A 230,686-nucleotide genomic window follows, 5' to 3' on the forward strand; every position below is an offset into this window, starting at 1 on the left:
AAGATAAGCGACGGCTGGAAGCCGTACAGTGAACGGCCGCTAAGCCGGAAACGAACATAATTGACGGGTTATGCAGTGTTCGCACGGGCTAGCAATTTTAACGCCTCATCAAAAATTTTCTCCACATGCTCTCTGTTCTCTATGTTGTCAGGCAACGCAGCCTGATCCCCCTCAACACCCTCGATCATTTCCTGTAGCATGCCTGGACGTTCAGCGTTTAGTCGCTGCAGAAGTCCTGTTAACAGGTAAAGAGCCGCATCAACCTTAGCGTTTTCCATATACTCACCTCAATTCCTAGATCCCAAACCAACAATACTGCATAACGCCGCCAGCATGAACGGCTTTGTAGTGGAAGCGAAGCCGAAAAATGCGTCGCCGTACTTTATCTTATTATGTGGTTGAACTTTCATTGAACAAGATTCTGTTCGAAAACGGGTCTACCACTATGAACACCCTATCTCCCCAAGGAGCATTCGTGATTTCTGGCCGACAGTACCTATAACCCTTTGAAGTTATTTCGTGGTACAAAGCTTCAACCTGATCTGTATTCACGAACGTTTTAGAGCCAGGAGAACAATCTCCCGAGTGCTCACTGAGATGAAAGACCAGGTCATCTCTAGAAACCTGCATATAGATAAGGCTGTCCGGCTCAAAGCGGTGCTCCCAATCCAACGACATACCGAGGAACTCCAGATAGAACTCCTTCGCCTTTGCCTCATCGAAAATTCGGATAACAGGGATCGCTTGAAATTGCATCTATACTCTCCTTACACAGAACGCCGCAATAACCGGCGTAGCTTTGCTGCGTCCGGCGCCTTAGTTGAGTGACTTTTTAGGTTATTTTTACAACTGCTCTACACCTTGGAAAGGTTGAACAGCCCCAAAAATTTTTACCTGCATTAGCCCCTCTTTTCGACTCCCTTATTATCATTCCAGAACCGCATTTAGGGCAAATCTTATCACTTTTCTTTGAGCTAACTATTTGTTTTACATGTGTGACATGGTCGCGGTTAGTTTTCATGCCTGGTTGGAGCCTACCATTCTGAATAGTGCTGATAACATCATGTACTTGATTTTGGCTTAGAATCTCGGTGTGTATTGATTTAATGTATTTAATGCACCCGCCGGCATAGGTTACATTGCGAGGCATGTCAGTTTTAAAGGTGCTGTCGCCAATAAATACGATGACTGAAAAAATGCTTTCAAGTGGAATGCTTAAACAGCTTTCAAGTGTTTTTATATGCTTGTAGTTTTGATGTATTGGGTTTTGAAGTTTACTTGAATGTTTAAATATTCTTTGTGTCCACTGCTTTTGATTGGAAGAGGCAAATATCCACCCCTTCATGTTTTTTGTTTCTATGACAAACACACCATATTTTGAGACTAAAATATGATCAATTTGTGTCGTTCCATCTTCTGTAGGGAGTGTGACGTTTTTAATAAGGAAGTATTTATCTTTTGGTAAGAATAGCTTTAAAAGTAGATTAACTTGAAACTCTCCTAATACACCCTTGAACCAAGGTGACTTGAAGAGACCAGCTAATATGGCTAATGGTATTACATACCAAAACATACTGAACAATTGATTGATTATTGGTGTGACGTCCATTTCTTGGTAATACCTTTTTCACTTAACATTTGTATATACGGGGGTTTGTGTATTTTCCCTCATCACTATTCGTTAAAAATAGATGTAATCATTTGAAACAAGTTTAAAGGAGTCTGGCCCCTTTAATACTAGTAATGATAACGACATGACAGGATTGTTATTGCTTGATCGTTTACAGCATAAATTAAGCGATTTTTATCATCTATTCGCCGTGACCAAAAACCAGCTAAGTGCTCTTTCAGTGGCTCCGGTTTACCGATACCCTCAAAAGGAGAACGTTTAACATCTGTGATTAATTTATTGATCCGTTTTAAGGTTTTCTTATCTTGTTCTTGCCAATACACATAGTCGTTCCAAGCTTCATCAGTTGACAGTAAACGACTATTCATCAATCAAGTCCCGTCGTGTTGTTTGACCGGCTTTGTATTGGGCAATTGAACGATTCAAATGCTCGGCATTTTCTGGAGAACGCAACAAATAAACAGTTTCCATTAAGCTGTTGTAATAATCTAAGGACATAACCACAGCATCTTCAGCATCTCGACGGGTAATAACGGTTGTATCGGCATCATTAACCACACCGTCTAAAACACGTTTCAAACCGTTACGAGCTTCAGTAAAAGATACGATTCTCATAAGAACCTCCACATGTACAATTAATGGAACAATTATATACGCTCCATTCAAACCTGTACAGATAGATGAACATGTAGACTCTACTAGCAGTTAACGCCATGATAATCTGTGCCACATATGGAGTGGCTTTTTGGGTAAGGTCGCGTAGCCGCCCCAAAAAGGCGCGGAGTATGGTGCATCAAGTTGATAACCTTATTAGCCTTTTCTCTTGCCGAACCAAAATTGGATGACAACCCAGCTGCAAAAAACAAGCGCCGCAAAATGGATGGGGGCCCAATAAGGTACCCATGGCTCCAGAGGAAAAGATTCGAAATCCGTTCCCGTGGCAATGCTACAAGGATGCTCCCCTTTTAAATTAATGCCGATGATATATCGGACTACATGATAACTGGACAACGGTAGCGCCAATAACACAGGCAATGTGAACCAGCGTATAAAAGCTCTTCGCGCTCGCCCAATGAGAGCAACGCTAGAAAGACCTACAATTGCTGGCACGAACACGAATAATGATACAAGCCAAACATCGAGACTGCCCTGAGTACACGTAGTCACTTCTACCAATGTAGTCAGGAAAACCACGAAACTCAGTAGTAAAAGCGAGATGATCGATACCGTTGTTGTCATATTCATACCAACGCCTCAATGAGCAGCGATCGCGCTCTTTGCGAACGTCCGTCTTCATTGATTTGTTATTAGCCAATGCGCTTATCTTAACTCACTAAAAACTTCAGGATGTTGTTCAGCTATCCTTAGTAATGCAATTGCTGGTCCTTGAGGGTTTCTTCTTCCCTGTTCCCAATCCTGTAAAGTTCTTGTGCTTACACCGAGTAAACCGGCAAACATAACCTGAGACATTTTTAATTTAGAGCGAATAACCTGTGGCGCAGATGGCTCACTTAATTCGTTATTGCGTAGAGAAACCTTTCCCTTTTTATATTCCTTAATCTCATTTATACCTGCAAGAATTTCGGCATCTATATCTCTATTATTCATTGTCGATTGCCTCTGCTATTTGTTTCAACACATGACCTGCGATAGTCGCTCGCTCCGATTTACTGTACATAGTGAGCATCCATATCTCATGTTCAGCCTTCTTCCAATAGTAAATAGCGCGCACGCCACCACTTTTGCCTTTTCCTGAAGAGGCCCACCTTACCTTTCTGACACCACCAGAGCCCTTTACAATATCCTCGGCGTCTGGTTTTTGAAGAAGGTAAGATTGCAAACTACGATATTCATCATCTGATAAATAATCTGGAAGCAGTTTAGTAAAGAAGCTTGTTTCTATAAAGATTATGAGGCAAAAATACGGCAATGCCGTACCTTGTCAAGCGATGTCTATTGCCGAATAGACATAATGACTCCCACGAGGTGCTGACCTCCATTTTCGTTGGTTAGCTGAAAGCCAGAGCCATACTGTATCTGTTAACAATACCAGTCGGAGGTCAGCATGATTAAAGTAGCATAATTTTTATTGGCTTAGACACTCACAAAGAGTTTACTAATGTCGTAAAGGGCCTTAAACGAAAAGCAGATAGAACTGTGCTTAAACTTGACAGTGGGAGTCATACCAACGTTTAAGCTAATCGGCCGTGCGTTAGCGCGGTCGGGTTGAGTGGATTGTATGTTTTTAGTAAGTGCAAATACAAATCTAATAATCATCGGGGGGCAGACTAAAGTTATTTTTGATTTAACTTAAGTTTCAAAAGATTAAATATTTCATTTTACTCTGACCCCAATTATTCCAGCTACAGCACAGTGTTAGGCATTTTATCAAAATCAGTCCATTTCATGGTTAATCAAGCACCTCAACCTTCACCGCCTTACATTCAAACCGATTGCTGGATATTGCCTTAACTTGTATTTTGCTCAAATGAACTTTGATTCCTTTTTGTAACGTTTTTCCGTTTTCCATCAGTGACTTTATCATTGATGGCTCAATACGCGCTGTACTTGCACATTTTTCTTTCCATTTCGGATGTGATGGTGCGTCAATGATATGTCTAGCCCTGCCAGCATTATGTCGATATATGCCTACAACATCATTACCAAACCACCACTAACCTGAAGGAAGATAATCTGGATCGGCTTTCGATTGGTAGGGTTTATTCGTAAATTTTTTGTTGTGTTCAGCATCACACTGCTCTCCAAACTTAACCGTTTGACCTGCCTCTTGTTGCTTAGCGGCCGCAAGACAAAAGCGCCAACAGAGTTTGTATCCGTGTTCAATACATTGGTCTGCCTTGTCCCGATAAGCAAGTGTGTCTGCAAACACTGTATTACCATAAATAAGTAATACAGCCAAAACGTAACTCGGAAATAACATTAACTTCATCAACAACTCCTTTGCCTAATTGTTAGGTTTCCTTTCGTGATCTATAAAACATTTGTCAGAACTTGCATGCACATAGACATAATGACTCCCACGAGGTGCTGACCTCCATTTTCGTGGGTTAGCTAAAAGCCAGAGCCATACTGTATCTGTTAACAATACCAGTCGGAGGTCAGCATGATTAACAGTAGCATAATTTTTATTGGCTTAGACACTCACAAAAAGTTTACTGAGGTCGTAAAGGGCTTTAAACGAAAAAGCAGGTAGAACTGTGCTTAAACTTGACAGTGGGAGTCATACCAACGATGAAACTCACTTGAACCCAAAAGCAAGCGAAGCGACGATTTTGGTGGTCAACTGGAGTGCCTTGTATATTTATATTTCACCGAAATTTACTTGTGGCAGGCATTCAAACCCTGGTTTGGCGAATAAATAGCCCTGCATCAATTCAATGCCGGCATCTTGCAACCAATTCATTTCATTTTTAGTTTCTATACCCTCTGCCAATGGGGTTATGTTTAGATCATGAAATAATCTCAAACAATTTTTAATTATAAGTTGTCTTGGCTTATCCTTATCTATATTGCGAATAAGATCCATATCTAACTTAATTATGTTTGTCTGAAAATCAGCCAATAAGCCTAGCCCAGCATATCCTGAACCAAAGTCATCAATAGCCGTTTTAAACCCCATATTTTTGTAATACTCAACTATTTCTTTTACGAAATTACTATCATCAATTTTTTCAACCTCTGTAAATTCAAACATAATCTTATCTATAGGGAAATCATGTACTTTGGCGGCTTCTATAGTAGTACGTATACAGCGTTCAGGTTTATAAACTGCTTTTGGGAGAAAGTTAATGCTGAGCATAGATTCGAGTTTCAATTTTGATGCTAGGCTTATTGCTTTTACGCGACAGAGCTGGTCAAACAGATAGCGATTATCATCGTTTACTTTAGATATAATCGAATAAGCAGATTCGTTATTTAGGCCACGAACTAATGCCTCGTACCCAAATATCAGCTTTGTCTGGCAGTTAATGATAGGCTGAAAAGCCATGGTGAACTCGAAATCAAGACTGCTTTTATCGGCGCAATTATCGCATGAAAACCTGTCAAAAATTATTGGGGGATTTGTCATCATACAGTCCTCATTAAATATAACGCCTTGCTCAGTTGTGACCGGAATGGAGTTTGATTTGCGCCAATATTTTTCTAGCGCAAATCAAACAGAGTGTAGGGAATCAACTGAAGCAATTTGTGTACGCCCAGCATGGGTATGAACTAATGAGGTGAAAGTCCTCTGTAGGAAGGTCACCATCCATAGCGATTTATATCGTTTATTAGATGATAACTACTAGCGAATGGCAAGGGCCAACCTGCGAGGGACGGTCTAAAGGAAGCCTGACGCAAAACTGCGAGCTGATGAACAAGAACATCATATGAGGCGTAGGCTGGAGGCGAGTTGGCACAAGACAACGAAGCCGTGTGATCTAACGGCCACCGTAAATGATGCAGTTGCGCAGGGACAGTTCATGCTCTTATCTGGGGAGATCTGCTTAACAAGCGATCGGTAAACCACCAGTAAGGCTCTGGTCAATAAGTGCCTTGGCTCCGCTGAATGTATCGCCAGTGGAGAGCGAACTAGATACAAACCGATAGCGCTGGCAGAGGTAACTTTGCCAGTGATTAAGCAGAAGTCAGCAGACGGCATAGTAGCCCAACGGTCAGCGTAATGGCTGATACATGGTGAAGGCCTGAACATTAAGAATAAAGGAGGAGCCTTGTCACACTTGAACGCACGAACGCCGTCAGGCGATGACGTGATTCAGCGTAGTGATCTGAAGCCAGCCTTTAGTAACGATCTATTTGAGCGTGTGCTGCAACGGGATAACCTCTCAGCGGCATGGAAACGCGTTCAAGCCAATAAAGGGGCTGCAGGAGTGGATGGCATGACTATCAACGAATTTCCCGTATGGGCAAGAGCAGGACACTGGACGAAGGTCACTACCGAACTGGCAACAGGTCGATATACGCCCTCACCGGTCAGACGCGTTGAAATCGATAAACCCGATGGTGGTACTCGCCAACTGGGGATTCCAACCGTCTGTGATCGAGTGATTCAGCAAGCGATTGCCCAAGTCCTTACGCCTATTTTTGATCCCGATTTCTCAAACAATAGTTTTGGATTCCGGCCAAATCGAAATGGGCAACAGGCGGTAAAGCAGGTGCGAGACATCATCAAGGAAGGTCGCCGCTTCGCGGTCGATGTCGATCTGTCTAAGTTCTTTGACCGAGTTAATCACGATCTGCTGATGACGCGCCTTGGTGACAAGGTGAAGGACAAACGTCTTCTACGATTGATTAAACAATACCTGCGAGCTGGGTTTGTCGACAACCAGTTCTATGGTGTGAGCCGAGAAGGTGTACCGCAAGGCGGGCCACTATCGCCGCTACTAGCGAACATCATGCTCGATCCTCTGGACAAAGAACTTGAGAAACGTGGCCATAAGTTTGCTCGCTATGCCGACGACTTTACGATAGTGGTAAAGAGTCAGCGAGCAGGTGAACGCGTACTACGCAGTATCAGTCAGTACTTGCAAAACCGCTTGAAGCTGGTCGTCAATACCGATAAAAGTCGCGTCGTTAAAACCAGTGAGAGTAAGTTCTTGGGGTTTACCTTCAAGGCTGGTCGTATTCAATGGCATGAGAAAACGCTACTGAAATTTAAGCAGCGGATACGCATGTTAACGAATCGTAACTGGGGGGTGTCGATGAAATATCAGCTCTTCAAAACCAGCCAATTTATACGTGGCTGGATTAACTATTTTGGCATCGCCAATTGCTACCAACTCTGCGTCGATCTAGATCATTGGATTCGGCGCAGAATAAGGATGGCTTACTGGCGGCAGTGGCGAAAGCCACGCACCAAGGTCAGGAACCTGATGAGTCGAGGCGTCCACGTACAGGCGGCTGTTGCGTGTGGCATTACCAGTAAAGGCCCATGGCGAAGCTCTAAAACACCGGGGATTAATCAGGCATTATCCAATGCTTACTTAAAATCTCAGGGGCTTTATGAATTGCGCGATGGATGGATCAAGCTTCACCATTCTCAGTGAAACGCCCTGTGCGGATCCGCATGCAGGGTGTTGTGGGGGCTGAGGGTTAGAGACCCTCGGCTACCCGATTATCAGCTTTTTTCGGCTTCTTTGTTGTGCCATACACGCAAGATGTGAATTTCTTCACTAGCTATGAGATAGCGTACAGTGTACGAAGTTACAAATAAATCTCTAATGAGCTCAGGGTCAGGCGCTTTAGCTACCGGTAAGCCCATTCTGGGGAACGTCTCGAGTTTACTGATACCTTCTAGAAGTTCGCCAGCAATCCTTTGAGCTGCATTTGGGTTCTTTTCGGCAATGAATTCCCGTAACCGAGACAGGTCACCTACAGCTTCCGGCGTATAAGAAATAGTCACTCTTGAGGTGATGCCTTCTCGCCTTTGGAGCCCCAGCTCTGAAGCCATTCTTCAACTTTAGCGCCATTGATGGATTTGCCTGATTTTACGGAATCTAGGGCCTGGAGGGTGTCTTCCCAGCGAGAATCTTCCATGGCCTGACGGGCTAAAAACTCTTTAACTGCCTGATTTATAAGGTAATTCTTACTTCTATCTAATTTAACTGAAAGGTTCTCTAGAGGCCTTTCAACCTCATTATTAAGGCGAATACTAGTAACGCTCATAGTCGGCTCCATACACATGTGTTCACATGTAATACATAATACTACAGGAAACTAGATAGAGCGAGTGACTTATAACGCCTAACACAGTCGGAGGAGCGCAGCGACGATCGACTGCTGTTCTTTGTTATGTGTTTATTGTTTAACTTTAATTTCCTAAAAACCATGTTGCTTAATTAAAACTTTATGGCTGCTATATTTAGTTGCAATTTCGGCTGGCATACGATGGCAGGTTCTTTGGAACGTTGTGGTTTCTAATGCTCTAAGAACAATGCCGGTACCACTCCATCCGCCGCACTTAAATATAAACTTGTTATCAGCATCATAGATATCTATTTCAATCATGAGCTTCTCATAACTTTTCTCTTGGGATTTGTTTTTAAGCTCACCGGTAAATATAAACTCCTCTTTCCTTCCCTCGTTTGAGTAATTAGTAAAATTACTTAACTTAGATATATTGTAAACCTCAATATCTTCTAAAGAATTGTATTTACTAGTGGAACTATTTACTGATTGCGCGATGCTATTTGAATACTGGCTCATGGCATACAGCACGCAAACAATAGCTAAGATAAAACCTGGGCACAAAGTGAGGGGACAGGCACCCTTAAATTGACAATACCCTTACTCAATCCTAAGATCAAAGCCAAGCATTATTCATTACATCGATAAAAGGATTTACCGATGACTCGCCCAAGAAAGGAACTCGTATCCGTTCAAGATACCCCCTATTACCATATTGTTTCTCGTTGTGTTCGCCGCTCATTTTTATGCGGCTTGGATCACTCAACAGGTAAAAACTACGAACACCGTCGTCAATGGATCGAAGACCGAATACGCATTCTATCTTCACTATTCTCCATTGATATCTGCGCCTATACCGTGATGTCAAATCACCTTCATCTTGTGATTAAACTCTGCCCTACTCAAGCACAACGCTGGTCAAATACTGAAGTTGTAACGCGCTGGTTAAGTTTATTCAAAGGCCCCTTAATGGTTCAGCAATGGCAAGCAGGTGAGTCTCTCAGCAAAGCTCAGCTCGATACAGTGAGTAATATGATAGAAGTCTACCGAGAACGCTTAGCTAGCCTTAGTTGGTTTATGAAATGTCTAAATGAACCCATTGCTCTCCAAGCTAATCAAGAAGACAAGTGCACCGGCCACTTCTGGGAGTCTCGTTATAAATCGCAAGCTCTACTAACCGAAGAAGCATTACTGTCTTGCATGGCCTATGTAGATCTAAACCCTATACGCGCCGATATGGCTAAAACACCGGAAGACTCAAAGCATACGAGCATCAAAGAGCGCATAAATCCGAAATTCAATTTAACATCCGCGATAGAATCTCAAAAAGCACTGCTTGCTTTGCAGCATTTCCAATCCCCAGTAAAACCTCTGGCAAAATTTGAAGGAAATATCCGAAACGAAGAACAGCAGGGTATTCTATTCAGCCTTGGGGATTATCTCACCTTGGTCGACATGACAGGCCGAATCCTACGCGATGACAAACGCGGAGCTATATCCGCACACCTACCACCCATACTAGAAAGGTTGGAAATAAACCAAAAAGAATGGCTGAATAACGCCACTCAGTTTGAAAGGCTTTATCACAAGAAATTCGCACGAAAACGAAGGCATAACAAAGCGGCCTAACTTCACCCTTTCTTATCTACAGCCGATAAAATATCAGCTCAATCGCTGAGAGATACCACTGCCTTAAAAACACCGAATACCTCCCAATAAACACTTAAAACCATCAATCAGCCACTTGAAGTAAAAACAAAGCCTAACTGAAAAACCGATAACGAAGAAATGAAGGGACCTTTCTTTAAGAGTGCCTATCCCTTTTTATCTTTTTATCATTTAAAAGTGCATGTCCCTTTTTATCGCATGTCCCTTTTTATCGGCAAAGGCCGCCTGCTTATTTTTTTTATCAATGAGGCCTTCTTTAAAAGTGCATGTCCCTGCTTATTTTACTTTAAAAGTGCATGTCCCTGCTTATTTTCAGCAGGCAGCCCCTTAAACCAAAAAGCCCAGCGATAGGCTGGGCTTGGAAAAGAGTTTGTCAAGGTTTAATAATTTGTGGATGTCCCATTCTGCTGTTGCTTACATTCAGATCGTTGTGAAGGGCCTTCTGAAGGCATTTACTAGGCCTTAGCACCCAGTTGACTAACTCTCCATTCGGTAAACGTTGCCCTTAAAAAAGAAACAACATTCACTAGCGACACCAAGTTCTCTAAAGAAACAGAGAAATCAACAACTAAATCATCTGCAATAAAAATCTGCTTTGAACAACTAACATGCCGCAACTCCGTTGTACTAGAGCCAGAACAGCCCGCAACAAAAAAATCATCTATGCTCGCAGGAAGTTCTCCTTCAGGAGGCCTTGAGAAAACATAAAATAGCCCGCGATAACCTGTTTTCTCAAATACAAAGTAATAACCACTGTTTTCATCAAACAGAACTTCTCTAGAGCCATAATTTTTAGTCGCGTACCAAAGGTTTGAGTATTTTTCAGGCGCATCAAACCTGTTTTTTTCGTCCTGACTGACGTGATACACGGCGCCAATAACTTTCTGATCAAGAGAGTTTCTCGTTGGCGTATATGCGCCAATGTGCAACTTAATCTCATCACCAGAAAATTCAAAAATAAAGCTATCCACATCTTGATCAAGCCCAACTACCGACTTCACCCAAGACCACGGAGATAGATCCGGGATATTTTTTTGGGGAACAGAAAACTTATGCGCACCTATGTTGTAAATCACTTCGGAACCAAAGCTTATTTGCGGTAACGAACCACAGACCAGTATGAAAAAGCAAACTAGGATATTCAGTGTTTTCATTGCGTATCACACCCCTTACACCAATCTAAACCAGGAACGTAATATCTCGACACATCGGCTTCCCACAACATGCCTGTCAACGGAGTTCCACCAAATGTAGCATTAGGCAAACCTAAATCATTGAAAACCTGATGATGATATACGGCAATTTGCCTTGGATTTAACAACCCAGGCACACCCAGATTATCTGCATTGACTGCCAAAGCGTGGGCATTCATTAGCCTAATTTGCACATCTCGAGTATCGACATCGACACCATTAATAAACGCTGTGCCATGCAACCCAAAATTAGCCAAAGCCATAAAGCAGGCATTAGCAGAGGTACATTGATTTTGAACCACCATCAAAGCTCTTGCCGCATAAGCATCCCCAGCAGCATCTCGTGCTTTGTAGTAACCCTCAACATCACCAGCCAAACGAAGCTCTCTCTGTGCTTCTGTTTCTCTTAAACCTCCCTTCTGCGCATAATTTACACCATTAAGCGAATTTATAAACTCCGTACTATAAGGATTCCCCCCATTAGCCCAGACCGAATTAAAGAAATCCGTTGTCGCCCCACCAAATAAGCTATTATACCCCTGATTTATACTAGTTAAGATGGGAATCACTATATCCGAATAAATTGTCGATTGATTATAGTTGGTCAATGCACTTTGTGAGGTTGCATTATACCTAACAACTGTAGGCCCCATAGTTTGGTAACTCTCCTGAGAGATTTCAAGGCCTACTGACCAGTCATTCCATTCATAAACAGAACCGTAACCACTTTTCTGCGTAAAACCACTAGGGTCAGTATACTTATTAGGCGCGTTTAAGACATAACTATAGCGACTAAAGTTCTGTGAGCTGAAGCCTTCCTTGATAACCGGGTCTGCAGAGATAAAACGTCCGAGAACCGCATCGTACACCCGCCCGTTCATATGGATAAGATCCATCTCATCAATATGCTCGTGACCGGTAAAGCCACGATTGGTCAGTACAGGAATCAGATTGATACCGACGGTGGCTTCGCGCCAGTTACTTTGACGGCGGCTTCCGAACGGGTCAAAGCTCATACGATCAACCACGGTGCCAGTGCCATCGGTGATGGTATCAACGCTACCAAGGTTATCTTTGTGCATGTAGCGGGTTTGGACCGGAATAACTGAGCCATTGTGGTCAAGCCCTGAGACATGTACCGCGACAAGGCTGCTACCTGCGTAGATAAACTGTTTGTGGGTCACCTCTTGGCCTTTGGTGATCAGTTCATAGATTTTATCGAGGTAGAGTGTTTTTGTGCCATCGCTGCCGGTTTTTAGGTAGCGGGCACGGTCTGGTGCGTAGGCGAAGTCAACATATTTACCATCTTTCGCCATGCTGATCGGTTTGTTAAAGCTGCTCCAAGTAATCGTACGCCCAGCGCCACTAATCATATTACCGTTGTCATCGTAGGCGTATGTGTTGCCGCCTGCGGAGGTCACTGCATGAGGACGTGGTCCATTGTATTGGTAGTCGCCTAAGTCTGACTTATGGGTGATGTTGCCTAAGGTATCGTAGGCATAGGTTTTGGTTTCGGTGAGGTTTTCACCGGCAGCTGTGCTGACGACCGTCGAGCTCTTTAGTCGGTCTAGGTTGTCGTAAGTAAAGTCCTCTTCCACTTCAGCAATAAGGTCTGCGCGCTGGGTGACATTATTCAGTTGATCGTATTGGTAGTTAAGGTCACGTAGTTTATCGAAGTTGGCAAAGCCGGTTTGTTGTTGCAGTAACAGACCATTAGAAGGATCGTAGTTGTAGATACTGCTTAAACCATCAAAAAGTGAGGGGACAGGCACCCTTAAATTGACAATACCCTTACTCAATCCTAAGATCAAAGCCAGCATTATTCATTACTTCGATAAAAGGATTTACCGATGACTCGCCCAAGAAAGGAACTCGTATCCGTTCAAGATACCCCCTATTACCATATTGTTTCTCGTTGTGTTCGCCGCTCGTTTTTATGTGGCTTGGATCACTCAACAGGTAAAGACTACGAACACCGTCGTCAATGGATCGAAGACCGAATACGCATTCTATCTTCACTCTTTTCCATTGATATCTGCGCCTATGCCGTGATGTCAAACCATCTTCATATTGTGATTAAACTCTGCCCTACTCAAGCACAAAATTGGTCAAATACCGAAGTTGTAACGCGTTGGTTAAGTTTATTCAAAGGTCCCTTACTGATTCAGCAATGGCAAGCAGGTGAGTCTCTCAGCAAAGCTCAACTTGATACAGTGAGTGATATGATAGAAGTCTACCGGGAACGCTTAGCTAACCTTAGTTGGTTTATGAAATGTCTAAATGAACCCATTGCTCGCCAAGCTAATCAAGAAGACAAGTGCACCGGCCACTTCTGGGAGTCTCGTTATAAATCACAAGCCCTGCTAACCGAAGAAGCATTACTGTCTTGCATGGCCTATGTAGATCTAAACCCTATACGCGCTGATATAGCCAAAACACCGGAAGACTCAAAGCATACGAGCATCAAAGAGCGCATAAACCCGGAATTCAATTCAACATCCGCGATAGACTCTCAAAAAGCACTGCTTGCTTTGCAATATTTCCAATCCCCTGTAAAACCTCTGGCACAATTTGAAGGAAATATCCGAAACAAAGAACAGCAGGGTATTCTATTCAGCCTAGAGGATTATCTAACCTTAGTCGATATGACAGGCCGAATCTTACGCGATGACAAACGCGGAGCTATATCCGCACACCTACCACCCATACTAGAAAGATTAGAAATAAACCAAGAAGAATGGCTGAATAACGCCACTCAGTTTGAAAGGCTTTATCACAAAAAATTCGCACGAAAACGAAGGCATAACCAAGCGGCCTAACTTCACCCTTTCTTATCTACAACCGATAAAATATCAGCTCAATCGCTGAGAGATACCGCTACATCAAAAACACCGAATACCTCCCAATAAACACTCAAAACCATCAATCAGCCACTTGAAGTAAAAACAAAGCCTAACTGCAAAACCTATAACGAAGGAATGAAGGTTTTTTTTAAAAGTGCATGTCCCTGTTTATTTCAAAACCAGCCAATTTATACGTGGCTGGATTAACTATTTTGGCATCGCCAATTGCTACCAACTCTGCGTCGATCTAGATCATTGGATTCGGCGCAGAATAAGGATGGCTTACTGGCGGCAGTGGCGAAAGCCACGCACCAAGGTCAGGAACCTGATGAGTCGAGGCGTCCACGTACAGGCGGCTGTTGCGTGTGGCATTACCAGTAAAGGCCCATGGCGAAGCTCTAAAACACCGGGGATTAATCAGGCATTATCCAATGCTTACTTAAAATCTCAGGGGCTTTATGAATTGCGCGATGGATGGATCAAGCTTCACCATTCTCAGTGAAACGCCCTGTGCGGATCCGCATGCAGGGTGTTGTGGGGGCTGAGGGTTAGAGACCCTCGGCTACCCGATTAGCACTTTTTGCTGAGATACTGCTTACGACCTTCATAATCGCTCATATTGTTTGGAAATGGCCTTTTACAATTGGCACATATAGCTCTTTGCGTTTGGCCTCGTTTATAAATAAGCCTGTAGAGCCTATCTGGCAACCATGGCTTATCTACAACCTCAAGTTTATTTTCGCCGATATAACCGCACTCTGGGCATGCACACAAACAAAAGAAACGATCAGGTAGGTTCGTTTCAAGAAGATCTGTGAATTGTGCCGCCACTCCCTTTATGTATTCGCCTTTATTTTCAGCGGTTAATCCAGAGTTAAAAATACAGCCGTCGCGGTCATTAACCATCCACAAATCTTCACTAAGCGCATCCCAAATACTATAAATTGCTTCATAATCAGATTTTAAGTAAAAACTTTCTAGAATGCTTACGCCTTTTTCTGTGTCAAGATCACCGGATATGATTTGCTCACAAAGAGCTTTTGCGTAGATTTTTAGACCTTCCTTTTCATCAGGAAGGATTAAACCAAGATCCTTGAGCGACTTCTGAAAATATATTTCAACTTCTTCTGAGTCAGGGGCTCGTTCGTAACCCATACTGGCTAGAATAGCGACGTTTTCGGATTCAACATTTTCGTACAGCAAAGACTCTGCCCATTCCGTATAGTCTTTCGAATAGGCACTACCTAAAGCTCGTTTTCCTGTAAGAAGTTCAAATTTCATATGAGTGCTAACGCTTGCAGCATGCGCGCCTGCGAAATGGAGCCGAAGGCGCAATGTAGTAGGCGTCGCCGTGCCTGCACTTGTGTACGCCCAGCATGGGTATGAACTAATGAGGTGAAAGTCCTCTGTAGGAAGGTCACCATCCATAGCGATTTATATCGTTTATTAGATGATAACTACTAGCGAATGGCAAGGGCCAACCTGCGAGGGACGGTCTAAAGGAAGCCTGACGCAAAACTGCGAGCTGATGAACAAGAACATCATATGAGGCGTAGGCTGGAGGCGAGTTGGCACAAGACAACGAAGCCGTGTGATCTAACGGCCACCGTAAATGATGCAGTTGCGCAGGGACAGTTCATGCTCTTATCTGGGGAGATCTGCTTAACAAGCGATCGGTAAACCACCAGTAAGGCTCTGGTCAATAAGTGCCTTGGCTCCGCTGAATGTATCGCCAGTGGAGAGCGAACTAGATACAAACCGATAGCGCTGGCAGAGGTAACTTTGCCAGTGATTAAGCAGAAGTCAGCAGACGGCATAGTAGCCCAACGGTCAGCGTAATGGCTGATACATGGTGAAGGCCTGAACATTAAGAATAAAGGAGGAGCCTTGTCACACTTGAACGCACGAACGCCGTCAGGCGATGACGTGATTCAGCGTAGTGATCTGAAGCCAGCCTTTAGTAACGATCTATTTGAGCGTGTGCTGCAACGGGATAACCTCTCAGCGGCATGGAAACGCGTTCAAGCCAATAAAGGGGCTGCAGGAGTGGATGGCATGACTATCAACGAATTTCCCGTATGGGCAAGAGCAGGACACTGGACGAAGGTCACTACCGAACTGGCAACAGGTCGATATACGCCCTCACCGGTCAGACGCGTTGAAATCGATAAACCCGATGGTGGTACTCGCCAACTGGGGATTCCAACCGTCTGTGATCGAGTGATTCAGCAAGCGATTGCCCAAGTCCTTACGCCTATTTTTGATCCCGATTTCTCAAACAATAGTTTTGGATTCCGGCCAAATCGAAATGGGCAACAGGCGGTAAAGCAGGTGCGAGACATCATCAAGGAAGGTCGCCGCTTCGCGGTCGATGTCGATCTGTCTAAGTTCTTTGACCGAGTTAATCACGATCTGCTGATGACGCGCCTTGGTGACAAGGTGAAGGACAAACGTCTTCTACGATTGATTAAACAATACCTGCGAGCTGGGTTTGTCGACAACCAGTTCTATGGTGTGAGCCGAGAAGGTGTACCGCAAGGCGGGCCACTATCGCCGCTACTAGCGAACATCATGCTCGATCCTCTGGACAAAGAACTTGAGAAACGTGGCCATAAGTTTGCTCGCTATGCCGACGACTTTACGATAGTGGTAAAGAGTCAGCGAGCAGGTGAACGCGTACTACGCAGTATCAGTCAGTACTTGCAAAACCGCTTGAAGCTGGTCGTCAATACCGATAAAAGTCGCGTCGTTAAAACCAGTGAGAGTAAGTTCTTGGGGTTTACCTTCAAGGCTGGTCGTATTCAATGGCATGAGAAAACGCTACTGAAATTTAAGCAGCGGATACGCATGTTAACGAATCGTAACTGGGGGGTGTCGATGAAATATCAGCTCTTCAAAACCAGCCAATTTATACGTGGCTGGATTAACTATTTTGGCATCGCCAATTGCTACCAACTCTGCGTCGATCTAGATCATTGGATTCGGCGCAGAATAAGGATGGCTTACTGGCGGCAGTGGCGAAAGCCACGCACCAAGGTCAGGAACCTGATGAGTCGAGGCGTCCACGTACAGGCGGCTGTTGCGTGTGGCATTACCAGTAAAGGCCCATGGCGAAGCTCTAAAACACCGGGGATTAATCAGGCATTATCCAATGCTTACTTAAAATCTCAGGGGCTTTATGAATTGCGCGATGGATGGATCAAGCTTCACCATTCTCAGTGAAACGCCCTGTGCGGATCCGCATGCAGGGTGTTGTGGGGGCTGAGGGTTAGAGACCCTCGGCTACCCGATTATGTGTTTGGCTTCACTAGTTTAATGGCATACACCTTGCAACACTTAATTTTTAACTAATGATACTAGGGGCTAACCATGCAAATTGGAAGTGCAATAGCGACTTCAGCTATAACACCAACACAAAAAAGCGGCAACAATATGCCGCCCCAAACAACGATGACTGGCAACACACAACCCAACCAACCGCTAGCTCGTGAACTTGCCGAAACATTTGACCCAAAGAATATGAACTACAACGAGTCAATGGCTCTTGCCAGCGCCTTAATGAAAGCTGGCGAGGGTGATTTAAGCTCAGCATTCCTCCCCCCGCCACTTCTAAAGGTTAATAGTGATGGGAGTGTAATCGACACAACTGGAACGCCGGAAGCGGATGCTAAAATGAATAATAAATTCAACATGTTCGAAACGCTTACAGCTAGAATTGACTTTAATAAAAGTATGAATTTGCCAACAGACTTACTTGAGGATGCTTATTCCTTTTTAGAGAAAGTTCAAGTCGCCCGTAACACGCCGAGTATCAATGAGTACACATAACCACGCGCTAACTTGAGTGAGTGAAACGAGATTCAGAATTAAGCGCCTTGTTATTTGGCGCGAGGAGATAGGAATGGAAATCAGTATTTATGATCATGTTGTTGGGCTAACGATAGATAACTCAGACACACTAATGAAAGATGCCGGGCTCGATCCAAGAATGGGGTTTTCTGGAATCGGGATGGACGATGAGTGCCTACCTATTGTTTTCGACAAATGCGGAAACTACGGCTATCTGGACAGTAACATTTACCGCATTCGGTTTGACATAACGTGCGCCAAATAACGCCGCCAGCAACCGACCGTTTGAAACGGAGCAAAGCGCAGTGGAAAACGGGTCGGCTTGCCTGGCCTGGTTATGTGTTTCGGATTCACAGCTCTAGCTCTCCGAATTGCCAATTATCGTTTTGCGATTCCCTTTCAGCAAACTCGCCGGGCTGCAAAATTGTAAGTTCGTGAATTGTTGAGTCTTTGGACGCCAAGTGACCTACTCCAACAAGATGACAATCTTCATTATCTAAATCGTGCTCCTGTCCACAAAAAAATTGCCAATTCCCATCTGGATCGCGGATAGCTTCCAATATTTGCTTGCCCTCGTGAAATATGTGACTGCATATATAAACGCCGTAGTCGTCTCTAAATTTCACGACTCTCTCCCTAGGAACACATAACATTTGTATATACGGGGGTCCGTGTATCTACCCACACCGCTTTGATTAAAAATAGATGTAATTATTTGAAAAGGAAGGAGAAACTAAAGAATCAAATCGTACTCTTCCGTGACAAATCAAGCATGCGTATTAACAATTGATATACGGGGGTCCGTATATCTATCCATGCCAGACATCCATCTCTCTGATTTATAAATATTTTTAACCTAAGCATGGTGACAATACAAGCACCGTTTTATACAAGAAATTTTGTAAAATAGTATAAATATTGTAACCTCTAAAAATATACTGTATAAATAAACAGTAATTACAAGGAGGTAATTTCATGTCTCAAAGTCCATTTCTTACGAAAGTACGTAAAGATATTCGCCTACGCGGTTACAGCATTCGTACTGAAAAAACCTATATTTATTGGATAAAGCAATTTATCTACTTCCACCACAAAAAACATCCTGCAGCCATGGGAGCTGAGGAGGTCAAAAACTATCTTTCTAGTATGGCTGAAAATCGCTCAGTAGCTGTTAACACACAAAAAGTTGCTTTGAATGCATTAGTTTTTCTCTACCACAAAGTTCTCAATAAGCCCTTAGGTGATCTCAACTTTCGTTATGCAACCAAGCAAAGGCACTTACCTACGGTCCTTTCTAAAGAAGAAGTACAAAGAATTATCCGTTGTATGAGTGGTCGGAACGGAACAGTTATAAAGCTGCTTTATGGGAGTGGACTTAGACTAAATGAATGTTTGAGGTTACGCATTCAAGATATTGATTTAAAGGAAAACGCACTTACTATAAGGGACGGTAAAGGAAATAAAGATCGAAAAACACTATTAAGCCCTTCCCTAAAATATGAATTAGAAGAGCTCATCCTAAAAGCGAAGAAAATACAAATAGAAGATAATAAGCGAGGTACCGGCCCTTCTATGCCTCATGGTCTCAGCAAGAAATATCCAAATGGATTTCGCCAACATAAATGGATGTATCTTTTCCCCTCTACCACTATATGTAATTACCCTGGCTCTTCGATCCAGTGCCGCCATCATTTGCACGATACGGTGATAGGTAAAGCGTTGAGAAAGGCATTGATAGACGCTGGCATAACCGATAAAAGAGTCACCTGTCATACATTTCGACATTCCTTCGCAACCCATTTGCTCCAAGGAGGTAGGGATATTAGGACAGTACAAGAATTACTGGGACATAACGATGTTAAAACGACTCAAATCTATACACATGTCATCGGACTTCACTATGCAGGAACCAGTAGCCCATTAGATGCTTTAGCGCTATAACGCGCAAGTAGAGAGAAAACCCCTTCTAATGCAAAGTAGGCTATACGCGGCAGAAAACCAAGCACCTTATCTCTGATTCCTGTCCGGCACAAAGGGTGAGCTCTACATCAGCGTATTTCTGTAGGAGGCCAACCTTTGGCCGAAGCCCTATTAAAGGTTGGCACCTCTTTTACTCGTTGACTAGGATGCCTTTAAACCTTTTTCTTGCCCATTCGACGAACGATAAAAATTAAGGCTAGAGACACTAAACCAGAGATCGCTAGGTGATCCGGCTCTGTCATAAAATGAACAATACCGCTCATAATGCTGGCGTGTTCTGAGTGCGCTAGTGCAGGTAGTGATGACGTTAATGCAGCAGCGCCGGTTAATGTGCTGATCCCTACTTTTGCAATTTTTTTCATATGTTCTTTTCCCCTTTTTTGAATACGTAAGCCATGTTTAAACAACAGCAACGGCAGGTGGTAAAGTTTTAGCCGTTAGCATGCCTTCGCTAATAATAAATTGGATAATATCATCTAAACCTTTCGCTTGTTTTAGATTAGCAAATACAAATGGACGTTCACCACGCATTCGCTTTGCATCGGTATCCATCACTTCAAGAGATGCACCAACAAGAGGAGCTAAGTCGATTTTATTGATAATAAGTAGATCCGATTTGGTAATACCCGGCCCACCTTTACGTGGGATTTTATCACCTGCTGATACATCAATCACATAGATAGTAAGGTCCGACAGTTCAGGACTAAAGGTCGCGCTTAAGTTATCACCACCGCTTTCGACAAAGACGACATCTAGATCCCCATGACGTTCGATTAGTTGATCGATTGCGGCGAGGTTCATTGAGGCATCTTCACGTATAGCAGTATGGGGACAACCGCCCGTTTCTACACCGATAATTCTGTCTGCACTAAGCGCTTCATGTTCGGTGAGAAACTTAGCGTCTTCTTGGGTGTAAATATCATTAGTGACGACCGCTATATCATAATGATCTTTCATAGCGGCACAGAGTGATCTCAACAGTGCCGTCTTGCCGGATCCGACGGGGCCACCTACGCCAACTCGTAGTGTTTGCTTTGGTTTACTCATCTATTGTTTACCTCTGTTGTCATTCTGTCGTTATTCCGTAGTTATTTTCTGTTTGTATAAATATTAAGAACGAAATAACCGTGAATATTGTTGTTCATGTAAGGCACTCGCGATAGCTAATGCGGGTAAGCCAGCGCCGATCTGTTCTTCTTCTATTGGCGCAGCTATTTTTAAGGCGCGGCTTAGTATAGGTTGCAGATCACCTAATAAGATCTGTGCTTGGGTCTGCCCTAGTGGTACTAGCTTAGTGGCCGCTGCCACTTGGTTTTCTAACCAAGACCATGCAAAACCTAAGGCTGCACTGGCGTAGTTGATCTTCCAATGGGCGGCGGCGATAGCAAATAGCGTTATAAAGCTAACCTCTTCAGGAATGCTGCCTCGGCCATGGGCAAAAGGCTGCTCTATATTTAAGCTATTGAGTAAGCGAACTAAGGCTTCGCCCATTGCGGTATCGGTTAGCCTAAGTTCTTTGCTTTCGCGGCAAGCTAATACCAGATCATTTAAGCGTTTAACCTCGTCCCAATCTTTGCGGTTTGCTGCATCCATCAATAATCTAAGTGCTGGGAGATCTACTTGGGCGACCGCATGCAATAACTGCATCTCCAACCATTCATGGACATCCACCTGTTTACCAAGCCAACCGCAATCAATGGCGTACTCCAAACCTTGAGAAAAGGAGTATCCCCCCACGGGTAAACTCGCACTACTAAGCTGCATTAAACGGAACAGGGCACGATCATTAGTTAAAATGGCCTCTGCGTCCTCAACAGACTTAGTCGTTGACGTCGTAGGTTCTGGTTGCAGCATCCTCGCCTTAGTGATGGGAGTGACCATGACTATAAGCTCCAGATTCAGGAACAAAGATCGCTTCTTCATGCGTAACGACTAAACCTAACTGTACTAGCATCTCCTCTAGTACATGATCGGGCTTAATTCTTAACCAGCGCTCACCCACCTCTATTTTTGTATGACGGTTCCCTAAGTGGTAACAAGCACGGGAAAATTGGTGCCAATCATCACTTGAGGCTAAGGCAACCGATTCAACAGCGCCCGCCACTTTGATATAACGTCCGCAGGTGGTTTTTAGATATTCGCCCACCAGCAAAGGTTTGCCGCGCTCAAGAAAAACACGCACCTCTTCACCTTGATCACTGATCAATTTAAGGCGGCCTCGATCACGCTGCTCATGGGTTAGCACTACACGGCTATCCGCTTGATGATGGCAGTGTGTGCCTAAACGTTCATAAACTTCTAGCATCTAACGTCTCACTCTTTATTAAATCTCGCGCTTATAAAACAACCTTAAAACAGGGTATATAGCTGTGCTAAAGGCAGCTCTTCTGCCGGTTCACAGGTTAGCATTTCACCATCTGCGCGGACTTCATAGGTTTGTGGATCAACCGTAATATCAGGCATCCAGTCATTGAGTACCATATCGGATTTGCTGATATTTCGTGTGTTCGCGCAGGCAGATAAACGACGCTGCAAGCCTAAGCTCTCGGCAATATTATTATCTAAAGCGGCCTGACTGACGAAAGTTACGCTGGTTTTAGCGGGTGCTGAACCACAAGAACCAAACATAGGACGATAGTGCACAGGTTGTGGAGTCGGAATTGAAGCATTTGGATCCCCCATCGGCGCGGCGGCAATCATACCGCCTTTAATAATCATGGAGGGTTTTACACCAAAGAACGCCGGTTTCCACAACACTAAATCCGCCAACTTGCCCGGTTCGATAGAACCGACTTCATGCGAAATACCGTGGGTAATAGCCGGGTTAATCGTGTATTTAGCGATATAACGTTTGGCTCTAAAATTATCAGTACCTCCGGCTAGATCTTCTGCCAATAAGCCAAACTGCGTTTTCATTTTATGGGCTGTTTGCCAAGTACGGGTGATCACTTCACCAACACGTCCCATCGCTTGGGAGTCGGAGGAGATCATGCTGAAGGCACCTCGGTCGTGGAAGATATCTTCGGCGGCTATGGTTTCTTTACGAATACGGGAATCGGCAAAGGCCACATCTTCAGGGATATTGCTATCTAGATGATGACAAACCATCAACATATCCAAATGCTCATCCACCGTATTTACCGTAAACGGACGTGTAGGGTTAGTGGATGATGGCATCACATTAGGATAGGAACAGGCCCGAATAATATCAGGCGCATGGCCACCGCCCGCTCCTTCTGTGTGGTAGGTATGGATAACACGGCCTTTAAACGCACCTATAGTGTCATCAACAAACCCCGATTCATTCAGAGTATCGGTATGAATCGCTACTTGTACATCGTACTTATCAGCAACGGTTAAACAGTTATCTATTGACGCGGGGGTCGTTCCCCAGTCTTCATGTAGTTTTAAACCACAAACACCGGCCTCAAGTTGCTCTTCTAAAGCCTCAGGTAAACTTGCATTCCCTTTACCTAAAAAGCCTAAGTTCATCGGCATATTGTCGGTTGCTTGTAGCATTTTGCCAATATTCCACGGACCGGGTGTACAGGTTGTTGCATTAGTGCCGGTTGCTGGCCCTGTACCACCGCCAATCATCGTAGTTACACCCGACATCAAGGCTTCATCGATCTGCTGAGGGCAGATAAAGTGAATATGCGCATCGATACCACCCGCGGTAAGGATAGAACCCTCCCCTGCGATAATTTCGGTTCCGGGACCGATCACTATATCCACATTATCTTGTATATCCGGGTTCCCCGCTTGGCCTACTTTGGCAATGCGCCCCTCTTTAATGCCCACATCCGCTTTAACTACACCCCAATGATCAAGTATGAGTGCATTGGTAATAACCAGATCCATGGCGATATCGTTGGTAAGCTGGCTTTGTCCCATGCCATCACGGATGACTTTACCACCACCAAACTTTACTTCGTCGCCATAGGTGGTGAAGTCTTTCTCAACCTGAATCCAGAGATCTGTATTACCTAAGCGAACCTTATCCCCGGTTGTTGGACCAAACATCTGCGCATAACTGGTGCGGTCCATTGTTTTTGACGAGGTTTTTGATGAGGTTTTTGATGAGGCGCCTGAAAATGACTCGTCGAGCTCAAGCGTTCCCATTACATCGCCGCGGAATCCATAGATCGTTTTACTGCCCGCATACTCAACCAATTCAACTTCACGGCCTTGGCCCGGCTCAAACCTTACCGCCGTACCCGACGCTATGTTCAGGCGATAACCTTTCGTCGCTTCACGATCAAATTCTAATGCGGGGTTAACCTCAAAAAAGTGATAGTGAGAGCCTACCTGTACTGGACGGTCGCCACTGTTTTCAACTCGGATGGTTTGCGTTTTACGGCCAGCATTAAGCGCTATGCTTCCCTCTGCTGCCTGAATCTCGCCTGGAATCATGGTTCTATCCTCTTCGCGCCATCAACATTTAGTTAATTGGGTTATGAACGGTGACTAATTTAGTGCCGTCGGGAAATGTCGCTTCCACTTGTACTTCGTGGATCAATTCCGGTACCCCGTCCATCACCTGCTCAGCTGTTAAAAGGCTTTTACCGTAGCTCATCAATTCCGCAACTGTTTTTCCATCACGTGCGCCCTCTATTATTTCCATACTGATATAGGCCATCGCTTCGGGGTAGTTCAGTTTCAAGCCACGGTTAAGGCGTCGCTCTGCCAGTAATGCTGCCGTAAACACCAGCAACTTATCTTTCTCTCTTGGTAACAGTTCCATTACTCACCTCTTTGGCCAGGTGTAATTAAATTTGGATGCTTCATTACAATTCATTGTTATGTTTTATAGCGGGCTTTTAGGTTGCCCAAATTCTTGGTTCGCACGCCTCCCGTTCGATCAACGCAGGTCGTAATAAACGCCAGCAACGAGTAAACAATAAGCGAGCCTGTTCCGAGCAATCACCTAAATACCTTATCTGCATAAATTCGCCGTTCAAGCTAACCGCAGCCAGTGCAGGCGGTGGGTTATTCGCCGCTTTTACCTTTGTTAATTCAGTACATTGCGTCTGCAAAGCGCTAAGTAGCTCATCGACTTGATTCTCACCTGAAAACGGGCCTGCAATGAGCAAGCCATTTACCGATCGGTTCGCTAAACCTGCACGGCTATGCATAAAATGATGCTGTTCTGGATTAAGTGATAAGGCTTCGCGTACTTTTAAACGTCCCGCTTGGAAGATCTGCAAACGCTGTGCTAATTGGCCATGGTTAAAGGGTTGCTGGCTGGCTTTTAGACCAAAACAGCTAATCTCCCAACCAATAAAGCGACTATTTTCAGCAAGATGAATATCTGTATGCAACTGAGTATGTGCGCCGGGGTAGATGATATTTTCTAAAGGTAACCATTCTAAGCTACTGCCGGATGCTAAACGCAATTGAATATGCTGAGTTTGCAGTGTTTTATCAGCACGGGCTTTATAAACCCGCCCCGCACCGGGAGTAGTGATAAGCCCATGGGCATTAGGTGACATATCTACATTGATACGTAGATCATCACCCGAGACCATACCGCCGGGCGGATGAAGAAGGTAAAGATGAGCAAGATCTCTGCCTTCTGGATAAAACGCCTTCTGCACATAAAGTGGGCCTTTATGAGCACAGGTTTTAAGAACTGACCCGCGGGTGGTTTTGCTTAACCCAAGGCTAAGTTCGGCTTCCCACTTTGACTCTTTACCTGTGTTAGGTAATCGTTCTGTTATAGGGTTTACCCAATTATTCATCTATATTCGAACCTAATTCCAAGGCTAATGCTTATCTTATACAGCAAGGTACTGTTTTATCAGTTCCTCACTTAAGTTGGCCATCTGGTCACTGGCAACCACACGGCCTTTTTCCATTAAGCGAAACTCTTTGCCTACTCTACGTGCAAATCCTAACTTTTGCTCGACTAAGATAACGGTTAGCCCCTCCTCCTGATTAAGTTTGAGGATAACATCACCTATCTGTTGCACAATATTAGGCTGAATACCTTCATTAGGTTCATCCAAGATCAACACTTTAGGTTCAATCACTAAGGCACGACCTATCGCCAACTGCTGTTGCTGGCCCCCTGATAGATCACCACCGCGGCGATGAAGCATCTCCTTTAATACAGGAAAGAGTTCAAAGATCTTCTCCGGTATTTGTTTCGCTTTATCTTTACGTATAGGTAAGCCAATTCTAAGATTCTCTTCCACTGTTAAGGTTGGGAAAATATCTCGACCTTGAGGCACATAACCTATACCTGCCGGCGCTCTAAACTGAGCGGGTTTTGTATGCAGAGGCTCACCTTCAAGTAGAATTTCACCGCTCTCGACCGGCAGCAAACCCATAAGGCATTTTAACAGCGTCGTTTTACCCACCCCATTACGTCCCATAATACAGGTACAGGAGCCTGGTTTAATATCCAAATCCAAATCCCAAAGGATTTGAGTTCCACCATAACGTTGATTAACTTTTGAGATCTCTATCATGGTGCTTCTCCCAGATAAACTTCAATAACATCAGGGTTATTTTGAACTTGATCCATCGTACCTTCTGCTAGTACAGAGCCTTGATGCAGCACAGTAACAGTACGGGCGATACTGCGCACAAATTCCATATCATGCTCTACCACAATCACGGTACGCTCGCCGGCTAATGAGGTAAGTAACTCGGCGGTCCGTTCTGTCTCTTGGGCTGTCATACCTGCTACAGGTTCATCAATTAATAACAATCGAGGCTCAGCAACCAGTAACATACCGATCTCTAACCATTGCTTCTGGCCGTGCGATAAAGCCCCTGCTTGCATAAAGCATTGCTCTTTTAAACCAATCACATTGAGTACTTCATCAATACGATCAATTTCCGTTGGTGTTAATCGAGCAAATAACATAGGGATAACTGATTTTTGCTGTTTGAGCGATAACTCTAAGTTATCAAATACGCTATGGGCCTCAAACACGGTTGGTTTTTGGAACTTACGTCCTATACCCAACTGTGCAATATCGGCCTCATCATGCTGTAAAAGGTTAATGCTCTGGCCAAAATAAACACTGCCGGAATCGGGTGTTGTCTTACCGGTAATCACATCCATCAAGGTTGTTTTACCCGCGCCGTTGGCACCAATTAGGCAGCGTAACTCACCATCATTTACATAGAGGTTCAGATCATTTAGTGCTTTAAAACCATCAAAACTCAGATTAAGCCCTTCAACGTAAAGAATAACGTCATGGGAAACATCAACCGGCTTTTGCTCATCTTTTAAAAATGACCACACTTGGTCTCTACGCATTATTTCGCGTACATCAGTTAATGTACTCATGCATCACCCCCTTTAATTGCAGGTGCGGTATCCACCTTATCATCTGTTGGCCTAGCATCATTATCGCCACCACCAGAACGGCGCTTGTTGACCATCTTTTGGTATAGACCCATTAACCCTTGAGGTAGATAAAGGGTGACAAAGACAAACAGCGCACCTAAAGCAAACAACCAACCATCAGGCATAATGGCGGTAAATTTAGTTTTCGCAAAGTTGACAAGCAGCGCACCAACAATGGCACCAATCAATGTGCCACGACCACCAACAGCAACCCAGATCACCATCTCAATTGAGTTAAGTGGAGAGAACTCACCGGGGTTGATAATCCCCACTTGAGGTACATACAGCGCACCGGCAATACCCGCAATCAATGCAGAGTAAACAAACAACCAGACTTTAAAACGCTCGGTACGGTAACCAATAAAACGTGCTCGACTCTCACCATCACGAATGGCAACAATCACTTTACCCATACGGGATTGTAGAATTTTGTGGCTCACCACTAAGATCACAGCTAAGAGCAGCGCAGTTATGGCAAAAAGCGTGACGCGGGTTGTATCTGCTTGCAGATCAAAGCCTAAAATATCTTTAAAGTCGGTTAAGCCATTATTACCCCCAAAACCCATCTCATTACGGAAGAAGGCAAGCAATAACGCATAAGTTAACGCTTGGGTCATAATGGATAGATAAACACCCGTTACACGGGAACGAAATGCTAACCAACCAAAGACAAAGGCTAAAATACCAGGGACAAGCAAGACCATCAGCATCGCAAACCAGAACTGATCCATCCCCTGCCAGAACCAAGGCAGCTCAGTCCAGTTAAGGAAGACCATAAAGTCAGGCAGCTCTGGATTACCATAAACACCGCGATCACCGATCTGGCGCATAAGGTACATACCCATAGCGTAACCACCTAAAGCAAAGAATGCCCCATGGCCTAAACTTAATATTCCGCAGTAACCCCAAATCACATCAACCGCTAAGGCCAACATGGCATAACATAGGTATTTACCTAATAAAGTGATGGTATAGGTGCTGACATAAAACGCTGAGTCTTCAGGCATCAATAGATTACCCATAGACGCTAACAACGTTAAAATAACTAAGATCGCGACAAATGGCGCAACTTTACTGTCACCATGTAAACGGCTAAAACGCATTAACTGGTTCATTCTGCAGCCCTCCCTTTCTGGGGGAATAAGCCCTTAGGACGTTTTTGGATAAAGAGAATAATAAAGATAAGTACAAAAATACTCGCAAGCACTGCACCGGTAACCGGCTCTAAGAACTTGTTCGCTATCCCTAACGAGAACGCAGCGACAAGGGTGCCCCACAAGTTACCCACCCCGCCAAATACAACGACCATAAACGAATCGATAATATAAGCTTGGCCTAAGTTAGGGCCTACGTTGGTCAACTGACTTAAAGCAACACCGGCGATACCGGCTATACCTGAACCTAAACCAAAGGTCATAGCATCGACCCAATCGGTACGAATACCCATGGCTTTTGCCATATCACGGTTCTGGGACACTGCCCGTACATTAAGTCCTAAGGAGGTTTTACGTAAGATAATCAGCAATAAACCAAAAACCAGAAGTGCAAAGGCCAAAATATATAAGCGGTTCAAGGTTAAGCTCAAAATAGGGTTAATTTCTAATGAACCACTCATCCATTCCGGTGATGCCACTTGACGGTTGAGGGGAGAAAAAACAGTACGGACTAGCTGCTGTAAAATTAAGCTAATACCAAAGGTCGCGAGTAAAGTTTCCAATGGGCGACCATGTAAATGACGAATAACACCACGTTCAATCAGAATACCGACACAACCAGATACAACAAACGCAAGGGGTATCGCAACCCATAGTGAATATTCAATCGCATTTGGCATCATTAACTGCACAACATAAGTCGTGTAGGCACCCAACATGATCATCTCACCATGGGCCATATTGATAACACCCATAACACCAAAGGTGATCGCTAAACCAATTGCAGCTAATAGAAGAACCGAACCTAAACTTAAACCAAAGAAGAGCTGATCAATAAAACCATAAAACTCTATCTTCTCATTAATCTGTTTTAGTGCTTTGGCTGCGGCTACTTTAACTTGTGTATCTGTATCATTTTCAGCAAGTTTTACGAGTTTATTTCTTGCATCACCTTCAAGACTATCGGCCATAATATTTACGGCAATAAGGCGTTCAGCGGGGTCTTTTGAATCTGCTTGATATAAGGCCAGTGCCAAATCAATCATAGCCTGAACATCTTCATCCGCTTCATTTACACGGGCAGCGATTAAGGTAGCGATAGTGTCATCTGACAGATGTGTTAACAGGGTTTGCACCGCTGCTAAGCGCTTATCAGAATCAGGATGAGAGATATGTAAACGTGCGATAGCTTGCTTTAAAAAACCACGAAGCTTGTTGTTTACACGAATTTTTTTGAGCTGGCTCTTACTTACATCGGCCAACTGCTTTTTGCTTAAAACACCTTGCGCTGTTAATTCACCATCAACCGTAGAGATGATGACCACCTCTTTACTGGCTTTAACAAAATACAAATCACCTTCTAGCATGCCTTTAAACATCGGCAGCATATCTAAGCCGCCTAGTATTTCTAGTTGCTTAAGTACAGGCAGCGCTTTACTTAGCTTGACCTCTGTTAAATTTATTAAAAGCCCAGCAACAGAAACTGGCTCTTCAGTTTCTACCATTGTTGCTGAAAGTGGGGGGGAGGAAACTGCCGCGACAGTTGCGGGATCAGCATCGACCTCTATTGGCTCATTTGCATAAACCGATGTTAGGGACGCAGCAACATAGCAGCACAGGGTGGCAAACAGACGTCTCACGTGAATTCTCCTGTATAGACCGCTGAGTCCGATTTATGGGTAAAAAGTAACCGTAGTATCAGCGAATCAGGAATGGAAAGTGGCTACACTTAATCAAAGAGAACCACTTATTAACGTAGTTAAAGCTTATATTTACTTGGCAAACAGGCTTCGTAAAACTTGTGGAGGTATCCGTCACTTTTCATGAACGAGAGACCTCCACTACTTACTACTGGTCGTTTATTTAGAACCAGAACACTCTTTAGTTACGGTGTTGTAGTTACCGCACTTAATAGGGCTAGTCCAATCAGAGATCAGGTCTTTAGAACCTGGTAGGAAATCAGACCATGCATCACCGGCAACAACACCATCAGTTTCCCAAACAACTTCAAGCTGACCATCATCCTGAATTTCACCGATCAGAACCGGTTTGCTCAAGTGGTGATTTTTGTTCATTACAGCCATACCACCGGTAAGGTTAGGGGTTTCCTGACCGATCATCGCCTGCTCTACTGCGTCAACATCTGTTGTGCCCGCTTTAGTAACCGCGTTAGCCCACATGTTGAAACCTATATAGGTTGCTTCCATTGGGTCGTTAGTTACACGTTCTTCACTTGTAAACGCTTTCCACTGTTTAATAAATGCAGCATTCGCATCATTTTCAACACTCTGGAAATAGTTCCAAGCAGCTAGATGACCCACAAGCGGTGTAGTATCTAGACCTGAAAGCTCTTCCTCACCTACGGAGAAAGCCACGACAGGAATATCTTCAGAAGAGATACCTTGGTTACCTAGCTCTTTATAGAAAGGGACGTTTGCATCACCGTTGATCGTAGAAACCACGGCTGTTTTCTTACCTTCACCACCAAACTTTTTGATATCCGATACAATTGACTGCCAATCAGAATGACCAAAAGGCGTGTAGTTAATCATGATATCTTCAGCCGCTACGCCTTTAGCTTTAAGGTAAGCTTCAAGAATCTTATTGGTTGTACGTGGATAAACATAGTCGGTACCTGCTAGAACCCAACGTTCAACACCAAGGTCATTTGCTAAGTAATCAACCGCAGGAATCGCCTGCTGGTTTGGCGCTGCACCTGTATAGAATACATTTTTAGATGACTCTTCACCTTCATACTGAACAGGATAGAACATCAGTCCATTTAGCTCTTCTAACACAGGTAGTGCAGATTTACGTGATACAGATGTCCAGCAACCGAAGATTACATCTACTTCTTCTTTTGTTAGTAGTTCACGTGTTTTTTCTGCAAATAGAGGCCAATTAGAGGCAGGGTCAACAACAACGGCTTCTAGCTGTTTTCCTAACAAACCACCCTTTTTGTTTTGCTCTTCAACCATCATTAGGACAGTGTCTTTCAGTGTTGTTTCACTAATAGCCATAGTGCCTGATAGCGAATGTAATACACCTACTTTGATCGTTTCAGCCGCGATAGCGCTAATACTGATCACTGAAGCACCTATTGAAAGTGCAACCCCTGCCGCAATACTTTTAAGTTTCATATCTGCCCTTCCCCTGATTATAAAATTAGCTGCACCAGTCAAACCGCTTTCAATAAAACGGCTTCTTTGTGCGATGCAATAAGGCTATTCCATATAGGTCCGAACAGGTATGAGGTGATTGACGCACACCTATACGTCATTTGACGTATATAGTATGAGAATACGCCGTCAGCCGTGCTTTTTCGCAGCTCAAATTGAAGTTTTATCAATCCTTGCTACGCCTAAGCGCCGATCAGTGCTATAATTGCGAGGTTCCGAAGATCAAAGCGAACGAGTCTTAAAGCTTTAATTACTCTAAAAGACCTGTTGGCACCGTGTTTCAAGCACTTCCTAGCATTTATGCAGGGGCCTTCAGAGAGCTTTAGATAGAGTGAATCCTTCCTTTCACATCGATTCTAGATAACAAACAAATAGAATTAACACTGCGATAGCACTTACTTTCGAACTGCGCGTTCGATTAAGTTTTAATGCAATTCTGTAAATACCATATAGAGAGCAACAAATGAGTTTTGCCGACCTGGGCCTTTCACGCCCAATTTTGGATGCCGTTTCCGCTAAAGGATACGACACCCCATCCCCTATTCAAGCAGCAGCCATTCCTGCCGTCATTCAGGGTAGAGATTTAATGGCTGCCGCACAGACCGGCACAGGAAAAACAGCAGGCTTTACGTTGCCTCTTTTAGAGCGTTTAAGTACTGGCACGCCAGCACAAGGGAATCAGATTAGAGCGTTAATATTAACGCCTACCCGCGAACTGGCTGCGCAAGTTGCTGAAAGTGTAAGTGATTATTCAAAGAATTTACCATTACGCTCTGCCGTTGTGTTTGGTGGCGTAAAGATCAACCCGCAGATCGCTAAACTGCGCGGCGGTGTGGATATTCTTGTTGCGACCCCAGGGCGTTTACTTGATCTATACAACCAACGCATTATTAAGTTTTCTCAGTTGGAAGTTCTTGTGCTTGATGAAGCCGACCGTATGTTAGATATGGGCTTTATTCACGATATTAAAAAGATCTTAGCGGTCCTACCGAAGCAGCGCCAAAATCTTCTTTTTTCCGCAACCTTTTCTGCAGAAATACGAAAGTTAGCAAAAGGGTTAGTTAATGATCCTGTAGAGATTTCCATAACACCGGTCAACTCTACCGCAACCACCGTTAAGCAATGGATAACTCCCGTTGATAAAAACAAGAAAGCACCCGCACTTATTGAGCTGATTACAGCTAATGACTGGGAACAAGTGCTTGTTTTCTCACGTACTAAACATGGTGCAAACCGCCTAGCTAAGCAGTTAGATGCAGCCAAGATTACTGCAGCGGCGATTCATGGCAATAAAAGCCAAGGCGCACGCACAAAGGCCTTATCTGAATTTAAAAGCGGTGCAATTAAGGTATTAGTCGCTACAGATATTGCCGCACGCGGCTTAGATATTGACCAACTACCCCATGTAGTGAACTTTGATCTACCGAATGTGCCTGAAGATTATGTCCATCGTATTGGCCGTACTGGCCGCGCCGGTGCATCAGGTGAAGCGGTATCTTTAGTTTGCGCTGATGAATTTGAACACTTGGCAGCAGTCGAACACTTGATTGGTAAAATTCTTGAGCGTAAGGAACTAAATGGTTTCTCACCAGTACATCCGCTACCTGAATCCGATTTAAGTAAGAAACCAAGCAAAAGAAAGCCAAGCCAGAAACGCGGTGGCAGTGGACATAAAGATGGACAGCGTTCAGCAGATAATGCACGCGGCCATAAACCACAAGGTAAAAATAAATCCCACCGTTCAGGTAATGGAAGCAGCAGTTCACGATCAAGAACAGCAAAGGGTACGAATTCAGGTTCGCAAAGTAGTGGAAATAACGTGGCGTCTCAAGGGCAACACCAAGGGATATCTAATAGTAGAGCCTCCACTAGTAGACCAACAACGAACGGCGCTTCGGTAACAACTCGGCCAACACGCCGTGTTAGGAAAAGGCCAACACCTAAGCCTAGCCATTAAGCAACCCAACCGTTGCAATTTTGCAATCCGCTCTGTTCGGCCTAAATCTGGTGTAATAGACCTTATTTAGGCCTCTAAGCTAAAGATTAAACACTCAACCGCGTTTCACTGATCAACTCATAGAATTGTGCGGCTGGAAGTGGTTTAGAATAAAGATAACCTTGGAAACGATGGCACCCAAGCTCTATTAAGGTATCCCTCTCTTCTACAGTTTCAACTCCTTCAGCAACCACTGCCAATCCGAGCCTATCCGCTGTGGCGATAATAACTTCTACAATGGCCGCTTCTTCTGAAGATGGGCGTAGGTTTGTTACAAAAGATCGATCAATTTTAAGTATATCTAAAGGCATATAACGTAAATACTTAAGTGACGAGTAGCCTGTCCCAAAATCATCAATGGCAAAAGAAATCCCTCGTTGCTTTAAAATTCTCATTTTATTACTAGCGATATCAAAGTTATTTAGCAGCATATTTTCGGTAATTTCTAATTCAATCAGCTCACCTGGTATTTGATAATCAGTTAAAAGCTTTAAAACTCGGCCAACAAAATCAACCTGCATAAATTGTAACGGACTAATATTGATCGCTAAACGTCGACAGCCCTCGGGGAAGCCTCTCTCTCTCCACTGCGCAAGTTGGTTAAAGCTTTCATTTAACACCCATTGTCCCATTTCAATAATTTGGCCACTTTCTTCCGCAATTTGAATAAAGTCATCTGGGCTAATAACCCCTTTTTCAGGATGCATCCAACGGAGTAAAACCTCTGCACCAAACACGGAACCGTCCGACTTCACTTGAGGTTGGAACCAGAGTTGAAATTCCCCTTTATCTAATGCTTTATGTAACCCTTTCTCAATCAGTAAGCGTTCTTGCGCAGAGGACTGCACCTCTGGATCATAGAACTGAAAGCCATTTTTCCCCATCGCTTTTGTGCGATAGAGCGCAATATCCGCATGTCGGAGGATATCGATAGCACTTAGCTCTTTTTCAGGAAAGACCGCAATACCTATACTTATAGTGCAATAAAGAGTGTGCCCTTCTATCTCAAAAGGGGCAGCAATAGCATCAATTATTTTTTTAGAAATGTGTACAGCCACTTCCGCACTGGAAACAACAGTAGGACCTATTTCAGGTAGTAATATAACAAATTCATCTCCCCCAAAACGCGCGCATGTTGTTCCTACTGGAGCAATCGCCGTTAACCTTTGCGAAACAGCACAGAGTAATTTATCACCGATACTATGGCCCAATGAATCATTAATGGTTTTAAAACGATCTAAATCCATATAAAGCACAGCACCGTGAATATCATGCACTTGATGATGGGTAATAACAGAGGACAATCTATCCGTAAACAATCTACGATTGGCTAACCCCGTTAAGGTATCAAAAAAGGCGAGTTCAAAGATCTGCTTTTCTGACTCTTTTCGTGCGCTAATATCTCGTGCGGAAATAAGAATATAATCTTTATCGTTTTGCTTAATTCTTATTCCTCTTGCCTCAATAGGAAACACCTTTTTATGCATATCTATTTGAATATCTTCGAAAGTGCAAACGTGTTTTTCATCTATTGATAAAAAAAGATCTACTAAATCATTTTCTGAATAATTTTGGCTATAAACGGAAAGCTTACTACCCAAAATATGTTCTTTATCACTTTTCAGCGTTTCAACAGCTTGATGATTTAAATCTATTATTGTGCCATCTGGAGCGCAGAGAAACATTGCATCCCCAGCATTTTCCATTAATGTTCGTGAAAAGTTTTTGCTTTTAGAAAGTTTTGAAATGGTATTATTTAAACGATCGGTCACCTGTCGTCGCTCATCCCAAAGCTTAGAAAAACTCGCTACAAGATCCCCTATTTCATCACGTCCTTTATAAGGTAAAGGCAGGTTATTATGGGTATTTAATTGATCAACCCACTTAACAATATCTAATATAGGACGCGATAAGTAACGATAGAAAAAGAATAAAAACACGCAAGCTAACAACACGTTGTACAGCAAACCAAATACCAAACCGATAAAAGCCCGTAACGCAAAATTATGCGTAATGTAGGTGGAATCCAACTCTATAATAAGTTTTGCAGCCCCCGTTTGGGAGTTATCAATCTTTAAAATCGATTCGTAATGGGTATTAAACTGAAAGAAATAGTTCCCTAGCTTATAAAAAAAGGTGTTAGGCGAGGAAATTTCTTGTTTATCATGTGATAACGGATCCCCAAAGTCATCGACAAGCGTTGCTTCAGATATTTCTGGGTGAGATATTAATGTCGCGGTAATTTCACTTGCCTTTACATAGTTCAAATTATAAATCGCACGCTCTGCTGTCTTTTTATACAGGGCAATAACGCGTTCGATTCCAGCAAGATAACTTATCTTTTCCTGTCTAAGATCAAGAAATATTTGGATACTTGTAGAGAGTAGTCCTAAAACCAAGGAGATCAGTAACACTGTCCGAGCTTGTTTAAATGCAATCCTGTGTCTAAATTCAAACCCCATTCTCATACCCTGTTAATAATTGGTGATCAAATTTGATGACAAGTATTTTTCATATATAGCCTGATACGTACCATTTTTTTTAATAACCTTTAGTCCCTTATTAAACTGATGAACTAAGTACTCTGTATTATGATTTTTTTTACTGAAGCAGAGGTGAAAAAGGGTCGCTTCTCGATCAACAAAGTGCTTTATTTTTATCTGGTCTTGCACACCTAACTTCTTTGCGACAAATAATGTTGCTGCATCCCCGTTATAGAAAACATCAACCCCTCGGTTTAAAACGGCATTAATTCCACTACTAATGCTCGGTGTGGTCGTATGTTCTATCCCTGAGTCAGTCAGCTCCTTTTCAATTCCCCAGCCATCAACAACCGTTACCTCAAATTTATTAAGGTCTGAAAATTTCACCAATGCGCTAGCGTCACTTGCAGAAGCCATTACTGCAACTTGATTAGCAACACTTATTGGATCGCTATACTTGATATACGCTGACCTATCAGGGCGTTTTGAACAGGTTATACTGGCCAAAATGTAGCCATGCTGTATATTTTTTAAGATTCGTTTCCAGGGCGCTGTTTTAAAATGGATATTGATACCTACAGCTAAGAATGCCGCTCGAACTACATCCACATCAACCCCTTCAAAGGCTCCATCTGAACGAATGATAGAATAAGGAGGGTAGTTAACAGTATAAAGCGTTATTGGTTCTACCTGCTGCTCTGCAGACTGAGCCGCTGGAATAAATAAGAACAAAATTAAAGCAGCAAAAGAATAAAATTCACTTTTAAAACAACGCATAACAACTCCCCTCTATCTGTTGGTATGTACCAACAGTCCCCACTATAATCCATCATAAACCTTATCTTAAAAATTGTTAGTCTCTGTTTTATGAACTTAACGACTATTTTCCCGAAAGAAAGAAAAGACTTTAGTCTTAGTTAAATTGTCTTACTTACATATAAATACAGGTGTTTATTTCATTGATTAAACATAGGTTAACAAGAAATATTAGCCGTCGAAAAGTGATACATGAAGGATGATAAATAATAGGAAATAGACGATTTTTTACGTGAACACGGGCATTATATCAATCTAAAGTATAGCGACTTTAAAAGAAATAAGAGCATTCAAATCCGCTTTCTGTCACTCGAAATAGTCTATACAAGCATATGAGTTATATACAGATATTCTTTATTCAGTGGCCAACACTCTCAAGGCAACTCCCGCAGCAGCGGTTCTATTCTCTACCCCCAATTTAGGGAATATCTGCTCAAGATGTTTATTCACTGTTCTAGGGCTCATCTCAAGAATTTCAGCAATCTCACGGTTCGTTTTACCATTGGCTATCCAATGCAGTACTTCTGATTCTCTTTCCGTAATGGATAACTTACTTTTTAACAGCGTTGAACCTGTAGGCCGATTTCCATCAATCAGCCTAACCAATATCTGATTGTTGTTTTGGTATGCGACGAGTTTAAGCTCTAAAGGATAACTAAGGTTTTTTACCTTTAAAGTTTGATTTTGAGCAAGTTTAGGCTGCTCAAGCCAACGCTGAATTTGCGGCACCAGCGCTTTAGCTTGGCCCAGCGAACCAATGCCCGCTTTTGCCAACAGAGCATGGGCTTGCGGTGTCCCCCATAACATCACCCCTTGTGTATCCACTGTTACTAAGTGCTGACCACTACTATCAAGTGCTGATTCGACACTGACCGCCTGACGCGCATTAGCCAAATGAACCCGCATGCGAGCTAATAACTCACTTGGGTTAATAGGTTTTGTAAGGTAATCAACACCTCCCGCCTCTAGCCCTCGAACAACATCACAGGTATCTGTTAAACCTGTCATAAAAATCACGGGGATTGACGCTAGTGAAGGGTCCGCTTTAAGCGCTAAGCAGGTTTCAAAACCATCCATATTAGGCATAATCGCATCTAATAAGATAATATCAGGCCGTATCCTTTTTGCGATCGTCAGTGCTTGGCGTCCCTCTAGAGCAACCAACACATCCATACCCGCGTGCTCTAAAGCATCATTAATAAGGCTCAATGCGTCAGGTGAATCATCAACCACCAGCACGATCTCTTTCCCTAGAGCGGTATTCATAACGTATATGCCTCGATATGTTGTGCAAGTTTTTCAAATTGAAATGCTTGGGATAAACCTTGTAGATGCCCAAATGCTTCAGCGTTCAAAATACCCTCTTCATCAATCTGCTGTAATATATTATTAACGCCCTTTTGATAACCCATTTCAGCATAGGCTTTAAGCTCTAACAACAGACTGTGCTTAGGAAGATTTTTAACTGGGGGCCTTGCCGCTAAATCTGTCCGATTCTTCAAGTTATCAAGTGGAGCTCCAGCATCAACCTCCGAATTAATTTGCAAGCTACTTGGAACAACAACGTTTAAAGTTTCAGTACGGTACACCCAATCTAAATCAAGGTGCTGAGCAAGCTTATCCAACAATAGATGGTTACTCACCGGTTTAACCAAGTAATCATCATAAACCAACTTATAATCTTCCTGTTGATTATACTCCTGCGCATCGGCCGAAAGCATCACAATCGGCTCTCTATACCTTTCCTCTCTAAGCTGACTTGCTAGCTCTAGGCCACTCATGCCGGGCATAGATATATCCAGTAGAAAAAGGTCTGGCCTCACCTCTTTAACCAATTGGAGACAGCTATAGGCATCATGGGCTTCCACCGTATTAAACCCCAGCGGAACTAACAGGTCTGACAATAAGCCGCGTAAAACCGGATCGTCATCAACCAAACAGATCGTGCGTTGGAATCCTTCATAGCCCATAGCTTTACGTAATTTAGGCTCATCCTCATGCACACTATCAACCCAAGGTAATAATAGGCTAACTTTAAATTCAGAGCCTTTGTTAAGCTGACTATCCACCTGAAGATCTCCGCCCATAATTTCAGCCAACAATTTTACAATGGTTAACCCCAACCCCGTTCCTGGAAGACTGGCAGTATCTCGATTTCGAACACGTTCAAAAGGATCGAAAATACGCTGCAAGTGATCTTCATCTATTCCTGGACCTGTATCACGGATACAGAATTCTGCTACTTGGTTGCGGTAGTTTATTTCAAAATCGATATTACCTTGGGGTGTGTATTTAATCGCATTTGAGAGGAGATTAATTAAGATCTGTCGTAACCGCTTTTCATCGGTAATAACGACATCAGGTAAAGGATTATTAATTCGGCAGGTAAATTTTAGATGCTTTTGTTCCGCTTGTACGCCAAACATTTGCGCCAATTGATCGATAAGTTCAGGTAGTTTCACTTGATTACGGTATAGATCCAATCGGCCCGCTTCTATCTTTGATATATCAAGTAAACCTTCAATTAAATCAGTCAAATACTGCCCACTACGATGAATAATCTTTAAGCCGCGTTTATGTTCGTCTGCAATGCTTTCTTTCTCTCCCAGTAACTGCGCATAACCTAAAATTGATTGCAAAGGAGTACGAAGTTCATGACTGATACCTGTTAGATAACGACTTTTGGCAGCATTTGCTCGCTCAGCATGTTCTTTAGCCTGCTGTAGCTCTTTATCCGTCTGCTCATGGGCATCGATCTCACGGGTTAGCTTTAAGCTTTGACGATTAGATTCTTTTTGCGCTGTAACTCTACTCTCATGGGCTAATAGAAAAACCCATGTAGCAACGCCTGAAGCGATAAACAAGGTAATAAATAAAGAGATAAAGGTTTTTTCAAGCAGCATAATTTCTGCTGCGTTGGCAGGCTTGATCTGAATATAGATCAGCAACAGCAACCCGCCCAAAACGAGGTTCACACTAAACACCCAAGTGATAAACCGCCCTAATCTAGAGTAGATCGAGCGTACTGCCATACGGGGAAGATAACGGTATAAATTTTTTAATACACTTTGTGAAAAACCTGTTTTTGGCTTACAGCCATCTAAACAACGCACATCCAATGAGCAACATAATGAGCAGATCGGCTGCTCATAAGCGGGGCAATAAGCCATATCCTCCAATTCAAATTTGTTCTCACAAATACCGCAGGTCAATGTTGTTAATGCTGCCGGATGTATACGCTTTTCTTTGCTCAAGAAATGGCTCAGATTGCTTGATTCTCTAGCGATGTAATAACGTCCCTTGGTCAGCCATGCGATCAACGGCACACAGATAAAGCAGGAGAGCAAAGTAACAAAATGACATAAAGGCTTAGCCAGCTCCCCTAGCAAGCCCAAGTAGGCAAGCATACCCAATATGGTTGAAATCAGCATAGAGCCGATGCCTACAGGGTTAATGTCATATAGGTGAGCACGTTTAAACTCAATATTTTTAGGGCTTAAACCTAAAGGTTTATTAATTAACAGATCCGCTGATAGTGACCCCAACCAGCCCAGCGCAAGGATAGCAAAGGTACCTAAAATCGCTTCTAAGGCTTGGTATATACCCAGCTCCATCAATAGCAAGGCGATAGAGACATTAAAGACCAACCACACTACTCGGCCAGGGTGACTATGGGTTAAACGGGAAAAGAAGTTTGACCAGGCGATAGACCCTGCATATGCATTAGTCACATTAATCTTCATTTGACACAGAATCACCATCACCGCCGCAAGAATCAATGATATAACCGGTGATTCCGTCAATGTTAGAAACACTTGCTGATAGAGATAGGTAGGATCTGTAGCTTGCTCAAATGGCATTAGCTGAGTAAAGGCTAAATAAGCTAAAAATGAGCCTAATAACATTTTTATAAACCCAACCCAGACCCAACCAGGGCCAGAGAGCACTAACCAAAACCACCATTGTTTTCGATTTTCTTGGGTTTTAGGGGGCATAAAACGTAGGTAATCGGCTTGTTCACCTATTTGCGCAACTAAGGCAATAAAAATAGATACAGCAGATCCAAACAACACTAAGTTAAAACTATCTCCTTGGGGCGCTTGCGGTGCTACAAATTCAGTCCAACCCTTTAAACTATCGTATTCGTAGATCAACACCACGGCCAAAGCTGAGCATTGTAAGAGCAGCCATATATATTGAGTGCCTACCTGAAATTTACTGATTGCAGTAATACCGTGGGTCACAATAGGGATAACAGCAACCGCACAGATAACATAGCCAATAAATAACGGAATCCCGAGCAAAACATTTAAAGCGGAGGCGAGAATAGCGGCTTCAATGGCAAAGAAAATAAAGGTAAAGGAGGCATAGATCAGCGAGGTAATAGTCGACCCCAAATAACCAAAGCCAGCGCCACGGGTAAGTAGATCTATATCTAATCCATGTTTCGCACAGTAATAAGCAATAGGAAAGCCGGTGACAAACAGAACCAAACAAACAGCCAACATGGCCGTGATGGTATTAGTGAAGCCATAGCTAAGCGTAACCGCCGCCGCTAAACCTTCGAGAGCCAAAAACGAAGCAGCACCAAGAGCTGTCATCCCCACCTTGGAAATACTCATATGACGACCACCCACCGCAGTAAAACGCAGCGCATAGTCCTCTAATGTTTGGTTTGCTACCCATTTATTGTAATGTCGCCGCTCTTTTAAAATGCGCTGCGAAGCACTCATACTCACCCACCACTAGAAAATGCCCACAGAAAATCGCACCACCAAAGAGCATTAGCGCACAAAAACAATGCATCAATAAATAACATCATCAAGATCAAGCAAACCTAAGTTGTTTGTATAGTTACCTGTATAGGTACTTATATAGTTGCTTGTATATACGCCAGACCCTTTATATAGCGAGAACGCGATCAAATTGAGCACGGAATTCTATAATTTGCATTTAATTAGTGCAGTCTTCATGCCAGTTATAGATCAACCAGCAGTAAACAATTACAAGCTAAAGCCTTTGTAATTGCAGCCCTGCTTTCTGTTTATATACTTGCCAAGTGCTTTCGATCACCGATACTTCGTTAATAATCCATTGGCTAAACACTTTCACTTTATGCCGCTGAAAATAAGCTTCCGGTGCGACTAAGTAATAACTAAAAACAGAATGCCAATAAAAATTAACGGGGCACACCAACTGCCCTCTCTGAATTAACTCAAATGCTAAACTGTAACGAATTGGAGCAACGCCTTGACCATTAAGGGCTGCATTCATAAGCAGGCTTGAATCTTTTACTTGTAAAGCGACCTTACTGGTTCCGCCAAACATAGCTTTAAAAGCATTATTTAAAGTCTCTAATTCCTGTGAGCTATCCAAAAGAATAGGCATCTCATCAATCGTCCTCTCTCCCCTATTAAGCTGTTCTAATAACATGGGATGACAAAGTGGCAAGATATAATCATTAGCGATCATTCGCTCCTCTAATCCCACGAACCCTCCAGAACCAAACCGAATAGCAAGGTCTTGAGAGTCATCACTAAAATCATGTAAATCTAGAGAGGTGGAAACAAAACAGCTCAAGTCGGGATGCTGTGTCTGAAAGGCGCCTAATTTAGGAATTAACCACTGAGCGGCAAACGAGGGAATGGACGTGATTTTCAATTGATGGGGAAAAGAGTCCTGCTCCAAGGTTTTACTACCCTCCTCAATTAAAGCAAAAGCTTGCTGAATATAAGGTAAAAGCCTATGAGCAGATGGGGTTGCCCGCACTTCTCGATTAAGGCGTAAAAATAATGGTTCACCAAAAAAATCTTCTAACAGTTTTATCTGCTGGCTAATGGCCGCTTGCGTCACATTAAGCTTTTCTGCCGCTAATTTAAAGCTGCCACTCTCTGCAGCAAACTGAAATACTCTTAGAGCTTTTAATGGTGGCAACCTAGTCATAGTTAATTTTTTCTTAAGTGAATTTAAAAATATATCGTTTGTCAGTATAGCGACTAAACCCTCAAAATAGACGAAAATCTAACTATATAACAACAAAATTCAACCTATTTTTAGGGGGATACCATGATACCTTTATCTAGATCATACTTAAAAAGCCACTTAGAATCGAAAACTCAGATAAGTTTTAATTTAAATTCTGTTCTACAGAATATAAAACAGCGATTAGAACTGTGGCAGCATAATTATCAATCCAGAAAACAATTAGCCCTGCTAAATGCTGATCAACTAAGAGATATAGGGCTCACTCTTAAGCAAGCAAAATTAGAATCTGAAAAAGTATTCTGGAGATAACGAGAGCCGCAAATTAGAAATAATATAAGCCAATGCAAAATATAGTCTATTTATCCTGTATAAATAGAGTAAATATCAGCGGTTATTAAGGATACTAATGAGCGGACATTTGTACTATCTCATGGGCGCATCAGGATCGGGAAAAGATTCTCTTCTCCAAGGTTGTCGCCAACGATTGGAACATAGCCATAATGTATTTATTGCACACCGCTATATTACACGCGCCGTTAGTGCCGGTGGCGAAAACCATATTCACTTAACTGAATCCGAATTTGAGTTACGCAAAAATAATGGCATGTTCTGCATGCACTGGGCCTCTCATGGACATCTATATGGTATAGGGAAGGAGGTGGAAATATGGGTAGCCCAAGGTCATCGCGTAATCATCAACGGCTCTAGAGGCCATTTAGCGGCAGCCAAGGAGCGCTTTAGATCTATTACACCGATCATGGTCACTGTAGAAACGGAGCAATTAAAAAAACGGCTTATTCAGCGAGGGCGAGAATCATTGACTGAAATAGATCAACGCCTAAAACAGCATGCATCGCTTCTCCACTTACTGCAGGATGATTCAATGCTATATATTGACAACAACAACTCCCTTAAAGCAGGTATAGATGCATTAATGAAGATCATTAGTACGGAATCTAATCTCTCTTTAGCCAAAACTTAACTTTCTCTAGGAGCTGATATTGTAATTAGGCGAGGTACTCTACTGATCACCTTCTACCTATCCCTTTTTATATAACCTAAAATCTACTCAGTAGAGCAGAACTACGTATAAATACGGGTTCTAGTTATTCCCTAAAGTGCGAAAATGCTCAATTAAATCTCTCTTCACTAAATGACTACCCGCTTATGACTTTCGAATTATTGGTACTTTTTATTGCAGGCTTTTTAGGTGGGATTTTAAATTCCGTGGCTGGTGGAGGAAGCTTTATCACCTTCCCAGCTCTACTATTTGCTGGTGTCCCCCCCATTATCGCTAATGCCACAAATACCTTTGCATCCAGCGCAGGCTATATCAGCGGAACCTTTGCTTTCCGTAAAGAAATTATGGCGCATAAAACAGAGCTACTAAAAATAACTATTCTAAGTTTAATAGGCGGAGTTGCTGGGGCCTGGCTATTACTACAAACCCCTGAAGCCGTTTTTATGGAAGCTGTTCCTTGGCTCTTACTATTCGCAACACTTCTCTTTATCTTTGGCGGACAATTGAACAGCTCACTGAAAAAGTTGGCGACGATGCATCGACATGCTTCATCTATGGGAGCTCTGTTGCTGGCACTTTTACTACTGGGCGTTGCTACTTATGGCGGCTTTTTCAATGCGGGCTTAGGTATCATTACATTAAGCTATCTAGCCCTAGCAGGTTATAGCGATATTAATGTGATGAATGGGCTCAAACTATTGGTTTCTTCTCTAGTGTCACTCATTGCTATCATCCTTTTTATAATGGATGGTGCTATTGATTGGTATTCAGGCACCGTGGTACTTACAGGCTCCCTTGCCGGTGGCTATGCCGCGGCGATCCTATCAAAAAAGTTACCGCAGCAAGCTGTACGCCAATTGGTTATTTTTGCAAGTATCGCCATTACTGCTTACTTTTTTTATGACACTTATACTATTTAATATGCCAGCTTACATTTATACCGACAATTAATTATCAACAACCATATAACTTGTAGATAAGCCTCTTACTTATGTAAGGGGCTGCATTATAAAAAATCGGCAGAAAATCCCGCTAAATAGTTTTGAGCATAGACCTCAAATCTACAATTAAGTTAGCCAATTCCTCAGAAGAATCCATCATCTGCTTTGATATTTCACTATTGTTTCTTGCCGCTTCACGGATGTTAAAAATATTCTGACTGATCTCTTCAGCAACCGCACTTTGCTCTTCTGAAGCCGTTGCTACTTGAGTCGATCTATCAGTAATATTGATCATCGCTTCATCTACATTATCAAATGAACGCCCAGTATTTTCCGCACGTTCTATATTCGCATGGGCGTGTTGATTACAACGAGCCATTATATCGACGGTCATTGATACTTGCTTTTGGATAGCATCAATTGTCGAACCTATCTCCCCTGTCGACTCTTGTGTTCGTTGAGCTAAGCCCCTCACTTCATCAGCAACCACGGAAAAACCACGCCCATGATCACCAGCACGGGCTGCTTCAATAGCCGCATTTAGAGCCAGTAAATTAGTCTGTTCAGCTATGCTGTTAATAATATTAACAATCTGCTCGACCTCAGCAGCCTTTACTTTAAGCTCTTCGGATGAGTCACTTGCATGCTCTACCTCACCAACAAGCTCTTTAATACCCTCAATCATATCGCCAACAATTACTTTGCCTGTATTTGCTAACTGCGCGGTGGATTGTGTTGCTTCTGAGGTTTGAGCAGTATTCTCCGCAATTTGATGGGCAGTCGTCGACATTTGCGTCGCCGCACTGGCTAACATATCACTCTCAAGGTTCTGTTGCTTTATCCCCTGTGTGGTTTCTTCAATAGACTCTTGAGTTGCTTGCATAAAGTGACTTAAAAGATCGATACTATCCTCTACCCGCCCAATCACCGTTCGAAGACGTGACTGCATCATATAATTAGCTAATTCCGCAGAACCAACCTCATTCATACTACTGGTCATCGCATATTGCGCTAACGGGTTAACATAGATCGCTTGGCTATATTGCCTAATTCGCTTAAGGGGTAAAAGCAGGTAATAATTAGTAACCAGCAGAAGTACGCAAAGAGCGATCGTCACTAGACCTTGCAGCATGGCATTCTCTGGACTAAACGCCGTAACAATCATCGCTAAAGCAAAAAGTAATGTAACTGACATAACCTTAGTCACAAGGCTTGTTGCCTTGATAGAAGCAGGTTTACGTAAAACTTTTGCGTAAGCCTTCTCTGCATGGATGATTTGTTCATCTGTCGGCTTTGTTCGAACTGATTGATAGCCAACCTTTTCTCCCTTTTTATCAAAGAGAGGGGTTATGTAAGCTTGCACCCAGTAGTAATCACCATTTTTGCAGCGATTTTTAACCAATCCCATCCATGGCTTACTTTTATTTGCATGATCCCAAAGATCAGAAAAAGCAGTTGGGGGCATATCCGGATGACGAACAATATTGTGCTGACAACCAATTAATTCATCAGCGTTATAGCCTGATACCTCGCAAAATTCAGAATTAGCATAAGTAATCTGGCCTTTCAGGTCCGTCGTAGAGATCAGCCTTAGTTGATTTGAAAATTTTCGCTCCGTACCCGTGCAATGCATCCTAAGCTCCCATATCGACCAAATGTTCGATTTGTTCCTTGGCTAATTAATCCCCTGCTACCGTATTCTTTAGTTATTGCAGTGTACATAAAAATTAATACTACACACTTTTTAACTCTTTGTTACACATTAATAAGCTAAGCTTAAGTCACCAACAAGAAATAGTTAAATATAATTTTATTCTTATTATTTCAGTATATTAGAAATATCTTCAAAGGCTATCATTAGGTTGAGATATAGCGAAATAAATCACACACAGGACAATAAAAAAATGATGCGGCGCAATAAAAAAGCAAGTAAGTATAATTCAGTTCATTTCAACCTATAACTCAAATGAGCAATCAATTGAGATCAATAGAACGGAAGGTAACACTACTTAGAGAAAAAAAAAAGGCGGTATACCCGCCTTTAACTATTTGTACGAAATACGATTAAAAGCGCTAACAACCCATACGAGGAACTAAAGGTTCTAAGTGATCTAGCTTGCACTTACCCCCTTTTAAGTCATAACCTTGTATTGCCCGCCAAAGCTTATCCCCCTTCCAATCTCTACGCGCCTTATCGTAGCAACAGCTATTGAGTTCATTAATAAGATCACGTACGTCAGATGGTAGTTTCTGCTGCAAACTATTTAAATGCTTACAATCCAGCGCAACTCGCCCCCATGTTAATAATGCATCACGAGCACGATGTGGATCGTTACTTTTACAAGCTTTCTGCAAAGTATTTAAGCTACGTGAAACACTGCTATTCTGCTGAGCATTATGGAGAGTAGAATCGCCCACCGATGACCTAGAACGTTTATAAAATAAGATCGTAATAATACTTCCTAAAATGCCACCAACCACAACCATGACGAAAATTAATATCCAAGATCTATAACTTGCAGCCCACTCTTTCGTTGCTGGATAATCGGCACTTAATTGTGATGGTGATACCGGCGTTATACTCTGTTTATTCTGAACCGAGGAAGGAGCAATCTCTTCGATCGGTGTATTTTCCTTTAAAGTATTTGGGCTATGCTCAGTACTCTCTGTAAAGTTACCTAAATCAGATGGTAGAACGTTAATGGCTTGCTTGGGTAAAATCGCCACTTCTTCTTTATTTGTTTCAGTGTTCCACCAAGGCAACTTAACTTCTGGCAAAATAACCTCTCCCTGCTGGCTCGGGATAATAGTTATCTCTTGTGTCATAGTGACACCCAATTCATTGTTTTTCTGATCTTGCTCGTAAACTGGTTTCGCTGCGTATTGTTTAATACCGAGCAACGACGGTAAAACAATCTCGGGAAGTTGATCTTGACCTATACCTTTGGCCTGAAGCGTAATAATACGGGTAACCGGTTCACCAACCTTCCAATCATCACTACTCATCTCGCTTTTAAGGCTCAAATCAGTGGCTGCAATCCAATCCCGCCCACTAAAACTTTTTGGTATCGGCGTAACCTCTACGGTATAGCTATCGGCAGAAAGGTAGATACGTCGTACAGCGCGGGGATCATTCATACGTCGAAACGGATCAATACTACCATTCACATTACGTATTTCAGCACTAAGTTTTGCTCCCTCAATATTTAACGCCCCACTTTGCTGAGGGATAATAAGCCATGATTGCTCAACAACCAACATCTCTCGACCATTTAATGTTTGGCGATACTGGCGCTGTTCACCTAAGGGCTGAATCAGCGCTTTACCTTGTTTAATCGTTGGCTCTTGAAAAGACGCATTATAAATACGCTGTCCTAAGACAAGGTTCATTTGATAGATAATCGGCTGTTGCACCCTAGGCTCAGAGTCGGACAAGGTGGAAAGTAACTCAACTCCTCCATCCACCGCCGATAGCTGTTTAACGGGTTTTACTTCTATTTCATGCGATTGGCTTTGTTGGCTATTAAGGCTTACAGCTGGGACCTCTAGTTTACCCGCACGTTTTGGCGCTAAAGTAATGATAAGTTTGGTACTCGTTTTCAATTCACCATTGATAATACTGGTTCCTGATTGGTGACTGCGACTAATAATCTCAAAGTCTTCTTCTAAGGGCGATAGATCTACGCCTCTTAAATCATTTTGTGTGAAACTCAGCATTAATAAAAATGTTTGTCCCTGCTCAACCACATTACGATCAATCTGACTACTAATAGCCGCATGAAGCTGAACGCTGGTCAGTAACATCAATACAATTGATAATAACCTAAATAATCTCACCACTGTTTCTCCTCAACCGCTTGCCCACTAGACTGCTGACGATATTGATAGATAAATTTCCTTCTCCACAGTCCAGCAGGATCATCCTCAATCCGGTTCAATAATTGCTGTCGCGCTTGCTCCGCCTCATCTAAAGGTTGGCTTATTTGTTCTGCTCTCCCGGTAGGCGCTATCCCGCTAGGCCTCACTTTTTTATCATCAGCGGTATTATCTTCAATATCATTCAAGGCTGCAGTCGAATCCGACTCATCCTTCAATTGTTGATCGATCTTATCTTTTAAGGCTTGTTGTAGCTGTTCATCAGCAGCCGATTTATCTTGTTCGCTAGATCCCTGACTCCCCTCGGAGGAAACCTGGTCATCAGACACAGTGTTTTTTGTGTGCTGTTTTGGTACTTGGGATTGATTGTCAGAACCACCTGTTTGCTGATTAGCCTTTTGCGATGAGCCATTTTGTGCCCCAGCACCTTCAGTATTACTATCGCTAGCCATACCTTCCTCTGAATTTTGGCCGTTAGCATCTTCGTTGTCAGAACCATCTCCATTGTTTTTCTGGGAGTTTTCCTTTTGCTGCCCGTTAGGCGTGGCATTATTTTGCTTCTGCTTCGATTGCTGTTTAAACAACTCTTCTACCACGTTACGGTTATAACGCGCATCCTCAAAATCAGGCTGCGCCTCAAGAGCCTGATCATAGGCATTTAAAGCACGTTCTAACTCGCCTTTACGCGCTAAAATATTGCCAAGGTTATACCATTCAGCAGGTGTCTGAGGTGTTACAGTTACCGTTTCAGCCTTATCATATTGACCACTCTCATAGTATGAAAACTGTTTCCACTTCGGGTTTTCAAAGACCTCTGCAGCACCCGCCTTATCCCCTGACCGATAAAGCGCTAAGGCTTGCTGATCTTTCGTTTGCCAGAGGTCTGCCCACACTTGGCGGCTACTCGCTACACTATCCTCGCCCTTATGGTCAGTCGCCTTAACGGGTTCTGCTTCTGCTGAGTTGCTATATCCCCCGCCTCCGAGCAGCACGATAGGAAGCAACAACGGTATAAGTAGCGCAACGATACCCCGACGAAAAACCATTAAGACAAACGGCAGAGCACACAAAATAAACCAAGGTCCTTCAGCTACCCATCTATCCATTTTTTCGTTAGATTCAGCCGGCCGTTGTTCATCTCGCTGAAATTGAGCAACCAAATAATTAATATCACTATCATCGACCGTAATCATTTTTGCTTGGCCACCACCAAGGCCTGCAGATTCTTGCATAAGCGACGCCTGCACCTTAGCAACGATGACTTGCCCATTTTGATCTTTTAATATGCCTTGTTCTGTATTAATTGGTGCACCCTGCTCAGTACCCACCCCCAAAATCGAGATCTGACGACCTTGGCTTTTTAGACGAGTAGCAATGGCTGCAATATCTACAGGGAGAACTTCATCACTTACCAATAAAATATTACCTCGTGCGATACCTGCCTGAGTTAGTAGCTGATCAGCTAGTATAAGCGCCTTATCCGCTCGACTCCCTTGAACAGGCATAATCTCAGGGACCATTGCTGGCAATTGGGCCAATATGGTATCGCTGTCATCCGTAAGCGGAGTTACGCTAAACGCTTCAGCAGCATAAACCAGTAACGCTACCTGCGCGTCGGGTATACGTGCCAATAAGTCTTCAATCTTGAAGCGAGCCCTCTGCAGCCGACTGGGTTTAATATCCTCGGCATTCATTGATGCAGAAAGGTCCAACGCAATGACTAACGCATTACCTTGTTTAAAAACAGGTTGAGGTTGTTTTTCCCAAACAGGCTGAGCCGCAGCCACAATTAATAGTAAGGCTGCTATTAGCAAACTTATAAAGAGCCGTGAGGAACGTCCCTCGCCTTTTTGCTCTAGAAAAGGAATTAATTCAGGATCACAGATCGCTTGCCAGTAGGTACGATTGACACGCTTTTTAGCAGAAAAATAAGCAACGGCGACGGTTACAGGAATTAGCAAAAGCCAACTGGGCTGTAAAAAATGAAATGTAGTTAACATCGTAAAAAAATCCATCCTTTACCCTTCCTTCACATACTTAAAAGAGAAAAGAAGCAAGATAAAAGCTAAGAGTAACGCCGCTAACAAAGGCCAATGATAAAGCGACTCAATGGGGCGAAAAAACTCATTATCTTGCGAGATAGGTTCGAGCTCATCTAACAGCTCATAAATTTCAGCTAGCTGATCGATATCCCGTGCACGGAAATATTTACCGCCCGTTTTGTCTGCAATCGAGGTGAGCGTAGCTTCATCAATATTACTGTTAGAGGATGCTTGCATGTAAGAATTAAAACCCGAAAAAGCCCCTAACAACCCTAAGCGGGTATCCGCCCCGACACCTATGGTATAAATTTTAAAGCCTTCTTTAGCTGCTAATTCAGCAGCCACTAATGGGTCTAAAGCACCAGCATTACTCGTACCATCAGTTAGTAATATTAAAACTCGCTGTTTCTTATCAGACTTTTGGAAACGCTTAACCGCAAGTCCGATCGCATCTCCTATCGCCGTTGACTTACCCGCTAAGCCAATTTGAGCCTCATCCAGTAACGCTTTCACAGTTTTCCGGTCATGCGTCAAAGGCGCTTGAACATAGGCTTTTTCACCAAACAGTATTAAACCGACACGATCACCTTGCCGCCGTTCAATAAAATCCCCCGCAACAATTCGGGTAGCAACAAGGCGATTAATCAACTGTCCGTTGAGCTCAAAATCCGTTTCAAACATACTTTCAGACAGATCAACAGCCAGTACTAAATCTCTACCCTCTAATTGCTGTGGAATGGGTTCACCCAACCACTGCGGTTTCGTAACAGCCGCGACTAAAAACAGCCAAACAATAAACGCTAAGATAAAGCCGGTATAGCTATTACGACCAACGAGGCTATGCTGCCCACCCACTGCGTTTTCCATTTGATCAATAAAGGGAACATATAAAGCATTATGATTTCTGCCACTTGCTGGGGGTAACATCATTCTTACTAATAAAGGCAGTGGTGCCAACAACCATAACCAAGGCCAAGCAAACTCAAGCATGAGAAGCCCCTTTAACCTGTTTGATCCATAGCCGTGAAAACTTAATCAAGGCAGCACCATCTATAGTGCCAGAATGTTGCTCCTGATAGGGGCCTTGGGCTAACACGTCAAGTACAGCGGAATCAGGTGCCGCGCCAGTTTCTTGCAAAAAGTGACACCAACGAGCACCCGACAAAGGGGCGACCTGTTCCCTTGGGTAGAGGGAAAGCGCAAGTCGTTTCAACAGTGCATTACTTTGCATGACTAACCGTTTACCGTCTTGATCTTGCAAGAAATTCTGTTCAAGCAGCTTTAATTCCTCCAGTGCATAACGTCGAGGGTCACTCAGTTTTTTCCGCAAATAACAGCCACAAAATACAACAATAATGATCAGACTAATAATTAATAACCACCAACCATAAGCCAACGGCCACCAGCTGATCATATCCGGCGTATGCATATCACGTAGAGGGATCTGACTATAATCCATTAGGTCCTCCATCTAAGCTGAATAAGGGGTGCTGATTACTGTGCCAATGAGCAAATTCAACCCCTCGGAGGTTTCGTAGCTGCTCCAAAAGATCTATCCGTTGTTGAAATTGTGCGTGATAGTTCGCTTGCTGTTTTGCATTGGCATCGATTACAACTTCACGACCTTTACCCATAAAGCGATAATGCTTACCCGAAGGTAGTTTCGCTTCCAAAGGATCAGAGATAAGCACCATTTTTAGCTCGCAACGCTGTGCTATACGCATAAGGTGTTGCTGCAGCGTTGGATCAACATCATGAAAATCACTAAACAGATAAATAAGGGTTCCACTACTTAAAAGAGGTTCAATCTCTATTAATTGAGTCGTCAATGACGCAGTGAGAGTATCCGATTTATCGGTAAACCCTTGGGATAGCGCAGAGATCATCTGCATTACTTGTTGGCGGTTGTTTGTTGGCTTAAAAAGATCGCCCGAGTCATTAGCCAAAATACGGCCACCCACTCTATCCCCGTTTGCCAATGTAGTCCACATAACCATCGCTGCAGCGTAAGCTGCTAACACTGATTTATAATGGCCTCGCGTTGCAAAATGCATTGGTTGTCGCAAATCTGTCACTACAAAGACAGGGCGCTCACGCTCTTCTCGATACAGCTTCGTATGCGCTTCGCCGGTTCGAGCCATAAGCCGCCAATCTAAATGTCGAATATCATCACCAGGTTGATACTCGCGCACATCATCAAACTCCATACCCCGACCTCGAATATGGCTTAAGTGATGGCCTTCTCGAATAGCCATACGTTCACGTTGCTGCCCCCTTGCTGGCGGCCAATACCGTAAGCTGACTAACTCATCTAAGGTTAGTAAGTTACGGGCAGCCGGAACCGGCCTTGGGCTACTGTCTCCCTGAAACATATAAACTACCGCCTACTACTATGGTACAGCCACGCGAGCAATAAGCTCTGCAATCATTTGATCTTTATCTAGCCCTTTAGCTTCTGCGACGTAACTTAAACCAATTCGATGACGCAGCACACTGGGGGCGATCTCTTGAATATCATCCGGTGTTACGAAGTCTCGACCCGCTAACCATGCTTTTGCCCGGACCGCCCGATCTAAAGCGATTGTGGCACGTGGACTCGCCCCAAACACAAGACTCCCTTTAAGATCATCCCCATACTTCTCTGGCTCGCGAGTCGCCATAATAAGCGCAATTAAGTAGTCTTCAAGGTTAGGGGCCATATAGGTACCCATAATGGACGAGCGAACACGAAAGAGATCATCTTCAGTCAAAGCAATCTCCGCCAATTTGGTTTGGCCACCTAGGCTTGATGTGTGTTCATTTCGCACAAGAGAGAGAATCTCTTTTTCCTGTTCGTGATCTGGATAATCAACCCTAATATGCAACATAAAACGATCCAATTGAGCTTCTGGAAGAGGATACGTTCCCTCTTGCTCTAACGGGTTTTGTGTTGCCATCACCATAAAAAATTTAGCTAAAGGGTATGTTTTACCCGCCACCGTTACTTGGCGTTCGGCCATCGCTTCCAGCAACGCTGATTGCACTTTAGCCGGTGCTCGGTTGATCTCGTCAGCCAAAAGTAAATTACAAAAAAGAGGACCCGGGCGAAAACTAAACTCCCCCTTTTGAGTGTTATAAATCTCCGTACCTGTAATATCACTAGGTAACAGATCTGGTGTAAACTGTGCGCGATGAAAGGTGCCTTCGAGCAAGTCACTTAATGCATGAATCGTACGGGTTTTTGCGAGTCCAGGTGGACCTTCTAACAGCACATGTCCATCGGTAAGCAGCGCAATTAACAAGTACTCTATTAATTCTTCCTGAGCTACCACACGTTTTTTTAATGCCTCAGACAGGCTCATCACTTTCGCTTGTAACGCAACCGCCTCAACGGTCTCAGTTGCCACATCTGCTGTCATTCCATTACTCCTAGAACCTTTTAACTATGTTAATTCAATGGGTTAACGCTTGAAAAATGAGGTCAATTCTATTTATTTCAAGGCAGTTCAACACCCTCTGACTGTCGATTTACAAAGAAGTTTCAATGATTAAAATCAGCCTCTTCTTATTAAAAAGATAAAAAAAAGCCATGCGTTTGGCATGGCCTATTTTAAGCAATGGAGTCAGCATCAATGATCTGAAAGCTGATCCTCACTCAGAAGTCCGTATTTTTTAATTTTGCGATGCAGCGTTGATCGACTCACGCCCATTGCTTTAGCCGCGCGGGTAACAACCCAACGATGTTGCTCCAATATATTTTCCAACGCCTCTTTCTCTGAAAGGTTTCCAGATTCACTTGAAATAGATAAAACCCGTAAAGGCGGAGTGTTGCTATTAAGCTCTTGCTCATTCAACAAACGCTCTTCATTTGAAAAAACCTCATCAGGTAAATCTTCGACGCAGATAATATCTCCTTCTTTCATACATAAGGCATATTGAAGAACATTTTTAAGCTGTCGAATATTTCCAGGCCAACTATAGGCAGTTAAGATATCCATCGCTTTCTGATCAATATCTACAGTCTCAGCTTCCCCTTCATCAAGACAGAGGCCACTTAGCACTTTATCTATAATTACCTGTTGATCGCTACGTTGACGCAAGCTCGGCAATGAGACTTGGAAGCCACCAATACGATAGTATAGATCTTCCCTAAACTCTCCACGGGCCACATACTCTTTTAGATCACGGTGAGTCGCGCAAATAACATTTAAACTGACGGGGACAGGCTCATGTTCACCTAATGGGATAATTTCACTTTCTGCCAGTACACGCAGCAAACTAGCTTGCAGCTCTAATGGCATATCACCTATCTCATCAAGAAATAAGGTACCACCATCACTAGCTTGAATTTTACCAACCTTGCCAGTTTTAAGGCCGCCAGTAAACGTACCAGCACCATAACCAAATAACTCACTTTCTATCAACGATTCAGGAATAGCTGCACAGTCCAACGTAATAAATGGTTTGTCCGCGCGGTTACTGCTCTGATGCAAAGCACGTGCCCAAACTTCCTTACCCGTCCCAGTCTCCCCTTGTAAAAGAATGCTAATGCCTTTATTGACAATTTTTTGGCAGCGCGTTGCCTGTCTTAACAGTGCAGGCTCCTTACCTGCAGCCAACACTAAGGGGGTATCGGTTGGCACAGAGCTTTCAACCGTTAAGGGTCTTGATGTCGCAATCCTCGGCTGCGACTTCTGCACAGAGTAAGCAGTATTTTGTAGTAAGCTCGCATGAAATTTGTAAGGCTTACCCATAACCTGCATATAGTGCTCAACAGCGCCCGATCCGGCCGACTCTAACTGCTCGAAGCTTAAATCAAAAATATCTTGAAACTTTTTGCCAACAATTTCATAGCGATCGCGACAGCCTAATGTCAATAGAATGGGGGTCGTTGCAGCGACGATAGTACCACTTTCATTAACGGCAACTAAGGCTTTTGTAATAGAAACAACAGGTGAAACCGAAAAGCTAATTACACGTTGATTAACATACGCATCTTTAAACACTATCGCTTCGATTTCATCGGCGGTTTCACACACCATATTTAGTGCCAGCGCCTGCCCCAAACGATTCCCTGTCGCAAAGGTGGAAGCATCAATAGCACCAAAAGGTGTTCCATCTGGAGAGATCAGCGGTGCTGCTGAACAACTAAATCCCTGTAAGTTACTACCGTAATGCTCTTCAGCATAAACGGTGACGGGACTACACTCCGTTAAGCATGTACCTACGCCATTTGTCCCAACAATGCTTTCTGACCACAAAGTACCTTGTCGTAGCCCTTTTGCTACCAAATCATGGCCTACACTTGACTCAGCAAATGATTTAACCGCAACACCTTCTTCATTGGTAATAAGAACGGTATAACCACTATGTTTAGATAAGGTTCGAATTTTATCAAAAACTTCGACCGAATCATTTAATAGCTTTTCTAAAGGCCCTTGGTGTTCTTTAATTTCAGAATCAGTTAGTGCTACCAACTCCACATCAACATGTTCCGAGATTTTATATCTGTCTCGACACCGCTCCCAAGAGCTTTCAATGTATCTATCAGTTAAAGTATCTCCGCTTTTTGGAGTTTTCATCCTGTGAAAACTCTTAGTATCAGAACGATCTGCACTTTTAGAAGACATTATTTCACCTGCTCACTCCTTGCCTAGCTTATATAATGCATAAGACAAGGTGATTTTTATATTTATAGTTGTGTCAGTCTGCGGCACATTAGGACATATATGCAACAGTTATTTACCAAAATTACCACAATATACCCTTAAACCATAAGCGTTTTTTGCCATATTTAACGTCACAATGTCGTACATTATAGTTCACACGTCCCATCAGAACGAATACTCATCAGCATGATAGGAAGACCTTACCAAAGGACCACATGCTGCATGCACAAACCCCATGTCAATTGCCATATCATGTAATCGATCAAACTCTTCAGGTGTTACATAGCGATCAACAGGGAGATGATGCTTGCTCGGTTGCAAGTATTGACCAATGGTAATCATATCCACATCAGCTTCTCTCAGCGCCCTCATCACCTCATGAATTTCGCTTTCACTTTCACCTAACCCCAACATAATACCTGACTTTGTCATAATCTCAGGATGATGCTCTTTAAAGGTTTTAAGCAGGCGCAACGATTCTTCGTAGTTAGAACCTGGACGAATCTTTTTATAAAGACGCGGAACTGATTCGAGATTATGGTTCAGTACATCAGGCACACAATCTTTAAATTTATCAATAGCATCGTTTAATCGACCACGAAAATCAGGTACTAAACATTCGATTCTGATATGTTCACTTCGTTGACGAATTTCCTTAATGCAAGAAACAAAGTGACCAGCTCCCCCATCACGAAGGTCATCTCTATCTACTGACGTAATTACGACATATTTTAATCCCATACTCGTAACCGCTTCAGCCAGTTTTGCCGGTTCATCGCTATCCAGCTGATTGGGCCGTCCATGAGCAACATCACAAAAAGGGCAACGGCGAGTACAGATATCTCCCATAATCATAAAGGTCGCAGTACCTTTACTAAAACATTCATACAAATTAGGGCAACTAGCCTCTTCACAGACTGATGCTAAACTATGCTGACGTAAGGTCTGCTTTATCCCATCAACCTTGGGTGAATTGTTATAGCGTACACGAAGCCAATCGGGCTTTCTAAGCTGATCCTCTCTAGTTGTGGGCACAATTTTTACAGGAATACGGTCAACCTTGTCCTGACCTCTTTGTTTTATTCCCTGTTTAATACTTACTTTCTGCATAACAACGGAAAACTCCAAAAAATAAAAAGGAGCGCGTGATACGCGCTCAAAAGTTCTGCTTTGGGAGCGCAGAAGCGGAGGTGACAACAACCTTAACTTTCAACTTCCAGATAAATGAGACATAAAAAAAGTACGTTAACGTCCATATACACCTACTATTTAAATAATCACCTTAACCTTAGCCACAAACAAAGCAAAACCTAGACCAATAAAAAAATACACACATAAACCTCTGAATAAAAAGGGGAATTAACATCAATCCCGAAATCATCTTAGGCGTAAAAAAACACTACCGTCACAGTATGTCTCAAGAAATGAAACACTCTGTAGTAACCACACAAGGTATCTAAATAGATATCTACCTGGTGGCTTCTCACCAGTTACGAGCTCTACCCACTCTCCCTCCCCTATGTACTGCGATTTTAGCCTCTAAAACATCTAATAAAATTGATATTTTATTAAAACCCAAACCAAGGACTCTCTATGCGGCATAATCTTTGCTTTTACAAATTGTGGTCTGAAGTGCCACACGAATAATTATTAAAAAACACTGAAAAAGGAAATAACGATGAACTGGACAAAACCAGCTTATAAAGACCTTAGAATTGGTTTCGAAGTAACAATGTACTTTGCTAACCGCTAAGTAAAAAATCTTAATACATACGTGCCCGCCCCTGCTATGCAGGGGTTCTAAGCAAACACCAAGTCAACTTACCGCTCACAGATACTTTATAAGAACAAACTCAAATCAAGTTGAGCCGTCCTATCAAACATAATGAAACACTTTGACTCAAAAGACTGAAACAGAGTGGCTCAATAATATATTTCATCTCACGATACCTAAAAAAACATAATAGATACGGACACTGTAGGGCATAAGCTGTAGGGTATAAAAAGCAACCCAACAACTGGCACAAAAAGTGTATTCCTCCCAGATAAACACCAATAAAGCATGGAATACACACATGAAAAAAACAAAAATACTTACAGTACTTATCTTCCTTTTGGCATCCCAAATCGCCCAGGCAGGAATGCCTGGTATGCGCGGCGTTCAACATCTTGGTCTCACCGTTCCTAACGTGAAGGAAGCTACTGCATTTTTTAAAGATGTAATTGGCTGTGAGTCATTTTTCTCAATCGGCCCCTTTGGACCTTTCGAAGATGATTGGATGACAGAAAACCTTAATGTTGATAAGAAAGCCGTCATAAAAACAGCTCACCTTATGCGCTGCGGTAATGGCCCAGCCCTAGAAATTTTTGAATATTCCGCACCTGATCAAAAGCAAACACCCCCTCGCAATAGTGATATAGGTGGTCATCATCTTGCATTTTATGTTGATGACATGGAAAAAGCCGTAGGATATTTGGAACAGAAAGGGATAAAAATACTGGGTAAACCTCATACCTTTACTGACACTGGAATGAAAGGCCTAACTTGGGTTTACTTCATGGCGCCATGGGGAATGCAGCTTGAGATTGTTAGCTACCCATTTGGCCAAGGTTATGAAAAAGAAACCGGTCGTAGAATGTGGGACCCGCGCTACTAACAGATACTTCACTCTACTATTTGAACCCTATTCATAGCCCCTCCATTTTAAGGTGGTGCTATGAATAGAAGGTGGCCAAAATAATGAAAAAAATATTCGCACTATTTACACTACTATTCTGTTCAATCGCTCAAGCGCATTTCACGCATTTTGAACCCCGTATAATCCATCTTTATCAAGACAACCAAGACACTATTGCCTTAATGCGTATGCCCCTACCTCTAGTCCTTCTAGACAACACATGGCAAGGTATAGATAGCAATCAAGACCTACCGTTCACAGAAAAAAGAGCTGCACCTGAAGGGAATGATTATTTTATTAAGCATGATGAAGTGCGAACAACGCTTGATCGTTTAAAAAACTACATCAGCCAAGGCTACACATTCACAAAAGATGGCGCTACTCAGCCCTTCTCTGTTGAACAGATACATATTTTTAATACCGATAGCCGGAAACCATTCAGTGACCTAGATACTGCACTAGAAAATTTTAACGGAGAGCTGGTCATCACTCCCGACGCAACCAAGCTATTTGATTCAGGCATTGATATTCAATTGCGCTTGCCGAATACATCAATTGTCGAAAATGATATTACGATCACAAGCTATTTAGGAGATAAGTTTAACGCCATCACTCGATTAGCTAACATCATTACTCTCCACATAGATGAGCAACAGATCTCTGAAACTACCGTCGGGGTTTTAGACTACTCCTCTCAGCATCAGCCTACGCTTTCTCATAAATTAATGGGCGGATTTAAGGATGGGTTTAGTCATATTTTGATTGGTTTAGACCACGTGCTTTTCGTCGTCTTATTGTTTTTTAGTGCTCCAACCTTCTTAAGGCTTTTATCACTCGCCACAGCCTTTACGATTGGACACTCATTTAGTTTATTCGTAGGAGACAGCGCACCGATATCATCTCCTCTTTTTACCCCATGTATCGAACTCTTAATTGCTCTAACCATTGGCATAACAGCCATCGCACTGTTTTTTAATAAAGCACAACATTTAGGCACAACACCCCTACTTATTATCGGCGTTATTCATGGCTTTGGTTTCTCATTTGTATTTAGTGAACTAGCACAGGAGGGAGCTCAAACGAGTCTTATTAACCTTCTCGGTTTCAATCTTGGAATAGAGGCAGGACAGTTATTTATCTATATAGTGATTTTTGTACTTACTTCACTGCTCAGTAAGAAGCTTATATTCAACAAACCGCTTCCTTATTATGTTTCTTTAGGTACGCTCGCCGTATCAAGCTATTGGATAGTCACTCGCGCTATTCCTCTGGTTGAATACGCGACCGCTTAAAAAGAAAAACAGAATGAATGCGAGAGGATTAAACCTCTCGCAGATATGACCATAGAGAATCGCTACCCCTTAGCAAATACTTTAGAGTTACGCTCATTTCGGAAGGTAAACTCATCAGGATTATTAACCACCGCTTCCGCACGTTCCCGCGCTTCTTCGATCAGGTGATGATGCTCCGACTTAGCACAGACCGGGTCTGCATTGTACATATCCCCTGTCAGCATAAAGGCCTGACAGTGACAACCACCAAAGTCTTTATCTTTCTCATCACAGCTACGACACGGCTCTTTCATCCAGGCATTACCACGGAAGTGATTAAACCCAGGACTCGTATCCCAGATCTCCTGTAAGCTCATCTCGGTAACATTCGGGAACTCGATCGGCAACATTCGTGCACTATGACACGGGAGCGCTTTACCATCCGGCGTAACCGTCAGGAACACTTGCCCCCAACCATTCATGCAGCCTTTAGGCCGTTCTTCGTAGTAATCAGGTGTCACGAAGATCAGCTTGATCGGATTACCTTCAGCCGCTAGTTTGGCACGGTACTCATTGGTAATACGTTCAGCACGCTCAAGTTGCGCACGGGTTGGGAGTAGCTGTTCTACGTTTTCATAAGCCCAGCCGTAGTATTGGCAGGTGGCTAACTCAACATAGTCGGCATCAAGCTCCACACACAGTTCTATAATACGGTCGATGCGATCAATATTATGACGATGGGTGACGAAGTTGAGCACCATAGGGTAACCTTGGGCTTTAACCTCTTTAGCCATTTTCAGCTTTTGTTCAAAGGCTTTTTTAGAGCCCGACAGCATACTATTAACCGATTCGTCACTGGCCTGAAAGCTGACTTGGATATGATCTAAGCCAGCCTGCTGAAACTCAGCCATTTTATGCTCATTCAGCCCGACCCCTGAGGTGATTAGGTTGGTGTAGTACCCCATCTCATGGGCGCCACCAATCAGTTCAATCAGGTCTTTACGAACAAGAGGCTCACCGCCTGAAAAACCCAACTGAACCGCCCCCAGATCTCGCCCTTGTTGGAAAACATCCAACCATTGCTGGGTGGTAAGTTCGCCACCAAAGTCAGAAAAATCAAGCGGGTTGGAGCAGTATGGGCATTGCAGTGGGCATTTGTAGGTCAGCTCTGCGAGCAGCCAAAGTGGCTGCCCGTGAGATTTGTCATCGCTAATTATCGGCGGTGTCGGTTGTGCGTTACAAGGTGATCCAGTGTTGGCCATGTGCTTCTCCTAGAAACTCGATAATATCGCCACTCAGATCACCCGAGTCAGGGAACTTGGCTTCCAGCTCTGATGTAATGGCGGCGACGGAACGCTCGCCATCCACTAAGCCTAGAATCTCGCCCGCGGGACCGTTGAGTTGAATCATTCCTTCAGGGTAAAGCAACACAAAACAGTTTTGTGCTTTTTCCCATTGAAAGCGAAACATCTTATTTAACACCGGCACTGAGGCCGCTGTTATCTCAATATCACTCATTAACCTATCACTCATTAAATAACCCTTTGTGATAAACCCGTTGATCCGTCACTGTATGGTACGGTGGACGTTTCAGCTCATAGGCCATGGTCATCGCATCTAGCATGCTCCAAAGGACATCCAGCTTAAACTGCAGAATCTCAAGCATACGGTCTTGTTGCTCACGGGTGGTGTAGTGATCAAGGGTAATACCTAATCCATGTTCCACATCACGACGGGCTTCCGACAGACGGTTTTTAAAGTACTGATAACCATCATCTTTAATCCAAGGATAGTGCTGTGGCCACGTATCTAAACGGTTTTGGTGAATCGTTGGCGCAAACATCTCCGTGAGCGAGGAGCTAGCGGCTTCTTGCCACGAAGCACGACGGGCAAAGTTGATGTAAGCATCCACTGCAAAACGCACACCCGGTAATACATGCTCACAGGAGAGTATCTCTTCTCGATTCAGGCCTACGGCCTCACCAAGACACAACCAGGCTTCGATCCCACCCACAGCGCCGTTGTAGCCATCATGATCCAACACACGTTGCACCCAATGTCTGCGCACATCACGATCAGGGCAGTTAGCCATAATCGCGGCATCTTTTACGGGAATGCTAATTTGGTAATAGAAACGGTTAGCCACCCAACCTCGAATCTGTTCGGGGGTGCATTTACCGTCATACATGGCGATATGATAAGGGTGTTGCGTATGATAAAAATCGCCTTTCGCACGTAGCGCCGCTTCAAACTCATCGCGGCTCATCGGCTGTTTATCGCTTGCTTTGCTTGTCATAATTTCTATGGCCTCTACACATCACTGGTAGGCTTAAAGCTCTATGGACATTCCGTCGTAAGAGATCTCTATACCATGGGAAAGAACTTCTGCATGCTCGGCAGAGTCTTCATCCAGTATCGGGTTGGTGTTGTTTATATGAATCAGTACTTTGCGCGGTTTTTCCAACGTATCTAAGTACTCGATCATGCCACCCTTCCCTGACTGCGGTAGATGCCCCATTGCTACGCCCAGCTTGTCACCGACACCGGTAACGATAAGCTCGTCTTCCTGCCAAATCGTGCCATCAACAAGCAACACATCGGCGGATTCCATATACGCGCGTAGATGGGGTTCAATCTGACCTAAGCCAGGTGCATAGAACAATTTTTTACCGGTGCGGGTATCTTCGATTTGTATACCGATATTATCACCCGGATGCGGATCATCACGGTGAGGCGAGTACGGCGGCGCACTGCTCAACAACGGAACCGCGGTCAACGTTAACTCTGGCACTTGAGGAACAACAAACTCATTCGCCTCATCGCCATCATTAATTGGAATGCGGTTAATATTATTCCCCCCATTCCAATGTTTAAGCATATTAAAAACAGGGAAACCTGAGGTCAGGTCCTGCTCAACCATCTCAGTGCACCAGATATTGTGGGGACACCCTTCACGCAGCATCAATAAGCCGGTGGTGTGGTCGATCTGACTATCCATATAAACGATCGCAGCAATCCCAGTATCGCGGATTGCACGATTCGGTTGCATAGGGCCAAAGTTGGCAAGTTGTTCACGGATGTCGGGCGAGGTATTAAAGAGAATCCAGTTCTCGCCATCAACACTGACAGTAATGGAGGATTGTGTTCGGGTTTTTGCATTGATAGTGCCGGCACGCACGCCTGCACAGTTACGACAGTTACAGTTCCACTGAGGAAAACCGCCGCCAGCGGCTGAGCCTAATACTTGTACTTTCATTATTTTTCTTCTAGTTGATTACTTTATTACAGGCTTTTTGGTATCTATAAAAATAAGAGGTAGAACTAATAAGGAAAGGCGCCTAACCAAAAAAGCTATTCAATAAATCATTTTATATTACAGCTTTGATTAGACGCCGATCTTATGCAACTTATAGATATACAGTTGCGACCATCATCTGGGGAAGATGAAATAAAGCTTAACGGTTTGCAAAGTACATAGTAACTTCAAAACCAATTCTTAGATCGCTATACGTAGGTTTAGACCATTTCATAAGTAACTCCTATTATTAAATTTATTATCTCTTGTTTTAATATTGCTTATCAAAGTGAAACACCTGTTGCAGAAGCGGACAGCTGTTTGCGATATACAGGCATTACACTTCTTACGTAAATACCAAGCTAGATTCATGCCAAAATATCAAATTACGCATACTTACCGCATGATTTCATGCCAACTCTAATTCGACAAAAGCACTTCGGGGTTAAAGCCCATAATTAATGCCCCCCAGTGTCTACCATCCACAAAGACAGGAATTGATAGCTCATTAAGTATTTCACCTGTATCGCGTATATATGTCTGCATAAGGAAAGGTTGTGTATGAGTTGCCCTGCGCTGCTCTGAGCGCGTATCAAAGAAAATCCGCCGATTACGACTTTGGAGATTATCAATTGAGAAATCCCCGATCATAGGCTTAGACACTTTTTTATGATGTGTAGCTATATAGCCACGTTGATCCACCAATACGGTATAGATAAACTCAGAGTTCAACTCTATAAAGCGATCAATGACAGTCTGAAAACAACCATCAAACTTATCCGTACAAGATGTTACAAATTTTGCTGGCTGCTGATCTGGATTAACCCGCTGGTAATTAGTATCAAAAATATTACAACGCTGACCAAGCTCTTCGAGCAATCCCTGTAACTCACCATGAAAGCCCCTACCCTTTACAATAATGCTCTCAAAAGCACCATAACCAATAATGAAACGAGACAGTAACTCTTGACTCTCCTCAGTCGATACCTCTAGATCATTAGAGAAACTCTGAGAGTGCTCCATCTCCTGCTTAATATCCGCAGAAATTTTAGTAATCAGATCCACCTGCTTATGAGAGCTTTTATTGGTGTACGAAAGCTCATCAATAGCAGCACTAATACTGGACAACTGACCATCCACCTGTTCAAAGTCAGTTACCAACTGGCCAAACTGAACGGTTGTTTGTTCGATAAACTGCCCAGTCGATTCAACATAACCCAAAATATTCTTGGCGCTACTCCCTGTATCTGATACTAAGGATGACATCTGAGAGATATTTTTATCAATCTCGCTCGTAGCTGAGCCCACTTTTTGGGCCAACCCTCTGACCTCATCAGCCACAACCGCAAACCCTCGCCCAGCGTCACCCGCACGCGCAGCCTCAATAGAGGCATTAAGCGCTAACAGGTTTGTTTGCTCAGAGAACTCCTGAACCATCAACAATATTTGCGTAATATTTTGCGAATTTGCATGCAAGCTCGCGATTTTAGTTTGAAACTCACTAACTAGCTGCTGAATGGCCTCAACCTGTTCCTGGACCTTCAACAGCTCTGAACTGGAGCCCCGTACATCATTAAGATTTGATGAATTCTGCTCGCTTATTTGGATAGTACTTCTAGCGATCTCCTCTATAGCCTGAGTAGACTCACTACTAGACTGAAAAACCTGATGCGCTTTATCCTCTTGATCACTTGCGTTATTACTTGCCTGCCCAATCACTTTTTTGAGGCGTGCCGCCGACACCGCAATGTTCACACTTCTTGAACGCGTATCCGCAATAATATCCTTAAGCTTAGAAGAGAACTCATTATAACTCCGTGCCATAACCGAAATTTCATCACAGGTATAAACAGGTAGCGTTACTGATATGTCCCCCCCTTTTTCTTTAATAGCACTTAAAACCCGAGTAATATCTTGGATCGGTTTGAGAAAAAGATGGCGCATAAAAAAAATAGTGAAAATACCACCCACCAAAGCCAACCCCACCGTCACTGAAGCCGATAACCAAAACATACTTAAGGCATCCACCAACAACAGCTTAGTCGATTCAGCCACCTTAGCAGACAACACAATCGACTCAACATATTGTGTATGACGATAAGTTAGAACCATCAAAACAATATTAGGAATGATCAGAAAAGAGACATTACCTACTATCTTTTTAGTAAGAGAATTAAATAAAGTCCGTTCAATACTTTTATATAAACTCATATATCCACTGCTCTTCTTTTTATAATTATCTTTAAGGGCTCAACCCAAAGCACTTGCAAACAGGCTTCCCAATTGTCAGAAACCACTTTTTAACAACGAGCGATGAGCAATAACCAAGACTTTTAGTTATCAAGATATATGCCAAAAATAAAAAAGTGCAAAAATAAGTAAATAAAAAAGGAGATAAGAGCTCTAGACATCCCCAATCAAAGCGAGACAAATCCATCTTAGGTATGAAACACTAAAAAGAATAATAAAATGGAAAAAATAAAATACGCCACCAAACAAAACAAAATCGACATCGGCACCTACATCAACAACCTACCACCAACACTACAGATCCTTTGCCCTTATGAGCAAAAATACTAACTCTGTGGACAAAAAGCGACAACTGTTGCAAAACTTCAACATCTGTATCATTTTCGTCCCGAGTACAAACCCTGCACCAAACCACACAAACAGAAACACCTGCCTCAACGCAGCAAAAAAACGGTGCACAACAGCAGCAGATGCATTAATTAATCTTTCCTATCAAATAGTTATAAAAAACAAACACAAAGAAACACTTTTAAGGCACGATAAAACCGCCTTATATTTCAACCAATTCCCACATGCAAGTCATGCAATTTAAAGCCGTATTTTGAGCCTGCCAACTATGAAAATCACACACATAAAAGAAAATTTAGGCTGGCATACATCCTGCAAAGATTTCATGAACAATGAAGCCAAACATTGCTACAGTAGAACTCGTATAACAAAAAGCCTTACAATTTAAATAGCGTGAAAGCATGCTCTCATCTATATAGATAAAATTGTAAAGGCAGGAGCGAATCCAGCATGAGAAATATGCCACAAATAAATGGCACCAAGGACGTTGTCGCCTATGTAACAGGGAATTTACAAGATCGAACAATTATCCCAGGAGATCGAATCGCTAGATCATGGGAAAGAAGCCTATTAAAGCATGGCCTAGACCCTAAAATCCCCCAACCCGTAGACATCCTTACTCATTATGAGATCCAAGAGCAGCTACAGTTACATGAGGACTATCTAAATATTGCTCGAAATGGATTAACCGGCTTATCAAAACGTATAGCTAACGCAGGTTTTTCCGTCTTACTCACAGATGAATTCGGATTAACGTTAGACGCACGCCTGCCAAAAATGTTTAAAGATACATGCCAAGAGGCAGGGCTATTAGTCGGCTCAACTTGGAAAGAATCACAAGCTGGAACCAATGGCATAGGCACTTGCTTAGAAGAAAAGGAATCCATGATAATTCACCATCATGAGCACTTTTTCGCCAACCACAGCGCCCTAAGTTGCTCAGTCACCCCTATTTTTGATCCACTAGGCAATCTAAAAGGCTGTTTAAATGCTTCATGCCTCAATGTCTCCGGTAGCAAAGAAAATCAATTTCTAACCCTGCAAATGATTATCATGTACGGCAGGATGATTGAAAATAGCTATTTCCGCCAAACGTACCGAAGCCAGATTACAATGAATGTAAAAGAAACTAATAACTTTTCTGACTTAGCACAGGAACAGCTATTAGCAATTAACGAACGCGGCGTTATTATCGGCGCGAACCGTTCAGCATTCGCAGAATACGAAAGCCTACTAGATCGAGGCCAACAATTACTTGGCACCCAAATTGAGGATATTGTTGGTTTAAATGTGGATCAACTACTCACCCAAAGCAACGGTGGTGCATCAACAATCAGGCAGCAATCACCAAAGCTACTTGATGAAATAGAGATAGCTATTCGAGTCCCCGCTAATAGGGCAATGAGAAACAATCAAGAAAATACCATAGCAAAACAAAAAGATATCGCATCACCTTCCGTAAAACACAAGCACCCTACTTTAGAAAAACTAGCTGGGGAGGATGAAGAAGTACTTCGTAATGTGCAACAAATAAGGCATATTATCAACAAAGATATCCCTATTCTAATTACAGGTGAAACTGGCACAGGAAAAGAAGCCTTTGCTCGCGCAATCCACGACGCAAGCAATAAAAAGAACGGCCCTTTCATTGCCTTAAATTGCGCCGCTATTCCAGAATCTTTAATAGAAAGCGAGCTATTTGGCTACAAAAGCGGCTCATTTACTGGCGCTAACCGTAAAGGAATGAAAGGAAAGCTCGAACAAGCAAATGAGGGCACAATATTTCTTGATGAGATAGGAGATATGCCTGCACAGCTGCAAACACGCTTATTACGAGCACTCGCTGAACGTGAAATAATGCCTCTCGGCGCAACCGCTCCTATCCCATTGGATATACAAGTCATTTCAGCAACCCATCAAGACTTAATGCAACGAATAAAAGAAAAAATGTTCCGTGAAGACTTTTACTATCGGTTAAATGGGATGTCACTAAAACTACCCTCCCTTCGCGAGCGCAATGATAAAGACTTCATAATAAACTGCATACTAGACAGTGAATTAGGCGGCGCAGACGGGGTAGCATTTGCACCTCAAGCACGGCAGATTCTTCACGATTATCATTGGCCTGGCAATATACGCCAATTAGCGAACGTGCTCCGCTACGCCCTCGCGGTGTCAAAAGACAAGCATATCACCGTTGACGACCTCCCTATTGAAGTTCGCGCATCCAAAGAAATATACAAAGAAGAGGAAATTATTCCTGAAGCTGAAAAGTCAATGAGCTTATCCGATTTTGTAAGCGACGAAGAAGGCCGCCGCTTAATTGATGCGCTACGCCAATATCGCTGGAATATAACTCAAGTTTCTGAAGAACTTAATATTTGTCGTTCGACCGTTTACAGAAAAATGAAAAAATACAATATAGTTCAACCTAACGATATATATTAAAATCCATTAATCCATTAAAGGCTGGGGCTCATTGCCTCAGCCTTTATATATCACTACAACCTACCTAATATTTTTATTATTTATAAACAATCCTCTTACACACCTATTATTCAAAACAGAATCAGCACCAACGATACTTCCTCTATCCACACCTACAAAAACACACTGTTCAATAAAAGCCAACACCTTATAAAAAATTGAAAACCAGTATTCTCTAAATAATAATCACAAATATCCATATATAAACTTAAATAAAAAACTCATCTATTTTTAAAAGAAATAAATATTATTGAATACCCTTCAGAACACATAAAAAACCACCTAAAAATAAAAAAACACTTGTCGCAAAAACAAAGCACTTATGCGACAAGTGAATAAAAAAAAACACGAGAATAATTACAAACAAGCCGAAAAAATAAAATTCCTCTTAACTTTCAATAAGATAAATAAAATAAATTTACAAAAAATATCTGGCACAACAATTGCCATATAGGTATTGGCTAGAGTAATTAAAGTTAATTATTTTTGTTCACTAAAACAAAAACTTACTAATAAAAAGTTCGGGGGATTCGTTAATGAAACGAACACTAATAAACATGAATGTTGCTGCTGCAATATTTGCTATGTCCACTGCAGCAACCACAGTAAACGCTGCTGAATTCATGGATGGAAAAATAAAAATCAGTGGCGCAGCTATGCAAGCATGGCAATCAGGCATTGAAGTAGACGGAGCAGCTGCGAATTCTGCAGATGCAGCCGCAGATTCTGCTTTTCAACGCATGCGCTTTGCATTAAACATCAATGCGCAGATATCTGAGAATGTTTCCGTATTCGCTGAGTTATCTGAAGAACCTAACGACTGGGGTAACGGCAGCGCTGCAATCAGCCAAGATTTAGGCTGGATTCAGTTTGACCTACCTAGCAACACAGGTGTTCGCCTAGGTAATGTTATTTCAACAACTCAAAACTTTATCCGCTACTCAGATGGTGCTGCTGTACAAAGTAACCCGTTTGTAGGTAACGGTCTAGTCGACATGATTACTGCTGAGGAAGGTCTATGGGCTTATGGTTCTCATAATCTATCTAGCGGCACAAACGTAACATGGGATGCCGTACTAGCAACACCTGACTTCTTCACAGATTTCTCTGACGGTCACGGTTATAACATGGGCTTACGCGGTACCATTAACCTAGAAAGCGGTCTTTCTTTTGGTGCAGGTACGTTTAAAACCAATCACGACCAAGCATCAGTTGCTGGCAAAGCGGCTGGTTCATTGATTGCTGTTGGTGATGGCGACAACTACCAGTTCGCAAACACTGCTGTTAATGCACGCGGAACTCACCCACTGATCGTTCCAGGTGTTGATGCCTTCATTTGGCAGGCTGATGTGCAATATAAAGCTAACAACTTCCTTGTACACGGCCTTATCGGTCAAGCAGAAGATGATTACAGCTGGGTAGGCCAAGGTACAGGCGGCTCAGGTTTAACCTCGACAAGCTACGTAGCACAAAAATCTAAGATGGCCTTCTGGTCAATCGAGGGTAAATACGATATCAGCAATGATTTCTACGTCGCTGCTCGTTATGCAGAATCAGAAAACAAAAGTGCTGGTATCAGCGGTCCAAACGAAGCTACACGCTTACAGGTTGGTGCCGGTTACTGGATGAACGACTCTACTCTGTTTAAAGCTGAATATGTTAAACAGGAAGAAGATCAGTTCTCCGGCGGTGGCGCTACAGACTCTAGTGTTGCTGGCGGAACAGAATGGGACGGTTTAATCGTAGAAGCATCTGTAACCTTCTAATCGGTTAACGTGGGAGCCCCCCCCTTCGGGCTCCCATCGTTTTCTTTCTCTCTTTCGTTAGATAATTACGTCATCATTTACTCTCGGTGAGTCTCACCTATTTCGTTGTGATTTTCACCCTTGAAGAAAATCGATACCTCCGTTTTCTTCAATCTACTGTTACGACAGCAGTGGCTTTGGCCTGCCTAAGTTCGCACTCTAAGGCAGGCCCTTTTTACCCCTAGGCCCAGAAATTTAAACAAAAAAGCATCACTTGTTGCGTGACTAAAACAGTAATAGCACTACGGAATAAACCCGCAAACCAAAACATTTAGAACCCCATAAAAGTCCTTATAAAACAGATAATTAAAATTTATTTTTTCCAAAAAAACATCTTAAACATGGCACATATACTGCTAATTTAATCTTATTCACAATAAAACTAATAACCAGCTAATGGAGTAGTCTATGAACGATTTCCTAACCCCGCAAGCGAAACAATTTTTAAGTCAGTCGATCCCACAATTCATTAATGGTACTTGGATCAATAGTGAAAGCGGAAAAACTACAGATGTTATTGATCCATCATCTGGATCAAAAATTGCCACGGTCTCTTCTGGTGACGCACAAGATGTTAACCTGGCCGTAGTAACAGCAGATAAGGCATTTAAAAACTGGTCAGCACTATCACCTGCAGAACGCGCTCAATATTTAAACCGCCTTGCTGACAAACTTGAAAGCGAGTCTGAGACGCTCGCCCAATTAGAAGCGCTTGATGTAGGTAAAGCATTCGTCAATGCTGATGGCTTCGATATTCCTTTCGGCATTGAATGTGTACGTTACTATGCAGATCTTGCTGTCAATGCTGATTACGGCAAAACTTTAGATTTAAAAGATATGGACGCACGCGTCCACCGCGCTCCTTATGGCGTTTGTGGTTTTATATTTCCTTGGAACTTCCCTTTTGACCTTCTCATGTGGAACGTTATACCTGCGTTAGCTGCGGGTAATACCGTTGTTATAAAACCAGCCGAGTTAACACCTCTAACCACTCTGTATGTATGTAAGTTAGCTGAAGAAGTTGGCATTCCTGCTGGCGTAATTAATGTTGTTGTTGGTGCAGGTAGAGCTGTAGGCACACCACTTATTGAGCATCCTAAAACACGCCGTATTTCGTTTACTGGCTCTTCCGGTGTAGGCAAACAAATAGCTTCCATGTGTGGTCAACGCCCTATTCCTTGCAAACTAGAGCTTGGCGGTAAAGGTGCTGCGGTTGTCTTTGATGATGCTGATATCGATAATGCTGTGGAGCAACTTGCAGGCGCGATCACTCTAAACACTGGACAAGTTTGCTGTACCGCAACGCGTTGGTTAATTCACGAAAACATCTACGATCAATTTGTTGAAAAAGTAACAACTAAATTGAAAAGCACCGTTATTGGGCCTGGTATAGATCCAAAAACAGAGATGGGACCTGTCGTGAGCCAAGCTCAACAAAATACAGTTCTCGAGTATTTAGATAAAGGCTTAACTGAAGGTGCCGTTGAAGTCTTAGCTGGCGGCAAGGTTTCTGTTAATGGTCATGATGGGGGGTATTACGTATCACCTTATCTATTAACAGGCTCACCTAACAACATCTGCTTTAAAGAAGAGATCTTCGGCCCAGCCGCTTTTCTTGTTAAATTCAAAACTGAAGGTGAAGCACTAGAACTAGTTAATAGCTTAGAGTACGGATTAGCAAATAGTGTATTCAGTCGTGATATTGAACGCTGCAACCGTGTAGCAGAACAGATGATTGCAGGGAATAGCTGGATTAATGCTCATAACGTTTTTGCATACGGCTTACCTTACGGCGGGATCAATATGAGTGGTGTTGGTGGTGGCGTAAACTCCCCAGAAACATTCTATGATTACTTACGTGAACTAACTATTGCTAGACCTCTTGGCTAGCCCTTATTGCTCTTAAAACAAAACTGGGTATTTATATAAATGCCCGGTTTTTTTTATCTCTAAGTTAGCCCCTCTCATATCCCCCTTTCACATCAAGATTTATAACTAATTATTTTCAGCAAAGAGTGCACTTCATAACGTTTTTATAAGTGACAATAAAATATAAAAAAAACCCTAAACCAAAGGCTTAGGGCTAAAGCCGCCGTGAATAGCGGATGGATTTGGTACCACCGTAGAAGATGCGGTACCGAGAGCGAAGGGTACTACTCGTATAACAGGGTGAAAAACCTTATGCTTCTGCTGACACTGCGCCTGCTGCTAAGGTTGAAAGCTTTCCAAAAATAGCTCCCAAAATAAATGATAGAGAGATGATTAATAATGGGTTTTCAAATGATGCTGATGTTAATGTCTCTAAAGACATTTTCCCTTCAGTCTGGAGCAGGTAAGCAAAGGTTGCAGCATAAGAAAGAACCGATGCAGGCACCGCTCCAAAAATTGAAAGGTTAGAAGCGAACACTACGGTAAAGGCAGTTACTGCCACGACTATTGCCGCCCATAATGGACCTCCTAAAACTTCACCCAGTGGAAGTTTTAATAGAATAAAAGCGCCTATCCAGCCAATAACAACGCCGAAGACGCCGCAAACAATAGTATTTTTAAATGCAGTGTTATCCGCGCCTAAAGCAGCAAATGCTGCCCACGCAACGAAGATCGCCCAAATCAGAACGAGACCTGATAAAGGACTAAGTGCCATCCAAGTAGCTAACGCACCGAATATAGCGATACTTAAAGAAGTAGCGGTTAAAGGGTTCATAAATGACTTTTCCTTATTTTTCTTAAATTTATGTCATTGAATAAATGATATAACTAACCATTTATTAATTATCAATATAAACAAAGCAGTTATAATGCCAACTACGCATAAAAACAAAATAAGCCATAACCCCTTATAAAATGGAGGCTGTATATTTAAAAGCAACAAAAAAACAAAAAACAAACTGCGTCAATTGTCGCATAACTTAAACATAAATCATGAATAAAAATACAGAAAGCGACACTTAAAAGGTCAATCTTATAAAGAAGATAAAAACTAGGGGGATAAAAAAGATACGTTTATGAATAAATAATTTTTAAAAAACAGCGATATAAAAAACTAATCTTTTACAATAAGGACGATTGAGTTAGAAGAGATAGAGTTAGGGTAAATTATTTCAATATATTCATTACTATATCCTGAACCACTAGCAATACGATGCAAAGCCAACTCGATATTATCAACAACATCCCGCTCTTGGATAATCAATACAGTATAATGAGGCATATCTATCGACTTAATATTATCATTAACTCTCTTATCAACAAATAAAATCGAACTCTCCTCAACCGCCAGCAACATTTTAAAAACAACAAAGCTTAAATTTCTATCAAAAGAAAAAGAAGAAGTTCCTTTTTCAGCAAAGCATAAATTTAATTTATCACCTACCTCCCCAGTTAATTCAAGGTGCGACAATAAAACATTATATATTTCACCTTCATCCTTTATGTCATAAACAGGAATATTTAATAATGATAATTTACGTTTTAATTTACCCATAAATACTCCTAAAAAGGGGAACCATTAATTCCCCTTTTACCAAAAAGGTCTGATAGCTAATTAGCTCTGAATATAGGCAACATGAGTATGAGTATATTCATACAAACCATGCTTACCGTCAGCTCCACCGATACCCGATTTACGAACCCCAGCATGAAAACCTTGCATAGCTTCAAAGTTTTCACGATTTACATAAGTTTCACCGTAGTCCAACTCATTGATAGCTTTCATCGTTTCGCTTAAATCACGGGTATAGATTGAAGAGGTCAAGCCATATTCAGACGCATTAGCAATAGCGATCGCTTCATCTAAATCATTAACGATTTGGATAGGCAGTACTGCACCAAAGATCTCTTTGTTCATGATCTCCATATCGCTTGTACAACCGGAAATAACTGTCGGTTGATAATGGAAGCCTTCACCTAGATCAGCAATAGATCCGCCTGTAGTTACTGTCGCCCCCTGCTGCTTAGCAGTCTCAACCATCGCGGCAACTTTATCTAAACCAATTTTGTTAACCAAAGGCCCCATATCAACATCTGGGTTCGCAATTGGATCCCCATAAGTGGTTTCAGCCATAGCAGCGGTCATTTTACTAATAAATTCATCCGCAACTGATGCATGAACATAAACACGCTCTGCACAGTTACAAACCTGGCCTGAGTTAATCACACGGGAGTTTTTGATTGCAGTAACAGCGAGGTCAATATCGGCACTTGGCATTACAATTGCGGGCGCTTTACCACCAAGCTCAAGGTTTAGCTTAGTGATATTCGGTGCTGCGGCAGCCATGATACGAGAACCCGTCTCAACACTACCGGTAAAGCTAATAAGGTCGACACTTGTATGAGTCGTCAAAGCGCTACCTACACCAGCACCTGTTCCACATACAACGTTAAATACACCCTTCGGCAAATCAGTTTCTGCAACCAACTTAGCAAATTCAAAGCAGTTATTAGGTGTTTCTTCACTTGGTTTTATAACAATAGTGTTACCCGTAACTAAAGCTGGCGCCATTTTTCTCGCAATAAGAAAAAATGGGAAGTTCCAAGGTAAAATACCCGCAACCACACCTACAGGCTTATGAAAAAGGAAAATATTTTCACCCGGACGGTCACTTGTAATGACTTCACCCTCAATACGACGAGCCCACTCAGCCATATAGTCCATATAGTCGGCAGTAAAATCCACTTCAACTCTAGCAAGGCTTAACACTTTACCCTGCTCTTCTGTGATGATTTTTGCCAACCTGTCTGCATTTTCACGAATTTTGTTTGCAATCACTCGCAAATAGCCCGCACGCTCATTTGCTGGTTTTGCAGCCCAATCTTTCTGCGCTGCTTTTGCAGCGCCAACAGCCAAGTCAACTTCATTAGCTGAAGCACTAGGAACACGGGATAATAATTGGCCATTAGCAGGATTAAATACATCAATAGTTGACGTAGGCTCCGCCATAAATTCGCCATTAACATAATTTTTATAAACAGGGGCTTCTAACATGACACATTCTCTTTTGTTTTATTGTGAGAAAGAAAGGAAAGCATAAAAAGTAAACTGCTCGCCCAACTCTAGGAATTACCACAATTAATTACTTAGTAGTAACACTCATCGGTTTTTCTATTTTTTATAAAGCGTAAAAATGCGTATTACTTGGTCACTTTTAAAAAGCTCACAACCATCTCAGTACTACTAAAACCCTTCCATAGCACCAATTGCTGTAACACATCCATAAGCATAAAATTTAAAAATAGCCTACGCTTCATAACCAACCTCTCATAAAACTGCAAAGGGTGAGCCAAAGAGACAAACAAACACAGAAAAAATGTAACCTATTGATTTACAATGATTATATAAAAAAAGCGTGATGCAATTATAAGTTTAATGGACTAACTTGAAAGGAAAAAACGACAACTAAAAACAATAAAAATGACTAATAAAAAAACAAAAACAGCTTTAAAAACAATGCCTTAACAAAAAATAGGAAGTCAAAAAAGAGTAAAATTAGACAACAAAAACATACAAACTAGGCAGCGAAACAAGAATACAACAAGTGTAGCAAAACAAATAACACCTGTGGCGCTACTACAACACGCCACTGCCTATATATACTCAAAAATCTGCTCTCTTTACTTTTTCGCATAGGGCGACCCCAATGCATTTCACCAGTCCCACCCTTAGAGCGTATATTGCATATTCATTGATCGCTGTGGCATACCTTTTGCGTTATGAGGTAAAACTAAAAAGATAATAAGGAATAATGCCGTGAATCGTGCCACTTTAATTAAACTTATGTTGATACCTGCTCTCTCACTATCTTTCACTAATAGCCAAGCTGCGACAGAAATACTTTGGAAAGATGGTACTGACTATATAGGAATCAGCTCTCAACCAACTGCTGCAAACGCAACCCATCCCTACCAATTAAACTCCCAAAAGGTCGCTAGAATTCTTAGCCATCTTGAAATTCAAGAAAAACAAAAAACAGGCTTGACCTCTATTATATCCACCAGCTCGAGTAGTAAGGAAAGACGTGTTTTCACAGATAAAGAGATTGATATTCTCGCCCAAGGTATAAGTGATGCATTACAAAAAGCCTCCAAAAATGAAGCGATTACATTCTCTATTTCGGACTTAAGAAGCATCTATTTTGGTGATAAGCGTTTATCTATCAGTGGAACAGCCTTTGTCCAAGGTGATGCACTGAACCTGCTTTTTGGTGAAATTCATGTAGACCTACACAAAAAATATATACGCTCAGGAGAAGGCGTTAGTAACAGCCGCTTTGCTTCAAATGTTGAACTATCTCACTTTAAGCTTTCAACAGGCGATATAACAGAAGAAACAGATCACGCATGGAAGCTCAAAACCTTCCCCGGAGCAACCAGGGTTAATAACCGTAACGATTGGTTAAGTGTAAACTTAGATCATAAATACGATTACCTTCAGCCGCAGAATCCAACAGAAGTTATACAAAATAAATACCTATCCGAAAATCAGAAAAACAAACAGGACGAGAAAGAATCGGCCATAGAAGAACGTCTACAGCGCTTAGAAAAGGCAACACAAAAAGCCTCTGTTGCAACAACAGCTCCTTCTCCTAATGCAAACTCCGTAGAAGCCCGACTTAAAAAGGTGAAATCACTTTACGAGCAAGGCGTTATTCCGGAAAGCGTTTACCTCAAAAAAATGAACGCTATAATAAGTGAACTGTAAATCCCGATTAATAACAGCTTTTGATCTTGAGTATTGTGGATAAATAGCAGTAAAAAATTGTCTGATACATTTTTATATCATTACTTTTACCCCTATATTGTCTACATTAAGGGTAAAAGTAGTGATCATAAATTATTCATCAGTGATGATTATGAAATAATAGTTTTCAGCATTGCCTTCTTACTTATTATATCAAGCATTTATATCCCGTATGGAAACTCAACCATTTTCACTCAGATTAGTAAGTTTATGCTAAAAATATTAATGCGAACCCTCACATAAAAGTTATTAAAAGCTTTTATTTTTATATAGAAAAAGTGTGAAGTAGAAAAACAATTAAGCGTACCCAAAGAAACTGCTTAATTAAATAAAGAACCATGTGTAACTAATATTGACCTTACTAACGAAATACAGCGTTTAAACGGGAAGGGATACCCATATAAAAATGCATGAGCTGAATACTCCGTTTGCTAGTAACCTAGGCATAAAGATAATTACACCTTAATTCGCTCCAATAAGGTATTCCTTATTATGGCAATACTTACCACTCTTCCCTTTCGTCAATTCAACCGGATCAAACAAACTCACTAACGCTTTATGGGTGAATATTATTTTTCTCTGTCGCCATCCCTACCACTGGACTACCTTTTTTATAAGTTGCTTTAGTAATTTTTGGTATAGTCAACTGCCAACTTAAAATCCGTAACCAAGATAAGGGGAGCCGCTAATTATTTTTTAAAACTTTCCTTGTTTACGATAAACTCAGGAATTACTTTTCTACTAATAAGTGACTCCTATTGTTCAGAAGACGAATACTGCTTAACAAATTATCGGTAATGACAGACAACATCAGATTCAAATCAACATTATCAAACTACCCCACCACGGTTTTATTCGTATCGTTAGAAGTAAAAGAATAACGTCACTTAAATACAATTGAGGAGCCTAATTGTGAAACTAACAATGAAAATTTCGCCAAGACCCGTCAATGAACCCGAATTCACCCATCGTAACTCATTCGCTATTTTCATTAATGACATTGCGGTAGTTTTCAACTGTTCAAATAAGTCAATGGCATCAGCTTGAGTACCAATCAACAAAAAAGACACGAACGGCTATACATTGCCCCTTAGACAATATCTTCATTCGCATTCATATTAGAGTTAGTGCCCGAATCTGTTTAAAAATATTTACTTGGAAAATGAATCATCAAATGGCCATTACTATTCTCAATAACATTACACAAGGTTCAATAAAAACCAAAAATAGCTTTACCCAACGCCGATTAAACCGCTAGCTAGGAAAATGCTTAGCCTTCTTTTAGTCCTAGCAGTAACAGGGGAACAACAAAGACCACCATCAGCACTAGTTAATCATCCTCAAACTGTCACAGCTATAGTAGTACTGGGAAGTATTAAAAAGAGAGATAAATGATCAGTAGTTGAAACTATGCCTCATAAAAAAATACTCGATATATCGCAAAAACCCTGAAGGGAGATGGGTAAGAAGAGACACTACTTGCGATATATCGAGCGAATAGCTTAAGCGACAGCATTCACTAAGCTAGAGTAGAGCGTCATTACTAACATAAGAGTAAATAGCAAAATGGATACCAAAAACATAACTAATTGATATATAGGAATAATATCAATCTATTTATTTTTAAAATTTTGTTTATGCAACATACCGTATCGATCTAATGCGACAAATCGACCAAACAAGTCACAGCTAACATGCGAATACCACCCAGAATCACAGGGACCATTAATGCAAAGCAGGTTCACGCCTATAGATACACAATAAAATCCAATCTAAGCATCTGTATTGACCTATCCTAAAATGGTTATTTTCTAGCTATATAGAAAAAATCAAATAAAATAGTTTTGTATCAAGCTTCGGACTAACGAAACAATGTGATTCAATTTCTGAAACAAACTGTTTCAATAATCTTAAAAAATAACTAATAATCTTATTTTTTTACTCCACTCAAAATTTTTCTTAAAAATAATCAAGAAATCATTCTTACTAAGTGCCTGTAGCTATTTGATAAATAATATAACCCATTGATATATATTAATAAATAAAACAAAAGAACTCTCCTCTCCCCAAAAAAAACACTACGCTCCATCATTTTATAATGATCAAAACAAAAAAATTCAACACCCTCAAAAAAATAACATAAACAATTGAAAAATAACAACTTTTACTAAAAAAGCACTCAAAATAAAAATCTATTGGCACATAAAATGCTTTTCCCCCTATGAATTGATGATAAGCCAATTTCACATTGGAGCGATTAAAAAGAACTCTGAGTGAAATCCCGTTGATAAATCTAATTATAAAATTCCACTGGGGAGTAATTATATGAACGCTAAGAAGGTATCCCAAGCTCAGCTTGGCATGGTCAGCCCTATTAAGGCACTGACAGCAGCGATTCTTCTATCCACCACTGCAAGCACTGTATCTGCTGATATTCTTATCGGTGAAACAGATAAAACCCAATTATCGATGTACGGTATTTTAGACATTGGTGTTCTTGCTCAAGATAATGTATCCACTAATGGAAGTGAGCGAGTTGATATAGCAACTAGTGGTCTACGCCAAACAGTTTTCGGCTTTAAAGGTAACCGTGAACTAGACAATGACATGAATGCTTTTTTCAATTTAGAAGCTCATTTCGATCTAGATACTGGTAGAACTCACGGTACAGGTGATGCTCCCCTCGCAACAGGAGATAGTAGCGGAGATATTCTGTTCCGTCGTCAAGCTAACTTAGGTTTGACAGGCGATTGGGGTACCGTCATCGCGGGTCGCCAATATGGACCAGCACTACTGGCCCACCTTGCAACGGAACCACGCATCTTTAAAGAGCAGTTCTCAAACCTTTATGCTTGGGCATATAGCCAATACTTTTCTACACAAAATAATGCTAACGATGGCGGCCGTAACGATAACAATGATGTTGGTATTTTCTTTAATAATTCAGTTCAATACCGTAACAACATAAATGGCTTAGATTTTGGTGTTCTGTACTCTTTTGGTGGCCAAGAAGGTTCACAAAAAGATGGTGACGTAATTGCGATCGGCGCGGCTTACACAACTGGCCCACTTTCACTGTCTGGTTCATTCCAGAATATGCATGACCAACAAACAGGTGAAGATGTAGTAACCAGCTGGGCAACCGGTGCGGCCTACAACTTGGGTGATCTTACTTTTAAGATTAACTACATGAACACTGAAAATAATGATCAAAATGGTAACGAGATCCTCGACCTTGATGCCCTAGGCATGGGTGTCGATTGGAAATGGGCGGCTAAACATACAGCCACCGTTGCTTACTATATCAATGAAGATAATGCTCCGGTTACTAGTGCAGAAACTAAATCACTAGTACTGAGTAACGAATACACGATGGGCGAATCTACTATTCTTTACGCTCAAATGGCTTATGTCGATTCCGATGCAGGCATGAGTACTATTTCACAATATGCAACCTCTATTGTAGCGACTCCAGCGCCCGTGGGCGAAAAAACAACACTGCTCAACATTGGTGTTAACTTCGCTTTCTAAGAGAAACAGGGGCTAAATATCGCTGAGCAGATTTCTCACCCCCTTCTGAGCCATCTGCTTAGCCATAACCCCGACCAAAAACTAGCGAGATCAGCTCCGCTAGTTTTTCCAGTTCTAGAAGCCTATGTAGTAGATACGCTATGTTCATAACCTTCACAGCATGAACTTATCGTAAGGTACAGAGGCTCAGTTAAACATCAGTGTTTAAACGTCTCTGATGTTTACTGCTAGAAATAGGGTTTTATTGATCTGGTTTTTTCGCCCCCAAGCGGTAACCAATCACTAAAACTCTATTAGGGATATCGGTGTTTAAACGTCACCGTTCCCGCAATACGTCAGGATACTCAAGTAGCTAAAACAATCACTTTGTTCCCCAAGCATTAGCGTTTGTTTAGTGTAAACCTTGAATTTGAAGGTAAGCGTTTAAACGTCGCGGCTCTTCAAACATCCTAAACGTAAGAGTCTAGCTTGACTAACTTCGTCGCCCCCAAGCTATGAAGCTAGCCTTTGTTAAATATGGCTCACTAAAAACCGGTGCCTAAACGTCGCCGGTTTTTTTTAACACCTTCCATACTCCTTATTAATGCCCTAGCTCCCCTCATATCCAACGCCAAATATTCTCTAGGCAAATTAACTTTTCAAAGAGAATGACGAGATACAAGAAAGTGAGTGAGGCGTAGATACTACGTCTGTGTAAAACAGAGTAAACGTCAAGAATTATTTGTATGGACGCCTAGTCTTATAAACATTATCGAAAGATCAAAGAATAGATACAATAAGGAAAGCACAAACATAAAAAAGCACGCCATAAGGCGTGCTAAAGGGTCTATAGGGTCTATAGGAATGTCAAAAAACTTAGATCTCTTTACGCTTCATCTGATCAGCAATGTAGTCAGCCTGTCTTATTGCCAACGCGACAATGGTCAACGTCGGGTTTTCAGTGCCACTCGAGGTAAACTGACTACCATCTGATACAAACAGGTTTTTAATATCATGGGCTTGCCCCCAACGGTTAACTACACCATCACGTGCATGCTCACTCATACGGTTTGTACCCATATTATGGCTCGCAGGGTACGGAGGTAAGTTATTCACTTTCAGTGCCCCAACCGCATCGAACAACTCTTTTGATCGATCGTATGCATGGTTACGCATACGCGTATCATTAATATGGTCTGTTTTATAAACAACGGGTACAGGTAAACCGTACTGATCTTTTTCAGTTGCATGCAACGTTATATTGTTTGATTCAACCGCCATATCCTCACCACAGATCCAAAAACCTGCCATGTTGCCATAATTAGCAAGTGAATCCGCTAATTCTCGTCCCCAGCCACCTTTACCAGGATTAAGGAACGCTGACATGAAAGGTAAACCTAAATGAAGGATTTCTAATTCATAGCCTGCAAGGTGCCCACGTGTTGGATCATTATCCTTCCATTCATGCACAATACCCGGCACAACGGTACTTTTATACATATGTACGGGCTTTTCAAATTCTGCATAAACACCACCAGTTGTATGGGTCATATAATTTTGACCCACTTGACCAGAGGAGTTAGCTAAACCATCAGGGAACATAGAGGATTCAGAGTTAAGAAGCATACGTGGCGATTCAATTGAGTTACCCGCTACCGCAACAATTCGAGCTTTTTGCAGCTGCTGATTTCCATCTTTATCAGCATATAGAACACCAGTGACTTTACCTGTTTTGTCATGCTCAATACGAAGCACCATAGATTGAGGGCGGACTTCAACATTACCGGTCGCTTCCGCTTTTGGAATCTCTGTATACATGGTTGACCATTTCGCACCAATACGACAGCCTTGCATACAGAAACCATTAACCTGACAAGGTGGACGACCATCACGCACTTCCGTATTGATCGCTAACTTAGCCTGTTCACAACGAGCTCCAATACGTTTAGCCCCTTCAGCAACCACTTTGTAATGACTACTTTTACCGTGATAAGGCATGCCTGTAGCTTCGGTACCACAGACGCCCATTTTTTTCTCTGCCTTGACGTAATATGGTTCCATTTCTTTAAGCGATATAGGCCAATCTAAAACATTGGCTCCTGGCACCGTACCGTTGGTCGTTTTCATTTTGAACTCATGTTCCTGAAAACGCATCGCTACACCGGCCCAATGCATAGTAGCACCACCTACCCCTTTTACTATCCAAGCAGGTAAGTTTGGAAAATCTTCAGCAATTCGTGCAGGTCCAACCACATAGCGTTTATCCAGCCACGAGATTTTTCCAAACATCTTCCATTCATCGTTTTCTATATCATCCATTTTAAAGCGTTTACCTGCTTCAAGAACAACAGAACGAATACCTTTCTGCGCAAGCTCATTCGCTAATGTGCCGCCACCAGCACCAGAACCTATGATTACTACCAAGCTATCATCATTTAAATCAAATTTTGCAGACATACTTATTCTCCCGTTGCTCAAAGCCAATCGATTGCATCATAACCGCGGTTGATATAACCGCCTTTTTCCCAAGCAGAACCACCAAAACCAAAAAGCGGCCATATCTCTGGATTGTTATAAATGCCCATCATCAAGGCACCTTTGATCTTCTGGAAGAACGGGGTAGGTTCTAGCATTTTAAGAACAACGACACGTTCCTGTTCAGATTTAATTTGAGTAAACGCTACACCATATTTTTCAACTGAGGTTTTATCTAATAATTTAACCCCATCTTCTAATAGCGAAAAAAGCTCAGCATCTTTCTCTGCAGCTTCAGCCATTGGTGACATTACTTGTACATAATATTTATCTTCCAATGTATCGTGAGGATAAATATCACGCGCAAGTTTTAATAAAGTTGTATTTGCATCATTGCCTATTTTTTGAGCGGCAAAACTATTTGGAGAAAATAAACCGCCACCGACAACAACTGCTGAAGCCCCTAACGCTAATTTACCCGATTTAGCTAAAAAATTTCTACGATCGGAACAGTGATTATCAGATTTTCCAAATGATGATAATAATGTTTTTTTATTTTTATTCATAATAGCTCCAATTCTCTACCTCACAGTAAAAAGAAAAGTTTATTGAATATTTATTTAAAATGATTTTCAGAAAATTCATCAATATATTTACTTAAAGACAAATCCAAACCATCAAGCATTTTTATAACAAATCCCTCTCCCCCACTATTAAGTAGTTGAGAAAGCGAAATATGTTTATTATCGATAATGAATGGCTTCAAATTACAGGTTTTATAAAAAGCATTTGATATATTCCACATGGACGACAAGTCACCATCGCATAAAATAACCGCGTGCATCAACAAAGCCATATCACTGCCATCTTCTCTTACTGCAGGATCTGTGATTTTTTTCCACCGCTGCGCAGTACCTACTAACTTTTGGCCATCGACAACAACATTAAAGTCGCCATCACAAAAAGCACCATCAATAGAGGAACAACTGCCCGTTATATTCTGTTCGGCTAACCATTGAATAATCGCTTGACAGATAACTTGATAGCTCTCTTTAATGCTTAACTGACCTTTCTTGCACTTTAAAACAATAGAGAGATTAATAAAGCCTTCACTTTGCGGTGTTAGCTCCCCTCCAGTACTTCTTACAACGACCGGCCACCCCTGTTCTGCACAAAAATCACAGGCCTGTTTAAAGTTATCACGATGAGTCGCACTTTTAGGAACCACTAATGCCTGCTTACTTCGCCAAAGCGCATAGCCACACTGCGCGTCCCCTTTAAGAACCTGATCCAGTAAGCTTTGCTCAAGATCCAGACCAGAGGAGATATGCATAGGCGTAGGGACTTTAATCTTCGCTATACGCCTATAATCAGCCTTTACCAAGCTATTCACTTTCAATTTCCTGACAAAGGTCAGATAGGAAGTCCGCGGCAGGTGCACCATCAATTGCACGATGGTCAAACGTCAGCGATAACCCCATCATTCTTTTTTCAGATAACTGACCATTATCAATAACTAAATCGGTATAAGTTTCACCTACCCCTAAAATAGCTAATTGAGGCAAATTGATAATAGGCGTAAAAAACCTAACTCGACTTCGACCGATATTAGTCAATGTAAAGGTACCACCCGTCATTTCAGATACAGTCAGACCTCCAGTTTTAGCTCGTTGCAAAGCATCACGTCGTGCTAGAGCTCGCTCTTGGAGATCTTTTTGGTCCGCAGCAAATACAGCTGGGGCCATCAATTTCCCCCCGGGCAAGCCAATTGCAAAACTCAAATCAATATTGCGATAAACACGTATCTCTCCATCTTCAATACGCCCATTCATTGTTGGATGCTTTTTAAGTGTACGAACAAGGTAATCGGCTAGCAGGTCTTCAATGGAGATATTCACTCCCTGCTCTGCCATTTTTTCTTTACGTAACCACATATTTTCAACTGAACATACGGCGTGATGTGTCAGCTGTGCTGCTTCATCAAGACTACGTCGCATGTTATTCGCTATCATGCCTCTCAAACCTTTAAGGGGCGTTATTTTAATTGTATCTGCATCTGAATCTATCATCTGGATCTCCTAAACCTTATCCTATCGTGGCAACTTTCTGGCCTTTTTCGACAACATCATCCGCATCACTAATGAGGCTTAGTTTGCCGCTTGCTGGGGCTAAAAGTTCATACTGAATTTTTTCTACCATAAGCTCAGCAATCACATCTCCTTCACTTACATCTCCTCCATCACTGGCCAACCAAGAAGTGATTACTGCTTCAGAGTCTTCTTCCCATAGATCTACTGGAACGATTACATCGGTCATTGTTTATACTTCCTTCATTTTGTTAAAAGCTTCGATAATTTTTTCTGGGCTTGGAAGCGCCCACTGTTCCATTGGCGGGGTAAACGGAATTGGGTTATAACTCGCTGCGGCGCTGCTTTCAATGGCACTCCGGCATCAACGACAATGGCAATAATTTCACCGCTCATGCCATCACTGTGATAATCCTCATCGACAACAATTAAACGACCTTCCTTTTTCACTGGCTCAATCAATGCTTCACAATCAAGCTGCACTGTAGAGGTAACAATATCGTCAGCGTTAAGGAGGGTACATACATCAACTGCACATGATTTTTGATCATTAGAAAAACGTATTCCGCTGGGGAGAGAGTGATTAGCCATATTGACAGGTGGTTTTTCTTCCATATAAATCGTCTCAATAGTTTCCTCAAAAAACCGGCTAATGAGCATGTGTTTATAAATCCATTTTTCTTGTTCTTGGCTAGGTATCATCTCAAGCTCCCAACATCTGTGTTATTGCTTAAACACGTACCAGAGTTATATTCCATAAAAGCAAACAGCATGCCATAAGCTATCTCATTGTTTTATATGGATTATTTTGAATATCCAAGTTATTTAAAACACTTAGCTAAGGTCAAGGTGATTCACAGACTGCTACAGTGTGTTCCAGAAAGCTTCTGCTATGAGGCATAGACGCATATATAGTTAAACGGGACGGGATCCCACTACCATTTCAAACACTGCAATTTCGACAAATTAAAACAAAAAAGCCCGAATCCTTTGTGATGAGGTACTAACTAGAGCACCTATTTTCTTCACGCAGATTCAGGCTTTATATGTATTTCAAACTTTATCACTTGTCGGTCTCATCAACCTAAGGGATTCGTTTGACGTTTGAATAAACGTTATGCCTAGTGCCCTCCTCCTGATTTCACGCCATCGTGCGCTTGTCTACGAACGAAATGGCGAATGCTTTCTAACTCTGCATCGGTTAAATCAGGGAATTTAGGCATGCCATTAACGAGCAGCGCACCACCACGGACAACTCTCTCAAACAACTCTTCATTACCTTTGAGCAGAATCGGGGACTCACGCAGGTCAGGAGCTTTCATACCGGCAACCGCTCCACCACCATGACAAGCGACACACAAGTTTTCTGCAAACACACCCGCACCCACATCCGCTTTCTTAGCATCAACCTCAAACTTCTCGTCTAAGATTGGCTTGGCAAGTTGTGGTGCCGGCTGTTCTGGAATTAGCGCTTTCCCGTCAAGCGAAAAGGTCATTATACGACGCTCATGTAAGCCGTATTTCCAACCGTGCCCCTCAAAGCCGAGTTCGCCAGAGCCACCAAAGTTAGAAGCTAATGCACCACCAGGCCCCACTAGAAGAGAAACCATCTGCTTACCATCCAGCTTATAAGTAATTGGCGGTGCAGAGATACCCAGACCTACGTCATAAGACCAAAGAACATCACCTGTGCGCGCATCATAAGCTTTAAACATACCATCAGGCAGACCCTGGAAAATTAAGTTACCCGCTGTAGTCAAGGTGCCACCGCCCCACGGGCTTTTTTGGTTCACTTGCCAAACACGCTCATTTTTAACTGGATCCCAGGCCTGCAAAGAGCCCCGAGATTCATGAGGATCTTTCGTCAACTCCCAACCACTTAAGCCCAAATACAGCTTATGGCTCTTCATCTTATGACCAGTCTTCGTATTCTTGCCGCCATCTTTAAAAGTATTCCCCAAATGGTTAGTGGGAATGAAAGCGAGATTTAATTCGGGGTTATAAGACATTGCATGCCAAGAATGGGCACCAAATGCTGAAGGGTAAATATTTTTCTCACCATCAAGGTAGCGAGCATTTTCAGCAACAATATGGCGTTGCTCTTTTAGGTCATATTTAGTTGACCAGTTAGCATCTGTAAATTTTTCAGCAGAAAGAACCTTGCCATTTGAGCGATCAATGGTATAGAAAAAACCGTTTTTAGGCGCATGCAACACGGCATCAACGTCTTTTCCATCAATTTCCAGATCAGCTAAGACTATATCCATGTTGGAGTTATAGTCCCATGTGTCGCCAGGTGCCGTTTGGACATGCCACTTATATTCACCCGTATCAGCATCTACTGCTACAACAGAACAAAGGTACAGATTATCGCCACCTTCAGGGCTACGGACTTTAATATTCCAAGGGCCGCCGTTACCAGTACCGAAGATCAGCTGATTATACTTCTCATCGTAAGTCCAACCATGCCAAGCGTTACCGCCACCACCGTTTTCCCACCACTTGCCGCTCCATGTTTTAGCTGCTCTTTCCTGAGCGGCATCTTCAAACCCATCTGCAGGGTTTCCAGGAACAATGTAAAAACGCCAAACTTGTTCGCCTGTTTCTGCATCATAGGCAGTCACATAGCCACGCATTGGGCCTAACTCAGTTCCCCCATTACCAACAAACACCTTGCCATCAAAAGCTTTAGGGTGACCTGTAATATTAAGCGGTTGGTCATGATCAAATGTTCGGGTTTGCCAAACTTCCTTACCATCTTTTCTTGTAATCGCAATTAGACGGCCATCCCACGTTGCAATAAATAGCTTATCGCCATAAGTCGACAGGCCACGGTTATGCTTCCAAAATACTTTTTTCATATTATTGTCGGCAATCTCTTTGGCAACTTGTGGATCATATTCCCAAAGCATTTTTCCTGTACGCGCATCGAACGCACGAGTTTTATTCATTTCACCTACATAATACATAACACCATCAACAACCAATGGCGTCCCAACCATATCAGACCGATCAGGTAAAGGCGCATACCATTCAGGCTTTAGCTGACTGACATTATCTACATTAATATCTTTAAGGGGACTAAACCTCTGCTCAGAGTGCGTTCGCCCGTAAGCGAGCCAATCAGTTGTATTTGACTCATCAGAAAGCTCCTTATCCGTAATAATTCTGTCTGATGCCTGTGCTGGCATAAACGTAAGAAGCGAAGCTGCCATAAGCATATGCATACTTAGGCTTGACCGTCTAAATTTCATTTTTATTATCTCCTTAGTTAGAGTTTTTTTTCGCTTCAGACAACGCCTAAGCGAATACTCACGGGTAAAATTGCTTCATTGAAGTTAACGTTCCGAAGTAATGTAAATCGCCCTTTCTTTGAAAGAAAACGAGATAAAGCAAGGGGTGTCGGTACTCAGCACATAAAAATGTGCTCGACTTCCTCACCACCTAAAACAATCAGTTTCGATAAATGCCACTCAGAACAGATAACTTCATTACCTCCGAATCAAACTCACTAAACTTTTATTAATTAAATACACATAGGTCTGCTCTTTGAGGCAAAAACCACCTAAACAGAGGTCCACTATAAAAACTACGACAAACCTCAATTCATACACCAGAAGCTAACGCCTCAAAAAGCATGTTCGGTTTTTTATATTAATACGTTATACAAAAAACCATATTCAATACCTTATCCTATCGTGGCGACTTTCTGGCCCTTTTCGACAACATCATCTGCATCACTAATAAGGCTTAGTTTGCCACTTGCTGGCGCTAGAAGTTCATACTGAATTTTTTCTACCATAAGCTCAGCAATCACATCTCCTTCACTTACATCTCCTCCATCACTGGCCAACCAAGAAGTGATTACTGCTTCAGAGTCTTCTTCCCATAGATCTACTGGAACGATTACATCGGTCATTGTTTATACTTCCTTCATTTTGTTAAAAGCTTCGATAATTTTTTCTGGGCTTGGAAGCGCCCACTGTTCCATTGGCGGGGTAAACGGAATTGGAATATCAGGATATGCAACTCGCTGCGGTGCGGCCTTCAACGGAACACCCGCCTCAACAACCGTGGCAATAATTTCGCCCGTCATGCCGTAACTGTGGTAATCCTCATCCACAACAATTAAACGACCTGTCTTTTTCACTGATTCAATCACTGCATCACGATCAAGCGGCACTAATGATCTGAGGTCGAGCACCTCTGCACTGACACCTTGTTCTTCTAAGATACGTGCGGCCTTTAGCCCATAATGAACACCGGATGTGATACCAACGATTGTGACATCTGTCCCAGGTCGCGTAACAACCGCTTTGCCTAATGGCACTTCATAATCAGCTTCAGGCACATGGACGATGGCGTCTTTTTCTGTACCCAACCACCCCATGCCTTGCAATGCTTTATGAAACATAAATACAACAGGGTTAGGATCTCGAATAGCCGCGACCATCATTCCTTTGGCATCATAAGCATTAGAGGGGGCAACCACTTTCATGCCCGGCAGATGCGCAAAGGTGGCATGTACACACTGGGAATGCTGGCCTGCATCGGAATAACCGCCACCTGTAGAAGTCATCAATACCATCGGCACAGTGACATTACCACCAGAAAAGTAAGTGTTTTTTGCCATCATGTTGTAGATAGCGTCAAAACACACACCAAAGAAATCAACAAACATCAATTCCACAACAGGCTTCATACCATCCGATGCAGCACCTACTGCAGCACCGATAAAGGCCGTTTCTGAAATGGGCGTATCACGTACACGAACTGGGCCAAACTCTTTATACAGACCTCGCGTATTACCAAATACGCCACCCAGCTCACCGATATCTTCACCCATAACAAATACTTTTTCATCGGTACGCATCTCTTGCGCAATCGCTTCAGCCATTGCTCGCGCAATCGTCAACTTACGTTCTTTTTCTTTTACTTGAGTCATCTCTATCTCCTAAACCTTAGTCCTGACCTTTAGGGCTTTACATATCGCCTTAGACAAATACTTTTTCCATTGCTTCTTCAGGTGCTGGATACTCGCTATCACGTGCGAATTTGATCGCCTCATCAACAACTCTATGCGCATCGGACACAAGCTCTGCATCGTCTTCATCGCTCCAGTTGTAGACGTCAGTTAAACGCGCTTTCATCACAGGAATTGGATCGACTTTCATTAGGGCTTCTTTCTCCCCCGCTGGACGATAAGCTTCGCCATCCCCCATAAAGTGACCTGCTAGACGAGAAGTTTCTATTTCAATCAATGTGGGACCAAGACCACTGCGAGCACGATCAACTGCCAAGCCAACCGTCTTAAATATTTCAACGGGGTCGTTTCCTGGAATAAATTCTCCTGGCATTCCGTAAGAAGCTGCACGATCAGAGTTACGTTCAACCGCTGTACTTGCACGCTTGGAGACAGAGATACCCCAAGAGTTATCCTCAATAATAAAAATAACTGGAAGCTTCCAAACACCCGCCATATTGAGCGCTTCATGGAATGCCCCTTGGTTAGCAGCACCTTCACCTAAGTAAGCAACGGCAATACCGCTTTTCTGCTGCATAACACGTGATAGAGCGGCACCTACGGCAGGACCAACACTTTGACCAATAATGCCAGAGCAAGAGAAATTAACCGCCGGATCAAAAATATGCATATGACCGCCACGGCCACCACTTAACCCTGTTGTTTTGCCAAATATCTCAGCAGCCATCCCCTTAAGATCAACACCTTTAGCAATCGCAACATGGTGGGGACGGTGGGTAGAGGTCACTACATCTTCAGCATTTAGGTGTGCGCACACACCAACTGCGCAAGGTTCCTGACCGTTAGAAAGGTGCATTTCACCAGGAATTGGGCCATTAGCCATATTGAATGCTGGCGATTTGCCCTCCATATAAATTTTCTCAATAGCTTCTTCAAAAAAACGGCTAATGAGCATGTGTTTATACATCCATTTTTCTTGTTCTTGGCTAGGTATCATCTCAAGCTCCCAAATATTCAAAACTGTTTAACAACGCAATAAAATCTACTCTAACCAAGGCAAACGTCATGCCACAAGCACCTTTATGATGTAACATATTGATTTATAAGAATTAAAATAGATATGCAGTTTTAAGAATCGACTAAAGAAAATAGGCTGACACAGTTCGTGCGACACTATGTTCCAAAGAGATTGGCACACAAAAACGCACATTGCACAAAAGATAAACAAGGACGTTAAAGACGACTTAAGAAGAGGCGTAGTTTATTAAGGTTAGGGATAACAAGTCATAAAAACGACTTAATAACCCTTCCCCCATTTATCGCTCAAGTAGCGGTAAGAATGATTGATGAGTTGAAGTTAATCTATTATTAATACGATAGTTGACCCAGACCATAACAGGTCAAAGGGGTTGGATTCGATACACTTAAACCACTTGCCCTGCAGCAAAACCTGAAGCCCATGCCCATTGAAAATTATGCCCTCCTAGATGGCCAGTGACATCTAAACACTCGCCAACGAAATAAAGTCCTGGTACTTTTTTCGCTTGCATAGTTTTTTGATTGATCTCATTAGTATCGATACCACCCAGTGTAACCTCAGCAGTTCTATAGCCTTCAGTACCCGAAGGTTTAATCGTCCAACGACGAAAAGCGTCATTAATCATCTCGAGCTGTTTATTAGAAAACGAGCCCATTACCCCACTTAATTCAAACTTAGCGCATAAAATTTGCGCCATACGCTTACTCATTTGTTGAGCCATGATAGTGGTTATTTCCGCCTTTGGACGTGCACTACGCTGCTCTTTTAGCCATTCTAATAAATCAAGTTCAGGAAACAGGTCTAACTCAACATCGTCACCGGGATGCCAATAGTTAGAAATTTGTAAAATAGCGGGCCCACTCAAGCCTCGATGAGTAAACAACATCATCTCAATAAAGCTCGTTTTGATGCCTTTTTTATCAGTCACACTTGCTTGGATTAAATGAGATACGCCAGACAGCTCTTTCAGTACCTCTTTATCTTTTGGCTGCAAAGTAAAAGGTACCAATGAAGCGACGCGCGGCAGTACCTGAAGTGAGTACTGCACGGCCAGATCATATGCAAAACTGGTCGCGCCACCGTTAGGGATCGACAGCCCACCTGTCGCAATAACAACAGATTCAGAATTTATTTTCCCATTTGACGTTGTCAGAACCCAGCCTTTACCACTTTGCTCTACAGAAATCACAGTTGTTTCTGTTTTTATCTCAACACCGGCCCATTCGCACTCAGTCAATAGCACTTGAAGAATCTCTTTACTGGACTCATTGCAGAAAAGCTGACCTAAGGTCTTCTCGTGATACTCAACCCCATGACGATCCACTAGGTCGATAAAATCTTGTGCTTTATAACGACTTAAGGCAGATTTGCAAAAATATGGGTTCTGGGAGATGAAATTAGCTGGGGAATTATGCATATTGGTGAAGTTACAGCGCCCACCACCGGACATAAGAATTTTACGACCAATCTTCGCCGTATGTTCTAAAACAAGTACTGATCGCCCCCGATAACCGGCTGTTGCAGCGCACATCAATCCCGATGCACCAGCACCAATAATTACAACATTATACAACAACGCGCTCACCCCTAAATCGGCCTAATAAGTGAAGGTTTAAAGCGCGTTAGTTTAACATACCACTCTCTACTAGGTTGCCTTTTTATAGTAACCAAAGATCAGTCGACACACAGAATGTCTGACACAGGCACGTAAGCCGGAACTGAGGTTAGCGTTATTTTTACAGGGCATTCGACAAGATCAGAACAAGAGATAATGCCATTAGCAAACAACTTTTTAATAAAAGAAAATACAATCTCTGAGCTGTATTTCATGATTTAAAAAGATAAAGATACAAAAGCAGAATAGATAGAGAAGCGAAAGCATTAAAACACCCACTGGTTATGCGGGTGTTCTTAACAACAAAAGGAACTTCTTAGCTACAACTCATCTATTGCACCTAAGTACTTTATATATGAGACTAGCGACCAGATCTCATCCTCACTAAAAACTTCGCCCCAAGGAGGCATCGGCGTTGCACCCTGCCCGCCATTAAAAATAGTTTGATAGATATATTTAGGTTCTAAATCATCTCCTCTGCCAATAAATAAATCAGGCTCATGTCCATGACAATAATCCGCACAAGTCGAGTGGAAAATCCCTTTACCTTCTTCAATTCGTTCTGAATCAGTTAAATCAACGGGTATTGAACTCTCGTCATCAGATGCACCGTCTGACGATGGGACGCCACCCGCAAGCACAGCATTAAAACTAAAAATGGCAAATAAAACTGACAAATAAATCGCTATTTTTTTCATAATAAACTCATTTAACAAAGATAAAGAGGGCTAAAAGAAAATCCTTTAGCCCTCCACAGGCCTTAGCCTTACTTACCGCCTACTTGAACAGCTACAAGCTTAGCATCGGTACCCGCACCGCCTACTGGCATCACAACATAGTGTTTACCATTAACGCTGTACGACATTAATGCCCCAAAAACGCCGCCAGGTAATTTCACTTCTGAAATCAACTTACCGGTTTTAGCATCATGAGCGTACATGTACGGCTCTTCTTCTTCTCCTGTTGCTTGAGCAATCAGAGCATTACCACGTGTAGATAAACCTAACACACTATAAGTACCTTCTGGCGCAACAAACAGTACATCTTCAGTCAATGTAAAATGACTCTGACGAGGAACACCAACACGGCCTAAGTTAAGGTGTTTAATCTCAGGATGATTAACAGGCCCCTTACCCGCAGGTATACGCCATAGATGCTCACCAGTATTCATATCGACTGCTGTCATTGTAGAGAACGGCGGCTTAAACAAAGGCAGGCCTTTTGGACCACCTACACCAGCCCAAGTACCTGTGTATTTATAGGCGGCTGATTTCTCTTTTTTCAGTTTGATACCAAATGGAATGGTAAACGAGTTTACGTAGAGAACATTGGTTTTAGGGTTATGAGCAGCCCCAACCCAACTAGCACCACCAAGAACACCAGGAACTTGAAGCGTACCGGCTTTAGTTGTTGTAGGCGGCGTAAATAACTCACCGTAGTTATAACGTTTCAGGATTTTCATTGCGCCTTTTTTCAGTTCAGGCGTCAGATCGATCAAATCGTCCTGTGTAACCCCCTGCTGAACAAAAGGAGCAGGCTTCGTTGGGAAAGGCTGCGTTGGTGACGATTTTTCACCAGGCACAGTGGATTGAGGAACAGGACGTTCTTCAATTGGCCAAATTGGCTTACCATTCAGACGATCGAATGCGTAAATGAAACCTTGTTTTGTAACTTGGACCGCCGCTTTTATTTTCTTACCATCAACCGTAAGATCCATTAAGTTCGGCGCGGTAGGAATATCATAATCCCATAACCCATGGTGAACTAATTGATAGTACCAAGCGATTTTTCCTGACTTAGCATTTAAGGCAACAAGAGACTCACCGAACAAACCGTCCCCTGGACGCTCACCACCATAAAAGTCATTGGTTGGTGTAGAGAATGGCAAGTAAACTAAACCATTTTCTTCATCACAGCTTGGGCGTGCCCACATATTCATGCCACCGGTGGTTTTCCAAGCATCGCTGTCCCAGCTTTCATTACCTTTTTCACCTTTCTGAGGTGGGTTATGGAATACCCAAGAACGCTTACCGGTCTTAATATCAAACGCCTGAATATCACCTGCAGGATGGTTTTGCATAGGCGGACGACCTACAGCAAAGGAGTCCAACACAGCCATACTTGGGATGATTTGATTACCACATACAATTGGTGGTGACGTTAAAGATATAATTGCACGATCGACCGGCTTGAGTAGACCTTTGGTCATATCTATACGACCATTATCTCCCCAAGATTTTATAGGCTTACCTGTTTTTGCATTAAGCGAGATAAGATAACCGTCAGCGGTGCCAAGGAGGATACGCTTGTCACTCCCATCTTCCCAATAGGTTACGCCGCGACTAATAAAGCCTAAGTTTGGTGGAGAACCAAACGCGTAAGCTTTAGGGTCAAACGTCCATAATGTTTTACCTGTTGCACCATCAATAGCAGATACCAACGACATAGGTGAACTAGAATAGATAATGCCATCGATAGCCAAAGGAGTACTTTGGTTCATCCATGTCCGTAGATCAGGGTTGTCTTTCCATAATTGATTATCAGGCATGGACCATTCCCACGCTACTGACATATCCTTCACACTCTCGGTCGTTACAAGTGGCGCTTCTGAATATTTAGATCCAGATTTATCACCATTATACTCAGTCCAATTGGACTGGTTTGCAGCATAAGTGGTGCCGCTTATTGCTATACTAGAGACAGCAACTGCTAGAGCAATCTTTCTAGGGCTGAATAATTTATATTTATACATTAGCCGCTTCCTTTACTGTGGATTTCCGCTAGGGTTTATTATTTCTATGTAAGAATCCAAGTGAGAAACATGATTCTCATACCTAAAAAAGCAGATTTTATGCCATCGACATTTTTATTTTAAAAATCAAATAGTTAAATAAAAACGATTGCGTAAAAAAGGAAGTTAAAGCCGACACAGTGTTCCATCGAATTAACTTAATGAAACAGACTGTATCATGAGCTTATTTTCATAAGCAGATAATCTGTTAATACAAAAAAAGCAGTGACAAGAAAAAATCAAGTCCAAGTAACAGTGATTGCAGAAACAACAAAAAACCTATTTTCACAGGTTTACTAAAATTACTTATAGTCTGGAGGGTGAGCAGCAAACGACTAATCAGCACATACTCAAAAGAAAACTAATATTATATTTAAAATTATCATTAACAAAAAAGTGTACTCAAACTCTACATCAACTGATCATGCACTAAAGCAAATTCCATTCGAGTAAATCAGATCGAGCACACCTTCACTTCAAGCCTTGCGTACTTTTCTACATTGGAACCACAACATTAACTTTGTTGAGCTTTCTCTTTATTCAATTTACGGATCTTATCAGCTAAGCGTGTTTTCCGTTGCTCTTGAGAATTTTCATCCTCTTCACTCTCTGCTTTTTTCTTTTCATAAACTGATTGATGCCGCTTTTTCTTCTCCAACGCTTTACGACGACGGCTATCATAACTATCCGGATCCGCTAACCGCTCTCTACGACTAGGCCCTGAGTCATCAATAAATCCCTTAGCCTTACGACTTTTCTTAATACGTGCCATTTATTTTTTACCTTCACTTTCGGCAGCGAGTGCCTCAGCTTCTATTCGTTCAAGTTCAGCAATACGACGTTTTTCCGCCCACTCCTCAACCGTTTCAAAACTAATTCGTCCTAACTTACCTGAACGTAGTTCATTAAGAAGCAACGTCGAGGCTTTGTTGCGGTCAACTACACCGCCGGGACGAAGACAGCCCCTTCTACGCCCTATTTCATCTAGCACATCTTCTGCAATAGTTGGCATCTCTTTAAATTTAAATCGCGCGATCAAACGATCGGGATAATCATTCCGAAGAAAGCCCGCGACAAAAATGGCTACATCCTCATGCTCTATCGCTGTATCTTTTATCGCACCGCTGGCGGCCAAACGATAACCTGAATCTTTATCGTCAATTTTAGGCCATAAAAAGCCCGGTGTATCAGAAAGCGCCATACCATTATGTGTTGTGAATCGCTGCTGAGTTTTAGTAACAGCCGGTTCATTTCCAACTTTAGCAATCTTTCTACCTAGCAACGCATTGATTAATGTAGATTTTCCAACATTAGGAATACCCATAATCATAGCACGCACAGGACGATCAGAATTAGAACGCGAAGGCACCATCTGCTTACAAATATCAGCGATACGGTTAATTAATTTTTTCTGAGTGTAATCTAGTGCTATCGCCTTAGTTTCAGGCTGATTGTTAAAATATTCAAGCCATTCCTGCGTACGTTTTTCATCCGCTAGATCACTCTTATTCAGCAATTTTAATCTAGGCTTGCCTTTACGAAGCGTATTAACCAGCGGATTTTCACTCGATTGTGGCAACCGTGCATCAATGACCTCAATAATCACATCAACTTCATCCATTACGCTAGCAATCTCTTTCCGAGCTTTATGCATGTGTCCCGGAAACCAATTTATACCCATTACCAAACCCTGATAAAATTAAAGTTCAATATTATACTGTATGAAACCTTAATTAGCTTAAAAGAAATAAAGAGCAATAATTTTCCCTAAAGATATAATAGGCAGACTACACTATAGATATAGCCTGATCATGTTACGCTGATAGATAGGATGGCCTGCTTTTATGGATCAAACAGAAAACTCACAAGTATTAATGGCCCGACAGCCAATCTTCGACCGGAACCAAAAAGTTGTTGCCTATGAGTTATTGTATCGAACTGAGGATGTTCAAGGACACGCTCTCTTTGCAAACTCTGAAGCGACCAGCGAGGTCATTCTTAATGCTTATACTAGCATCTCTGATTCCGGTGAACTTAAGCGAGTGCCTGCTTTTATTAATCTCACACGGGATATATTGGTAGACCAACAACTTCCAGAAGTATCTAAAAAATATATTGTACTTGAGATACTTGAAGATATTGAACCTGATGAAGAAGTGGTGGGCGCGGTTCAAAAACTGCATTCTGAAGGTTATAGAATAGCAATGGATGATTTTGTCTATAACCCCAAGTATGACCCATTATTAAAACTTGCCCATATAGTCAAAATTGACGTTTATGAATTAACAATGGAGCAAGTGCGTGAGCAGGTAAAAGAGCTTAAGAAACACAAAGTCACCCTCCTCGCTGAAAAAATAGAAACACACGAACAATTAGAAACGTGCATTGAGTTAGGCTTCAAGCTTTTCCAAGGGCACTTTTTAAGCAGACCAAAGGTTATTAAAGGCAAAAAGATACAGGGTAGCCAAGTAGCGCTCATGCAGTTAATACAAGAACTGCAAAGCCCTAAAGCTACACCGGAGAAGCTAGAAGAATTGATAATGAGAGACCCTGCATTAACTTATAAGTTGCTGCGCATAGTCAATTCAGCGGGTTATAGCTTAGTGCGTCAAGTTGAGTCTATCGCAGAAGCCATCGTTCTCCTTGGTTTAGAGCAAGTCAAAAAATGGGCAACCTTGATCGCAATGTCTTCAAATCAAGAAAAACCCGAAGAACTGTCCAGAAGCTTGCTGATTCGTGGGCGAATGTGTGAAGAGGTAGCCCATGCAGCTAAGCTAAATAACTACGGGAGTTACTTTATGGCGGGTATAATGTCAGGTCTGCATGCAATGCTCGACATTGAGCGCGAGACAATGCTAGAACAAGTGCCTCTTGGTGATGATATAAAAGAAGCGGTTAGTTTAGGCCAAGGCCCTATAGGTACAGTACTACGTAATGTTGTGAACTATGAGAATGGTGACTGGGATCTACTGCCACCTGATCTAGACGGCAATATTTACGACAAAGCTTACCGAGCTAGCCTCGAATGGGCTCAAGAATCCATGCAAGCAATGTATGAATAGATAAACGTTGTCTATATTTTGATTATCTATTTAAGGCAACAGAGTGTTGCCTTTTTTATTGCCTTTAGCCGCACACCAAAGTTTATAATGTTCTCAGTCTAAATAAGCTTTAAAATAATCTAATAACTTCCGCAACAGTCGTTCAATAGGCTGTCAGACCATAGTGTTTATCTATTTATGCCATTACCTATAGCCTCTGCCCGTTCACTCAAACATACCCGCCGCGTTATTTGTGAAGGTTTTAAACGTGAAGACGGTTTATGGGACATTGAAGCCCATCTCATCGACACAAAAACGTTTAGCATGGATTACAAAGACAGAGAGAACGGCATCATTCCCCCTGGGGAGCCTTTGCATGGAATGTCTGTACGTATCACCATTGATATGGATCTCAATATACTAGATGCGGTCGCTTCGATGGATTACACCCCCTTCAGTGGCTGTAAACAAATTACCGAAGCCTATAAGCAACTTATTGGACTGCAAATAGCACGGGGCTTTACAGGTAAAATAAAATCACTCTTTTCTGGACGCGGGGGATGCACACACCTGCTTGAATTACTTGGACCTTTAGCAACAACCGCCTTCCAAGCAACTCACCAAGAACGTGAATTAGCGGAAAACTTCTGGCAAGATGGCGACAAAAAGCCACCTATGCTAGATACCTGTCACGCACTTGCGGCTAATGGCCCTGTCGTCAAAGAGTACTGGCCTCATTTTTATGAGCATGATAATAAAATAATTCCTACAAACTCAGTCAAAGCAACCGAATCAACTGATGAGTTTTAACTAATAACCGTTACATGAGACTTAATTATGCTGATCCATCCAAACAAATCATGTCTATTGATTGTCGATATTCAAGATAAATTAGTCCCAGCAATTGATGAACCAACTGAACTCATTAAAAATACTCGATGGTTAACCGAGATAGCCGCTAAAGTTAACGTGCCTATTTTAACATCCGAGCAATACCCCCAAGGCTTAGGACACACAATACCGGAAATTGCAGAACTTATACCCGAAGAAGGGATAATGGAAAAAGAACACTTTTCCTGCATGTCAGAACCGAGCTGCAATGAAAAAATTAACGCACTACGCCCAAATCAAGTTGTTGTTGTTGGTATGGAAGCGCATGTTTGTGTTTTACAAACAGCGATTCAATTAAAGCAGCAAGCAAGAGAAGTCTATGTTGTGGCGGATTGTGTGTCGTCAAGAGATCCTAAAGATAAAGCTTTAGCATTGGAGCGCATGCGTCAATGCGGTATATACATTGTAAGCCGAGAAATGGTTGCATTTGAATGGATGCAGAAAGCAGGAACTGATACTTTTAGAGAGATCAGTAAGAACTACCTAAGATAGACTTATGCCTAGCCAATCACGTAACACGCTAGATTGGCTAATTTCACCGCCCTATCCGTTCCTCGAGTAACTCAACGAATCGTTCAACCCGCTTTGCATTGACCCCTAGGTCCGATTGTCCAACACGTGAGGCCGAACGGAAGTTAATTTCCCGAGTATCCATATCTATACGCACCTCAAAATCATCAACAAACCCCCATAAGGTGCTAGTAAAAATAGCAGAAATGTAAGTATAAGATTCTAATTGAACGTCTCCGCCAACCTCAGTAACGAGGTTTTTAACCAGAAGACTTAAAGACTCTATACTATCAACCTGTGCGGGGATCACAAAAGGCTCGACAAAATGATTTTTATCTTCAGGGTACTCTGAACAGACACAGTTAGGCTTAGACCCACAAGGTGCCAAACGTCCCTTTACCAAACCGACGGCCCTGCCTTCTTTTGAAGCCATCGACATAAAACCAAAGATCAGTAAAACTACTATAACTAGGACTGCTGCAATCCATTCCATTTTATAAAAATGCTTCCCTACCATTCCTGTCGATACCACTTTTTACATGCAAAGGGCTTCCACTGCATATAGGCCTAAGATACCAGCTCCACCCACGCAGGTATAACTAATTTAATAAGTTTATTCTTCACAAGAAGCCTAGACAAACCCAGTAGCATTAATTAGATACAAAAAAAGAGCACTAATCACTCACTGCTCTTTTTTACAAATGCGGACTACTTAATCGTCTCGGCTAGTTACTTCAAGAAGATGGTAACCAAACTGAGTTTTAATAGGGCCTTGAACAACACCGACATCACCGGTAAATACAGCTGTATCAAACTCAGGAACCATCTGACCACGGCCAAAAGAACCTAAATCTCCACCCTCACCACCAGACGGGCATGTAGAGTGCTTTTTTGCGGCTTCAGCAAAGTCAGTACCTGACTCAATTTCAGCTTTAAGCTGGTTACATTTTTCTTCAGTATCGACCAAAATGTGACGTGCAGTTGCGCGAGCCATCATTTAACTCCTATTGTAATATTCAGTTTTGAGAACAGTACCTGCCTACCTAAACTTAGTCCAGTCACAACTGTTCTGGAGTTTAAAATAAACCGTTTTAGCACAGTAATAGAGATGCACTTTTCCTCTTTATCCATTATTAAGAGTGAACATACTGTCAAAAGCAAACAACATACTGTTTACTTAATTCCCCAAGAGTCTGTGAAAATCATCTCTTTTAGCTGGGTTCGCTTTTCCCACTCAGCAAGCTCAAGCTCAGGTTTTTTTAAAAACTCAGAAACATAACCTACGCATAAGTAAGCTACAGGCACAACGCCATCCGGTAAATTCAAAAGCTCACTCAGGGTTTCTTTTTCTATAATTGAAACCCATCCCACACCCACATTTTCAGCACGCGCAGCCAACCAAAAATTTTGAACGGCGCACACCGTACTATATAGATCCATCTCAACTTGATGAGTTTTACCTAAAACCACAGGTCCACCCCGTTCACGATCACATGTAATACAGACGTTAAGCGGTGTATCAAGGATTCCTTGTAGCTTTAGGCTTTGATATTTATTACGCCGTTCACCCTCAAACATCTGTGCCGCTTCATCGTTAGCAGAAACGAAGGCTTCATAAATTTTCTGCCGTTTTTGCGGATCACGAATAAGAATAAAGTTCCAAGGCTGAGATAAACCAACGGAAGGCGCATGGTGAGCCGCATGTAATATATTGGTTAGTACTTCATCAGGGATCTCATCAGCTAGAAATTGGCCACGGACATCACGACGTCCATATAGTACATCATAGAAATGCTCCCGCGCTTGAGGTGTTATATCCTGCTGCTTTTGATCATTATTGGAAGGCATTAAATCACTCAGTATAAGTTACAGAAACTCACAGGATAATAGCTATTAATAATAGAAAACCTATACATTAGGTAAAAATTAAGACTACGTCGTCTTCAATAGAATAGAAAAACAGACTTGAATCTAACTATAAACTAGATTCAAGTCTGTTAAAACGTCGCAACTCAGTTGCAACTGCAGTCTAAGTAACTTAACCAGGCAACTTAAACCGCAGAATTTTTTGAAGAGCCTCTCTGCTCAATCAATGCAGCATGCAGCGCTATCACCGCTTGCTCATAGTCTTCCTCAGAAACCACACATTGCATCTCAACCTGACGAATGGATTGATGTAATGCCATTACATTGATCCCGGCTTCTGCTAATGCGCTAACCGTACGAGCTAAAATACCTTTAACTTTCATCTGAGAGCCTATAGCAGACACTATAGCCAAATTATGTAAGCGAATCTGACCTTCGGGATACATCTCTTCCATCAGACGTGTTGCACGATTAACCATTTTACGAGAGCCACCTACATAGTAGGTAATACTGTTTGCATCGGCATCTTTATTAATTACATACAGCTTCAGTTGTGAAAGCAGCTTAGATATCTCAATATCATAAGCAGCATCACCAAGCATCTCTTGGTCAAATATTTCAATACCGAAAACATCTTTACGCCCAGCAACAATCTCAACACGAGGTGTATCGCTATGATATTCTTGGCTAATTATTGTCCCTTCATGTTCAGGCTCAAATGCATTTTTAATACGTAGTTTTACGCCATTACGACGTAGACCTTTGGCCGCTTTAGGGTGGATAGCTTCCATACCTAAGTTGGATAACTGGTCAGCCACATCATAGTTCGTAGCACCTATAGTCATCACATTATCCGGCCCAACCAACATAGGGTCCGCCGAACTTAGATGATACTCTTTATGAATAATTGCTTCGTTTGCACCGGTTACTGTAGCGATCATACTAAACGTCATCTCACTGTAACCACGATCAAAGGTTTTCATTAACCCTTCTTCGCAATGTGTATAACCTGTCGCTATCAACATTTCACTTGCAATATCGACATCTGAAAACTGTTGCTGAATCATCTCCTCAAAGGGAAGAGGTTGATCCATATGCCAACCGGTTAGATCAACAAAACGAGCATTAATACCTGCTTTGCGCAAAGCAAGTACCGAGTTGTATGCACTATGAGCTTCACCAATTGATGCCAACATTTCTCGCACTTTCATCAAGTGTTCTTCTAACTGAAAATGCCCATAGGTACACAAGTGATGTAAACTTTTCATACAATCACGAACATCATTCAGTCGCTCGATTACAAAGCTATCAGCGGCATTACGCTCAAACTCTGCATCTGCAAAAAGTTCAGCATTAATCTCTTCCATACGCGCTTGAACTTTATTTAGCTCATCAACCCAAGCTTGTTCAGACTCAGCATTAGCGAACCGTGCATAAACCCCTGGTTCACCTGTTTTTTTATGCTCTAGAAGGTAATTGGTAATCCCCCCATACGCAGACACAACAAAAATTCGGTTATACAGTTCTTCTGGAGCGGTACGTTTACCCACCAAAATAGTGTCCATCAACTCCTCAAAGCGGCTCATTGAAGTACCGCCGATCTTCTCAACTGTATGCATTGTTTTTCCGAATATTACTGGTTGGATTTTGGGTAGACCCAAAGCAAAAAATTGGGCACAAATTTTACATTAATATAAGCTTTTTTGTGATCCTTTTTTAAACATTAAGTAAAAAAAAGCCCTGTAATTCATTCATTACAGGGCTTTCTTCATTATCTTTTTCGTTCTAACTAAACATACCCTTAAACATAAAGAAGAATATTATGGCTAGACCCGCACCAGCGGGAAGCGTGACAACCCATGATACAAAGATCGTACCTACAATACGCATATTTAACGCGGCCATACCCCGCGCTAAACCAACACCCAACACGGCTCCCACCAAAGTATGCGTAGTTGAGATAGGCAATCCCGTGCCTGAAGCGAATACAACGGTTGTTGCAGCTGCTAAGGTAGCAGCAAAACCACGACTTGGCGTTAATTCAGTGATATTACTACCGACTGTTGCAATAACCTTATGACCATACATAATTAGCCCTGCAACAATACCCGCACCACCCAATAGCAAGATCCATACAGGCATCGCCGTTTTCTGTGCAACTTCACCGCCTGCAGCAACAACCCCAACGACCGCAGCCAAAGGACCAACCGCATTAGCCACATCATTAGAACCATGAGCAAATGCCATTGCACACGCCGTAAACATCATCAAAATGCCAAACAGCTTCTCAACACTCGCAAAGTGATGATCACGATCAGCTTCAGGGTCCGGTTGAATGTTTTTCTGCATCCGTATACCAATCAGCATAACTATCACACCAATGGCTAATGATGCTAAAGCACTTTCACTCCAACTAAAATCAAGCCCCACATGTTTCAGGCCTTTAGTGAAGGTCACCATAGAGACCATAAACCCTACTAAAAAGGTATAAACGGGAATATACTTTTTAGCATTTATAAAGGGATCTTTTGTATCTAAAACTAAGCGTTGCACACTCCTAAACAAGAAGAATGCAATCAAACCCGCGGTAACCGGCGAAACAACCCAGCTTGCGACAATCTTAGTAACCTTACCCCAGTTGACCGCATCAACAGAGATACCCACTGCAGCAAAACCAACGATGGCACCTACAATCGAATGGGTTGTGGAAACGGGCCAGCCAAAATGCGTAGCAACCAGTAACCAGATACCTGCAGCTAAAAGCGCTGAAAGCATACCAAACACAAGTAACTCAGGTGTTCCTGCTAATAGACTGGGGTCAATAATACCTTTACGAATTGTTGCCGTAACGGCACCACCGGCTAAATAAGCACCCAAAAACTCAAACATAATCGCGATCATAATCGCTTGTTTAAGTGTTAACGCCCTTGAACCTACCGAGGTGCCCATTGCATTGGCAACATCATTTGCACCAACACCCCAAGCCATAAAGAAACCAAATACGCATGCAAGAATAACGATTATGTCGCCGTACTGAGCAATAATTTCCATTCTAATAACCTACCAAATTAACGAGCGACGAGTAGCTGCAAGCGGCTACCGACTTGTTGAGCACGATCAGCTAGATCACCTATCAAAGTAATTACCTGATATAAAAACATGACATCAATTGGCGGTAACTCTTTCTCAATACTGAATAACTTTGCACGAATATCTCTCTCGTGCTCATCAGTACGGTGTTCCAACGCATCTAATTGATCTAGCATCTTCTCAATCACACTGATCTCATGGCCACCAAATCCGCTATTAACCAGTTCATCAAGTTCATTAAGCGCCGTTAAAGCTTGTTCTGATGTTTCCAAAGCAACGCGAACATACTCGGTCATATCTGATTGAATAATCGCAGGTATAGACATTTCTCGTCCAAGCATTAGACCTGAAATGTCTTTAGCCCGATTGGCAATTTTGTCCTGCATTCTTAAAAGCTCTAATAGGTCGGTACGGGGAACAGGTAGAAAAATACTCTTCGGGAGGTTCTGACGAATATCTTTCTTCATTGCATCAGCATCGCCTTCAAGCACGGCGATCTTTCTTTGAATTTTTTTAGCCTCTTCCCAATCATCAGCCATTACAGCTTCAAAAAAAGGAATTAGCTCTATCGCACATTCTTGCGCTTTAGCGATGTGTTCCTGCATAGGTTTGAACGGCGAACGCGCAAACATCTGCAAAAATGGATTATTGGTAGAGACCATACAACGCACCCTAATGAGTCGAAAAAACATTTTTGAGCGGAAAAAACAAAATGCTCAGGCGCGCGAATTATGACGGATTTGTTACGCTGAGTAATTACAGTTTTATGACAATTTGGCAATTAATTGATAAAAAAATCACTTTTTTTGATTTCACACACATAGCTGATATACATAGCCCATAACTTGCATTCGCAAAGCATACCAATGTATATACACAAGCTTATTTGCCTAGAGCCTCACCAATTAGTGCTACTCAATTCAAAAAAGTGGCAGCTATACATTCATATTGACGAAATCCCTGCTTGAGCCAAAAAGAAGCCGCGATACTATTATCAAGATGCCAGCCAACTTGCATAGAGGTCGCTCCCTGTACCAACAACCACTCCTTTGCATACTTGACTAAAGTGGTACCAATTTGATGGCGGCGCATTAGAGGATTAACCCAAAGATTAAAAAGAACCCCGCTCTTTGGTTGATCATATCCCCGCTGCGTGTTCTGAATAACGGCTATCGTGCCACATATTTCATTATTTTCATTAACAGCAACACACACTTCCGCCTCATCTTTAGCTAAACAGCCCTGTAATGTGTTTTTAAGATGGACTCTCTGTTCATCCAATAGCGGTTTGCCAAAGGGATTGAAGTGATAACTCGGTAACTCACAGATTAAGTGCTCCCACATAGGGTAAACAATAGCCCATTCATCTGCTTTTACACTTAACACTTTAATATCAGACGAGAGTGAATTCATGGCAAAACACCTTCATAAATAACTATGAGTAGATTTTAAAATTGAGCCCTTATATGCAGCTTACAAAATCACAATAGCTATGGAACACATTAAAGGACTTTCTAAGCACTTTAAATTTTAACTCAGATACAAAAATGCCCAGCTTAAGCTGGGCATTCTCTATAGATGAATAGTCCTATTGAACGAGTGTCATCTCTTCTTCATCATAGTCTTCATCAAAAGCGTCATCTACAGCAGACTCTGTTGCTGGTTTCTGCGCACCTTTCTTATTAACATTTTTCTGATGAATTTTATCTAGCTGGCGATCAATTTTATCCGCTAGAGTATCAAGTGCTGCATATAAATTATCGGCACTCGCTTTAGCAAATATATCTTTGCCCGCAATATGAATAGTAGCTTCTGCCAAATCCTCACGATCATTTTTTTCTAAGATAACATGGGCGCTAGTAATAACCTCATAACGCTCCTGACTGTTGTTTAGCCATGCTTCTACTTTGTCTTTCATATTGTCAGAAACTTTAGCATTGCGGTGAGTGATTTTAATGTTCATGTGTAAATCCTTAATGCAATGTTGCTATTAGGAGACTCAATTAAAATGCCTTTCAATATCCCCTCTACACTTACAGTAGTACCACTCCTAGCGAGGATTACAAGCACTTTATTGACATCTAGATAAAAAAATCAATCTCTACTAAAAAATTGAACACTCTCTGCTCAATTATCCGCTTTTGATTGTTTGTTTTTGCGAGAAACAGCAGAAAGAATACCTGCGCTAATAATTAAAACGACACCAATAATGCTATTTAGATCAAGCACCTCTTGCCAAAACAACCAACCCAACAGAGCTGCAAATACAACCGATGAGTATGTATAAGGCCCTAACTGACCAGCGGGCGCTAATCCGTAGCCTTTACTCAATAATAACTGGGCAATTGTTGAGGTTATAGCAACACAAAGAAGCCACCCACAAGCGGCTAATGAGGGCGTTACCCAATTAAGCATCGCAGGAACAAAAGCCAACACTGTACTAAAAAATGCGAAATAGAAAACAACCTGCTGCGGAGATTCACTGATACTCATCCGGCGGACAATCACTTTTGCCAAGGCGCCTAATATGGCACCAAACAAGGCAATTAACACAGCGATATTAATCGTTTGGTCGGTAGGATTTAAAATAAGAAAGACACCGCAAAAGCCAATGAAAATAGCAGTTTTAACCCTGTTACCAATACGCTCACCTAGCCAGAACAAAGCGATCAAAGGTACAAAAAAAGGCGCTGTTTGTTTGATAAGGGCTGCTTCGGCCAGCGGCAAATTCCCCCATGCATAATACAAACACATCATTGCGGTAACGCCGACGGCTGCGCGGGCAAAATGTAAATGTAAATTTTGAGTATAGATGCGATGTAAACCGACACTATAAAGCCATGGAAGTATAAGTAGTAATGCAAAAAGGTTACGCGCAAGGACAATTACTTCGGTTGGTAGCTCACCGCTTAATTGTTTAATGAGCATCCCTGAGAGCACCAAAAAAAACTCTGACAGGATAATCAGTAACGCTCCACGATAAAGCGGATTGATAGGCATATATACGGCCAAACAAAAAAGCCCCTATATTTAGGGGCTATGGGTAAATGTAATCGCTTAACGCACGTCAGCCACTTAATTTATCAATATAGCGACTTACCCGCCGTTAAACCTCGATGATCTCAAAGTCCGATCCAAGCGTCTCTGCCTGAGCTTGGCTAGTAACCACCGCTATACTTGCTTCAGCATCAAGTAAATAGGTTTCTGCAACACGTTTCAGATCATCAATAGTCACCTGCAATATACGTGAACGCACTTTACGACGCTGTTCTGGCGTACGACCAAACAAACTACTGTGATAAGCCTGCTTAGCTTCTCCGGCTGGAGAACCTGGTTTATCGATAGAACTAACCACACCCAGAATCGCTTCCTCCAGTCGCTGCTCATCGTGTTCACTGTCTAACAGCCATTTTATCGAAGCATCAAAATCATCCAAGGTTTCGGTTAAACGAGGATCACGGTATGAGAAAAACCTAAAAGCGGCATCTCCTGAATCCTGACCTGCCCCCGAACCATAAGCACCACCACGCTCACGAATAGCTCTATGTAAAAAACCATTGCGTAAAAAATCACCGAGTACAGTCAACGCAGCGGCATCGGGGTGCTCAACTGCCACTGTAGTAAAAGCTTTTGCACAAAAGCTAACTTGTGTACTCGTCACCCAAGCCTGCTTAACCTTCTCTCTCAAGGGTGGCAAACTAAACAGTTCAGTAGACTTATCAGCTAATGACTGCCAGCTACTTTCTAAATAGCCTTGCAGCTGGTTCTGATGCTCCTCTTCAGCCACCATTAAAAACTGCTTTGGTGCTTGTGCAATTTTTTGATGTAACTGCTCTAAGCGTTCAGCAAGAGACTTAAGTGAAGAATCCTGTTTTAAGTCATCATCTAGGGTCTTGTAAAAATGTATAGACTCAAGTCCTTTTGTCGCCTGAGATAATGCCGCGGCGGGGCTCATCTTCGAAGTCGCTGCCATCATCGCTAACGCATGGCCATGACCAGTTACACTTTGTTCTTTACGGGTACGCTGTTGAGAAACAACCTCTTTTATACGAGCTAACTCATCAAAACGAGCGCAAGCTAAAGTCTCTTTCAGAAGATCAGTCAGCTGCGCCTGCTTAGAAACAAGCGCTTTACCTGACAAGGTAAAGTAACCTTTAACATTTTGCTCATCATCAGGCATACCTCGCACAGATGCAAAAGCATGAATTCCACCCGTTACTTCTGTTTGATACTGCTGATTTTCTTGATAACTACGTTCACCACAACCTAGCTCTGTCAGTAAATGGCTATATAAAGGTAATAGATGCTGTTCCTCCTGATCTAACGCAGGAAGTTGAATAATCACCTGTTGATAAACTAACCCATTCGTTGCTCTATCAAAGCGTACATAAGGTAATTTAGAGGCTACACCTGTCGGTTCAGGCACTGACATATCATCAGGCACATCCGCTAATGTCACTTTAGGTAAAATAGACTCATCATCTTCATGATACTGTCTTGCTTCAAGGGCAGCAGCACGATCAATAACTTTCTGTTTTTCAGCCTCACTTAGGCTTGCTTTAATCTTATTAAGCTGCGCTTTTTCAGCCGAATCTCGTTTCACAGCCAATTGATTATCAGGGCGTAAGGTTAAGCGCACTCGATGGGGGTTATTTATAAGGTCTTTAACCATCCCTTTAATGAAATTAGGATCTTTAACCTCTTCACGCAGCTTGTCTAAAACTGGATCAAGATTAAGTAAAGCGATTGGATCTCCTCGATTGATAGCCGCACCTAAAGAAGCCATTAACAAGCTCATACCATAAGGGTAGCCATCACCATTAATCTCTCTTTGATGAAGTTCTAACTGATGTAACTGAGCTTCCAACATTGCGATCGGCACACCGTTCTCTGCAACTTCAGCTAATACATTTAGCACTAAAGCTTCAAACGCATCAGCATCTTTTGGCTCACTGCCTTCTAGACCACACATAAAACTCATTTCACGATTAGAATCTTCTAAACCGCACAAGGGTGAAGGAGCACTGCCCAGATCCGTTGTTTCTAGTGCAAAACGCAAAGGAGATGCACTGTTATCCAACAGTACTCTAGACATAAGATGCGCTTTCAGCTGCGCCTCCAAGTCATTAGACTGACCTAATAACCAAGCCAGAACATGATGCGTTTTACCTGTTGTATCCTCTTGATCTAACTCATACCCCTCTTCTACACGTAAGGGTGAGAAATAACGTTTTTCATCATGTATCTCAATCGTTTCATCTAGTTTTTCAAACCGAGAGAGCGCCTTATCTTCAATAACAGCCTGTAGATCCGCAGCGGGAATATCACCAAAGGTCATGATAACCGCATTACTCGGGTGGTAATGGGTTTTATAGAATGCTAACAGCTCATCATAAGTAAGATCAGGGATACTTTCCGGCTCTCCCCCACTGTTATGGTGATAGGTCGTAGTCGGAAATAGATATTTTGTCACTGATTGCCATAAACGAGAAACCGGCGAGCTCATCGCCCCTTTCATCTCGTTAAACACTACACCTTTATATTCTAAATCCGATTCAGCATTATTAGGTTCAGAAAACTCGACACGATGTCCCTCTTGCTCAAAATCCATTTGATCTAAGCGACTAAAGAAAACCGCATCAAGGTATACATCTAATAGATTATAAAAGTCTTTACGGTTTTGACTTGCAAAAGGATAAGCCGTCCAGTCACTACTGGTCATCGCGTTCATAAACGTATTTAGAGAACGCCGAGTCATCATAAAAAATGGGTCACGTACAGGAAAACGTTCACTGCCACACAAAGCTGTATGCTCCAATATATGTGCAACACCTTTAGAATCTTCTGGAACTGTCCGCAAGCCAACTAAGAAAACATTTTCAGTATGGTCAGCTGCTATATGGTAATGCACAAGCCCCGTTTTGGTATGACGATACTCTGTAACATCAATCCCGAGTGATTCTATTATTTCTGTACGGATAAATTCGAAAGTCTTATGCGGGGTTGGAGCAGTCTGAATAATTGTCATGAAAAAAATTGATCCCGTTACTGACAAGCTTAAAACCGGTAAAGCATCCTGCTTTGAGACAATAAATACAGAAAACTCTACCCTATTGATTGATTGTAATGACTATTAGCTACGATGAACAACCTTGAACAGCCTAAGTACGCATAATTCTTCGACTCTTTTTAATCAACTAAGGTCTAAGAGAGACGCAAATAGCTATTATAGCAACCAATACTCCCCCACAGAAAAGCATCTCAAACCAGCTATCTAATTGTTTATAAAGAGATAAAAATAGGAAGAGCAAAAAAAAGCCTTTTTTTGTGCATTGCACAAAAAAATATTTGACAGGTTATTTATTAATCACTATATTGAATACAAATGCTGCAACGCACAAAGTTAATTTTTGATTCTCAGAGGAATTGAACATGTATGATGATCTGATGAAAGACGTCCAGGAAAAAATGCAACCAGCGATTGATGTTGCTGAAGTAAATAAAAAAGCGTTGGAAACTTTGTTTTCCCTTCAGTCTGAATACGTAACAGACTTTGTTGATTCAAGTGTTGCTCAGCTAAAAGCACTTTCAGAAGTTAAAGATGCTAAAGACGCTATTGAGCTTCAGGTTCAATTTTTCAAAAACTTAGAAGTAAAAATGACTTCAGTCGCTGAAAAAGAACTCGCTGCATTAACAACTGCAAAAGATGAGATTTCAGGCATTGTTGAGAAAAGTCTTTCTGAAATAAAAGAGATGCCTTATGTATCCGACTTCAACAAATTTATAACAGAAGCGACTGAAGCAACTACAACCGCAATTTCTGAAGCGACGGCGGCTGCAACACCTGTAGCGGCGGAGCCAAAAGCAAAAACAGAACCTGCAGCAGCCCCTGCAAAGAAAGCTCCAGCGAAAAGAGCGCCTGCAAAGCGTAAACCTGCAGCGCCAAAAGCAGCAGCGAAAGAATAGATCGTTTGGGATCACGTTACGATCCCACTTCTCTACTCTGGCTGGTTAATTCAGCCTATATCCTTTGCCGGTCGCCCTGACCGGCTTTTTTTATCCAGAATTTCTATCCTAAATATCTTCTGATCTTGCCAAGTCGGGCAATGGCCCTTCAAGCCCCATAGCAAAGCGCATCACTTTATTTCGAGCAGGACTCACTTTACCCGCAATACCTAAACCTAGATTACGCAGTAGTTTTAATGGACCGCTTTGGTTACTAAAGACACGATAAAACAGATCCATGGTTTGCATCATAATGAGGTTATGTTGACGGCGTTGTTTTTCGTAATCATTCAATACCTCTAGTTCAGTGATATCTTCACCCGTCTTAGCAGCAACAAGCAGTGTTTCAGCGAGTGCAGCAGCGTCTAACAAACCTATGTTAACGCCCTGGCCTGCCAGCGGGTGGATCATATGGGCAGCATCACCTGCTAGGGCAACACCTTCAAGTACATACTGCTGTGCGTGCTGTCGTCTTAGTGGAAAAGCGCCACGTCCTAAGAGTTGATCTATATTCCCTAAACAGTCAGGAAAGACCGATGTTAATTCAGCCATAAAGCGATCATCAGGCAATGCCATTAACCGTTTTATCTCATCTGGGGTGTTATACCAAACCAGAGATGCGTGATTACCAGATAGTGGAAGAAAAGCTAAAGGCCCAGTAGGAGTAAATTGCTGCCAAGTGATATCTTGTTGCAGATAGTGGGTTGTAACTGAGGCAACTAATGCACTTTGTTCATAATCCCACTTATTAACGCCAATACCTGCCGCTGAACGTACCTTTGACTCACCACCATCGGCCGCAACCAGAAGCCTTGCTATAATTTCTCGATCATTATCTAAACGAATGATGCTGCTACCAGGAGAGTAATCAATCTCTTGAATACCTGCAGGGCAGATAAGGTCGATATTATCAAACTGCTGCAAACGCTCTAGCAAAGCTAATTGAATGATACGATTTTCTACAATATGGCCTAGGTAATCACAGCCAATATGATCTGAAACGAACTCTGTAGCAGCCTTCTCTTCACTCGCCTCCCACACTTTCATACGACGATAAGGACAACTACGGCGCGATAATATACCTTCCCAAGCTCCAACCTTCTGTAAGATATTTTGAGACGCTACACTAATAGCTGAAACACGTAGATCGTGTGGCTGCTCACTATCAAACTCCGCAGGGTAGTGATTTTCAAGAACCGCCACAGATAGATTACTACCACCTAAGGCACAAGCGATTGTCGCACCAACCATGCCACCGCCTACTATCACAACGTCATATCGAGTCTTCATTTTTTCTACCAAATCATCGTTAAATGCAGACACGAGTATACGCAAAAAAAATACTGACTTCTTGAAAAGGAGCCGGAAAACAATGAATCTTCTAAGCTATCCCTTTTTCACCTCAAGCTTTATAAATAATTCTGTCCTTAAAGGCGATTTACGACGCTTTTTTCTCCGAAGCAGACGAATTTGATTTATAATCAACTCATCTTTAATCCTTTCCAAATGAGCCTACTGTGTCCAATACCCTTTTTTCCAATTTAGACCTACCGCAATCCATGCTTGCCAACCTAGATAGCTTGGGTTATCAACATATGACCGCGATTCAAGAGCAAGCATTACCAGAACTACTTGCAGGTAAGGATCTAATAGCCAAAGCCAAGACTGGCAGTGGTAAAACAGCTGTTTTCGGTATTGGCACGCTACTAAAACTCAAGACAAAGAACTTTGCCACACAATCGTTAGTGCTTTGTCCTACCCGTGAGCTTGCCACCCAAGTCGCTAACGAGTTGCGTAAACTTGCACGCTTTACAGAGAATGTGAAGGTTTTAACTTTATGCGGCGGGCAGTCTATCGGGCCACAGATTGGCTCTTTAGAGCATGGTGCACATATTGTTGTAGGCACCCCAGGACGCATTAAAGATCACCTTCGCAAGAAAACTTTACGCTTAGAACAAGTCCATACAGTTGTTTTAGATGAAGCCGACCGTATGCTAGATATGGGCTTTGCAGACGATATTAGGGATATCATCTCCCATGCACCCAAAAAGCGTCAAACACTACTCTTCTCTGCGACCTACCCTAAATCAATCGCTAAACTTAGCGCTGATATTCTAGTAGACCCTGTGACAGTTGAAGTTGAATCAACCCATAGCCAAAACCAAATTGAGCAATATTTCTTCGAGATTAACAAAGAAAATAAACTCAATAATCTGACAGATATTATCAGTAACTATCAACCTGAGTTTGCAGTAATTTTCTGTAATATGAAGCAAACTTGTAACGATGTTCAACAACACCTAAAAGCGATGGGCTATAGCGCTAGAGCGATCCACGGCGATTTGGAACAACGAGAGCGTGACCAAGTGCTTATGCAGTTTGCCAATCGCAGCTGTTCATTCTTGATTGCAACGGATGTGGCAGCACGTGGCCTTGATATTGACGAGTTACCCTGTGTAATAAACTATGACATCACCCGCGATGCTGAGGTACACACCCATCGTATTGGCCGTACTGGTCGTGCAGGAAAACAGGGGATCGCCCTCAACCTTTATCAGCCATCAGAAGCCTATAAAGTAGCGGCAATTGAGACCTATCTAAAGACTGAATTCAGTGTGACGCCTTTACCTACCGCCAAAGCAGACTTTGTTCCTAGCAAGCCTCCCATGACGACACTTTCTATCGCGGGCGGTAAAAAAGACAAAGTACGCCCAGGCGATATTCTCGGTGCTCTGACCGGTGATGCCGGGATTGATGGCAGCCAAGTCGGCAAGATCAACGTACTAGATTATGTCGCTTACGTTGCTGTTGATGCTAAAGTGGCTCGATCTGCAGTAGAGAGCTTAAATAAAGGCAAAATTAAAGGTCGTAAATTTAATACTCGCCGCCTTTAATTAACCACATTACCTAATGCAACCTGCTGAATAATACGACGGTAATGGTCCGCCATTACCGTCCAGTTCAAATGAGAAACATCGACACATTTAAGCCCTCTCCCTGCTTTTTTATAATCAATCAATTGCTTTAACAAAAGCGCAAGCGTCTCAGCCTCATCCTCTCCACTATAGCGACAGCCTTCAGGGAACAGTTCGGTATAAGCGAGCCTATCAGGGACAACAGGAAACGCACCTGCAGCCGCACCTTCAAGTACAGCAATACCTTGATAATCATGTAAGGCCGTTGATAGAACCACATCAGATTGCTGTAACAACTGCTGATAAGCCAAGCGCGACGGCATATAGCCCCAATGCCCTATCCTATCCGCCAATAACGCGTTAAGTAGATCGAACTGTTTAGGAATCTTACGAAACTGCTGACCAACAATATTGAGCGTAAAATCCACATCTAAATCAGATAACAACCGCATGCTATCTAAGAGTAATTGAGGGTTTTTGTCATACTCCCAACGGTGATTCCAAGTAATAGTAAACTCGCCGTTTATAGCAGTACTCGGCAAAAAACTATCATCACACAAAGGGACAGACAGCACTGAGGAGCGCTTCCTAATCCTCTCAATTAAACCTAAAGGCACTTGATCAGGTAATTTAGCCAGTAAAGCAGCCGCGCCTTCTAACATTGTCTTCCGGTTATACTCACTGTTAAACAAGCAGTAATCCGCTGCTAAGGCGGTATATAAGTTCAAAATACAAGGCTCTACGCTCTTAAACTCTTTTCCTGAACTTGGATAAGCAAATTGATTCTCATGAAAATAAACCAAGGTAGGCGTATTAGCCAAAGAGGGAACAAAACCCCGCAAGGAGGATAAGTCGGTCATCGATGTAGCGATCACTAAATCATACGGCTGGGAGAGTGTTTCATATTCAGAGAAAGCCCAGCTTAAGCTATTACCTCTCATCCGCCAGCTGAAGTATCGACCCGGTAACTTAAGTACCGTCCATTGATATTCAGATAAGTGTGCGACTAGGCCTTCTCGCCAATAAACATGGCTATCAGCATCATAAGCAGACAATAGTAAAATGCGCATAAATAAACTAGCCAACTCCGTTCGTTAAAATGACTGCTGTTAAGTCGTTGGCATTTTACCCCTCCCCCTTTTATTTGCACCCAACCTATAGAGCTAAATGCGCCATAAAGTATCAATATACGCGACTTGTTAAAATTTAATCCCCTTATAGTCAGATAAAATTAATACTTGCTCCAACAAAAAACGGATGACGTTTAAATATTAAGTAAGTAGCAGGAGATAGCAGAGATGAATACACAACAACTGGATCAACTTGAAAAAGAGATCACTAATAAAGTTAAAGAAGGCGATATTATCTTCATCTCGATTAATAGCTTTCTCTATCGCCAAGTCGCCAAAGGCACTGGAAGCTGGACCTCACATGTGGGCTTTATAGTACGCGAAGATAATGAGTGGTATGTACTCGAAAGCGCAGTTCCTAAAGTAACACGCTGCCCCTTACGCAAGTTTCTTTCTAGAACAACCAATAACGAAGTCAGTGTTATGCGGGTAAAAGAGGGGCTTAATCAAGAACAAATTACGAAACTTAAAACTGTCGCTGAAACAAAAATGGGCCGTTATTATCATTTGGGATTTAAATACGATTCTAAACGCCAGTTCTGCTCAAAGTTTGTTCACCTGACCTTCAAAGAGGCCTTAGGTATCGAAATTGGTAAAGTCCAAACCCTAGAAGTATTACTACAAGAAAACCCTCAAGCAAGTGTTAACTTTTGGCGCTGCTGGTATTTAGGGTTTGTACCTTGGCAGCGAAAAACCATTACACCGGCTAGCCAACTCAATGATCCGAAATTAGTCCCCGTATATACACAATGCTAGCGGCTAATTTATTACGGTATATTCGGCACAAAAAAACCACTTACGCGTCACTGCTGTCCCATAGTTTTGGATGGTAAATGAAAAAGCCTGAGATCCACTGGTAAACTGTTGTTACCACACACCAGTTAAACCAAAGGACTCAGGCTTTGTCACATCATAACACCGCTTTTCATCAGTTGCTGCAACCTCTGCCGAGACATGAATTCGAGGCGCTTGCAAAACAACATCACCAGGGGCAAAAATTACGTTCAGCATCTCGCTGGGATAAGTTCATTGGGATGTCCATGTCACAACTTTCTGGCCGTCAAAGCCTGCGTGATATTGAATCCAGTCTACGCAGCCAGCAGCACAAGCTTTATCATCTGGGCGCCAAACCCATCGCCAGAACAACATTAGCTCGCCTGAACGAAAAACAACCCGCTGAACTTTATGAAGCTGTCTTTTATAAACTACTACAGCGCTGTTCATTAAGGGATAATAACCATAAGTTCCGCTTTAAAAACCCTCTCTATTCATTAGATGCCAGCGTGATCGACCTGTCTCTCAAGCTCTTTCCATGGGCACAGTGCCACCAAACTAAAGTGGCTATGAAACTACATGTCGGGTTGAATAACGCCTCACTCATTCCTGAGTTTACTGCCCTCAGCCACGGGCTGGAAAGCGAGCTAATCAAAGGCCGTCAGTTCCGTTTTCCGAAAGGCAGTATTGTTGCATTTGATAAGGGGTATAACGACTACAGCTGGTATGGATTACTGTCAAAACAAGAAGTTAGCTTCGTGACTCGCTTAAGACCCAATGCGGTCTATGAGGTTATCGAACACCATCAAAGCGCAGGTGTTGATTATGACCAGAGTATTAGGCTAACCAGTCAGCACGCCCAAAAACAAGGCGCGCCCAAGTTGCGCCTAGTGGGATTTACCTGCCCTGAAACCAAGCGACAGTATCGTTTTATAACTAATAACTTCAAATTAGCTGCCAGCACAATTGCGGCTATTTATAAAGACCGTTGGCAGGTGGAATTGTTCTTCAAAGCGATTAAGCAAAACCTGAAAATTAAAGCATTTTTAGGTAGTTCCCAAAATGCAGTCATGACGCAGATCTGGATCGCAATGATCAGCTATCTCTTGTTAGCGTATGCGCGGCACTGTGCGAAAAAGGGGTGGACCGTACAGAGAGTAATGCGGATTCTTCAACTAAGCTTATTTGAACGAAAAGCTCTGAAAGAGTTGCTAAACCCGTCACCGCCAGAGCGACAAAAAAGGGACCCTCAGATGAGGATCCCTTTATGATTAAAAAATTGTGGGACAGCAGTGACCCGAAGGTGGTTTTTTATCTAAAGTAAAATTACAAACGTTCCACTTCAGCTTTCTCTTTTAATTGAGTTAGGTAATCTTGGTAATCCTGCTGACCTTTACGGTTACTCAGCATCATACTCATATAGCTAATCTCTTCCGGCTTCAGGTCAACATCGGCTTCAGTTACTTTATCCAGCACTAGAATAGACTTACTACCATCTAGCATATTAACTGCTGCATAGCTCATAGCGTTCTCAGCAGGCTTAGGCAGTTCAAATACCGCAGATCGTAACTCTTGTGGTAAATCCTGTTGAGTACGAGTTACGCCTGCAAGCGTTGTTACCGTAGCACCCATAGCGACATTCTCTAAGCTATCTCCTTGCTTTAGTTTAGCGATAAGTTCATCCGCTTGAGTAGTTAAAGCCTGCGCTACCTTTTCATTTAACAACGCTTCTTTAATCATGGCAGCAACTTCTTCAAGTGTTTTCTCACGAGGTAACTCATGTTGAACCACTCTTAACACTAAAGCCCGACCAGAATCTAATTCGATAGGCGTACTATTCAACCCATCTTTAATCAACTCTTCATCAAAGGCGACGCCCAATACTTTAGGGTTAGCCGTAATTCCACCTTCACTACCCATGCGGGAGAAAAGCTCTGTCTTTTGAATTTCAAGATCGAGGACTTCTGAAGGCTCAACCAAATCACCAGAAGAGAAAGATATATCAGCTAAGCGCTCTAACTGAACTACATATTCTTCCTCAGATAATTGATTTAGCAGATCGCTTGCAAGATCAGCTTTAGCTTTTTCAAAAGAAGGCACTTCAGTTGCTTCAATATCGATAAGCTTAATAATATGGTAACCAAATTCAGTCCTAACAGGCGATGATACTTGTCCTTTCTCTAAGGCAAATAGTGCATTATCGAACTCATCAGAAAATACACCTTTCTCGTTAACACCTAAATCGCCACCCATCTCGGCGGACGCTGGGTCATCGGATTCAGCTTTAGCAATAACCTCAAAAGCCTCACCCATCGCTATACGTTCAGCAATATTATCAGCCTTAGCTTTTGCGGCAGCATAATCCTGCTCATCTGAGATAGCGACGAGAATATGCGCAGAGTGTCGAAGCTCTTGTGCTTGAAAGGCATCAATTAATAGCTGATAAGCACTTTCTAACTGCTCATCCGTCACTGTTATTTCAGTTTCTAACGCACTACGATCAAGTAATAAGTACTCTATAGCAACCTGCTCATCAGTTAAGTACTCTGAACGATGCTCATCATAGTAATCTGCAATTTCTTGGTCACTCACATTTAAAGATGAACGAAGCGGGGATGCAGGAAGTGTAAAATATCGAAGATCTCGTGTTTGGCTGTCCAATTGAGCGATTGAGGTCAACTCAGAAGGGAGAGTAAAAGCAGATAACATAAACGCTGCACGTTCCTGTTCCGTTATCTTGTCTTTACGTATTAAATCACGATACATCATCGGTGTCAGACCGGCATTACGTAAAACAGCTTCAAACTGCGCACGATTAAATTGCCCATCCTGTTGAAAATCTGCTGTTGTCAAAATCAGTTGATCAATCATGTTGTCAGAGAATGTTAATCCCTGATCGCTGGCGGATTGAACAAGAACAGCCTGCTCTATAAGGCCTTCCAGTACCATGTTGTTGATTAAGTTATCATCAAGCAGCGCTGGATCGGCGCCTTCTCCCATCTGGGAAAGCATTTGACGTCTTTGACGCTGAACACCTTGAACGAGATCCTGTTGACTAATCTCTTCGCCATTAACCGTAGCAGGCGCATTACTGCCAGCAGTTAAACTAACAAGTGATTCAACACCAAATAAAGCAAAAGTAACTGCAATCAAACCAACAATAATCTTGGCGATGATTCCTTGGGAGTTATCCCGAATGGACTGTAGCATTATGCCTATAAACCCCTGAGCATTTTTTCACACAAAAAAAAAGCGCATTCTAAACGAATGCGCCTTTCTTGGTTTCTTTCTGTTGGCGGAACGGACGGGACTCGAACCCGCGACCCCCTGCGTGACAGGCAGGTATTCTAACCAACTGAACTACCGCTCCTTAAAGTAAGATCGTGACGCGATCAGATCTTACTTATTAACTGCGTCTTTTAAAGCCTTACCAGGTTTAAAAGTAGGCAGCGTAGCAGCGGCAATCTCAATTGGTTTGCCTGTCTGCGGATTGCGACCTGTACGAGCTGCGCGCTCTTTTACAGAAAATGTACCGAAACCTACAAGTGCCACAGAATCTCCGTTCTGTAATGCACCAGTTACTGCTTCTAGAGTCGCATCAAGTGCACGACCAGCAGCTGCTTTAGGAATATCGGCTGAAGCTGCGATAGCGTCGATCAGTTCAGACTTATTCACATTGTTCCCCTTTAATAGATCGTTATTTTTAGTTTTCGTAATCCATGCCCAGCAAGATGGTAAGCATTTATACCAAGTGGTAGAAAGCGGTGTCAAGACAACTTGTGTACCTTTCTACTCCTTATGAACTCTAATGAGGCTTTATTTGCCCCGGCTCAGCTTTTCCAGGCTTTTCCTTTGCTGCTACAACCTCACCGTCTTCTTGCTCTATTGGCTTCGGTTGATACTTAAGTGCGATATCTAAAACTTCATCTATCCACTTAACAGCTTTTATATCTAAATCCGCTTTGATATTGTCAGGAATTTCCTTCAAATCACGCTCATTTTCTTTAGGAATAAGAACCGTTTTGATTCCTCCTCTATGAGCTGCAAGCAGTTTTTCTTTCAATCCGCCTATAGGTAAGACTTGTCCCCTAAGGGTTATCTCACCTGTCATGGCAACATCAGCTCTCACCGGTATATTGGTCAAGACTGATACTAAAGCAGTGCACATACCGATGCCAGCACTTGGACCATCTTTAGGCGTCGCACCTTCAGGAACATGTATATGAATATCATGTTTCTCATGAAAGTCTGGCACAATACCTAATGCCGAAGATCGATTCCGTACAACAGTCAGCGCCGCTTGAATAGATTCTTTCATGACATCGCCAAGACTACCTGTAGTCACCTGACGACCTTTACCTGGTACCACAGCAGCTTCGATACTAAGTATATCGCCACCAACTTGTGTCCAAGCCAAGCCTGTCACTAGCCCAACTTGATCTTGCTCTTCAGCAATACCGAAATTATGTTTCAGAACACCGCTATAGTGCTCAAGTTGTTCATTATCAACGGTGATAGTCCCTGCCTTATTCGAAAGCGCGAGCTCTTTGACGACCTTACGGCAGATCTTAGCTATTTCACGCTCAAGGCCACGAACACCAGCTTCGCGGGTATAGTAGCGGATAAGTCCAGTAATGGCACTATCTGTAATCTCAACTTCGCCCGTTTTCAAGCCATTATTTTTAAATTGTTTCTCTATAAGGTAATTACGAGCAATATTTAGCTTCTCATCTTCGGTGTAACCCGGTATACGAATGATTTCCATACGATCCAAAAGTGGACCAGGAATATTCATAGAGTTTGAGGTACAAACAAACATAACATCCGATAGATCGTAATCAACTTCTAGGTAGTGATCATTGAAGCTAGAGTTTTGCTCTGGATCAAGAACCTCAAGAAGTGCTGACGCTGGGTCTCCACGTTGGTCCATACCCATCTTATCGATTTCATCTAATAAGAACAGTGGGTTTTTAACACCAACTTTCGCCATTTTCTGTAGCAACTTACCCGGCATTGAACCTATATAAGTACGACGGTGACCACGAATCTCGGCTTCGTCACGCACGCCACCTAGCGCCATACGGACATACTCACGATTGGTCGCGCGCGCAATAGAACGCCCCAGAGATGTTTTACCAACCCCTGGAGGACCTACAAGACAAAGAATGGGACCTTTTAACTTTTTAACGCGTTTTTGGACAGCAAGATATTCGAGGATGCGATCTTTAACTTCCTCAAGACCATAATGATCCTGATTAAGAATTTTTTCAGCTCGCTTCATATCATGTCGGACTTTTGAACGCTTAGACCATGGAATGGAAAGCATCCAGTCGATGTATCCACGCACAACGGTTGCTTCCGCTGACATAGGTGACATCATTTTTAATTTGTTGTATTCCGCCATGGTTTTGTCGAACGCTTCCTGAGGCATTTTCGCTTCAGCAATGCGGTTCTTCAGCTCATCCATGTCGTTTATGCCAGATTCATCCAGATCACCTAGCTCTTTCTGAATGGCCTTCATCTGCTCATTCAAATAGTATTCACGCTGGCTTTTTTCCATCTGTTTTTTGACCCGGCCACGGATCCGTTTTTCGACCTCAACCAAGTCAATTTCAGACTCCATCAACGCCATTAGATGCTCAAGACGCTCTTTATTACCCAGCATCTCGAGAATCTGTTGTTTTTCTCCTAATTTCAAAGACATATGCGCAGCAATGGTATCAGCCAAACGCCCTACATCATCAATATTTTGCAGTGAAGACAATACTTCTGAAGGTATCTTTTTATTGACCTGAACAAAACGTTCAAACTGTTCAAGCACCGTACGTTTGTACAAAGTATCTTCAGCTTCAGTCAACTCTTCAATAGGCAATACAGAAGCTTGTGCAGAGAAAAAGCCTTCATCTTCATGCAAACTGTGAATAGTCGCACGGTAATCACCTTCGACAAGCACTTTCACTGTGCCATCCGGTAGTTTCAGCATCTGCAAAATACTGGCAACAGTACCTACTTCAAACAGATCATCCGCCAGAGGTTCATCATCAGAAGCGTTTTTCTGAGCCACTAATAAGATTTCTTTCTCGCCTGACATTGCTGCTTCAAGTGCATCAATGGATTTTTCCCGCCCAACAAAAAGTGGGATCACCATGTGCGGATAAACAACGACATCCCGTAATGGGAGTACGGGCAATTCAATAACTTGTGACTGTGATTCGTCATGTTGAGTCATGCAGCAATAGCCTCATCAAACAGGTCCGCGGTGCTCTGCGGATAAATTCTTTAAATACGCGATAAACGATTAATGATTACATGGGGGTGTTTCTATATAAATGCAACCAGCGGGATCAAAATAATACAGCGTTTAGAGTGTCATGAAGGTTGTAGATATTAGAAGCATTGTTATTTTATAACAGCATCTTAGGGCGGAGACAATTAAAAAGGGGAAGCAAGCTTCCCCTTTTTAATCACATGTTATTTGTAATATGCGTTTTCACGCACACTATGGTCGGTTACATCACGCACCCCAACCAAATCTGCTATACGCTCAACTAAGGTTGCCTCAACCCCATCTTTCAGAGTCATATCGACAGCACTACACCCTTGACAACCACCGCCGAATTGAAGAATAGCAATCTGTCCCTCTTCCTCCTCGACAACTTCCATTAGTTTCACCTCACCACCATGAGACGAAAGGCCTGGGTTAATTTCTGAGTAAAGAATATAATTAATCTGCTCACCTATCGGACTATCTTCAGACACTTTAGGTACTTTAGCATTAGGCGCTTTTATCGTCAGCTGGCCGCCCATACGATCTTTTGCGAAGTCCACATGCGCCTCATCTAAATAAGGAATGCTGTTCTTTTCAACATAAAAACGTAATTTAGCCAACTCCATGACTTCATCATCTTCAATGATTTCATCAGGGCGACAGTATGCAAGACAAGTTTCAGCGTATGAAGTACCTGGCTGAGTGACAAACATACGCACCGCCATGCCTTCTACATCTTGCTTGCTAAGAAGTTCTACTAAATAATCTTCAGCCGTTTCTGTAACGGTAATATTCATACGATGTCCTGTATGTTAAATCTACACTTTAATTAGCTGTAGGATACACCCAAACTATTCCCGAGTAAATTGATCAACTATTAATCGAATCCCTATTATAAATCCATCCTAAGGAGTAATTCTATCCACTTGTATATTTGTTCAACTTTAAAACTAAGTGTTCTGTTAGAATAGGCCTTTTGCGCCGATCCTATATGTCTGCATTTCTTCGACAGAAAACAATTATCCTCCTCGGACTACCGATCATCGCTGGCATGCTCTCTCAAAGCGTTATTAATTTGATAGATGCAGCCTTAGTAGGCCAACTTGGTGAAGCCTCGCTTGCTGGCGTAGGCATTGGGAGTTATGCCAATTTTGTTGCTATCAGCTTAATACTAGGATTGTCTTCAGGTGTACAAACGCTCGTTGCAAGAAATCGAGGGCAAGGACAACATAATTATGCAGCGACGCCTGTCCATTGGGGATTGCTAACCTCTTTTCTTGTTGCGCTCCCCCTTAGCATAATCTATATCCATTATTCCGATAGTCTCGTTGCTATAATGTCAGAGGATTCTTCTGTTCAAGATATTGCTTCATCCTATTTTGATTACCGAACAGCGGCTATGCTTGTCGTTGGAATCAACTTATCCTTTCGCGGGTGGTGGAATGGTAATAAAACACCTATTACTTATTTTAAAATCCTTGTATTTACCCACTGCCTAAATATAGTTATTAGCTACTGCCTTATTTTTGGACATTTAGGCTTACCGAAAATGGGAGCGCCGGGCGCAGGATTAGGCTCAGCAATTGCACTTTGCTCAGGTGCGCTTATCAATGCGGTTTTTGTGTGTAAAAATGCAAAACCTGCTGGTTTATTTAGGTGGCATTCGGGCAGCATAATTGAGTTTTCAAAATTATTACGTTTATCTATCCCCCATTCACTTCAGCAGCTTTTTCTAGCCCTATCTATCTGCGTACTTATTTGGATCATTGGGCAACTTGGCACGAATGATCAAGCGATCGCGCATGTGTTAATTAACTTATCTCTATTCTTAATTTTACCCGCAGTAGGGCTCGGAATTGCCTCAACATCTTTGGTTAGTCACTCTATAGGCGAGGACAAACCGCAGGAAGCCCTCACATGGGGATGGGAGGTGTTAAAAACTGCACTCGCTTTTATGCTGCTCCTAAGTTTACCTTTATGGCTCATGCCAGAAACAATACTCGGTTTCTTTTTACAATCGAACCTATTAATAGAGCAAGCAGTGCTACCGTTACAGATAGCAGCTTTAGCTATATGTCTAGATGCAGCCACCATTGTATTAACTCAAGCATTGTTTGGTGTAGGCGCAAATCGTATAGTATTCATTATATCGACCTGCGGCTTATGGGGATTTTACCTTCCTTTAGCTTGGTTATTTGGTCCTGCTTTAGGCTATGGACTCATTGGAATCTGGATTATCCAGTTGATATATCGCGCACTATCGTCGCTAGTTTTTATCTATATTTGGCAACAACAGCGCTGGTCAATGATCAAACTGTAATGATTAAAAGCTTCAACCTAACGCATTATTATCCATATCTACATTTGGATGCGTAACATCTAGCTAAGTTCAAGCCAGACGATCTGGCTTATCATTCTAATCTGCATAATTAAGGATCTATTGTATGGCTGAGCAGTCACTGGTCTTTTCATTTTTCTTAATTTTCACAGGCGCAGCTATTGTTGCCTCATTGGCTCTTTACACACGCCAACCTTTGCTGGTTGCTTATATCGCTTTAGGTGCGCTCCTCGGGCCTTATGGCGTAGCTATGGTTACCGATACTAAGTTATTAACAGACATATCCCATATAGGTATCATTTTTTTACTGTTTTTACTCGGTCTTGATATGCAACCCTCCCACCTTATTCATATGCTTAAAAAAGCAACATTAGTCGCTATCGCAAGCTCCGTTTTATTTTTTATCATTGGCTATGCTGTCGGCTTTAGCTTTGGTTATACACAAACAGAATGCATGATTATTGGTATCGCTATCATGTTTTCCAGTACGATTATTGGAATCAAGTTACTTCCCACTACCGTTTTACATCACCGCCATACAGGTGAGCTTGTTGTAGGCTTATTACTACTACAGGATGTGATCGCCATTATGATGCTGTTATTTCTTTACAGTGGTACAGGGGAAACTAGCGATTCAGAAACAATGATTATCTTCGCCAAAACCTTAGTAGCCCTACCTCTGCTTATCTTTGGTGCTTTTATATTTGTCAGGTTTATTTTATTAAAACTGATACAGAAATTTGACCGTTTTCATGAATATATTTTTCTACTAGCGATTGGCTGGTGCCTTGGACTAGCTGAACTCGCAAACCTTGTTGGCTTATCAGCCGAAATAGGTGCTTTTGTAGCAGGCGTTTCCATAGCGACTAGTCCTATTGCTCAATATATAGCTACAAGTCTCAAACCCTTGCGTGATTTTTTCTTAATACTGTTCTTCTTTTCAATCGGTGCTAGCTTCAATCTCTCTTTAGTGGGACTCATTGCAATTCCAGCTGTTATATTGGCATTACTCGTATTAAGTTTAAAACCGATGGTTTTCCGTTTTCTCTTAAACGGTATTAGCGAATCACCGTCAATCGGCTGGGAGGTAGGATTTCGACTAGGGCAGATCAGTGAATTTTCGTTACTGATCGCTTATATTGCCGCAGGCTCCATGATGATTGGGGAGGAGGCATCACACGTAATTCAGGCAACAGCGATTTTAACTTTCCTGCTTTCCAGTTATGTAGTGATTTTCAACTTCCCATCACCAATCGCTGTATCAGATAAATTGCGCCGTGATTAACGGCGCAATTTATATACTAAAATAGATCTATTTTACGAGTTTTCCAAAGCACCTCCGCACGTTTAAGCAAATCATCGACCTCTCCATCCTCACCCAACAGCCTTAAGACAACAGCCAAAGTTGAGAGAATAGCCTTCTCTCCGTATTCATGCTGAGTGTCACCCTGCCAAACAGAAAGTAAGGTTTGCGGATCTAATTTATCTTCCTTAACAAAACGCTTAGCGACGATCCTTTGCCACTCATACTCAACCAACTCACCCTCTTCTACCCACTGCAACAGGCACTCTGCATCAGGCCGAATCTCTGCCTCTCCTCCATCGCCTTTAACCGTTAAATTCCGCTGCTCACCGAGCAACTGAGCTGTCTTTTGATGCATAGGACCATAAGCAGGATGAAATACACCATCAATACTGTTAGGCGCTTCAGAAGGATTTAACATACGACACAGAGTATGAACGGGTGAGCGTAAGCCTAAGATAGACCTAAGCTGAATAATCTCTCCTAAAGGTGGGCAGAAATTATCGATAGACATATAAGCAAACCCCACACGTGCCAGCTCTGTTTCTACCTCATCCCAAGCAGCACAAGGCTGAAGCTTAAATAGGCTTAACATATCTTCAAGATAGATTCTCCCTGGCGTATGCCCTTTAGCCCCATGCATAAAAATTTTATAGCCATGACTAGCAAGACAGAGTGCTACTAACAAGTACCAAGGATGACGATTTTTTTTGCCCGCATAAGTCGACCAATCTAAATCAGTATCAATCCTACGACCCACCGCGTAACGTGTACGCACAGCATCAGCAAAACCGGCTAACTCTTCCGGCGCCTCTTCCTTAACGCGTAACAGCATAAGAAACGCGCCAAGCTGTTCAGGCCGCACCTTCTTATCCAAAATCATTCCCATGGCCTCAGCAGCCTCTTCACGGGTAAGTGAACGTGTCCCAGTCTTACCTTTGCCTAAAATTCTTACAAAGGGGGCAAACTTATGCTCTTCAATCATTAGCAGCTTTAACCTTATTCTGTGCAAACGAAATAAATACAGTAGAATTAACCCATTACTACATCATCGCGCATATAACCTAATTAGTACTCAATAACGGTTTTGGATTATCTGGATCAATAGTGTAATGAAATCATACCCTCACCAGCTACATGTTTTTTTTAATGCACTAACCTACTACACTAGATTTAGCGCCCCCAGCTGGGTTGAATATTCCAAAGAGAACCAAGCAGAATCAACTCGTTACCTACCTTGGATTGGCTTATTAATAGGTTTTTATACCGCTTTAATTTACTGGCTTGGAACCTTTATTTTTCCTGACACTATCGCGGTTATCTTATCAATCGCCACAAGTATATGGATGAGTGGCGCTCTACATGAAGATGGTCTATCCGACTGTTTCGATGGATTCGGCGGCGGATGGGAGAAACAGCGCATTCTGAACATTATGAAAGATTCAAGATTGGGCAGTTATGGGGTGTTAGCGATTATACTGGCCCTAATGTTGAAATATAACGCTCTACTCACTGTACAAGAGACCGTGCTAATCATCATCAGCGCTCACTGCCTGAGCCGTTTTTTTCCGCTATTAATTATCCACAAGGAAAACTATGTCGGCCTTACAGAACAAAATAAAGCCAAGGTCATGACTACCCACAGAATAACTAAAACTGATCTTATTATTGCCTTTATCCCAGCCTTGCTCTGTTTAGTCTTTAGCCCTCTTGTTTATATCAGCGTATTAGTTCCCCTCTTAGGGCTTACATTCTGGTTAGCATCGTACTTCCGTTCCTGGATAGACGGTTATACCGGCGACTGCTTAGGTTGCTGCCAACAACTATCTGAGTTAACTATTTATATTTGGTTCTGTTTGCCTTGGTTTATTGGCTAATTTCTATATAACATCTATTAATCTCTGCTAAAATCGCCCGCTAATCTGCTGGTATCCCTTATGAAACGAAAAAATAGCCTATTTAGCCGTCCAACTGCATCAAAAACGCCCCAATCAAAAAAAACGATTGAGTACCCTGATGTCATCGAAGTACAGGGACTAAGCCATGAAGGCCGCGGCATAGCTAAACAGGACGGGAAGACTCTCTTCATATCAGGAGCGCTTCCAACAGAGCAAGTACGATTCAAAATTGAAGCAAGACACCGTCGCTATGATGAAGCGATCTACACAGAAATAGTCACCCCATCAGCCCATAGGGTCCCAGCGTCCTGCGATTATTATGAACGTTGTGGTGGCTGTGACCTCCAGCACTTAAATCATGAGCAACAAATCACCACAAAACAAGCACTAGTCATCGATCAATTATCAAGGCTGGGAAAGTTCACACCATTACAAGTAGAACAACCCATTACGAGTCCTAGCTGGCACTATCGTCGCAGCTGCCGTCTCGGAATTAATCAATTAACAAGGGACAATAGTGCCATTGTTGGCTTTCGCCGGAAGGGTAGCAGCAAACTGATCAAAATAGACCACTGCCCAGTATTATCGGAACCACTCGATAAAATTTTATCTTCGCTACCCGCGGTACTTGAAGAGACAGAAAATTTTAAAGAGATCACCCACGCCGAAATCAGTATGGGTGATAACGAAGGTGCATTAACCTTAAGGGTAAAGAAAACGCCTAAAGAGCCACTTATCACCCAGTTAAATGAACTTGCGCAAGCAAACAGTTTCAAACTGTACTTTGATTTCGGAGACCGAATTGAAGCCGTTGATGGTGAAGCTCAACTCAACTACCGAATAGCTGAGACAGATACGCTCATCCATTTCAAACCTGGTGACTTTATTCAAGTCAATGCTAAGGTTAATGAGCAGATGATCCAGCGGGCTTTATCTTGGTTACAACTTTCAAAAAATGATCGCGTATTAGATCTGTTTTGCGGTATAGGTAACTTTACACTACCTATAGCCACACAAGTTGAAAGTATCGTCGGCATAGAAGGCGTAGAAGAGATGGTCATTCGCGCCAATGATAATGCCCAGATCAATCAAATCGATAATTGTGAATTTCATAAAGCCAACCTAACCAATGACCTACGCGCCATGCCTTGGTACAAGCAAGGCTTCAATAAAATAGTCCTTGATCCCCCCCGCACCGGCGCACTGGACATTATTAAACAACTGAAACAACACTCTGCAGAGATGGTACTCTATGTCTCTTGCAACCCTGCAGCACTTGCCCGTGATGGGGCAGAGTTAATATCCCAAGGTTATAAAGCAACGCGTTTTTGCGTTATGGATATGTTCCCACATACATCTCATGTTGAATCTCTTGTCCTATTTGAGCGTATCTAATGGTTGATATTATCTATGCTGACGACGCTTTTGTAATCGCCAATAAACCCTACGATGTTTTATCCGTTCCTGGCCGTGGTGAAGACAAGCAAGATTGTTTATGGCGACGAGTACAAACAATATTTCCAACAGCTAGAGTCGTTCACCGGCTAGATTATGCAACATCCGGAGTGATGGTATTAGCCTTAACATTGGAAGCACAAAGATCGCTCAATCGTAGCTTTCAAGAGCGTCAAACCCATAAGCGCTATCAGGCCATTATCTCCGGTACGCCAGAGCAATCAGAAGGCAGTGTAGAACTCCCTTTACGATGCGATTGGGAAAATAGACCTTTACAGATCGTCGATTTTGAACAAGGGAAAAACGCGTTAACACACTGGAAAGTACTGGCTAAAGAGAGCTCTGAGCAAGATACTCGCGTTGAGCTAACACCTATCACTGGCCGCTCTCATCAATTAAGGGTGCATATGCAAGCTATGGGACACCCAATTTTAGGGGATCGATTTTATGCGGATGCAGAAGACCAAGCCAAATCTGACCGACTACTGCTCCATGCCGAGCAGCTATCCTTCCCCCACCCAATTACCGGTGAATTTGTTGAATTTTTTGCACCCTGTCCTTTTTAAAGAGAAATAGCACACAAGCCTAAACAGTACGAATTGGCGTACCGCTTAGAAACGCTCTCATATTCTCAGCCGTCTGTTCAATAATACAATTGCGCGCTTCTATACTTCCCCAAGCGGTATGAGGAGTCAGGAGCAAGTTGGGAATGCTTGGATCGAGCAAAACATTACCATGAATCGGAGGCTCCTCCGTTAATACATCAAAGGCAGCACCAGCGATAACCCCATTTCTCAGCGCATCAGCAAGATCAGCCTCATTAACAATACCACCACGCGCTGCATTAATGATAAAAGCCTCAGGCTTCATCTGTTCAAAAACCTCTGTAGTAAAAAGGTTTTCCGTTGCATCAGTCAGCGGACAATGCAAACTAATAACATCCGCTTGCTGAATAAAATCATCAAAAGGGCAAGTAGTATCAGAGTCCTGTTCAGCCCCTCCAATTTGACCTATTTTTTGGCATACAATGATCTTCATACCAAAGGCTTCAGCTATTTTAGCCACACCTTTACCTAAGTTTCCATAACCGATAATTCCAAGCGTTCGTCCTTTAAGCTCAATAATCGGGTGAGTTAGAAAGCAAAATTGTTCTGAACGCTGCCACTCACCCGCGACAACATCTTGTGCATAACTCGGCAGGTTAGTGTGTAAAGCTAAAATCAGTGACCAGACATGCTGAACTACAGAATCTACGCCATAAGCCACACAGTTAGACACGGGAATGCCCAACTCACATGCCGCTTGCTTATCGATCACATTAGTTCCGGTAGCCAGTACACAAACCAGTTTTAATTGGGAGGCCTGCTCTAGGTGATGACGTGCTAAAGGCGTCTTGTTTGTTATCACAATATCGAAACCTTGAATTCGGTTACCTATCTCCTTATCCGGTGTCAGATCATAACAAACTAGCTCTTCAACCAAGAATTCGATGGCACTCAAATCTAAGGCCTCTAGGCCTTTTAAATCAAGTATAACTGCACGCATAACCCTCTCCCTCAGAAACCCATAAAAAAGGGCCCTAAGGCCCTTTCTACAACATAAAACTATTTAAACGATTAAGAGCGAGGGAGTTTCTCTTTAATCTCCCATAGTATCTCTTCACCGATTACCGCTGGAGCTGCAACCCCCTCGGCGGTTAAGACACTCAGATAAACACCCGTACGGGTACGAATAAGTTTCAACTGGTACTGACCCGTGTGCTCGAATTTACCCGAATTTGCATTATAAACACCTGATTCGCCTTCACCAAACACATAGATTGGTTTACCTGCAAACCAGATCTTATAGCCTTTTTTGTTAGCTTCATCTTCAGGATCGTTCAAAGTTCCTGCTGTCGTTTGATCGTCAGCATTCTGGAAACGCGCAGCCGTTTTTCCGCTGGTATAGCTTATGCCGTCAGTATCTCCATCAACACCAAAAGCAGCAGAAATAGAACTCGTATCTAATGTGATAGGCCCTCTATCTGAATGCAACCATTCAAAGAAGCCCATTTCTTCTTGATTTTCAAAAGGTGTTGACGTCGTGTAGGTCATATAAAAGAAACCTGTATCGGGGTCACGTGTACCTACATCCATATCGGCTTTATCTAATGCAGCACTCACATTATTCCAGGCAGACTCTACATCAGCATCAAGTTTTAATACCGCATTACCGCGTGAGTCACGTCCTAACTGCGTGCCTAAACGGCGCTGTTCTTGGAAAGCAACCAATGTTTGAGCACTACGATCACCGGTCGCTTTACCTAGGTAACGTAACATTTCAAACATCATATCAGATTTATAACTTACACCTCGTGCTTGCTCACTCCAATCAACCACAGCTTCGTCATCACCTTCAGCAAAGCGTATATGTTGCATCGCTACAGAGGTTCGATTTGGATCACCATCAACAGGCTTTAGACTCACTTGTAGCTTATCTTTAGTAGGCCCTGGAATATCTTGGAATGTAAGACGTTTAACCCAAGAATCGACAAAGCTTAGCTCCTTGGCTTCATGAGTAATCCACTGAGTCTCCATAACCCCTTGACGCGGGTCCGATTTAACAATGTCTATACCATTAAACTGCCAAAACTCCTGCAATTTAACCCATACATTTGTTATACCTTCATCAACGATAATCAGTTTATCGCCACCCTCACGCTTTAAACTAACCGATTCTGTACCAGATTCAGCATAGAAAAACTCAGGCCTAGGAACAATGAAGTCCCCAGAACGTGCTGTTGCGACATCACTGATTTCTGGAATAGTAAGCGACTCTTCTGTCTGCTTAACACTAAGATGCTCAGGCACTTCTAAACGCTGGCCGGTTTCAGCTAATTCATAATCTTGGCTACGATCACGAACAATACCATTTTCACCATAGATTGGATTATTATCCAACGCACCACAGCCCGCCATTAACAGGCTAACTGACGATAGAGCTAAAATCTTTTTCATTATTATGATCGCTTAAATAATTTCACTGCTACGTAACGCTTCACGCACAGTTGTATGATATTCATCAGCTAATACGGTTAACGGTAAACGGATACCAAGCCCCATTAACCCCATTTCAGTCATAGCCCACTTTACTGGGATAGGATTCGCTTCAACAAAAAGTTTTTCATGCAAAGGCATTAGTTTTTCTTGTATTGCACGGGCGGCATCTACATCACCGGTAATAGCAAAACGGCAAAGCTGAGACATTTCCGCGGGTGCGACATTAGCAGTAACCGATATATTCCCATCGCCTCCGGCAATCATTAACTCAACCGCGGTAGCATCATCACCAGAATAGATCGCAAAATCGGCGGGAGAATTGTCAATCAAAAAACGCGCACGTTCTAAATCGCCAGTCGCTTCTTTTACACCGACAATATTATCGATTTCCGCAAGACGAAGAACAGTCTCAGGTAACATATCGCAAGCAGTACGTCCTGGAACATTGTAAAGAATCTGCGGAATATCCACCGCTTCAGCAACGGCTTTATAGTGCAGAAACAAACCTTCCTGAGTTGGCTTGTTATAGTAAGGCGTGACCAATAGACAGGCATTCGCTCCTACATTTTTAGCTTCTTGAGTTAACTCAATCGCTTCAGAAGTAGAGTTAGCACCCGTACCTGCAATAACAGGGATACGGCCAGCGACTCGGTCTACCACACGTTTAATAACCTGGCAGTGCTCATCGCAGTTTAAAGTAGCAGACTCACCCGTAGTGCCTACAGCGACGATAGAATCAGTGCCCTTGTCCAAATGCCAATCAACAATTTTATCGAGATTATCCCAATCGATATCACCGTTAGAATGCATAGGGGTAACAAGAGCAACAATGCTGCCAGTAATCATTTTTTTCTCCATGAGATAAATATCAGGTTTAGCAATGCCCAAACTACTCTGAGACACCACTTATTACAACCTTAAAAGCGTTACTAATCTTATTCTAGCTATATGAAAGTAATGATTATTTAGCTAGATAATTAATCAATTATCCATACCGATACAAAGAGACTCTTAACAATATAAGAAGCCACATAAACAACCACCATTATCTATGATAATGTGGGCATCAAATAGCCCCTTAAAATCTAAAACCTATCTGGTATCGTATAAAGGGTCGTTATTCTATACGATTTTGTACTTTGTTGAGTAGCCATCATCACTAAGGATTTACTATGAACTGCGTTTCAATCGATAAAAAAGTGCCATCTTTTACTTCTCAAGCAACCAGTGAACAAACAATTACCCTATCAGAGCTACAAGGGAAAAACGTAGTTATCTATTTCTACCCAAAAGATAGTACTCCTGGCTGCACTACAGAAGGCCAAAATTTCCGCGATTTAATTAATGAATTTGAAGCAGCTAATACCCTTATATTCGGCGTTTCCCGCGATAGCTTACGTGCACATGAAAACTTCAAAGCTAAACAATCATTTCCCTTTGAATTGATTAGCGATCCCGATGAAACCTTGTGCAAATTATTTGATGTTATCAAACTCAAGAAAAACTACGGTCGTGAATATATGGGGATTGAACGTTCTACTTTTCTCATTGACAGTGAAGGCGTACTTAAACAGGAATGGCGTGGCGTAAAAGTAAAAGGGCATGTAGATGAAGTTTTAGCCGCTGCTCAAGCGCTATAGCTCCTTGGTCTATCTGTACAGAAAGCAGCACTAAGTGCTGCTTTCCTCTGAGGCCAGCATCTTCGTCTTAGGCCAAGCATTAATAATGGCTTTGAAAAGTGTTGCTAAAGGTATAGCAAAAAATAGCCCCCAAAACCCCCATAGCCCACCAAAAACAAGCACCGCCACAATGATCGCAACAGGGTGAAGGTTAACCGCTTCAGAAAACAACAAGGGCACTAACACGTTACCATCTAGCGCTTGAATAATACCGTAAGCTATCATTAGATACATAAAATCACCGCTCCACCCCCATTGGAAGAAAGCGATAAGCCCTACAGGAATCGTAACCAAGGCAGCCCCTATATAAGGAATCAAAACTGACAAGCCGACTAATATGCCCAATAATGCCGCGTAATTAATGCCTAACAAAATAAACGTCACATAAGTAACAACACCAACCACAACTATTTCTATCGCTTTACCCCTAATATAGTTTGCGATTTGATCATCCATTTCAGTCCATACAGCACGCATCATATCTCGCTTTTCTGGTAGAAAAGAGACCCACCAACGGGACAGCGAGGCACCATCTTTCAAAAAGAAAAAGACCAATATAGGCACTAATACTAGATAGATTAACAACGCCATAATGGACGTTAGTGAATTTAACGAGAAGGTCACCACCCACTGCCCCATCTGAGAGAGTTCAGACTTAGCAAGATTGATAAACTCTAACACTCGAGTTTCAGATATATACTCAGGATAACGTTCAGGTAGTAATAGAAGCACCGATTGTATCTGGGTCATAATCCTCGGTAATTCATTAAATAGATTAACAGACTGCTGCCAACCTAATGGCATCACTATAAATAACAATGCAGCAACACAACCAATAAAGGCTAAAAAAACTAAAATAACAGACAGCAGATGGGGAATTTTAAGCTGCTTAAGTCTATTGACTCCACCCTGCATCAAAAACGCCAAAATAATACTTGAAAAAACAGGTGCCAGCGCCTGTCCTAACGTTAAAATAACTAGTAACGCAGCAGCCAATAAAATGAAGAGCAGTATAGCTTCTTCATCAGAAAAATAGCGTTCGACCCATTTACTAAATATTTTCCGCATTGACCTTCTTTTTTAACCTCTTCGAATAATGTAAACGTACGGTTCCACATCAGTGAACGAATCAACCAAATCATGGTCAGACTGATCTGTAAATGCTTTAAAATCACGGATTGAGCCTGCATCCGTAGCAATTACTTTTAAAATAGTGTCAGGCTGCATTTTATTTAACGCTTGCTTAGCCTTTAATAAAGGTAAAGGGCAGTTTAACCCCGATGTATCAAGGGTCAAATAGATATCATAATCAGTCATGAACATGTCTTAAGTGTAAAGTTTTAAAAGCAACGAAGATATACGCCCTTTTCGCTAGTAAAATATCGCCTTACATAGGTAATGACGCTCCTTGAACGGTTTACTATTGTCGAAAAGGATTTAGTTCAGCACTATATACCATTATTGTTTGCATTAGCACGGGCTTTTTCGGATAGATATATGCGCAACAGATATTTAATTTTTCTGCTTTCTCTAATGATTTCATGGCTGCCTTGTTCTGTATCGGCAGAGCCGCAACTACCTGATATAGGAAGCAGCGGATACAGTATCATTTCACAACAGCAGGAATACCAATTAGGTAGAGCTTGGGCACGCGTACTGCGTGGCAGTGCCCGTATTTATGATGATGCTCTAGTTAGCCAATATGTCGAAGAGCTAACATGGAGTTTAGTGACTCATAGCCAATTGACTGATCGCCGTTTAGAAGTGATTGTTCTAGACAATCCGACCATTAACGCTTTTGCTGTTCCTGGTGGCATCATTGGTGTTCAAACCGGCCTACTATTAACTGCCCAAAATGAAGCACAGTTAGCCTCAGTCCTTGCCCATGAACTTGCCCATCTAAGCCAACGCCACTTTGCCTCACAGCTTGAAGAACAGCGCCGTAATCAACCCTTTTTTATCGCTTCAATCCTAGGCAGTATTCTACTTGCCGCGGCCAACACTGAAGCTGGCGTAGCGGCCATGCAAACCTCAATGGCGGCATCGACATCATCTAAACTTTCTTTCAGTCGCCAAAACGAGCGCGAAGCCGATTATATAGGCCTACAAACCTTAATCGCTGCAGGTTATGCACCATCCCAAATGGCGAACATGTTTACCCAGCTACAACAAGCTGCTCGTTTTAGCCGTACAGTGCCTGAATTCCTACTCACCCACCCGGTTACTCAATCAAGGATTGCGGATGCTCAAAATAGAGCGGCCAACTTCAAAGGTAAGGCAACAAAAGAAAATTCAATTTCATTTGATATTGCCAAAATACGTATTCAAGTTAACTACGCACAAGATATAAAGAAACTACTGGCAAAATATCAAGATCAGCTCGCCCTTCATGGCAGCGATTCGCACAGATATGCCGTTGCCTACGCAGCCTTAAAGGATAAAAAATTCGATATTGCTAAACAGCAGATGGCGCAATTTTCATCCGTATTTAAATCAAAACTAAGCAGCCAACTGCTCGATGCTGAATATTTCATTGCCCAAGAGAATTTCATACAAGCGGATAAGATTCTATCTAAACTGCACAACATTTACCCCGGCAACCACGCTATTAGTTATATCTACGCAGACAACCTTGTCTATTTAAATAAGCCACATAAAGCAACAGAGCTATATAAAGGGTTAGTAGAAAATAACCCCAACGATAGCCGTGCTTGGTACCTACTAGCGGAATCTTATGGTTTAGAAGGTAATATTCTTGGCGTGCATGAAGCACGTATAGAGTACTTTCTACTCACTGCCAATATAGATAGAGCACTTAAACAAGTGGACTATGCGCTTAAAGAGCCAAGTCTAACCCCCAATGAGAAAGCCCGCTTAGAACAGCGAAAAGAAGATGCAAAAAAAATCCGAGAATCACTCGAATTTGATTTCTAACCATAAAAAATCCCGCTGATGCGGGATTTTTTATGTTCAAAATTCAATTAACGATTATTCAGTGCCGCTGAAAAATCTAGCATACGCTGCAAAGGCTCACGCGCATCCGTAATTAAAGCAGGATCTACATGTATCTCATCCTGCCCAGACTCAAGCGCATGTAATACACTTTCTAAGCCGTTCATCGCCATCCACGGACAGTGTGCGCAGCTTCGACAGGTAGCCCCTGCTCCACCCGTAGGCGCCTCAATAAACTCCTTGCCCGGCGCAGCCTGCCTCATCTTGTAGAAAATCGCATTATCCGTCGCAACAATAAACTGCTTATTCGGCATATTTTTCGCTGCATTAATTAATTGAGTCGTCGACCCTACCGCATCAGCAATATCGACTACCGAATCCGGTGACTCAGGATGAACTAAGACCGCCGCATCAGGATAGACCTTCTTAATATCAAGAATACCTTTCGCCTTAAACTCATCATGCACAATGCAGGCACCATCCCACATCAACATCTCGATACCCGTTTGGCGCTGTACATAAGAGCCCAAATGCTTATCAGGAGCCCAAATTATTTTTTTGCCTTGATCTGCCAGATGCTCAACCACATCGAGTGCAATACTTGAAGTTACCACCCAATCAGCACGCGCTTTAACCGCCGCAGAGGTATTCGCATATACAACTACCTCATGGTCAGGATGGGCATCACAGAAAGCGGAAAACTCATCGATTGGACAACCAATATCTAAAGAACAGGTCGCCTCAATCGTTGGCATAATGACACGTTTATTTGGCGTCAATATTTTCGCAGTTTCGCCCATAAACTTAACACCCGCAACCACCAACGTACTAGCTGAGTGCGCATTACCAAAACGTGCCATCTCTAACGAATCAGAGACACAACCACCGGTCTCATCCGCTAATTGTTGAAGCACCGCATCCGTATAATAATGAGCAACTAAACACGCATCTTTCTCTTTCAATAACGCTTTAATACGCTGTTTATAATCATCCACCTGCGCCTCACTCATATCTAGAGGCAGATGCTCTTTGGCAAAGTGCTCTTGCACAAGAATGCGGTCTGAAATGTCTTGTTTGCTCAACATGTGATGTTTGTACTCATATATCAAGGGAATAAAACGCTGCCTATCTCACCAATAACCAGCAGCGAAACCACTGAAGACTAGCGCTCAGCAGAAAAAAATAAATTATATCACAGAGATTAAAAGCCTAACGACTATAAAGCGGAGATTTAATAACCGCTAAACGTGAGGTGGCCTGCTTATCAGCTGTGCGTTTTAATGTTTTGTCGAGGTTCTTACCTCTAGCCACCTGTAAAGCACAAGGATAACGCTATCGAAACAAGCATCTTTTGGCGTTGAACCTCGATCCTTCCCTCACGGGGTAAGTGCCTACAATAAATGCTTTACTTCCGTTTCCCATTGCACCGTAATACTTCACTTAATACAGCCAATTATGAAGTAATTTTCACCACGCCCTTACATTTAGGAAACGTTGAGCAACCCCAAAATTTAAGACCCGCATTCGCTCCTTTTTTCGATTCACGCATCACCATTTTGGAACTACATCGAGGACAAACCTGTTCGTTATTCTTCGACGCTATAACCTGCTTAACGTGCGCCACATGCTCTCGGTTCGTTTTCATACTCGGCTGAAGCCTACCCGCCTGAATAATTGAAATCACCTCTTGCACCTGATTTTGGCTAAGTATTTCAGTATTTTTTGATTTGATATACCTAATACAGCCACCGGCATAAGTTACATTACTAGGCATCTCTGTTTTGAAAGTACTGCTACCAATAAAAACAATAACTGAAAAAAGAGAATCAGTGGGGATATTTAAGCAAGACTCAAGGGTTTTTAGATGCTTATAGTTTTGATGTATTGGGTTTTGAAATTTATTTGAATGCTTAAATATTTTCTGAGTCCATTGCTTTTGGTTAGGTGAGCCAAAGATCCATCCTTTCATATTCTTTGTTTCAAGAATAAAAACACCGTATTTTGAAACAAGGATATGATCTATCTGTGTGGTCCCATCTTCGGTAGGTAACGTAATATTTTTAAGCAGGTGGTATCTATCTTTTGGTAAAGAAGTCTTTAACAGCACATTAACCTGAAACTCACCAAACACTCCCTTAAACCATGGCGATTTTAAAACACCGATTAACACAACCAATGGCAGGAAATACCAGAACATACTGAAAATTTGATTCATGAAAAGCGTGAAGTCCATTTATTAGTTATCCCTTTAAAATCTGTACCCTCTAGATGGCAGGATACATTCCTAATTATAAAAAACCAGCGCAGGGCTGGGTTCTTTAAGTGGTGGGTCGTACAGGATTACTATTGCCCTTCGGGCCATCGTCGCAGGCTCCGATGTTTTCTTATGACGTCGTCATGCGAATCGAACCTTTAACGGTTCTCATCCTGTACGCGTGTATTTCATTACAGGCATAAAAAAACCAGCGCAGGGCTGGATTCTTTAAGTGGTGGGTCGTACAGGATTCGAACCTGTGACCAATTGGTTAAAAGCCAACTGCTCTACCAGCTGAGCTAACGACCCACTTGGAGGAGGCGTATTCTACGCACCAAAGACGGGAAAGCAAGGCTTTTTTTTATTGATAGCGCGTTGGGTCTTTTATTCCCGCATCAACAAAACCTTGAGTCCGTAAGCGGCAGCTATCACAGACACCACAAGCTCGGCCATCATCATCTGCTTGGTAGCATGAAACGGTTAAACCGTAGTCGACGCCTAACGTAGTACCCGCTTGAATGATCTGCTCTTTACTCAGGTCAATCAACGGCGTTTCTATGCGAATAGGATCACCGCTTACACCACGCTTAGTGGCAAGATTAGCCACAGTTTCAAAAGCAGCAATATACTCTGGTCGACAATCAGGATAGCCGGAGTAATCCACCGCATTAACACCGATAAAAATAGCATCCGCTTCTAACACTTCAGCCCAACCTAAAGCTAAGGACAGAAATACCGTATTACGTGCAGGCACGTATGTCACTGGAATCTCATCCGTTTCCTCTTCAGGAACATCAATACTATGATCAGTCAGCGCAGACCCGCCAAAATCTTCAAGGTGGAGGCGAATCACTTGATGCTCAATCGCTTTTAGCTGTTTAGCGATCTCTTTAGCTGCATTAAGTTCTGTCAGCGAACGCTGTCCATAATCAAAACTCAGTACATAGCAGTCATAACCACGTTCAGAAGCGATGGCTAGCGCTGTTGCTGAGTCCAAGCCGCCAGAAAGCAGTACCACTGCTTTAGGGGAAGCAGGCGTATTCATGTATATTTCCAGATTTATTGAAGGCGTTTAAATTCTTCAGCCAAACGAACAGCGGAAGAGTCCGGATACTTAGTAATAACAAGATCTAAATATTCAGTCGATTTTGCACTATCACCTAGCTGGTCATAGACAATACCAAGTTTATAAGCAGCGTCCGGTGCTTTACGGTGATCAGCAAATCGTGTGACAACCTGCATAAAAGATTCACGCGCCAACTCAGGTTTCTGTTCAGCCAAATTCACTTCACCAAGCCAATAATAGGCATTAGCTAAGCGTTCACTTTGCGGATAATCTTTAATAAAAGCTGTGAATGCTTCAGCCGCTTTAGGAAAGTTTCGCTCTCGCACTAACCCAAAGGCTTCGCGATAGGCTTTAGCATCACTAGGTGCTGCATCAGACTGCACAAGTTCAGGCTGGGATTGCGTAACTGTTGAAGTTGGCTCAGCATTATTCAGATCAGTAGAAACGGGCGTACTTGGAGCTGAGGTTGTAGGTATAGATGATATACGTCGATCAAGATCGCGATAACGGTCCAATTGCTGACGTTCCATCTGTTTTAGACGGTAATCCTGCTGCTCTAACTGCCCTCTTAATGATCGCACCTCATCCTGCAATTGCTGGACAATAAGTACAAGCTCACTACCGCTTGATGTTTGGGGAGTATAAGTCGCCGTTTGAGATGAGCTTTGGCCACTATCGACGCCTAACTCAATCACCGGAACTTCTTCAGCAACAGCACTAGCGCTGAGAAACAGCGCCAGTGTTGATGTATAAACTGTGTATTTTGAAGTCATAAATTAACGAGATACGTACTTCAATTCCACACGACGGTTCTGGCTCCAGCTAGAATCGCTGTGACCCAAAACGGCTGGTTTCTCTTCACCGAAGCTAATAGATTCAACCTGAGAACCAGATACACCATTAACTTGTAGGAAGCGAGAAACTGCTTTAGCACGACGTTCACCTAGAGCCATGTTGTACTCACGAGTACCACGCTCATCAGCATGACCTTCAAGTATTACTTGTGCTGATGGGTTAGCTGCTAAATAGGCCGCATGTTTTTCTAAATCAGCAAAACCATCCGCTTTTACAACAGACTGGTCAAAGTCAAAGTAAAATACAGTTTGAAGGTTTGCGACATCGTCCATAGAAGAACCGCTAACACCTGTGTTCTGGCTTACGCCTTGAGTAGAACCCGTATCAGTTCCTGCTGTAGAACCTGTGCTTTCTGTTGTGCCAGATGTACTACAACCTGCTACCCATGCAACGGATAGGGCTAGTGCAACTGCTTTAGTTACGTTGGAAGCTCGCATTGATCACTCCTGAAAAATTTACTGGTTTACCCAGCATTTTTAATGTTATTGATGCCGCCATGTCCAAATCAGGACATAAGTTAATGTCTATAAGAAATTATTGCAAGTAGGGACTCCATGCGGGTTCCCTAACATCGCCACTCGTTGCCGGCAATATAAAGCGCACGTTACCATCTAGGGTCACGCCACCAAGCACACCTTTCACTCCTTTTTGAGTAGCATAAAGAATAATACTACCGTTTGGCGCTATGGTGGGCGACTCATCAAGATACGTATCAGTTAGCGTATCTAAACGGCCTGTTTTCAAATCTTGAACAGCAATTCGAAACACATTGTCATCACCTCTGTGTACCATCGCGAGGAAGCGACCATCATAGGTCAAACGTCCACGTGAATTATAATTGCCTTCATAAGTCACTCGTTCCAACTGACGGGTCGGCAGATAGATCCGATAGATCTGTGGCTGACCACCTCGGTCGGAGGTAAAAATAATAGACTGACCATCAGGAGACCATGAAGGCTCCGTATCAATCCCATAATGATGAGTAATTCGGGCTAAACTACGGGACCTTAGATCCAATACATAGACTTCTGGATTACCATCTTTAGATAAGACTATCGCTAATTTATTACCATCTGGTGACCATGCCGGCGCACCATTAAGACCTCTAAATGATTGAACTTTTTCACGTTTACCTGTTGCCAAGTATTGGATATAGATAGCTGGTCGGCCACTTTCAAAAGACACATAGGCGAGTTTCGAGCCATCTCGTGCCCAAGCCGGTGACATTAAAGGCTCACTCTGCTGACGGATAGTCATCGGACGCGCACCATCAGAGTCCGCCATTTTAAGACGGTAACTCACTTTACCTTCACCATATTGTTGAGCGGTAACATAAACAATTCGTGTGGAAAACGCACCGCGAATCCCCGTCAACTTCTGATAGATCATATCCGATATATAGTGTGCTATATCACGTAAATTATCTTGTGTGCCAGATACTCGTTCGGATAACAAACGCTGTTCTTTAAGGACATCATAAAGCTCAAATTCAACTTTTATTTGATTACCTTCAGCAGGTATTTGACGGCCAATGACCAAAAACTCAGTTTTGCTAATTCGCCAATCCCTATAATAGATCTGAGTTTGCTGAGTTGGGAAACTCAACATATTTTTAGGATCCATAATTTTAAACAGGCCGGTTCGACCTAAATCAGCTGAAACAATCTTAGCAATATCTTCTTTTAATGCTGACGCCCCACCCCAAGCAAAAGGTACAACCGCAACAGGGGTTGGCTCATCAATGCCTTGGGTGATCTCAATCGCTAAATCACTCTCAGCACTAGCAACAGAGGAAAGCAGTAACGCACAACTCACAATTAATAGATGAAACACTTTCTTCACGCTTAACTCCCCTTTAAAACTTAATCCCGTAAATCTTCAGGTCTAAACCGAAGAACACGCTTCCTAAAATAACGGTCAAACACAACAGGATCTAACTCCTGTAGCTTTTCAAATACAGTAACACGATCAATCGCTCTCAGTGCATCATTATCAAACCGAGAATCACCACTTGATTTAGTCACATAACGATCATTAACACGGCCTGAGGGTAATAGATGAACAGTCACCTCAACCACCATTCCATTTCTTGCTGTTGGAGAACGTCGCCAATTACGCGTCACCTGACCAACAATATAAGCTTCATAGCGCATGGCGGCTGCGCGTTGTTCTTCTGCCGCAATCGCAGCCTCTTCCTCTTCTAAAGCCCGAATCAAGGCTTCATTTCTAGCCTGCTCTTCTGCAGCTTTACGTGCTTCTTCTGCTTTGCGTTCTGCATCTGCCTTTTTCTTAGCCGCATCAGCTTTAGCTTTTTTTGCTGCGGCTTCTTTAGCTTTCTTCGCTTTTTCTGCGGCTGCTTTCTTTAACTTAGCCTCTTTCGCTTTCTTCTGTTCTGCCTGTTTTTTAGCATCGGCTGCTTTTTTCTTAGCTAACTCTTGTTGGCGTTTTTTATCGGCTGCTTTCTTTTTAGCCGCTTTCTCTTTCGCTAACTGTTTTTTCTTCTCATCTGCTTTACGTTTTTTATCAGCATCCGCCTTACGCTGTAGGTCGGCTTTCTGTTTCGCTTTAGCCTCTGCCGCGGCTTTATTTAGCGCGTTCTTTGTTTTCATATCCACGATCGTAGCTTGAACATGCCGTGGCACTTTACGCGCCGAATCTTCATGATCAAACCAACTCTGTGCCAACAGGGCAACCACAACCCCATGCAGTAAAACAGCAAAAAGAGTGGGAAGCAGGTAACTACTTAAACGCAAAATTTGAACCTACTCTGTCACCAAGCCAACGCTAGGAGCGCCAGCTTGTTGTAGTAAAACCATCAGTTGCACAACCGTATTGTAATCAACACTGCGATCACCACGAACTAATAGCATTTTATCTGGATTGGTCGCCAAAATCTTACTGATTCGATCTTGGACGACCTCTGCGGTAACCGCCTCTTCTGGGTCACCACCAATATCGATAAAGTATTCACCATCAGCATTTACCGTCACAATAACGGGTTCATTATCCTTATCATCTACAGGTTCTGCTGCTGCTTTAGGTAACTCAACATTAACCCCTTGCGTGAGCATTGGCGCAGTAATCATAAAGATAACTAACAACACCATCATTACGTCTATATAGGGCACAACATTAATGTCGGCGTTTAATTTACGCTTTTTCTTATGCCTTCTAATCATCTGACCACACTCCCTGAAAAGAAAAATTAGTGTGATGCATGCATACGACGATGCAAGATAGATGAGAATTCATCCGCAAAGGTTTCATAATTACCTAGCAAGTATTCAACTTGCGCCGAATAACGGTTATATGCAATTACAGCGGGGATAGCAGCAAAAAGACCTATCGCAGTCGCGATCAGCGCTTCTGATATACCTGGAGCAACCGATGCTAACGTTGCTTGATGAACATTAGCTAAACCACGAAAGGAGTTCATAATCCCCCACACAGTACCAAATAGTCCAACATAAGGGCTTGTGGATCCCACGGTCGCAAGGAAAGGTAGATGACGTTCTAATTTATCTTCTTCACGGGCTAAAGCAACACGCATGCTTCGCTCAACGCCGTCCATTACAGAATCTGGATCATACCCCTGCTGCTGTGTTAAGCGGGTGTACTCTTTAATACCTGCACGGAAAATATTTTCAGCACCACAATCAGAATTAGGCTGCTGATTTACCTCACGGAAAAGCTGACCTAAATCCACACCAGACCAAAACCGTTCTTCAAACTTCCTGAGGCTTTTACGTGCTTTGGAAAGCACTGATTGACGCTGAAAGATCATTATCCAAGAAAGCACTGAAGCTAACAAAAGCATTAGCATAACCAGTTGCACAACTAAACTCGCATTTGCAACCAAACTCCAGATCGACATTTTTTCGACCACAGTACTATCCTTCTTATCTATTTAAGCAGTTAAAGAGACCCCAAACCTGCTTTCTGATTACTCAAAAGCAGATAAGTTCAATCTATTTCCCAGCAGAGAAATTTAGGATCAACAATAACAGTCAGAAGAATTAATACAAGAAAAAAACCAGCCTAGAAAGGCTGGTTTAATACAAGAAAAGTGATGAAGGGTTTTGTAAAAAAAATTATGCGCTTTTTTGCAAACCTTGCTCATATAAAGACTGACAACGAATACATCGAGCGGCAGTTGGACAAGCCTTTAAACGACTCAATTCAATCTCCTCACCGCAATCGGTACATAAACCGAACTCCCCTGCATTGATACGACTTAACGCAGATAAGCATTCTGCTATCTCTTCGTTATGCCTAGATAAGGATTCAACTTTCAACATAAAGTCTGCGGTGGCATCCGCATCTTCCCCGGAATCATGAACCTGTAGCGTTTGCACTCCAGTGCTTATCTGCGGCCCCATTTCCTCTGTCACTTCAGTTTGTAACTGCTCTAATAGGTAGAGAAGTTCCTTTTTAAAGGCCGCCACCTCTGATAACGTAAGATTAACCGTCATAACAATACCTGCACTTACTTTATTATAGTAATCGATATGTTAGACCTAAGACCTATAAAGCAGGGTTGACGGAGATCAGTTTCAACATAAAAACATACTTAAAGTAAGGTTTATTGATCTGAATCGGATTAAGTTTATTTAAGAAAACCAGCGATAAGTATTAATCAATACAATAATCCTTAACTTTCATCTGGTCGATCAATCCCAAAATGCTTATAAGCGTAATCAGTAACGACACGCCCTCTAGGAGTTCGCATAATAAATCCTTGCTGGATAAGATAAGGCTCCAAAACATCCTCAATCGTATCTCGTTCTTCACTAATAGCCGCTGCTAAATTCTCAACGCCTACAGGGCCACCAGCGAATTTATCAATCATTGTCATCAACATACGTCGATCCAGATGATCAAAACCATGATGATCGACATTCAGCATATTTAGGGCCCGATCTGCCAGATCATTATTGATTCTACCGTCACCTTTAACCTCAGCGTAATCCCGCGCACGACGTAACAGGCGATTTGCTATACGTGGTGTCCCTCTAGACCTTTTTGCTACTTCCGAGGCGCCCTGCTCATCAATATAAGTACCAGAAAGATTAGCCGAACGGGAAACGATGTTGGTTAGATCTTCGACATTATAAAACTCTAAGCGCTGAACAATACCAAAGCGATCGCGCAGTGGAGATGTGAGCAACCCAGCTCGTGTTGTTGCTCCCACTAAGGTAAAAGGTGGAAGTTCTAATTTAATAGAACGAGCTGCGGGGCCTTCACCAATCATAATATCAAGCTGATAATCTTCCATCGCAGGATAAAGCACCTCCTCCACATTAGGGCTAAGGCGATGAATCTCATCAATAAACAGAACATCATTAGGTTCTAAATTGGTTAATATCGCCGCTAAATCCCCTGCCTTTTCAAGCACTGGACCAGAAGTAGTTTTAATCTCCGACCCCATCTCATTGGCAATAATATTAGCCAATGTAGTTTTACCTAAGCCTGGAGGACCAAAGATAAGCGTGTGATCTAAAGCTTCCTTACGCATCTTCGCAGCCTGAATAAAAATTTCCATCTGCTCACGTACAACAGGCTGCCCCACATAATCTTCAAGGGTTTTAGGGCGAATAGCTCGATCTGTTGCCTCTTCTACAGGATTACTTAGCGGCGAGATAAATCGGTCAGCTTCTATCACTTACAATACTCCTACCCAACCATTGCTCGTAGAGCGTAACGAATAAGCGCTTCACTGCTACTTGTAGCACCTAAAGCTTTTACCGCTTGCGCTACCGATTTAGTCGCTTGAACAGGCTTATAACCTAAAGCGACCAAGGCGCTTTCAGCCTCAGATCGAGAATCAGCAACAGGTTCAAAAGCGGCCATATCTGGGCCATCCGCAGCTGACAGCTGAAATTCGCTTGAGCTTTCAAGGCCCAATGCCTGAATTTTATCTTTCATCTCAACAATCAAACGTTCTGCAGTTTTTTTGCCTACACCGGGTAATTTTACTAACGATGCGGTATCACCATCATTAACACAACGTACAAATTCGGCGGTAGAAATACCCGATAAAATTGTGATTGCAAGTTTGGGCCCTACGCCATTGGCTTTAATCAGCGTTCGAAACAGTGTGCGCTCCTCCCGTTCATAAAAACCATAAAGTAACTGCGCATCTTCACGGGTCACAAAGTGAGTAAACAAAATCAGCTGCGAACCACATTCGGGTAAGCGATAGAAAGTGTTCATTGAGGCTTCAACCTCGTAACCCACTCCATTCACATCAATAACCAATTGTGGAGGGCGCTTCTCTATTAACTCACCTTTTAATCGACCTATCACTGATCCTGTCCCTTTTTCATATCTTCTAACTTATGCCCTGCGACAATAAATTCTGGCAATTTCAAGTTCGCAAAAATGGTAGCCATGCGAACAACAAATACTATCGACATGGCTATAAGTACCAATAACTGCTCTTCTACCACCTCATAAAACGCAATATAGAATATCGCACCGACAATAGAACAAGTCGCATAAAGCTCGCCGTCACGCTGAAGTATTAACGGAATTTGACCTGTGAGAATGTCACGAATCATACCTCCGGCACAACCCGTTATTACCCCCATCATAACAGCGATAATCGGTGAAAATTCTAATGCTAAGGCTTTTTCAGCACCAAGAACTGTAAAGAGCGCTAACCCCATCGCATCAAGTATTAACAATAACCTTCTTGGGTATTGCATATAGCGACACACCACAAAAGCAACAACCGCAGAAATAATCGCTACCCAAAGGTAAGTCGTATCAGCAATCCAAACAACCGGGTGAATATCCAATGTGATATCACGAATAGTTCCGCCACCAATTGAGGTCACAATAGCTAACACTACCACCCCTAAAATATCTAAACGCTTCCCTTGGGCTGCTAAAGCTCCCGCAGTGGCGAAAACCGCAACACCCAGAAGGTCGGCAATATAGATAAAATATTCGTAACTCATGATTAAACTCTTATAAGTAACAATGCTGCCTAAGCAACTAGAAAATTAACGGCGCCAACTCGCATTTCGCGACGACATACTGCCCGATGTCTTAATCAAACTGCTACGTGTATGAGAATGACAAAGCGCAATGGCCAAAGCATCAGCGGCATCCGCTTGAGGCGCGCCTGGCAACTTAAGAATTTGAGTCACCATATGCTGGATCTGTGCCTTGTCAGCTGAACCTTTGCCCACAACAGATTGCTTAACTTTACGCGCTGCGTATTCATAAACAGGAAGGTCTGCATTAGTGCCTGCCACAATAGCCACGCCACGCGCCTGACCTAGTTTTAAAGCGGAGTCAGCATTACGTGCCATAAACACCTGTTCAATGGCCATCTCTTGAGGACAATAACGCTCTATGACCTCAGAAACCCCTGTAAAAACCTGCTGTAGTCGCTCTGGCAGCTCATCACCTTTGATGCGTATACAGCCGCTAGCAACATATTCATTTTTATTGCCAACACTATTAATCACACCGTAACCTGTGATGCGCGACCCTGGATCTATTCCTAATATAAGCATCTGTTTAATACATTCTGATTCAAATTGCGGTTCAAAATCACCAACCCAAAAAAAATACTGTTTATTTATACAGCAAAGAATACAGGAGCTAGCCCATTTTAAAAACCCTGAACCCACTAATATTGAGGAATAAAAAAAGCCGAGAGTATAATCCCGGCCATTAGAAAGAGGAAAGCAAATTATTCGTCCATCGATTCTTCAGGGATAATGGCATTGTGATAAACGTTCTGAGAATCATCAAAATCCTCTAGCGCATCGATCAGCTTTAGTATTTTTCGCCCCGCATCTACATCCAACTCAACCGTTGTTGATGGAATCATCGCAATTTCCGCATGAACCGGCTGCAAGCCTGCATCTTCCAAACCTTGCTTTACATCCATGAACTCATGCCAATCGGTGAACACATCTATAGAGTTATCATCATTAGTAACCACATCTTCAGCACCAGCCTCAAGTGCGGCTTCCATAACAATCTCTTCATCCAGATCGTCCCCAAAGGTGATCTGACCTTTCTTATCAAATAGGTAAGCAACCGAACCACTTGTACCTAAGTTTCCACCAAACTTATTAAAAGCAGCGCGTACTCCAGCAACCGTACGATTAACATTATCTGTCATACACTCAACAAGAATTGCCACACCATTGGCACCATAACCTTCATAGGTTAACTCATCGTAATTATCGCCTTCTGCGCCCCCTGCTCCACGTAGAATCGCTTTATCGATGGTATCGCGCTTCATATTAGCGCCAAGGCTTTTATCAACCGCCGCACGTAAACGAGGGTTGTCATCAGGATTACCGCCGCCCTCTTTTGCAGCAACCACAAGTTCACGAATCAGCTTAGTAAAAACCTTACCACGCTTAGCGTCTTGCGCCGCCTTACGGTGTTTAATATTTGCAAATTTAGAATGACCAGCCATCACCCTCTCCCTATCTACCGTATGTTTTAAAATAATGGTCTATAAATACAAATAAACTGCCCGAAGGCAGTTTATTATTAAGACTAAAAGGCCTCTTTAAGCGCCCTATTACTATAAAACGAAAACTAAGGCGTTTTACGTAATTTAATATTTAATTCACGAAGCTGAACAGCGCTCACTTCACCTGGCGCGTTGGTCATCGGGCAAGATGCACTCTGCGTTTTAGGGAAAGCGATAACTTCACGGATAGACTCCGAACCAGTCATCAGCATAATCAAACGGTCTAAACCAAATGCTAAACCACCATGCGGAGGCGCACCAAACTTTAGGGCCGTTAGTAGGAAGCCAAATTTATCCTCAGCTTCTTCGTCAGAAATACCTAGGATTTCAAGTACTTTGGCTTGCATCTCTTGATCATGGATACGGATAGAACCGCCACCCAGCTCACAACCATTAAGCACCATGTCATACGCACGTGACAGGGCCGCTAGCGGATCAGCTTTAAGCTCTTCTGGTGAGCAGCTTGGTGCCGTAAATGGATGATGAAGCGCAGTTAAACCGCCATCACTTGTCTCTTCAAACATTGGGAAATCAACAACCCAAAGTGGCGCCCACTCGCGCTGAGACATTTCAAGATCTTCACCTACTTTAATACGTAAAGCGCCTAGTGCTTCAGAAACCACTTTTTCTTGATCAGCACCGAAGAAAACAATATCGCCATTTTCTGCGCCTAAGCGTTCCATAATCGCCATCGTTACATCATCACCTAAGAACTTGATGATAGGTGACTGAAGGCCATTCGCGCCGTTTTCAATTTCATTCACTTTGATCCACGCCAAGCCCTTAGCACCATAAATGCTAACAAACTTAGTGTAATCATCGATATTTTTACGTGTCAGCTTAGCTCCGCCTGGTACTTTAAGTGCTGCAACACGGCCTTTAGGATCTTTAGCTGGGCCGGCAAAGACTTTGAACTCAATCTCGGCCATTAAATCCGCAACATCAACCAATTCCATTGGAAAACGGAGATCTGGCTTATCAGAACCAAAACGCTGCATCGCTTCAGAATAAGGCATGCGTGGGAAATCGCCCAGGTCAATACCCTTAAGCTCAAGGAATAGTTTACGAACCATTTTTTCAGTTAGGCCCATGATTGATTCTTCATCCATAAAGGATGTTTCAATATCAATCTGGGTAAATTCAGGCTGACGGTCTGCACGCAGGTCTTCATCACGGAAACATTTAGCAATTTGATAGTAACGATCAAAACCAGAGACCATCAGCAACTGTTTAAACAGCTGTGGTGACTGCGGCAATGCAAAGAACGATCCCTCATGGATACGGCTTGGCACCAAGAAGTCTCGCGCACCTTCAGGCGTTGCACGGTTAAGAATAGGCGTTTCAATATCTAGGAAGCCGTTATCATCTAAAAAGTTACGGATCGAGTTAGATACTTTAGAACGGAAACGCAGTTTTTCCTGCATCTCTGGACGGCGTAGATCGATGTAACGATGACGCAAACGAACATCCTCACCCACCTGTTGATGTTCATCCAACTGGAAGGGAGGTGTTTCAGACTTGTTCAATAGAACCAGTTCTTTACCTAATACTTCGATCTCACCTGTCGGCATATCAGCATTAGTTGTACCTTCAGGACGCGCACGCACAGTCCCTTTAATTTCGATAACAAACTCATTACGACAGCTATCAGCAAGAGTAAAACTCTCTTCACGATCGGGGTCGAATACAACCTGCGTAATACCTTCACGGTCACGCACGTCTAGGAAGATAACGCCACCATGGTCACGGCGACGGTGCACCCAACCTGCCAGTGTAATGTCTTCACCGATATGCTCTTTTCTAAGATCGCCGCAATAATGACTGCGCATAATTTACTGTTCCTGTTAACTTAAATAGATCGGGTCTACACCCAATCGCCTATGAATTAATAATCTATCCAGTACTCTTCGCTAACCTTAGCTAGCGGAGCTGTCCGGTGTACCTGCAAGATTTTTCTTCTTACCGGTTTTAAAATCTGTTTCATACCAACCAGAGCCTGATAAACGAAAGCCCGGTGCTGATACTTTTTTAACTACATCACTGCTTGCGCATGAAACACAAACTGGCGCTGGTGCATCACTTTTAAGAACTAACTTCTCAAATTCGTGACCACAGCTATCACACTTAAAATCAAAGATTGGCATTCGAAATAAGTCCTCAAACTGCTAAGGATAAACCTATTAAAAACGGCGGATTATACCTGAATTATTTGATGGTGACAGGCCCCTACCCGCATTGATCGCAGAAAGAGCTATTTGAAGTGAATTTAACAGAATGAAAGTAACTAAACCTAAGTAGTTTTATAGATTTCTAGATTATTGGCTTCACAATAGAAGGCCTGCCTTATTATGATCAGAGCCTATATCTAAGCGAATACTTAAACACTTACCTTACATTAAAAGGCAGAGCCTTAACCCGTAGACGCCAGCTCCTTTAAATGCTTAATATTTTATCCACTAAGCAAACGTCTACAGGTTTAATGAAGCTCAAATGTGAGCTCACCTGCCAATAAGACTTCAAGCTTAGAGCGCACGTCATCTAGCTGTTCAGCCGTGTAAGGTTGCACAGGAAACTTACCCCAGACCGGCGCAGGCCAAGCTTTATCAGATTCGTAACGCACAATATGATGAATATGAAGCTGAGGAACCACATTACCCAAAGCGGCAATGTTCATTTTTTTAGCGGCAAACGCATCAGCAAGATTAGACGCTAAAAAAGAGGATTCTTTCATCAAAATACATTGATCTTCATCTGACAGGTGATAAGTTTCGGTGACTCCTGCACGGCGCGGAACTAAAATAAACCAAGGATAGTTCGCATCATTCAACAATAATAAACGACTAACAGGAAAGTCCCCCAATACAATACAATCAGCTGCAAGTTGGGGATGAAGTTCAAATTCAAGTTCTAGCTCATCCATTTTTATGCCCCTATATGCAATGGGGATGACGCCCCATACAATCAAAGAAAGATAGACCTATAAATTAGTTTAAAAGGTCACTAACAATCATTATCCTCAAATTAAAGCTTAGCAACTATAAAAGAAAGCGGGTACCAACAATATGCTGGAAATAAAATTCAGCCATAAGATCAGCGATATAGATAAAAACCTATGGAATCAGCTCTCTCCCACTGATAACCCTTTTCTCCGCTATGAGTTTCTTCACGCATTGGAAGAATCAGGCAGCGCCTCCGCTCAATCAGGCTGGCAGCCGATACACCTACAACTACAAGATAACGGTATAACTATCGCTATTATGCCGCTCTATCTAAAAAACCACTCTTACGGTGAATACGTGTTTGACTGGGCGTGGGCCGATGCTTACCAGCAACATGGGCTCAAATACTATCCTAAGCTGGTCTGTGCCATCCCCTTCTCCCCCGTTATGGGCCCGAGGCTATTAACACAACAAGATCCCGCTCCTTTGCTAGCCACTATTCGCGCCCAAATACCTGTACTCTGCGAGAAATTAGGCGCTAACTCGTTCCATCTCCTTTTTCCAACCGAATATGAAAAGAACCATTTAGCGCAGCCCAAATTAATGTTGCGCAAAGGCTGTCAGTATCAATGGTTTAATCAAGATTATAAAAGCTTTGAACACTTTTTAAGCTATTTCACCTCAAGAAAAAGAAAGAATGTAAAAAAAGAACGGCAGAAAGTGATCGAGCAAGGGATCAGCCATATACAGCTCAGTGGCCATGAGATAAGCCACCAGCAGATCGAGCAGTTTTATGATTTTTACCGTATGACCTACTTAAAGCGCGGACGTGAAGCTTATCTAAACAAAGATTTTTTCTTTAAGTTACAAGAAACAATGCCCGATAACCTTCTCCTTGTTATAGCCATGCAAGGGGAACGCCCCGTTGCTTCAGCCTTATCATTTAAAGATTCTGACACTTTGTATGGTCGCTACTGGGGCTGCTTTGACGAATACGACAGCCTACACTTTGAAACCTGCTACTACCAAGGCATCGATTACTGCATCCAAAACAATCTAAAACGCTTTGATTCAGGAGCCCAAGGCGAGCATAAAATTCAACGGGGTTTTCAACCTATAGCTACCTGGTCTAGTCACTACGTAAAAGAGGTAGGATTTAACCAAGCGATTAAGAACTTTATCGCGGAAGAAACGGCTATGGTGGATGAACAGATGATAGAACTCAGTAAATTTCTTCCCTTCAAAGCCAATGAGTAATTAAATAGCCAACAATTTCCATTGTTTATGTAGATATGCCACTATCGGAAAACAGTATTTAAATCGGTGTGATGAAGCTATCTATACCATCCGACCGCTAGACAATAAATGGCTAAAGGAAGATCAATGAATATTAGCAAAAACCTGTTACTCGCGGTTCTTATCACACCACTAGCGACCTCTGCACTCGCTGCGCCTTCAATCAATAATATGCAGACCTGCCAAGGGGTTATAGATTTTGTTGAATATAAATTGGATTCTGCGCCTGATAAATACCCACAAGAAGATCTAAATGCCGTACGTCTTGGGTTAGGTGGATATGACAACTTTATTCAACAAGAGATCGTAACACCGGGTCTACTTAAATTTAATGGTGGCGATGCAGCCAAAGCCAAAGCGATGCAAAAGCAAGTGGATGAGTATAAAGCCACCATAGTCGGCGGACTTAAAAAGCAATACAAAGACACCCGTTTTTATACCGACTTTGCGGTTGCTATCAACGATTGTGCAAAACAATCAGTACCTGCAGGCCAAGCATTAGAGAACTTAAAAGTTGCCATCAACACGTTAGTTAAACTTGCCAAAATGGGTTAATCATCACCTTCCTAGCGCGATAATTTAATAACACGCTGCTACTTGATAACTCTTTTTATCAGTAGCAGTTCCTATATCAACCTGATCACCAAGCCCTAAGCCCATTAACGCTTTACCTAATGGAGATGAGGGCGTTATTACCATCACCTCCTGCCCAAGATTGTGATCATCATATTTCACCTTTAAACCACCGGCTAAACGCCCGATAAGCAGGTATTTCACTGCCCCTATTTCACCCTCAAGCTTAACTAATGAGCCCACACCAATCTCATCGACCTCCTCATCATTGCCTGAAGATTCAAGTAACTGCTGAAACGACCTTAACTCCTCTTCACACGCCATAACCCGTCTTGATTGACCTTCGGCAAGATACGCCGCCTCCAAGCCCAATGTATCGTACTTATTTTCAGCAACGTTCTCTTTATCCGTGGCACTTTGATGTGCTCGTTCTGCAGCGGCTATAGCGTTTTGATAGTCTCGCTCTAACGCCATAACAACCTGTTTAAGTAATTTATATTTATTCAAGAGAATCTATCTACTTTTTATCAATCTGATTGGTCGGTCTTAGACGGAGTATTAAATCATTTCTGGTTACATTTCGTTAGGATTCACTCAACATTGTGCAGCATTTCCTGTTTTTACTCTTAGCTATCTGAATGCATTTATATCAGAGCAAATAAACCCTATAAAAATAAGGAAAGGCCATGTTTAACACAGACGTATGTCGCTATCACTATATCAACCTGAATGATCTACCTGAAGATATTCAGGCGATCATCACCGAAGTACAAGAGAAAACAGGGTTTATCCCTAATGTATTTTTGACCTTAGCTCGCCGCCCTGATGAGTTTCGTGCATTCTTCGATTACTACCAAGCAATCATGAATAGGGAAGCTAATTTGAGCTTAGCTGAGAAAGAGATGATTGTGGTTGCTACCAGTTCAGCAAACGGCTGTCAGTATTGTGTCGTTGCTCACGGCGCCGTGTTAAGAATTATCACGAAACAGCCTATACTCTCTGACCAAATCAGTATTAACCATAACCACAGTGCAATAACTCAGCGGCAAAAATCAATTCTCGATTTCAGTATGAAACTATGTCGTACACCGGAGCAGATTAACGAAGAAGATTATAACCATCTCTACAAACAGGGATTAGATGATGAAGATATCTGGGATATCTCCAGCGTCTGTGCGTTTTTTGGCCTATCAAACAGAATGGCGATTATAAGTGCGATGCAGCCTAATCCTGAGTTTTATACGATGGGTCGATAAACCTAAAGGTAGCGTCACCTAAAAGCTAAGGTGGCGCTACTGCCATTTAACCTCCGTCGTTAGCATATAACCAGCCCCATAAACGGTTTTAATCAACTCTGGATGCTGAGGATCTGACTCAATTTTCTTCCTCAAGCGAGACATTCGCACATCAATGCTTCGATCATAGGGAACGCAATTTTCCCCCAATAGCTGATCTCTAGATAAAATCTGAAAAGGATGTTTTAACAGGGCTAACAGCATATCCCCTTCCGCTCGACTTAACGACTCACTGTATTGATCTCGGCTTAAATGAAGCGACTCTGGTTGAAATTTCCAATTCGCAAATAGTGCTTGTTTAGGACACTGAGCCGATTGCTGTTTCTGTTTTTCAAGACGGCGATGTAAGCTTTGTACCCGCGCCACTAGCTCCCTAGGTTCAAAAGGTTTAGTAATGTAATCATCTGCACCAAACTCTAGGCCTAAAACACGATCAGCTAGACCATCACGGCCAGACACAATAATCACCCCAACCGCCTTATGCTCTAACTCTTTTACTAACTGCATACCATCAATATCTGGCAAGTTCAGATCAACAATACAGATCTCCGGCAGCTGACGATCTAAAGCAGCAAATAACTGTTCGCCATTAGCGCAATATTCCACTTGATAACGGTAACTACTCAAGGAAGAACAAATCAACGTCCCTAGATCTTCTTCATCTTCAACAACATAAATTAATGGACTGTATCCATTCATGGATTATCCTTCTTATTCTTATCAACTAACTCGGGCGAGATCGCCTGTGCTAATGCATCTGCATCAAAAGGTTTTTGTAACAAATTAAAATCAAAATCGGTTTCAGGAGGGTTCTCCGTGTAACCGGTCATTAAAACAACAAAAGCATTTGGGTGCTGCATTTTAACCAGCGCCGCAACATCGTAGCCATTCTTATGACCTGGCATCACTACATCGGAAACAACACCACTAACCCTCTCTAATCCAGCCAGCAACAACGCAGCCTCATCGCCACTATTAGCCTCAATAACAACAAACCCCATGTCCGTTAATTGCTTACGCACTAATTGACGTAGATCTTGGTTATCTTCCACCAATAAAACTAAAGCGCGATCCCCTTTTGCTGAAAAAGGAGATCTGACTACGGCCTGCTGGTTCACCTTACCTTCAGATTCAATACCTAGCGTTGCAGGCAGTAAAAGATCTATCTGAGCGCCCGTTTCCCCTTCATGAATATCGCATCGATTACGTATGCGCAGATAACCCTTCGACTGTTTTACAAAACCATACACCATACTTAAGCCCAGTCCTGAGCCAGCTCCGGTACCTTTAGTGGTAAAAAACGGCTCATAGGCTTTTTTAAGCGCTTTTTCCGTAAACCCATCCCCTGTATCGGTAATACAAATTAAAACATACTCACCCGCCGCTACCGCTTCATCAAACCCGCCACTGACAATATCTGACGCGGTAGATGTTGTACCCGAAACGGTTAAACACAACATCCCTCCCCGGCTCATTGCATCCACTGCATTCAATACTATATTAACTAAGGCATCTTCCATTTGAGCAGCATCAACATAAACATCCGGTGTTTCGGGCTTAATCTCGGTCAGTAAATTGATATTATCTGGCAATGGTGCCGCCAATAAATCAACGAGCTCATGGATTAATCCGCCTAATTTAATACGTGCAGGAGATAACGATTGTCGACGAGAAAAAGCCAATAACCGTTTTGTCATATCAGCACCCCGCCTTGTCGCACGAATAGCTGGATTCAAGTTATCTTGTAGTTCTTCCGGTATAGATTTATGCCGTTGAAGCTCAAGCAAATTACCTAAGATAATAGTCAATAGATTATTAAAATCATGAGCTAATCCGCCTGACATCTGACCTACCGCTTTCATTTTGCTGACTTCAGCCAAACGCCGTTCCGTTTCCCGCTCATGGGTAATATCGATAGAAAGGTTAAGAAAACCAACCACTTTTTTCTGATCATTATAAAACGGCAATACAGTTCGACGGGTTAGCATCTCTCTGTCTTGTTCCTGAAATAGGTACTCATATACTTCAGTTTGCCCTTCAAGAGCCCGTTCTATATTCGGCCGAATCTCTCTATACATATCATCGCCAACCACCTCTTTAAGAGTTTTTCCCTCAATCTCATCTTTACTCTGGTTAAATAAATCTAGGTACTCACGGTTAGCAAAGACAAAGCGCTGTTCTTTATCTAAGTATGCAACTTGAGCCGGTAGCGCATTAAGAATAAGTCGCTGCCGCGTTTCAACTGCACGTAATTCTGTTTGAGCCAACTCCATAGAGAGAACAGCATCACGTAACTGGTAGTTGGATTCAGATAACTCTTTAGTACGCGCTTTTACACGTGAATTAAGGGTATTAATATTATCCCGCAGCTGATCAACCATATAATCAAACGATTCAGCTAAAAGGCCTAACTCATCATTACGATGAATACCTGTCTTCGCAGAATAATTACCTCGGCTGATTTTATAAGCTGTCGATGAAAGCTTCTTAATAGGCGAAGTCAGCCACTCAGCAAATAGAAAAGCTAGAACAATAGCGGCAAGTAATGCAAAGAACCCCATCGCCATCAGCCGCTGACTTAATTGTACTGAGCTCGCTTTAAGGTCATCCAAATAGACGGAGGAACTGATATACCAATCAAAGCCCGATAAATGACGTACTAAAGATAGTTTTTCATAAATGTAATTGCCCTGATCATCGGGCCGGTCCCACTTATAGTAAAGCTCCTTACCCGAATCAGCCACGGCCATAAGATCCTGATAGATCGGTTGCTGTGTGACGGGGTTAAGCTGCTTTGTAAAGTTAGTTCCATGGATATTCTGGTTGGGATGAAATAGCATATTCCCTTCTGAGTCAAAGACATATAGATAACCATTCGTTGCAATTTTTACATTTTTTAATGCTTTATTAATCTCAAAAATTGCGCGCTGCTTCTGTAACTCAACTTCATTCTGAATATCATCAATATAAACACCCGCCCCCATAACAAAGCCCCACTCAGAGAAGTCTTTTACATAGGAGTATTTATCAATCACTTTGGTATTATTATTCAGGCGCTGCCATTTATATTTATAAAACCCTTGTTTATCCTCACGCACTTTATCTAATATTTCAGGAATAATAAGCTTACCCTCAGGGCCTATAACCCTCGACATGCTCTTATTATTGAACTCACTATCGGGGTGAGATAACAGGCGAGCATCATAATCAGCGATCCAAATATAATCACCATTACCAAAGTCAAATTCACGTAGATCAGCAAACACTTTCTGCCAAACTTGCTCATCACTTAATCCCGCAGTTTGCCCATCTCTCAAGCTAACCTCTATATGTTTTTCAGCGATATCTAATACTGACTTTAATCGCTGCTCATGGGAATTAAGGGTGTTATCTATATAGGTTTCTGTACTGGCGTACATACGGTTTGCCAAATCATAAACAATATTTAGCACTTGGCGATTAGAGTGCAGCTCTAAGCCAAAGACATTTTCTTTTATTAATGGAACCGTTAGCCAATAGATCGAGCCAAAGATGCTGCCGATCAACACAAGCAGCATTAAAAACAAACGGATAGTAATAGAAGCGTGGCGCTGCATCAGTAATTCATCTTCCCATCATTGCTCAACAACCCGAAGAATGTAACACAAAGTTACCACTCTCAACTCGCTTGTTACATTTGGTTAGATTCTCAAAATAGTTGAGCAAGATTTAAGCTTTAATCTGCTGCTAATAAAAATAACAGCAGAAGCCTGATCAACATTTCACAGTGACTTCGGCCAGAATAGAGTAGCAAGCGATGACCCAGCCAGCACAGGATTTCATTCTTGAAACCCGTAATCTGACAAAAGCCTTTAAAGGTTTTACAGCAGTCGATGATGTTAATCTGAATATCCAACGGGGACATATTCACGCTTTAATAGGCCCCAACGGAGCAGGTAAAACGACTGTCTTCAATTTATTAACAAAGTTTCTTCAACCAACCTCTGGAAAAATTCTGTTTCAAGGTGAGGATATTACACCATTGAAACCAGCCGCAATTGCCCGTAAAGGTGTGATCCGATCCTTCCAGATCTCCGCGGTATTTCCTCACCTAAGTGTTTTAGAAAATGTGCGTATCGCGCTACAACGTAAAGAAGGCAATAGCTTTCATTTTTGGCGTTCGGAAAAGATTCTTAATCGTTTAAATGATAAAGCTCTCGCGCTACTGGAGTCTGTAGGTTTAGAAAGCTTTGCGAACACCGTTACTGTTGACCTTTCCTATGGCCGTAAACGGGCATTAGAGATTGCAACAACACTCGCCGTAGAACCTGAATTAATGCTACTGGATGAGCCGACTCAAGGTATGGGTCATGAAGATGTAGGCTTAGTATCCGACCTGATTAAAAAGGTATCTAAAGATCGCACTATTTTGATGGTGGAACACAATCTTCATGTTGTATCTAAACTCGCAGATCGGATTACTGTATTACAACGGGGCGCTATTCTAACCGAAGGTGATTATGCAAGTGTTTCTGCCGATGCCCGCGTCCGTGAAGCTTATATGGGTACCGCAGCAGACGATGTAGACACTAAGCAAACAGCGGAGGTGGCATCATGATCGAGCACGCATCAAGCCATAGCGAATCTATTGCTAACCCAGCCTTCCACGCCAGTCACCGAGAAAAAATTCGCATTAATAACTTACATGCATTTTATGGTGAATCACACATTTTACATGGCATCGACATGACTGTGAATCAAGGAGAACTCGTGACCCTATTAGGTCGCAACGGTTCCGGTCGTTCTACCACGCTTAGAGCCATTATGAATATGGTAGGTGAACGCAGCGGGCAGATTGTGATTAATGGTCATGAAACTATCGCTATGCCTGCCCATAAAATTGCACATATTGGCTTAGGCTTCTGCCCTGAAGAACGGGGTATTTTTGCCAGTCTTAATGTGGAAGAAAACCTAATGTTACCGCCGAATGTACGCTCTGATGGGGTCAGCCTTGAAGAGATCTACGACATGTTCCCAAACCTCTACGAACGCCGCACAAGCCAAGGCACTCGCCTTTCTGGTGGTGAGCAGCAAATGTTGGCCTTGGCCCGCATTCTACGCACCGGCGCAAATATCCTACTCTTGGATGAGATAACTGAGGGTCTCGCCCCCGTCATTGTGCAGAAACTGGGCGAGGTCCTTAGGAACCTCAAAGAGCGCGGTCTTACCATTTTATTGGTTGAACAGAACTTCCGTTTTGCAGCACCTATTGCTGACCGTCATTACGTGATGGAACACGGCCACATTGTGGAAGAAGTACACGCCAACGAATTGGAAGCCAAAACTGAACTACTTAACACCTATTTGGGCGTCTAGCCCTTGGTTATATCACTAACTGTTTCCCAACAGAAAATAAAAACAAACCAAACCGGAGTCAGAAAATGAAAAAAACCAACACATCAGTTTTATCTACCGTTGTATCGGGCGCAATCGCCGCAACCATGATTTGTAGCGCTCAAGCAGCCACAGATGGTCAGGTGAAACTGGGCATATTGGCAGATATGGGCGGTACCTACGCAGACATTTGTGGTTCAGGCTGTGTTATTGCAGCAGAAATGGCGATTGAAGACTTTGGTGGAAGTGTACTAGGAAAACCCATTGAAATGGTCAGTGCGGATTCCCAGTTAAAACCGGATGTAGCTTCTGCGATTGCCCGTAAATGGGTAGAAGATGAAGGGGTCGATACCATTGGAGGCTTAGTCTCTTCCGCGGTATCCGGCGCAGTATCAAAGGTAAATGCGGACAGCAAAAATATCACCTTAATTTCGGGTTCTGCATCAAACAGCTTCACAACAAAAGCGTGTAACCCATATAACGTGCATTGGACATATAACGTAGTTGCACTCGCCAACGGTACCGTTAAACCTATGGTGCAGGCGGGCAAAAAGAAATGGTTCTTCATTACCGCAGATTACAGTTTCGGTCATGCACTTGAAGGCATGGCCAGTAAAGTTATTAACGAAAATGGTGGCGAAGTTCTCGGTAATGTTCGTGCGCCACTCGGTACAACAGATTTCTCCTCTTACATTCTGCAGGCCCAAGCCTCTGGCGCAGATGTCGTTGCTCTAGCCAACGCGGGTAACGATACAGTTAACGCCCTAAAGGCAGCTGCTGAATTTGGCCTAACGGAACAGATGGATGTAGCTGGTCTACTGGTTTTTACACCTAATGCACAAGCGATGGATCCCGCTACCGCAGGAGGCATGCGCCTTACATCCGGCTTTTACTGGGATATGGATGATGAAACACGAAAATGGAGTAAGCGCTTTGAACAACGTCATGGTGCGATTCCAAGCATGATCCACGCAGGCGTTTATTCAGTCACAACCCACTATCTAAATGCGGTTAAAACAGCAGGAACTGACGACTCCGATATTGTTATGAAAACAATGAAAGAGACAAAACCTAGCGACTTTTTTGCCCGTAACGCAACCCTACGCCCAGATGGCCGCATGATACATGACATGCTTTACGTAGAGATTAAAAAGAAAGAAAAGCGTAAAGATAAAAACGATATTTATAAGATTATTAAAGTGATTCCAGGTAACGAGGCATATAGCCCTATGCTACCTCAGTGTAACTTTTCCTGATCGGTTAGCGGCTCTGAAAAGAGCCGCCTTTATCGCTCTATATAGTTCAGAAAGGTAATTTTTCTGTTATGGCTACACTCTTTGATATTAATCTATTTGCCCTGTTTGGCCAGTTACTGGTCGGACTGATTAACGGCTCTTTTTACGCCCTGCTTAGTCTAGGATTAGCAATCATCTTCGGGCTATTAAAAATCATCAACTTCGCCCAAGGCGCTATGTATATGCTGGGTGCCTTTATTGCACTCCTTGCATTGAAATATATGGGTATAAACTACTGGTTTGCACTCATCCTTGTTCCTTTAACGGTTGGCTTGATTGGCATTCTCATGGAACGTTTTCTAATCCGTCCTATCGCCAATGAAGATCACCTTTACAGCTTATTGTTAACTTTTGGTCTTGCTCTAATAATCCAAGGGGTATTTACCCATGCTTTTGGTTCTTCCGGCTTGTCCTACGCTGTACCAGACGCATTAAAAGGCGGCACAAAGCTCCCTTTCATGTACCTGCCTAACTACCGTGCTTGGATCATTATTGTGTCAGTCCTTGTCTGTGCTGGCACATGGTGGATGATCGAAAAAACTAAACTTGGTGCTTACCTACGTGCTGGCACTGAAAACCCGCAACTGATGCAAGCCTTCGGGATCAATGTGCCGCTCATTGTCACTCTTACCTTTGGCTTTGGAGTGGCTTTAGCCGGTTTTGCTGGCGTTATGGCAGCCCCAATCTACTCGGTATCACCTGATATGGGATCCAATATTCTAATAACCGTCTTTGCCATCGTTGTTATTGGCGGCATGGGGTCTATAGGGGGAGCCATTATTACCGGCTTAGGCATGGGTGTTGTCGAAGGACTCACTAAGTACTTCTATCCAGAAGCCTCTAACACCGTGATTTTTTTAGTAATGGTTATTGTGCTGCTACTAAAACCCGCGGGTCTTTTCGGTAAGGAAGCTTAGGAACCTATTATGAATAATATGAAACTTAATCTCTGTCTTCTCGCCCTAGCTTTGCTAGCACCAACGCTGCTCTACCCTGTTTTTCTGGCCAAAGTGCTTTGCTTTGCTCTGTTTGCCTGCGCCTTTAATCTGTTACTAGGTTTTGCTGGCCTACTCTCATTTGGTCATGCCGCTTTTTTAGGAACCGGTGGCTATGTTACCGGTTACTTAATGATCCACAGTGGCTTAACCCCTGAAGTTGCGATTCTCCTAGGTACAATTGCAGGAGGCTTGCTGGGTGCGATATTCGGCAAACTCGCAGTCAAACGTGAAGGCATATACTTCGCCATGGTGACATTAGCGCTGGCACAACTGATCTTTTTCTTCTATTTACAAGCACCATTCACCAACGGTGAAGATGGCTTACAAGGCGTTCCTCGCGGTGCTCTATTCGGTTTAATTGATCTATCCGACAATATGGTTATGTATTACTTCGTGCTGGTTATCTTTATCGCCGGTTATTGGTTAATTAATCGCACCATTCACTCTCCATTTGGCCAAGTACTTAAAGCCATTCGTGAAAACGAAGATCGCGCGACCTCTTTAGGTTATGACGTCAACCATTACAAATGGTTAGCCTTTGTGATTTCAGCGGCGCTAGCCGCTCTTGCAGGATCAACAAAAACACTCGTATTTGAACTCGCCTCTCTAACAGATGTGCACTGGCACATGTCTGGAGAGGTCATATTAATGACCTTAGTCGGTGGGGTCGGCACTATTTTTGGCCCCGTATTAGGTGCCGGTTTTATTGTCACTATGCAGAACTACCTATCAGGTGGAGAGATGGGTAACTACATCCACATTATTATGGGTGCAGTATTCGTCATCTGCGTACTTAGCTTCCGTAGCGGCATTGTTGGCCAACTCATGAAGTTTAAGCGCAATAACTTTTAAGCGTAACACTAATTTCGGCTACTGGGATAACAACAAACATGGAGAGCATCGTGAATATAAATGAAAACAATAACGAATCTGCCTTCGAAACAGATCTGGATAAAAACCAAGCCAACTACGCGGCACTGACGCCTATTACATTTATTCAACGGGCGGCCAGCGTCTACCCTAACCGAACGGCAACAGTACACGGCGATACCCGTTATAGCTGGTCTGAAACTTACACACGTTGCAAACGTTTAGCCAGTGCGCTGCATGAATATGGTGTCAAACCTGGGGAAGCGGTCTCCATTTTGGCCCCAAACCTACCCGAACATTTTGAAGCTCACTTTGGCGTACCTATGTGTGGTGCAGTGCTAAACTCAATCAATATTCGCCTTGATGCGGAAGCGGTCGCGTTTATTCTGCAACATGCAGAAAGCAAAGTACTTATCACCGACAAAGAGTTTAGTGACGTTGTTAAAGTAGCTCTTACACTTGTCGAGAACAAACCTCTAGTTATTGATATAGATGATCCCTATTGGCAACACGGCGAACTTATTGGCGATTTGACCTATGAAGCTTTTTTGCAAAAAGGCGATGAAGATTTCACCCCCTACTCCGTTAAAGATGAGTGGAATGCGATAACTCTAAACTACACATCAGGTACTACAGGGGATCCTAAAGGCGTTGTGTATCACCACCGCGGTGCATATCTAAACGCCATTAGTAACGCTATATCTTGGGGAATGGAGCAACATCCTGTTTATCTCTGGACACTTCCTATGTTCCATTGTAATGGCTGGTGCTTTCCTTGGGGTATTGCGGCTATGGCAGGGGTTAACGTTTGCTTACGTCATGTCCGTGCAGATCATATCTTTAACCTAATTAAACAAGAAAAAGTAGGTTATTTCTGCGGTGCTCCTATCGTATTAAACATGCTTAATTCTGCCGATGATGACCTAAAAACCGGTATAGAACATCAAGTTAATGTAATGACTGCAGGCGCTGCACCACCTGCATCAGTGATCTCAGGTATGGAAGCTCTAGGATTTAACGTCACTCATGTTTACGGTCTAACCGAAACCTACGGCCCCTCTGTAATTTGCGCTTGGCACGATGAGTGGAATGACAAGCCTTTAGATGAAAAAGCGCGTCTTAAATCTCGACAAGGGGTTCGCGCCCCAATGCTTGATGGCTTGATGGTTGCGGACCCAACAACAATGGAGCCGGTTCCTCAAGATGGCGAGACTATGGGCGAGATTTTTATGCGCGGCAACTTAGTGATGAAGGGCTATCTTAAAAATCCAGACACCACTCACGCAGCCTTCGAGGGTGGATGGTTCCACTCCGGCGATTTAGCTGTATGGCATCCAGATGGATATGTAGAAATCAAAGATCGTTCGAAAGATATCATTATCTCCGGTGGCGAGAATATATCCAGTATTGAAGTTGAAGATGTGCTCTATCGCCACCCGATGATTCAAGAAGCCGCCGTTGTTGCTAAAAGTAACGAGAAATGGGGGGAAACCCCTTGTGCCTTTGTCGCCTTAAAAGATCTCGATCGAGAGGTTACCGCACAGGAAATTATCGCTTTCTGCCGCGAGCATATGGCCCACTTTAAAACGCCAAAAGATATTATTTTTGGCCCACTGCCTAAAACATCGACAGGAAAAATCCAAAAATATTTACTCCGCGACAGGGCCAATTATTCAGACGAACAAGATAGTTAAGAACATGATTAAAATAACCTCAGTGGATTCAACACCCCTGAGGAATAATAGAGGTACCGAAATGAAAATATTAGTCGCTGTAAAACGCGTTATTGATTACAACGCCAAAGTGCGGGTTAAAGCTGACAATTCAGATGTTGACTTAAGCAATACCAAAATGGCGATAAACCCTTTCTGTGAGATCGCTGTTGAAGAAGCCATTCGTCTTAAAGAAGCAGGTAGCGCTCAAGAGGTAGTTGCAGTATCGGTTGGGCCCAAAGCCTGTCAGGAACAAATTCGGGCAGCACTCGCCCTCGGTGCAGACCGTGGTATTCAGGTCGAAACCGGCGATAACCTTGAATCACTAAATGTGGCAAAACTGTTAGCTCAAGTTGTCCGCGATGAACAACCCGATCTCATCATTATGGGTAAACAAGCCATCGATTCCGATAACAACCAGACGGGACAAATGCTATCGGCACTACTCAATATGCCACAAGGTACTTTTGCTTCAGAGATTAACCTTCAGGAAGGTGAAGTCCAAGTTATCCGCGAGATCGATGGCGGCTTACAAACCCTTGGCCTTACCCTACCCGCCATTATCACGACAGACCTTCGTTTAAATGAACCTCGCTATGCATCACTACCCAATATTATGAAAGCGAAACGAAAACCACTGGCAGTTGTTACCCCCGAAACTTTAGGGGTTGAGCTAAAACAGCACAGTAAATTGCTTAAAGTTACCCCTCCAGCTGAACGCAGTGCTGGCATATTAGTAAGCAGCGTTGATGAACTGATCGAGAAACTCAAAAACCAAGCGAAAGTAATTTAAGGGGTGAACAAATGGCTATTCTAATTATTGCTGAACATGATAACTGCACCCTTAAAGGTGCCACACTCAATACCGTAACAGCCGCGGCTCAAATGGGCCAAGGCCTCCACCTTTTGGTTGCTGGCTCTAATTGTCAAAACGTGGCCGATGAAGCGGCTAGTGTCGAAGGAATTAGCAAAGTACTACTTGCTGACAACTCTGTTTATGCTCATCACCTCGCAGAGAATACGGCACAGTTAATCAGTCAATTAGGTACGGCTTACAGCCACATACTAGCGCCTGCAACGAGCAACGGGAAAAACATTTTGCCTAGAGTGGCAGCGCTACTTGATGTAGGGCAGATCTCAGATATTACGGCGGTGGAATCCGCAGATACTTTCCAACGCCCTATCTATGCAGGCAATGCCATTGCGACACTCCAGTCACTCGATAATATTAAAGTTATTACCGTCCGTGGTACCGCCTTTGAAGCGGCATCTACAGGTAACGATGCACCTATTGAAAATGTGGATCTACAGATTGAAAGTAACCTCTCTAGCTTTGTTTCAGAAGAGATAGCGCAATCGGACCGTCCTGAATTAACCGCAGCAAAAGTGGTTATATCTGGCGGCCGAGGTATGGGAAATAGCGAGAGCTTTACTCTGTTAGAACAGGTCGCTGACAAACTAGGTGGAGCAGTTGGCGCTTCCCGTGCAGCGGTCGATGCAGGCTTTGTCCCTAACGATATACAAGTTGGGCAAACCGGCAAGATTGTTGCCCCTGATCTCTATATTGCGGTCGGAATCTCCGGTGCAATCCAACATCTTGCAGGGATGAAGGATTCGAAAATCATTGTCGCCATCAATAAAGATGAAGAAGCACCCATATTTTCCGTAGCAGACTATGGACTAGTAGCCGACCTGTTTGAAGCAGTACCTGAGCTTGAACAGAAACTATAATCCTTTATTCATGTAGCACCCCTGCTTGACCTTAAGAGGCTTGGACTACGTAAAACCGTTTCCAGTCTAAGCCTCCTTTTTAAAAAAGAGGATCGTTATGAGCACTTATACTCCCCCGTTGAAAGATGCCAGCTTTGTACTGGATCAACTCATCGGACTCAACCAGCTTTGTGAAAAACTGCAATTAGAAGATATTAATACTGAACTAGCCACCGTCATTATCGAAGAAGCCGGCAAACTGGCTTCAGATATACTCGCCCCTCTAAACAGCGTTGGTGATGAAAAAGGGTCATCGGTTTCTGCCGGTAAAGTACAAGAAACTGCTGGTTTTGCCGACGCTTACCAACAGTTTGTAGAAAATGGTTGGGCCACACTAACCGGTCCTGAAGAGTTTGGAGGACAGAACCTACCTAATGTTATAGGTACGGCCGTTAATGAGCTTTGGCATTCATCAAATATGTCTTTCGCACTCTGCCCAATGCTAAGCCAAGGTGCTGTCGAAGCCCTGATTGCCCATGGTAGTGAAATACTCAAAGCGCACTACCTCCCACCACTTATCAGTGGTGAATGGACAGGTACAATGAACTTAACCGAACCAAATGCAGGCTCAGATCTTGCAGCGGTTGCAGCTAAAGCTGAACCTGAAGGTGATCACTACAAAATTAGCGGCCAAAAAATATTTATCACATGGGGGGATCACCAAATGACCTCCAACATCGTTCACCTTGTACTAGCCCGGCTGCCTAATGCTCCCGCCGGAGTAAAAGGGATCTCCCTCTTTATCGTCCCAAAATATTGTTTAGATGAGCAGGGCCAACCCGCTGAATTGAACGATGTTAGCTGCATCTCTTTAGAACATAAAATGGGGATTCATGGCAGCCCAACTTGCGTAATGAGCTTTGGCGATAACGACGGAGCGATTGGCTACCTCGTCGGCGAAGAGAACAAAGGCTTAAGCTATATGTTCACCATGATGAACCATGCCAGACAAGCTGTTGGCTTACAGGGTTTATCTATCTCAGAACGAGCCTATCAGCAAGCGCTGCAATACAGCCAAGAACGCTTTCAAGGTAGTCGTCGTGATGGCCAAAAAATTGCCATCATCGATCACCCCGATGTGCGCCGCATGCTAATGGCTATGAAAGCAGGTAATGAAGCGATGCGCGCACTCGCTTACAGTGCCGCCGCAGATATTGATCACGCCCATAGTGGCGATGAAGCAGCCAAAGCCAGAGTAGAGCTATACACACCTATTGTTAAAGGTTGGATGACCGAATTAGCGCAAGAACTAACCTCACTTAACATCCAAGTACACGGTGGTATGGGTTTTATTGAAGAAACCGGCGCAGCACAGCACTATCGTGATGCCCGTATTCTTCCGATCTATGAAGGCACTACAGGTATCCAAGCACTCGATTTAATCGGGCGTAAAACTTTATTTGATAAAGGCATGGCCCTTAAAGCACTACATGCAGATATTAATGAAACACTCAATCAACTCACAGCCTCCGATAACAAACAACTGCAGGCCCTTCAACACCCACTAAAAGTAGCCTTAGAAAGTGCTGTATCAGCCGGTGATTGGATTCTAGAAAATACGGCCAATGATCCACAAACCATGGGTAATGTTAGTTTTGATAACCTGATGATGATGGGTTATTTAACCGGTGGCTGGTTATTGGCTCGCAGCGCCCTTTTAGCGAACAAACTAATCACACAAGAAAACCCTTACGGGGACCCCTTCTTACAAGGAAAAATTGCAACCGCCAGTTTTTATGCAGAACACTATCTACCGCGTGTTAAGCAACATGCCGATACGGTACTCACCGGCCTATCCAATACGTTTGCATTAGATATAGAGCAGATGCAGGGAGTGTAGTTATGGAACATGAAGTGATGGAGTTCGACGTCCTCATTATTGGTGCGGGTCCTGCTGGCTTGGCCAGTGCCTGTCGACTGAAGCAACTAAACCCAGAGCTAAATGTGTGCGTCGTAGAAAAAGGTTCAGAAGTTGGCGCTCATATACTTTCAGGCGCTGTTATTGACCCTAAAGCCTTGAACGAACTATTCCCTGATTGGAAAGAGATGGGCGCCCCCTTAACAACAGCCACAGAACAGGATGAAATCGTCCTGCTAAAAGACAGCACCTCTTCGATAAAAATTCCACATTGGATGGCACCGAAGAGCATGCATAATCAAGGTAATTATATTGCCAGCCTCGGTAATTTCAGCCGCTGGTTAGCAGAGCAGGCAGAATCCTTAGGGGTAGAGATATTTCCTAGCTTTGCCGCCTCTGAAGTTGTATACGATGATAATGGGCGCGTAAAAGGCATCCTAACCGGTGACATGGGTGTAGGCAGAGATAATATGCCTAAAGATAACTATATGCCGGGCATGGAGCTTCACGCCCCTTTCACTATCTTTGCCGAAGGCTGCCGAGGGCATTTAGGTAAAGCGTTAATCCATAACTTCAACCTTGATAAAGATAAAGATCCGCAACATTACGGTATAGGCCTAAAAGAACTCTGGGACATTGATCCTGCTAAACATCAACAGGGACTCGTTATCCACGGCTCGGGCTGGCCTTTACATGGTGATACGAGTGGTGGCTTTTTTCTCTACCACCTAGAAAACAATCAAATAGCCGTTGGCTTAATTATCGATCTTAATTACAGCAACCCTTGGCTGAGTCCATTTGATGAGTTCCAACAACTTAAACATCACCCAATGATTTCCCAATACTTGGAAGGCGGTAAACGCGTATCTTACGGTGCAAGAGCGATCACTAAAGGCGGCTACAACTCGCTTCCTAAAATGCAATTCCCTGGTGGGATTCTGATTGGCTGTGATGCAGGAACGCTAAACTTCTCCCGTATAAAAGGGGTTCACACGGCCATGAAGTCAGGCATGATCGCAGCGGAAGCGATTAATAACGCCTTAAAAAGTAGCGATAAAGAAGCTGAAACATTCGATACTCTTTATAAGGAAAGCTGGCTGTATAGCGAGCTATTTAACGCGCGAAACTTTGGCCCCGCTCTGCATAAATTTGGCCCTTGGATTGGTGGCGCTTTTAACACCTTAGATCAGAATATTTTCAACGGAAAGATACCGTTGACACTTCATGACCGTCAAGAAGACCACGCTAAACTACTGCGTATAAGTGAAAGTAAAAAGCTCACTTATCCTAAACCGGACGGAAAACTATCCTTCGATAAACTCTCCTCTGTATTTTTATCCAATACAAACCATGAGGAAGATCAACCTTGTCATCTACAACTAAGCAAAGAGGATATTCCTCTTACCGTAAATATCCCTTTATATGATGAACCTGCACAACGTTACTGCCCAGCAGGAGTCTATGAAATCATCGAAGATGAGGCTGGTAAAAAACTGCAAATTAGTGCACAGAACTGCCTACACTGTAAAACCTGTGACATTAAAGACCCTTGTCAAAATATTCAGTGGGTTCCACCAGAAGGCGGAGGAGGTCCCAACTATCCAAATATGTAACTGTTAAAGCAGCCCGTAAACGAATCATCGGAAACCATTTATGGTTTCAAGGCTCGGTGCCTTCTTGCCCTCTTCTGGAGGGCCTTTTTATAGGCCACACTTGCCGACGACTTATCAGAAATATCCCCGCACTCTATGGTTCTCTGCTCAGCAACCCCGTATCATCGTTTATCTTAATCCTTGCAAACCTGTGACCTAAATGACAACTCAACCCAACAACCCCTTACACGGGGTAAAACTTGCCGATATAGTTACTCAACTCGAAACCCACTACGGTTGGGACGGTTTGGCCGAAAAGATCGACATCAACTGTTTTAAAAGGGATCCGTCGATTAAGTCATCACTGAAGTTTTTACGAAAGACACCTTGGGCAAGAGAGAAGGTAGAGCAGCTTTATCTATACACTTTCTCAAAGCAGAATCCTTGGAATAGCAAATAAAACAGCTGGAAATAAATTATGTCAGAGATTAAATTTTCGACCGATGAAAAAGCGCTCTTAGTGGCAAAACTAAAATCCTATTTCGAAAAGGAAATGGAACAAGATATAGGACAGTTTGAGTGTGAGTTTCTCCTCGACTTCATCTCTAAGGAGTTTGGTGCGCATTATTACAATAAAGGCCTAAGCGATGCTCAGTTGATTGTCAGTCAAAAACTAGAGGATATCTCTGATGCATTCTATGAAATGGAAAAAGTAACCCCTTCCTAAATTAAAAATATTCTCCTTTCTCAGCTATAAAACATCCGTTTTAAATTAACCGCAACCCTACTCTGCTCATACCCTAAAAGCATAAAGTTATTATTTTTTAAAAATCTAGACTTCTCCATGAGAAGCAGATAATCACACGTGCTGTCACGCACAACAACGCTAGTCCTCATCATAGCTGCACAGCATTATTGAACAATTATTATCTACCGCAGCCGCAACATGAATCTAATTTTTTTAATGATTATTCTTGGTGAAATTTTATCCTACTAAATGATTAGAGTTATTAATATTTGTCTCCTACAATCAGTTTTACCGGTTAGCGAATTGACTCGGCAACGCCAAATAGTTTGATAAAAATAAGGCTGAGGGATAGAGATGATAACGTACGAAGAATGCTTAGAACTAAGTGATCTAACTGCTGATGAAGTAGATGCTATTGCAGAACATGAACATATCGATTCAATGATAGCTATGGCTTTAGGACACTACCTAATCACCCATCAAGGTGAACAGAAAATAAAATCTATCATTATCGATGATATTGAAAAGGCAGAGCGTGCGAAGCATTACCGGCATGCAGATATGTTAAGAAAAGTGCTTAACCATTTTATTGCCACTCACCCAGAACATAACGCTAAAAAAGCAGCGTAGAAAATTTTATCATATAGCAAGCAAGTCCTTTCGATACCGGCGAGGGGTGATATCCATTTCAGTTCACCCCGCCGGATCGTTTTTACCTATACAGTTAAAACTAAGTCTTGCACTGACTCACTCCCCTGGATGCTCATTTATTGATAACCATCAACATGACATGCTATCGAGGCTGATAGGATCACAAGCCTACTTAGCCAAATATCCATACTCCAATGAGCCCAAGCAAAAGTCGTCCAAATACAGCCAAACGCAAAACATCGTCTAACCAATGCGATACTTACACTTATCAAATAGACAATAGCCTCTATATCAACTTAACCGATCGCTGCACATTAGCATGCCAGTTCTGCCCAAAACACAACGGCTCAACCGCAGTTAAAGGCTACGAACTTTACTTAACCAAACAACCCAAAGCCGCCACAATTATCAAGCAAATTGGCACTCCATCAAAATATGATGAGATAGTATTTTGCGGTTACGGCGAACCTACACTCCGATTAAAAGCCCTACTTGAGATCGCCCATTGGATAAAAGAACACGACGGAAAAACACGGCTCAACACCGATGGTTTAGGCAGCCTATTTCATAAACGGGATATAGTGCCAGAACTGGCAGAGTGTATAGATGCCCTATCTATCTCTCTTAATGCCCAAAACGAAACGGTATACCAACAACACTGCCACCCCGCCCTTCCCGACTCGTTTAAAGCAGTACAAGCCTTTATAAAACGCGCCGCCGAACTGATCCCTCATGTGCAAGTATCAGCGATTAACGGACTTGAAGGCGTAGATATAATTAAGTGCCGAGAGATAACCGAAAACCTAGGCGCTCAGTTTAAACAGCGCGAGTTGGATGTGGTTGGCTGACCGACCAAGACTTAAGATCACAGATCACAAATAACAAATAACAAACAACAAACAACCCGACTCAAATCCTCTGTTGGGGTATTAAGTTACACAAGGAAAAACTGGCTTTTGCGTTATAATCAATTACAGACAAACAGAGTATTTAAAACGGCCCTCGTTTATGTAAGGATAGCCTGACAGTTTTGTATTTTTCTCCAAGGAAGAGAAAACCCCAGCTAAGGAAAGCTTATGATATTCAAACACCTACGTCCCCTTCATCCACTCGTTTCATGTAGATATATGACAACTTGTCGTGTTTAAACGCGACAATCTGTCATATATTTAGCTGTTATACGCTCAATTTAATCTACTAGCATTTCCACAGAACTGGAAAAGGAAATCATGCAACACATAAAACAACTCAAGCTCATTAACTATAAAAGATTCAAAGAATTTGAAGTCGAATTTGATTCGAAGATTAATACTATCATTGGAGATAATGAAGCCGGTAAGAGCTCAATATTACAAGCAATCGAACTGCTTTCCAGCGGAAGCAGGCATAAAGTTGAAACTACAGGTATTGAGTCAATTCTTAATAAAGAATCGATAACTGAGTTTTTAGCGGGTAAAAAGACGTTTGGTAACTTACCTGAAGTTCATGTCGAAGCTTATTTGAGTGATGAAACAAATCCCGATCTTTTCGGAAAGCACAATTCGAAAAATATCAATGCTAGCGGGCTGCATATGATTTGTCTTCCCAATGAAGAATTAATCAATGAAATCAATCAAGTCTTGGCATTAGATAACGGAAATTTTCCATTTGAATTTTATGTTGTTAAATTCATTACTTTTAATGGTGAGGCATATTCCGGTTATCGCCGATTTCTCAAGTGTTTAACAATAGATAGCTCAAAAATTAATAGCGAGCATGCAAACAACGAATACATAAGAACAGTTTATGATTCCACTGTAGAGCATGCAAATAGAGTAAGCCTGAGCAACGAATATAGATTACAAAAAATACAATTCAAAGAGAATAAACTCAGAGATATCAATGCTGGGTTAGGCTGTTACGAGCTGGCCATACGCTCAGGGTCAAAATACAATCTGGAAGCTGACATCACTCTGACTCAAGGTGATATTCCGATAGATGCTAGAGGGCAAGGGCAGCAGTGCTTCATAAAAACTGAGTTCGCTCTGAATCGTAACGCTGAGAATAATACATTAGATACCCTCCTTTTAGAGGAACCTGAAAATCATCTAAGCCACAGCAACATGAAAAGGCTTATTTCTAAAATATCAGAGTCCCATCAAAATCAAATAATTATCGCAACTCACAGTAGTTTAATAAGCACTCGATTAGATTTAAGAAAGTCCATACTTCTAAATAGCAACAGTGATAAGCCGCTTAAGCTAAATGATCTATCATCCTCAACTTCAAAATTTTTCATGAAAGCTCCAGACAATAATATTCTAGAGTTCGTGCTATCAAGAAAAGTTATTCTTGTTGAAGGGGATGCAGAGTATATGTTGTTTGACACACTATACAAAAGGTCAACGGGAAGGACTTTTGAAGAAGATGAAGTGCATGTTATTTCTGTGGGTGGAACCAGCTTTAAACGCTACATGGAACTAGCAAAAACTCTTAATATTAGAGCGGCGATAATTCGCGATAATGATGGAGATTACCAAGGAACTTGTATAGATAACTATGTCGACCATACGGCAGACAATATCAGGGTGTTTTCGGATGCGGATGATAATAATTACACCTTTGAGGTCTGCCTTTATAGTAAAAATAAAGCAATATGCGATGCATTGTTTTCTGGGGGTAATATACAAAAAGAGCCTCTCGATTTCATGCTAAGTAATAAGGCAGAAAGTTCACTTAGACTTGTGGAAAATCATGCAGAAGACTTGGATTCTCCGGAATATATTCAGCAGGCGATACAATGGATAAACGAGTAGTATTTGCCGTTGCAGGATCAGGGAAGACATCGAGCATCATTGATTCACTTAATGCTGATAGTCGGTGCTTGATCGTTACTTATACCGAAAACAATACTCGCCACCTAAAAAATAGAGTGATTGATAAATTTGGAGAGATTCCTGTCGGAATTCGGATATATAGCTACTTTACATTTTTATACTCATTTTGTTTTAGACCTATTTGCGGATATGAGCTAAAAACCAAGGGGATTAACTTCAATTTCCCCTTACCTCAATACGCACAACGCGCTAAAAAGGATACGAGAGAGCATTATATTGATAAGAGTGAGCGGCTGTACGCAAACCGTATAGCTAAACTACTAATTGAATTTAATGTTGTTCCTGATTTAATAAAAAGAATTGAAAAGTTCTATGACTCGGTATTTATTGACGAAGTGCAAGATTTCGCTGCAAACGATTTCAATCTAATTTGCGCCTTAGCAAAAGCAAATGTAGAAATGCGATTGGTAGGAGATTTTTATCAGCATACTTTCGACACCAGTCGTGATGGAAATACTCAGAAATCATTGCATGAATCTTTTGATAAATACTGCGATAAACTAAAAAAGGCAGGCTTTGAGATAGATTTAACATCGCTATCAAACAGTTATCGCTGTAGCCCTAGTGTTTGTGCTTTTGTATCTGAAAATGTAGGGATCAAGATTTTATCTCATCGAGAAGATGAGGTCGTGGTAGGATATATTGACAATGTTGGTGAGATTGATTCAATTTTCAATGACAACTCCGTTGTTAAGCTCTTTTATCAAAAAAGTGATAGGTATGCAGGAAACACTGCTAACTGGGGAAATACAAAAGGGTTAGATCACTTCCAAGATGTATGTGTCGTGCTAAATCCGACAACCCTAAAAGCTTTTGATAATGCCAATCTAGATCAGCTTAATCCAACTACAAAGAACAAGCTTTATGTGGCTTGCACCAGAGCTAAAGGAAATTTGTATTTTGTTCCTGAAAAATCATTAAAGAAGTATCAGGTGTTGTGATTGAGCCATGCTTACGAAAGCGTATAATCGGGTAGCCGAGGGTCTCTAACCCTCAGCCCCCCACAACACCCTGCATGCGGATCCGCACAGGGCGTTTCACTGAGAATAGTGAAGCTTGATCCATCCATCGCGCAATTCATAAAGCCCCTGAGATTTTAAGTAAGCATTGGATAATGCCTGATTAATCCCCGGTGTTTTAGAGCTTCGCCATGGGCCTTTACTGGTAATGCCACACGCAACAGCCGCCTGTACGTGGACGCCTCGACTCATCAGGTTCCTTACCTTGGTGCGTGGCTTTCGCCACTGCCGCCAGTAAGCCATCCTTATTCTGCGCCGAATCCAATGATCTAGATCGACGCAGAGTTGGTAGCAATTGGCGATGCCAAAATAGTTAATCCAGCCACGTATAAATTGGCTGGTTTTGAAGAGCTGATATTTCATCGGCACCCCCCAGTTACGATTCGTTAACATGCGTATCCGCTGCTTAAATTTCAGTAGCGTTTTCTCATGCCATTGAATACGACCAGCCTTGAAGGTAAACCCCAAGAACTTACTCTCACTGGTTTTAACGACGCGACTTTTATCGGTATTGACGACCAGCTTCAAGCGGTTTTGCAAGTACTGACTGATACTGCGTAGTACGCGTTCACCTGCTTGCTGACTCTTTACCACTATCGTAAAGTCGTCGGCATAGCGGGCAAACTTATGGCCACGTTTCTCAAGTTCTTTGTCCAGAGGATCGAGCATGATGTTCGCTAGTAGCGGCGATAGTGGCCCGCCTTGCGGTACACCTTCTCGGCTCACACCATAGAACTGGTTGTCGACAAACCCAGCTCGCAGGTATTGTTTAATCAATCGTAGAAGACGTTTGTCCTTCACCTTGTCACCAAGGCGCGTCATCAGCAGATCGTGATTAACTCGGTCAAAGAACTTAGACAGATCGACATCGACCGCGAAGCGGCGACCTTCCTTGATGATGTCTCGCACCTGCTTTACCGCCTGTTGCCCATTTCGATTTGGCCGGAATCCAAAACTATTGTTTGAGAAATCGGGATCAAAAATAGGCGTAAGGACTTGGGCAATCGCTTGCTGAATCACTCGATCACAGACGGTTGGAATCCCCAGTTGGCGAGTACCACCATCGGGTTTATCGATTTCAACGCGTCTGACCGGTGAGGGCGTATATCGACCTGTTGCCAGTTCGGTAGTGACCTTCGTCCAGTGTCCTGCTCTTGCCCATACGGGAAATTCGTTGATGGTCATGCCATCCACTCCTGCAGCCCCTTTATTGGCTTGAACGCGTTTCCATGCCGCTGAGAGGTTATCCCGTTGCAGCACACGCTCAAATAGATCGTTACTAAAGGCTGGCTTCAGATCACTACGCTGAATCACGTCATCGCCTGACGGCGTTCGTGCGTTCAAGTGTGACAAGGCTCCTCCTTTATTCTTAATGTTCAGGCCTTCACCATGTATCAGCCATTACGCTGACCGTTGGGCTACTATGCCGTCTGCTGACTTCTGCTTAATCACTGGCAAAGTTACCTCTGCCAGCGCTATCGGTTTGTATCTAGTTCGCTCTCCACTGGCGATACATTCAGCGGAGCCAAGGCACTTATTGACCAGAGCCTTACTGGTGGTTTACCGATCGCTTGTTAAGCAGATCTCCCCAGATAAGAGCATGAACTGTCCCTGCGCAACTGCATCATTTACGGTGGCCGTTAGATCACACGGCTTCGTTGTCTTGTGCCAACTCGCCTCCAGCCTACGCCTCATATAATGTTCTTGTTCATCAGCTCGCAGTTTTGCGTCAGGCTTCCTTTAGACCGTCCCTCGCAGGTTGGCCCTTGCCATTCGCTAGTAGTTATCATCTAATAAACGATATAAATCGCTATGGATGGTGACCTTCCTACAGAGGACTTTCACCTCATTAGTTCATACCCATGCTGGGCGTACACACATGTTGTCGGACTGGTCTTCCGCTGCGCTCCAAACCAGCCGCAAATGCGGACGTTAGGCTCCTATGCCTTTACGCAGCTTTCATCAATTAAATCTCAATAAATGAATTGTCATTGAGTTGTTAAAAGGATAACGAAATGTTTAGCCATGTTATGATCGGAACCGATGATATAGAAGGTTCAGAACGTTTTTATAACTCTGTATTAGCTGTGCTAGGTATCAACGAGCCAGTACATAATGTAAATGACACTGGCCAGAAACGACTGTTCTATGTTCATAATGGGTCAGTGTTTTGTGTTACTGAGCCTATAAATGGTGAACCCGCATGTGCAGCTAATGGTTCAACTATTGGCTTTGCTTGTGACTCACCAGAGCAAGTAAAAGAATTTCATTCTGTTGCCATAGCAAACGGCGCTACTAGTATTGAAGCTCCTCCAGGCTTACGTGATAATTCGACTGGCAAAAAGCACCTGTGCTATTTCTTGGATCTCGATGGTCATAAAATTTGTGGAATGTACCGCTGCGACTAAGGAGAACCTATCCGTTTTATCGGGGCAAGATCAAGCGCGCTTTGTCCACTAAAGCGCACTATCGAGAGCATCCTATGAGAATAAGATTATTCAGTTTGATTTTGTGTTTATGGAGTACTTTTTCAATGGCTGAGGAATGTGTTGTCTTACTTCATGGGATGGCTCGTTCCGATAGTTCTATGAATAAAATGGAAGCAAAACTTGAAAAGTCGGGTTATGCCGTAGTGAACTTTGACTACCCTTCAACCAAACATGATATTGAGAGTATAGCCAAAAATTATATTCCTAATGCTGTCGCTCAATGTAAACCTAACCTAACCATAAATTTTGTTACTCACTCTTTGGGTGGGATTGTTTTACGTCAATATTTAAGTGATAACAAACTAGACCGCTTAGGTCGTGTGGTAATGCTAGGCCCACCGAATAAAGGAAGTGAGGCTGTTGATAAATTAAAAAACGTTCCTGGATTTGAATTTATTAATGGCCCTGCAGGTTTAGAATTAGGCACAGATAAAACAAGTGTTCCAAATTCACTTGGAGCAGTGACCTATCAAGTAGGCGTAATAGCGGGCAGTTCAACTATTAATCCAATACTTTCTCAAATGCTTCCAAACCCTGACGATGGCAAAGTGTCTGTCGAAAACACAAAAGTAGAAGGGATGACTGACCACATCATGATGTCCGTTTCTCACCCCTTTCTTATGCGAGATGATGCGGTGATTCAACAGGTAAAAATCTTCCTGAAAAAGGGAAAGTTTCAGCATCATAGGGTTTCGCTCTAACAGCGCGTTAAACGAGCACAGCATGTGTTCATGCTGAAGGCTTATAAAAGTGGCCATTACACGATGAAGAAGATAGGCGATTATGTTGAGGTTAGTTATTCGCCAGTGAGTCGATGAATAACGGGTACTGCACAATGCCAGGCCTGACTCTTACGTTCTTTACACACTCAAAAGATAAGGAGTATTTTTTTGAGATTTATATTCGTAGATGCTGAAAATATTGGCTTGAAAGGCGTTGAAGCGATTGACGCTTCTATTTCAGATAAGGTTATTGTTTTCTCAAAAAACGAAGCGGTAAAAGAGGCTTGCGAAAGAAAACTATTTCTCTACGTATCAAGCTACCCCAGCGGGCCGAACCAAGCCGACTTCTACGTTATAGGAAACTTAATCGGAATTATTGCATCATTATCTGAAGTACAACGAAGTGCTTGTCAGTTTATTCTTTATACGCAAGATAATGCGCTAACCACAGCGTTCTCATTCCAGTGCAAACTTCATAAGGTAAATTCTAAAATTGCGCTAAAGCCTAAATCAGACGTTCAGCAGAAACGGATCGTAGAACCAAAGAAACTGCTACAAAGTTTGGAGCAAATGATCTACGACCAACTCAAGACGGCTCAAACGACCGAGGCTGTGCGAAAAAAACTGAAACAGCCAAAACCTGAATTTACTAAAGCGTTAAATCAATTAATTCGAGCAGAAAAAATTCGCCGTGTATCTAAAAATAAAAAAACATGGATTCGAGCATAAGCATCAATAGGAATAACCGGCTCAGATTCCTTGCTGAAAGCGATTTTCAGTAGTGAAGCCCTCTCACTAAAAAGTCTTTCTGAGCCCGTCATTTTTAGGCTAAAAGCTCTCGCCTAATAATCTCTGTACCTGCTTTTAACGCTTCGAGTTTGGCACTGGCAACTTGACGAGATAAAGGTGCCATGCCGCAGTTGGTACATGGATAAAGCTTATCAGCATCGACAAATTCAAGCGCCTTTCTCAAGGTATGGGCGACCTCCTCGGCTGTCTCAATTTTGTCGGTTGCTACGTCAATCGCCCCTACCATGACTTTTTTACCGCGAATCAATTCAAGCAACTCCATAGGTACATGGGAGTTGTGACATTCTAATGAGATAATATCGATATTCGACTTTTGCAGTTTAGGGAACACGGCTTCATATTGTCGCCACTCCGACCCTAATGTCTTTTTCCAATCAGTATTGGCTTTAATGCCGTAGCCATAGCAGATATGTACAGCGGTTTGACAGCTAAGTCCTTCAATCGCTCGCTCTAAGCACGCAATCCCCCAGTCATTTACATCATCAAAAAAAACATTAAATGCCGGTTCATCAAATTGGATGATATCAACGCCCGCCGCTTCTAACTCTTTCGCTTCTTGATTGAGAATTTTGGCAAACTCCCACGCGAGCTTTTCACGGCTCTTATAATGATCATCATAGAGCGTGTCGATCATCGTCATGGGGCCTGGTAGCGCCCATTTAATCGGTTGTTTGGTTTGTTGGCGTAGAAATTTAGCATCGTCAACAAACACAGGTTTCTGGCGGGAAACGGGGCCAACAACTGTGGGGACGCTCGCGTCATAGCGATCACGAATTTTAACTGTCTTACGTTTCTCAAAATCAACACCATCGAGGTGTTCAATAAAAGTCGTCACAAAATGTTGCCGCGTTTGCTCGCCATCACTGACAATATCAATACCGGCATGTTGCTGTTCGTGTAATGACACACGTAGCGCATCCTGTTTGCCGTCAATTAACGCCTCTCCTTGCAACTTCCAAGGTGACCAAAGCGTCTCAGGTTCTGCAAGCCACGAGGGTTTAGGTAAGCTGCCTGCAGTTGAAGTGGGTAATAATGTTTTCATAATAAGTAATGCCGTCTATTTAGATGAATAATTGGACCTAGAGATTAAGCGTAATGAGCTGACCACTGTTCAAGCAGGGTTTGGTAGGGTTTGATGAAGTGTTTTTCAGCAAACTTCCCTTGTTCATTAGCTAACTGGTTACGCTCTTCTCGGTCATAAATAATTTGGGTGACGGAGTGATCTCGGTTTTTCAGCTTAGGCTGATAACATTGGCCTGCCACAGCATTGGCATTATAAATTTCAGGTCGATATATTTTCTGAAAGGTCTCCATCGTACTAATTGTGCTAATCAGTTCGAGGTTGGTGTAATCATTCAGTAAATCGCCAAGGAAATAAAAAGCCAACGGAGCAACGCTATTTGGCGGCATAAAGTAACGAACCTGTAAGCCCATCTTTTCAAAGTATTGCTCAGTCAAGGATGGCTCATTAGGTTGATACTCAAACCCTAAAACGGGATGCTGATTCTCTTTTCGGTAGTAAGTTTTACTATCAGACACACTGAGGCAAATAACCGGCGGTTTTTTAAAATGCTGTTTGTAAGCTTTAGACTTAACAAAATATTTAAAAAGCTTACCGTGCAGCTCCCCAAAGTTATCTGGGATACTGAATTTAGGCTGATGCTTATTATGATCCAGAAGCAATACACTAAAATCATAATCCCGCACATAAGAAGAAAAATTATTGCCTACAATGCCGTCAATGCGCTCACCGGTTTTATGATCAACAATGTTTGTTTTTAATACTTCAATAGCGGGGAAGGTTTGACCATTGCCTTCGATATCAAGATCTACAGAAATAATTTCTAATTCGACAGAATAACGATCTCCGTTAGGATTATCCCAATGTGCCAACGCATTAAAACGGTTATCAATCATCTTTAGGGTGTTAGACAAGTTTTCTTGACGACGCTCGCCTCTGGCCAAATTCGCAAAGTTAGTCGTGACACGCGTATTGTCTGACGGGCGATAGTTTTTATCGAAGCCAACGCGCTTAATCGTAAAGGTAAAGTCTGTATTCATCGTAATCGCACCCTACTTCCTGATATAAAATCTGAATTTATTCCCTACCATCGCTAGACCGTCTTACTTGTTTTCTGGTTTCCCCTGTTAATCGTCGTCACCATCATTTTGACCTGTGCGACCTCATTAAGAGTCAACTGCAATATTGTCTAAGCTGAATAGCTGAATGTATTTTATACTCGCAATAGAATATGAATAAAAATGGTTTATTTTTGATTTGCATTGAATTTAATTCATACAGATAAGTATGCGAAAATATCAACAGGTAAGGGTTATGCCTATTAGACTGATTCGAATAGATGATCTTATTGTTCATGATGAGCTAATACAGCAAACCGGATCGTTTTTACAGATCCCATATTGACAGCTACAGCCTAGTCAGAAGATAATGCGCTCAGGCTTATTGGACGCCTGCCTCGCAAAAACGACAGTACCAATCATATATATTTCGCAAGCAGCCGCTTGCATATCATCTCAGGTTCATAGCGAGTAGACCGGTTTAAGTAGGCGATATGCATATGACTCATCCTATCTGTGGTCTTAACACACCCGAAAACGAATTACTCAAATCGATATTACGCGTGGCAAAATCCTTACACCGTGCGGCTAAATCGGATTCACGTCCCCACTCTCTTCCTGTTTTACGAAGACTGATTTCCAGCGAAACCTTTCACCAAACTTCATTACCCGAACTATACCGTCGACGAGAGACAATCCAGCGCAAACATATATTGCAAATGTTAGCCCTAGAGGCTGGAAGCCTTAATTGGTCTGAATACAAGAAAAAGATCCAAGCCCAGCCCGAAGAGCAACCGCTTGATTACAGCCTCGCATTAAAACATGCAGGTTATCCCAACATCTGGTTCACATCCTTGCCGGAAGCCGAAACATACGCGGCGGCACAAGGTGGCCAACCTATCCCCGTTGGTAAGCAAGCAGTCGTGATTCCCGCTCAATAATCGACTTTATCGATTAATCCTTTAAACACAACCAATAAACTCGCTCGCTAGCCCGCTTACAAAGGTGATAGCGAGCAACACTCATCTATAAGGTGCTCGCTACGCAGATCTGGTATATTGCCTTGCAAATACCCTAATCACTGTGAAGGTCGATTTTGTTTATGCAACGCATATCTCTAAAACTGTTACTTAGTTCTTTGTCGCTTATCTTATTAATCGCTTTTTCTGGATATAGCAGCGCAGGTGAGCCCCTGAATTTAAAGAAAACGATGAAACAGATGCGGCTGCATTATAAAAATGCACTGGATACTGATTCTGCCCAAAGCTTTAATCAAAATATTGGCGAGTTCAAAAAATATCTCAAAAGTGCGCAAACCTATGATTTTTCGCCTGAACGCAAAGTAATTTCGCTGGAAGGTTTAAATAAAGTCGAGCGTTTTGTTGAGGCTATCCCACCAGCTACAGCTGACAACCTAAGCGCAGTTCAGCAGCAACTCAGCACTGTCGATCAGTTACGTACGGAGTACCATAAAAAAGCTAAACCGAGCATCTGGGAGATGCTCCTCAACTTTTTGAAGTAAAAAAGGAACCTGACTCAATGGTCCACAGTTGACAGGATTGTACTCTTCTAGCAAGATAAGTTGTATGAATCTAAATCTTACGCACAAAGCATCTCGAATTATCATCATTCCATAGGAATGGTGGGAGTTGTGATGCATCTGCAATTTATTAAACCCACCCATGAAAGGTGGGTTTTCTGTTTCTGCCTCATGGGAATAAATTATCTAAAGAGGCCTTATGAAAAAAATAGCAGTTTTTGGTAAGCCCGGAAGCGGAAAATCTACTTTAAGTAAAGCACTAGCATCAGCAACAGGTATACAGTTACATCAGCTAGATTCAATCCTGTACAAAAAGAATGGGGAGCTGGTAGATCGCAACTCATTCGATGAAGCACATGAGCTTATCTTAGCGTCTGATAGCTGGATCATTGATGGATTTGGACCAATAAGCTCATTTCACCAGCGTTTAGACGCAGCAGACACATTGATCTACGTTGATCTGCCCTACATAACAAGCTATTGGTTTGTGACTAAGCGACTTCTAAAAGGGCTTATCGTAAAACCTGAAGGATGGCCTGATGGTAGTTCCGTACTTAAAGGCACTATTGAGAGCTATAAAGTTTTACGACTATGCCCAAAATTTTGGAATGAAGACTTCATTGCAAGATTAGAAAAATTGTCAGATCGAAAGTCATTATATATAGTTAAGTCGGTCTCTGAACTGAATAACTTTGCATACAAAAATGTCAAATAGATGCATATAACGATTCAAGGTAGCGATAAATATTTTGCTTTGCTTCGCGCAAAACATTTACCTGTTTGGGCCACTAACTAAATAAATAAAAGAAACCAAAGCTAATTATGAAAAAACTATTAACACTCTCAGGCATTATTCTTTCCATGCTTCTTCCCAGCGTCGCTTATGCACACCAAGCAAGTGGTGGAGGCTTTTTAGCGGGGTTATCTCACCCTGTCCTTGGGTTTGATCATCTACTAGCTATGCTAAGTGTAGGTATCCTGAGCGCCCAAATGGGCGGACGAGCCCTATGGTTAGTACCCACAACTTTTGTATCCATAATGTTAGTGGGCGGTATCCTAGGATTAAATGGTTTTGCCTTAATTTCTGTTGAAACAGGCATCTCAATTTCCGTGCTTGTTTTAGGTATATCACTTACAATTGAGAAAAAAATCGCACCTATTTTAGCCATGTGTTTTGTTGGTTTTTTTGCCATTTTTCATGGCTACGCACACGGCATTGAGATGCCTAACTTAGCAAGTCCGATCTACTATGCGCTTGGCTTTATTGTGGGTACAGCGAGTATTCATGTTATAGGTGTATTAATAGGTACCATTGCAGTAAAGCTTGCAAATGGAGCGCAGCTCTTAAGATACCTAGGTGCAGGCATTGCGGGTATAGGTTTCCATTTAGTCATCATGTAAAAGCCTAACAATGAGCTTGATATGACGTCGTAATAATGGCCGTTTTTTCTACCCTGTACGGCCCAAAACTGCCATTATTACTTCACCTATTAGGGAATAGCTAAACTAGACATTTCTTAATGCTACTGGCACTAACAGCCACTTTTTTAAGCAGAGCTAGTCTATACCCCACTATTTTTACTGGCGATCTTCCTATAGGATCGCCCCTATGATTTTACTGATTAAATGCCCTCAAGATGGGACTGCCATGCAGTAAGCTTAATCACCCTCTATTCTTCTTTTATAAGATAAAAACTAATGACTGATATAACGGTAGCAACACACAGCGGTAACTTTCATGCAGATGACGTTTTCAGTATCGCTGCCCTTAAGAACATTTTCCCGTCGTTAACACTGATACGCACACGGGATTTGGCGTTGATCGCTCAAGCTGACCTTGCGATTGATGTGGGGGGTGAATATGACCCAAACACAGGCCGTTTTGATCATCATCAGCGAGGCGGCGCAGGTGCACGTGATAATGGTATTCCCTACTCTTCATTTGGGTTGATTTGGCAGAAATATGGTTTAGAGATATGTAAAGGGAACCAAGAAGTTGCTGACTCTGTCGATGCAGGTTTAGTATCAACTATTGACGCGATCGATTGCGGCCATGTAGAGGGCGTTGCGACAGGTATTAGCCTTAGCCAAACAATCTCTATGTTTAACCCTACATGGCAAGAAGACAGCCACTTTGATAGCTGCTTTGATGAAGCGGTTGATTTTGCATCACGTGTTTTAACACGCTTTATTGCAACGACTAACGGTGGTATTAGCGCTAAGTCAATTGTGGCTGAAGCGATTGAGAATGCAGAAGATCCAAGAGTGATCGTATTAGAAAAATACACACCATGGAAAAGAACAGTACACGCCTTATCTAAAGAGGCGTTATATATGGTCTATCCATCAGATTCTGGTCAATGGAGAATTCAAACTGTCCCTGCTGAACTAGGTTCATTTGAAGATAGAAAGTCACTCCCTAAACCTTGGGCGGGCTTATCTGACAAGGCACTTCAAGATGTAACCGGTATTGATGATGCTATGTTTTGTCATAATGGACTATTTGTTGCTGGTGCAAAATCATTTGAAAGTGCAATGAAGATGGCTTCTATGGCGCTTGAGGACGCTTAAAAAAACTCTAAATACTAACAAATCGTCTCTGCGGATGTTTATAAAAGGGTAAGTCTCCTCCTTTTATAAACTTTTGCTTAGTGGAATTCACTAAGTAAGGCTATGAAGAACAATCTCCCCCTCGCTCACTCGCTTTTCCATTATCCGCATAGATCGATTGTGTTGATAGGATATCTTGCAGATCAGCTTGACCATCCATAAACGATGAACAGTAGCGCCCGAAAAATAAAGTTATCAACACCGTTACAATAAACACTAACAAACTAATACGCATATTCATATCCACTGGCTATCTTATCCTTTGAGTACAAGATGAGGTAAAAATTCAATCTTTATTCCTTAGCTAAAAAGCACCTTGTGATATGATGCGCACAAGATCAGCTTGCATAGATGAAAGAGATTATGAAAAACAACTTTTACTACGATTTAGAGTCCTTAAAAATAGGCGCTCAAACAGATCTAACCTCAGCCTTAGATAATTTACGTTTTAATGAGGACGGCTTAATTCCAGCTATCGCTCAGCAAAATGAAACAGGTGAAGTCTTAATGATGGCGTGGATGAACCGCGCATCCATTGAAGAAACACTAAAGACAGGCCATGTATGCTACTGGTCACGTTCACGTCAAGCATTCTGGCGTAAAGGTGAAAGTTCTGGAAACGTACAAAACCTAGTTGAGATGCGCATTGATTGCGATGGCGATACCTTACTTTGTCTAGTCGATCAGTCAGGACCGGCCTGCCATACTGAACGTCCAAACTGTTTTTATCATGCCGTCAAAGGCGACAAAATAGAGATTATCGCCGAGCCTTGTTGCGCAGAATAAGTTTTTTGTGATCTATAAAGATAAAAAAACCACGCAATAGCGTGGTTTTTTATAGGTAAATTTTTAGCTATTAGAACGATTTTTCTGTGCTTCACGGTAAGCTTCTTTAGCTTCTCGGTGGGCTTTAACCGCATCCTGAACTTCCCCCCCTAAATGGGCTTCGCCACGGGCATTCGCTAACTGAACTTGGTGTTCACGCTCCCTGAAACGGCTTTTCTGCTCATCAGTCATGGTTTCTATACAATGAAGACAGCTGACACCACGTTCGTAACTATCTAACTGCTTTTCTTCCTCAGTAATCGGCATACGGCACGCGTGACACTGATCATAATCTCCAACTTCAAGACCATGCTTAACAGAAACTCGTCCATCAAAAACAAAGCAGTCCCCTTTCCACATAGATTCCGCTTCAGGCACCTCTTCAAGGTATTTTAAAATCCCCCCTTCAAGATGGTAAACCTCATCAAAGCCCTGTTCTTTTAAGTAGGCTGTGGACTTTTCACAACGGATACCACCCGTGCAAAACATCGCCACCTTTTTATTCTTTTCAGGATCTAAATTATTAGAAACATACTCAGGAAACTCACGGAAGGTTTTTGTCTCAGGATCTAAAGCGTTTTCAAAAGTGCCAATCGCCACTTCGTAATCATTACGTGTATCAACTAATACAACATCAGGATCAGAGATTAACGCATTCCAATCTTTCGGCTTCACATAGGTACCTACCACACGCTTAGGGTCGATACCTTCAACCCCCATGGTTACAATCTCTTTCTTTAACTTAACCTTGGTCCGCATAAACGGGTTAGTGGTATCAAATGATTCTTTATACCCTACATCCGATAAGCGCTCATCTTGGCGTAACCAATTAAGTACTTGGTCAATTCCCTGACGAGTACCGGCAATCGTACCATTAATACCTTCGGCGGCGAGTAGCAAGGTACCCTTTACGTCCGCCTCGAGCATGCAATCATGCAGGGGCTGACGTAAAGATTCATAATTTTCTAGGGTGACAAACTTATACAACGCACAAACAACAATATTGTTGCCCTGCTGATCTTGATTAGACATATAAACTCCGCTAATTGGGGCGTAATCCCAACGCAAAATAGAGGCAGCCCTTCGGGCCACGTAGCAAACGAGATGTAGGAACACCTACCTGAATACCGAGAAAATGACTCAGAAAGCGGATTTTAAAGCATTCGTAAAGGAAGCGCACATACTATCTATGGAAGATTTTTTCGGCCAGACACTCGTTCCGAGCATAAAGGCTGGCCTCCTACATGCACGCCTAGTGTAGGAGCCCACCCCGTGAGCGAAAGAATTACATGCAGGAATAAGAAAAAAGCACCCGAATAAATTACACCTCCAAACCCAATCAAAACACCGTTCTTCGGCCAGTGGCAGGCCTCCTACATGCACGTCCAGTGTAGGAACCCACCCTGTGAGCGAAAGAAATACGTGCAGAAATCCACAAAAAGCACCTGAATAAATTACGCACTTAACCCGATACCACATAACCCTTCGGCCAGACACTCGTTCCGAGCATAAAGGCTGGCCTCCTACATGCTCGCCCAGTGTAGGAGCTCACCCTGTGAGCGAAAGAATTACGCAGCCATCCCACAAAAAAATAATCCCATATAGGAGCCCACCCTGTGGGCGAATGAATTACATGCAGGAATAAGAAAAAAGCACCCGAATAAATTACACCTCCAAGCCCAATCAAAACACCGTTCTTCGGCCAGTGGCAGGCCTTCTACAAGAGAATACTCTAGCTAAGAATATCTTTAGCGAATGCTTCTTTACGTATTCTATTAATATAGGCTAATAGATTTGCATGCTCAGCTACGCGGGGCTTACCTACATCCGCTTTTTCGATATAGTCGATAATTGGAATCAAAATCAAATCGGCTGCCGTTAGATCATCACCACAAAGATAAGGCTGCTCGGCTAACTGTTCAGCAACAATCGCCAAAGCGCTTTCAACCTTAGGCAGTGCCGCTTCTACTTTATCCATACGGACTGAACCATTTTCACCTTTAGGAAAAATAAACTCCACAAGCACTTTACGAACAATATAAAAATCCACATAAATACCACTAATACCACTCCACTGCTCAACCTGTGCTTGGGCAAAAGCATCTGTTGGATAAAGGGGTGTACCACCGTATGCATTCTCTAAGTAATGCAAAATCGCGACAGTCTCAGCAATTGGGCCTTGTTCCGTTAATAAAACAGGAAATTTAGTGTAAGGGTGAATCGCTTTATGACCCGCGGTATGAAAGCCAACCTCTTCACCATTAACCTCTATCGTAACTTCATAAGCGAGTCCTTTAAATTCGCATGCCATCATGACACTACGTACAAATGTGCTAAAAGAGGGGCCGTAAATTTTAATAGGTGCAGTCATAACTGTACTCCAGTTTTATGAATAATGAGGTACCACTGTAGTAACTAGCACAATATGTTCAAGAACATATTTTAAACCTATGCCATACTCATTTAACGCAAGCGAGGAGGGATAGCTAATGGGTTGGACAACAGAACAAAAAAACACAAGCCGCGAAAAGATCATTAACAGCGCTGCACAACTTTTTACCAAAAATGGTTTTGATAACGTGGCCATTAACGATGTGATGAAACATGCGGGCCTCACGCGAGGCGCATTTTACAACCACTTTACGTCTAAAAGTGAGCTCTATGCCGAAGCTATTTTAACGGCTGCCAAACTTGCTAAAAGTTACACTTTAGAGCAATCAGGCTTTAAGCTAGCTGATATTATTCAAACCTATTTAAGCGATAAACATCGACAAGGCGAGTTCTCCTGTCCCCTTGCGTTTTTAACCACCGATATCCATCAACGTGATGACAACGTACGGTCGACCTATACCCGCGTGCTGAAAGGTTTTATTAATAACATTCATGAATTGAATAACGCGGAAAAAGCCCTGAGCGAAAAAGAAGCGATGAAAAAAGCGGTACTGATGATTGGAGGCTTAGCCATTGCACGTGCAGTTAACGAGGATGATTTTGCCGAACGCCTGCTCACTGCCTGCCGTGAGGGCGTTAATGCTTAACTGTTCAATCGGAGCTAGCCTGATAGGTGCATAAAAAAACGGCCTCTTAAAGAGACCGTTTTTTATCGTGTACCCAACCTTAGAGCAAGTGTTTTACTTACCCCAAGAATCTCGTAAGGTCACAGTGCGGTTAAAGACTAATTTGTCGGCGGTCGAATCAGCATCAACACAGAAATAACCAGTCCGTTCAAATTGGTAGCGACTTTCAACTGCCGCATCCGCTAAACCACTCTCGCAGCGCCCGCCGGTTACTACCACGAGTGACTCTGGATTGATAAATTCATTAAAGTCACGCTCTTTATCAGCTTCTGGATTTTCCACTGTAAACAAACGATCATATTCGCGTACTTCACATGGGACAGAGTTATCAGCTGACACCCAATGGATAACCCCTTTAGGTTTATAACCTTCTGGATTAGCGCCCTTAGTCGCAGGGTCGTATGAGCATTTCAGCTCTACTACATTACCCTCTGCATCTTTAATCACTTCATCACAAGTGATTACGTATGCACCACGTAAACGAACGGCTACACCTTGAGTTAAACGTTTCCACTTACGTGGTGGCACTTCGGCAAAGTCATCCTGCTCTATCAGCAGATTACGTGTAAATGGAACTTTGCGCATACCCATCGTTTCATCTTTAGGATGTTTAGGTAGCTCAAACCACTCCTCCAACGCCTCATCATAATTAGTGATCGTGACTTTTAATGGACGCACAACACACATAGCCCGAGGTGCATTTTTATCCAGATCCTCGCGCACTGCAGCTTCAAGCATGCCCATATCAACCACGCCATTAGAGCGCGTAACACCGACCATGTCGCAGAAGTTGCGTAAAGATGCGGGGGTATAACCACGACGACGCAAGCCTGAAATTGTCGGCATACGTGGATCATTCCAACCAGTCACCTTATTATCATCCACCAGCTGTTTAAGCTTACGCTTACTGGTAATAGTATAGTTAAGCTCTAAACGGGAAAACTCATACTGTTTAGGAACAACAGGAACCGGTAAGTTATCTAGAAACCATTCGTAAAGTGGGCGATGATCTTCAAACTCTAAGGTACAGATAGAGTGTGTCACACCTTCAATCGCATCAGACTGGCCATGGGCAAAATCATAAATAGGATAGATACACCATCTATCCCCAGTTTGATGATGGCTGGTATGAATAATACGGTAGATCATCGGATCACGTAGATTCATATTAGGCGATTGCATATCTATTTTAGCGCGTAGAGAACACGCACCTTCGGCAAACTCACCGTTTTTCATCTTTTCAAACAGCGCCAAATTCTCTTCAACGCTACGGTTACGATAAGGGCTATCTTTACCCGGTGTAGTGAAGTTACCACGATACTCACGCGCTTCATCCGGCCCCAAATCACAGACATAAGCTTTACCTTCTTTAATAAGATAAACAGCCCACGTATAAAGTTGATCGAAGTAATTAGAGGTGTAGCAGATATCACCCTGCCACTTAAAACCAAGCCAAGTCACATCTTCAATAATAGAGTCGATATACTCTTGGCTCTCTTTCTCTGGATTTGTATCATCAAAACGCAGATTACAGCCGCCTTTATATTTTTCGGCTGTTCCAAAATTCAGACAGATAGATTTAGCATGACCAATATGCAAGTAACCATTGGGTTCTGGAGGAAAACGGGTAACCACTTTACCGTCGTTTTTACCTTGCTCCAGATCCTGTTCTATCACTTGATGGATGAAGTTCGTTGGTTTGCTGCTTTCTGTTGTGCTCATAGGTAGCGTCTTAATCCTGGAATAGCATGAATTCTGTATCGCCCTGATATACGAATAAACCTAAAGGCGAGTAAAAAGTTGCCCCATTATAAACGGATGCTCTATACAAATGGCAGAGAACAAACAAACAAATTAATCAATTTTTAGATTATTTGGTTTCTTCCCTTATACAGAAGCAACTATTGCCTTTAGAGTTACTCCTAAAGAACAAACAAAGATGCGTTTCTTTTCGACTTGAGTATAATGGCCCGGTTAAAGGCGAAGAAGTGGACACTATAACGATGATAATTCTCCATACCAATTTTGGTGACATATCCTTAGAGCTTGATTACGAAAAAGCCCCAAAAACAGCAGAAAACTTTGAACAATATGTAACCGATGGTTTTTACGATGGTGTAATTTTTCACCGCGTAATTAACGGTTTTATGCTTCAAGGTGGTGGATTTGAACCTGGCATGGTTCAAAAAGTAACCCGCGAAACAATTGAAAATGAAGCCGATAACGGGCTTTCTAATTCAACAGGCACTGTTGCAATGGCGCGGACAATGGATCCACACAGCGCATCTGCACAATTCTTTATCAACGTATCAGACAATACGTTTCTTGATCACTCAGCTAAAACAACAGAAGGCTGGGGTTATACGGTCTTCGGTAAAGTTGTAGATGGGATGGATGTTGTTAACAAACTAAAAGCAGCAGCAACGACAATTCGCGCTGGCCATCAAGATGTCCCTGTAGAAGACATCATTATAGAATCAGCCGAACTCGTAGATGAAAACGCTGAGACTAAAGCAAAAGCAGAAAGCACCGAAGAGTAAGCATGTCTGTTTATTTTATCTCAGATATACATCTGAAGCCCGAACGCCCGGATCTCTCTCGGGCGTTTTCATATTTTTTATCACACATAGCCCAAGGCGCGGATGCACTCTACCTTTTAGGTGATATCTTTGATGCTTGGATCGGTGACGATGCTCCCGTGCCCGGCATTGAGCCTTTAGTTTCTCAACTAAAACAACTTAGCGATTCCGGCTCCAAAATTTACTTTCAGCATGGCAATCGTGACTTTTTAGTCGGCAAAGCATTTACTAATAGTATCGGCGCCGAGCTTTTGCCGGAGCAGATAGTTCACTCGCTACCTATTGGCAATGCGCTTATCCTTCATGGCGATCAACTCTGTACTGATGATCAAGAGTATATGCAGTTCCGCGCAATGGTGCGCAACCCCGCATGGCAACATGAGATCCTCAGCAAACCGATCGCGGAGCGCATCGCATTGGCTAAGCAACTGCGTGCCACAAGCAAAGAGCGCACTGCCGAAAAAGATGAGTACATTACCGATGTTAATGCAGATGAAGTCAATAAACAGCTCAATGAAGCCCATGTTAAGCTCATGATTCACGGGCATACCCATCGACCAGCTATACATAACCTAACAATAGAAGGTAATGAAGCGACAAGAATTGTCTTAGGCGATTGGGAAGCGTTGGGCTGGTATCTAAAAGTTGACCCTGATAAATACGATCTTATAAGCTTTAAGATTGCCGACGTTATCTAAACACAGGCCAACGAGCAGCGGTTGATTACTGACCTCATCATCCGCCAATCAAATGACTATATAAATAGCGATATAAGTAAATACATAAATAACTACATAAATAACTACATAAATAACTACATAAATAACTACATAAATAACTACATAAATAACTACATAAATAACTACATAAAAGTAGGCTTACCACTGTGAAAACGAAACTCATCGTCATCACTTTCAACTAAGTTCTGTTCCACCTCTCTAAAGACTTGAATGCGGTCCTCAATAGGCTCACCCGCATACTCTTCAGCTAAACCAAGATAATCTTGATAATGACGTCCTTCCGATTTAAGCAAAGAACGATAAAACTTAGCTAGCTCATCATCTAAATGCGGGGCAAGCTTGGCAAAACGCTCACAAGAACGCGCTTCAATAAAAGCCCCAACGATAAGTAAATCGATCAAATGCCCAGGCTCATACGTACGCACCTTTTTAAGCATACCTCCCGCATAACGAGCCGATGACATATGCTCATAAACAATACCGCGATCCTGCATAATCGCCAGAACCTGCTCAAAGTGGATCAACTCCTCTCGCGCCAAACGGGACATTTTATTAAGCAGATCAATACGGTCAACATAACGAAACATCAAACGCATTGCAGTAGAAGCCGCTTTTTTCTCACAGTGCGCATGGTCGATCAATAAAATATCCTGATTGGCCAGTGCCGCCTGAATCCATAAATCAGGAGTTTCACAAGCTAAAAATTCTTTGATCTCATCAAGAGCATCCATCTATATTGACTCACTACTATACAAACTAAAATGAGGGCGCATTATAGCGGCCCATGAATACTCATGCACCATTCAACCAACAGAGAAAAAGCTCAAATCATAAATAAATTGACTAAACTCAGTGTTCTTCACGTATAGGCTTAGCAAACAGGTAAAGAACAGCACTATAAAAACCAGCCTATTTTCTAGACTAAAAACCGACTCCTCCATACCCCCTCTTTCTCCTTTGTAATGCGCTAAAAACGCCACAGTTCCTCGCATCAACTTAGTAATAAACTTTTCAGATAAAAAAAACTAATCAAAAGCTCAATTTACTTGTAATTTTTCTTCGAAAAGTAATAAAAAAGACTGTATACTGACGCGCAATTTTAGGACCTCACATAGTCGAGTAAAGAGATGACAGACCTATCCAAGTACAGAAACATCGGTATTTTCGCGCACGTAGATGCGGGTAAAACCACTACAACAGAACGTATCCTAAAGCTTACGGGTAAAATCCATAAGCTAGGCGAAACTCATGAAGGCGAGTCAACTACTGACTTCATGGAGCAGGAAGCTGAGCGTGGTATTACTATTCAATCAGCGGCGATCACCACTTTCTGGAAAGATCACCGTATGAACGTAATCGATACTCCGGGACACGTTGACTTCACTGTTGAAGTATACCGTTCTCTAAAAGTACTTGATGGCGGCATCGGCGTATTCTGTGGTTCTGGTGGTGTTGAACCACAATCAGAAACTAACTGGCGTTATGCTGATGAATCCGGTGTTTCCCGTATCATCTTTGTTAACAAACTAGACCGCCTTGGTGCTGACTTCTTTAAAGTTGTTGACCAGATAGAGAACGTACTTGCGGCTAAACCACTTGTTATGACTCTACCTATCGGTCGTGAAGATGACTTCGTTGGTGTTGTTGATGTTCTAAGTAAGAAAGCTTACGTTTGGGATGACACAGGTCTTCCTGAAAACTTCAAAGTTGAAGACGTGCCTGCCGACATGGTGGATGACGTTGATATGTATCACGATCAACTTATCGAAACAGCGGTTGAGCAAGATGACGACCTAATGATGGCTTACATGGAAGGCGAAGTTCCTTCTACTGAAGAGATCAAACGTTGCATCCGTAAAGGTACACTTGAGCTAGCGTTCTTCCCTACTTACTGTGGTTCTGCATTTAAAAACAAAGGCATCCAACTAATCCTTGATGCCGTTGTTGACTACCTACCAGGACCTACAGAAGTTGTTCCACAGGATCTAACCGATGAACTAGGTGAGCCAACAGGTGAAGTAGCAACTGTATCTGTTGATGAGCCATTCCGTGCTCTTGCATTCAAAATCATGGATGACCGTTTCGGTGCCCTTACCTTTATCCGCATTTACTCCGGTAAATTGAAGAAAGGCGACACTATTCTTAACTCGTTCACAGGTAAAACTGAGCGTGTAGGTCGTATGTGTGAAATGGAAGCCGATGAGCGTAAAGAGCTTGATTCCGCTCAAGCGGGCGACATTATCGCTATCGTAGGTATGAAAAACGTACAAACAGGTCACACTCTTTGTGATCCTAAGCATGAATGTACGCTTGAAGCTATGGTATTCCCTGAGCCAGTAATCTCTATCGCTGTTGAGCCTAAAGATAAAGCAGGCGCAGAGAAAATGGGTATCGCCATTGGTAAAATGGTTGCAGAAGATCCAACATTCCTAGTACACACAGATGAAGACAGCGGCCAGACCATCCTACGTGGTATGGGCGAGCTTCACCTAGATATCAAAGTAGATATCCTTAAACGTACTTACGGCGTTGACCTAATTGTTGGTGAGCCACAAGTAGCTTACCGCGAAACAATCACTAAAGAGATTGAAGATTCTTATACCCATAAGAAACAGTCTGGTGGTTCTGGTCAGTTCGGTAAAATCGATTACCGTATCAAACCAGGTGAGCCAAATTCTGGCTTCACGTTTACTTCAACAGTTGTGGGCGGTAACGTACCTAAAGAATTCTTCCCAGCAGTGGAAAAAGGCTTTAGCAGCATGATGGAACAAGGTGTTCTAGCGGGCTTCCCAGTACTAGACGTTGAAGTAGAGCTTTTCGACGGTGGTTTCCACGCGGTTGACTCCTCTGCTGTAGCCTTCGAAATCGCTGCAAAAGGCGCATTCCGTCAGTCTATACCTAAAGCTGGCGCACAGCTTCTTGAACCTGTCATGAAAGTTGACGTGTTCACGCCAGAAGATCACGTAGGTGATGTAATCGGTGACCTTAACCGTCGTCGCGGCATGATCTCTGGTCAGGAAACTGCAGGTTCAGGCGTTCGTATTAAAGCTGACGTACCTCTATCTGAAATGTTCGGTTATATCGGACACTTACGTACAATGACATCCGGCCGTGGTCAGTTCTCTATGGAGTTCTCTCACTACAGCGCTTGCCCATCAAGTGTTGCTGAAGCTGTCATTGCTGACGTTAAAGAAAAGAACGCAGCTAAGTAATCTAATTACTTAACGCACAACAAAAAGCCCGATGAGAGATCATCGGGCTTTTTTATAACAATAGAAAAATCATCCCCTCCACAAAAAAAGGCCAGCATATCGACGCGTTACTATCACTTCGAACATGACATGTTAACGATCTAAACAGTTAACAACCTGACTCCGTAACAGGTACGCTAAACTTAATGACAATATCAGACCAAGATTTACCTTTATGCCATGCACGGCAAATACGTGAAAACTGCTTAAATGCATCAACGCCATTATAATCCAAAATATCCAAGGTATCTTCTGCCGACAATACACCATCAGGTCATTGGGACTCTATTTGTTTCACCATTCATAGTGACATCAAGACCCACAACACTAGCATCCAGCGCACCAATTTTAGCCATGACTTTGCCAGGATTTACAAAGTTATTAAATAAACCTGTCACTACATTATTATTACGAACAGACGCCATGCTCTCTGGCCACAAGCCACCTTGCCCATTGTTTAAATCACTAGACGTATCTAAAGACGTCGCATCAATATCAATTGCAGCATTCAATAATTTACCGCTTTCAGAAGAAAGCTCATACTTCGTAAACGTATTATTGGTCACAGCATATGACTTATCTTTTGCACCATAAGCCGTAAAACTAAATGCAAACTCATCTTTATTGGGGGTGTAATCACAACTTGCTTGCGCAGTTACACTCGTCAATACCGCAAAACTCAACACACCTAGCATTTTTATCATTAATTGTTCCTCCAACTTAAAACAATACTATAGCTTAAATGCAAATGATTATTATTTATAGAATAGTACGGTATTGCATAAGCCTTTGGTAGTAATTTTTTACCCTTAAATAAGCGCCATTACACACGAGAAAGCACCTTATTATACCCACGTAATTTCGACAGATACCCCCACTACTCTTCTTTATAATCCACTCTTCTTCGATAACGTGGATGCCTTTCTAGTGGAATTTATATTCACCCCTTAAAAGAAAAATTAAAACGGATGTACATCCACCTAAGATATTTAGTTACGCGTAATTCTTACGTACAATGCATCGGTCTGACCTGCTTTCAGCGGCATTACCACATGACAAAACGCATGCACCACAGAGATTGTTATGATAAGTATTAAAGAAAAGAATCGACTTAATAACTGAACATACAATAAAAAGCCCAATAAGCAATGAACCTATATGATAAAGTCACTGCGGCTTTTTAGATTTCATGCATCAAACAACATTAAAACTTAGAGTCATCTTATGAAATTTATTAACCTTGACGCCACAACCGCTTATAACAAAGCAATTAAATCCTGCGGCAAAGACACCAAGGTTATCGTCTGCGGTACCCAAGAAGATCTAACCTACATCGAAGACGCCATAGAATCCCGCCAGAACAGCCCAAAAGAGATCATCAAAGCCTCAACATTGATCAACCCCAATATCTGGCTAACAGAACAGCTCAATACACTAAAAGGCGAAATTGACCTCCCCGTAATTACCGGCACCTGGCAAGGCGAATCAAAAGAGAAGCAAAGCTTCAGCCTAGCCCAAGACATTATGACGGACGAGCCGATCAACGACTTAATCGGCGCAAAAATAAAGACAGACCGTAACTGGAAAATACCTGCTTACTTCAATTTTGGCGGCTGGAACCAATGCCCTACCCCAGAGATCCACTGCGCTATATGGAAACACTGGCAGCAAGCGTACGGCGCACAGATCGTTGCCGTCAGCAATGACCTGATCGAAGCCCATATTAGCAACCCACCCACAACCGAAGAAGACGCGATGGCACTCGCTTGGCAGCAATACGCTTACTGCAACGACATCGTAGACCAAGGCGTCGAAAGCGTCGCTAAACTCGCATCTATGCTAATCAACCACGACAGCTGGTATTTTTGGTGGGATTAATCCCTTCGTAGAGGCTCAGCTCTTTATGCTCGGAACGGATAACAAGCGAAAGAATTACGTGTAAAAATCCACAAAAAGCATCTGAATAAATTACGCACTTAACCCAATCAACACACAACCCCCTTCGGCCAGACACTCGTTCCGAGCATAAAGGCTGCTGGCCTCCTACATGCACGCCCAGTGTAGGAGCCTGCCCTGTGAGCGAAAGAATTACGTGTAAAAATCCACAAAAAGCACCTGAATAAATTACGCACTTAACCCGATAACACATAACCCTTCGGCCAGACACTCGTTCCGAGCATAAAGGCTGGCCTCCTACATGCACGTCCGGTGTAGGAGCTCACCCTGTGAGCGAAAGAATTACGTGCAGAAATCCGAAAAAGTACCTGAATAAATTACGCACTTAACCCGATCAACGCACAACCCTTCGGCCAGACACTCGTTCCGAGCATAAAGGCTGGCCTCCTACATGCACGCCCAGTGTAGGAGCCTGCCCTGTGAGCGAAAGAATTACGTGTAAAAATCCACAAAAGCACCTGAATAAATTTCACATCCTACCCAACAAAAATACAACCCTTCGGCCAGTACCCGTCGGACATAAAAGCAGGCCTCCCACACATATATCACGCCGCACCAATTTAGCGCACGAATAATTTAACCGTTCTTACGGCACGCACCAAAAAAATGCTCCATATGCCACGAAGCTCGCGAAAAATGGGCTCTTCCAGGGAGTTTCTCTTTTGAATTTATCACCATTCAATTCAATGGCATATTATTTGCTTTGGTATAATTAATTATATCTATTTACACTGTTTGAGGGTAGTCGCAGTCATGACTCAACTTAAAAGTAGTTCAATGGACCTCAGCCCGAAGGAGCGAAAGTGGCTTAACTGGTTTGGCAGCACAGGCAAGTTTGCGATGTATAAATCCTGCTTTCTAAACCGCCATACCTATTCATCAGTGGAACAAACCTTTGAAGGTATTGCTGCCACTCGAGTAAAAATTCTTAATCAGTGGGTAGAAAACCAATGGGATCAGCTCGCCTTTCTCGCTGAACACCTTGGCCCTAGCTTTGACAATATTGATCAGTCGTGGCTCAACCAACGTCTAGAAGCGAACCGTGATTTTTCTGAGCTGTTTGTTATCGACCTTCAAGGTACCGTCATCAGTTCGACCCATCACAATCATATAGGCGCATCCGACCTTGCCAACGCTGCATGGACTCAAGGCGTAAAAAAACAGTTTTTACATGGCCCTTACACCGATTCTCTCACCCTAGATATTGGTGCCTCAAGTTCTAACTTCCACGATGAAGTTACGCTGATGTTCTACCAACCCCTTGAGCAAAATGGTGAGCCTGTCGGGGCCATTTGTGGTCGCGTACCAAATGATGTTCTCGGTGACCTGATCCAACGGGAAGCAGGCCATATTTATCCTGAATCCGGTGATAACTATATTTTTATGGTCGATTCTCATTTCGACCGGAATATCGAGCCGGGTACAGCGTTATCGCGCTCTCGGTTTGAAGATAACACGTTCTCCCACGGCGAAAACTTAAAAAGTGGCATCCACACCGGCTGGGGTACAGTCAGTGTTCGACGCCATACCGAACTAGAGCTACGGTTTACCGATCCAGCCACCGGCCAACTCCATCCCGGCGTGCGCGAGACCATTCGTAACGGTGAAAATCTATTTATCACCTACCCAGGTTATTCTGATTATCGTCACATTCCGGTAATCGGCAAGGGAGTAACCTTTCAACTAAAAGGCTCCCCCGACCGCTGGGGTATGATGTGCGAAAGTGATTTAGAAGAGGTCTATCGTCGCCGCTCGATCAATCTAAGTTTAATGAAAGGCTTTGGCTTCACCGCCGCGGCGATTCTGGGCATTAACAGCGCCCTGCATACCTTCACTGAGCTACCGCAATATGCGATTGATGCCGTATCGCTACTACTGTTACTGGTTACTACCCTGCTGTTCCCTAAACTCAGCACCAACAAATTAGCATCCCGACTTGATGATATGACCAAGGTGATTCGCACCATTGCCGAAGGTGAAGGTAACCTGCGACAACGAATAGAAGCCCACCAACTGGTCGCCGATGAAACAGGTGATATGGCCCGTTGGATCAATAGTTTTATTGATAGCCTGGATGGTATTGTTGGCCAAGTCATTACCTCCAGTAGCGACGTTAAACAGACCAACCAAGCGATGCTCGATACTAATAAAGAGGCGTATCAAGTGTCGGCTGAGGTCAGCGATGCAATTCAGGAAATATTGGTACTGCTCGAAGAACAACTGACTGAAATTGGTCAAGCCTCTAACACCGCTGAATCCCTCAAAAAAGCAATGGATGCAGTAGTGTCAGAAGCCCGTCAACAATTTGAATCGGTACGCTCCGGAACGGAAGATATTCGCAACATCGTTGAAACATCGGCGAAACAGGTTACCTCTCTCAATAGCCGTACCGTTGAAGTTGGTAAGATCATTGGTGTTATTAGCGACATCACCAACCAAACCAATTTATTGGCTCTTAATGCCGCCATTGAAGCAGCCCGAGCAGGTGAACATGGCCGAGGCTTTTCCGTTGTTGCGGAAGAAGTTCGCGGCTTGGCCCATCGCACCGCCGATTCAGCGAATGAGATTCAGCAGATGATCGAAGGGATTCAGCAAGAAACTCAAAGCGCCGTGGACTTTATGGAATCCGGGGTTCAAGAGGTTGATCGTAATTTAAGAAAAACTGAACAAGCCTCGAATGAAAACACATCCTTACACAATCTTGTGGAACATATGTTTTTAGCCATCAAACAGCTAAATGATAACAGCCAGCGTCACGGTGATGCCGCCCGACGGGTAGGCGTCTCCGCAGAACAGATGAATGGTTCGATTAGCACGCTGCAAGAACGCTCCACCTCCGTGAAAAATACCGCCAACAAGCTCAATCAGTTGGTCAGTGTGTTCCAAGTCAGCGCATAACGCGCGCTCAAGCCCATTCGGCCAGACACCCTTGGCATAAAGTCTGGCCTCCTACATGCACGTCCGGTGTAGGAGCTCACCCTGTGAGCGAAAGAATTACGCAGCCATCCCACAAAAAATAATCCCATGTAGATACTCTGTTAATGCTCAAGCTTTTTTTCACTGAAATTGAATAATTTATCAGAATCAAAAGCTTCGCATTGACGGTAAACAGTCCATAATCCCGTTACGTACTTACGCATGATAGCTACAATTGCCTGCATCTTTGTTTTTCCCCGAGAAACTAGCTGCTCTCTAAATTCATGAACATTATCATCGTAACGAGACGCTGACAGTGCAGGCATATAGAGTGCCGATCTTAAGTATGCGTTCCCTGCTTTACTTATTCGTGCAGCACCTCGAACACTGGTTCCCGATTGATGAGTTCTTATATCCAGGCCGCAGTAACGGGTAACCTGCTTAGCTTTCATGTTTTTTGGCAGTACAACAAATTCTGCAAGAATGGCGATAGCGCTGCTTTGACCGACCCCTTTGGCCGCAATCATGCATTCAAAGACAAGAGCCAATTTCTCATCTTTTTGAATGATGTTGAGCGCCGCTATAGATAGGCGGTCAATGCGGCTCTCATAAAAAGAAACACTCTCTTCCAAGTCTTCAATCAGAATAGCGGGACTGTTTTTGGACTGAAGCGCATGCAGTCGATTCTTCGCTTTTACCTTATCTTTTGTTATACGGTTAATCTGGCGTCCAATATCTTTGAGCGCCATATACTCTGATTTTGGTGGGGCCCAAGGTTCTGGTTTCATAACCGCCGCATATTCTGCTAACAAGGCCGCATCAGCTGCGTCGGTTTTGGTTTGTGATAATTTCAACTCAGCAAAGCGCTTGCTACTCAGCGGATTAATCACAGCAACAGTGATACCTGCACTTACAAGATGGACAGCTAAATCTAAGTGATAGATTCCTGTTGCTTCCATCACAACAAGTATTACCTTGTTTTTCTTTAAAATTTTAGCAGCGCGCTCGAAGTCATCAGGGTGTTGCTTGAAAGCTTGTGCTTTACCAATAGAGTTTCCACTTTTAATGACTAGATCGAATGATCTTGCACTGATATCAATACCGGAAAACGTACTCACAAGCTGACTCCATAACGTTGAATTGCTAGAATGGCTTCTGGTTCCCCAACCTCGCACTTTATACTGGCTCAACCTTGTGATGCGAAGTCTAGTACTAGCTTCATGATACTCTTCGAACTAGTAAAGAGGTGGGGAGCCCCTCTACATACAAAGTCAGAATTAACCTGCTTCAAGGAGCGGGCGGCTTCCCCAGAAACGATTACCAATGATAAATAATCGTTGAGGTTAAACATACAAGGAGCCCACCCTGTGAGCGAATAAATTACACACTTAACCCAAGCAACACATAACCCTTCGGCCAAAGGTTGGCCTCCTACAGACAATCTCTCCCTGTAGGCGCGCCCGGAACGGGTGCCTAGACGAATTAGAGTGCGAGCGAAGCACTACCTTTCTAAGCTGCCTGTGAGCAGTGAAACTCTTTAATCAGATAGAGCTTGAATTCAACAGAGATCTAGCTGGCAAACTCAAAGACAATATCTTTTTGCGCGAAGGTGCCACCATAACGGCCTCGCCTGGAAACCAGCCCTTTAGCATTGGTCGATTCGATCCACTGCTTGAGTGCTAGGGTGAAGCTATTAAGTCCAGCCTCTTTTTTAAACCCATCGAATTCGACGGGTTTAAAGTCAGGATTATTCAGCTACTCCCAAATCCCAAAAAATTCAATGATGCTCCGTTACAAAGCCCGTTTCTAAGTTACCTATCATAGTCGATACTTATAATTTCTTGAGTTCCCGCCATTGCTTTTTTATCCTATAATTATGTTCTGCCTAGCAGCCTATAGCACTCCGAGGTGCGACCAAAGAGCTGCTGGCCGGTGGCACGGCGGAGCGAGCCACCATCTACTTACTGCTCGGGGTCATCCTTTTTGCGATACAAAAACCCCCTTCACGTTATCACTCCAGATAAGCATTCCACTCAGTCCCGGTTTTTATCCATTGTTTCGGGGTTAAGGTAAAGCTGTTAAGACCCGCCTCTCTTTTAAAGTCCTCGAATTCGAGGACCTTAAAAACCAAATTATTAAGCTGTTCCCAAATCCCAAAAAATTCAATGATGCTCTGTTACAAAGCCCGTTTCTAAGTTGCCTGTGCGGCAGTGAACTCGAGGCTGGGATATTGTCGCTTCAACCAATCTTTCTAAGCTGCCTGTGCGGCAGTGAACCTAGTACGTTTACTTTTGTTGCTGGGTTACTATTTCTAAGCTGCCTGTGCGGCAGTGAACGCACTCAACTTGAATTTAATTTATTTAAAGACTTTCTAAGCTGCCTGTGCGGCAGTGAACGGCTTCCCCCTGTACTTACGGGGAACACATCGCCAATGGTCACCCCCCCAAGCAAATAGGCGGTTCATCCCCGTGCTTACGGGGAACACTATATCATTAATAATTTCCTGGGCTTCTGTATTCGTCATGCCCTGAGCCGCCATCTTGCATGTCAGGGTTTATCGAGGCTATATACTCGTTTCGCTCTTCTGCATGCTTGGCATAAAGATACTCATCAAGCTGGGTTTGAGTTATTCCGAATCCCGCCATTTTTTTAGCAAGCGGTTCAACAAAGGTTTCACGCATTTGGCGCAAATCGTTCTCTGCTTTGCCGTGGAATAACTCTTCAGCCAAATAAGCATCAGCGGCTTCATCAATCTCTTGCCCGGCTTCTCTAATATTCTTCTGCAGATCTTTCAGTACTTTAAATTTGTCGGCTATCTTCCGAATACCGGCGCTTACTAAGGTTTCATCAGGAATGGCAAAGCCGGACTCTACGGGGCCGGAATCTCGACTAAACATTGGCTGTTCGCCATCTGTGTTTTTATTGGGTGAGTTGAAGTTTTCAATATCTTCGGCTAATCTGTTTACGGCCCTCGCAGAGCGGGTTGAAGTCAGGTTAATGCCATCGGCATTAGCAGATGCGGCAACCCATTGAGCTGCGGGGGTTTCTTTATTCAACTCCAGCGCTTCAGCAAGCTCCTCTCCCAATTGCTCAGCCATGTCAGAAAATATCATAGACATTTCTTCTTGCTCACTCACTCGCATAAAGTGCGGCTTATCTGCGTCCGGAGCTTGCTCCCTAGTAGATTCTGTAATTCGTTTCAGTAAATACTGAAGGTCTGAATCCGATAACTGCTCAAGCTTCATTAGCTTGTTCTTGCGAAGCCAGTTACGAATAGCCCCCATAAATTCCTGAACTGCCCGAAGGATGAGCTTCGGTAATCCGTCATGAGCTTTCCGCTGATTCATGTGAGCAAGGAATTCATCAACCAAGAATCTAGCCCTGTCAGCAGATGAGATTTCACCTTTTGCCAGAAGATCTTCAGCCGTTTTTATATACGGCTCAAGGGCATCACCGAGACCGGCCTCTTTAGCCCGCCCCCTTAACCCCTTAATTCCTCCCAGCTTCATCCAAAGCTTACGGTATGCATTATGCATCTCTTTACCAAACAGCATACGCCCGCCATAATGAGCAGCTTCATGCAGGATCGCTTCTTCAATATCAGTTTCGTTCTGCATACGATCAGCAATGATATGGATAGCCTTGTTATGATAAACCGCTTTAATCTGACCTTCCGCGCCGTCCGCCGCTATTTGGGCTTTGAGACTACTAGGGAGAAGATTCTCAGATTCGACAACGGAGAATTTGACACCCCGGATTCTGAGTCTGACAGCAATGAGAGTCGTAGCCCGTTCCACAGCGTCCATAGTAAGAGCGGCGCTAGATACCTTGTTGACCCTAGTGCTGCCGGTAGAATCAGAAGCTTTCCGGGAGAAGAGAGCGACACCTGAGTCCGTTTCTTTTGTTTGAATGGTATCAAAGAGAGCTTGGTAAGCTTTATTGATGCCGCTCATCTCTATCTCGGTCGGATAAGGGTACGACCCACCATCCTCAAGTCCTAGCGACTCAGAAGCATCCCAATACTCTTTGCTTACAATGTTAGCTAAGTAGTCATTCGATATGTCTTGCTCTTTCAGTTTGCTAATAACAAAACTTTCAAAGGAGCGAGCAGACATTTCAACATTTGTCGCCCAGTACGCCTTGCTCTTGGTCTTATCCAGTTCAGCCGCACGAGATGGAAGATCAGACATATTAACTGCCTTCATTACATCTTTAAATGCTGCTAATACTTCAGGGCGTACAGACTTGTCTTGTAGCTCATAAGGGCGATCAGTCGTATATCCCAGCTTGTCTTTGCGCATACGGCTAAAATAGTTATCCAATGAGTGCCACCACTCATGCGCTAACGATCCGGGGCAGCCTTCTTGGTTAGGTTAATAACGATGCTGCCAGGTTCATAATGCGCAGCGGCTGAGTCCTTCCCTCCTTTGCCTCGCGCACCAAACGCCAAGCCGAGCTCGCCATTCAAAGACAGTGCTTTAGGTGGGATTTCCAGTATCTCGGCAAGATCAATAAGACCATCATAAGCCTCATTCAAATCCTGCTGGCGCTTGCTGTTCTCTACCCAATTACCAAATTCTACACCACGAAAACCAAACGCATCAGCAAACTGCTCAGAGGTTACGTTACCTTCTCTTCGCTCAGGCCCCTCGCGGCGAGCGTTCACAGAGCGGCGCATAGATGGGGTTTTCTTGATCTCTGCCAGCTTAGTTTCTAGCTCTTCACGGTTCTCGCCAAGATAGGCGCGCGCTTCTTTTGGTGAGTCAAAACCGCTTTTGATCTGAAGTACACCCGATGCGCCTTTCCAGCCGATAAATACTTTGCCGGTACGCCTGCTTGAGTAAATACCAATAGCACTCTTTCTACCTGCAGACTTACCTTTTTCAGCAGACTCTAGCTTATTCATTAGCTCAACATACTGAGCCTGCACATCTTCAAGTGATTTGGATGCCGTCCGGTAATCAGTGCGCCCCCCTTTCTCGATGAAGTACATATCAGTAGGCTTACCTAACCTTTCTCCATTAAATATACTGAAGTTGCCGGAAGCGATTTTGTATTTAGATGCCTCTTTATATAAAGCAGGATTTACTTTTGCTAAAGCTGGCGCTGTCTCCGCAAGGGATAATAGATCACCGCCACCCTTACGAATCATCATCTGCCTGCGCATGTCTTCAACAGGAATAGTTCCGTCTATCAAATCGCGAGCAAAGCTCTTAACGGAATCAACCTTAGCTGCCCACGAAGATACTTTATATTTAACCCGAGGCTTGTTTGGAATATAGCTACGCATCAGCGCAATCATCGCAAGCGCTTGAGGATCAGCGCCTTCCTCTGCAAGCTTGGCGTAGTTAGGCTCAGGGAATGATTTGCTTAACGGTACGGTCTTAGAGTCGATCTCATCAGATAGGGACTCACGGAAACTAGACCACACATCTTTACGAGCTCCGCCGATCTTCTCGCCGAAGTCATCTATTTTGTTTTCAGGCTCTATAGTTGATACGGGATCTTTATTCACGCTTGAATCAGGTTCTTCCGGTTTGGTTGTATCTGCCGATTGATCTTTGCTTAATTCTTGATCTATACTATTTATGGGTTCCGCAACCACATCAGGACGGGATAGTGTAGGCTTGATGTGCGTAGGGCTGGATTTGTCATATCCCTTTCCAGTTTCACCGGAACTCAAATCCTCATTATTTTCCCAGCCAGTAAGCAGCCACGCATTTTGATCAGCAGTTTTTGATAACACTGCCGTGTGAACTCCATCAGTAATTCTCATATTCTCTGAGTTACTTTGCTTCACTCGGCCTGATATCTCCCCCGTCACAACGACCCTTGCTATTTCTGCTGCAATATTATTAGCTTGCGCTTCACTTAGGTTATCTTTCCGCATACGAGCTTCGATAATGTGGGCTATTCCTTTGGCTCCCTTTCGTTTGCCAGTCTTTGTTAGCGCCCCTCCTTCTGAACCCCAGATAAAATCTACATCGCCTATGTCTTCGCGATGAACAGCAGCAGGAATGTCGCTATGAGTATTGATAACGGTTTTCATTGCTTCGACAGCTTTAGTTACATTATTAGACTTCAGCTGAACAGCAAACCCATTAGGCACTTTGACAACCTTGGCGCCTTTGTTGTTACGAAACGCCTGATTGAATGTCGCGCCGTTTTCGGTTTTGTATGGAGAGCCGTTAGGTCTAAATACCAATCCTTCTGCAATTTTTGGCTGTAGGCGGTAAGGCTTGGTTGTATCTCCTTTAAGCCACTGCTTAAAATCGGCTTCAGGTACGGCGGTAATTTCACCCGCGCCTTGCCAATTCTCTTCATAGTTGGCAAGGTATCCAGCTTTGGCCTCATCGAGAGAGTTAAAGCCTATCATTACCTTATGTTCATCAAATGCGCCCGTCTTAGGATCTATCTGATCAACAATGAACAACTGGTTGGATTCTGGATTGTCACCAATGAACACATCAATATCATCACCGTCTGCGCCCTTGTAGCCCTTAATATCTCCGTAATGATGGGCCATTGTTGAAGTCCATTTTTTACCGGACTCGTCCGTGCCAGATCGAGTTCCCCCTTTGCGGTTTTCAATGGCAATATTTAGACCGGCGATTTTAATGCGACCCTTCTTATAGTTATCCGCTTCTATCTGGGCCTCTGTTGGTGCCTCTGCCGTTTCTAGCGCTGCTTGATCTATCTGTTCAATTGTTGGTTTGCGGATTGCTGCAGGGTTATCAGCGCGCTGCTGGTCTATGATTTGCTCTTGCGATACCGATGACTGATTAGGAAGCGCTAAGCCGTTTGGTGCTTGGCGCGTTGTGATGTTTTCACCAACGCCGTCATAAATAGAATCCGCAGGTATGGATTCTGGAGGCGTGTGTTCGCGGCCTAAGTTTATCTGGCCGGTGCCGGTTCATCCCCGTGCTTACGGGGAACACAACAAAATAAAGCCAGCCCAGCAATGAGCTGGCGGTTCATCCCCGTGCTTACGGGGAACACTACAAAGTTGAATTCATGGAACATAGCCAGCACGGTTCATCCCCGTGCTTACGGGGAACACGCACAACCTCTTTCGTTATTGTTTCGCGTTTCGCGGTTCATCCCCGTGCTTACGGGGAACACTTTATAATCGCCCGAACCGGACGGTTGCGCAGCGGTTCATCCCCGTGCTTACGGGGAACACTGTCCACCCACGCCAACGCCGATAAATGGGACCGGTTCATCCCCGTGCTTACGGGGAACACCCAGCCAACCCAGTCATTAAAGACAGCTAACCCGGTTCATCCCCGTGCTTACGGGGAACACATTACATGACAGCACAGGAATTCTGGGAACTGCGGTTCATCCCCGTGCTTACGGGGAACACTTATTCAAACGCTAGGAACAATCAATCGGTTCCGGTTCATCCCCGTGCTTACGGGGAACACACAAAGAAAAAGATTTACAGCAAATGCGTAATCGGTTCATCCCCGTGCTTACGGGGAACACATCCCCCCCGCGCGACGCAAACGAATATCCGCCGGTTCATCCCCGTGCTTACGGGGAACACCTGCGCAGCTTGCGGCCACTGTCGTATTCTATCGGTTCATCCCCGTGCTTACGGGGAACACCGGCGTAAACTGTTGAACCGGAATGGTTTTCTCGGTTCATCCCCGTGCTTACGGGGAACACATTAGTTCTATGCTCGTAAACATATGTTCCAACGGTTCATCCCCGTGCTTACGGGGAACACTATTCTAACTTGATGCCTAGTTAGTACTATTTCGGTTCATCCCCGTGCTTACGGGGAACACATAAACCGCCGGAGTATCACCTACCTAGACCACGGTTCATCCCCGTGCTTACGGGGAACACGACTATATGGAGCAGCGCTCATTCAGCGAGGCCGGTTCATCCCCGTGCTTACGGGGAACACGCTTAACGGTAAGGGAATGGCCCAGCCGGTAACGGTTCATCCCCGTGCTTACGGGGAACACGAAACTGGAAACCTATATTTTGAAGCTGACCCCGGTTCATCCCCGTGCTTACGGGGAACACACTATATAAGTATTACACCAAGGGCGAGCCAGCGGTTCATCCCCGTGCTTACGGGGAACACCTAACGGCGGCGAAGTCTGAAGTCGTGTATATCGGTTCATCCCCGTGCTTACGGGGAACACACGGGTTTGGTTTAATGCTACTAGGTAATATACGGTTCATCCCCGTGCTTACGGGGAACACTTTTTGCAGGCTTTTTTTTAGGCTGGGTTCTGCGGTTCATCCCCGTGCTTACGGGGAACACACAACATGTTAAATATAAAGCACCTCTCAACGCGGTTCATCCCCGTGCTTACGGGGAACACCCATGGGGTTAATTGTACGTGCATACAAAGGCCGGTTCATCCCCGTGCTTACGGGGAACACACCGGAAAATGCATCCCGCGTTTTGGGACCTGCGGTTCATCCCCGTGCTTACGGGGAACACCAAATTGGCCTCGCACGTTGGCACCGGCAGCGCGGTTCATCCCCGTGCTTACGGGGAACACAGCATGATAATCTTCTTCAGGCTCACGAATGACGGTTCATCCCCGTGCTTACGGGGAACACTTTTACGCGAATGATAATCTTCTTCTGGTTCTCGGTTCATCCCCGTGCTTACGGGGAACACGCAACATGTTAAATATAAAGCACCTCTCAATGCGGTTCATCCCCGTGCTTACGGGGAACACTTGCGGCTTATCCAATACCGATTATTTATAAGCGGTTCATCCCCGTGCTTACGGGGAACACTTTAACCCTTTGGCTCGCTTAGCATCTTCAAACGGTTCATCCCCGTGCTTACGGGGAACACTAAAAATATTTAGTAGTCATTTCGTTAATCTCCGGTTCATCCCCGTGCTTACGGGGAACACACCTTGTGAATGTCTATGATTAAGGCCGATGTCGGTTCATCCCCGTGCTTACGGGGAACACTAAAGCGCGGTCTAATTAGAAATAAAAACGCCCGGTTCATCCCCGTGCTTACGGGGAACACAATTCTAAATACTCCTGCGGATCAAGCGGAAGCGGTTCATCCCCGTGCTTACGGGGAACACTTTATTCAATACATCATGAGACTGTTTCCAATCGGTTCATCCCCGTGCTTACGGGGAACACTTATTCGGAAGTATTCGGACATAAAAAAAGCACGGTTCATCCCCGTGCTTACGGGGAACACGCGGACCAAGCAACGAATAACCACTTTTATCTCGGTTCATCCCCGTGCTTACGGGGAACACTTTCGCGCGATCATAAAAGCAACAGGAAAGTGCGGTTCATCCCCGTGCTTACGGGGAACACGATTCAGTACGCATGAAGCTAGCCGCTGAGGACGGTTCATCCCCGTGCTTACGGGGAACACTTTTTGTGTTTAAACGCTGTAAGTAAGCGTTGCGGTTCATCCCCGTGCTTACGGGGAACACCCCCGCGCGATAAATGCACTGCTATAAGTGCGCGGTTCATCCCCGTGCTTACGGGGAACACCAAATACAAAACCAAGAGGAGCGCATTGTTGCCGGTTCATCCCCGTGCTTACGGGGAACACGCATGCTCACGGACTCTAACGCCGTAAAAGTGCGGTTCATCCCCGTGCTTACGGGGAACACACTGTAACCTAAACTCCGTGGGTTGGTCAATGCGGTTCATCCCCGTGCTTACGGGGAACACGCAAACCGCGAACACAGCTTTATGAGCAAAGTCGGTTCATCCCCGTGCTTACGGGGAACACCTGCCATGGTCACTATTAGGGGTGACGCTCTGCGGTTCATCCCCGTGCTTACGGGGAACACGATCAAGTAATGCTGGCGGGCCTTTCTGTTCGGGGTTCATCCCCGTGCTTACGGGGAACACGCATCAATACGGTAGGGTTACTATTTGATTTGCGGTTCATCCCCGTGCTTACGGGGAACACTGATTTGGAGGGTATTGAGTCCAAGCGGCTGACGGTTCATCCCCGTGCTTACGGGGAACACTAATTTGATTCAAGTTGTAGGAGCGTTGTAAACGGTTCATCCCCGTGCTTACGGGGAACACCCACACAACATGATCTCCCTCAAGGCGCACAGCGGTTCATCCCCGTGCTTACGGGGAACACCACCCCTCTCTCAAACAATGAAGTGGAGTTGCCGGTTCATCCCCGTGCTTACGGGGAACACTGCTGGCGGATTGTTTCGAGGAGGGGGGAATACGGTTCATCCCCGTGCTTACGGGGAACACTGATTAGCAAGCCGTGGGAAGTTGGAGCTGAGCGGTTCATCCCCGTGCTTACGGGGAACACTAGATGGTGTGTGTTTTGTTTAGTCATCATTTCGGTTCATCCCCGTGCTTACGGGGAACACTTGTACAGGGTAGGTTTCGGTTGTGTCTTGTACGGTTCATCCCCGTGCTTACGGGGAACACGAGGCTCAAAAATCTGCTGTTGGATAGGAAACAGGTTCATCCCCGTGCTTACGGGGAACACTGATCCGTCACGCATTTCAAGGTTGCGAAGCTCGGTTCATCCCCGTGCTTACGGGGAACACGGTAGCGGGGCTTAACGATGATTGTTTTAGAACGGTTCATCCCCGTGCTTACGGGGAACACCTACTTGTTAGTCCGTTTGGCTAAAATAACGGCGGTTCATCCCCGTGCTTACGGGGAACACCTTTCCGCAGCTTCTGCATTTATAGCCGTCTACGGTTCATCCCCGTGCTTACGGGGAACACAATTTAAACCTCAAACCCCCATAAAAAATCAGCGGTTCATCCCCGTGCTTACGGGGAACACCCAGAAGATAATGGAGAGGTTGCACGTTTAATCGGTTCATCCCCGTGCTTACGGGGAACACGAACAAGGAAATAAACGTCCCAGCCTAATTTTCGGTTCATCCCCGTGCTTACGGGGAACACTTCTAAAATATCAGAATCAGAGGAAAAGCTATCGGTTCATCCCCGTGCTTACGGGGAACACTTAACTAAAGCATATTTAGTCGGGCTATATTCCGGTTCATCCCCGTGCTTACGGGGAACACTGATATACACATTGATAAAATCATTTCCGAATCGGTTCATCCCCGTGCTTACGGGGAACACACAATCCTAATGATTCGCAAGGCGTTTTTTGTCGGTTCATCCCCGTGCTTACGGGGAACACGGTCGCCGTTGCTGCGGCTAATAGTTGCGTGGCGGTTCATCCCCGTGCTTACGGGGAACACTATATCGTTTTATATTTTCCAAGCCTCTTGTTCGGTTCATCCCCGTGCTTACGGGGAACACTCTGTATTGTTGAAGCAGACCCGAAAAGATAGCGGTTCATCCCCGTGCTTACGGGGAACACCTCAACACGGAAGGAACCAAAAAACAAATCAACGGTTCATCCCCGTGCTTACGGGGAACACCTCGATCTGGGCCTGGATGTTCTGCTGGATTTCGGTTCATCCCCGTGCTTACGGGGAACACGCCACTAGGGCGGTCTTAAAGTCTTACTCTTACGGTTCATCCCCGTGCTTACGGGGAACACCATAATATCCAAACCCGTTCTATTGTCTGATTCGGTTCATCCCCGTGCTTACGGGGAACACATTGCACGTCAATGTCGAAGGCGAAGATTCCGCGGTTCATCCCCGTGCTTACGGGGAACACCTAGACGCAGGATCGGTTGGACTCAAACAGAACGGTTCATCCCCGTGCTTACGGGGAACACAAACTATATCTATACTGCATACCAGATAATCCCGGTTCATCCCCGTGCTTACGGGGAACACTCTTAAATAACAAAGGTGATAAATAATGAACACGGTTCATCCCCGTGCTTACGGGGAACACGGGTTCAAAGTGGAACCTGAACACCCCGAAGGCGGTTCATCCCCGTGCTTACGGGGAACACCGATAATAGCCCTCCCTACCTAAACAAACCCGCGGTTCATCCCCGTGCTTACGGGGAACACTCTAAATATACATAATTGTTTTATAAAGAGAAAATAACTATGAAAAATTCTACCAACTTTTTAAAGAGCGAATATTTTATGTGCTTGGTTTTTCGGGTGTAAATTTGACAAGCCGTAAGCCGTCTATGTCAATCGGCATTCTTTTATTCTTTCCATAGGTAATAAAATCAAAACCAGATTCTGTATTGGTCGCCCATGCCATTACAACATTTCCATCTTCCGCCAACTCATTCACCTGAAACCAAATCATTTCACGCACACGTCTAGAGACATCACCAACATACACTCCAGCACGAACTTCTAATAGCCAAACAGCCAATCGCCCCCTTAAACGTGGAGGAACTGTTTCAGTAACAACCATACACATGCTCATTAACAATCCTTTCTCAGGTAGACCTATGACCTGAGTCACCAATAGACTCTGCTTCTGGAATCGCTGGAGGTTGGGCATCTTTGTAGGGAGCTGGGGGATCAATATCACCGGCAGCCAACACTTCTTCGATAAGTGGGATGAGTTTTTTTAAAGTTTTATCACTACGAAACGCTTCTCTACAAGCAGCTCGGACTTCTCTATCAGGTTTAAATGGAGATTTAGACGCCACTTTAAATGCAACAGGTACAACCGTCTCGAATTTAATCAGATCAGCGATATCATAAACAAAAGAGAGTGGTTTCCCTGTGTGTAAAAAACCTATTGCCGGCGCATACCCCGCCGCTAAAATCGCGGCTTCTGTTATTCCATACAAACAAGACGTAGCGGCACTTATGCATTGGTTAGTAACATCTCCTTTTTTCCAATCCTTCGGATCATAACGACGACCATGCCATTCAACACCGTATTGCTTAGCCAATAGTTGATACGTTTTTCTTACTCGCGCACCCTCAATACCTCTTAGCTGGTCTACACTTCGCCGTTGAGGTGCAGGTTCACCGAATCTTAACTCAAACATTTTTCGGACAATTTTAAGGCGTAGGTCTTCATCTAATGCTAACTTTGCTTGGTATAGAAGTTTATCTGACCTTGCCCCACCCGGTTGTCCTGCTGAGTACAATCTAACTCCTGCTTCTCCAACCCAAATTAAAAGCGTACCCGTAGTCGCAGCAAGTTTTACAGCCGCATGACTTACGCGAGTTCCCGGCTCCAACATAATGCAAACAACACTACCTACTGGAATATGCATCCGTTCGCCATTCACTTCATCAATGACAACAAACGCTCCGTCACGTACATCAATACGGCCCATCCCTACAAATATCATTGAATTACGATCTTTTATGGGAATCGGTTTTAAGGGGGTAAAAGCCATGTTTATACTTTTTGCTCGGGCAGCAGGTAAGCACTCGATTTAACTAATACTTTCATTTGCTGGATAGCCAAATCATTAAGTTGAGCAATACGTTCTGACTGACTTAGCCCCTGCCTAATAAAATGAGCATTCATGGATTCCAAATTAGCGAGGCAAACTAATTGATGTACATTAGCATGATCACGCATATTGCCTTTTTCGCTAGGATTTTCTTCGCGCCATTTTTTTGCAGTCATACCAAACAAAGCCATATTCAACAGGTCTGCTTCGTTAGCATAGACCGCTGATACTTGCTGTGGGCTGAGCAGATCAGGAATTAAGTGTTCTTGAATCGCGTCGGTATGGATTAGATAATTAACTTTGGCTAAGTTGCGTTTAATATCCCAACCAAGTTCCTCGAACTCTTGCTCTTTGAGACGCTGAAACTCTTTGATGAGATAGAGTTTGAATTCAACTGAGATCCAGCTGGCAAATTCAAAAGCGATATCCTTTTGGGCGTAGGTACCACCATAGCGGCCCGCTTTAGATGTAATGCCAATGGCCGCTGTGGTTTGTATCCATTGTTTCGGGGTTAAGGTAAAGCTGTTAAGACCCGCCTCTTTTTTAAAGTCCTCGAATTCGAGGACTTTAAAACTCGGATTATTAAGCTGTTCCCAAATACCCAAGAACTCAATCGTATTTCTATTTCGTATCCAATTGCCAATGATATGAGCAGCTCGATCACTGCCCTTATATTTGGCAATATCGGTAATGCAGATATATTCAATACCATCCTTGGTGTTTGTTGAAATAGTTTGGTCTAAGACCTGTAACGTTGATTTCATGGTGTTTCCTTTTGCTCATTACCGATTGATTCAGAGCGGCCGAATCAACATCAACCCACATCCCATACCTTTAGACCTTCCATAACCCTTGGCATACTCTTGAAGAAAGACCTGCGGATCCTCAACCGTTAACACACCCTGAAAATCCACCGTAGAAAACTGTACCTGATGGTTATTCTTACGACTTTTATGCTGGCGATAGCATTCTATTTCAGGCAAGGCATCCAACTTAAACCCCCAACGACTTAAACGATTCTCATCAGAAATCCATTCTTGCGCAGCATCGTTCATGAGTCGTTTAATTTGCTCATCACCGAGATTACCTTGCTTTACAGCCTTATACTTCGCATTCATCAATACATCATGGCGTTTACTTTTACCGCCTTCATTTTTCAAACAAACGGTTGGGTTGACACGTAACTTAAATGCTAGCCGACTCCCTTTGCTTAGTTTAGGCGTGAAAGCTTTAGTCTGTACTCTAAACAGCGGGTTACTAGAATCTGGATGCGTCATAGACAAAACATAAAAATGAGGTAATCCTCCCTCGGTGATCTCTTCACGATACAGAAAATTACGTTCCGTTTGCTCACTGAAAAGCTTCCACAACAACTGATGAGAAGCATAGACACCATTCGTGCCGAGCTTAACCAACTCCTGAGCTGTATGTAGATCGAATATTAAAGAAACCTTAGACAGAAACATTTGCAACCTCCTCAACAGACAATTGATGCATTGCCCGCTGTTTAAATTGCCAACGATCCCTGTGAACAGGTTCATCCCAAGGGTGGGTCGTCAACACTTTAACATCTTCAATTCCCGCTTTATCCCCTTCCCAAAAATAAGTAACACGGCCATTAAACCCAAGCCATAAGGCATCTTCTTTATGGCTGCGCGTTAATGCTGGAAACTCTGTATCTAATACAGCTTTTAGATTATCAGCCTTAACCAATACAGGTTGTAGTGGCGCAGCTAAAGGACAGGATTTTCTTCCTAAACTTAAGGTATAAACTGGTTTTTTTAGAGCCTCCTGCAATTTATCAAGGTTAACGACGGAGGCCGGAGTCAATGAGATAGCCACCGTCCACAAGCCATCACAACAATAATCACGGCTCGATAAAATTGTATTCAGCTTCTCCTCACCTAATTCGCTTTTACGCGTCCGGTGCACCACTTTATTATTATGAGAAGGAACTTGGCTGGTATGGTAGTCACGCATCAATGATCCAGGTACACATTGCTTGATAGCAATACAAATACTCTGCTGTAGGTCGGTTAAGGCAACTTCATTGTCGCGTTTGATACCCAGCGCAGCGCCCATTAACCCTAAAATCGCCGACCGCGTTGGCTGCATTGCTGTAGTTCGGTCACCGCCAACAGCAGGTAATCCCCAACTGGCCATTGGCCCAAACAAACGAAAGACAAGATATTCTTTCATTACCTTTCCCCTTTACTGAGCGACGAAGTCAGATAAATCTGCGAAACTACCTTCGCCTGTTATAGCATTTATTTCATAACGAGAGTCTGCACAGGGACCATATACCTTATCAAAATTTTCGACTTGCTTGGTTAAAGCAGAAATAGCACTACCTGCCTGATCTTCATCCTGAATTGGCTTTAAAAACGCTACAGATAAAGAACGCGGCTGCTGTTCACCTTTTTCGGCCAATACAAAACTAGCGTAAGCACGAGAAGCGAAACTATTTTGCTTGCCTTTTGGTGAAACTTTAACTGCGGCTTCGGTTAACGCTTGAATCGCTTTATTCGCTAACGCTTCGTCACCATTCAAGTTTTCAATTAATTGCGTTTTGTTAATACAAATATTGCTGTAAAACAGTGCTGCAGCAAAACCTGACTCACCAATATGTGCCGAACCTGCATCCTCTTTACCGTCATTGAGATCATCAACAGCGGTAAAATAATCGTCTTCTACAACAACACTATGAACGCTGAGTGCATGCGCTACTTGGCAAGCCGCCTCAACATTGAATCTAGGACTAGAAGCCAACATACGGCCAAATAGAGCTATATCAACAGCAGTTTGATCGGCTTTTAACAGATCTAATTCTTCTTTGGTAGGTTCACGCTCTTCTGCTGCCAATACCAAGGCCAAAGCTAACGCCGCGTCTTGCTCTTCTGGGCTCAGGTGAGCGAGTTGTTCTATATCCAGTGAATCTTTTTTACCTTTACCAAAAACGTTAGCAATGGCTTCAGCGGACTTCTGAGCAAGTTTTTCCTTGGCACCCGCTTTAATCATTGCATTAAATACCGTCCAACCAAAGCGTTTGGTACGAATACCAATATGACCCGCCAGTGACTCTTCAAACACCTCAGAAATACGCCAGTTACGCTTTAAGCTCTGGGAGCTAACACGAAGCCGATCAAACCCACCCATTCGAGCTGTTTTAGGTCGACCAAGATCATCACGGTTCAAATTGGATGGAGCATAAGAAGTCAGAATATGTAATTGAATAAATTGGCTCATGTTTAGTTCCTTTAAATTTCACAGCTTAATAGGTTATTTGTTTTTGGCAGATGCAGCGCGGTAGTAATCCATTGCCCATTGCACACTAATACGTTTGTCGGCTTTACGTGGTCGCAATTGGTAAAATTCCGCAAACCATTGATGAATATCTTCAGCAAGCTGAATAACAGACACATCGCCTTTTAGTTGCTGAACGATGCGTCGGATACGTCGCAAAAAATCATCAGTCGTTTTCGCGTTCTGTAATTGAGAAAACCGCAACTCACTAACGACTGATTTATCACCCTCTCCCTTCCTTCCCGCCGCCTGAGCTAATTTCATTTTACTATCCGTTTTAACATGGGCTAGTGCGGCGGCAATGCTCGCCCAGCATTCGATATTTTTGACATCATTTTTTTCTATCATGTCATCCCCCAAACCCAACCATAATGCACGAAAGCCTTCTGTGAGCATGGCAGCATCCGTTGATTCACAACGTTTTAATTGTGCTTTATATACTGTGGGTGCAAGCTGAATACCTTTTCCTTTTAGCTGATCCGCCGGTAAGTTCATACTCTGCCACCAGCGAAGAACGACTTTTTTTGACTGTTCATCCATTACGCCATCTCCTTATACATTTCGATTTCGTATTCTTTGATAAAGTTTTTCACATCTTTTCCGCCATAAAGCCAGCCGGTCAGTGCCTGTCGCGCTTTGATTCGCTTAGCCATCGAACGCTCATTGCCTAATTCCGATAATGCATACTCATCAAACAGATCGATAACCCTGTTTTGTAACGCCCTAAGCCATGCTTGGGCCTGTTCGGGCTTTAAGCGGTATTCACCCTGTTCAGCATTATCGATAACATTCTGTACCGCAGCAAAAAAAGCTCTTTCGGTTCGTTGCCAAAACTCCAAATCGATAAAAGTCATATCTCCTTTAATATCACCTGGCTTTTCAAACCAAGCCGACTTTACCTGACTCCGACAATGCCATAGAGCATCAGCCGATAATTTGTGTAATGCCTTAACCGCATAGAGGATATCTTCTTGAGCTTCTGGCTCAATTGAAAACAACGGTAAAGAGGTGGAGTACCACCCCCGCGCCTTCATATTGTCCATGTCATACCCGAAAGCCCACAAACGCGGAACTTCACTTTGCCGGCCAATAAAGTCATCACTAAGGGTATAGAAATGCTTCACGACCTGAGCACATTCCTGTCCACTTTCTTGGCTCGTTAAAGTTAAAGCATCCCAAATTTTATAGCTGATTCCTCCCGGCTGACCTTTTGCTGATAATGGTTCTTCATCTGGCTTTTTAGGATTCCATTTATAAGGCGTTAAAGGATGCTGCCAAGCACCAGAATAGTTAATCCCATAATTTTGAGTACGATACTGAGTGACCGAATAGTCTGACCTTAATCCCGTTAGCTCACAGACGTGATTGATATTTTCCAGTTCTAACCGAATGCGTCGCGGCATTGCCCAGAACATCTGAAGGGGATGAACATCCTTGGCATAGACTTCTGAGCCTTTTTTTTCGCTGGTTTTGGTTTGAGCTAACCATGGGAATATTTGTTCGCTGCTAAAATCAGGATCTGGATATGACCAAAAATCTCTATTCATAACATTGAGCCAAAGCTTCTGCCACAAACTCGATTCTGGTGTTTGTGGCAAAACGAGGGTTGTCAGCGGGCCTCCTCCACGCAATCCTGTTCTGTGCCCTTGGCCTCCGCTCGGGGCATTTATCTGTAACGTAAATAAAGCAATATTAGCCATTTCCAACGACATCACAGAGCCTATGCCACGCTTAATAAAATGGTCTGTATTTAGCTTTAGTCCATTCCCCCCAGGTGCTTCAATCAGCAGGCCAGCAATAGTTGTTGATTTCGACTCTGCCAGCACATCAAAATCCTGCATAAATAAAGGCCCGTCACCCGTGCAGTTGAATGCATGAGCAGCCCTATCAAATTCAACTTGTAGCGTTTTTTCCGTTGGCGGCTGTTCATAAAAGTCATGCCACTCCAACTGATTTTTGGGCGCGAGGACTGTTTGTAATAGGCCTATTGCAAACTGATAAGCCGCACCTTGAAAGTCTGCACGGGGCAACGCGAAATCCACCACATCAGCTCTAGTTATGGCTGACATTGGTAAACTTTTTTCAGATCCATCTTTTAATCTGAACGGTAGCCAAGGGTCTTGCACTAAGTTCATAACAATTTCCTTTTATTTTTTTCTACAAATCCAGACTTTGAATCATACGAAAAATGACTATCTTCGTCCGGTAGCCAACATTGTAGGTATTTCGTTTTACGGAAACGAACCTTAAAAGCATCCTCTTCATTTTCCGGTATAGCCTGCAACTTATCGGCGTATTTGTTCTTTGAAAGTTTTAACGTACTGAGCTGAATCGCAACCTTAGTGCCGTCTGCATAAGGAATTAACGACCCCGACAGGTCACGCTTAAGAAGTAACACCTCGACTGTTTCAATATCGCTGTAACGTGTACTTATATCTGAATTATCATCGTGCCAAGCAAAAGCACTATGATCACGGTAACCATATTGCCAATCAATAAGCTGGGAATGAGCCTTAGCGGCTTTACTTCGCTCCTCACCAATCAGGGTGTTTTCTTGATTTAAGAGGGAGTCAGGTATTTGCTCATAAGCGGCATCACTGTATACGGCTTCAACTAACTGCCTTGCGTCGGCAGGCATCCTGACCGCCCCTAGAGCGATTAATTCACGCAGCCCCAACCATAATCGACCGGGAGAACGGTACACATATTGGGTATTACGAAACTGCTGACTAAGCCAATCTGAGCTTGGGGCATCGTCCCATTCTGGACTGTGAATCCAGAGCACAGGGGAATCGCGTTCATCAATTATATCTCGGCAATACAAACCTTGATCATTACGGGTATGACGATGCAAACGTCCCGCTCGCTGAATTAAATCGTCAATAGGACAAATATCAGAGATAAGTACATCTGCATCCGCATCTAAGCTTTCCTGAAAAACCTGTGTGGCAATGAGTACCTTTCCTGCACGAGATCTAGCATCGCTGTTCTTACCAAAAATACTGAGGACTTTGTCTTCCGTAGACTTTCGATCTTGTAAGATAAAGCGGCTATGGAACAGTAGACAATCATCTGTATGATCTAGTTGTTGCTGCAGCACTTGGTAGGCTTCTAACGCATCATCAACTGAGTTTCTTACCCATACGACACACTGCTGATTTGTAACTGACTCCATAACTTTGGCAACACAAGCATCGAAAGTATGAAGAAAACGCACTCCGATTTCTCTAGTCACATCGATACGGCTAGCTAGGGGCTGTTCTAACAAGGACGGTTTGGCATTAAGGGCCACACGAGTCGCTAAAGGAAACGCTCGACTCTTTGGTGCTTGAGATAAAACCCCTGCCGCCTGTTGCCAGATATTGACAAGGCGGCTTCTCTGTTTAAATGATAAGGTGGCTGTCAATAAGATAACACTCCCTCCCTGATGGAAGTGCATACTTAGTAGGCTCTCTAGAAGCTCAAACATAAACTCATCTGCAGCATGGATCTCATCAAAAATCAGTACCTTGCGATTTAAACCAATTAACCGTAGAGATTGATGACGACGGGGTAGCACTGCAAGCAACGCCTGATCAATAGTGCCCACCCCTACAGGGGCTAACAACGCTTTCTTGCGCGAATCTGACAGCCAATGGTTACACTGTGCGGTAGCCGTAATATCGTTTGCATCGTATTCTGTATCAGGATTATCGCTACTGAGCACTGCCTCACGAAACATATCATTCATGTCTCTAGCACCGTGCGCCAAAACAATACTTACCTTGCCCTCATCGACTGACAACATTTGCTGATAGTGTTGGGCCACGCGACTAAACATAGCATTAGATGTAGCCATTGTAGGCAGGCCAAAATAAAAGCCATCAGCCGCCCCCTTCTGCATTAATCGATGAGTCAAAGCAAGTGCTGCTTCTGTTTTTCCTGCTCCGGTAATATCCTCTAAAATAAACAACTGAGGGGAATCATCTACGTCAACTGTTTCAGCCCAACGCTGCAATGGGGTTGGATCAAAACCATAGTGTTTCTTAATTGATATAAACGGAGATACGATAGGGGCTTTATTCAAATCTGTCGAATTAAGTGCCTCTACTGCTATGCTCTGTGCCTTTTCCCAATATTCATGTAAAGGCTGAGCCTCTGATTGATAACAAAAATAGCTGCTATCTGAACCAATCCAATCGGCCAAAACAGCAATACCCGCCAACTGCCAACTGACTTGTTTTAGCCGTTCTCTCCATGGCTCAAACTGCATTTTTGTAATCGGAAACACTGGCTTTAAAAGCTCAAAGATCGCTTCAAAAAATGACATCGCAGCGATTCCATTTACTTTTTCAGTAAATGGCTTAATTGATCTCACCGCCTCTGAATTAATCGGCTGTCCATGGTGACCTAAGACTACATCAACCAACACCCGTAAGGCCTGCTTCGTATGATATAGCTCTTCACGCTGCAAGTTTTTTAAGCTGAGCGCATTCATCAAACCCTGCTTTTCAATATCATTCCAAAAATAAAATCCAAGGCGATCATGCCGATAAAACTGACCGTCATACGGTTTGCAGCGACCCACTTGCAATAAGTCAGGTGAATTTGATTGATACAGTGCCTGAAATGCGGACGAAAATTTACCCAGGTCATGCAGTGCAAGAAAAAACAAAAATACAGACTGCAACTCTTCAGAAGAAATATCTAAAAATTTGGCAATATCATTTGTCAAAGGTCGATCAGCATCTAACAATAACTTTCCTACAGCCGCCACATCCAAACAGTGATATGGTAACAAATGATAATCAGCCCCTTCATTATCAGGGGCTTTTTTAGCTTTACCCCAATATTGCATATAGGGTGGAATAGATGTCATCTGGTACTCCCCTTAAAGTTTAGCCATCCTTGGCTTTTCCTTTTCCTTGGTATCCTTAGCCTTATTCCAACGTCCTGCTGTCATCCTGACTGGGCTTATTCAAACGCGTTTAAATAAACTCAGCAATGCTGGTTAAAAACACATGTCGTTTTTTAAGGCAGGTAATGTGAAATACGCTTGAGACATTCAGGTTCAATAATGATTTGTTGGGCTTCAGGATTTTGATCATAGCGATCAAGCCGTAGGCGCTGAATCAGATACATAACCAATGCAGCACGTACAGGTATAACCCGTTGGCCATTTTCCATTTGGTAATCTAGTTCCAACAATCTACGTTTTTCAAGCGCAAGTCTTGGATCTGGTTGGATGATTAGGTCAACCCATGTATTCCAGCGTTCATCTTGTTCAGCCGTATATAATGCGGGGCCTTCAAATTCGGCTTCGCCATTAAAACGGGAGAGTACGAAATCGCGAAAATCATTACTTTTTCCACAATGCGCACGAACGTGCCAGCGGATACCATCAAAGACTAAACAATGGGGTGAGATAATACGGGATTCATATTCAGGACTACTTAGAGACGTATACCCAATATCTATACGTAGCTTGTCGCGAATCGCCCGCATAATTGGTTGAACCAAGGTAGGTGAGATATTTCGCAAAGGTGCTTCTAAATAACAGAAACCTGCATCAAAAATAGACAGGTAGTCCGGATGCCCGCTGCGATAAAGAAGCTGGCTATAGTCATCTATATGCCCAGAAGCGTAATAAGGTGAAAATTCATCCGTGGGAACATGCCCTCTAAGAGAAGCGTCATAATGTAGGTTTTCTGGATGAAAGTGCTGGTAAAGGGCAAATAAGTCCGATGCTTTTTGACGACTAACACCCAAAATATTCCGTAGATAGGTAGTGTTGACCCGTCCCTCCCACAGGGCAAAGTTTTCAATAATAAGGAAACATTCTCTCTCTTGAAAACTAGTTTCAGTGTGCTCTTGTGTATCCATACACGTCCTATCTCTATACACCGGTGGAATGGCTGTATAACTTAATGACAATTAAACAATCGCATTTTTACACTAATGCCGATAATACTAAACAAAAAAAAGCCTTATGTTTACACATAAGGCTCAAAGAAGAACTGCAGATTGATCCTGATAGGGAAACCAATCTACGCGGCGTTCTTCAACTCTTAGATCCAGTTAGATCTATAAATCTAAACAATGACACGTATTAGGTGGCATTCTCCAGAGATCAGAAGGAATCGCCCGGTATTCTTACCCAGCCTTCCATTAATACGCGAGCACTGCGGCTCATGATTGCTTTTGTCGCTGTCCATTCGCCATTGATTAATTTTGCTTCGGCGCCTACTTTTAGGGAGCCTGATGGATGCCCAAAAGTAACGGCGGTACGTTCTCCACCACCGGCCGCTAAGTTAACCAAGGTACCTGGGATCGCGGCGGCAGTACCTATAGCAACGGCAGCGGTTCCCATCATCGCGTGATGTAATTTACCCATAGACAGTGCGCGAACAACAAGATCTATATCTTTTTCAGTGAGCTGTTTACCACTTGAAGAAACGTAGGCTTTTGCTGGCGCGCAGAAAGCAACTTTAGGCGTATGCTGACGAGCAGCGGCTTCAGATAGATCGCTAATCAGTCCCATACGCATAGCGCCATGTGCACGAATAGTTTCAAACCGTTCAAGTGCTGCTGGATCTCCATTAATCGCTTCTTGCAGTTCTGTTCCTGTATAACCAATCTCTTCAGCGTTGAGGAAGATAGTGGGGATACCGGCATTGATCATGGTCGCTTTAAAGGTGCCTACACCTGGCACTTCAAGGTCATCCACCAGATTACCTGTAGGGAACATGGAGCCTTCACCATCGGCGGGGTCCATAAACTCAACGGCGACTTCCGCTGCTGGGAAGGTAACACCGTCTAGCTCAAAATCACCGGTTTCTTGTACTTCTCCGTTAGTGATTGGTATATGAGCAATAATGGTTTTTTTAATATTAGCCTGCCAAATACGGACAACGCAGGTGCCGTTTTCAGGAATACGATCGGCATCAACTAACCCACCACTAATGGCAAATGCACCGACGGCAGCGGTTAAGTTACCGCAGTTACCACTCCAATCGACAAAGGCTTTATCTATAGAGACTTGGCCGAACAGATAATCAACATCATGATCTGGCTGGCTGCTTTTATCTAAGATAACCGTTTTACTGGTACTTGAAGTCGCGCCACCCATACCATCGGTCTGTTTACCGTAGGGGTCAGGGCTACCAATTACACGCAATAAGATATTATCACGTGCTTTACCAGGTACTTGTGCTACTTCAGGCAGATCTTGTCGACGGAAGAAAACACCTTTACTTGTGCCGCCACGAATGTAGGTTGCAGGGATTTTAATCTGAGGAACATACGCTGCCATATTATGTAAACCTGTAAAAACTATGCAAGCGCGTTAGCGCACCCGCGATTATGAAAAATATTTAGTAACTATTTTAGTAAGAATCACTTAATAACAATAACTTTCCTACTCTCTAATGGAGTCTCTACTCTGGCCAGTTATTGTTAGTAAATAATCTTGTATCTTAATTACTGCTCTAGTGATCGGCGCAGCGTTTTGATAAATAAGTTAGTTGTTAGAAACCCTACCAACCAACCTATTAACACTGCACCTATCCAGCATTTATGCCGTGAACTTAAGCGCTCTCTTCAAGGAAATCTTGAGCAAAGCGTTGCAGTACACCGCCCGCTTTATACACATGCACTTCTGCAGCTGTATCTAAGCGGCAAGTCACAGGAACCTTAACCGTTTCACCATTGGTGCGATGAATAACAACAGTTAATTCTGCACGGGGTGATAGTTCACCCTCAACATCAAAGGTTTCAGTACCATCGATATTATAAGTATGGCGTGTTTCGCCCTCTTTAAACTGCAATGGCAAAACACCCATGCCCACAAGGTTAGTACGGTGAATACGTTCAAAGCCTTCAGCCATGATCGCTTCAACACCAGCCAAACGCACACCTTTAGCTGCCCAGTCACGGGAGGAACCTTGACCATAGTCAGCACCGGCAACGATGATTAACGGCTGCTTCCGCTCCATGTAGGTTTCAATCGCTTCCCACATGCGGCTCTCTTTTCCTTCTGGCTCTATGCGAGCAAGAGAACCTTGCTTAACGTCGCCATTTTCATCGCGGCACATTTCGTTAAGCAGTTTAGGGTTAGCGAAAGTCGCACGCTGCGCGGTTAAGTGATCACCACGGTGCGTTGCATAAGAGTTGAAATCTTCTTCAGGCAAACCCATTTTGGCACAGTATTCACCGGCAGCACTGGACGCTTGAATCGCATTAGATGGTGATAGGTGATCGGTTGTGATGTTGTCACCCAGTACCGCTAATGGACGCATACCTTTCATGGTACGTTCACCTGCAAGCGCGCCTTCCCAGTAAGGAGGACGGCGAATATAGGTAGACATTGGACGCCAATCGTATAGTGGGCTTTTTGCTTGCTCACGCGCGCCTAGATCGAACATTGGGATATAAACCTGCTTAAACTGTTCAGGTTTAACGCATTTAGCCACCAATGCATCAATCTCTTCATCACTTGGCCAGATATCTTTTAGGGTAATTGGGTTACCCTCTTTATCTTTTCCTAAGGTATCTTTCTCAATATCGAAACGCACGGTACCCGCAATCGCGTAAGCGACAACTAATGGTGGTGATGCTAAGAAAGCCTGTTTTGCATAAGGATGGATACGTCCATCAAAGTTACGGTTACCTGACAGCACCGCTGTTGCATAAAGATCACGATCAATGATCTCTTGCTGAATTTTTGGATCTAGTGCACCGGACATACCGTTACAGGTTGTACATGCGTAAGCCACAATACCAAAACCGAGTTTTTCCATCTCTGAAAGCAAACCGGCTTCTTCTAGGTAGAGTTTGGCTACTTTGGAACCTGGAGCAAAGGAAGATTTAACCCAAGGTTTACGCACTAAACCAAGCTCATTGGCTTTTTTAGCTATCAGACCTGCTGCAACTACGTTACGTGGGTTAGAGGTGTTAGTACAAGAGGTGATGGCGGCAATAATCACTGCACCATCCGGCATTAAGCCTTCAGCTTCCTCTTCTAGTGCTTCATCTAAATGCACCGCAATACCACGGGACTCTAAGTCGGAAGTTGGCAAACGACGGTGTGGGTTAGATGGACCAGCCATATTACGACATACAGTGGACAGGTCGAATTCAAGTACACGTTCGTATTCAACGTTTTCTAGATCATCCGCCCATAGGCCTGTTAATTTAGCGTACTTTTCTACAAGTTCAACTTGCTCTGGCTCACGACCAGTAAGTTTTAGGTAATCAATGGTTTGTTCATCAATGTAGAACATACCCGCTGACGCGCCAAACTCAGGTGTCATGTTGGAGATCGTTGCACGGTCGCCAATGGTTAGCTCTTTTGCACCTTCGCCAAAGAACTCTAGGTAGGAGGAGACAACCTTTTCGTTACGCAAGAACTCGGTAATTGCTAATACAATATCCGTTGCGGTAATCCCAGGTTGACGTTTACCCACCAGCTTAACACCGATAATGTCAGGTAGGCGCATCATTGATGGCAAGCCAAGCATAACGGTTTCCGCTTCAAGGCCGCCTACACCAATAGCGACGACACCTAAGGCATCCACATGAGGGGTGTGCGAGTCGGTACCGACACAAGTATCAGGAAAAGCAACACCATCGCGCGCCTGAATAACCGGAGACATCTTCTCCAAGTTAATCTGATGCATAATGCCGTTACCTGCTGGAATAACATCGACATTTTCAAACGCAGTTTTTGTCCATTCGATAAAATGGAAACGGTCTTCGTTACGACGGTCTTCTATAGCGCGGTTTTTTTCAAAAGCCTCTGGATCAAAGCCCGCCGCTTCAACAGCTAAAGAGTGGTCAACAATTAACTGTGTAGGAACAACAGGGTTCACTTTGGAGGGGTCTCCCCCTTGCTCTGCAATCGCGTCACGTAGCCCCGCAAGGTCGACTAAGGCTGTTTGGCCAAGAATGTCGTGACACACAACTCGAGCTGGATACCAAGGAAAGTCTAGATCACGCTTAAAACCAATGATTTGCTTCAGTGACTCAGTGAGTGTTTCAGGTTCACAACGACGTACAAGTTGCTCTGCCAAGACACGAGATGTGTAAGGTAGTTTTGCATAAGCACCCGGCTGAATTGCTTCAATCGCTGCACGCGTATCGAAATAATCAAGCTCAGTACCTGGCAAAGGTTTACGATATTCAGTGTTCATTAGGTCTGAACTCCATAGCTATGGTTCAGAGAGGCAAAGCGTGCATTCAACATAAAGCTCGCTTTCCTTATCCAAAAAATTTAAAAAAATTTAGGCTACTTATAAACCTAAAGCAGCCTAATCAGATCAATTAATCACGATCTTCGATAGCAACCCATTCCGCACTTTCAGGGCCAGTATAATCAGCGCTTGGACGGATAATTCGGTTGTTAGCACGTTGCTCCATCGCATGCGCAGTCCAACCTGCTACACGTGAACAAACAAAGATTGGCGTGAATAATTCAGTAGGAATGCCCATAAAGTGGTAAGCAGATGCATGGAAGAAATCAGCATTACAAAATAGCTTTTTCTCTCGCCACATAACGGCTTCTACTCGCTCAGATACAGCGTAAAGATACTCATCTCCCACCTGCTCTGAGAGCTTTTTAGACCACTCTTTAATAATCGCATTACGTGGATCAGATTCACGGTAGATTGCGTGACCAAAGCCCATGATCTTATCTTTACGGGCTAACATGCCCATTACTTCTTCTTCAGCTTCATCCGCTGAACGCCAGTTCTCGATCATCGCCATAGCGGCTTCATTAGCGCCGCCATGTAGTGGACCACGTAGAGAACCGATAGCCGCAGTCACACAGCTGTGAATATCAGATAAAGTCGATGCACATACACGTGCAGTAAATGTAGAGGCGTTGAATTCATGCTCTGCATAGAGAATCAATGAAGCGTGCATTACATCAACATGCAAAGGCTCTGGCTTTTTATCATGTAGCGTCCATAGGAACTGCTCGCCGATAGAGTCTGCGTCAGTCTCTACATTGATACGTTTGCCCTTGTGGCTGAAGTTGTACCAGTAGTTAATAATGC

Annotated in this window: 204 protein-coding genes, 2 tRNA genes, 1 other RNA gene and 1 CRISPR repeat array (1 of these 208 cut by a window edge); of the genes, 68 read left to right on the forward strand and 139 right to left on the reverse strand. The window is 43.0% G+C overall.

Going from position 1 to position 230,686, the window contains the following annotated elements; translation table 11 throughout:
* Positions 1–68: 68 nt before the first annotated feature.
* The 10 genes from ACOQOE_RS11210 to ACOQOE_RS11255 form a co-directional block, all read right to left on the reverse strand.
* Complete coding sequence (locus ACOQOE_RS11210; RefSeq protein ID WP_420554029.1) at positions 69–278, reverse strand: hypothetical protein; 210 nt, start codon at positions 276–278, stop codon at positions 69–71.
* 112 nt (positions 279–390) lie between these two features.
* Positions 391–756: a glyoxalase superfamily protein gene (locus ACOQOE_RS11215; RefSeq protein WP_420554030.1), complete on the reverse strand. Its 366-nt coding sequence runs from the start codon at positions 754–756 to the stop codon at positions 391–393.
* A 76-nt stretch (positions 757–832) separates the two neighbouring features.
* Entirely contained in the window at positions 833–1,609 is a 777-nt protein-coding gene (locus tag ACOQOE_RS11220; RefSeq protein ID WP_420554031.1) for an NERD domain-containing protein, read from the reverse strand.
* 128 nt (positions 1,610–1,737) lie between these two features.
* A complete protein-coding gene (locus tag ACOQOE_RS11225) occupies positions 1,738–1,998 on the reverse strand; it encodes a Txe/YoeB family addiction module toxin (RefSeq protein ID WP_420554032.1) in 261 nt (86 codons plus the stop codon).
* A complete protein-coding gene (locus tag ACOQOE_RS11230; RefSeq protein ID WP_420554033.1) occupies positions 1,991–2,245 on the reverse strand; it encodes a type II toxin-antitoxin system Phd/YefM family antitoxin in 255 nt (84 codons plus the stop codon). Before ACOQOE_RS11230 ends, ACOQOE_RS11225 begins: the two co-directional genes overlap by 8 nt.
* Positions 2,246–2,714: 469 nt before the next feature.
* Entirely contained in the window at positions 2,715–2,945 is a 231-nt protein-coding gene (locus ACOQOE_RS11235) for a hypothetical protein (protein ID WP_420554034.1), read from the reverse strand.
* A gap of 5 nt (positions 2,946–2,950) precedes the next feature.
* The gene (locus tag ACOQOE_RS11240; RefSeq protein WP_420554035.1) at positions 2,951–3,238 is read right to left on the reverse strand and encodes a helix-turn-helix domain-containing protein; all 288 of its coding nucleotides are present in this window, start codon (positions 3,236–3,238) and stop codon (positions 2,951–2,953) included.
* Entirely contained in the window at positions 3,231–3,560 is a 330-nt protein-coding gene (locus tag ACOQOE_RS11245; protein ID WP_420554036.1) for a type II toxin-antitoxin system RelE/ParE family toxin, read from the reverse strand. The genes ACOQOE_RS11240 and ACOQOE_RS11245 overlap by 8 nt, the downstream gene beginning before the upstream one ends.
* A 744-nt stretch (positions 3,561–4,304) precedes the next feature.
* Positions 4,305–4,580, reverse strand: a complete 276-nt coding sequence (locus ACOQOE_RS11250) for a hypothetical protein (protein ID WP_420554037.1) — start codon at positions 4,578–4,580, stop codon at positions 4,305–4,307.
* Between the two features lie 372 nt (positions 4,581–4,952).
* Positions 4,953–5,639 (reverse strand): EAL domain-containing protein, encoded by a 687-nt coding sequence (locus ACOQOE_RS11255; protein ID WP_231868005.1) that lies wholly within the window; start codon positions 5,637–5,639, stop codon positions 4,953–4,955.
* 724 nt (positions 5,640–6,363) lie between these two features.
* On the opposite strand from ACOQOE_RS11255, the gene ltrA (ACOQOE_RS11260) reads away from it, so the two are divergent.
* A complete protein-coding gene (ltrA, locus tag ACOQOE_RS11260) occupies positions 6,364–7,698 on the forward strand; it encodes a group II intron reverse transcriptase/maturase (RefSeq protein ID WP_420554038.1) in 1,335 nt (444 codons plus the stop codon).
* A 71-nt stretch (positions 7,699–7,769) separates the two neighbouring features.
* Here the strand turns inward: ltrA (ACOQOE_RS11260) and ACOQOE_RS11265 are convergent, their stop codons facing one another.
* From ACOQOE_RS11265 to ACOQOE_RS11275, 3 genes are all read right to left on the reverse strand, one after another.
* The gene (locus ACOQOE_RS11265) at positions 7,770–8,102 is read right to left on the reverse strand and encodes a type II toxin-antitoxin system RelE/ParE family toxin (RefSeq protein ID WP_420554039.1); all 333 of its coding nucleotides are present in this window, start codon (positions 8,100–8,102) and stop codon (positions 7,770–7,772) included.
* Positions 8,051–8,317, reverse strand: coding sequence for a transcriptional regulator (locus ACOQOE_RS11270; protein WP_067869991.1), 267 nt, complete (start codon positions 8,315–8,317; stop codon positions 8,051–8,053). Before ACOQOE_RS11270 ends, ACOQOE_RS11265 begins: the two co-directional genes overlap by 52 nt.
* A 153-nt stretch (positions 8,318–8,470) precedes the next feature.
* Positions 8,471–8,857 (reverse strand): hypothetical protein, encoded by a 387-nt coding sequence (locus tag ACOQOE_RS11275; RefSeq protein ID WP_420554040.1) that lies wholly within the window; start codon positions 8,855–8,857, stop codon positions 8,471–8,473.
* 141 nt (positions 8,858–8,998) lie between these two features.
* On the opposite strand from ACOQOE_RS11275, the gene ACOQOE_RS11280 reads away from it, so the two are divergent.
* Complete coding sequence (locus ACOQOE_RS11280; RefSeq protein WP_420554041.1) at positions 8,999–9,967, forward strand: transposase; 969 nt, start codon at positions 8,999–9,001, stop codon at positions 9,965–9,967.
* Between the two features lie 494 nt (positions 9,968–10,461).
* On the opposite strand, the gene ACOQOE_RS11285 is transcribed toward ACOQOE_RS11280, so the two are convergent.
* Positions 10,462–11,160 carry a hypothetical protein gene (locus ACOQOE_RS11285; protein ID WP_420554042.1) on the reverse strand — a complete coding sequence of 233 codons (699 nt, stop codon included), beginning with the start codon at positions 11,158–11,160 and terminating at the stop codon, positions 10,462–10,464.
* Positions 11,157–13,019 (reverse strand): RHS repeat domain-containing protein, encoded by a 1,863-nt coding sequence (locus tag ACOQOE_RS11290; protein WP_420554043.1) that lies wholly within the window; start codon positions 13,017–13,019, stop codon positions 11,157–11,159. The genes ACOQOE_RS11285 and ACOQOE_RS11290 overlap by 4 nt, the downstream gene beginning before the upstream one ends.
* 30 nt (positions 13,020–13,049) lie before the next feature.
* Here ACOQOE_RS11290 and ACOQOE_RS11295 point away from each other — a divergent pair, with 30 nt between their 5' ends.
* On the forward strand, positions 13,050–14,018 hold the full coding sequence (locus tag ACOQOE_RS11295; protein WP_420554044.1) for a transposase: 969 nt from the start codon (positions 13,050–13,052) through the stop codon (positions 14,016–14,018).
* 178 nt (positions 14,019–14,196) lie between these two features.
* Positions 14,197–14,544, forward strand: a complete 348-nt coding sequence (locus ACOQOE_RS11300; protein ID WP_420554045.1) for a group II intron maturase-specific domain-containing protein — start codon at positions 14,197–14,199, stop codon at positions 14,542–14,544.
* A gap of 68 nt (positions 14,545–14,612) precedes the next feature.
* On the opposite strand, the gene ACOQOE_RS11305 is transcribed toward ACOQOE_RS11300, so the two are convergent.
* Positions 14,613–15,323, reverse strand: a complete 711-nt coding sequence (locus tag ACOQOE_RS11305; RefSeq protein WP_420554046.1) for a hypothetical protein — start codon at positions 15,321–15,323, stop codon at positions 14,613–14,615.
* Positions 15,324–15,929: 606 nt separating this feature from the next.
* On the opposite strand from ACOQOE_RS11305, the gene ltrA (ACOQOE_RS11310) reads away from it, so the two are divergent.
* From ltrA (ACOQOE_RS11310) to ACOQOE_RS11320, 3 genes are all read left to right on the forward strand, one after another.
* Complete coding sequence (ltrA, locus tag ACOQOE_RS11310) at positions 15,930–17,264, forward strand: group II intron reverse transcriptase/maturase (protein WP_420554038.1); 1,335 nt, start codon at positions 15,930–15,932, stop codon at positions 17,262–17,264.
* Positions 17,265–17,411: 147 nt separating this feature from the next.
* The gene (locus ACOQOE_RS11315; protein WP_200365884.1) at positions 17,412–17,870 is read left to right on the forward strand and encodes a hypothetical protein; all 459 of its coding nucleotides are present in this window, start codon (positions 17,412–17,414) and stop codon (positions 17,868–17,870) included.
* A 73-nt stretch (positions 17,871–17,943) separates the two neighbouring features.
* Entirely contained in the window at positions 17,944–18,156 is a 213-nt protein-coding gene (locus ACOQOE_RS11320) for a hypothetical protein (RefSeq protein ID WP_420554047.1), read from the forward strand.
* Positions 18,157–18,241: 85 nt separating this feature from the next.
* Here ACOQOE_RS11320 and ACOQOE_RS11325 read toward each other — a convergent pair whose 3' ends face one another.
* The gene (locus ACOQOE_RS11325; protein WP_420554048.1) at positions 18,242–18,517 is read right to left on the reverse strand and encodes a hypothetical protein; all 276 of its coding nucleotides are present in this window, start codon (positions 18,515–18,517) and stop codon (positions 18,242–18,244) included.
* Between the two features lie 349 nt (positions 18,518–18,866).
* Between ACOQOE_RS11325 and ACOQOE_RS11330 the strand changes: the two genes are divergently transcribed.
* The gene (locus ACOQOE_RS11330; RefSeq protein WP_420554049.1) at positions 18,867–19,832 is read left to right on the forward strand and encodes an integron integrase; all 966 of its coding nucleotides are present in this window, start codon (positions 18,867–18,869) and stop codon (positions 19,830–19,832) included.
* A 191-nt stretch (positions 19,833–20,023) separates the two neighbouring features.
* On the opposite strand, the gene ACOQOE_RS11335 is transcribed toward ACOQOE_RS11330, so the two are convergent.
* The 12 genes from ACOQOE_RS11335 to urtA form a co-directional block, all read right to left on the reverse strand.
* Positions 20,024–20,233 carry a hypothetical protein gene (locus ACOQOE_RS11335; RefSeq protein WP_067869247.1) on the reverse strand — a complete coding sequence of 70 codons (210 nt, stop codon included), beginning with the start codon at positions 20,231–20,233 and terminating at the stop codon, positions 20,024–20,026.
* 37 nt (positions 20,234–20,270) lie between these two features.
* Positions 20,271–20,918 carry an urease accessory protein UreG gene (ureG, locus tag ACOQOE_RS11340; protein ID WP_303418461.1) on the reverse strand — a complete coding sequence of 216 codons (648 nt, stop codon included), beginning with the start codon at positions 20,916–20,918 and terminating at the stop codon, positions 20,271–20,273.
* Positions 20,919–20,981: 63 nt separating this feature from the next.
* Entirely contained in the window at positions 20,982–21,725 is a 744-nt protein-coding gene (locus ACOQOE_RS11345; protein ID WP_420555476.1) for an urease accessory protein UreF, read from the reverse strand.
* A 7-nt stretch (positions 21,726–21,732) separates the two neighbouring features.
* Positions 21,733–22,176 carry an urease accessory protein UreE gene (locus ACOQOE_RS11350; protein WP_303418463.1) on the reverse strand — a complete coding sequence of 148 codons (444 nt, stop codon included), beginning with the start codon at positions 22,174–22,176 and terminating at the stop codon, positions 21,733–21,735.
* Between the two features lie 44 nt (positions 22,177–22,220).
* Positions 22,221–24,284: an urease subunit alpha gene (gene ureC, locus ACOQOE_RS11355; RefSeq protein WP_420554050.1), complete on the reverse strand. Its 2,064-nt coding sequence runs from the start codon at positions 24,282–24,284 to the stop codon at positions 22,221–22,223.
* Positions 24,285–24,312: 28 nt separating this feature from the next.
* The gene (locus ACOQOE_RS11360; protein WP_067869238.1) at positions 24,313–24,615 is read right to left on the reverse strand and encodes an urease subunit gamma; all 303 of its coding nucleotides are present in this window, start codon (positions 24,613–24,615) and stop codon (positions 24,313–24,315) included.
* A 76-nt stretch (positions 24,616–24,691) separates the two neighbouring features.
* Complete coding sequence (locus tag ACOQOE_RS11365) at positions 24,692–25,612, reverse strand: urease accessory protein UreD (protein ID WP_420554051.1); 921 nt, start codon at positions 25,610–25,612, stop codon at positions 24,692–24,694.
* Between the two features lie 36 nt (positions 25,613–25,648).
* Positions 25,649–26,344 (reverse strand): urea ABC transporter ATP-binding subunit UrtE, encoded by a 696-nt coding sequence (gene urtE, locus ACOQOE_RS11370; protein ID WP_303418474.1) that lies wholly within the window; start codon positions 26,342–26,344, stop codon positions 25,649–25,651.
* Positions 26,341–27,174, reverse strand: coding sequence for an urea ABC transporter ATP-binding protein UrtD (gene urtD / locus ACOQOE_RS11375; protein ID WP_303418476.1), 834 nt, complete (start codon positions 27,172–27,174; stop codon positions 26,341–26,343). Before urtD ends, urtE begins: the two co-directional genes overlap by 4 nt.
* Positions 27,171–28,349: an urea ABC transporter permease subunit UrtC gene (gene urtC / locus ACOQOE_RS11380; protein ID WP_303418479.1), complete on the reverse strand. Its 1,179-nt coding sequence runs from the start codon at positions 28,347–28,349 to the stop codon at positions 27,171–27,173. Before urtC ends, urtD begins: the two co-directional genes overlap by 4 nt.
* Entirely contained in the window at positions 28,346–29,893 is a 1,548-nt protein-coding gene (gene urtB / locus ACOQOE_RS11385; protein WP_067869250.1) for an urea ABC transporter permease subunit UrtB, read from the reverse strand. Before urtB ends, urtC begins: the two co-directional genes overlap by 4 nt.
* 354 nt (positions 29,894–30,247) lie before the next feature.
* Positions 30,248–31,528 carry an urea ABC transporter substrate-binding protein gene (gene urtA / locus ACOQOE_RS11390; protein ID WP_067869220.1) on the reverse strand — a complete coding sequence of 427 codons (1,281 nt, stop codon included), beginning with the start codon at positions 31,526–31,528 and terminating at the stop codon, positions 30,248–30,250.
* A 502-nt stretch (positions 31,529–32,030) separates the two neighbouring features.
* On the opposite strand from urtA, the gene ACOQOE_RS11395 reads away from it, so the two are divergent.
* Positions 32,031–33,524 (forward strand): DEAD/DEAH box helicase, encoded by a 1,494-nt coding sequence (locus ACOQOE_RS11395; RefSeq protein ID WP_082792458.1) that lies wholly within the window; start codon positions 32,031–32,033, stop codon positions 33,522–33,524.
* An 86-nt stretch (positions 33,525–33,610) separates the two neighbouring features.
* Here the strand turns inward: ACOQOE_RS11395 and ACOQOE_RS11400 are convergent, their stop codons facing one another.
* From ACOQOE_RS11400 to ACOQOE_RS11420, 5 genes are all read right to left on the reverse strand, one after another.
* Entirely contained in the window at positions 33,611–36,025 is a 2,415-nt protein-coding gene (locus tag ACOQOE_RS11400; RefSeq protein ID WP_420554052.1) for an EAL domain-containing protein, read from the reverse strand.
* 12 nt (positions 36,026–36,037) lie between these two features.
* The gene (locus ACOQOE_RS11405) at positions 36,038–36,823 is read right to left on the reverse strand and encodes a substrate-binding periplasmic protein (RefSeq protein ID WP_067869213.1); all 786 of its coding nucleotides are present in this window, start codon (positions 36,821–36,823) and stop codon (positions 36,038–36,040) included.
* 393 nt (positions 36,824–37,216) lie between these two features.
* Positions 37,217–38,128 carry a response regulator transcription factor gene (locus ACOQOE_RS11410; RefSeq protein ID WP_067869210.1) on the reverse strand — a complete coding sequence of 304 codons (912 nt, stop codon included), beginning with the start codon at positions 38,126–38,128 and terminating at the stop codon, positions 37,217–37,219.
* On the reverse strand, positions 38,125–41,595 hold the full coding sequence (locus ACOQOE_RS11415; protein ID WP_420554053.1) for an ATP-binding protein: 3,471 nt from the start codon (positions 41,593–41,595) through the stop codon (positions 38,125–38,127). Before ACOQOE_RS11415 ends, ACOQOE_RS11410 begins: the two co-directional genes overlap by 4 nt.
* 277 nt (positions 41,596–41,872) lie before the next feature.
* Entirely contained in the window at positions 41,873–42,805 is a 933-nt protein-coding gene (locus ACOQOE_RS11420) for a LysR family transcriptional regulator (protein ID WP_420554054.1), read from the reverse strand.
* A 123-nt stretch (positions 42,806–42,928) separates the two neighbouring features.
* Between ACOQOE_RS11420 and ACOQOE_RS11425 the strand changes: the two genes are divergently transcribed.
* The 3 genes from ACOQOE_RS11425 to ACOQOE_RS11435 all read left to right on the forward strand — a co-directional run bounded on the left by ACOQOE_RS11425 (position 42,929) and on the right by ACOQOE_RS11435 (position 44,788).
* A complete protein-coding gene (locus tag ACOQOE_RS11425; RefSeq protein ID WP_067869201.1) occupies positions 42,929–43,156 on the forward strand; it encodes a DUF1127 domain-containing protein in 228 nt (75 codons plus the stop codon).
* A 97-nt stretch (positions 43,157–43,253) separates the two neighbouring features.
* Positions 43,254–43,829 carry a phosphonate metabolism protein/1,5-bisphosphokinase (PRPP-forming) PhnN gene (phnN, locus tag ACOQOE_RS11430; protein ID WP_420554055.1) on the forward strand — a complete coding sequence of 192 codons (576 nt, stop codon included), beginning with the start codon at positions 43,254–43,256 and terminating at the stop codon, positions 43,827–43,829.
* Positions 43,830–44,014: 185 nt separating this feature from the next.
* On the forward strand, positions 44,015–44,788 hold the full coding sequence (locus ACOQOE_RS11435) for a sulfite exporter TauE/SafE family protein (protein WP_420554056.1): 774 nt from the start codon (positions 44,015–44,017) through the stop codon (positions 44,786–44,788).
* 112 nt (positions 44,789–44,900) lie between these two features.
* On the opposite strand, the gene ACOQOE_RS11440 is transcribed toward ACOQOE_RS11435, so the two are convergent.
* From ACOQOE_RS11440 to lipA, 9 genes are all read right to left on the reverse strand, one after another.
* The gene (locus ACOQOE_RS11440; protein ID WP_420554057.1) at positions 44,901–46,442 is read right to left on the reverse strand and encodes a PAS domain-containing methyl-accepting chemotaxis protein; all 1,542 of its coding nucleotides are present in this window, start codon (positions 46,440–46,442) and stop codon (positions 44,901–44,903) included.
* Positions 46,443–46,882: 440 nt separating this feature from the next.
* Entirely contained in the window at positions 46,883–48,646 is a 1,764-nt protein-coding gene (locus ACOQOE_RS11445; protein ID WP_420554058.1) for a BatD family protein, read from the reverse strand.
* Positions 48,643–50,685: a VWA domain-containing protein gene (locus ACOQOE_RS11450; RefSeq protein ID WP_420554059.1), complete on the reverse strand. Its 2,043-nt coding sequence runs from the start codon at positions 50,683–50,685 to the stop codon at positions 48,643–48,645. The genes ACOQOE_RS11445 and ACOQOE_RS11450 overlap by 4 nt, the downstream gene beginning before the upstream one ends.
* 18 nt (positions 50,686–50,703) lie before the next feature.
* Positions 50,704–51,717 (reverse strand): vWA domain-containing protein, encoded by a 1,014-nt coding sequence (locus tag ACOQOE_RS11455; protein WP_067869182.1) that lies wholly within the window; start codon positions 51,715–51,717, stop codon positions 50,704–50,706.
* Positions 51,710–52,186 carry a DUF4381 domain-containing protein gene (locus tag ACOQOE_RS11460; protein WP_067869179.1) on the reverse strand — a complete coding sequence of 159 codons (477 nt, stop codon included), beginning with the start codon at positions 52,184–52,186 and terminating at the stop codon, positions 51,710–51,712. The genes ACOQOE_RS11455 and ACOQOE_RS11460 overlap by 8 nt, the downstream gene beginning before the upstream one ends.
* Entirely contained in the window at positions 52,176–53,099 is a 924-nt protein-coding gene (locus tag ACOQOE_RS11465; protein ID WP_420554060.1) for a DUF58 domain-containing protein, read from the reverse strand. The genes ACOQOE_RS11460 and ACOQOE_RS11465 overlap by 11 nt, the downstream gene beginning before the upstream one ends.
* An 18-nt stretch (positions 53,100–53,117) precedes the next feature.
* Positions 53,118–54,125, reverse strand: a complete 1,008-nt coding sequence (locus ACOQOE_RS11470; protein ID WP_067869173.1) for an AAA family ATPase — start codon at positions 54,123–54,125, stop codon at positions 53,118–53,120.
* Positions 54,126–54,335: 210 nt separating this feature from the next.
* Positions 54,336–56,336, reverse strand: coding sequence for a sigma-54-dependent Fis family transcriptional regulator (locus ACOQOE_RS11475; protein ID WP_420554061.1), 2,001 nt, complete (start codon positions 56,334–56,336; stop codon positions 54,336–54,338).
* 204 nt (positions 56,337–56,540) lie between these two features.
* Entirely contained in the window at positions 56,541–57,485 is a 945-nt protein-coding gene (gene lipA, locus ACOQOE_RS11480; protein WP_067869167.1) for a lipoyl synthase, read from the reverse strand.
* Positions 57,486–58,053: 568 nt separating this feature from the next.
* Here lipA and pqqA (ACOQOE_RS11485) point away from each other — a divergent pair.
* The 3 genes from pqqA (ACOQOE_RS11485) to ACOQOE_RS11495 all read left to right on the forward strand — a co-directional run bounded on the left by pqqA (ACOQOE_RS11485) (position 58,054) and on the right by ACOQOE_RS11495 (position 60,345).
* The gene (pqqA, locus tag ACOQOE_RS11485; protein WP_075107990.1) at positions 58,054–58,128 is read left to right on the forward strand and encodes a pyrroloquinoline quinone precursor peptide PqqA; all 75 of its coding nucleotides are present in this window, start codon (positions 58,054–58,056) and stop codon (positions 58,126–58,128) included.
* Positions 58,129–58,450: 322 nt separating this feature from the next.
* Positions 58,451–59,032, forward strand: coding sequence for a VOC family protein (locus ACOQOE_RS11490; protein ID WP_420554062.1), 582 nt, complete (start codon positions 58,451–58,453; stop codon positions 59,030–59,032).
* Between the two features lie 83 nt (positions 59,033–59,115).
* Entirely contained in the window at positions 59,116–60,345 is a 1,230-nt protein-coding gene (locus ACOQOE_RS11495) for a HupE/UreJ family protein (protein ID WP_420554063.1), read from the forward strand.
* Between the two features lie 62 nt (positions 60,346–60,407).
* Here ACOQOE_RS11495 and pqqE read toward each other — a convergent pair whose 3' ends face one another.
* The 6 genes from pqqE to ACOQOE_RS11525 all read right to left on the reverse strand — a co-directional run bounded on the left by pqqE (position 60,408) and on the right by ACOQOE_RS11525 (position 65,830).
* Entirely contained in the window at positions 60,408–61,586 is a 1,179-nt protein-coding gene (pqqE, locus tag ACOQOE_RS11500; RefSeq protein ID WP_067869979.1) for a pyrroloquinoline quinone biosynthesis protein PqqE, read from the reverse strand.
* On the reverse strand, positions 61,561–61,857 hold the full coding sequence (pqqD, locus tag ACOQOE_RS11505; RefSeq protein WP_231868004.1) for a pyrroloquinoline quinone biosynthesis peptide chaperone PqqD: 297 nt from the start codon (positions 61,855–61,857) through the stop codon (positions 61,561–61,563). Before pqqD ends, pqqE begins: the two co-directional genes overlap by 26 nt.
* Positions 61,850–62,620, reverse strand: coding sequence for a pyrroloquinoline-quinone synthase PqqC (gene pqqC / locus ACOQOE_RS11510; protein ID WP_067869982.1), 771 nt, complete (start codon positions 62,618–62,620; stop codon positions 61,850–61,852). The genes pqqD and pqqC overlap by 8 nt, the downstream gene beginning before the upstream one ends.
* Positions 62,621–62,653: 33 nt before the next feature.
* Entirely contained in the window at positions 62,654–63,580 is a 927-nt protein-coding gene (pqqB, locus tag ACOQOE_RS11515) for a pyrroloquinoline quinone biosynthesis protein PqqB (RefSeq protein WP_067869985.1), read from the reverse strand.
* A gap of 199 nt (positions 63,581–63,779) precedes the next feature.
* Positions 63,780–63,854: a pyrroloquinoline quinone precursor peptide PqqA gene (gene pqqA / locus ACOQOE_RS11520; protein WP_075107977.1), complete on the reverse strand. Its 75-nt coding sequence runs from the start codon at positions 63,852–63,854 to the stop codon at positions 63,780–63,782.
* Positions 63,855–64,039: 185 nt separating this feature from the next.
* On the reverse strand, positions 64,040–65,830 hold the full coding sequence (locus tag ACOQOE_RS11525; protein WP_420554064.1) for a methyl-accepting chemotaxis protein: 1,791 nt from the start codon (positions 65,828–65,830) through the stop codon (positions 64,040–64,042).
* 837 nt (positions 65,831–66,667) lie between these two features.
* On the opposite strand from ACOQOE_RS11525, the gene ACOQOE_RS11530 reads away from it, so the two are divergent.
* From ACOQOE_RS11530 to ACOQOE_RS11540, 3 genes are all read left to right on the forward strand, one after another.
* Positions 66,668–68,665, forward strand: a complete 1,998-nt coding sequence (locus ACOQOE_RS11530; RefSeq protein ID WP_420554065.1) for a sigma-54-dependent Fis family transcriptional regulator — start codon at positions 66,668–66,670, stop codon at positions 68,663–68,665.
* Between the two features lie 575 nt (positions 68,666–69,240).
* A complete protein-coding gene (locus ACOQOE_RS11535) occupies positions 69,241–70,470 on the forward strand; it encodes a hypothetical protein (protein WP_420554066.1) in 1,230 nt (409 codons plus the stop codon).
* Positions 70,471–70,917: 447 nt separating this feature from the next.
* Entirely contained in the window at positions 70,918–72,399 is a 1,482-nt protein-coding gene (locus ACOQOE_RS11540) for an aldehyde dehydrogenase family protein (RefSeq protein ID WP_067868454.1), read from the forward strand.
* Positions 72,400–72,688: 289 nt separating this feature from the next.
* Here the strand turns inward: ACOQOE_RS11540 and ACOQOE_RS11545 are convergent, their stop codons facing one another.
* From ACOQOE_RS11545 to aldA, 3 genes are all read right to left on the reverse strand, one after another.
* A complete protein-coding gene (locus ACOQOE_RS11545; protein WP_067868451.1) occupies positions 72,689–73,213 on the reverse strand; it encodes a DUF1097 domain-containing protein in 525 nt (174 codons plus the stop codon).
* A 339-nt stretch (positions 73,214–73,552) separates the two neighbouring features.
* A complete protein-coding gene (locus tag ACOQOE_RS11550) occupies positions 73,553–73,993 on the reverse strand; it encodes a hypothetical protein (protein WP_420554067.1) in 441 nt (146 codons plus the stop codon).
* Between the two features lie 60 nt (positions 73,994–74,053).
* Positions 74,054–75,493: an aldehyde dehydrogenase gene (gene aldA / locus ACOQOE_RS11555; protein WP_067868445.1), complete on the reverse strand. Its 1,440-nt coding sequence runs from the start codon at positions 75,491–75,493 to the stop codon at positions 74,054–74,056.
* Positions 75,494–76,255: 762 nt separating this feature from the next.
* Between aldA and ACOQOE_RS11560 the strand changes: the two genes are divergently transcribed.
* Together ACOQOE_RS11560 and ACOQOE_RS11565 are read left to right on the forward strand one after the other, a co-directional pair.
* Positions 76,256–77,206: a hypothetical protein gene (locus ACOQOE_RS11560; RefSeq protein ID WP_420554068.1), complete on the forward strand. Its 951-nt coding sequence runs from the start codon at positions 76,256–76,258 to the stop codon at positions 77,204–77,206.
* A 2,364-nt stretch (positions 77,207–79,570) separates the two neighbouring features.
* Entirely contained in the window at positions 79,571–80,776 is a 1,206-nt protein-coding gene (locus ACOQOE_RS11565; protein WP_420554069.1) for a porin, read from the forward strand.
* Positions 80,777–81,631: 855 nt separating this feature from the next.
* On the opposite strand, the gene ACOQOE_RS11570 is transcribed toward ACOQOE_RS11565, so the two are convergent.
* From ACOQOE_RS11570 to ylqF, 15 genes are all read right to left on the reverse strand, one after another.
* Positions 81,632–83,212, reverse strand: a complete 1,581-nt coding sequence (locus ACOQOE_RS11570) for a GMC family oxidoreductase (protein ID WP_067868439.1) — start codon at positions 83,210–83,212, stop codon at positions 81,632–81,634.
* Between the two features lie 17 nt (positions 83,213–83,229).
* The gene (locus ACOQOE_RS11575) at positions 83,230–83,796 is read right to left on the reverse strand and encodes a Twin-arginine translocation pathway signal (protein ID WP_067868436.1); all 567 of its coding nucleotides are present in this window, start codon (positions 83,794–83,796) and stop codon (positions 83,230–83,232) included.
* A gap of 50 nt (positions 83,797–83,846) precedes the next feature.
* Positions 83,847–84,623: a lipoate--protein ligase family protein gene (locus tag ACOQOE_RS11580; RefSeq protein WP_067868433.1), complete on the reverse strand. Its 777-nt coding sequence runs from the start codon at positions 84,621–84,623 to the stop codon at positions 83,847–83,849.
* Positions 84,616–85,299, reverse strand: a complete 684-nt coding sequence (locus tag ACOQOE_RS11585) for a 2-oxo acid dehydrogenase subunit E2 (protein ID WP_067868431.1) — start codon at positions 85,297–85,299, stop codon at positions 84,616–84,618. The genes ACOQOE_RS11580 and ACOQOE_RS11585 overlap by 8 nt, the downstream gene beginning before the upstream one ends.
* Positions 85,300–85,315: 16 nt before the next feature.
* Positions 85,316–85,546, reverse strand: a complete 231-nt coding sequence (locus tag ACOQOE_RS11590; protein ID WP_067868421.1) for a biotin/lipoyl-containing protein — start codon at positions 85,544–85,546, stop codon at positions 85,316–85,318.
* 14 nt (positions 85,547–85,560) lie between these two features.
* On the reverse strand, positions 85,561–86,019 hold the full coding sequence (locus tag ACOQOE_RS11595; RefSeq protein WP_420554070.1) for a hypothetical protein: 459 nt from the start codon (positions 86,017–86,019) through the stop codon (positions 85,561–85,563).
* A 419-nt stretch (positions 86,020–86,438) separates the two neighbouring features.
* Complete coding sequence (locus ACOQOE_RS11600; RefSeq protein ID WP_067868424.1) at positions 86,439–88,571, reverse strand: PQQ-dependent dehydrogenase, methanol/ethanol family; 2,133 nt, start codon at positions 88,569–88,571, stop codon at positions 86,439–86,441.
* Positions 88,572–89,005: 434 nt separating this feature from the next.
* On the reverse strand, positions 89,006–89,236 hold the full coding sequence (locus ACOQOE_RS11605) for a biotin/lipoyl-containing protein (RefSeq protein ID WP_067868421.1): 231 nt from the start codon (positions 89,234–89,236) through the stop codon (positions 89,006–89,008).
* 3 nt (positions 89,237–89,239) lie between these two features.
* Entirely contained in the window at positions 89,240–90,262 is a 1,023-nt protein-coding gene (locus tag ACOQOE_RS11610) for an alpha-ketoacid dehydrogenase subunit beta (RefSeq protein WP_075107975.1), read from the reverse strand.
* 49 nt (positions 90,263–90,311) lie between these two features.
* Entirely contained in the window at positions 90,312–91,298 is a 987-nt protein-coding gene (locus ACOQOE_RS11615) for a thiamine pyrophosphate-dependent dehydrogenase E1 component subunit alpha (protein WP_420554071.1), read from the reverse strand.
* A gap of 427 nt (positions 91,299–91,725) precedes the next feature.
* Positions 91,726–92,916 carry an NAD(P)/FAD-dependent oxidoreductase gene (locus tag ACOQOE_RS11620; RefSeq protein ID WP_420555477.1) on the reverse strand — a complete coding sequence of 397 codons (1,191 nt, stop codon included), beginning with the start codon at positions 92,914–92,916 and terminating at the stop codon, positions 91,726–91,728.
* Positions 92,917–93,275: 359 nt separating this feature from the next.
* Positions 93,276–93,653, reverse strand: coding sequence for a c-type cytochrome (locus ACOQOE_RS11625; RefSeq protein ID WP_067868470.1), 378 nt, complete (start codon positions 93,651–93,653; stop codon positions 93,276–93,278).
* Between the two features lie 68 nt (positions 93,654–93,721).
* A complete protein-coding gene (locus ACOQOE_RS11630) occupies positions 93,722–95,707 on the reverse strand; it encodes a pyrroloquinoline quinone-dependent dehydrogenase (protein ID WP_067868414.1) in 1,986 nt (661 codons plus the stop codon).
* Between the two features lie 553 nt (positions 95,708–96,260).
* Positions 96,261–96,518, reverse strand: coding sequence for a hypothetical protein (locus ACOQOE_RS11635; protein ID WP_067868411.1), 258 nt, complete (start codon positions 96,516–96,518; stop codon positions 96,261–96,263).
* The gene (gene ylqF / locus ACOQOE_RS11640) at positions 96,519–97,427 is read right to left on the reverse strand and encodes a ribosome biogenesis GTPase YlqF (RefSeq protein ID WP_067868408.1); all 909 of its coding nucleotides are present in this window, start codon (positions 97,425–97,427) and stop codon (positions 96,519–96,521) included. It lies immediately after the preceding gene.
* A 163-nt stretch (positions 97,428–97,590) separates the two neighbouring features.
* Between ylqF and ACOQOE_RS11645 the strand changes: the two genes are divergently transcribed.
* The 3 genes from ACOQOE_RS11645 (at position 97,591) to ACOQOE_RS11655 (ending at position 100,170) form a co-directional block, all read left to right on the forward strand.
* Positions 97,591–98,808, forward strand: a complete 1,218-nt coding sequence (locus ACOQOE_RS11645) for an EAL and HDOD domain-containing protein (protein ID WP_067868405.1) — start codon at positions 97,591–97,593, stop codon at positions 98,806–98,808.
* Between the two features lie 177 nt (positions 98,809–98,985).
* On the forward strand, positions 98,986–99,597 hold the full coding sequence (locus ACOQOE_RS11650; protein ID WP_420554072.1) for a DUF2889 domain-containing protein: 612 nt from the start codon (positions 98,986–98,988) through the stop codon (positions 99,595–99,597).
* A 27-nt stretch (positions 99,598–99,624) separates the two neighbouring features.
* The gene (locus ACOQOE_RS11655) at positions 99,625–100,170 is read left to right on the forward strand and encodes a hydrolase (RefSeq protein WP_067868399.1); all 546 of its coding nucleotides are present in this window, start codon (positions 99,625–99,627) and stop codon (positions 100,168–100,170) included.
* A gap of 43 nt (positions 100,171–100,213) precedes the next feature.
* Here the strand turns inward: ACOQOE_RS11655 and ACOQOE_RS11660 are convergent, their stop codons facing one another.
* The 10 genes from ACOQOE_RS11660 to ACOQOE_RS11705 form a co-directional block, all read right to left on the reverse strand.
* A complete protein-coding gene (locus ACOQOE_RS11660; RefSeq protein WP_067868395.1) occupies positions 100,214–100,681 on the reverse strand; it encodes a DUF1499 domain-containing protein in 468 nt (155 codons plus the stop codon).
* A gap of 219 nt (positions 100,682–100,900) precedes the next feature.
* The gene (locus tag ACOQOE_RS11665) at positions 100,901–101,182 is read right to left on the reverse strand and encodes a peptidylprolyl isomerase (RefSeq protein WP_067868391.1); all 282 of its coding nucleotides are present in this window, start codon (positions 101,180–101,182) and stop codon (positions 100,901–100,903) included.
* A 179-nt stretch (positions 101,183–101,361) separates the two neighbouring features.
* Complete coding sequence (gene bluB / locus ACOQOE_RS11670) at positions 101,362–102,036, reverse strand: 5,6-dimethylbenzimidazole synthase (RefSeq protein ID WP_067868388.1); 675 nt, start codon at positions 102,034–102,036, stop codon at positions 101,362–101,364.
* Positions 102,037–102,239: 203 nt separating this feature from the next.
* Positions 102,240–103,673: an aspartate kinase gene (locus ACOQOE_RS11675; protein WP_067868385.1), complete on the reverse strand. Its 1,434-nt coding sequence runs from the start codon at positions 103,671–103,673 to the stop codon at positions 102,240–102,242.
* A gap of 166 nt (positions 103,674–103,839) precedes the next feature.
* Positions 103,840–105,105 (reverse strand): inorganic phosphate transporter, encoded by a 1,266-nt coding sequence (locus ACOQOE_RS11680; RefSeq protein ID WP_420554073.1) that lies wholly within the window; start codon positions 105,103–105,105, stop codon positions 103,840–103,842.
* Between the two features lie 17 nt (positions 105,106–105,122).
* A complete protein-coding gene (locus ACOQOE_RS11685; protein ID WP_067868379.1) occupies positions 105,123–105,806 on the reverse strand; it encodes a TIGR00153 family protein in 684 nt (227 codons plus the stop codon).
* A gap of 253 nt (positions 105,807–106,059) precedes the next feature.
* A complete protein-coding gene (locus ACOQOE_RS11690; protein ID WP_067868376.1) occupies positions 106,060–106,557 on the reverse strand; it encodes a GNAT family N-acetyltransferase in 498 nt (165 codons plus the stop codon).
* A gap of 175 nt (positions 106,558–106,732) precedes the next feature.
* On the reverse strand, positions 106,733–107,107 hold the full coding sequence (hpf, locus tag ACOQOE_RS11695) for a ribosome hibernation-promoting factor, HPF/YfiA family (RefSeq protein WP_067868373.1): 375 nt from the start codon (positions 107,105–107,107) through the stop codon (positions 106,733–106,735).
* 164 nt (positions 107,108–107,271) lie between these two features.
* Positions 107,272–108,144: a DMT family transporter gene (locus ACOQOE_RS11700; RefSeq protein WP_420555478.1), complete on the reverse strand. Its 873-nt coding sequence runs from the start codon at positions 108,142–108,144 to the stop codon at positions 107,272–107,274.
* A 106-nt stretch (positions 108,145–108,250) separates the two neighbouring features.
* Positions 108,251–111,172, reverse strand: a complete 2,922-nt coding sequence (locus ACOQOE_RS11705) for an insulinase family protein (protein ID WP_420554074.1) — start codon at positions 111,170–111,172, stop codon at positions 108,251–108,253.
* Between the two features lie 404 nt (positions 111,173–111,576).
* On the opposite strand from ACOQOE_RS11705, the gene ACOQOE_RS11710 reads away from it, so the two are divergent.
* Entirely contained in the window at positions 111,577–112,110 is a 534-nt protein-coding gene (locus ACOQOE_RS11710; RefSeq protein WP_420554075.1) for a phasin family protein, read from the forward strand.
* A 108-nt stretch (positions 112,111–112,218) separates the two neighbouring features.
* On the opposite strand, the gene ACOQOE_RS11715 is transcribed toward ACOQOE_RS11710, so the two are convergent.
* Complete coding sequence (locus ACOQOE_RS11715; protein ID WP_067868466.1) at positions 112,219–113,439, reverse strand: UbiH/UbiF/VisC/COQ6 family ubiquinone biosynthesis hydroxylase; 1,221 nt, start codon at positions 113,437–113,439, stop codon at positions 112,219–112,221.
* A 227-nt stretch (positions 113,440–113,666) separates the two neighbouring features.
* On the opposite strand from ACOQOE_RS11715, the gene dbpA reads away from it, so the two are divergent.
* Positions 113,667–115,043 carry an ATP-dependent RNA helicase DbpA gene (gene dbpA / locus ACOQOE_RS11720; RefSeq protein ID WP_067868365.1) on the forward strand — a complete coding sequence of 459 codons (1,377 nt, stop codon included), beginning with the start codon at positions 113,667–113,669 and terminating at the stop codon, positions 115,041–115,043.
* Here dbpA and ACOQOE_RS11725 read toward each other — a convergent pair.
* The gene (locus ACOQOE_RS11725; protein WP_067868362.1) at positions 115,040–116,134 is read right to left on the reverse strand and encodes a tRNA-queuosine alpha-mannosyltransferase domain-containing protein; all 1,095 of its coding nucleotides are present in this window, start codon (positions 116,132–116,134) and stop codon (positions 115,040–115,042) included. The genes dbpA and ACOQOE_RS11725 overlap by 4 nt on opposite strands.
* A 228-nt stretch (positions 116,135–116,362) precedes the next feature.
* On the opposite strand from ACOQOE_RS11725, the gene ACOQOE_RS11730 reads away from it, so the two are divergent.
* Positions 116,363–116,950 (forward strand): YiiX/YebB-like N1pC/P60 family cysteine hydrolase, encoded by a 588-nt coding sequence (locus ACOQOE_RS11730; RefSeq protein WP_067868358.1) that lies wholly within the window; start codon positions 116,363–116,365, stop codon positions 116,948–116,950.
* Positions 116,951–117,096: 146 nt separating this feature from the next.
* Complete coding sequence (locus ACOQOE_RS11735) at positions 117,097–118,239, forward strand: IS4 family transposase (RefSeq protein ID WP_420554076.1); 1,143 nt, start codon at positions 117,097–117,099, stop codon at positions 118,237–118,239.
* A 55-nt stretch (positions 118,240–118,294) separates the two neighbouring features.
* On the opposite strand, the gene ACOQOE_RS11740 is transcribed toward ACOQOE_RS11735, so the two are convergent.
* The 5 genes from ACOQOE_RS11740 to nfuA all read right to left on the reverse strand — a co-directional run bounded on the left by ACOQOE_RS11740 (position 118,295) and on the right by nfuA (position 124,033).
* Entirely contained in the window at positions 118,295–120,178 is a 1,884-nt protein-coding gene (locus ACOQOE_RS11740; RefSeq protein WP_067868346.1) for a SurA N-terminal domain-containing protein, read from the reverse strand.
* A gap of 83 nt (positions 120,179–120,261) precedes the next feature.
* Positions 120,262–120,338, reverse strand: a tRNA-Asp gene (locus tag ACOQOE_RS11745).
* A gap of 29 nt (positions 120,339–120,367) precedes the next feature.
* The gene (locus tag ACOQOE_RS11750; protein ID WP_007020114.1) at positions 120,368–120,643 is read right to left on the reverse strand and encodes an HU family DNA-binding protein; all 276 of its coding nucleotides are present in this window, start codon (positions 120,641–120,643) and stop codon (positions 120,368–120,370) included.
* Positions 120,644–120,773: 130 nt separating this feature from the next.
* Positions 120,774–123,197, reverse strand: coding sequence for an endopeptidase La (gene lon / locus ACOQOE_RS11755; protein ID WP_420554077.1), 2,424 nt, complete (start codon positions 123,195–123,197; stop codon positions 120,774–120,776).
* A 242-nt stretch (positions 123,198–123,439) separates the two neighbouring features.
* Positions 123,440–124,033, reverse strand: a complete 594-nt coding sequence (gene nfuA / locus ACOQOE_RS11760) for a Fe-S biogenesis protein NfuA (protein ID WP_067868339.1) — start codon at positions 124,031–124,033, stop codon at positions 123,440–123,442.
* Between the two features lie 194 nt (positions 124,034–124,227).
* Between nfuA and ACOQOE_RS11765 the strand changes: the two genes are divergently transcribed.
* Positions 124,228–125,556 (forward strand): MATE family efflux transporter, encoded by a 1,329-nt coding sequence (locus tag ACOQOE_RS11765; RefSeq protein ID WP_420554078.1) that lies wholly within the window; start codon positions 124,228–124,230, stop codon positions 125,554–125,556.
* A gap of 124 nt (positions 125,557–125,680) precedes the next feature.
* The gene (locus tag ACOQOE_RS11770) at positions 125,681–126,859 is read left to right on the forward strand and encodes a cation:proton antiporter (protein ID WP_420554079.1); all 1,179 of its coding nucleotides are present in this window, start codon (positions 125,681–125,683) and stop codon (positions 126,857–126,859) included.
* Positions 126,860–126,875: 16 nt separating this feature from the next.
* On the opposite strand, the gene ACOQOE_RS11775 is transcribed toward ACOQOE_RS11770, so the two are convergent.
* Entirely contained in the window at positions 126,876–127,862 is a 987-nt protein-coding gene (locus tag ACOQOE_RS11775; protein WP_067868330.1) for a glycosyl transferase family protein, read from the reverse strand.
* A 127-nt stretch (positions 127,863–127,989) separates the two neighbouring features.
* Here ACOQOE_RS11775 and ACOQOE_RS11780 point away from each other — a divergent pair, with 127 nt between their 5' ends.
* The 3 genes from ACOQOE_RS11780 to ACOQOE_RS11790 are packed head-to-tail and all read left to right on the forward strand — an operon-like array spanning position 127,990 to position 130,796.
* Positions 127,990–128,754 (forward strand): adenosylcobinamide-GDP ribazoletransferase, encoded by a 765-nt coding sequence (locus ACOQOE_RS11780; RefSeq protein WP_420554080.1) that lies wholly within the window; start codon positions 127,990–127,992, stop codon positions 128,752–128,754.
* A 60-nt stretch (positions 128,755–128,814) separates the two neighbouring features.
* Positions 128,815–130,170 (forward strand): 23S rRNA (uracil(1939)-C(5))-methyltransferase RlmD, encoded by a 1,356-nt coding sequence (gene rlmD, locus ACOQOE_RS11785; RefSeq protein ID WP_067868325.1) that lies wholly within the window; start codon positions 128,815–128,817, stop codon positions 130,168–130,170.
* A complete protein-coding gene (locus ACOQOE_RS11790; protein ID WP_420554081.1) occupies positions 130,170–130,796 on the forward strand; it encodes an RluA family pseudouridine synthase in 627 nt (208 codons plus the stop codon). The genes rlmD and ACOQOE_RS11790 overlap by 1 nt, the downstream gene beginning before the upstream one ends.
* A 19-nt stretch (positions 130,797–130,815) precedes the next feature.
* On the opposite strand, the gene ACOQOE_RS11795 is transcribed toward ACOQOE_RS11790, so the two are convergent.
* From ACOQOE_RS11795 to dapA, 3 genes are all read right to left on the reverse strand, one after another.
* Positions 130,816–131,775, reverse strand: a complete 960-nt coding sequence (locus ACOQOE_RS11795) for a D-2-hydroxyacid dehydrogenase (RefSeq protein ID WP_420554082.1) — start codon at positions 131,773–131,775, stop codon at positions 130,816–130,818.
* Positions 131,776–131,846: 71 nt separating this feature from the next.
* Positions 131,847–133,226 carry an outer membrane protein assembly factor BamC gene (bamC, locus tag ACOQOE_RS11800; RefSeq protein ID WP_420554083.1) on the reverse strand — a complete coding sequence of 460 codons (1,380 nt, stop codon included), beginning with the start codon at positions 133,224–133,226 and terminating at the stop codon, positions 131,847–131,849.
* A 12-nt stretch (positions 133,227–133,238) separates the two neighbouring features.
* Positions 133,239–134,114, reverse strand: a complete 876-nt coding sequence (gene dapA / locus ACOQOE_RS11805) for a 4-hydroxy-tetrahydrodipicolinate synthase (RefSeq protein ID WP_420554084.1) — start codon at positions 134,112–134,114, stop codon at positions 133,239–133,241.
* Positions 134,115–134,440: 326 nt separating this feature from the next.
* Between dapA and ACOQOE_RS11810 the strand changes: the two genes are divergently transcribed.
* Positions 134,441–134,908: a peroxiredoxin gene (locus ACOQOE_RS11810; RefSeq protein WP_067868311.1), complete on the forward strand. Its 468-nt coding sequence runs from the start codon at positions 134,441–134,443 to the stop codon at positions 134,906–134,908.
* Between the two features lie 30 nt (positions 134,909–134,938).
* On the opposite strand, the gene ACOQOE_RS11815 is transcribed toward ACOQOE_RS11810, so the two are convergent.
* Positions 134,939–136,015 carry an AI-2E family transporter gene (locus tag ACOQOE_RS11815; protein WP_420554085.1) on the reverse strand — a complete coding sequence of 359 codons (1,077 nt, stop codon included), beginning with the start codon at positions 136,013–136,015 and terminating at the stop codon, positions 134,939–134,941.
* A gap of 12 nt (positions 136,016–136,027) precedes the next feature.
* The gene (locus ACOQOE_RS11820; protein WP_067868305.1) at positions 136,028–136,264 is read right to left on the reverse strand and encodes a sulfurtransferase TusA family protein; all 237 of its coding nucleotides are present in this window, start codon (positions 136,262–136,264) and stop codon (positions 136,028–136,030) included.
* Positions 136,265–136,444: 180 nt separating this feature from the next.
* Between ACOQOE_RS11820 and ACOQOE_RS11825 the strand changes: the two genes are divergently transcribed.
* Positions 136,445–137,881, forward strand: a complete 1,437-nt coding sequence (locus tag ACOQOE_RS11825; RefSeq protein WP_420554086.1) for a M48 family metalloprotease — start codon at positions 136,445–136,447, stop codon at positions 137,879–137,881.
* A gap of 47 nt (positions 137,882–137,928) precedes the next feature.
* Here ACOQOE_RS11825 and nadA read toward each other — a convergent pair whose 3' ends face one another.
* From nadA to ACOQOE_RS11925, 20 genes are all read right to left on the reverse strand, one after another.
* Positions 137,929–138,984: a quinolinate synthase NadA gene (nadA, locus tag ACOQOE_RS11830; RefSeq protein ID WP_067868299.1), complete on the reverse strand. Its 1,056-nt coding sequence runs from the start codon at positions 138,982–138,984 to the stop codon at positions 137,929–137,931.
* Positions 138,985–139,352: 368 nt separating this feature from the next.
* A complete protein-coding gene (locus ACOQOE_RS11835) occupies positions 139,353–140,114 on the reverse strand; it encodes an NERD domain-containing protein (RefSeq protein ID WP_420554087.1) in 762 nt (253 codons plus the stop codon).
* A 108-nt stretch (positions 140,115–140,222) separates the two neighbouring features.
* Positions 140,223–140,346: non-coding RNA, RtT sRNA (locus ACOQOE_RS11840), on the reverse strand.
* A 40-nt stretch (positions 140,347–140,386) separates the two neighbouring features.
* Positions 140,387–140,462: transfer RNA gene (locus tag ACOQOE_RS11845), tRNA-Lys, on the reverse strand.
* 52 nt (positions 140,463–140,514) lie between these two features.
* On the reverse strand, positions 140,515–141,198 hold the full coding sequence (queC, locus tag ACOQOE_RS11850; RefSeq protein ID WP_420554088.1) for a 7-cyano-7-deazaguanine synthase QueC: 684 nt from the start codon (positions 141,196–141,198) through the stop codon (positions 140,515–140,517).
* Positions 141,199–141,212: 14 nt separating this feature from the next.
* A complete protein-coding gene (gene ybgF / locus ACOQOE_RS11855) occupies positions 141,213–141,992 on the reverse strand; it encodes a tol-pal system protein YbgF (RefSeq protein ID WP_420554089.1) in 780 nt (259 codons plus the stop codon).
* 3 nt (positions 141,993–141,995) lie between these two features.
* Positions 141,996–142,511: a peptidoglycan-associated lipoprotein Pal gene (gene pal / locus ACOQOE_RS11860; RefSeq protein ID WP_303415184.1), complete on the reverse strand. Its 516-nt coding sequence runs from the start codon at positions 142,509–142,511 to the stop codon at positions 141,996–141,998.
* A gap of 97 nt (positions 142,512–142,608) precedes the next feature.
* Positions 142,609–143,907 carry a Tol-Pal system beta propeller repeat protein TolB gene (gene tolB, locus ACOQOE_RS11865; RefSeq protein WP_231867987.1) on the reverse strand — a complete coding sequence of 433 codons (1,299 nt, stop codon included), beginning with the start codon at positions 143,905–143,907 and terminating at the stop codon, positions 142,609–142,611.
* A gap of 29 nt (positions 143,908–143,936) precedes the next feature.
* A complete protein-coding gene (tolA, locus tag ACOQOE_RS11870) occupies positions 143,937–144,827 on the reverse strand; it encodes a cell envelope integrity protein TolA (protein WP_420554090.1) in 891 nt (296 codons plus the stop codon).
* Positions 144,828–144,836: 9 nt separating this feature from the next.
* Positions 144,837–145,253, reverse strand: a complete 417-nt coding sequence (gene tolR, locus ACOQOE_RS11875) for a protein TolR (protein WP_067868274.1) — start codon at positions 145,251–145,253, stop codon at positions 144,837–144,839.
* Positions 145,254–145,279: 26 nt separating this feature from the next.
* Positions 145,280–145,960: a protein TolQ gene (gene tolQ / locus ACOQOE_RS11880; RefSeq protein WP_231867985.1), complete on the reverse strand. Its 681-nt coding sequence runs from the start codon at positions 145,958–145,960 to the stop codon at positions 145,280–145,282.
* A 205-nt stretch (positions 145,961–146,165) separates the two neighbouring features.
* Positions 146,166–146,546, reverse strand: a complete 381-nt coding sequence (locus ACOQOE_RS11885; protein WP_420554091.1) for a TraR/DksA family transcriptional regulator — start codon at positions 146,544–146,546, stop codon at positions 146,166–146,168.
* A gap of 179 nt (positions 146,547–146,725) precedes the next feature.
* On the reverse strand, positions 146,726–147,736 hold the full coding sequence (gene ruvB / locus ACOQOE_RS11890; RefSeq protein ID WP_067868266.1) for a Holliday junction branch migration DNA helicase RuvB: 1,011 nt from the start codon (positions 147,734–147,736) through the stop codon (positions 146,726–146,728).
* Positions 147,737–147,747: 11 nt separating this feature from the next.
* A complete protein-coding gene (gene ruvA, locus ACOQOE_RS11895; protein ID WP_420554092.1) occupies positions 147,748–148,380 on the reverse strand; it encodes a Holliday junction branch migration protein RuvA in 633 nt (210 codons plus the stop codon).
* Positions 148,377–149,036, reverse strand: coding sequence for a trimeric intracellular cation channel family protein (locus ACOQOE_RS11900; protein WP_067868260.1), 660 nt, complete (start codon positions 149,034–149,036; stop codon positions 148,377–148,379). The genes ruvA and ACOQOE_RS11900 overlap by 4 nt, the downstream gene beginning before the upstream one ends.
* 45 nt (positions 149,037–149,081) lie before the next feature.
* Positions 149,082–149,600, reverse strand: a complete 519-nt coding sequence (gene ruvC, locus ACOQOE_RS11905) for a crossover junction endodeoxyribonuclease RuvC (RefSeq protein ID WP_067868352.1) — start codon at positions 149,598–149,600, stop codon at positions 149,082–149,084.
* Positions 149,601–149,779: 179 nt separating this feature from the next.
* The gene (locus ACOQOE_RS11910) at positions 149,780–150,520 is read right to left on the reverse strand and encodes a YebC/PmpR family DNA-binding transcriptional regulator (RefSeq protein ID WP_067868257.1); all 741 of its coding nucleotides are present in this window, start codon (positions 150,518–150,520) and stop codon (positions 149,780–149,782) included.
* A gap of 125 nt (positions 150,521–150,645) precedes the next feature.
* Positions 150,646–152,409: an aspartate--tRNA ligase gene (gene aspS, locus ACOQOE_RS11915; protein WP_067868254.1), complete on the reverse strand. Its 1,764-nt coding sequence runs from the start codon at positions 152,407–152,409 to the stop codon at positions 150,646–150,648.
* 87 nt (positions 152,410–152,496) lie between these two features.
* Complete coding sequence (locus ACOQOE_RS11920) at positions 152,497–152,724, reverse strand: FmdB family zinc ribbon protein (protein ID WP_067868251.1); 228 nt, start codon at positions 152,722–152,724, stop codon at positions 152,497–152,499.
* 332 nt (positions 152,725–153,056) lie between these two features.
* Entirely contained in the window at positions 153,057–153,500 is a 444-nt protein-coding gene (locus tag ACOQOE_RS11925) for an HIT domain-containing protein (RefSeq protein ID WP_067868249.1), read from the reverse strand.
* Between the two features lie 142 nt (positions 153,501–153,642).
* On the opposite strand from ACOQOE_RS11925, the gene ACOQOE_RS11930 reads away from it, so the two are divergent.
* Together ACOQOE_RS11930 and ACOQOE_RS11935 are read left to right on the forward strand one after the other, a co-directional pair.
* Entirely contained in the window at positions 153,643–154,776 is a 1,134-nt protein-coding gene (locus tag ACOQOE_RS11930) for a GNAT family N-acetyltransferase (protein WP_067868246.1), read from the forward strand.
* 126 nt (positions 154,777–154,902) lie between these two features.
* A complete protein-coding gene (locus ACOQOE_RS11935; RefSeq protein ID WP_067868244.1) occupies positions 154,903–155,370 on the forward strand; it encodes a hypothetical protein in 468 nt (155 codons plus the stop codon).
* Positions 155,371–155,394: 24 nt separating this feature from the next.
* Here ACOQOE_RS11935 and ACOQOE_RS11940 read toward each other — a convergent pair whose 3' ends face one another.
* Entirely contained in the window at positions 155,395–155,895 is a 501-nt protein-coding gene (locus tag ACOQOE_RS11940) for a GreA/GreB family elongation factor (protein ID WP_075107972.1), read from the reverse strand.
* Between the two features lie 179 nt (positions 155,896–156,074).
* Between ACOQOE_RS11940 and ACOQOE_RS11945 the strand changes: the two genes are divergently transcribed.
* Positions 156,075–156,644, forward strand: a complete 570-nt coding sequence (locus tag ACOQOE_RS11945) for a peroxidase-related enzyme (RefSeq protein WP_067868238.1) — start codon at positions 156,075–156,077, stop codon at positions 156,642–156,644.
* 36 nt (positions 156,645–156,680) lie between these two features.
* Here ACOQOE_RS11945 and ACOQOE_RS11950 read toward each other — a convergent pair whose 3' ends face one another.
* Together ACOQOE_RS11950 and ACOQOE_RS11955 are read right to left on the reverse strand one after the other, a co-directional pair.
* The gene (locus ACOQOE_RS11950; protein ID WP_067868235.1) at positions 156,681–157,382 is read right to left on the reverse strand and encodes a response regulator transcription factor; all 702 of its coding nucleotides are present in this window, start codon (positions 157,380–157,382) and stop codon (positions 156,681–156,683) included.
* Positions 157,379–160,279 carry a cache domain-containing protein gene (locus ACOQOE_RS11955; RefSeq protein WP_420554093.1) on the reverse strand — a complete coding sequence of 967 codons (2,901 nt, stop codon included), beginning with the start codon at positions 160,277–160,279 and terminating at the stop codon, positions 157,379–157,381. The genes ACOQOE_RS11950 and ACOQOE_RS11955 overlap by 4 nt, the downstream gene beginning before the upstream one ends.
* Before the next feature lie 200 nt (positions 160,280–160,479).
* Here ACOQOE_RS11955 and ACOQOE_RS11960 point away from each other — a divergent pair, with 200 nt between their 5' ends.
* The 16 genes from ACOQOE_RS11960 to ACOQOE_RS12035 all read left to right on the forward strand — a co-directional run bounded on the left by ACOQOE_RS11960 (position 160,480) and on the right by ACOQOE_RS12035 (position 177,367).
* Positions 160,480–161,280: an ABC transporter ATP-binding protein gene (locus ACOQOE_RS11960; protein ID WP_067868233.1), complete on the forward strand. Its 801-nt coding sequence runs from the start codon at positions 160,480–160,482 to the stop codon at positions 161,278–161,280.
* The gene (locus ACOQOE_RS11965) at positions 161,277–162,038 is read left to right on the forward strand and encodes an ABC transporter ATP-binding protein (protein WP_082792438.1); all 762 of its coding nucleotides are present in this window, start codon (positions 161,277–161,279) and stop codon (positions 162,036–162,038) included. The genes ACOQOE_RS11960 and ACOQOE_RS11965 overlap by 4 nt, the downstream gene beginning before the upstream one ends.
* A gap of 65 nt (positions 162,039–162,103) precedes the next feature.
* On the forward strand, positions 162,104–163,312 hold the full coding sequence (locus tag ACOQOE_RS11970) for an ABC transporter substrate-binding protein (RefSeq protein WP_420554094.1): 1,209 nt from the start codon (positions 162,104–162,106) through the stop codon (positions 163,310–163,312).
* A 68-nt stretch (positions 163,313–163,380) separates the two neighbouring features.
* A complete protein-coding gene (locus ACOQOE_RS11975) occupies positions 163,381–164,268 on the forward strand; it encodes a branched-chain amino acid ABC transporter permease (protein ID WP_067868231.1) in 888 nt (295 codons plus the stop codon).
* A gap of 9 nt (positions 164,269–164,277) precedes the next feature.
* Positions 164,278–165,201, forward strand: coding sequence for a branched-chain amino acid ABC transporter permease (locus ACOQOE_RS11980; protein ID WP_067868230.1), 924 nt, complete (start codon positions 164,278–164,280; stop codon positions 165,199–165,201).
* Between the two features lie 50 nt (positions 165,202–165,251).
* The gene (locus tag ACOQOE_RS11985) at positions 165,252–166,913 is read left to right on the forward strand and encodes an acyl-CoA synthetase (RefSeq protein WP_407937495.1); all 1,662 of its coding nucleotides are present in this window, start codon (positions 165,252–165,254) and stop codon (positions 166,911–166,913) included.
* Positions 166,914–166,974: 61 nt separating this feature from the next.
* On the forward strand, positions 166,975–167,724 hold the full coding sequence (locus ACOQOE_RS11990) for an electron transfer flavoprotein subunit beta/FixA family protein (protein ID WP_420554095.1): 750 nt from the start codon (positions 166,975–166,977) through the stop codon (positions 167,722–167,724).
* 11 nt (positions 167,725–167,735) lie between these two features.
* A complete protein-coding gene (locus ACOQOE_RS11995; protein WP_420554096.1) occupies positions 167,736–168,662 on the forward strand; it encodes an electron transfer flavoprotein subunit alpha/FixB family protein in 927 nt (308 codons plus the stop codon).
* A gap of 97 nt (positions 168,663–168,759) precedes the next feature.
* On the forward strand, positions 168,760–170,541 hold the full coding sequence (locus ACOQOE_RS12000; protein ID WP_420554097.1) for an acyl-CoA dehydrogenase: 1,782 nt from the start codon (positions 168,760–168,762) through the stop codon (positions 170,539–170,541).
* A 2-nt stretch (positions 170,542–170,543) separates the two neighbouring features.
* Positions 170,544–172,172, forward strand: coding sequence for an electron transfer flavoprotein-ubiquinone oxidoreductase (locus tag ACOQOE_RS12005; RefSeq protein ID WP_420554098.1), 1,629 nt, complete (start codon positions 170,544–170,546; stop codon positions 172,170–172,172).
* A 199-nt stretch (positions 172,173–172,371) separates the two neighbouring features.
* The gene (locus ACOQOE_RS12010; protein ID WP_420554099.1) at positions 172,372–172,611 is read left to right on the forward strand and encodes a VF530 family DNA-binding protein; all 240 of its coding nucleotides are present in this window, start codon (positions 172,372–172,374) and stop codon (positions 172,609–172,611) included.
* 18 nt (positions 172,612–172,629) lie between these two features.
* Positions 172,630–172,878 (forward strand): DUF2164 domain-containing protein, encoded by a 249-nt coding sequence (locus ACOQOE_RS12015; protein WP_067868213.1) that lies wholly within the window; start codon positions 172,630–172,632, stop codon positions 172,876–172,878.
* Between the two features lie 375 nt (positions 172,879–173,253).
* Positions 173,254–173,529, forward strand: a complete 276-nt coding sequence (locus ACOQOE_RS12020) for a hypothetical protein (protein ID WP_420554100.1) — start codon at positions 173,254–173,256, stop codon at positions 173,527–173,529.
* Positions 173,530–173,744: 215 nt separating this feature from the next.
* Positions 173,745–174,398: a TatD family nuclease-associated radical SAM protein gene (locus tag ACOQOE_RS12025; protein WP_420554101.1), complete on the forward strand. Its 654-nt coding sequence runs from the start codon at positions 173,745–173,747 to the stop codon at positions 174,396–174,398.
* 381 nt (positions 174,399–174,779) lie between these two features.
* Positions 174,780–176,345, forward strand: coding sequence for an ATP-dependent nuclease (locus tag ACOQOE_RS12030; RefSeq protein ID WP_420554102.1), 1,566 nt, complete (start codon positions 174,780–174,782; stop codon positions 176,343–176,345).
* Entirely contained in the window at positions 176,330–177,367 is a 1,038-nt protein-coding gene (locus tag ACOQOE_RS12035; protein ID WP_420554103.1) for a hypothetical protein, read from the forward strand. The genes ACOQOE_RS12030 and ACOQOE_RS12035 overlap by 16 nt, the downstream gene beginning before the upstream one ends.
* Positions 177,368–177,463: 96 nt before the next feature.
* Here ACOQOE_RS12035 and ltrA (ACOQOE_RS12040) read toward each other — a convergent pair whose 3' ends face one another.
* Positions 177,464–178,798 (reverse strand): group II intron reverse transcriptase/maturase, encoded by a 1,335-nt coding sequence (ltrA, locus tag ACOQOE_RS12040; RefSeq protein ID WP_420554104.1) that lies wholly within the window; start codon positions 178,796–178,798, stop codon positions 177,464–177,466.
* A gap of 662 nt (positions 178,799–179,460) precedes the next feature.
* On the opposite strand from ltrA (ACOQOE_RS12040), the gene ACOQOE_RS12045 reads away from it, so the two are divergent.
* The 3 genes from ACOQOE_RS12045 to ACOQOE_RS12055 all read left to right on the forward strand — a co-directional run bounded on the left by ACOQOE_RS12045 (position 179,461) and on the right by ACOQOE_RS12055 (position 181,385).
* A complete protein-coding gene (locus ACOQOE_RS12045; protein WP_420554105.1) occupies positions 179,461–179,853 on the forward strand; it encodes a VOC family protein in 393 nt (130 codons plus the stop codon).
* A gap of 125 nt (positions 179,854–179,978) precedes the next feature.
* On the forward strand, positions 179,979–180,635 hold the full coding sequence (locus ACOQOE_RS12050) for an esterase/lipase family protein (RefSeq protein ID WP_420554106.1): 657 nt from the start codon (positions 179,979–179,981) through the stop codon (positions 180,633–180,635).
* A 189-nt stretch (positions 180,636–180,824) separates the two neighbouring features.
* Positions 180,825–181,385, forward strand: coding sequence for a hypothetical protein (locus ACOQOE_RS12055; RefSeq protein ID WP_420554107.1), 561 nt, complete (start codon positions 180,825–180,827; stop codon positions 181,383–181,385).
* Between the two features lie 94 nt (positions 181,386–181,479).
* On the opposite strand, the gene ACOQOE_RS12060 is transcribed toward ACOQOE_RS12055, so the two are convergent.
* On the reverse strand, positions 181,480–182,508 hold the full coding sequence (locus ACOQOE_RS12060) for a methionine synthase (protein WP_420554108.1): 1,029 nt from the start codon (positions 182,506–182,508) through the stop codon (positions 181,480–181,482).
* Positions 182,509–182,552: 44 nt separating this feature from the next.
* The gene (locus ACOQOE_RS12065; protein WP_420554109.1) at positions 182,553–183,527 is read right to left on the reverse strand and encodes a DUF1852 domain-containing protein; all 975 of its coding nucleotides are present in this window, start codon (positions 183,525–183,527) and stop codon (positions 182,553–182,555) included.
* Between the two features lie 518 nt (positions 183,528–184,045).
* Here ACOQOE_RS12065 and ACOQOE_RS12070 point away from each other — a divergent pair.
* The 5 genes from ACOQOE_RS12070 to ACOQOE_RS12090 all read left to right on the forward strand — a co-directional run bounded on the left by ACOQOE_RS12070 (position 184,046) and on the right by ACOQOE_RS12090 (position 187,656).
* The gene (locus tag ACOQOE_RS12070; protein WP_420554110.1) at positions 184,046–184,486 is read left to right on the forward strand and encodes a hypothetical protein; all 441 of its coding nucleotides are present in this window, start codon (positions 184,046–184,048) and stop codon (positions 184,484–184,486) included.
* Positions 184,487–184,647: 161 nt separating this feature from the next.
* On the forward strand, positions 184,648–185,067 hold the full coding sequence (locus ACOQOE_RS12075) for a cytochrome b562 (protein WP_420554111.1): 420 nt from the start codon (positions 184,648–184,650) through the stop codon (positions 185,065–185,067).
* A 217-nt stretch (positions 185,068–185,284) separates the two neighbouring features.
* Complete coding sequence (locus ACOQOE_RS12080; protein ID WP_420554112.1) at positions 185,285–185,800, forward strand: adenylate kinase; 516 nt, start codon at positions 185,285–185,287, stop codon at positions 185,798–185,800.
* Between the two features lie 107 nt (positions 185,801–185,907).
* Entirely contained in the window at positions 185,908–186,486 is a 579-nt protein-coding gene (locus tag ACOQOE_RS12085) for a HupE/UreJ family protein (protein WP_420554113.1), read from the forward strand.
* A gap of 297 nt (positions 186,487–186,783) precedes the next feature.
* A complete protein-coding gene (locus ACOQOE_RS12090) occupies positions 186,784–187,656 on the forward strand; it encodes an MYG1 family protein (protein ID WP_420554114.1) in 873 nt (290 codons plus the stop codon).
* Between the two features lie 100 nt (positions 187,657–187,756).
* On the opposite strand, the gene ACOQOE_RS12095 is transcribed toward ACOQOE_RS12090, so the two are convergent.
* Positions 187,757–187,930, reverse strand: coding sequence for a hypothetical protein (locus ACOQOE_RS12095; RefSeq protein WP_156473729.1), 174 nt, complete (start codon positions 187,928–187,930; stop codon positions 187,757–187,759).
* A 128-nt stretch (positions 187,931–188,058) separates the two neighbouring features.
* Between ACOQOE_RS12095 and hisI the strand changes: the two genes are divergently transcribed.
* Positions 188,059–188,481, forward strand: coding sequence for a phosphoribosyl-AMP cyclohydrolase (hisI, locus tag ACOQOE_RS12100; protein WP_420554115.1), 423 nt, complete (start codon positions 188,059–188,061; stop codon positions 188,479–188,481).
* A gap of 63 nt (positions 188,482–188,544) precedes the next feature.
* Here hisI and ACOQOE_RS12105 read toward each other — a convergent pair whose 3' ends face one another.
* Entirely contained in the window at positions 188,545–189,552 is a 1,008-nt protein-coding gene (locus ACOQOE_RS12105) for a rhodanese-related sulfurtransferase (RefSeq protein ID WP_067869502.1), read from the reverse strand.
* A 700-nt stretch (positions 189,553–190,252) separates the two neighbouring features.
* Positions 190,253–190,891 carry a glutathione S-transferase family protein gene (locus ACOQOE_RS12110; protein ID WP_420554116.1) on the reverse strand — a complete coding sequence of 213 codons (639 nt, stop codon included), beginning with the start codon at positions 190,889–190,891 and terminating at the stop codon, positions 190,253–190,255.
* 118 nt (positions 190,892–191,009) lie between these two features.
* Between ACOQOE_RS12110 and ACOQOE_RS12115 the strand changes: the two genes are divergently transcribed.
* Positions 191,010–191,558 (forward strand): TetR/AcrR family transcriptional regulator, encoded by a 549-nt coding sequence (locus ACOQOE_RS12115; RefSeq protein ID WP_067869495.1) that lies wholly within the window; start codon positions 191,010–191,012, stop codon positions 191,556–191,558.
* A gap of 93 nt (positions 191,559–191,651) precedes the next feature.
* Here the strand turns inward: ACOQOE_RS12115 and ACOQOE_RS12120 are convergent, their stop codons facing one another.
* Positions 191,652–193,319 carry a glutamine--tRNA ligase/YqeY domain fusion protein gene (locus tag ACOQOE_RS12120; protein WP_420554117.1) on the reverse strand — a complete coding sequence of 556 codons (1,668 nt, stop codon included), beginning with the start codon at positions 193,317–193,319 and terminating at the stop codon, positions 191,652–191,654.
* Positions 193,320–193,600: 281 nt separating this feature from the next.
* Here ACOQOE_RS12120 and ACOQOE_RS12125 point away from each other — a divergent pair, with 281 nt between their 5' ends.
* The gene (locus tag ACOQOE_RS12125; protein WP_420555479.1) at positions 193,601–194,137 is read left to right on the forward strand and encodes a peptidylprolyl isomerase; all 537 of its coding nucleotides are present in this window, start codon (positions 193,601–193,603) and stop codon (positions 194,135–194,137) included.
* Positions 194,138–194,139: 2 nt separating this feature from the next.
* Positions 194,140–194,874, forward strand: coding sequence for a UDP-2,3-diacylglucosamine diphosphatase (locus ACOQOE_RS12130; protein WP_420554118.1), 735 nt, complete (start codon positions 194,140–194,142; stop codon positions 194,872–194,874).
* 164 nt (positions 194,875–195,038) lie between these two features.
* On the opposite strand, the gene ACOQOE_RS12135 is transcribed toward ACOQOE_RS12130, so the two are convergent.
* A complete protein-coding gene (locus ACOQOE_RS12135; protein WP_067869484.1) occupies positions 195,039–195,647 on the reverse strand; it encodes a tRNA-(ms[2]io[6]A)-hydroxylase in 609 nt (202 codons plus the stop codon).
* Positions 195,648–196,043: 396 nt separating this feature from the next.
* Here ACOQOE_RS12135 and fusA point away from each other — a divergent pair, with 396 nt between their 5' ends.
* Positions 196,044–198,128: an elongation factor G gene (fusA, locus tag ACOQOE_RS12140; protein ID WP_067869481.1), complete on the forward strand. Its 2,085-nt coding sequence runs from the start codon at positions 196,044–196,046 to the stop codon at positions 198,126–198,128.
* A gap of 148 nt (positions 198,129–198,276) precedes the next feature.
* On the opposite strand, the gene ACOQOE_RS12145 is transcribed toward fusA, so the two are convergent.
* Positions 198,277–198,429 carry a hypothetical protein gene (locus ACOQOE_RS12145; protein WP_420554119.1) on the reverse strand — a complete coding sequence of 51 codons (153 nt, stop codon included), beginning with the start codon at positions 198,427–198,429 and terminating at the stop codon, positions 198,277–198,279.
* A 7-nt stretch (positions 198,430–198,436) separates the two neighbouring features.
* Complete coding sequence (locus ACOQOE_RS12150) at positions 198,437–198,871, reverse strand: hypothetical protein (RefSeq protein WP_420554120.1); 435 nt, start codon at positions 198,869–198,871, stop codon at positions 198,437–198,439.
* Positions 198,872–199,391: 520 nt separating this feature from the next.
* On the opposite strand from ACOQOE_RS12150, the gene ACOQOE_RS12155 reads away from it, so the two are divergent.
* Both ACOQOE_RS12155 and ACOQOE_RS12160 read left to right on the forward strand, forming a co-directional pair.
* Positions 199,392–200,045, forward strand: coding sequence for a DUF4253 domain-containing protein (locus ACOQOE_RS12155; protein ID WP_067869474.1), 654 nt, complete (start codon positions 199,392–199,394; stop codon positions 200,043–200,045).
* Between the two features lie 831 nt (positions 200,046–200,876).
* A complete protein-coding gene (locus ACOQOE_RS12160; protein WP_420554121.1) occupies positions 200,877–203,021 on the forward strand; it encodes a methyl-accepting chemotaxis protein in 2,145 nt (714 codons plus the stop codon).
* A 140-nt stretch (positions 203,022–203,161) separates the two neighbouring features.
* Here the strand turns inward: ACOQOE_RS12160 and ACOQOE_RS12165 are convergent, their stop codons facing one another.
* From ACOQOE_RS12165 to prpC, 16 genes are all read right to left on the reverse strand, one after another.
* Complete coding sequence (locus ACOQOE_RS12165) at positions 203,162–204,157, reverse strand: IS110 family transposase (protein WP_420553827.1); 996 nt, start codon at positions 204,155–204,157, stop codon at positions 203,162–203,164.
* A gap of 1,374 nt (positions 204,158–205,531) precedes the next feature.
* On the reverse strand, positions 205,532–207,361 hold the full coding sequence (locus tag ACOQOE_RS12170) for an LPD1 domain-containing protein (protein ID WP_420554122.1): 1,830 nt from the start codon (positions 207,359–207,361) through the stop codon (positions 205,532–205,534).
* A gap of 20 nt (positions 207,362–207,381) precedes the next feature.
* The gene (locus ACOQOE_RS12175; RefSeq protein ID WP_420555480.1) at positions 207,382–209,937 is read right to left on the reverse strand and encodes an LPD5 domain-containing protein; all 2,556 of its coding nucleotides are present in this window, start codon (positions 209,935–209,937) and stop codon (positions 207,382–207,384) included.
* Positions 209,938–209,948: 11 nt separating this feature from the next.
* A CRISPR array of direct repeats spans positions 209,949–214,980; the repeat unit is 29 nt; unit sequence CGGTTCATCCCCGTGCTTACGGGGAACAC.
* A gap of 76 nt (positions 214,981–215,056) precedes the next feature.
* Positions 215,057–215,353: a type I-E CRISPR-associated endoribonuclease Cas2e gene (gene cas2e, locus ACOQOE_RS12180; RefSeq protein WP_420554123.1), complete on the reverse strand. Its 297-nt coding sequence runs from the start codon at positions 215,351–215,353 to the stop codon at positions 215,057–215,059.
* A gap of 13 nt (positions 215,354–215,366) precedes the next feature.
* Positions 215,367–216,287 (reverse strand): type I-E CRISPR-associated endonuclease Cas1e, encoded by a 921-nt coding sequence (cas1e, locus tag ACOQOE_RS12185; protein ID WP_420554124.1) that lies wholly within the window; start codon positions 216,285–216,287, stop codon positions 215,367–215,369.
* A 2-nt stretch (positions 216,288–216,289) separates the two neighbouring features.
* Positions 216,290–217,111: a KilA-N domain-containing protein gene (locus ACOQOE_RS12190; protein WP_420554125.1), complete on the reverse strand. Its 822-nt coding sequence runs from the start codon at positions 217,109–217,111 to the stop codon at positions 216,290–216,292.
* A 30-nt stretch (positions 217,112–217,141) separates the two neighbouring features.
* Entirely contained in the window at positions 217,142–217,813 is a 672-nt protein-coding gene (cas6e, locus tag ACOQOE_RS12195) for a type I-E CRISPR-associated protein Cas6/Cse3/CasE (protein ID WP_420554126.1), read from the reverse strand.
* Entirely contained in the window at positions 217,800–218,546 is a 747-nt protein-coding gene (gene cas5e, locus ACOQOE_RS12200) for a type I-E CRISPR-associated protein Cas5/CasD (RefSeq protein ID WP_420554127.1), read from the reverse strand. The genes cas6e and cas5e overlap by 14 nt, the downstream gene beginning before the upstream one ends.
* Positions 218,547–218,558: 12 nt before the next feature.
* Positions 218,559–219,593, reverse strand: a complete 1,035-nt coding sequence (gene cas7e / locus ACOQOE_RS12205) for a type I-E CRISPR-associated protein Cas7/Cse4/CasC (RefSeq protein ID WP_420554128.1) — start codon at positions 219,591–219,593, stop codon at positions 218,559–218,561.
* 33 nt (positions 219,594–219,626) lie between these two features.
* Complete coding sequence (gene casB, locus ACOQOE_RS12210; RefSeq protein WP_420554129.1) at positions 219,627–220,190, reverse strand: type I-E CRISPR-associated protein Cse2/CasB; 564 nt, start codon at positions 220,188–220,190, stop codon at positions 219,627–219,629.
* Positions 220,190–221,785: a type I-E CRISPR-associated protein Cse1/CasA gene (gene casA / locus ACOQOE_RS12215; protein ID WP_420554130.1), complete on the reverse strand. Its 1,596-nt coding sequence runs from the start codon at positions 221,783–221,785 to the stop codon at positions 220,190–220,192. Before casA ends, casB begins: the two co-directional genes overlap by 1 nt.
* Positions 221,782–224,508: a CRISPR-associated helicase Cas3' gene (gene cas3 / locus ACOQOE_RS12220; protein WP_420554131.1), complete on the reverse strand. Its 2,727-nt coding sequence runs from the start codon at positions 224,506–224,508 to the stop codon at positions 221,782–221,784. The genes casA and cas3 overlap by 4 nt, the downstream gene beginning before the upstream one ends.
* Before the next feature lie 152 nt (positions 224,509–224,660).
* Positions 224,661–225,512, reverse strand: coding sequence for a WYL domain-containing protein (locus tag ACOQOE_RS12225; RefSeq protein ID WP_420554132.1), 852 nt, complete (start codon positions 225,510–225,512; stop codon positions 224,661–224,663).
* 247 nt (positions 225,513–225,759) lie between these two features.
* Positions 225,760–226,941, reverse strand: coding sequence for a 2-methylaconitate cis-trans isomerase PrpF (prpF, locus tag ACOQOE_RS12230; protein WP_420554133.1), 1,182 nt, complete (start codon positions 226,939–226,941; stop codon positions 225,760–225,762).
* 274 nt (positions 226,942–227,215) lie between these two features.
* On the reverse strand, positions 227,216–229,819 hold the full coding sequence (gene acnD, locus ACOQOE_RS12235) for a Fe/S-dependent 2-methylisocitrate dehydratase AcnD (RefSeq protein WP_420554134.1): 2,604 nt from the start codon (positions 229,817–229,819) through the stop codon (positions 227,216–227,218).
* A gap of 130 nt (positions 229,820–229,949) precedes the next feature.
* Positions 229,950–230,686, reverse strand: the 3' portion of a protein-coding gene (gene prpC, locus ACOQOE_RS12240) for a bifunctional 2-methylcitrate synthase/citrate synthase (RefSeq protein WP_067864078.1). It continues 391 nt past the right edge of the window; the window shows 737 of its 1,128 coding nt (coding positions 392–1,128); the start codon falls outside the window, past its right edge — the gene reads right to left on this strand; it ends in the stop codon at positions 229,950–229,952.

The sequence above is a fragment of the Neptuniibacter marinus genome, assembly GCF_965223595.1.
Classification (GTDB): Bacteria; Pseudomonadota; Gammaproteobacteria; order Pseudomonadales; family Balneatricaceae; genus Neptuniibacter; species Neptuniibacter marinus.

What these genes read in the sequence shown, in the direction of transcription:
- ACOQOE_RS11710 (WP_420554075.1), top strand. Translation starts at nt 111,577, where the DNA reads ATGTATGATGATCTGATGAAAGACGTCCAGGAAAAAATGCAACCAGCG.
- tolR (WP_067868274.1), bottom strand. Translation starts at nt 145,253, where the DNA reads ATGATTAGAAGGCATAAGAAAAAGCGTAAATTAAACGCCGACATTAAT.
- ACOQOE_RS12225 (WP_420554132.1), bottom strand. Translation starts at nt 225,512, where the DNA reads ATGGATACACAAGAGCACACTGAAACTAGTTTTCAAGAGAGAGAATGT.
- ACOQOE_RS11575 (WP_067868436.1), bottom strand. Translation starts at nt 83,796, where the DNA reads ATGAATAAAAATAAAAAAACATTATTATCATCATTTGGAAAATCTGAT.
- ACOQOE_RS11570 (WP_067868439.1), bottom strand. Translation starts at nt 83,212, where the DNA reads ATGTCTGCAAAATTTGATTTAAATGATGATAGCTTGGTAGTAATCATA.
- casA (WP_420554130.1), bottom strand. Translation starts at nt 221,785, where the DNA reads ATGAACTTAGTGCAAGACCCTTGGCTACCGTTCAGATTAAAAGATGGA.
- ACOQOE_RS11550 (WP_420554067.1), bottom strand. Translation starts at nt 73,993, where the DNA reads ATGGGTAAATTAAAACGTAAATTATCATTATTAAATATTCCTGTTTAT.
- bamC (WP_420554083.1), bottom strand. Translation starts at nt 133,226, where the DNA reads ATGAAAAAGATTTTAGCTCTATCGTCAGTTAGCCTGTTAATGGCGGGC.
- ACOQOE_RS11525 (WP_420554064.1), bottom strand. Translation starts at nt 65,830, where the DNA reads ATGAGTTTATATAAAAGTATTGAACGGACTTTATTTAATTCTCTTACT.
- ACOQOE_RS11715 (WP_067868466.1), bottom strand. Translation starts at nt 113,439, where the DNA reads ATGAAGACTCGATATGACGTTGTGATAGTAGGCGGTGGCATGGTTGGT.
- ACOQOE_RS11470 (WP_067869173.1), bottom strand. Translation starts at nt 54,125, where the DNA reads ATGACAGCAGATGTGGCAACTGAGACCGTTGAGGCGGTTGCGTTACAA.
- ACOQOE_RS12125 (WP_420555479.1), top strand. Translation starts at nt 193,601, where the DNA reads ATGATAATTCTCCATACCAATTTTGGTGACATATCCTTAGAGCTTGAT.
- ACOQOE_RS11475 (WP_420554061.1), bottom strand. Translation starts at nt 56,336, where the DNA reads ATGTCTTCTAAAAGTGCAGATCGTTCTGATACTAAGAGTTTTCACAGG.
- aldA (WP_067868445.1), bottom strand. Translation starts at nt 75,493, where the DNA reads ATGTTAGAAGCCCCTGTTTATAAAAATTATGTTAATGGCGAATTTATG.
- urtD (WP_303418476.1), bottom strand. Translation starts at nt 27,174, where the DNA reads ATGAGTACATTAACTGATGTACGCGAAATAATGCGTAGAGACCAAGTG.
- ACOQOE_RS12065 (WP_420554109.1), bottom strand. Translation starts at nt 183,527, where the DNA reads ATGAATACAGACTTTACCTTTACGATTAAGCGCGTTGGCTTCGATAAA.
- ACOQOE_RS11285 (WP_420554042.1), bottom strand. Translation starts at nt 11,160, where the DNA reads ATGAAAACACTGAATATCCTAGTTTGCTTTTTCATACTGGTCTGTGGT.
- ACOQOE_RS11920 (WP_067868251.1), bottom strand. Translation starts at nt 152,724, where the DNA reads ATGCCAATCTTTGATTTTAAGTGTGATAGCTGTGGTCACGAATTTGAG.
- ACOQOE_RS11820 (WP_067868305.1), bottom strand. Translation starts at nt 136,264, where the DNA reads ATGACTGATTATGATATCTATTTGACCCTTGATACATCGGGGTTAAAC.
- ACOQOE_RS12155 (WP_067869474.1), top strand. Translation starts at nt 199,392, where the DNA reads ATGAAATTTATTAACCTTGACGCCACAACCGCTTATAACAAAGCAATT.
- ACOQOE_RS11350 (WP_303418463.1), bottom strand. Translation starts at nt 22,176, where the DNA reads ATGCTAGAAGTTTATGAACGTTTAGGCACACACTGCCATCATCAAGCG.
- ACOQOE_RS11280 (WP_420554041.1), top strand. Translation starts at nt 8,999, where the DNA reads ATGACTCGCCCAAGAAAGGAACTCGTATCCGTTCAAGATACCCCCTAT.
- urtE (WP_303418474.1), bottom strand. Translation starts at nt 26,344, where the DNA reads ATGATAGAGATCTCAAAAGTTAATCAACGTTATGGTGGAACTCAAATC.
- ACOQOE_RS11655 (WP_067868399.1), top strand. Translation starts at nt 99,625, where the DNA reads ATGCTGATCCATCCAAACAAATCATGTCTATTGATTGTCGATATTCAA.
- ACOQOE_RS11365 (WP_420554051.1), bottom strand. Translation starts at nt 25,612, where the DNA reads ATGAATAATTGGGTAAACCCTATAACAGAACGATTACCTAACACAGGT.
- ACOQOE_RS11545 (WP_067868451.1), bottom strand. Translation starts at nt 73,213, where the DNA reads ATGAACCCTTTAACCGCTACTTCTTTAAGTATCGCTATATTCGGTGCG.
- ACOQOE_RS11535 (WP_420554066.1), top strand. Translation starts at nt 69,241, where the DNA reads ATGAAACGAACACTAATAAACATGAATGTTGCTGCTGCAATATTTGCT.
- ACOQOE_RS12110 (WP_420554116.1), bottom strand. Translation starts at nt 190,891, where the DNA reads ATGACTGCACCTATTAAAATTTACGGCCCCTCTTTTAGCACATTTGTA.
- ACOQOE_RS11460 (WP_067869179.1), bottom strand. Translation starts at nt 52,186, where the DNA reads ATGGATTATAGTCAGATCCCTCTACGTGATATGCATACGCCGGATATG.
- ACOQOE_RS11315 (WP_200365884.1), top strand. Translation starts at nt 17,412, where the DNA reads ATGCAAATTGGAAGTGCAATAGCGACTTCAGCTATAACACCAACACAA.
- ACOQOE_RS11725 (WP_067868362.1), bottom strand. Translation starts at nt 116,134, where the DNA reads ATGCGCATTTTACTATTGTCTGCTTATGATGCTGATAGCCATGTTTAT.
- ACOQOE_RS11990 (WP_420554095.1), top strand. Translation starts at nt 166,975, where the DNA reads ATGAAAATATTAGTCGCTGTAAAACGCGTTATTGATTACAACGCCAAA.
- ACOQOE_RS11595 (WP_420554070.1), bottom strand. Translation starts at nt 86,019, where the DNA reads ATGATACCTAGCCAAGAACAAGAAAAATGGATTTATAAACACATGCTC.
- nadA (WP_067868299.1), bottom strand. Translation starts at nt 138,984, where the DNA reads ATGTTGAGCAAACAAGACATTTCAGACCGCATTCTTGTGCAAGAGCAC.
- ACOQOE_RS11600 (WP_067868424.1), bottom strand. Translation starts at nt 88,571, where the DNA reads ATGAAATTTAGACGGTCAAGCCTAAGTATGCATATGCTTATGGCAGCT.
- ACOQOE_RS12000 (WP_420554097.1), top strand. Translation starts at nt 168,760, where the DNA reads ATGAGCACTTATACTCCCCCGTTGAAAGATGCCAGCTTTGTACTGGAT.
- ACOQOE_RS11790 (WP_420554081.1), top strand. Translation starts at nt 130,170, where the DNA reads ATGGTTGATATTATCTATGCTGACGACGCTTTTGTAATCGCCAATAAA.
- ACOQOE_RS11415 (WP_420554053.1), bottom strand. Translation starts at nt 41,595, where the DNA reads ATGAGTGCTTCGCAGCGCATTTTAAAAGAGCGGCGACATTACAATAAA.
- ACOQOE_RS11690 (WP_067868376.1), bottom strand. Translation starts at nt 106,557, where the DNA reads ATGAATTCACTCTCGTCTGATATTAAAGTGTTAAGTGTAAAAGCAGAT.
- prpF (WP_420554133.1), bottom strand. Translation starts at nt 226,941, where the DNA reads ATGGCAGCGTATGTTCCTCAGATTAAAATCCCTGCAACCTACATTCGT.
- ACOQOE_RS11935 (WP_067868244.1), top strand. Translation starts at nt 154,903, where the DNA reads ATGAATATTAGCAAAAACCTGTTACTCGCGGTTCTTATCACACCACTA.
- ACOQOE_RS12030 (WP_420554102.1), top strand. Translation starts at nt 174,780, where the DNA reads ATGCAACACATAAAACAACTCAAGCTCATTAACTATAAAAGATTCAAA.
- ACOQOE_RS11630 (WP_067868414.1), bottom strand. Translation starts at nt 95,707, where the DNA reads ATGTATAAATATAAATTATTCAGCCCTAGAAAGATTGCTCTAGCAGTT.
- urtB (WP_067869250.1), bottom strand. Translation starts at nt 29,893, where the DNA reads ATGGTAGAAACTGAAGAGCCAGTTTCTGTTGCTGGGCTTTTAATAAAT.
- rlmD (WP_067868325.1), top strand. Translation starts at nt 128,815, where the DNA reads ATGAAACGAAAAAATAGCCTATTTAGCCGTCCAACTGCATCAAAAACG.
- ACOQOE_RS11660 (WP_067868395.1), bottom strand. Translation starts at nt 100,681, where the DNA reads ATGGAATGGATTGCAGCAGTCCTAGTTATAGTAGTTTTACTGATCTTT.
- ACOQOE_RS11440 (WP_420554057.1), bottom strand. Translation starts at nt 46,442, where the DNA reads ATGCATTGCACGGGTACGGAGCGAAAATTTTCAAATCAACTAAGGCTG.
- lon (WP_420554077.1), bottom strand. Translation starts at nt 123,197, where the DNA reads ATGACTCAACATGACGAATCACAGTCACAAGTTATTGAATTGCCCGTA.
- ACOQOE_RS11945 (WP_067868238.1), top strand. Translation starts at nt 156,075, where the DNA reads ATGTTTAACACAGACGTATGTCGCTATCACTATATCAACCTGAATGAT.
- ACOQOE_RS11250 (WP_420554037.1), bottom strand. Translation starts at nt 4,580, where the DNA reads ATGAAGTTAATGTTATTTCCGAGTTACGTTTTGGCTGTATTACTTATT.
- ACOQOE_RS11540 (WP_067868454.1), top strand. Translation starts at nt 70,918, where the DNA reads ATGAACGATTTCCTAACCCCGCAAGCGAAACAATTTTTAAGTCAGTCG.
- ACOQOE_RS11685 (WP_067868379.1), bottom strand. Translation starts at nt 105,806, where the DNA reads ATGGTCTCTACCAATAATCCATTTTTGCAGATGTTTGCGCGTTCGCCG.
- ACOQOE_RS11950 (WP_067868235.1), bottom strand. Translation starts at nt 157,382, where the DNA reads ATGAATGGATACAGTCCATTAATTTATGTTGTTGAAGATGAAGAAGAT.
- ACOQOE_RS11675 (WP_067868385.1), bottom strand. Translation starts at nt 103,673, where the DNA reads ATGCATACAGTTGAGAAGATCGGCGGTACTTCAATGAGCCGCTTTGAG.
- ACOQOE_RS11930 (WP_067868246.1), top strand. Translation starts at nt 153,643, where the DNA reads ATGCTGGAAATAAAATTCAGCCATAAGATCAGCGATATAGATAAAAAC.
- cas6e (WP_420554126.1), bottom strand. Translation starts at nt 217,813, where the DNA reads ATGTTTCTGTCTAAGGTTTCTTTAATATTCGATCTACATACAGCTCAG.
- ACOQOE_RS11465 (WP_420554060.1), bottom strand. Translation starts at nt 53,099, where the DNA reads ATGTTTCAGGGAGACAGTAGCCCAAGGCCGGTTCCGGCTGCCCGTAAC.
- cas5e (WP_420554127.1), bottom strand. Translation starts at nt 218,546, where the DNA reads ATGAAAGAATATCTTGTCTTTCGTTTGTTTGGGCCAATGGCCAGTTGG.
- pqqC (WP_067869982.1), bottom strand. Translation starts at nt 62,620, where the DNA reads ATGACAAGCAAAGCAAGCGATAAACAGCCGATGAGCCGCGATGAGTTT.
- ACOQOE_RS11425 (WP_067869201.1), top strand. Translation starts at nt 42,929, where the DNA reads ATGATACCTTTATCTAGATCATACTTAAAAAGCCACTTAGAATCGAAA.
- ACOQOE_RS11770 (WP_420554079.1), top strand. Translation starts at nt 125,681, where the DNA reads ATGGCTGAGCAGTCACTGGTCTTTTCATTTTTCTTAATTTTCACAGGC.
- ACOQOE_RS11330 (WP_420554049.1), top strand. Translation starts at nt 18,867, where the DNA reads ATGTCTCAAAGTCCATTTCTTACGAAAGTACGTAAAGATATTCGCCTA.
- pqqB (WP_067869985.1), bottom strand. Translation starts at nt 63,580, where the DNA reads ATGAAAGTACAAGTATTAGGCTCAGCCGCTGGCGGCGGTTTTCCTCAG.
- ACOQOE_RS11610 (WP_075107975.1), bottom strand. Translation starts at nt 90,262, where the DNA reads ATGACTCAAGTAAAAGAAAAAGAACGTAAGTTGACGATTGCGCGAGCA.
- ACOQOE_RS11970 (WP_420554094.1), top strand. Translation starts at nt 162,104, where the DNA reads ATGAAAAAAACCAACACATCAGTTTTATCTACCGTTGTATCGGGCGCA.
- ACOQOE_RS11900 (WP_067868260.1), bottom strand. Translation starts at nt 149,036, where the DNA reads ATGAGTTACGAATATTTTATCTATATTGCCGACCTTCTGGGTGTTGCG.
- urtA (WP_067869220.1), bottom strand. Translation starts at nt 31,528, where the DNA reads ATGAAACTTAAAAGTATTGCGGCAGGGGTTGCACTTTCAATAGGTGCT.
- ACOQOE_RS11265 (WP_420554039.1), bottom strand. Translation starts at nt 8,102, where the DNA reads ATGGCTTCAGAGCTGGGGCTCCAAAGGCGAGAAGGCATCACCTCAAGA.
- ACOQOE_RS11960 (WP_067868233.1), top strand. Translation starts at nt 160,480, where the DNA reads ATGACCCAGCCAGCACAGGATTTCATTCTTGAAACCCGTAATCTGACA.
- ACOQOE_RS12115 (WP_067869495.1), top strand. Translation starts at nt 191,010, where the DNA reads ATGGGTTGGACAACAGAACAAAAAAACACAAGCCGCGAAAAGATCATT.
- ACOQOE_RS12005 (WP_420554098.1), top strand. Translation starts at nt 170,544, where the DNA reads ATGGAACATGAAGTGATGGAGTTCGACGTCCTCATTATTGGTGCGGGT.
- ACOQOE_RS11275 (WP_420554040.1), bottom strand. Translation starts at nt 8,857, where the DNA reads ATGAGCCAGTATTCAAATAGCATCGCGCAATCAGTAAATAGTTCCACT.
- ACOQOE_RS11835 (WP_420554087.1), bottom strand. Translation starts at nt 140,114, where the DNA reads ATGAATCAAATTTTCAGTATGTTCTGGTATTTCCTGCCATTGGTTGTG.
- fusA (WP_067869481.1), top strand. Translation starts at nt 196,044, where the DNA reads ATGACAGACCTATCCAAGTACAGAAACATCGGTATTTTCGCGCACGTA.
- ACOQOE_RS11420 (WP_420554054.1), bottom strand. Translation starts at nt 42,805, where the DNA reads ATGACTAGGTTGCCACCATTAAAAGCTCTAAGAGTATTTCAGTTTGCT.
- ACOQOE_RS11680 (WP_420554073.1), bottom strand. Translation starts at nt 105,105, where the DNA reads ATGGAAATTATTGCTCAGTACGGCGACATAATCGTTATTCTTGCATGC.
- ACOQOE_RS11335 (WP_067869247.1), bottom strand. Translation starts at nt 20,233, where the DNA reads ATGAAAAAAATTGCAAAAGTAGGGATCAGCACATTAACCGGCGCTGCT.
- ACOQOE_RS11965 (WP_082792438.1), top strand. Translation starts at nt 161,277, where the DNA reads ATGATCGAGCACGCATCAAGCCATAGCGAATCTATTGCTAACCCAGCC.
- ACOQOE_RS11740 (WP_067868346.1), bottom strand. Translation starts at nt 120,178, where the DNA reads ATGCTACAGTCCATTCGGGATAACTCCCAAGGAATCATCGCCAAGATT.
- ACOQOE_RS11565 (WP_420554069.1), top strand. Translation starts at nt 79,571, where the DNA reads ATGAACGCTAAGAAGGTATCCCAAGCTCAGCTTGGCATGGTCAGCCCT.
- ACOQOE_RS11910 (WP_067868257.1), bottom strand. Translation starts at nt 150,520, where the DNA reads ATGGCTGGTCATTCTAAATTTGCAAATATTAAACACCGTAAGGCGGCG.
- ybgF (WP_420554089.1), bottom strand. Translation starts at nt 141,992, where the DNA reads ATGACTTCAAAATACACAGTTTATACATCAACACTGGCGCTGTTTCTC.
- ACOQOE_RS12090 (WP_420554114.1), top strand. Translation starts at nt 186,784, where the DNA reads ATGACTGATATAACGGTAGCAACACACAGCGGTAACTTTCATGCAGAT.
- ACOQOE_RS12010 (WP_420554099.1), top strand. Translation starts at nt 172,372, where the DNA reads ATGACAACTCAACCCAACAACCCCTTACACGGGGTAAAACTTGCCGAT.
- ACOQOE_RS11320 (WP_420554047.1), top strand. Translation starts at nt 17,944, where the DNA reads ATGGAAATCAGTATTTATGATCATGTTGTTGGGCTAACGATAGATAAC.
- ACOQOE_RS12150 (WP_420554120.1), bottom strand. Translation starts at nt 198,871, where the DNA reads ATGATAAAAATGCTAGGTGTGTTGAGTTTTGCGGTATTGACGAGTGTA.
- ACOQOE_RS11225 (WP_420554032.1), bottom strand. Translation starts at nt 1,998, where the DNA reads ATGAATAGTCGTTTACTGTCAACTGATGAAGCTTGGAACGACTATGTG.
- ACOQOE_RS11410 (WP_067869210.1), bottom strand. Translation starts at nt 38,128, where the DNA reads ATGAATACCGCTCTAGGGAAAGAGATCGTGCTGGTGGTTGATGATTCA.
- dapA (WP_420554084.1), bottom strand. Translation starts at nt 134,114, where the DNA reads ATGATTACTGGCAGCATTGTTGCTCTTGTTACCCCTATGCATTCTAAC.
- ACOQOE_RS11650 (WP_420554072.1), top strand. Translation starts at nt 98,986, where the DNA reads ATGCCATTACCTATAGCCTCTGCCCGTTCACTCAAACATACCCGCCGC.
- ACOQOE_RS12095 (WP_156473729.1), bottom strand. Translation starts at nt 187,930, where the DNA reads ATGCGTATTAGTTTGTTAGTGTTTATTGTAACGGTGTTGATAACTTTA.
- ACOQOE_RS12120 (WP_420554117.1), bottom strand. Translation starts at nt 193,319, where the DNA reads ATGAGCACAACAGAAAGCAGCAAACCAACGAACTTCATCCATCAAGTG.
- ACOQOE_RS11405 (WP_067869213.1), bottom strand. Translation starts at nt 36,823, where the DNA reads ATGCGTTGTTTTAAAAGTGAATTTTATTCTTTTGCTGCTTTAATTTTG.
- pqqD (WP_231868004.1), bottom strand. Translation starts at nt 61,857, where the DNA reads ATGAGTGATAGGTTAATGAGTGATATTGAGATAACAGCGGCCTCAGTG.
- hpf (WP_067868373.1), bottom strand. Translation starts at nt 107,107, where the DNA reads ATGAACATTAAAATCACTCACCGCAATGCTAAAGTTTCTGACAATATG.
- ACOQOE_RS11255 (WP_231868005.1), bottom strand. Translation starts at nt 5,639, where the DNA reads ATGGCTTTTCAGCCTATCATTAACTGCCAGACAAAGCTGATATTTGGG.
- cas2e (WP_420554123.1), bottom strand. Translation starts at nt 215,353, where the DNA reads ATGAGCATGTGTATGGTTGTTACTGAAACAGTTCCTCCACGTTTAAGG.
- ACOQOE_RS11215 (WP_420554030.1), bottom strand. Translation starts at nt 756, where the DNA reads ATGCAATTTCAAGCGATCCCTGTTATCCGAATTTTCGATGAGGCAAAG.
- ACOQOE_RS11730 (WP_067868358.1), top strand. Translation starts at nt 116,363, where the DNA reads ATGAATACACAACAACTGGATCAACTTGAAAAAGAGATCACTAATAAA.
- lipA (WP_067869167.1), bottom strand. Translation starts at nt 57,485, where the DNA reads ATGCAGAAAGTAAGTATTAAACAGGGAATAAAACAAAGAGGTCAGGAC.
- ACOQOE_RS11815 (WP_420554085.1), bottom strand. Translation starts at nt 136,015, where the DNA reads ATGCGGAAAATATTTAGTAAATGGGTCGAACGCTATTTTTCTGATGAA.
- ACOQOE_RS12135 (WP_067869484.1), bottom strand. Translation starts at nt 195,647, where the DNA reads ATGGATGCTCTTGATGAGATCAAAGAATTTTTAGCTTGTGAAACTCCT.
- ACOQOE_RS11450 (WP_420554059.1), bottom strand. Translation starts at nt 50,685, where the DNA reads ATGTTAACTACATTTCATTTTTTACAGCCCAGTTGGCTTTTGCTAATT.
- ACOQOE_RS11665 (WP_067868391.1), bottom strand. Translation starts at nt 101,182, where the DNA reads ATGGCTCGCGCAACTGCACGTCACATTTTGGTCGATACTGAAGAAAAA.
- ACOQOE_RS11795 (WP_420554082.1), bottom strand. Translation starts at nt 131,775, where the DNA reads ATGCGTGCAGTTATACTTGATTTAAAAGGCCTAGAGGCCTTAGATTTG.
- ACOQOE_RS12105 (WP_067869502.1), bottom strand. Translation starts at nt 189,552, where the DNA reads ATGTCTAATCAAGATCAGCAGGGCAACAATATTGTTGTTTGTGCGTTG.
- ACOQOE_RS11765 (WP_420554078.1), top strand. Translation starts at nt 124,228, where the DNA reads ATGTCTGCATTTCTTCGACAGAAAACAATTATCCTCCTCGGACTACCG.
- ACOQOE_RS11955 (WP_420554093.1), bottom strand. Translation starts at nt 160,279, where the DNA reads ATGCAGCGCCACGCTTCTATTACTATCCGTTTGTTTTTAATGCTGCTT.
- queC (WP_420554088.1), bottom strand. Translation starts at nt 141,198, where the DNA reads ATGAATACGCCTGCTTCCCCTAAAGCAGTGGTACTGCTTTCTGGCGGC.
- ACOQOE_RS11360 (WP_067869238.1), bottom strand. Translation starts at nt 24,615, where the DNA reads ATGGAACTGTTACCAAGAGAGAAAGATAAGTTGCTGGTGTTTACGGCA.
- ACOQOE_RS11825 (WP_420554086.1), top strand. Translation starts at nt 136,445, where the DNA reads ATGCGCAACAGATATTTAATTTTTCTGCTTTCTCTAATGATTTCATGG.
- ACOQOE_RS12050 (WP_420554106.1), top strand. Translation starts at nt 179,979, where the DNA reads ATGGCTGAGGAATGTGTTGTCTTACTTCATGGGATGGCTCGTTCCGAT.
- pal (WP_303415184.1), bottom strand. Translation starts at nt 142,511, where the DNA reads ATGCGAGCTTCCAACGTAACTAAAGCAGTTGCACTAGCCCTATCCGTT.
- nfuA (WP_067868339.1), bottom strand. Translation starts at nt 124,033, where the DNA reads ATGAATATTACCGTTACAGAAACGGCTGAAGATTATTTAGTAGAACTT.
- ACOQOE_RS11530 (WP_420554065.1), top strand. Translation starts at nt 66,668, where the DNA reads ATGAGAAATATGCCACAAATAAATGGCACCAAGGACGTTGTCGCCTAT.
- hisI (WP_420554115.1), top strand. Translation starts at nt 188,059, where the DNA reads ATGAAAAACAACTTTTACTACGATTTAGAGTCCTTAAAAATAGGCGCT.
- ACOQOE_RS11495 (WP_420554063.1), top strand. Translation starts at nt 59,116, where the DNA reads ATGAAAAAAATATTCGCACTATTTACACTACTATTCTGTTCAATCGCT.
- ACOQOE_RS11925 (WP_067868249.1), bottom strand. Translation starts at nt 153,500, where the DNA reads ATGGATGAGCTAGAACTTGAATTTGAACTTCATCCCCAACTTGCAGCT.
- ACOQOE_RS11625 (WP_067868470.1), bottom strand. Translation starts at nt 93,653, where the DNA reads ATGAAAAAAATAGCGATTTATTTGTCAGTTTTATTTGCCATTTTTAGT.
- bluB (WP_067868388.1), bottom strand. Translation starts at nt 102,036, where the DNA reads ATGCCTTCCAATAATGATCAAAAGCAGCAGGATATAACACCTCAAGCG.
- ACOQOE_RS12035 (WP_420554103.1), top strand. Translation starts at nt 176,330, where the DNA reads ATGGATAAACGAGTAGTATTTGCCGTTGCAGGATCAGGGAAGACATCG.
- ACOQOE_RS11305 (WP_420554046.1), bottom strand. Translation starts at nt 15,323, where the DNA reads ATGAAATTTGAACTTCTTACAGGAAAACGAGCTTTAGGTAGTGCCTAT.
- cas3 (WP_420554131.1), bottom strand. Translation starts at nt 224,508, where the DNA reads ATGACATCTATTCCACCCTATATGCAATATTGGGGTAAAGCTAAAAAA.
- ACOQOE_RS11995 (WP_420554096.1), top strand. Translation starts at nt 167,736, where the DNA reads ATGGCTATTCTAATTATTGCTGAACATGATAACTGCACCCTTAAAGGT.
- ACOQOE_RS11980 (WP_067868230.1), top strand. Translation starts at nt 164,278, where the DNA reads ATGAATAATATGAAACTTAATCTCTGTCTTCTCGCCCTAGCTTTGCTA.
- ACOQOE_RS12015 (WP_067868213.1), top strand. Translation starts at nt 172,630, where the DNA reads ATGTCAGAGATTAAATTTTCGACCGATGAAAAAGCGCTCTTAGTGGCA.
- pqqE (WP_067869979.1), bottom strand. Translation starts at nt 61,586, where the DNA reads ATGGCCAACACTGGATCACCTTGTAACGCACAACCGACACCGCCGATA.
- ruvC (WP_067868352.1), bottom strand. Translation starts at nt 149,600, where the DNA reads ATGCTTATATTAGGAATAGATCCAGGGTCGCGCATCACAGGTTACGGT.
- aspS (WP_067868254.1), bottom strand. Translation starts at nt 152,409, where the DNA reads ATGCGCAGTCATTATTGCGGCGATCTTAGAAAAGAGCATATCGGTGAA.
- ACOQOE_RS11295 (WP_420554044.1), top strand. Translation starts at nt 13,050, where the DNA reads ATGACTCGCCCAAGAAAGGAACTCGTATCCGTTCAAGATACCCCCTAT.
- acnD (WP_420554134.1), bottom strand. Translation starts at nt 229,819, where the DNA reads ATGAACACTGAATATCGTAAACCTTTGCCAGGTACTGAGCTTGATTAT.
- ACOQOE_RS11780 (WP_420554080.1), top strand. Translation starts at nt 127,990, where the DNA reads ATGAAATCATACCCTCACCAGCTACATGTTTTTTTTAATGCACTAACC.
- ACOQOE_RS11395 (WP_082792458.1), top strand. Translation starts at nt 32,031, where the DNA reads ATGAGTTTTGCCGACCTGGGCCTTTCACGCCCAATTTTGGATGCCGTT.
- ureG (WP_303418461.1), bottom strand. Translation starts at nt 20,918, where the DNA reads ATGAGTAAACCAAAGCAAACACTACGAGTTGGCGTAGGTGGCCCCGTC.
- ACOQOE_RS11590 (WP_067868421.1), bottom strand. Translation starts at nt 85,546, where the DNA reads ATGACCGATGTAATCGTTCCAGTAGATCTATGGGAAGAAGACTCTGAA.
- ACOQOE_RS11810 (WP_067868311.1), top strand. Translation starts at nt 134,441, where the DNA reads ATGAACTGCGTTTCAATCGATAAAAAAGTGCCATCTTTTACTTCTCAA.
- ACOQOE_RS11585 (WP_067868431.1), bottom strand. Translation starts at nt 85,299, where the DNA reads ATGATAGATTCAGATGCAGATACAATTAAAATAACGCCCCTTAAAGGT.
- ACOQOE_RS11615 (WP_420554071.1), bottom strand. Translation starts at nt 91,298, where the DNA reads ATGATACCTAGCCAAGAACAAGAAAAATGGATGTATAAACACATGCTC.
- ACOQOE_RS11240 (WP_420554035.1), bottom strand. Translation starts at nt 3,238, where the DNA reads ATGAATAATAGAGATATAGATGCCGAAATTCTTGCAGGTATAAATGAG.
- ACOQOE_RS11290 (WP_420554043.1), bottom strand. Translation starts at nt 13,019, where the DNA reads ATGCTGGCTTTGATCTTAGGATTGAGTAAGGGTATTGTCAATTTAAGG.
- ACOQOE_RS12060 (WP_420554108.1), bottom strand. Translation starts at nt 182,508, where the DNA reads ATGAAAACATTATTACCCACTTCAACTGCAGGCAGCTTACCTAAACCC.
- ACOQOE_RS12045 (WP_420554105.1), top strand. Translation starts at nt 179,461, where the DNA reads ATGTTTAGCCATGTTATGATCGGAACCGATGATATAGAAGGTTCAGAA.
- ACOQOE_RS11270 (WP_067869991.1), bottom strand. Translation starts at nt 8,317, where the DNA reads ATGAGCGTTACTAGTATTCGCCTTAATAATGAGGTTGAAAGGCCTCTA.
- ACOQOE_RS12160 (WP_420554121.1), top strand. Translation starts at nt 200,877, where the DNA reads ATGACTCAACTTAAAAGTAGTTCAATGGACCTCAGCCCGAAGGAGCGA.
- ACOQOE_RS12025 (WP_420554101.1), top strand. Translation starts at nt 173,745, where the DNA reads ATGAGCCCAAGCAAAAGTCGTCCAAATACAGCCAAACGCAAAACATCG.
- ACOQOE_RS12075 (WP_420554111.1), top strand. Translation starts at nt 184,648, where the DNA reads ATGCAACGCATATCTCTAAAACTGTTACTTAGTTCTTTGTCGCTTATC.
- ACOQOE_RS12190 (WP_420554125.1), bottom strand. Translation starts at nt 217,111, where the DNA reads ATGAAATCAACGTTACAGGTCTTAGACCAAACTATTTCAACAAACACC.
- ACOQOE_RS11345 (WP_420555476.1), bottom strand. Translation starts at nt 21,725, where the DNA reads ATGCTGCAACCAGAACCTACGACGTCAACGACTAAGTCTGTTGAGGAC.
- ACOQOE_RS11775 (WP_067868330.1), bottom strand. Translation starts at nt 127,862, where the DNA reads ATGATTGAAGAGCATAAGTTTGCCCCCTTTGTAAGAATTTTAGGCAAA.
- cas7e (WP_420554128.1), bottom strand. Translation starts at nt 219,593, where the DNA reads ATGAGCCAATTTATTCAATTACATATTCTGACTTCTTATGCTCCATCC.
- ACOQOE_RS12070 (WP_420554110.1), top strand. Translation starts at nt 184,046, where the DNA reads ATGACTCATCCTATCTGTGGTCTTAACACACCCGAAAACGAATTACTC.
- ACOQOE_RS12020 (WP_420554100.1), top strand. Translation starts at nt 173,254, where the DNA reads ATGATAACGTACGAAGAATGCTTAGAACTAAGTGATCTAACTGCTGAT.
- ACOQOE_RS11400 (WP_420554052.1), bottom strand. Translation starts at nt 36,025, where the DNA reads ATGGGGTTTGAATTTAGACACAGGATTGCATTTAAACAAGCTCGGACA.
- phnN (WP_420554055.1), top strand. Translation starts at nt 43,254, where the DNA reads ATGAGCGGACATTTGTACTATCTCATGGGCGCATCAGGATCGGGAAAA.
- ACOQOE_RS12130 (WP_420554118.1), top strand. Translation starts at nt 194,140, where the DNA reads ATGTCTGTTTATTTTATCTCAGATATACATCTGAAGCCCGAACGCCCG.
- ACOQOE_RS11885 (WP_420554091.1), bottom strand. Translation starts at nt 146,546, where the DNA reads ATGACGGTTAATCTTACGTTATCAGAGGTGGCGGCCTTTAAAAAGGAA.
- ACOQOE_RS12085 (WP_420554113.1), top strand. Translation starts at nt 185,908, where the DNA reads ATGAAAAAACTATTAACACTCTCAGGCATTATTCTTTCCATGCTTCTT.
- ACOQOE_RS11635 (WP_067868411.1), bottom strand. Translation starts at nt 96,518, where the DNA reads ATGGCACGTATTAAGAAAAGTCGTAAGGCTAAGGGATTTATTGATGAC.
- ACOQOE_RS11490 (WP_420554062.1), top strand. Translation starts at nt 58,451, where the DNA reads ATGAAAAAAACAAAAATACTTACAGTACTTATCTTCCTTTTGGCATCC.
- ACOQOE_RS11705 (WP_420554074.1), bottom strand. Translation starts at nt 111,172, where the DNA reads ATGACAATTATTCAGACTGCTCCAACCCCGCATAAGACTTTCGAATTT.
- casB (WP_420554129.1), bottom strand. Translation starts at nt 220,190, where the DNA reads ATGGATGAACAGTCAAAAAAAGTCGTTCTTCGCTGGTGGCAGAGTATG.
- cas1e (WP_420554124.1), bottom strand. Translation starts at nt 216,287, where the DNA reads ATGGCTTTTACCCCCTTAAAACCGATTCCCATAAAAGATCGTAATTCA.
- ACOQOE_RS11645 (WP_067868405.1), top strand. Translation starts at nt 97,591, where the DNA reads ATGGATCAAACAGAAAACTCACAAGTATTAATGGCCCGACAGCCAATC.
- ACOQOE_RS11975 (WP_067868231.1), top strand. Translation starts at nt 163,381, where the DNA reads ATGGCTACACTCTTTGATATTAATCTATTTGCCCTGTTTGGCCAGTTA.
- ACOQOE_RS11230 (WP_420554033.1), bottom strand. Translation starts at nt 2,245, where the DNA reads ATGAGAATCGTATCTTTTACTGAAGCTCGTAACGGTTTGAAACGTGTT.
- ylqF (WP_067868408.1), bottom strand. Translation starts at nt 97,427, where the DNA reads ATGGGTATAAATTGGTTTCCGGGACACATGCATAAAGCTCGGAAAGAG.
- urtC (WP_303418479.1), bottom strand. Translation starts at nt 28,349, where the DNA reads ATGAACCAGTTAATGCGTTTTAGCCGTTTACATGGTGACAGTAAAGTT.
- ACOQOE_RS11210 (WP_420554029.1), bottom strand. Translation starts at nt 278, where the DNA reads ATGGAAAACGCTAAGGTTGATGCGGCTCTTTACCTGTTAACAGGACTT.
- ACOQOE_RS11455 (WP_067869182.1), bottom strand. Translation starts at nt 51,717, where the DNA reads ATGCTTGAGTTTGCTTGGCCTTGGTTATGGTTGTTGGCACCACTGCCT.
- ACOQOE_RS12080 (WP_420554112.1), top strand. Translation starts at nt 185,285, where the DNA reads ATGAAAAAAATAGCAGTTTTTGGTAAGCCCGGAAGCGGAAAATCTACT.
- ACOQOE_RS11700 (WP_420555478.1), bottom strand. Translation starts at nt 108,144, where the DNA reads ATGCCTATCAATCCGCTTTATCGTGGAGCGTTACTGATTATCCTGTCA.
- ACOQOE_RS11220 (WP_420554031.1), bottom strand. Translation starts at nt 1,609, where the DNA reads ATGGACGTCACACCAATAATCAATCAATTGTTCAGTATGTTTTGGTAT.
- ACOQOE_RS11435 (WP_420554056.1), top strand. Translation starts at nt 44,015, where the DNA reads ATGACTTTCGAATTATTGGTACTTTTTATTGCAGGCTTTTTAGGTGGG.
- ACOQOE_RS11605 (WP_067868421.1), bottom strand. Translation starts at nt 89,236, where the DNA reads ATGACCGATGTAATCGTTCCAGTAGATCTATGGGAAGAAGACTCTGAA.
- ureC (WP_420554050.1), bottom strand. Translation starts at nt 24,284, where the DNA reads ATGATTCCAGGCGAGATTCAGGCAGCAGAGGGAAGCATAGCGCTTAAT.